Source organism: Spirosoma flavum (assembly GCF_042686045.1).
Taxonomy (GTDB): Bacteria; Bacteroidota; Bacteroidia; order Cytophagales; family Spirosomataceae; genus Spirosoma; species Spirosoma flavum.
The window spans coordinates 1037528-1268213 of the sequence record NZ_JBHUOM010000023.1; the positions used below are offsets into that span (position 1 = coordinate 1037528).

General features: G+C 44.4%; 184 protein-coding genes, 1 tRNA gene, 8 pseudogenes and 1 riboswitch (2 of these 194 cut by a window edge). Of the genes and pseudogenes, 125 read left to right on the forward strand and 68 right to left on the reverse strand.

Translation table 11 applies throughout. The features are described from left to right. On the reverse strand, positions 1-140 hold the beginning of the coding sequence (locus ACFS25_RS25090; RefSeq protein ID WP_381506527.1) for a DUF488 domain-containing protein. 745 nt of this gene lie to the left of the window's left edge; only the first 140 of its 885 coding nucleotides appear in the window; its start codon is at positions 138-140; the stop codon falls past the left edge of the window. Between the two features lie 898 nt (positions 141-1038). Here ACFS25_RS25090 and ACFS25_RS25095 point away from each other — a divergent pair. Both ACFS25_RS25095 and ACFS25_RS25100 read left to right on the forward strand, forming a co-directional pair. Next, positions 1039-3174 (forward strand): hypothetical protein, encoded by a 2136-nt coding sequence (locus tag ACFS25_RS25095; protein WP_381506529.1) that lies wholly within the window; start codon positions 1039-1041, stop codon positions 3172-3174. 451 nt (positions 3175-3625) lie between these two features. Next, entirely contained in the window at positions 3626-4465 is an 840-nt protein-coding gene (locus tag ACFS25_RS25100; protein WP_381506530.1) for a hypothetical protein, read from the forward strand. 358 nt (positions 4466-4823) lie between these two features. On the opposite strand, the gene ACFS25_RS25105 is transcribed toward ACFS25_RS25100, so the two are convergent. Continuing rightward, a complete protein-coding gene (locus tag ACFS25_RS25105) occupies positions 4824-6305 on the reverse strand; it encodes an IS1182 family transposase (protein ID WP_381506532.1) in 1482 nt (493 codons plus the stop codon). A 482-nt stretch (positions 6306-6787) separates the two neighbouring features. Between ACFS25_RS25105 and ACFS25_RS25110 the strand changes: the two genes are divergently transcribed. Further along, positions 6788-7795, forward strand: a complete 1008-nt coding sequence (locus ACFS25_RS25110; RefSeq protein ID WP_381506533.1) for an HNH endonuclease — start codon at positions 6788-6790, stop codon at positions 7793-7795. Positions 7796-8150: 355 nt separating this feature from the next. Here the strand turns inward: ACFS25_RS25110 and ACFS25_RS25115 are convergent, their stop codons facing one another. Genes ACFS25_RS25115 through ACFS25_RS25130 form a run of 4 tightly spaced genes read right to left on the reverse strand, consistent with a single transcriptional unit; the run spans position 8151 to position 10323 of the window. Further along, positions 8151-8384: a hypothetical protein gene (locus tag ACFS25_RS25115; RefSeq protein ID WP_381506535.1), complete on the reverse strand. Its 234-nt coding sequence runs from the start codon at positions 8382-8384 to the stop codon at positions 8151-8153. Then, positions 8384-8584 carry a DUF6965 family protein gene (locus ACFS25_RS25120; RefSeq protein WP_381506536.1) on the reverse strand — a complete coding sequence of 67 codons (201 nt, stop codon included), beginning with the start codon at positions 8582-8584 and terminating at the stop codon, positions 8384-8386. Before ACFS25_RS25120 ends, ACFS25_RS25115 begins: the two co-directional genes overlap by 1 nt. Before the next feature lies 1 nt (position 8585). Further along, complete coding sequence (locus ACFS25_RS25125; RefSeq protein ID WP_381506538.1) at positions 8586-9869, reverse strand: Y-family DNA polymerase; 1284 nt, start codon at positions 9867-9869, stop codon at positions 8586-8588. Next, positions 9853-10323: a LexA family protein gene (locus tag ACFS25_RS25130; RefSeq protein WP_381506540.1), complete on the reverse strand. Its 471-nt coding sequence runs from the start codon at positions 10321-10323 to the stop codon at positions 9853-9855. Before ACFS25_RS25130 ends, ACFS25_RS25125 begins: the two co-directional genes overlap by 17 nt. 252 nt (positions 10324-10575) lie before the next feature. Between ACFS25_RS25130 and ACFS25_RS25135 the strand changes: the two genes are divergently transcribed. Next, positions 10576-11211 carry a hypothetical protein gene (locus ACFS25_RS25135; protein ID WP_381506542.1) on the forward strand — a complete coding sequence of 212 codons (636 nt, stop codon included), beginning with the start codon at positions 10576-10578 and terminating at the stop codon, positions 11209-11211. A gap of 159 nt (positions 11212-11370) precedes the next feature. On the opposite strand, the gene ACFS25_RS25140 is transcribed toward ACFS25_RS25135, so the two are convergent. Further along, positions 11371-12021, reverse strand: a complete 651-nt coding sequence (locus ACFS25_RS25140; protein WP_381506544.1) for a hypothetical protein — start codon at positions 12019-12021, stop codon at positions 11371-11373. A gap of 1200 nt (positions 12022-13221) precedes the next feature. Here ACFS25_RS25140 and ACFS25_RS25145 point away from each other — a divergent pair. From ACFS25_RS25145 to ACFS25_RS25165, 5 genes are all read left to right on the forward strand, one after another. After that, positions 13222-13800 carry a recombinase family protein gene (locus ACFS25_RS25145; protein ID WP_381506545.1) on the forward strand — a complete coding sequence of 193 codons (579 nt, stop codon included), beginning with the start codon at positions 13222-13224 and terminating at the stop codon, positions 13798-13800. Positions 13801-14169: 369 nt separating this feature from the next. Beyond that, positions 14170-14868 (forward strand): hypothetical protein, encoded by a 699-nt coding sequence (locus ACFS25_RS25150; protein ID WP_381506547.1) that lies wholly within the window; start codon positions 14170-14172, stop codon positions 14866-14868. 645 nt (positions 14869-15513) lie between these two features. Continuing rightward, positions 15514-16185 carry an 8-oxoguanine DNA glycosylase OGG fold protein gene (locus tag ACFS25_RS25155; RefSeq protein WP_381506548.1) on the forward strand — a complete coding sequence of 224 codons (672 nt, stop codon included), beginning with the start codon at positions 15514-15516 and terminating at the stop codon, positions 16183-16185. Between the two features lie 523 nt (positions 16186-16708). After that, positions 16709-17776, forward strand: a complete 1068-nt coding sequence (locus tag ACFS25_RS25160) for a hypothetical protein (RefSeq protein WP_381506550.1) — start codon at positions 16709-16711, stop codon at positions 17774-17776. A 1806-nt stretch (positions 17777-19582) separates the two neighbouring features. Continuing rightward, positions 19583-19732 (forward strand): hypothetical protein, encoded by a 150-nt coding sequence (locus tag ACFS25_RS25165; RefSeq protein WP_381506551.1) that lies wholly within the window; start codon positions 19583-19585, stop codon positions 19730-19732. Positions 19733-19806: 74 nt separating this feature from the next. Here the strand turns inward: ACFS25_RS25165 and ACFS25_RS25170 are convergent, their stop codons facing one another. The 5 genes and pseudogenes from ACFS25_RS25170 to ACFS25_RS25190 form a co-directional block, all read right to left on the reverse strand. Next, a complete protein-coding gene (locus tag ACFS25_RS25170) occupies positions 19807-21477 on the reverse strand; it encodes a hypothetical protein (protein ID WP_381506553.1) in 1671 nt (556 codons plus the stop codon). 279 nt (positions 21478-21756) lie between these two features. Further along, positions 21757-21852, reverse strand: a pseudogene (locus ACFS25_RS25175) (hypothetical protein); the annotation flags it as partial. Between the two features lie 15 nt (positions 21853-21867). Continuing rightward, positions 21868-22332: a recombinase family protein gene (locus tag ACFS25_RS25180; RefSeq protein WP_381506555.1), complete on the reverse strand. Its 465-nt coding sequence runs from the start codon at positions 22330-22332 to the stop codon at positions 21868-21870. Between the two features lie 199 nt (positions 22333-22531). After that, the gene (locus ACFS25_RS25185; protein ID WP_381506557.1) at positions 22532-22849 is read right to left on the reverse strand and encodes a hypothetical protein; all 318 of its coding nucleotides are present in this window, start codon (positions 22847-22849) and stop codon (positions 22532-22534) included. Between the two features lie 202 nt (positions 22850-23051). Further along, entirely contained in the window at positions 23052-23405 is a 354-nt protein-coding gene (locus ACFS25_RS25190) for a hypothetical protein (RefSeq protein ID WP_381506558.1), read from the reverse strand. A 239-nt stretch (positions 23406-23644) separates the two neighbouring features. On the opposite strand from ACFS25_RS25190, the gene ACFS25_RS25195 reads away from it, so the two are divergent. From ACFS25_RS25195 to ACFS25_RS25240, 10 genes are all read left to right on the forward strand, one after another. Next, the gene (locus ACFS25_RS25195) at positions 23645-23815 is read left to right on the forward strand and encodes a hypothetical protein (RefSeq protein ID WP_381506560.1); all 171 of its coding nucleotides are present in this window, start codon (positions 23645-23647) and stop codon (positions 23813-23815) included. Positions 23816-23911: 96 nt separating this feature from the next. Then, the gene (locus tag ACFS25_RS25200) at positions 23912-24325 is read left to right on the forward strand and encodes a hypothetical protein (protein WP_381506563.1); all 414 of its coding nucleotides are present in this window, start codon (positions 23912-23914) and stop codon (positions 24323-24325) included. Between the two features lie 795 nt (positions 24326-25120). Then, entirely contained in the window at positions 25121-25879 is a 759-nt protein-coding gene (locus ACFS25_RS25205) for an FHA domain-containing protein (RefSeq protein WP_381506565.1), read from the forward strand. Between the two features lie 81 nt (positions 25880-25960). Further along, positions 25961-26944, forward strand: a complete 984-nt coding sequence (locus ACFS25_RS25210; protein ID WP_381506566.1) for a hypothetical protein — start codon at positions 25961-25963, stop codon at positions 26942-26944. Between the two features lie 59 nt (positions 26945-27003). Next, entirely contained in the window at positions 27004-27552 is a 549-nt protein-coding gene (locus ACFS25_RS25215; protein WP_381506569.1) for an FHA domain-containing protein, read from the forward strand. Between the two features lie 3 nt (positions 27553-27555). Next, positions 27556-28377, forward strand: a complete 822-nt coding sequence (locus ACFS25_RS25220) for a PP2C family protein-serine/threonine phosphatase (protein WP_381506571.1) — start codon at positions 27556-27558, stop codon at positions 28375-28377. Further along, positions 28367-29152: a caspase family protein gene (locus ACFS25_RS25225; protein ID WP_381506573.1), complete on the forward strand. Its 786-nt coding sequence runs from the start codon at positions 28367-28369 to the stop codon at positions 29150-29152. Before ACFS25_RS25220 ends, ACFS25_RS25225 begins: the two co-directional genes overlap by 11 nt. Before the next feature lie 32 nt (positions 29153-29184). Beyond that, a complete protein-coding gene (locus ACFS25_RS25230; RefSeq protein WP_381506574.1) occupies positions 29185-31404 on the forward strand; it encodes a serine/threonine-protein kinase in 2220 nt (739 codons plus the stop codon). A 10-nt stretch (positions 31405-31414) separates the two neighbouring features. Then, entirely contained in the window at positions 31415-32320 is a 906-nt protein-coding gene (locus tag ACFS25_RS25235; protein WP_381506576.1) for a tetratricopeptide repeat protein, read from the forward strand. Between the two features lie 29 nt (positions 32321-32349). Further along, on the forward strand, positions 32350-34023 hold the full coding sequence (locus ACFS25_RS25240; RefSeq protein WP_381506578.1) for a LamG-like jellyroll fold domain-containing protein: 1674 nt from the start codon (positions 32350-32352) through the stop codon (positions 34021-34023). Positions 34024-34078: 55 nt separating this feature from the next. On the opposite strand, the gene ACFS25_RS25245 is transcribed toward ACFS25_RS25240, so the two are convergent. Both ACFS25_RS25245 and ACFS25_RS25250 read right to left on the reverse strand, forming a co-directional pair. Continuing rightward, positions 34079-34876, reverse strand: coding sequence for a hypothetical protein (locus tag ACFS25_RS25245; protein WP_381506580.1), 798 nt, complete (start codon positions 34874-34876; stop codon positions 34079-34081). Further along, on the reverse strand, positions 34873-35460 hold the full coding sequence (locus ACFS25_RS25250; RefSeq protein ID WP_381506583.1) for an RNA polymerase sigma factor: 588 nt from the start codon (positions 35458-35460) through the stop codon (positions 34873-34875). Before ACFS25_RS25250 ends, ACFS25_RS25245 begins: the two co-directional genes overlap by 4 nt. Positions 35461-35742: 282 nt before the next feature. Here ACFS25_RS25250 and ACFS25_RS25255 point away from each other — a divergent pair, with 282 nt between their 5' ends. The 5 genes from ACFS25_RS25255 (at position 35743) to ACFS25_RS25275 (ending at position 42320) form a co-directional block, all read left to right on the forward strand. Next, positions 35743-36165, forward strand: coding sequence for a hypothetical protein (locus ACFS25_RS25255; protein ID WP_381506585.1), 423 nt, complete (start codon positions 35743-35745; stop codon positions 36163-36165). Between the two features lie 127 nt (positions 36166-36292). Beyond that, entirely contained in the window at positions 36293-37108 is an 816-nt protein-coding gene (locus tag ACFS25_RS25260) for a class I SAM-dependent methyltransferase (RefSeq protein ID WP_381506588.1), read from the forward strand. A 568-nt stretch (positions 37109-37676) separates the two neighbouring features. Next, entirely contained in the window at positions 37677-38744 is a 1068-nt protein-coding gene (locus ACFS25_RS25265) for a beta propeller repeat protein (RefSeq protein ID WP_381506590.1), read from the forward strand. A gap of 801 nt (positions 38745-39545) precedes the next feature. After that, positions 39546-41567, forward strand: coding sequence for an excinuclease ABC subunit UvrB (gene uvrB / locus ACFS25_RS25270; protein WP_381506592.1), 2022 nt, complete (start codon positions 39546-39548; stop codon positions 41565-41567). Between the two features lie 216 nt (positions 41568-41783). Next, on the forward strand, positions 41784-42320 hold the full coding sequence (locus ACFS25_RS25275; RefSeq protein WP_381506595.1) for a DUF2911 domain-containing protein: 537 nt from the start codon (positions 41784-41786) through the stop codon (positions 42318-42320). 88 nt (positions 42321-42408) lie between these two features. Here ACFS25_RS25275 and ACFS25_RS25280 read toward each other — a convergent pair whose 3' ends face one another. After that, the gene (locus ACFS25_RS25280) at positions 42409-43356 is read right to left on the reverse strand and encodes an alpha/beta hydrolase (protein WP_381506597.1); all 948 of its coding nucleotides are present in this window, start codon (positions 43354-43356) and stop codon (positions 42409-42411) included. A 248-nt stretch (positions 43357-43604) separates the two neighbouring features. Here ACFS25_RS25280 and ACFS25_RS25285 point away from each other — a divergent pair, with 248 nt between their 5' ends. Further along, positions 43605-44756: a sigma-54-dependent transcriptional regulator gene (locus ACFS25_RS25285; RefSeq protein ID WP_381506599.1), complete on the forward strand. Its 1152-nt coding sequence runs from the start codon at positions 43605-43607 to the stop codon at positions 44754-44756. 76 nt (positions 44757-44832) lie between these two features. Here the strand turns inward: ACFS25_RS25285 and ACFS25_RS25290 are convergent, their stop codons facing one another. Next, on the reverse strand, positions 44833-45981 hold the full coding sequence (locus ACFS25_RS25290) for an acyl transferase (protein ID WP_381506602.1): 1149 nt from the start codon (positions 45979-45981) through the stop codon (positions 44833-44835). Between the two features lie 38 nt (positions 45982-46019). Between ACFS25_RS25290 and ACFS25_RS25295 the strand changes: the two genes are divergently transcribed. Further along, positions 46020-46568 (forward strand): hypothetical protein, encoded by a 549-nt coding sequence (locus ACFS25_RS25295; RefSeq protein ID WP_381506604.1) that lies wholly within the window; start codon positions 46020-46022, stop codon positions 46566-46568. Between the two features lie 58 nt (positions 46569-46626). On the opposite strand, the gene ACFS25_RS25300 is transcribed toward ACFS25_RS25295, so the two are convergent. Beyond that, entirely contained in the window at positions 46627-47820 is a 1194-nt protein-coding gene (locus ACFS25_RS25300; RefSeq protein ID WP_381506606.1) for a sensor histidine kinase, read from the reverse strand. Between the two features lie 353 nt (positions 47821-48173). Between ACFS25_RS25300 and hemA the strand changes: the two genes are divergently transcribed. The 8 genes from hemA (at position 48174) to ACFS25_RS25340 (ending at position 54376) form a co-directional block, all read left to right on the forward strand. Next, on the forward strand, positions 48174-49472 hold the full coding sequence (gene hemA, locus ACFS25_RS25305; RefSeq protein WP_381506608.1) for a glutamyl-tRNA reductase: 1299 nt from the start codon (positions 48174-48176) through the stop codon (positions 49470-49472). A 103-nt stretch (positions 49473-49575) separates the two neighbouring features. Next, on the forward strand, positions 49576-50169 hold the full coding sequence (locus ACFS25_RS25310) for a DUF4230 domain-containing protein (protein ID WP_381506611.1): 594 nt from the start codon (positions 49576-49578) through the stop codon (positions 50167-50169). A 299-nt stretch (positions 50170-50468) separates the two neighbouring features. Next, complete coding sequence (locus tag ACFS25_RS25315; protein ID WP_381506613.1) at positions 50469-51029, forward strand: YqgE/AlgH family protein; 561 nt, start codon at positions 50469-50471, stop codon at positions 51027-51029. Positions 51030-51157: 128 nt separating this feature from the next. After that, entirely contained in the window at positions 51158-51763 is a 606-nt protein-coding gene (locus ACFS25_RS25320) for an outer membrane beta-barrel protein (protein WP_381506615.1), read from the forward strand. 97 nt (positions 51764-51860) lie between these two features. Next, positions 51861-52328, forward strand: a complete 468-nt coding sequence (locus tag ACFS25_RS25325; protein WP_381506618.1) for an NADH-quinone oxidoreductase subunit A — start codon at positions 51861-51863, stop codon at positions 52326-52328. Then, the gene (locus ACFS25_RS25330) at positions 52325-52876 is read left to right on the forward strand and encodes a hypothetical protein (protein ID WP_381506620.1); all 552 of its coding nucleotides are present in this window, start codon (positions 52325-52327) and stop codon (positions 52874-52876) included. Before ACFS25_RS25325 ends, ACFS25_RS25330 begins: the two co-directional genes overlap by 4 nt. A 1-nt stretch (position 52877) precedes the next feature. Further along, positions 52878-53435: an NADH-quinone oxidoreductase subunit B gene (locus ACFS25_RS25335; RefSeq protein ID WP_381506622.1), complete on the forward strand. Its 558-nt coding sequence runs from the start codon at positions 52878-52880 to the stop codon at positions 53433-53435. Beyond that, positions 53435-54376: a hypothetical protein gene (locus ACFS25_RS25340; RefSeq protein WP_381506624.1), complete on the forward strand. Its 942-nt coding sequence runs from the start codon at positions 53435-53437 to the stop codon at positions 54374-54376. Before ACFS25_RS25335 ends, ACFS25_RS25340 begins: the two co-directional genes overlap by 1 nt. 24 nt (positions 54377-54400) lie before the next feature. Here the strand turns inward: ACFS25_RS25340 and ACFS25_RS25345 are convergent, their stop codons facing one another. Then, positions 54401-55780 (reverse strand): hypothetical protein, encoded by a 1380-nt coding sequence (locus tag ACFS25_RS25345; RefSeq protein ID WP_381507089.1) that lies wholly within the window; start codon positions 55778-55780, stop codon positions 54401-54403. 535 nt (positions 55781-56315) lie between these two features. Between ACFS25_RS25345 and ACFS25_RS25350 the strand changes: the two genes are divergently transcribed. The 6 genes from ACFS25_RS25350 to ACFS25_RS25375 all read left to right on the forward strand — a co-directional run bounded on the left by ACFS25_RS25350 (position 56316) and on the right by ACFS25_RS25375 (position 63401). Then, complete coding sequence (locus tag ACFS25_RS25350; protein WP_381506627.1) at positions 56316-57584, forward strand: MFS transporter; 1269 nt, start codon at positions 56316-56318, stop codon at positions 57582-57584. A gap of 54 nt (positions 57585-57638) precedes the next feature. Beyond that, positions 57639-58886 (forward strand): MFS transporter, encoded by a 1248-nt coding sequence (locus tag ACFS25_RS25355; protein WP_381506629.1) that lies wholly within the window; start codon positions 57639-57641, stop codon positions 58884-58886. Positions 58887-59000: 114 nt separating this feature from the next. Continuing rightward, positions 59001-59417, forward strand: coding sequence for a flagellar hook assembly protein FlgD (locus ACFS25_RS25360; RefSeq protein ID WP_381506631.1), 417 nt, complete (start codon positions 59001-59003; stop codon positions 59415-59417). Positions 59418-59617: 200 nt separating this feature from the next. Then, a complete protein-coding gene (locus ACFS25_RS25365) occupies positions 59618-61315 on the forward strand; it encodes a sodium:solute symporter family transporter (RefSeq protein WP_381506634.1) in 1698 nt (565 codons plus the stop codon). A 107-nt stretch (positions 61316-61422) separates the two neighbouring features. After that, on the forward strand, positions 61423-62655 hold the full coding sequence (locus ACFS25_RS25370) for an MFS transporter (protein WP_381506635.1): 1233 nt from the start codon (positions 61423-61425) through the stop codon (positions 62653-62655). Between the two features lie 191 nt (positions 62656-62846). Then, complete coding sequence (locus ACFS25_RS25375; protein ID WP_381506637.1) at positions 62847-63401, forward strand: hypothetical protein; 555 nt, start codon at positions 62847-62849, stop codon at positions 63399-63401. Positions 63402-63506: 105 nt separating this feature from the next. Here the strand turns inward: ACFS25_RS25375 and ACFS25_RS25380 are convergent, their stop codons facing one another. Next, positions 63507-65036, reverse strand: a complete 1530-nt coding sequence (locus tag ACFS25_RS25380) for an amidase (RefSeq protein WP_381506639.1) — start codon at positions 65034-65036, stop codon at positions 63507-63509. 111 nt (positions 65037-65147) lie between these two features. On the opposite strand from ACFS25_RS25380, the gene ACFS25_RS25385 reads away from it, so the two are divergent. Further along, on the forward strand, positions 65148-66086 hold the full coding sequence (locus tag ACFS25_RS25385) for a DUF389 domain-containing protein (RefSeq protein ID WP_381506642.1): 939 nt from the start codon (positions 65148-65150) through the stop codon (positions 66084-66086). Between the two features lie 19 nt (positions 66087-66105). On the opposite strand, the gene ACFS25_RS25390 is transcribed toward ACFS25_RS25385, so the two are convergent. Together ACFS25_RS25390 and ACFS25_RS25395 are read right to left on the reverse strand one after the other, a co-directional pair. After that, positions 66106-67200 (reverse strand): glycoside hydrolase family 130 protein, encoded by a 1095-nt coding sequence (locus tag ACFS25_RS25390; RefSeq protein ID WP_381506644.1) that lies wholly within the window; start codon positions 67198-67200, stop codon positions 66106-66108. A 77-nt stretch (positions 67201-67277) separates the two neighbouring features. Further along, positions 67278-68891: a M61 family metallopeptidase gene (locus ACFS25_RS25395; RefSeq protein WP_381506646.1), complete on the reverse strand. Its 1614-nt coding sequence runs from the start codon at positions 68889-68891 to the stop codon at positions 67278-67280. A gap of 142 nt (positions 68892-69033) precedes the next feature. Here ACFS25_RS25395 and rpmH point away from each other — a divergent pair, with 142 nt between their 5' ends. The 3 genes from rpmH (at position 69034) to ACFS25_RS25410 (ending at position 71435) form a co-directional block, all read left to right on the forward strand. Further along, a complete protein-coding gene (gene rpmH / locus ACFS25_RS25400) occupies positions 69034-69201 on the forward strand; it encodes a 50S ribosomal protein L34 (protein WP_381506648.1) in 168 nt (55 codons plus the stop codon). Between the two features lie 103 nt (positions 69202-69304). Beyond that, positions 69305-69694 (forward strand): ribonuclease P protein component, encoded by a 390-nt coding sequence (locus ACFS25_RS25405; protein ID WP_381506650.1) that lies wholly within the window; start codon positions 69305-69307, stop codon positions 69692-69694. Between the two features lie 82 nt (positions 69695-69776). After that, positions 69777-71435, forward strand: coding sequence for a S41 family peptidase (locus ACFS25_RS25410; RefSeq protein WP_381506652.1), 1659 nt, complete (start codon positions 69777-69779; stop codon positions 71433-71435). Between the two features lie 259 nt (positions 71436-71694). Here ACFS25_RS25410 and ACFS25_RS25415 read toward each other — a convergent pair whose 3' ends face one another. From ACFS25_RS25415 to ACFS25_RS25425, 3 genes are read right to left on the reverse strand one after another with little or no spacing between them, the layout of a single operon-like run. Continuing rightward, complete coding sequence (locus tag ACFS25_RS25415; protein WP_381506654.1) at positions 71695-72279, reverse strand: LutC/YkgG family protein; 585 nt, start codon at positions 72277-72279, stop codon at positions 71695-71697. Next, positions 72276-73652 carry a lactate utilization protein B gene (locus tag ACFS25_RS25420; RefSeq protein WP_381506656.1) on the reverse strand — a complete coding sequence of 459 codons (1377 nt, stop codon included), beginning with the start codon at positions 73650-73652 and terminating at the stop codon, positions 72276-72278. The genes ACFS25_RS25415 and ACFS25_RS25420 overlap by 4 nt, the downstream gene beginning before the upstream one ends. An 11-nt stretch (positions 73653-73663) precedes the next feature. Further along, positions 73664-74401, reverse strand: a complete 738-nt coding sequence (locus ACFS25_RS25425; protein WP_381506658.1) for a (Fe-S)-binding protein — start codon at positions 74399-74401, stop codon at positions 73664-73666. 516 nt (positions 74402-74917) lie between these two features. Between ACFS25_RS25425 and ACFS25_RS25430 the strand changes: the two genes are divergently transcribed. The 16 genes from ACFS25_RS25430 to ACFS25_RS25505 all read left to right on the forward strand — a co-directional run bounded on the left by ACFS25_RS25430 (position 74918) and on the right by ACFS25_RS25505 (position 99140). Next, the gene (locus ACFS25_RS25430; protein WP_381506660.1) at positions 74918-75958 is read left to right on the forward strand and encodes a LacI family DNA-binding transcriptional regulator; all 1041 of its coding nucleotides are present in this window, start codon (positions 74918-74920) and stop codon (positions 75956-75958) included. A gap of 60 nt (positions 75959-76018) precedes the next feature. Then, positions 76019-77260, forward strand: coding sequence for a mandelate racemase/muconate lactonizing enzyme family protein (locus ACFS25_RS25435; RefSeq protein ID WP_381506662.1), 1242 nt, complete (start codon positions 76019-76021; stop codon positions 77258-77260). A 228-nt stretch (positions 77261-77488) separates the two neighbouring features. Next, positions 77489-80635: a SusC/RagA family TonB-linked outer membrane protein gene (locus ACFS25_RS25440; protein WP_381506664.1), complete on the forward strand. Its 3147-nt coding sequence runs from the start codon at positions 77489-77491 to the stop codon at positions 80633-80635. 76 nt (positions 80636-80711) lie between these two features. After that, positions 80712-82247 carry a SusD/RagB family nutrient-binding outer membrane lipoprotein gene (locus ACFS25_RS25445; protein WP_381506666.1) on the forward strand — a complete coding sequence of 512 codons (1536 nt, stop codon included), beginning with the start codon at positions 80712-80714 and terminating at the stop codon, positions 82245-82247. Between the two features lie 161 nt (positions 82248-82408). Beyond that, on the forward strand, positions 82409-83764 hold the full coding sequence (locus tag ACFS25_RS25450) for an enolase C-terminal domain-like protein (RefSeq protein WP_381506668.1): 1356 nt from the start codon (positions 82409-82411) through the stop codon (positions 83762-83764). 102 nt (positions 83765-83866) lie between these two features. After that, the gene (gene dgoD, locus ACFS25_RS25455; RefSeq protein WP_381506671.1) at positions 83867-85114 is read left to right on the forward strand and encodes a galactonate dehydratase; all 1248 of its coding nucleotides are present in this window, start codon (positions 83867-83869) and stop codon (positions 85112-85114) included. A gap of 57 nt (positions 85115-85171) precedes the next feature. Next, entirely contained in the window at positions 85172-88162 is a 2991-nt protein-coding gene (locus ACFS25_RS25460) for a SusC/RagA family TonB-linked outer membrane protein (RefSeq protein ID WP_381506674.1), read from the forward strand. Positions 88163-88183: 21 nt separating this feature from the next. Beyond that, positions 88184-89659, forward strand: coding sequence for a RagB/SusD family nutrient uptake outer membrane protein (locus tag ACFS25_RS25465; RefSeq protein ID WP_381506676.1), 1476 nt, complete (start codon positions 88184-88186; stop codon positions 89657-89659). A gap of 67 nt (positions 89660-89726) precedes the next feature. After that, complete coding sequence (locus tag ACFS25_RS25470) at positions 89727-90701, forward strand: hypothetical protein (RefSeq protein WP_381506677.1); 975 nt, start codon at positions 89727-89729, stop codon at positions 90699-90701. A gap of 132 nt (positions 90702-90833) precedes the next feature. Further along, on the forward strand, positions 90834-93104 hold the full coding sequence (locus ACFS25_RS25475; RefSeq protein ID WP_381506679.1) for an outer membrane protein assembly factor BamB family protein: 2271 nt from the start codon (positions 90834-90836) through the stop codon (positions 93102-93104). A 22-nt stretch (positions 93105-93126) separates the two neighbouring features. Further along, entirely contained in the window at positions 93127-94134 is a 1008-nt protein-coding gene (locus ACFS25_RS25480) for a 2-dehydro-3-deoxygalactonokinase (RefSeq protein ID WP_381506681.1), read from the forward strand. Positions 94135-94139: 5 nt separating this feature from the next. Next, positions 94140-94793 carry a bifunctional 4-hydroxy-2-oxoglutarate aldolase/2-dehydro-3-deoxy-phosphogluconate aldolase gene (locus ACFS25_RS25485; RefSeq protein ID WP_381507091.1) on the forward strand — a complete coding sequence of 218 codons (654 nt, stop codon included), beginning with the start codon at positions 94140-94142 and terminating at the stop codon, positions 94791-94793. A gap of 49 nt (positions 94794-94842) precedes the next feature. Then, a complete protein-coding gene (locus ACFS25_RS25490) occupies positions 94843-96138 on the forward strand; it encodes an MFS transporter (protein WP_381506683.1) in 1296 nt (431 codons plus the stop codon). Positions 96139-96150: 12 nt separating this feature from the next. Continuing rightward, positions 96151-97158, forward strand: coding sequence for a 3-hydroxyacyl-CoA dehydrogenase family protein (locus ACFS25_RS25495; protein WP_381506686.1), 1008 nt, complete (start codon positions 96151-96153; stop codon positions 97156-97158). A 15-nt stretch (positions 97159-97173) separates the two neighbouring features. Continuing rightward, positions 97174-98253: a dipeptidase gene (locus ACFS25_RS25500; protein WP_381506688.1), complete on the forward strand. Its 1080-nt coding sequence runs from the start codon at positions 97174-97176 to the stop codon at positions 98251-98253. Between the two features lie 158 nt (positions 98254-98411). Continuing rightward, complete coding sequence (locus tag ACFS25_RS25505) at positions 98412-99140, forward strand: carbohydrate-binding family 9-like protein (RefSeq protein WP_381506690.1); 729 nt, start codon at positions 98412-98414, stop codon at positions 99138-99140. 316 nt (positions 99141-99456) lie between these two features. On the opposite strand, the gene ACFS25_RS25510 is transcribed toward ACFS25_RS25505, so the two are convergent. Further along, on the reverse strand, positions 99457-100131 hold the full coding sequence (locus tag ACFS25_RS25510; protein ID WP_381506692.1) for a hypothetical protein: 675 nt from the start codon (positions 100129-100131) through the stop codon (positions 99457-99459). A 405-nt stretch (positions 100132-100536) separates the two neighbouring features. Here ACFS25_RS25510 and ACFS25_RS25515 point away from each other — a divergent pair, with 405 nt between their 5' ends. Next, complete coding sequence (locus tag ACFS25_RS25515) at positions 100537-101457, forward strand: SMP-30/gluconolactonase/LRE family protein (RefSeq protein WP_381506694.1); 921 nt, start codon at positions 100537-100539, stop codon at positions 101455-101457. A 130-nt stretch (positions 101458-101587) separates the two neighbouring features. Here ACFS25_RS25515 and ACFS25_RS25520 read toward each other — a convergent pair whose 3' ends face one another. The 8 genes from ACFS25_RS25520 to ACFS25_RS25555 form a co-directional block, all read right to left on the reverse strand. Then, the gene (locus ACFS25_RS25520) at positions 101588-104974 is read right to left on the reverse strand and encodes a VCBS repeat-containing protein (protein WP_381506696.1); all 3387 of its coding nucleotides are present in this window, start codon (positions 104972-104974) and stop codon (positions 101588-101590) included. Between the two features lie 80 nt (positions 104975-105054). After that, on the reverse strand, positions 105055-106608 hold the full coding sequence (locus ACFS25_RS25525) for a SusD/RagB family nutrient-binding outer membrane lipoprotein (protein WP_381506698.1): 1554 nt from the start codon (positions 106606-106608) through the stop codon (positions 105055-105057). 18 nt (positions 106609-106626) lie between these two features. Further along, positions 106627-109809, reverse strand: coding sequence for a SusC/RagA family TonB-linked outer membrane protein (locus tag ACFS25_RS25530; RefSeq protein ID WP_381506700.1), 3183 nt, complete (start codon positions 109807-109809; stop codon positions 106627-106629). A gap of 463 nt (positions 109810-110272) precedes the next feature. Next, positions 110273-110515 (reverse strand): hypothetical protein, encoded by a 243-nt coding sequence (locus ACFS25_RS25535; protein ID WP_381506702.1) that lies wholly within the window; start codon positions 110513-110515, stop codon positions 110273-110275. Positions 110516-110733: 218 nt separating this feature from the next. Then, on the reverse strand, positions 110734-113901 hold the full coding sequence (locus ACFS25_RS25540) for a right-handed parallel beta-helix repeat-containing protein (protein WP_381506705.1): 3168 nt from the start codon (positions 113899-113901) through the stop codon (positions 110734-110736). Positions 113902-113903: 2 nt separating this feature from the next. Then, positions 113904-114371 (reverse strand): response regulator, encoded by a 468-nt coding sequence (locus ACFS25_RS25545; RefSeq protein WP_381506707.1) that lies wholly within the window; start codon positions 114369-114371, stop codon positions 113904-113906. A gap of 81 nt (positions 114372-114452) precedes the next feature. After that, entirely contained in the window at positions 114453-115910 is a 1458-nt protein-coding gene (locus tag ACFS25_RS25550; protein ID WP_381506710.1) for a tetratricopeptide repeat protein, read from the reverse strand. A 25-nt stretch (positions 115911-115935) separates the two neighbouring features. Beyond that, entirely contained in the window at positions 115936-117138 is a 1203-nt protein-coding gene (locus ACFS25_RS25555) for a hypothetical protein (RefSeq protein WP_381506712.1), read from the reverse strand. A gap of 266 nt (positions 117139-117404) precedes the next feature. Between ACFS25_RS25555 and ACFS25_RS25560 the strand changes: the two genes are divergently transcribed. From ACFS25_RS25560 to ACFS25_RS25655, 20 genes are all read left to right on the forward strand, one after another. Further along, complete coding sequence (locus tag ACFS25_RS25560; RefSeq protein WP_381506714.1) at positions 117405-117752, forward strand: LytR/AlgR family response regulator transcription factor; 348 nt, start codon at positions 117405-117407, stop codon at positions 117750-117752. 797 nt (positions 117753-118549) lie between these two features. Then, positions 118550-119446 carry a glycosyltransferase gene (locus ACFS25_RS25565; protein ID WP_381506717.1) on the forward strand — a complete coding sequence of 299 codons (897 nt, stop codon included), beginning with the start codon at positions 118550-118552 and terminating at the stop codon, positions 119444-119446. Positions 119447-119526: 80 nt separating this feature from the next. After that, complete coding sequence (locus ACFS25_RS25570) at positions 119527-120984, forward strand: right-handed parallel beta-helix repeat-containing protein (protein WP_381506719.1); 1458 nt, start codon at positions 119527-119529, stop codon at positions 120982-120984. A 664-nt stretch (positions 120985-121648) separates the two neighbouring features. Further along, positions 121649-122311, forward strand: a complete 663-nt coding sequence (locus tag ACFS25_RS25575; protein ID WP_381506721.1) for a polysaccharide biosynthesis/export family protein — start codon at positions 121649-121651, stop codon at positions 122309-122311. 27 nt (positions 122312-122338) lie between these two features. Further along, a complete protein-coding gene (locus ACFS25_RS25580; protein WP_381506723.1) occupies positions 122339-124639 on the forward strand; it encodes a GumC family protein in 2301 nt (766 codons plus the stop codon). Between the two features lie 79 nt (positions 124640-124718). Further along, the gene (locus ACFS25_RS25585; protein ID WP_381506725.1) at positions 124719-125396 is read left to right on the forward strand and encodes a sugar transferase; all 678 of its coding nucleotides are present in this window, start codon (positions 124719-124721) and stop codon (positions 125394-125396) included. Between the two features lie 30 nt (positions 125397-125426). Continuing rightward, on the forward strand, positions 125427-126179 hold the full coding sequence (locus ACFS25_RS25590) for a WecB/TagA/CpsF family glycosyltransferase (RefSeq protein ID WP_381506727.1): 753 nt from the start codon (positions 125427-125429) through the stop codon (positions 126177-126179). 10 nt (positions 126180-126189) lie between these two features. Beyond that, positions 126190-127173 (forward strand): NAD-dependent epimerase/dehydratase family protein, encoded by a 984-nt coding sequence (locus ACFS25_RS25595; RefSeq protein ID WP_381506729.1) that lies wholly within the window; start codon positions 126190-126192, stop codon positions 127171-127173. Further along, on the forward strand, positions 127173-127517 hold the full coding sequence (locus ACFS25_RS25600) for a cupin domain-containing protein (protein ID WP_381506731.1): 345 nt from the start codon (positions 127173-127175) through the stop codon (positions 127515-127517). The genes ACFS25_RS25595 and ACFS25_RS25600 overlap by 1 nt, the downstream gene beginning before the upstream one ends. 32 nt (positions 127518-127549) lie before the next feature. Continuing rightward, a complete protein-coding gene (locus ACFS25_RS25605) occupies positions 127550-128992 on the forward strand; it encodes a flippase (RefSeq protein WP_381506733.1) in 1443 nt (480 codons plus the stop codon). Between the two features lie 335 nt (positions 128993-129327). Continuing rightward, positions 129328-130500: a glycosyltransferase family 4 protein gene (locus tag ACFS25_RS25610; RefSeq protein ID WP_381506735.1), complete on the forward strand. Its 1173-nt coding sequence runs from the start codon at positions 129328-129330 to the stop codon at positions 130498-130500. Further along, positions 130497-131738 carry an O-antigen ligase family protein gene (locus tag ACFS25_RS25615; protein ID WP_381506737.1) on the forward strand — a complete coding sequence of 414 codons (1242 nt, stop codon included), beginning with the start codon at positions 130497-130499 and terminating at the stop codon, positions 131736-131738. Before ACFS25_RS25610 ends, ACFS25_RS25615 begins: the two co-directional genes overlap by 4 nt. Positions 131739-131761: 23 nt before the next feature. Next, the gene (locus ACFS25_RS25620; RefSeq protein ID WP_381506740.1) at positions 131762-132646 is read left to right on the forward strand and encodes a glycosyltransferase family 2 protein; all 885 of its coding nucleotides are present in this window, start codon (positions 131762-131764) and stop codon (positions 132644-132646) included. A gap of 4 nt (positions 132647-132650) precedes the next feature. Beyond that, a complete protein-coding gene (locus ACFS25_RS25625) occupies positions 132651-133919 on the forward strand; it encodes a glycosyltransferase family 4 protein (RefSeq protein ID WP_381506741.1) in 1269 nt (422 codons plus the stop codon). 50 nt (positions 133920-133969) lie between these two features. Further along, on the forward strand, positions 133970-134857 hold the full coding sequence (locus ACFS25_RS25630) for an aldo/keto reductase (protein ID WP_381506743.1): 888 nt from the start codon (positions 133970-133972) through the stop codon (positions 134855-134857). Further along, positions 134854-136557: a GMC oxidoreductase gene (locus ACFS25_RS25635; protein ID WP_381506744.1), complete on the forward strand. Its 1704-nt coding sequence runs from the start codon at positions 134854-134856 to the stop codon at positions 136555-136557. Before ACFS25_RS25630 ends, ACFS25_RS25635 begins: the two co-directional genes overlap by 4 nt. A gap of 46 nt (positions 136558-136603) precedes the next feature. Next, positions 136604-137860, forward strand: coding sequence for a glycosyltransferase family 4 protein (locus ACFS25_RS25640; RefSeq protein WP_381506746.1), 1257 nt, complete (start codon positions 136604-136606; stop codon positions 137858-137860). An 85-nt stretch (positions 137861-137945) separates the two neighbouring features. Beyond that, positions 137946-139166, forward strand: coding sequence for a glycosyltransferase family 4 protein (locus ACFS25_RS25645; protein ID WP_381506747.1), 1221 nt, complete (start codon positions 137946-137948; stop codon positions 139164-139166). Between the two features lie 70 nt (positions 139167-139236). Further along, on the forward strand, positions 139237-140817 hold the full coding sequence (locus ACFS25_RS25650) for a hypothetical protein (RefSeq protein ID WP_381506749.1): 1581 nt from the start codon (positions 139237-139239) through the stop codon (positions 140815-140817). A 35-nt stretch (positions 140818-140852) separates the two neighbouring features. Then, the gene (locus ACFS25_RS25655) at positions 140853-142538 is read left to right on the forward strand and encodes an IPT/TIG domain-containing protein (protein WP_381506752.1); all 1686 of its coding nucleotides are present in this window, start codon (positions 140853-140855) and stop codon (positions 142536-142538) included. Positions 142539-142793: 255 nt separating this feature from the next. Here ACFS25_RS25655 and ACFS25_RS25660 read toward each other — a convergent pair whose 3' ends face one another. The 7 genes from ACFS25_RS25660 to ACFS25_RS25690 form a co-directional block, all read right to left on the reverse strand. Then, positions 142794-145619 carry a M14 family metallopeptidase gene (locus ACFS25_RS25660; protein WP_381506755.1) on the reverse strand — a complete coding sequence of 942 codons (2826 nt, stop codon included), beginning with the start codon at positions 145617-145619 and terminating at the stop codon, positions 142794-142796. 455 nt (positions 145620-146074) lie between these two features. Next, on the reverse strand, positions 146075-149860 hold the full coding sequence (gene metH, locus ACFS25_RS25665; RefSeq protein ID WP_381506757.1) for a methionine synthase: 3786 nt from the start codon (positions 149858-149860) through the stop codon (positions 146075-146077). A 100-nt stretch (positions 149861-149960) separates the two neighbouring features. Next, a riboswitch (SAM riboswitch) is annotated at positions 149961-150069 on the reverse strand. 75 nt (positions 150070-150144) lie between these two features. Then, positions 150145-150507: an SxtJ family membrane protein gene (locus tag ACFS25_RS25670; protein WP_381506760.1), complete on the reverse strand. Its 363-nt coding sequence runs from the start codon at positions 150505-150507 to the stop codon at positions 150145-150147. A 3-nt stretch (positions 150508-150510) separates the two neighbouring features. Next, the gene (locus ACFS25_RS25675) at positions 150511-150660 is read right to left on the reverse strand and encodes a DUF5989 family protein (RefSeq protein WP_381506762.1); all 150 of its coding nucleotides are present in this window, start codon (positions 150658-150660) and stop codon (positions 150511-150513) included. An 18-nt stretch (positions 150661-150678) separates the two neighbouring features. Next, a complete protein-coding gene (locus ACFS25_RS25680; protein WP_381506764.1) occupies positions 150679-151833 on the reverse strand; it encodes an SGNH/GDSL hydrolase family protein in 1155 nt (384 codons plus the stop codon). A gap of 16 nt (positions 151834-151849) precedes the next feature. Continuing rightward, entirely contained in the window at positions 151850-153712 is a 1863-nt protein-coding gene (locus tag ACFS25_RS25685; RefSeq protein ID WP_381506766.1) for a carbamoyltransferase family protein, read from the reverse strand. A 178-nt stretch (positions 153713-153890) separates the two neighbouring features. After that, a complete protein-coding gene (locus tag ACFS25_RS25690) occupies positions 153891-154973 on the reverse strand; it encodes a hypothetical protein (RefSeq protein WP_381506767.1) in 1083 nt (360 codons plus the stop codon). Positions 154974-155283: 310 nt separating this feature from the next. Between ACFS25_RS25690 and ACFS25_RS25695 the strand changes: the two genes are divergently transcribed. Then, on the forward strand, positions 155284-156174 hold the full coding sequence (locus ACFS25_RS25695; protein ID WP_381506768.1) for a Ppx/GppA phosphatase family protein: 891 nt from the start codon (positions 155284-155286) through the stop codon (positions 156172-156174). A 78-nt stretch (positions 156175-156252) separates the two neighbouring features. On the opposite strand, the gene ACFS25_RS25700 is transcribed toward ACFS25_RS25695, so the two are convergent. Further along, entirely contained in the window at positions 156253-157071 is an 819-nt protein-coding gene (locus ACFS25_RS25700) for a hypothetical protein (protein WP_381506770.1), read from the reverse strand. Between the two features lie 140 nt (positions 157072-157211). Here ACFS25_RS25700 and ACFS25_RS25705 point away from each other — a divergent pair, with 140 nt between their 5' ends. Further along, the gene (locus ACFS25_RS25705; protein ID WP_381506772.1) at positions 157212-158162 is read left to right on the forward strand and encodes a GNAT family N-acetyltransferase; all 951 of its coding nucleotides are present in this window, start codon (positions 157212-157214) and stop codon (positions 158160-158162) included. A 71-nt stretch (positions 158163-158233) separates the two neighbouring features. After that, positions 158234-159151 carry a hypothetical protein gene (locus ACFS25_RS25710; protein ID WP_381506774.1) on the forward strand — a complete coding sequence of 306 codons (918 nt, stop codon included), beginning with the start codon at positions 158234-158236 and terminating at the stop codon, positions 159149-159151. 478 nt (positions 159152-159629) lie between these two features. Here ACFS25_RS25710 and ACFS25_RS25715 read toward each other — a convergent pair whose 3' ends face one another. Beyond that, entirely contained in the window at positions 159630-162035 is a 2406-nt protein-coding gene (locus ACFS25_RS25715; protein WP_381506777.1) for a glycosyl hydrolase family 28-related protein, read from the reverse strand. A gap of 842 nt (positions 162036-162877) precedes the next feature. Here ACFS25_RS25715 and pseB point away from each other — a divergent pair. From pseB to pfkA, 12 genes are all read left to right on the forward strand, one after another. Further along, complete coding sequence (pseB, locus tag ACFS25_RS25720) at positions 162878-163918, forward strand: UDP-N-acetylglucosamine 4,6-dehydratase (inverting) (protein ID WP_381506779.1); 1041 nt, start codon at positions 162878-162880, stop codon at positions 163916-163918. A 75-nt stretch (positions 163919-163993) separates the two neighbouring features. After that, positions 163994-165169, forward strand: a complete 1176-nt coding sequence (pseC, locus tag ACFS25_RS25725) for a UDP-4-amino-4,6-dideoxy-N-acetyl-beta-L-altrosamine transaminase (protein ID WP_381506781.1) — start codon at positions 163994-163996, stop codon at positions 165167-165169. Then, a complete protein-coding gene (pseF, locus tag ACFS25_RS25730) occupies positions 165166-165864 on the forward strand; it encodes a pseudaminic acid cytidylyltransferase (protein ID WP_381506783.1) in 699 nt (232 codons plus the stop codon). The genes pseC and pseF overlap by 4 nt, the downstream gene beginning before the upstream one ends. Continuing rightward, positions 165857-166903: a UDP-2,4-diacetamido-2,4,6-trideoxy-beta-L-altropyranose hydrolase gene (pseG, locus tag ACFS25_RS25735; protein WP_381506786.1), complete on the forward strand. Its 1047-nt coding sequence runs from the start codon at positions 165857-165859 to the stop codon at positions 166901-166903. Before pseF ends, pseG begins: the two co-directional genes overlap by 8 nt. 39 nt (positions 166904-166942) lie before the next feature. Further along, positions 166943-167449 (forward strand): GNAT family N-acetyltransferase, encoded by a 507-nt coding sequence (locus ACFS25_RS25740; protein ID WP_381506789.1) that lies wholly within the window; start codon positions 166943-166945, stop codon positions 167447-167449. Beyond that, complete coding sequence (gene pseI / locus ACFS25_RS25745) at positions 167446-168507, forward strand: pseudaminic acid synthase (protein ID WP_381506791.1); 1062 nt, start codon at positions 167446-167448, stop codon at positions 168505-168507. Before ACFS25_RS25740 ends, pseI begins: the two co-directional genes overlap by 4 nt. Positions 168508-168586: 79 nt before the next feature. After that, entirely contained in the window at positions 168587-170083 is a 1497-nt protein-coding gene (locus tag ACFS25_RS25750; RefSeq protein WP_381506793.1) for a lipopolysaccharide biosynthesis protein, read from the forward strand. Positions 170084-170141: 58 nt separating this feature from the next. Next, on the forward strand, positions 170142-170948 hold the full coding sequence (locus ACFS25_RS25755) for an FkbM family methyltransferase (protein ID WP_381506796.1): 807 nt from the start codon (positions 170142-170144) through the stop codon (positions 170946-170948). 11 nt (positions 170949-170959) lie between these two features. Continuing rightward, a complete protein-coding gene (locus tag ACFS25_RS25760) occupies positions 170960-171955 on the forward strand; it encodes a hypothetical protein (RefSeq protein ID WP_381506799.1) in 996 nt (331 codons plus the stop codon). Next, complete coding sequence (locus ACFS25_RS25765) at positions 171952-173256, forward strand: glycosyltransferase family 4 protein (RefSeq protein ID WP_381506800.1); 1305 nt, start codon at positions 171952-171954, stop codon at positions 173254-173256. The genes ACFS25_RS25760 and ACFS25_RS25765 overlap by 4 nt, the downstream gene beginning before the upstream one ends. 50 nt (positions 173257-173306) lie before the next feature. Then, positions 173307-174053, forward strand: coding sequence for a glycosyltransferase family 2 protein (locus tag ACFS25_RS25770; protein WP_381506801.1), 747 nt, complete (start codon positions 173307-173309; stop codon positions 174051-174053). 237 nt (positions 174054-174290) lie between these two features. Continuing rightward, positions 174291-175265, forward strand: a complete 975-nt coding sequence (gene pfkA, locus ACFS25_RS25775; protein ID WP_381506803.1) for a 6-phosphofructokinase — start codon at positions 174291-174293, stop codon at positions 175263-175265. Between the two features lie 52 nt (positions 175266-175317). On the opposite strand, the gene ACFS25_RS25780 is transcribed toward pfkA, so the two are convergent. Then, entirely contained in the window at positions 175318-176127 is an 810-nt protein-coding gene (locus ACFS25_RS25780) for a YdcF family protein (RefSeq protein ID WP_381506805.1), read from the reverse strand. Between the two features lie 101 nt (positions 176128-176228). Here ACFS25_RS25780 and ACFS25_RS25785 point away from each other — a divergent pair, with 101 nt between their 5' ends. Further along, the gene (locus ACFS25_RS25785) at positions 176229-177725 is read left to right on the forward strand and encodes a thioredoxin-like domain-containing protein (protein WP_381506807.1); all 1497 of its coding nucleotides are present in this window, start codon (positions 176229-176231) and stop codon (positions 177723-177725) included. Positions 177726-177804: 79 nt separating this feature from the next. Here ACFS25_RS25785 and ACFS25_RS25790 read toward each other — a convergent pair whose 3' ends face one another. Beyond that, the gene (locus tag ACFS25_RS25790; RefSeq protein ID WP_381506809.1) at positions 177805-178716 is read right to left on the reverse strand and encodes a DUF58 domain-containing protein; all 912 of its coding nucleotides are present in this window, start codon (positions 178714-178716) and stop codon (positions 177805-177807) included. 127 nt (positions 178717-178843) lie between these two features. Beyond that, a complete protein-coding gene (locus ACFS25_RS25795; RefSeq protein WP_381506812.1) occupies positions 178844-179278 on the reverse strand; it encodes a septal ring lytic transglycosylase RlpA family protein in 435 nt (144 codons plus the stop codon). A gap of 273 nt (positions 179279-179551) precedes the next feature. Between ACFS25_RS25795 and ACFS25_RS25800 the strand changes: the two genes are divergently transcribed. Both ACFS25_RS25800 and ychF read left to right on the forward strand, forming a co-directional pair. Next, positions 179552-179878, forward strand: a complete 327-nt coding sequence (locus ACFS25_RS25800; protein ID WP_381506815.1) for a DUF3276 family protein — start codon at positions 179552-179554, stop codon at positions 179876-179878. 226 nt (positions 179879-180104) lie between these two features. Next, the gene (gene ychF / locus ACFS25_RS25805) at positions 180105-181205 is read left to right on the forward strand and encodes a redox-regulated ATPase YchF (RefSeq protein WP_381506817.1); all 1101 of its coding nucleotides are present in this window, start codon (positions 180105-180107) and stop codon (positions 181203-181205) included. A gap of 64 nt (positions 181206-181269) precedes the next feature. Here the strand turns inward: ychF and ACFS25_RS25810 are convergent, their stop codons facing one another. Then, the gene (locus ACFS25_RS25810) at positions 181270-182568 is read right to left on the reverse strand and encodes a type IX secretion system plug protein (protein ID WP_381506819.1); all 1299 of its coding nucleotides are present in this window, start codon (positions 182566-182568) and stop codon (positions 181270-181272) included. Between the two features lie 145 nt (positions 182569-182713). Between ACFS25_RS25810 and ACFS25_RS25815 the strand changes: the two genes are divergently transcribed. Continuing rightward, positions 182714-183658 carry a bestrophin family protein gene (locus tag ACFS25_RS25815; RefSeq protein WP_381506821.1) on the forward strand — a complete coding sequence of 315 codons (945 nt, stop codon included), beginning with the start codon at positions 182714-182716 and terminating at the stop codon, positions 183656-183658. Between the two features lie 25 nt (positions 183659-183683). On the opposite strand, the gene ACFS25_RS25820 is transcribed toward ACFS25_RS25815, so the two are convergent. Further along, positions 183684-184070, reverse strand: coding sequence for a winged helix-turn-helix transcriptional regulator (locus tag ACFS25_RS25820; RefSeq protein ID WP_381506824.1), 387 nt, complete (start codon positions 184068-184070; stop codon positions 183684-183686). Positions 184071-184192: 122 nt separating this feature from the next. Here ACFS25_RS25820 and ACFS25_RS25825 point away from each other — a divergent pair, with 122 nt between their 5' ends. Together ACFS25_RS25825 and ACFS25_RS25830 are read left to right on the forward strand one after the other, a co-directional pair. Then, positions 184193-184975, forward strand: coding sequence for an SDR family oxidoreductase (locus ACFS25_RS25825; protein ID WP_381506828.1), 783 nt, complete (start codon positions 184193-184195; stop codon positions 184973-184975). Between the two features lie 18 nt (positions 184976-184993). Further along, complete coding sequence (locus tag ACFS25_RS25830) at positions 184994-185329, forward strand: nuclear transport factor 2 family protein (protein WP_381506832.1); 336 nt, start codon at positions 184994-184996, stop codon at positions 185327-185329. Between the two features lie 174 nt (positions 185330-185503). Here ACFS25_RS25830 and ACFS25_RS25835 read toward each other — a convergent pair whose 3' ends face one another. Further along, positions 185504-187489 carry an ABC-F family ATP-binding cassette domain-containing protein gene (locus ACFS25_RS25835; protein ID WP_381506834.1) on the reverse strand — a complete coding sequence of 662 codons (1986 nt, stop codon included), beginning with the start codon at positions 187487-187489 and terminating at the stop codon, positions 185504-185506. 100 nt (positions 187490-187589) lie between these two features. On the opposite strand from ACFS25_RS25835, the gene ACFS25_RS25840 reads away from it, so the two are divergent. The 19 genes and pseudogenes from ACFS25_RS25840 to ACFS25_RS25925 form a co-directional block, all read left to right on the forward strand. Beyond that, positions 187590-187662 (forward strand) — tRNA-Thr (locus ACFS25_RS25840). Positions 187663-188497: 835 nt separating this feature from the next. Next, positions 188498-188815, forward strand: a complete 318-nt coding sequence (locus ACFS25_RS25845) for a LytTR family transcriptional regulator DNA-binding domain-containing protein (protein WP_381506836.1) — start codon at positions 188498-188500, stop codon at positions 188813-188815. Positions 188816-190258: 1443 nt separating this feature from the next. Continuing rightward, positions 190259-192571, forward strand: coding sequence for a GumC family protein (locus ACFS25_RS25850; RefSeq protein ID WP_381506838.1), 2313 nt, complete (start codon positions 190259-190261; stop codon positions 192569-192571). 79 nt (positions 192572-192650) lie between these two features. Further along, a complete protein-coding gene (locus tag ACFS25_RS25855) occupies positions 192651-193319 on the forward strand; it encodes a sugar transferase (RefSeq protein WP_381506840.1) in 669 nt (222 codons plus the stop codon). A gap of 615 nt (positions 193320-193934) precedes the next feature. Beyond that, positions 193935-194957, forward strand: a complete 1023-nt coding sequence (locus ACFS25_RS25860; protein ID WP_381506842.1) for an NAD-dependent epimerase/dehydratase family protein — start codon at positions 193935-193937, stop codon at positions 194955-194957. Between the two features lie 348 nt (positions 194958-195305). Beyond that, positions 195306-196070 carry a WecB/TagA/CpsF family glycosyltransferase gene (locus tag ACFS25_RS25865; RefSeq protein ID WP_381506845.1) on the forward strand — a complete coding sequence of 255 codons (765 nt, stop codon included), beginning with the start codon at positions 195306-195308 and terminating at the stop codon, positions 196068-196070. Positions 196071-196112: 42 nt separating this feature from the next. Further along, the gene (locus tag ACFS25_RS25870) at positions 196113-197030 is read left to right on the forward strand and encodes an O-fucosyltransferase family protein (RefSeq protein ID WP_381506848.1); all 918 of its coding nucleotides are present in this window, start codon (positions 196113-196115) and stop codon (positions 197028-197030) included. Positions 197031-197118: 88 nt separating this feature from the next. After that, positions 197119-198468 (forward strand): lipopolysaccharide biosynthesis protein, encoded by a 1350-nt coding sequence (locus ACFS25_RS25875; protein WP_381506850.1) that lies wholly within the window; start codon positions 197119-197121, stop codon positions 198466-198468. Then, positions 198468-199133, forward strand: a complete 666-nt coding sequence (locus tag ACFS25_RS25880) for a CatB-related O-acetyltransferase (protein ID WP_381506852.1) — start codon at positions 198468-198470, stop codon at positions 199131-199133. The genes ACFS25_RS25875 and ACFS25_RS25880 overlap by 1 nt, the downstream gene beginning before the upstream one ends. Before the next feature lie 102 nt (positions 199134-199235). Continuing rightward, on the forward strand, positions 199236-200585 hold the full coding sequence (locus tag ACFS25_RS25885; RefSeq protein ID WP_381506854.1) for an O-antigen ligase family protein: 1350 nt from the start codon (positions 199236-199238) through the stop codon (positions 200583-200585). Between the two features lie 17 nt (positions 200586-200602). Then, a complete protein-coding gene (locus ACFS25_RS25890; protein ID WP_381506856.1) occupies positions 200603-201427 on the forward strand; it encodes a glycosyltransferase family 2 protein in 825 nt (274 codons plus the stop codon). 69 nt (positions 201428-201496) lie between these two features. Beyond that, on the forward strand, positions 201497-202648 hold the full coding sequence (locus ACFS25_RS25895) for a glycosyltransferase family 4 protein (RefSeq protein ID WP_381506858.1): 1152 nt from the start codon (positions 201497-201499) through the stop codon (positions 202646-202648). Between the two features lie 108 nt (positions 202649-202756). Then, entirely contained in the window at positions 202757-203878 is a 1122-nt protein-coding gene (locus ACFS25_RS25900; RefSeq protein WP_381506859.1) for a glycosyltransferase, read from the forward strand. A 57-nt stretch (positions 203879-203935) separates the two neighbouring features. Further along, complete coding sequence (locus ACFS25_RS25905) at positions 203936-205078, forward strand: acyltransferase family protein (RefSeq protein WP_381506861.1); 1143 nt, start codon at positions 203936-203938, stop codon at positions 205076-205078. A gap of 59 nt (positions 205079-205137) precedes the next feature. Then, positions 205138-205272: an IS1/IS1595 family N-terminal zinc-binding domain-containing protein gene (locus tag ACFS25_RS31900; protein ID WP_456243002.1), complete on the forward strand. Its 135-nt coding sequence runs from the start codon at positions 205138-205140 to the stop codon at positions 205270-205272. 225 nt (positions 205273-205497) lie between these two features. Then, a pseudogene (locus ACFS25_RS25910) lies at positions 205498-205605 on the forward strand (hypothetical protein); the annotation flags it as partial. Between the two features lie 219 nt (positions 205606-205824). After that, the gene (locus ACFS25_RS25915; RefSeq protein ID WP_381506864.1) at positions 205825-206502 is read left to right on the forward strand and encodes an IS630 family transposase; all 678 of its coding nucleotides are present in this window, start codon (positions 205825-205827) and stop codon (positions 206500-206502) included. Between the two features lie 101 nt (positions 206503-206603). Then, positions 206604-206867 carry a transposase gene (locus ACFS25_RS25920; protein ID WP_381507094.1) on the forward strand — a complete coding sequence of 88 codons (264 nt, stop codon included), beginning with the start codon at positions 206604-206606 and terminating at the stop codon, positions 206865-206867. A gap of 453 nt (positions 206868-207320) precedes the next feature. After that, positions 207321-207641: pseudogene (locus ACFS25_RS25925) on the forward strand (transposase); the annotation flags it as partial. A gap of 59 nt (positions 207642-207700) precedes the next feature. Here the strand turns inward: ACFS25_RS25925 and ACFS25_RS25930 are convergent. The 3 genes and pseudogenes from ACFS25_RS25930 to ACFS25_RS25940 all read right to left on the reverse strand — a co-directional run. Next, positions 207701-209075: pseudogene (locus ACFS25_RS25930) on the reverse strand (IS3 family transposase). Positions 209076-209490: 415 nt separating this feature from the next. Next, positions 209491-210720: an SGNH/GDSL hydrolase family protein gene (locus ACFS25_RS25935; RefSeq protein WP_381506866.1), complete on the reverse strand. Its 1230-nt coding sequence runs from the start codon at positions 210718-210720 to the stop codon at positions 209491-209493. Positions 210721-211302: 582 nt separating this feature from the next. After that, positions 211303-211639, reverse strand: a pseudogene (locus tag ACFS25_RS25940) (transposase); the annotation flags it as partial. Positions 211640-211675: 36 nt separating this feature from the next. Between ACFS25_RS25940 and ACFS25_RS25945 the strand changes: the two are divergent. Beyond that, positions 211676-211756 (forward strand): annotated as a pseudogene (locus ACFS25_RS25945) (integrase core domain-containing protein); the annotation flags it as partial. Positions 211757-211921: 165 nt separating this feature from the next. Here the strand turns inward: ACFS25_RS25945 and ACFS25_RS25950 are convergent. From ACFS25_RS25950 to ACFS25_RS26010, 13 genes and pseudogenes are all read right to left on the reverse strand, one after another. Further along, complete coding sequence (locus tag ACFS25_RS25950; protein WP_381506870.1) at positions 211922-214543, reverse strand: carbohydrate-binding protein; 2622 nt, start codon at positions 214541-214543, stop codon at positions 211922-211924. A gap of 626 nt (positions 214544-215169) precedes the next feature. Next, a pseudogene (locus tag ACFS25_RS25955) lies at positions 215170-215418 on the reverse strand (glutamine--fructose-6-phosphate transaminase (isomerizing)); the annotation flags it as partial. Positions 215419-215442: 24 nt separating this feature from the next. Then, a pseudogene (locus ACFS25_RS25960) lies at positions 215443-215705 on the reverse strand (N-6 DNA methylase). Further along, positions 215699-216025: a hypothetical protein gene (locus ACFS25_RS25965; RefSeq protein ID WP_381506873.1), complete on the reverse strand. Its 327-nt coding sequence runs from the start codon at positions 216023-216025 to the stop codon at positions 215699-215701. Before ACFS25_RS25965 ends, ACFS25_RS25960 begins: the two are co-directional and overlap by 7 nt. Before the next feature lie 31 nt (positions 216026-216056). Then, the gene (locus ACFS25_RS25970; RefSeq protein ID WP_381506876.1) at positions 216057-216239 is read right to left on the reverse strand and encodes a type I restriction-modification system subunit M N-terminal domain-containing protein; all 183 of its coding nucleotides are present in this window, start codon (positions 216237-216239) and stop codon (positions 216057-216059) included. A gap of 370 nt (positions 216240-216609) precedes the next feature. Beyond that, positions 216610-217020: a type II toxin-antitoxin system VapC family toxin gene (locus ACFS25_RS25975; RefSeq protein WP_381506879.1), complete on the reverse strand. Its 411-nt coding sequence runs from the start codon at positions 217018-217020 to the stop codon at positions 216610-216612. Further along, positions 217020-217169, reverse strand: coding sequence for a hypothetical protein (locus ACFS25_RS25980; protein WP_381506883.1), 150 nt, complete (start codon positions 217167-217169; stop codon positions 217020-217022). The genes ACFS25_RS25975 and ACFS25_RS25980 overlap by 1 nt, the downstream gene beginning before the upstream one ends. Positions 217170-217858: 689 nt before the next feature. After that, on the reverse strand, positions 217859-219286 hold the full coding sequence (locus ACFS25_RS25985; protein WP_381506887.1) for a hypothetical protein: 1428 nt from the start codon (positions 219284-219286) through the stop codon (positions 217859-217861). A gap of 11 nt (positions 219287-219297) precedes the next feature. Further along, positions 219298-219576, reverse strand: coding sequence for a helix-turn-helix domain-containing protein (locus ACFS25_RS25990; RefSeq protein ID WP_381506890.1), 279 nt, complete (start codon positions 219574-219576; stop codon positions 219298-219300). 62 nt (positions 219577-219638) lie between these two features. After that, the gene (locus tag ACFS25_RS25995) at positions 219639-220442 is read right to left on the reverse strand and encodes a hypothetical protein (protein ID WP_381506893.1); all 804 of its coding nucleotides are present in this window, start codon (positions 220440-220442) and stop codon (positions 219639-219641) included. Between the two features lie 5 nt (positions 220443-220447). Further along, positions 220448-221851, reverse strand: a complete 1404-nt coding sequence (locus ACFS25_RS26000; RefSeq protein WP_381506896.1) for a tyrosine-type recombinase/integrase — start codon at positions 221849-221851, stop codon at positions 220448-220450. A 397-nt stretch (positions 221852-222248) separates the two neighbouring features. Beyond that, entirely contained in the window at positions 222249-222611 is a 363-nt protein-coding gene (locus tag ACFS25_RS26005) for a hypothetical protein (protein WP_381506899.1), read from the reverse strand. Between the two features lie 108 nt (positions 222612-222719). Further along, entirely contained in the window at positions 222720-224969 is a 2250-nt protein-coding gene (locus ACFS25_RS26010; protein ID WP_381506902.1) for a T9SS type A sorting domain-containing protein, read from the reverse strand. 67 nt (positions 224970-225036) lie between these two features. Between ACFS25_RS26010 and ACFS25_RS26015 the strand changes: the two genes are divergently transcribed. From ACFS25_RS26015 to ACFS25_RS26025, 3 genes are all read left to right on the forward strand, one after another. After that, the gene (locus ACFS25_RS26015; RefSeq protein ID WP_381506905.1) at positions 225037-226371 is read left to right on the forward strand and encodes a UDP-N-acetylmuramoyl-tripeptide--D-alanyl-D-alanine ligase; all 1335 of its coding nucleotides are present in this window, start codon (positions 225037-225039) and stop codon (positions 226369-226371) included. Between the two features lie 67 nt (positions 226372-226438). Continuing rightward, complete coding sequence (locus ACFS25_RS26020) at positions 226439-227062, forward strand: hypothetical protein (RefSeq protein ID WP_381506908.1); 624 nt, start codon at positions 226439-226441, stop codon at positions 227060-227062. Between the two features lie 63 nt (positions 227063-227125). Further along, positions 227126-227725 carry a GDSL-type esterase/lipase family protein gene (locus ACFS25_RS26025; RefSeq protein ID WP_381506911.1) on the forward strand — a complete coding sequence of 200 codons (600 nt, stop codon included), beginning with the start codon at positions 227126-227128 and terminating at the stop codon, positions 227723-227725. Positions 227726-227851: 126 nt separating this feature from the next. Here the strand turns inward: ACFS25_RS26025 and ACFS25_RS26030 are convergent, their stop codons facing one another. The 4 genes from ACFS25_RS26030 to ACFS25_RS26045 all read right to left on the reverse strand — a co-directional run. Next, positions 227852-229765, reverse strand: a complete 1914-nt coding sequence (locus ACFS25_RS26030) for a CocE/NonD family hydrolase (protein ID WP_381506914.1) — start codon at positions 229763-229765, stop codon at positions 227852-227854. Positions 229766-229879: 114 nt separating this feature from the next. Then, entirely contained in the window at positions 229880-230038 is a 159-nt protein-coding gene (locus ACFS25_RS26035) for a hypothetical protein (RefSeq protein ID WP_381506917.1), read from the reverse strand. Between the two features lie 4 nt (positions 230039-230042). Continuing rightward, the gene (locus ACFS25_RS26040) at positions 230043-230243 is read right to left on the reverse strand and encodes a helix-turn-helix transcriptional regulator (protein ID WP_381506919.1); all 201 of its coding nucleotides are present in this window, start codon (positions 230241-230243) and stop codon (positions 230043-230045) included. After that, positions 230240-230686, reverse strand: the 3' portion of a protein-coding gene (locus tag ACFS25_RS26045) for a hypothetical protein (protein WP_381506922.1). Its footprint extends 27 nt past the window's final position; only the last 447 of its 474 coding nucleotides appear in the window; its start codon lies beyond the right edge, outside the window — the gene reads right to left on this strand; it ends in the stop codon at positions 230240-230242. The genes ACFS25_RS26040 and ACFS25_RS26045 overlap by 4 nt, the downstream gene beginning before the upstream one ends.

Sequence of the window (230686 nt, forward strand, 5' to 3'; positions counted from 1 at the left end):
AAACGATGGGGAACAAAATCAAACGCAGGTTTAGATTGAAATTTTGTGAAGAGTAGTAACAACTTTTGTAAGTCGATCTTACCTACCGATCCCCCAAAGGAATCTAATAAGGCAAGCAATATTTTTCTACGATAGTACATTCAGTAGCGAAACAGTTCAATTAAACGACTACAAGGTAGCAAATTCTTAACTAATTTTCTGAACCGTTTTTCCGAACTAAAAAGAGTCAGTTTTGAAGGAATATTTGACTAAACGAAGTAGTTTGGAAAAACGGTCGTTTTAGTTTACAGAAAAATCTACTGCCCCATCCTGAAATGCATATACCCTTTTTAAGAGGCTTGCTACAACTTAATCAGGTCGCCCTTAAGTTACCGAATCGTGTATATCCATCACGGGCATGGACCGTGATGGATATACACGATTCGGTAACTTAAGGGACAAATTTATTATAAGACAAAAAGGCTTAATGTTACGATTTCAGCATATAAAGTCGGGACAGATAAAATCAGCACGTTAAAGGGCCCATTAGATGATATGTAAGAATATATAGCTGAAATAACGGACGCAATTGCGACAAGCGGTAGAACAGTTTTTTAATTCATGTCCCTGCGTATTACGCTTAAGTGCACATTTTAACGGGACAACTTCTTCCCGTCGGTTTAAACGATGTAAACTACTTTTGTCATCAAGAAAATAATCAGGATAGCCTTCGATATACCAAGCCCGTTGCACAAAAAATTTTATATACCGTTTAGTCATTTCGCCGATCCATTATTTGGAAGTTTTACGACTAAAGTATTTCTTTAGATATTAACCAACTGCTGGTACAAAACTAAACGAGAACATAATAAAATAGTCGTCTACAGGCTTGTCCTAAATTGCGCACATCGCAAGTAGCTCCCCATCCGGCTCGTAAAGAGATTGACTTGTTAGTCTACAAAAGGCACATTCGACTAACTGTATAAATTACGTTTGAGAGCACTTTTAATTGAATCGTATTCGTATATACAGGGCAATAGCCTTACAACCAAAATAGCAATGAAAAAATTTATACTTTTTACTCTCTCCCTCATTTTATTAGGCAACTGTTTTGTTTATAGCCAATATGTTGAGTATTGGACACCAGTTACTCTAAATTTATGTGAAGGGGACACATTTGCTCTCTTTAATAATCAACAGCCCTTTAACAAATTCAAATCTGTCTATGATGAGAACTGTGTACCTCATCAAATTACAAATGAACCCAACTGGGATGAATTTATCATATCTGGAGGGAATAAAATAGAACAAAAAGATACTTTGTATAAGAACGTCTGTGGTGATCCCTGTTCTTATGCCGTGATATTTTATATAAAATTTAAAGCAACACAGTCAACTACAATCACTATTTCTACGTCATTTCGTTGGGAAACCGATTATGGAAAACCGGAGTGCAACCCAAACAATTACCCTCCGATTGTTACCAGTACGAGAGTATTCACTTATAATATTCAAGTATATCCTTTACTACCTAAGCCTAGTATTTCTGTTCAGACTCTCCAAAGCGATCCTAATGCTCCAGAGATAATTCAATTAACCGCAACAGGATGTGCAACTGATGATTATACATACTGGTCAGCTGTAAATCCTGAAACGAATCCATTTTACAATCAAACTAACTCAATTACCACAGATAAAACATATGATTGTGGCGAATATAAAGTTAGTTGTTATAATAGATTTTGCCCAAATTATAAATTAAATTGGAGTGACCCATTTCCTACAAATAATTTTTCGCACAATCAGAATAACCCAGGATATAGCACAAATTTCGCTAAATACTTCCAAGACCAAGCTCAAAAAAGCAGAGGAAAGCCTGAGTATGCTTATCGAAGACAATTTGCTTGTATTCAGCAGAAATCGATGAATGAATTCAATAATACTGGTGAAAACGGTTGGGCTGGAGGGTTCATTAAACACTTATTTGATTCATTTGCTAAAGGTAAAATTTGTGAAGGAAGTCAAAATTATACTTGTAAGATATATGATAGTCAGGCCTATTGCCTACTCGAAACTGGTTTTGGAATTCACGCAGCTAAAGAATTGGCACCTGGTTTCTTCACTTACCAACCTAATTACTCCGCCTTCACTGAAGCAATAAGTCAATGGAATAGCCAGCATGACGGTTTCCTAGAAAATGCTGTTCTTCCTTGCTTCAGTGAGCTTTATCAAGATCCATATTATTATGATGCCAGTCTACTACCGAAAAGCGTACTAGAACAAATCACCGTAACCTCAGCCATTATTGCAAGGTGGATTGCACAAGGATTTGAAGGCGTAAAATACATTGGGAATCAGACTATAAAATCCTTACCCATTATTCGTAAGTCTATAACCTCAACATTTTCAGACGCTACACTGCAGCTTAGATACCAAGATTTACCATCTCCACCAGCTAAAGAGAGCTTATTTTCACAGCAGGCCTTTGATCAAAGTGAGATAAAAATTAGTGCTGGAAATACATATTTTGTTAATACAAAGTCGGCAATTCAATTAACCGTTTCATCCCCAACTCCATCAATTCCGGTTACTTATCAACTATCTGTAGACCCAAGTATAGCTACCATAGATGGAAACGGATTATTATCTATTCACTCTACTTCTGAACCCTTTAAAAATAGTCGTTTACCTTTATTAGTTTATGCATCAAGTAATGGGAAAACTGGAGTTGGGCAGTTTGCAATCGTTGACACTGATAATGACGGTGATATGATTGCTGATACATATGAAGAGAAAATCGGCTTAAATCCAAATCGAAAAAATGATCTTAAGTCTGATTTAGATGGTGATGACTTATTAGATGTTTTTGAAGCAAATTTAGGAACTGATCCTTTAAAAAAGGACACGGATGGTGATGGCTATACAGATTTGGAAGAATATTTGAAAGGTACTCTACCAGGATCTTCAAATTCTTACCCATATCCAGACCAAATAAGAAGTGTAACTTCCGGTAATTGGCACGCGACTAATACTTGGTCATGCAATTGCATTCCCGCTCCTTATCAGGAAGTAACAATCACAGATAACCATCTTATTTCTGTAACACTGGAAGATGCACAAGTCAAACGACTGATATATAATGGTGGCTCAATTAAATTGATAAATCCTAACAGTAAAATATATTTTAATCCGTAGGGCTATACTTTAAGCTAATCCTACTTAATCAATTATTGCTTTGTATGAGTCAGCTTCACGGAGACAGTCTGCACGTCTTGAAGAAAGCTTTACAGCCCAATAGACTGAATGTGTAAAGGTCGTAAGTTGGTTTTGTTCAGTGTAGTTTCGCTATCAACCATCAACACCCAGTGATGTTGGGTGTTCCGAGCAGCAATAAAAAAGTGTGAGTGCCACCGTTTGGGTGATAAACCGCACGTCTCGGGTAGGCAGGCTTTTGATTCTTCATTTCCAGCTTCGTGCGACAGGGCAAAAGCTCCAGTTTACGGGCTTTTACAGTTGGGTCATTTTTCTTGCAAAACGGGAATCGCCCCGGTGTAAGAATATGAAACATCTCGGCAATACAAGGTGCTGATTTATATTGAAAGTGCGGTAATCGGCGAGTTGTGCGTCATTTTAAACCAAACAGTTTATGAAACCTGAAGAGTTAAAACAACAAGCTTTAAAAAATGACATTGATTCACTATCAAATAAAGTAGTAGCAGTTAGTAATACTCTTGAGAGACTTACTGATAAAATTGACGCTAACTCAAAAGCTAATAAAGCTGGTTTTGCCGAAAAGCTCGAAGGTTGGATAAAGAATTTGACTCTATTTTTAAGTATCCCAGGAATTGTTGTTGTATTATTCATACAATTAAAGCAACCAGAGAATGTTACAGCCGATACACAAGCAAAGTTGGCTGACGCAAGACAAAAGAATGCGGAAGCTTTGAAGCTTGAAAATGAAATCCAGTTATCTTTTGATTCTATAAAAAGAAAAAGTTCAAAAGATGTAGCAGCATATAATGAACTTCTAGATGACAAATTACCCAAGCTTCAAAATATTATTTCTAGGTTTGAAACTGTGCGGATACAAAATCAAAGTCAGAATCTCATTTTTAAGTATATAATTTTGTGGATAATATTTGTAGGACTAGGTTGGTTTTTTGGATTATTTTCAACATTCTGGTCAAGTTTGATCGCGCTGGCATTTTTTATTTTAAATAAACGTGCTGAAAAAATAAAAATAGAAAAAAATAGGAAACGATTTAGGAACATTTCACAATATTCAATTATTATTTTATCGCCGTTACCTACTATTTTAAAGATTATTGTTGAGATTAGCATTTTCTTTGCCTTAATGATTCCAATTTTCAATGAAACAGCTATCTTGTTAGGCTCGGACAAATCTTTTCAGAGTGTTTCAAAAGAGTTTTCGAAATTTCATATCGAAGCTGCAATTGATTCTGTAAAGCAAATAATTGACAAATAAAAATGAATGTAGTGGGTGCGTTGTTAAGCTTTACCCTAAGCGCAAAAACGGTGGTTGTTGAGTAGGCATAAAAGCCTGAATGCCAACGTCACGGCGACAAGTTGCATTCCCCCGACAGACAGGCTTCGGCTTGTTGTGGTCGACACCAATCCCATTTCTATTATTTCTAGAAATAAGACGAAGTAACAGTGTTATTATGGTGTTCCCCAAAAACTAGCTTTTAAGCACTTTGTATGGTTCTCATTTTAATTAGTAGAAAATATCATTGCCTAACATTTACGGCAATAGGATTCTGTCAGTCTGTCACACAAAGTACCTAAAATCCATAATTGGCGAGCACAACAGGGGGTACTCAATCTTATTCCTCTGGTATTTTCCTAAAACGGTCGTGACTGTTGCACAACCCTAATATGGATGTAGAAGCCATTGAAGTTACCCATCCCATAAAGGCAAAAAAAGAGTCCTCTGAATGCAAAGCCAACACTTGAGTAACCACCTTAGGCAAGCGCTTAGCCAACAGCCACTTCTTGAGATTATAGGCCGTTGCCGCCATCACCATCCGCTTGTGAGCACCCGTTTTGCCTTTGCTAGGAGTCCGGTACATACCAAAGTAGTTCAGTAAACTCCCGAAAACGGGCTCAACCACCGCACTACGTCGCCGTTTCAACTGCTTTCCTTTCGCACTCGCCAGGCGAGCCACCATTCGCTCATATTCCCGGTAATACATCGTCACACTCAAGGATTTACGATCCCGTTTGCCACAACAACTTTCTTTAATGGGACAGTTTTGACACGCACTAAAGCTAGCTATATACTGATAATTGCCATACCCACCTGCCATCTCAATCCCGTGATTTCGTAAAACAGCCCCATGACTGCAGCGATATTGATCTTGCCAAGGCTCATAGGTGAACGGATCACGAACCCGATTATAGCGACCAAACAAAGGGATATAAGCCTCAATATGTCGGTTCTCTAAAGCGGCATAATTTTCCCCTGAGCTGAAACCGGCATCCGCCAGTACACAGCGCAAGGATAAGTCCAGACTCGACAACCGCCTGCTGGTTCGATCAACGATGGTCATTAGATGGCGGGAATCCTTCTCGTCTGCGAAGTCGGCCTGAATGTGGGTAATCACATGATGGGAACAATCAACAGCCATGCTGGCCAGATAATAAAGCCGAAAGGCCTTGTTAGGCTTAGTAGCCAAGCAGGCCTGCGGATCGTTGGGGCTGTAATAGACTCGATTATTGCGGGTAACTTTCTTAGGATTAACATACTGCTTGGTCTTATCAAAAGACACCTGATCCGGAGCATCAACCCGTGGATCCTCATTTTTCTCTAATTTCCACTTGGCCAGCGGCTTAGCTTCTAACTTGTCTAATGAAGCATTAGCCTCGACAAAAGCAGCATCAATGGCTTGAGTGTGGCCATCGACTAGTCCTAGTTCAATACACTGCGTTAATACATACTCAAAACACGATTCAAACACTTTTTCGGGTAGGCGCTGCCGAGTACGCGATAAAGTACTATGCCAGGGTAAGGCTTGGCCCAACTCATAGTCTAAGAAATACAAGATGTCTAATCGGAGTTGGCAACAGCGAATAATCGCTCGATCGGAAGTGAGGTTTTCCAGATGCCCCACCAGCATTAGTTTAACGAATGAAATGGGATCAATCGACTTTTGGCCGCATTTGCCATAATACGGTTTGACCGTTTCGTACAAAAACGTCAGATCAATGGCCTGTTTTAAGCGACGATATAGGTTCTGCTGGGGTACACATTGGTCAAGGAGCAGACTATGATCTTGTTGAAGAGCAGTGTGTTTTTTGCCTACCATACCTCAAGATAGGCATCTATCTCAATATAAGGCCATTAGGGTTGTGCAACAGTCACGACCGTTTTATTGAACACTTCTTTTGTAGGGTTTTAGTAGCACACTTACCTGTACGTCGAGAATTACCTGCACCGCACTATTAGGAATGCCCGCAAAACATTAGATAATGGTCAATTATTGACCCGGAATGAAATCGTTACAAGATCGTAACAAACGTTGGATTACGGTTTTTAGCCGCAATTATACACTATATATACATTCCTAAGGTGTATTACATTTAACACAGTAGTATAGCAACGTAGGCCTTTTAAACTAAATGAAATGGCCGTAACGATTACGAACACAAACGGATTTGCCAGAATTGTAGCTTACCTAACTGGACTTAATACAGTTCAGCAAGCACTCCCTCTTTGCCAGAAAACTGGAAAATTAACTTAAATAAAACTAAGAAGATATATTTTTACACCTGATCGATTTAATATCCTATGCTTCCTGTTGATTTACAATTTGAGTCTCGAGATACGGAAATCTTCGTTATTCCTGACACCAAAACTAAACTTAACACGATCCAAAATTACTTCTTCCCTCGTTTGCAGAAATTACTTGATTCAGCACTGATCGAAATTAAAACCGCTTACAAGCTCGATCCGTTCGACAGATATAGCTACATCTATAGCCCATCCCATCGAAAAGAGGCAAAGACCAACCGGGACACTGACATAGTACTAATCGGGCTGTGTGGCCGCAGAGATATTAACCGACAATTGGCTCTAAAAAGACCTGACGGAAAGCCCTACGCTTTTTATCCCGCTACCGCAGTCTTTGAAGTTACCAGTGGAGGCCAGATGTCAGCTTACGTGAATCCTTTTAATCACACGGATGATAAGTATTCCTGGAAGCTTAAACGGTATTTGAGAGATCACTTGGATAGCTTTTCGGCACTCTTGAACGCAGGTGGAATATCTTATATTAGCCAAACTAACCAGCAACTCCTTCAACCCTTAAAAGATTTGCTGAAGAACAATGACCATTTTTTTATACGCTCATCCGTTCACTACCTGCCTATAACTAACCCGTTGGCTATCGAGCAGCTAATTGTCGCTTACGTTTTTTTGTTTCCGTTACTTGATCTTTGTTCTTGTTTAGCCGAAGGGATTAAACCTAACTTTCCTCAGCAAGTACATCTTCTATCGGAATGGTTGACAAACCGGCAAGAGCTTACTTTTACACAACCTGACAAAGAAAATTTTATATTACCTGAACTGGATAGCTATCAATTCGTGCGGGCGGGTCTTTGGTACCAAGTGTTAGCCCGTGACCAATGGACTTGTTTAAGCTGTCGCCGTAGCACGAAAGAACATAGCATAATTTTACATGTTGACCATATCTTACCCCGATCAAAAGGAGGAAAAGATGAACTTTCTAACCTTCAAACCCTTTGTTTAAAATGCAACATTGGAAAAAGTAATCGGGACGATACAGATTTACGATAAGGGTTAGATTTTTAGCCTTTTTACATGCCTATCCTTACGGCCTTTTTTACCAATGGTTGTTGTAACCGTTAGGCAAATTCCTTTGTATGTCAAAAACACGTATTTTTCGTGAGCTTCTTCATTTTTAGTCAAGCCACGACACTAGAGAAGTGAATAAACTTGATGAAGAGGAGGAGAGGAATAAAGCAATGAGCGCCGGGGGGGGAACGGACACAGGATGATATTGAGTGGGAGGTAAGGTCTACGGATGTGGTGGGATTACCGGCGGCTAAAAAGAAGACGCAGAAAAACTGTTGTGTTATACTATGATGTGCCTATATGTCCAGGTTGAGGCTACCCAACTTCCACAGCTTTCTTAATTGTAATTGTTTGGATACGGCACAACTGTAGCATTGTAGTTGTAATCCGTAATCATTAGCATATATTTAAGATCGCTCAACCGTTCGATTGCCGGGCCAAATCCGTGAAAATGAAATGTGCCTCTTTCTGCCAGTAACCGACCGGTCACCCCCTTGTAGACGTAGCGGGATGGCCGGTTGAACAGCTCCGTGAAGCCGAGCTTGAGTAATATCTCGTGCGTGATTTCCATTAGACTCCCGATTCCAGTTTCTCTTTCACGCGCTTCAAAACGGCCAGTGAATTGGTATTACCTGCACGAGCATTGTCAAATGCCAGCGATACCGTGTTGGCCAGATTATAGGTGCTCTCCCAGGCAGAGAAAGCAAAGTAACCTTCCGGCAGCTTTTTCCCTTCAAACCACTTAACTAGTGCCTCTACTTCCTTTTGCATATTAATGTGCTTCTAGTATATCTTTCCATCTCGTCGTGTAACACTTTGATAGATATTCCTGTTTCATCGGCCAATCAGGATTGTACATCTGTGAGGCTAACCGTAACTTATCCTGACCGTAGCGGTAGTTAAGCTTATCCACTACAGTAGCCAGCGTCAATAACTTCTCGTTCGGCCCCTCAGCAAATATGCCCTTTTGCCGGTAATCTGAGGGCACTAAGCCAATTAGCATAATGCCTACTTTCTGGTAATTATAGCCGAATTTAAAGATTGCCTTTAATCCGCTTTCTGCATATTTCAATAGTTCTGGTGTACTATTCGTGGGATGGGGCAATACGACCGTAAGGTGGTTGTGATACTGTAGAGCTGGTAATCCATTAGCGGGTATCTTTCTGTACCGTTTGGTATGCAGGGAGACAACAACCGCACTACAAAGCGAGTCTTGCTTTCTGAGCTTTTCACAAACTCTGGTTAGATGCGTTGTTAAGGCATCAGTGATCGTATTCAGATCGGGAACCAGCCGACCAAAGCCTGGCTCTGTACAGATTGATTTCTTGGGTGGGGCACTAACTTCCAACAGCTTACAGGGGAACCCGCGTAGTTCATGCACTAAACGCAATCCGTTCACAGTCATAATCTGCCTAATCCAATCGTCGGGTACATCCCGAAGCTGGGCGGCTGTATCTATGTCGTTCTTCTTTAGCTTTGCTGCTGACTTACTGCCTACGCCCCACAGGTCACCAACTGGAAAGGTAGCCAGGGCTTTGTCAATCACTTCGGGCGTATCGAGTACGCATACGCCACCCAGTTCAGGCCGTTGTTTGGCTAGTTTATTGGCCAGTTTCGCCAGCGTCTTAGTTGGACCGACCCCCACGCACACAGGTATGCGTAACCGCTTGGCTACGGTTTCCTTAATGGACTTTCCTAGCCCTTCGTAGCTTGGATATATACTATCGTAGCCATCGACGTGCAGAAATGCCTCATCAATGGAATACACCTCTACATCTTCTACGAATCGGCAAAGCAGGCTCATAAATCTTGAGGAAATGTCACCGTACAACGTATAATTTGAGGAAAAAACGGCTATTTCGTGCTGCTCCCGAAGTTCCTTTAGTTCAAAGAATGGTTGGCCCATTTTTATGCCGAGCTTTTTTGCTTCGTCCGAACGGGCGACCACATTACCATCGCGGTTAGAGAGCACAATAACAGCTTTACCCTCTAACGATGGGTTGAAACTGCGTTCTACCGAGCAATAAAAACTATTAGCATCAACAAGGGCGTACATAGCGAGGAGGTTTTGACACGATGAAGGTGACAACACCAAGTACCCTGAACTGATCTCTACCTATGTGAACGTAGATAGGCAGGTACTTCTCATTGCTGGATTCGAGCATGATGATCTTACCCTGTCGGACGAACCGCTTCACGCAGCATTCCCCGTTTACCCAAGCTACAATCACTGAACCGGATTCAACCGCAACGGATGAGTCAACCACCAGAATAGAGCTGGGAAAAATGTAATCACCGATCATGCTTTCACCCACCGCCTTGACGAAGTAGGTGCAGTCGGTATCATTCACGCACAGATCCTGCAAATTCAGACGACGCTCAATGTGGCTTTCAGCCGGACTCGCGAACCCTGCTTGCACGACAAAAGAGTACAGGGGAAGTAACGGCCTGCTGGTTGCATCAACCCGCGTTATATTCTCCGGTGGTATGGGATCTATCTTGTCTATCATAACGTCTTGATAAAATCAAGCCGCTATATTATACTTTTGTTATATATAATACAAATATGGTATAGTGAAGGGGGCTATTGTTGACATTTACATGACAGATTTTTATTAAACCATTATTCTGTCAAGAATTAAGCAAAGCTCGAAGCCCTTCCCTATAGTTATTGAACGGTTGATTTATTTCATATGATAGCTATTTGTTTACATTTAGAAAATTATAATTTTGCAGGATAAACTATCCTTTTAACCACTATTATGTTTGAATTTCCACCGATTCCTATTGACCCTTCGAAGGGTATATTTGGCCCACTGTATGAAGGAAGCAACAAGTATCATCTCCTAGTGCAGAGGCAGCCCGACCTAACATCTGATCAAATAAAAATGCTTAGGTATTATGTAGATCTTGTTAAGAATCACCTTTCTGAGGAAGACTATACGGAAAGTCTTCTAAAGGCTCATGATGAATTTGTGTACAGTGCTGTTGAGGACTCGTCAATAACCGCAGTGCTTCAACTTGCTCAATGGATGATGTATTACATGTATGAGAAGCGGGATTATAAAGACGAAGTCTACGGAAGAGGTGAAGTTAAATTGGAGTTCGATGAGCCTGAACAGAAAGAAACAAAAGGAATTGTTATAGGCTTACAAGAAAATCACCTTTATACCTACGGGGGAGTTCGCAAACTAGTCAGGGAAAATTCGGACCTATTTCAGAAGTGGCTTGACGCAGCCATTGAGAGGGCAAACTATAATTTGATGTCTAAGCAAATTGGAGAAATGACAGGCTATGAGTTCAAAAAGTACTTAACCTATATTGGAGGGGCAATAACTGTGCCCCCTGCTAACGCAAACGCCCCTGCTGGTATAGTTGACCCCATTTCTCAGCCTTAACTATCATTTATTTATTCGCAACACTTTACCTTCCTTTTTTTACCACTTTAAAACAGCCGCTGCCTACTAGGTGGCGGCTGTTTTTATGCAAAAAAACGCTGACCTCAACGAAGTCAGCGTTTTCCCTTCTATGTATAACTTATGCATACTAACATTGCATTAAAGTCTTTCTCCCAAGTGTGAATGACTTGGGTATTTAAATATTGGCCTAATCCTGACCTTAGTTTCAATTGTTGTAAGTAAAGCTCCTCCTTGGTGATCAGGATTTTCACAAAACACCCTAGGCTCTCCTTTATCAGTATATAGCTTCATCTGCATTTTAACTCGATCAGGCAAAGCAATCGCTTGTAAGACAACACCCCCCTCTGAATCTTTTATCTCTATGGCATCCTGGGTATAATTCCGATCCCAATTAGCGGGATTAGACTTCCATTCATTACTAATTAACTCTGCCACTATTTTCCCCGTTTTGTCGCGAATAGTTATAGATACCTTTACCTGTCCATCTTCTTTTGATACTGAAAAATTGGCTCCAGGCGTGTTAAACACGTCATCTAAATGTGGCAGGTCTCTTATTTCAAACACGGTTCCGCTGTTGCCTATTTCAAGTGAAGGGAAAGTCTCAGTCTTACCTTTAGCTCTATGTATAGGTGCAATTTTGCCCATTAATGTAACCTTTGCAGCTTTTTTTGTCTCAACCAATCGACCAAAATAAATATTGCCTATTGCGCAAATTGCGGCCAAAGTTGCAAAAAAGTATTGCCCATAACTACAAACGTACTTTAACCCTTCGTGAGACATATTCTTCATAATTTATGGTGAGAAATTTTCCGACCAATGTATAAGCTTTTAACCTAAAAACTTGTTTGTCATTTTCAACATTGACTAGGTCAATCATAGCCCCATAGTGACAATTGATTGTTCATTAGGAACGCATACTGTCAGCTATTGGCCTTTCTGTATATCCAAGACCTAGTTTCTTCCATTGTGCCATTAGTGTATCGGGGTTATAGCCTATCGTACCAGAGTTGACCCGAACAGATCCAGTCGTAACGTTAAAATGCGTAGTACACACTCTGTGAACTCTTGGGTCACCTTGAATTACAATAATCAAGTCTACCCCCTCCTTTCGGATTACATCGATTGGAAGTGTTTCAGGGTCAGAAACAACATTTACCAAAAGGTGTAGCCTTTCCAGTTGCTGGTTTGTAAGGTTCTCGTATGTTTTCATTAGGTCCGGTGGGTTTATGATTCTCCGTTTTGAATCAAACGTAAATTACTATATGATTGGAGTTTTTGATTCCCGCATTCTGCACGCCCATTGATTTACATGAATGACTGACACGTTTTTGGCAACTTCTGACTCGTTATTTGGGATTTTGTCCCGTTTTCCGCAATTTTTGAGCAACTACTCAAGCGAATTAATGCCAAATACCTCAACCTCTGGCTGACCACCGACCACGCACAGAAAGGTTATACCTTTGTTTTTGCGAATCTCAGCAATTCCGTAGGCTCTAAATTGCCTCTGTGTGTTGCAACTATTATATAAGAAAAGCCCGATCTGGTGAGGCCGGGCTTATATCTATAATGGGAAGTAGAAACCTACTCAGCGTATTCGAACCCTGCTTTTACTAAGATTGAAGCATCCCGATTTGACAGCACCCAGGACCGGTTATACCTAACACAATAGTCCATTTCGATGGGCTGTTGCAGTTGTCAATATAGCCAGAGGCCAGTTCAATGCAGCTAAACCGGCGCGAAGGCTACGGTCGGACAGGATGGATTGAGCAGTCATACCGGAGCGTTTATCGGTTGTATTTCTAAACCCTACAATTAGAGCACATATCTAAGGGCATTCGATGAGTTTCATTGTCAAATAAAACGTTCGATACCCTTTACATAGCTAGATCTTATGCATTAAGTTGTTGATATGCAAAATTGTGTAAGTAATACTTGTAAATCATTGTGTGTAAAGTAGATTTGAGGTAAGTACATTTTCCTTTACACTAAATGAAAATTGGCTACGCTAGGGTATCTACAGCGGATCAGAATCTCGACCTTCAACTCAACGCGCTGAAAGGGAAAGGGTGTGAGATTATATTCCAGGAGAAAATTAGTGGAGGGGCAAAGGATCGGCTAGAACTTCAAAAATTGCTTACACAACTACGCTCAAGTGACGAAGTAGTTGTGTGGAAACTCGACCGGCTTGGCCGTGATTTGGCTCATCTTATTGAACTTGTTAACCTATTTTCTGAAAAGCAGGTATCATTCTCAAGTATGAATGATAAGATTGATACAAGTACTCCAGCCTGTAAACTAATCTTTCATATTTTTTGCAGTCTTGCCGAATTCGAACGAGCACAGATACGAGAACGAACGCTGGCTGGTTTAGCTGCGGCCAAATTAAAGGGTAAGGTTAGAGGTAAGCCTAAAGGTCTTTCTGAGGAGGCCCAAAAGCTTGCCCGTGTTGTAGAATCATTACATGAAGATGGGTACGCCATCAAAGAAATAGCTAACAAACTGAATATTTCTAGACCAACCGTATATAAGTACTTGAAGTACCGTGGTTTATCCAGTAAAAAATTTTGATAGCATGAGTTTTCACCTGCTTAATTCTGATCATCAACTGATGCTACTAATGATATGAATTTATATTACTACGGAATTAAAAGTGAATTTTAGTCAAGAGAATGTAGTTCCTCACCTTATCATCAGTTAGATTATTGAATGAATCTAGCAAGTATGTTGCGTGGGCGGGTTCCGGTCGACAGATGGAACGCCCCGCAAAGCAAGTTCAAGCTTCCATTCTTTGGTCTCGACTTACAAGCTGACCGTCCCATATGACCAAATAAGCGAGTAAAGTACCTTTTGGGCGAAAGAGTAAACGCATGAGTGATGCAATTTGGTAGGTTAGGCAGTCCGTAACTGCCAGTCTACCATTAACAACAAAAGTTAAAAATGGAAAAGCTAATAGATTTATTAATTGCAAAACCAGAGATTGTTGTATCTGTTTTAAGTGGGTTTCTACTTCCTATTATTTTGGTTTGGCTCAATAGTCATTACAGCTTACAAACGAAGATAAGAGAGAAGGAATTAGATAATAAAAATAGCGATGATGAGAAAATAAAAATTCAAGAGAAATCGGTATATGCATCATTATCGAAAATACTGTTTGATGTTCAACAGCTTCACGTGTCACTATCAGGCTCTTGTATAGATAAAAGCTGTATTGAAGATTCAGTTAGTAAGTTTGATCAATCTGTCATAAAGTATCACGAAGAAATATCGAACAATATGCTTTACATGCCTTCAAAAATAATTGATGATATTTATAGGTTTTATGGAAAATTAAGTGACCTAAAAATATCACTTAAAGGATTCAATGATACTCAAAACTATGAAATGGCTCATGTTTCAGTGTATGTACATTCGGGGCAATTAGCTGAAATTCTAATTGATATTCAAGATAGGTTATTGCAGAAACGCAGCAATCTTAAAATAGAGTTTGATCGAACACAGCAAGAAATGATGAAGTATTGCTGTGGAAGCAAGCCGCCCAAGCAGGTATTTGATAAGTATATGACCCTCTTACGACAAATAAAGCCAGAAACAACACCGCAAGAAATTGAAATGATTGAAAGCAGATGGAAAGCATAAGTTTTGTTTGTTTATATCTTGCTTGGCGTGGGTAGCTTTCTAGGCGACAGTTTGCACGTCCCGATAGGGCAGCGTAAGGTTTCCATTTTGGAGTTATGGCTTAAAATAGAAATGCCCCTAAAGATCGAATCTGATCTATGTGTAACGTTCGTTCAACAGGCCAAGCATCCAGGTTAAAGTAGTTTTATAAATTAGTGTCAAACTAAAAACTAATTGTATATGAAGCTTGAAGAAATTGAAAAATATATCTCAATTTTTCAATCACTAATTTCTACTTTATGTATTATTAACGCAGGTTTTTGGGCGTACAGACGTTAATTTGAAAATGGAGAAGTTTTCACTAGATAACGGAGGACGAATAATAACAACTAAAAAATAACAGGATTGTATGAAGAAGTGAAAGAATAGGAGTCGCGTGGGCAGGCTTCCACTAGGTCTTTTCCAGGACGACAAGCAGCACGTATAAGTTCAAAGCCTTTGCTATGCAAGTTTTAGGCTTCAATTTTTGAGCCTCTGCTTTCAAGCCAAACGCCGGATTTGGTAGACTAGACTGTTAGGTAGTTTCTGAATGATTAGCTAACCGTCTCAAAAGAACAGGTATGTTTAATGTGTAAAATGGAGAGGCTTCTTTTCAAATAGCAGAGTATGAATATAGCTACATTCCACACACTTATTGCCCATTTGCCAGTGCAACAGCAATGTTTCAAAACAAAACGTAGCAACTGGCGGAAAGCAGAATTTAAATTAGATTGGCTTGAGAGAATGAATGACAAGCTATTCGATAAAAAAGAGAGTATCAATATATGTAGACAAGATATATTTAATACCAAAGACATAAGAGAGAGAATAATTAAAACAATTTATTGGGGATACCCAAGAGGTATGCGCGGAAATCACTTTGTAAATATTCTTAATAATATCGAAACTATAGAAAAAGAAATCAAGAAATTTAGTAATCGAAAATATCAAAATTCGTACGAGTTTCAAGAAGTAGTTCAAGCTTTCAAAACAGTGCCTGGTCTTGGCTTGTCGACGTACAGTAAATTATTATATTTTTTCAAAATTCGACTCAACGGCAATCAATGTTTGATTTTAGACCAAAGAGTAATTGATGTCCTAGCGAGTAAGTTTTATGATAATTTTAAAGCTTTGAGTCGAATTAGTTATAGTAATGCCGAAAGTAAGTATTTTGAATACGTGGAAATGCTTGGAGATCTATCTAAACAGTTAAAAATCGAAGGTGAAAATATTGAGCAATTTCTTTTCATATTCGGAAATAGCCTTAAAAAAGAAGCCTTTCTTCTGGATGCCAAATAAAATATTTCACATAGGTGAGTCTCCGGTGACAGGCCGCTTGTTCCGCAGGGAATTTTTCAGCCCAACCACAACCGTATTTTAATGAACAAGACACCGAAAAGCTGTAGGTTTTGCTAGTTAATTATCAGTTCTTTAATGATTATTGATCCGTGAATTAGTCCTTAAAACGACTCAACTTCTATATTGTCATTTGATGTACCAGGGAGCTAAGCCATTTCGATTGACATTATAGACTTAATCACAAATCAATTATAGCAGATCTTAACTAGAAAGCATAAGGTAACATAATGAAGTGAGCTACCTCGTTTACCACCAATCCCCAGGGGTATTGGGTGAAAGTAAAAAGAAATGCTTTTTAGTTGGAATTCCGGTCGGCAACCTCAAGTATTGACAGGCGGGCTTCTTTGTTTGTAGAAAGGTGTTAGTTGAAAAGGTGAATATTCCACATGCGTAGGTCTGATTATAATTAAATTGATAGTACATACATCGGTGAAGTATTGAGCATTCTAAAGGTGACAATAAAATGACTAGAAGCAACAATTATACAATTGAAATTCTTTTTGACTCTGACAGTCATACAAAAACATTATTTATTGGGCCAGTTCCTTACTTCGGTTCAGCGTCATTTTTTGATAAATTTATAATTCAAAATGACAAAATTATAATTGAAGCTAAACGAAGTGCCATTATTCCTCTTGATAACATATTTTACAATCATTTTAGTAGCTTATACAACCAAATATTAAAATCGCTTGTATTTTATTATGCTTCGGTGAGAAAATTTTCAAAAATAACAAGTATAAAAATTTTAAGAATTAGACAACAGAAAGTATTAGAAGAAAAAGTTTTTAACAACAAAGAATTTAATCAAGTTTTAGATAGTTCATTCAAACTGGACTATATAATAGACCAAGATCGATTACAAGAGTTATTTAATGGAACTTCAAAAGGGCAGACAACATTAATATCCATATCATACATATTGATTTCAAACACCTTGCTAAATGAAAGCGATAAGTTTGAGAAACTTTGGAAATCTTTTAATAGACTTTATACGCATATTGCAGGTAATAATCAAGATTTTAGTTGTTTAAGATTTTTAAGGCAATTTGTAGTTGACCATCCAAATATCTTAACACTATCAGCTAAAAGAGTAACCTCCTTAACGACAGATAAATTAAGAAATGCTATCCGTTGGAGAGGAATGTTCTTAGATAATTATGATACAGAAGCGAAAACCCAAAGCCTAAAAGATTTTGTAATTCGCTATTCAGATAAAAGAATTATGAATATTTTACTTGAAACTAAATATGGATATAGAGAGACCTTTCTAAAAAACAAGGGTTTGTTTACACAAGTAGAAACTCACATACAAAATGCAATTGCTTTAGATTCTAACAATGACAATGAGGTTGTTTCTTTACTCACAGGTAAGTATATGTATTTTGTAAGAAACAAAACGTTTCATGGGGAAAAAGTAGACTCTTCCTTCCGGCTTTTGGTGAACAAAGAGGATAATGAATTGAGATTTTTAAACAGCGTTTTAGAACCTTATTTGATTGATTTAATTAACGCTAATGATATTTATTAATAAGAAGATGCATATTCTGCATAATTTTCAATATGTTAAAGATTAATTTTAAAGTTTAGTAGTATTTTTAAGCTTTAGTAATAGAATGAATCATCGTAATTTACCAATATATTCGCTTAAATGCGAAGCATTAAATGAATAAAAAAAGAAAAATTTAGGAGACACAGGCCTAGTTTTATGCTTCCATTTCTGAATTTTTTGTAACAATTTGTACGATTAGTTAGTCAGTTTTTTAGTTTCTAAGTCTAGTATTATTGACATGTGAATTAATTCGTAAAGAACAAAAGTGAGTAAAAATAAAGGTTCAATAAGGTATACCTTATTGAACCAGATCTATTGTCGACGTCATAAAACCAGAAAACCCAAAATACAGGGGCCAAAAAGTAGGTTCAGAAAAGATTGCCCCATTACCTTTGTGACATTAACTTTTTGGTTACACTCGCGTCTTTGGCTTGGATCAGAATCTGGACACGCAACCTGACTCACTACAGTGAGCAGGATGTGATGAAATCTTCCAAGATAAGATCACTAGTGTCAGTATACTCGGCCTGCACTGGATTCATTACTGGTTAAATTACGTCCGGGTGATACCGTCATGGTAGCCCCCTCCTTTTGGCTAGGATGAAGCCGGGATCACCTGATTAATTTGCTGGGTGAGTTTGCCCAGAAAGGCATTCACTTCAAAGCGCTGAATCTAAGTGTTAACAGCAGCTCCAGCTGGTAAACTTGTCTTGCAAATTATCTTGTCCTATTGTTGTTTCACCATTTGCTCAGTAAGACGGATGGCTGACGACGGTGGTGAGCCACTCTGCGGTTATCAGAGCAGTATTGCCGTTTCACATTTGCAGCGTCAATACTTGAGCCATAATTCAGGCAAAACCGTTTCGGCTCTTGGTCTTTATTCGTAATCGTTACTTCCATTTGATTTGGTTTTTTAAAGGTGCATGTAGAACACTTGTATGTTTAAAGTAATACCTATTAAGGGTGTCCGTATCGTGGATAGTTGCGGTTAAAATCGTAGATAACCATAAGCCAACGTTACTTACGATCTAGTAACGATTCTCCCAATAGTCGCCTATGGCCCATAATTTGAGCCGATGCAGTCATTTTATCTAGATCTGTGTTTAGTAGGAAATCATTAAAATCGTTGAAATTTTCATAGATACCGGAACAGTCATTTACGGGCAATTGTAAGCTCCACCGTACACGAATCCGTAGATGTCATCATTGTCGTTTCCGAAAGCCCTTGTTTTTTTGGCTTCGTCGAGTAATTCATTTAATTACCTTCTATAGAGTTTATGGTTCCTCATACCAGATACGCATTTATCACCAGTTAACGTCGGATACGCTCGGCAAGTTTTGGCTATATGATCATTATCGGATTTCCTCTCGCTGGTTGACTTCACCCAGATGCTGAAGCTGTTTGAGGAATAAATTTGCCATTGGCCTTAGCCTCAAATAGTTTCAAAGCTAGCTTAACAGGATAGGCGACAATTAATACCGTATTGTATTTTCAATAAAGTTTATTTGAGGATCGGATATATAGTTAATGCTTTTCCGGACGGGTCAGCAGTTAAAGTGTCTAGTAATATGGTGCTATCAATGAACCGCTTTCTATCTAGCAGCCGGAGTTTAATGCGTTGTTTAACTCCTACCGGGCTTGGATGACTAACTAACCCTAAACCCACGAATAGGCCAGGCAGCAAAGTAGGTGGCATCCCGTTCTCTTACACTGAGAACACGCTAAAATTCAGTGAATTATAAGAAAGATACGAATCCCTCTCTGATTGGTGCTTTAATTCACTTATGCTGAGTACCGACACGGTAAAAGTCCTGCTGGGTCGTAAGTCCGATAAGGGTCTAGAGGTGTACGGCAGGCCCGACGAGCGCCGGGTCGCCGGTGAACTGGCCCAGAGCCTGATACTGCAGCAGCGAAAGAAAGAAAAAGTTGCTTAAAATAAAATGCCTGGTCATAATTATGACCGGGCATTTTTGTAAATAAGTCTCGTATCATACTGATTGATGTGACACTACTTTACGTATTTCCTGAAAGCTCTAACCAATTGAAACAGAATAAAACCTTCGATTAGTTTACTGACAATATCCAGGATCTTTGCAGATCCCATTGCAGCTGGGTTAATTCTTAACTCTTCTTTAAAAAGAATATCAAAGTTATGCAAAGGATTAACAGCAAACTCTAAGTATTGACCGACTTCAGCACTATTTAAACCCCATGCATAGGTATTGCCAAACACCAGCTTAATAGCCATAAATAATGGAATTGTGACTAGAAGGCACAATAAGGCTCTGGTCCAACTTTGACCATGATTATTGGTTATTTTATTGAGAAAAAGTATAGACTTTTCATCCGCCGTCTTTTTTGCCTTCTTATCTTTCTGATAAGCATCCATTTCACACGCCTCGTAAGCTAGCTCTTGGATGCGATTTCCCTGTTTTCCAGAAACAAATTTCAGTTGACGAAAAGCCTCCCGAATACCTTTATAATCCCCTTTTGAGCTACCAACCAAATATTTTGGAAAAACAGTATTCATTAAAACTATATCGGATAAATTACTATCTACAACTTCCACGTGGGTAGTAGAAGATAAATCAATATTAGAAAACTCAGACTTGCCCATTGAAGAATCCTTCATTGAAAGAATATTAATCTGACGAATATCATGTAGCTTTAAGTCTCCCGTATTAGTTAGATCATCAAAAACAATTTTTCTAATCTCATTATCAGCAATAATTATTTTTCCGTTATTAACACCGCCCATTTCCAATTTTGCTATAGTGGCTCCCCTAATAAAATATTCGCCTTTATTAGACTGCTCAGATAATATTAAATTAAACTTTTCAATATGGTACACTTCTTTCTCTAAGGGAGTAGAACCCATTAGAGAAAAAAATTTAACATTGCCATTTACTGTAAATGAGTTATTTATAGTTGTATTTATAATTGATACTGACTCAAATTCTGTATCACCTATGTATAATGTTGATATATCACAATTAGCTATTGAAAGAGACTTTATCGATCCTTCTCGTCCACCAATATATAGTTCGTCTACTTTCATCCCATTAAGGACGACCGAATCTGTTTCAAGATCAGTAAATTTAATTTTTTTAATAGGGACCTCTTCTCCTTTATTATAACCTTTGTTCCCCAATAAACTAACGGTTTTGAATGAAGAACTAGTTATTGTAAAGCCCGTTTCTGTAGCTACTCCGTTTATTTGTTGCGACAAAAAGTCACATAAAAAGAGTTGAATTTCTTTTGTTGATACAACTTTATAAATGAAAAATTGACCCTCAAATTCACATTCTTGTAAGTCAATGCCACAGGTTAATACCGGCTTTGTCCCTTCTCCAGTAGATGAGTTTATTCCCCTGTACCATGCTACAGGTGCCAGAATTTTGTAAACAAAGGGTTCATTTGGATCGGGTCTATTAGCAGTTGTATACTGACCACTATAAGCTTTTTGTTCTCGCCAGCCCTGTTGTCTTAGATCACTATTGGGAATATATATTGTACAAAAAGGCTCTTGTCCTGCCGCTTCTAACGCCTTGTTCATCGAAGCCAGCCCCATTTTAGGGTTTGCTCTTTGTGGAAGAGTATAATTGTCATCTTTACCCTCAATAATGTCGATGAACTTGTCTGCATCTAACGGGATGTAATTATTTGGATTTTTGTTCATTGGGTGGATTTGATTTTAAATATTATAAAAAGATATAAGTCCGTTCAAAACTGGCCAGACTTTTATCTTTTTATAATGAAACAGGTTTTCGTATACCCATGAGCTACGGCTATCGTAGTAGTAAACCAGTTATGACCTGTTTTACTACTGCGGTAGCCAAAATCACTTTTTACTTCTGATAAAGTAAATTCCCGGCTGGCCGCTCCTTAACGGTTGGTCGGGAATTTTACTATTAAATTTCATTTTGAATTGCTTTGTTATTTACCAAAGCTGACCCTTCTAGTAGGTTAATGGTACACCCCGATGCTTCAGGTAGGTGTAAACTGTCTGCCTTGAAATAGTGAGCTTCTTCGCAATGAGCGTCACCGCATAGCCCTCGTTATGTAGACTCTAGACGACACGGGCCGTTTTCTTCGCTTCTTCGCTGAGTCCCTTTGGTTTGCCCCCAATCTTCCCTTTTAATTTAGCCGCAACTAAACCGGCCATCGTTCGTTCCCGCGTCTGTGCCCGTTCAAATTCAGCGAGTGAGCAAAAAATATGAAAGATGAGTTTGCCAGCCGGTGTGCTGGTATCAATTTTATCCTGCACACTACTAAAGGCCACGCCCTTTTCTTCGAACTGTGTCACCAACTCAACCAGGTGAGACAAGTTACGGCCCAGCCGATCCAGTTTCCAAACCACTACCTCATCGCCTGAGCGCAGTTGCTGGAGTAATTTTTGCAGTTCGGGCCGATCCGTACTGGCCCCGCTAATTTTTTCCTGAAAGACCAGCTCACAGCCTGCGCTCCGAAGGGCATTCAACTGGAGGTCTAAATGCTGATCAAGGGTTGATACCCGTGCGTAGCCGATTTTCATGGTTTAGGTTTTCGTAATCGAGTATGCAAATTATTGGCATGGCTGTAAAGTTGGTCTTCGGCCATGCATTTATTTCTCCTTCAATCTGCTTTCTGGCTGGCCCTACCATTTGGTACCAGGCTGCGTCAAACTCACGGATCTGCCGATCCCGTTCTTCTGGCCGGTCCCGCAGCGGCGTACCGTGCCGGTGCGGTTAGTTTCATCGAACGATATCTTTAGCTGGCCACGACTGTGATTGCTCCAGTAAGTAAGTAAGTTTTTCAGGAATGGCCCGTACCGTAGCCGCTTGTTCAAAAATCGACCAGTACCCCTTGGCAAAGTCCTCGGTCCAGGGTTTACTGAAGAGCACATAAAATTCGATGGTGTCCTCCTCTTCACCGGCAAACTTGGCGTACCGGTCACTGGTCGTTTCGAACAGTTTCAGCAGTTGCCGGTATTCTTGATATTGTGCCGGATCGTTCAGGTGAACAACGCTCACCCGGCGAGTGTCCAGGTTGGTTGGCTTCGAGTCTAGCATGTTTATCGCTGGTTTGTCAATACCTAACTGTCCAAAATAATACCCCCTATACAAATATAGTGGACACGCAATAGTAGACAAGTATTTTGGACAGGTATTCAGCGGTATCGTGCCTGGTACGATACCGCCTATCTGTGTCAATTAAACCGCTCGTTTTGGTGGACAATAAAAAAGCCCGGTAAAAGGGCCATACACCGTTTGTTTAGGTGCTAAGGGTAAAGGTGATTACTTTATTCTGGGCGTCGAAAGCCCGGTCCTGAATAATAAGGCCGGAATCCTCATCGAACAACCGATCACCTTTGACGGGCAGCGCGTTGAAGGTTTCCCAAACCAGGGCCAGACAGTTGAAACAAGTTTGCAGCCGGATCAAACCTGTTTCAATCACTTTCGGGTCTTTATACCATTCTTCCGCTTGGGACAACTTTTTAAGCTCATTGAGTTTTTTTTCGGATAACATAAAATGGATTTTCCAGCCCTTAATAACCCACTCGCGTTGAGAAATCCCGTCAAAAATTGTGACCATTTTTATTGGTCCTCCTACATCTGGCTTGTTCATAAAATCTATTGTTTAGTTAATCGAATGACATATCCACTAATTTACTAGGGATAGGGTATACTTCGAAAAAAACGGTCGTTTTGGTGGACAAAAAGAAAGCCCAACACTTGTCAGGCTTTTCACGCTCACATGTTAATATAGGCAGAGATATATTGTTTAATTACTAAACAAATGCGATATTTGTTAGGTCATCAAGACGGTGACCAACTATCGCACCGGCGACCCGGCATTATCACATTATGAAGAGTAAATTAATCGAAAGTCATATTGAGCTCCACGAGAATGCTTTAGACTGTGTCATTCTCCTGATTTCTGACAAAGGGGAAGCCACCGAAGAGCTTCAGCAAATCATCAGCCAAGCCTTAAACGCACTAGAAGACTGGTACGAAATAAATGAGATGCCTAGCTAAGAGCCGGGTTCGCAGCGGCCGGTGCGCCGGTGCGATACCGTGCCGGTTGAAAGGGCCCCACCTTCTACCCTGATTATATATAAATTAACTCCCTTTATGAACACGCAAGAATTGATTATTCAAATTAAGGCCATCGCTACCGAAGAGGATATGAACACGGTGGCGATTCTGATTCAGGCGCAGCCTGGTCAGATGGCCCCTGAAGTGCAATCGGCCTTACTAGAGAAACTCGCCGAGATGACCGCCAAAACAAAAGAGTTGGTGACTGAGGCCAAAAACGTATTGCTTTCGCACGGGGTTAGTTACCCACTAAGTGATTGGCTGACGGCAGCTAATTACGCCAGAAAGTTTAGCATCGAAAATGTAGCCACGGTGACCAATTGGATCAATCGGGGCATTATTCCCCAAGAGAATGTAAAAGAAATCCCCGAACTGGGCCTGCGCTTAATTAAAGCTGTCGAGTATAGCCCCCGTGCGTACACGCAGGTTAATGAGGGAAAAGACGCTTAGGTTCCCATAAGCATAATGTGATAATGTCAATACCCCGACGGTTCTACAGTCGGGGTATTTTGTTATAAATCTATACAAACCGATAAGGCGGCACTGGTCTGCCCCGCTGCCGCACCGGCGGCCCGGTTAATTACCTATACGAAGTACCGTTTAATCGAACCACAAAAAAGCCCGGTCATTCCTGACCGGGCCTGAGGACTTAGCATGAGCATGGATAGAGTACGCCAACGAAACCAGTTTGGTGTTCGAGTTTTATTCCATTGCTTTGAAAAAGAATTTCAATGCCAAGTTAAAATACAGTCAACTGGAATACGATTTTGATGAAGGCATTCTATTTTTTATGGCACCCGGCCAGGTTTTTAGAATCGAGGTTGAATAGGACAAACCTTTGAATCAGTCGGGATGGATGTTGCTGGTTCATCCCGACTTTTTATGGAATACGCCTTTGTCCAAAACTATCAATACGAATGTCTCGACTACTCGTTCAATGAAGTCCTATTTCTTTCAAAGAACAAATGACCATTGCCGGTATTATGCAGAGTATTTAGCATGAATATCATTCAAACATTGACAAGTTCAGCCAGTATCTGATCATTGCTCAACTTGATTTGTTGCGCAAGTATTCGGAACGGTTTTATCAATGTCAATTCATCACTCGAAAAATAACCAATCATAAAATCCTGAATCTTCTAGAAGAAATTCTTGCGGACTATTTCAACAGTGATTGGTTAGCAAAAAAAGGATTGCCCACCGTTATTTTTGTATATTGCTGGCAGGTTGTACCCACACCTTTCCATGCTTTCAGTATCTATGAATGAGCATCAGTTTGAACAACTGATTGCTGGCTTAAGCCAGTTGCCCGCCTATACGATTGGCCGGAATATTGATAATAAAATTGTTCTCTCGAATAGCAAAATCAGCGGGTACCACGCCCGGTTGATTCATTGTACGCCCGCCAGTTTCGTCTTAGAAGATCTTACCAGTAAAAACGGCTCGTTTGTCAATGACATTCGGGTTACGCGTAAAGTTGTTGATAAGCAAGATACGCTCCGGCTCGCTGATACGACTTTTACTATTGATCAGCTTCTTGCTTTATTGAGAGTTGAGCCTGAGACTCCTCCACAAGCTGGCCCGGAGTCTCTCCCCAAATCAGAACTGAACCCGCTGGATTTTACTCAGCCGTTTGCCGACTTACATCCGGTTTATGAACAGTACCCGAAACTTCGTCGCGACTGCCGCAGTCGCGAAAAAATGATTCGGACGGGAAGCGTCATTCTTTCTTCTCTTATCGGCATAAGTGCCGCATTGACAACGGGGGGTGGAGCCTTGCCCTTTATTCAACTCATGTCGGGAGCCGGGTTAAGTATGCTAATACCAACCCTGTGTTCGACCATTTTGTCAACGGACGAAAAATTGGAAATCATCGACAAAGAGTACCGTGAGCGATACCGGTGCCCTAATCCGACTTGCCGCGATCCATTTGGGACACGGGAGTGGGACCTGCTCGCCCAACAAAAAAACTGCCGACGTTGCCAGGCTATTTGGGTCAAATAAAAAAACTTTTTATTTCTCACTTACCTTTTGCGGGCAAGCACTATTAACTGACACCTTTCAAGACTTATCATTTTATCAACCATGTCACAATCTTTTGATCAAACCGATTTACACACCGACAACTACGCCATGACTCCATCAAGCTCTACACCCGCCAATTCGGATTCGAATACTAACAAAAAGAAAGTGCTGGCTATCTCAGCAGCCGCTATGTTATTAGGCGGGGCTGCCTGGGCTATAAAGCAAAAAACAGATGGAGTAATTAAAAAGGATGCTATTCCAGGTGATGATACAACAGTTACACCAAGTTTGCCCACTACGCAACTGCCCGATGACATTGATGCAGCAGGTAAAGTAAATGATACCATGTCGTTTGAACAGGCGTTTGAGGTTGCTCGTGACGAAGTTGGTGTAGGTGGAGTATTTGGGTGGCATGGTCACTGGTACAACACATTCGAGAAGGAAGAGTGGAGTAGCCTGTCAGTACAGCAGCGGCTGGATTTTACTGAGATGATAACGCAGGGACATCTGCCGGTTGAAATCTATACACCGAATGTAAATCCTGCACAGGGGGGAGCTATACCGCAAACAAAAGAGGCACTTGAACCAACTATTATTGAGGGCCACCTAAATGGTCAGCGGGTGATGGGCCTTGATTTTGACCATGATGGCATCATAGATACGTTGGTGATGGAGGGCGAAGATGGATATAATTATAGAGTTGTTGATGAAACAGGTGACGAAGGTCTGGATACCCTCTACATATACGATTCAATGGATGGAGAATTGATGCTAGCCTCCAAAATTAAACCGACTGTCATTTCTAACGAGCAGTTCAATCAGGGCTTGGAGGCCAGTATGTCAAAAGAAGTAGTGGATTCGATTCTCGAACCAGATGCCTCTGTACCGACATCACCCCTGCCTGCTCCAACTGAAGTTCATGGTTCGGATGGGTCAGATCAGGATGTCAATTCAGATCATGATGACAATACCTATCTGGCAAGCGCCGATGAGGCAGATGATACGTACGTTAATAATGGTGATGTTCGTGATATGGACGAGTAGGGAGCATGACTGGATTTAAAACAACCCTTATTGTCTGCAAGCAATGCGGTCGACGAATTATGGTTCGTACCGCCGATGCCGAACGAGGTTCGATTACCTGTTCACACGTTGGTTGCGGAGCCATTAACAATTTGCAAACGTCGTTTCACTTTGACGAAAACATCGTGCGTGGACTGCCGGGATTTGGTCAATTGACTTATTTGGATGATCCCGAAATAACATACCCGCTTCGGTTTGGTAGCAATGTTATTGGTATCGCTGACTCCTGCACCGTTCAGGTAACTCGTTTTGTCCATAACGGGCGGTGTTTCATAAGCCGTCGGCATTGTACGCTAAGCGTGACGTTCGATAAGTGGACCGGCCAATTGCGTTATCAACTTCAGGATGGAGCCGTTGATTCCATAACTCAAACGATACAGTACAGTCTGAACGGTACGTTGCTTGGCGGTGCTCTCTTAAAAAAAACGGAGATGATTGACGTTGGCGATGGTGAAATTATTACCCTTGGTGGCACAGACCGTTTTCGCCTAATGCATTATTCTATAGCACCCGCTATGCTTGAAACATACAAGGTCGAGCTAGATTTTAACCCCGACCGTACTCAATAGCTTATGCGAATTCAGCCTGCTTTGCCCTTTGGTTTTTCACACATTGGTCAACGAAGCATTAATCAGGATACCCTATATCCGCCTGTTACAACAGCAACTGACAGCACATCACTGTTTGTCGTTTGCGACGGTATGGGTGGTGCAGATAAAGGCGAAATAGCCAGCCAGTTGTTATGTGACGCCATATCTGGGTATGCCTCGGTGATGGACTACCCGGTTTTCGACGTTGTGCATCTGCAAGCCGCTCTCGACTTGGCTTATGCTGATTATAGTAACTACCTACAGCAACATCCCTTTGTTAGCCGGATGGGGTCAACCCTCGCCCTGTTACAACTACATCAACACGGCGTTACGGTAGCTCATATCGGCGATAGCCGGGTATATCAGCTACGAGCGGGTAAAATTATTTTTCAGACCCAGGATCACAGGCAGGTTAACGATATGGTTGAGGCTGGAATTATTACCGCTACGCAGGCATTAACGCATCCCTGGCGTAATCGGTTGAGCCGCGCAGTAATGGCCAGTTCAGCCGATACAGACGGGCAGACGGGCCGGACTTCGCCAGTTAGTATAATCCTAACCGATATTCAGGCGGGCGACTATTTTTTCATGTGTACCGATGGCGTATTGGAAACGATTGACAACACCACCTTAGAAATGGTAGTGGCCAGTGATATTCCCGATCAGGCGAAAGCGGAGTCTTTGCAGGCTTTATGTAATGGGCACACAAAAGACAATTACTCTGGCTACTTGATTGGGATTAGCTATGTTGCTCACACAGAATCAGTTCATTCAGCCAGCGCCGTTAAAACCTATGCTAACTAACTTGCTACTTAGTTTGAGTTTGCTGATCGGTGGCCAGAAACCAGCGTCGACTGGTCAGACATATGCCGTTGTTATAGGCATTTCTGATTATCAAGCATTGACGTATGCAACAGGCGATTTGCGGTTTGCCGACAGAGACGCCCAGCAGGTGGTTGCCTTCTTACGGAGCCAAGTGGGTGGTAATGTACCAGTATCGCACATTCGGCTCCTGACGAATCGGCAGGCTACACAGGCAACTATTCAGCAAGCCCTAAAACTCTTTCGGCAGGCTGGTGCCGACGACCGCGTTATTCTTTATTTTTCGGGTCATGGCATGCCCGATAGTTTTGTCCCGTATGATGCCCGTCCCGGCGATCAGGGCCGGCTGTTAACCTATGAGGCTATTAAAGCGGCTTTTCATGAGTCAAAAGCGATAACAAAATTATGCATAGCCGATGCCTGTTTATCTGGTGGAATGACACAACAGCAGGCAAATCGACGTAGCTCGGCACAGACTATTGCAAGTACTATACATGATGGCAGTAACGTGGCTATGTTGCTGGCCAGTCGATCTACGCAGAATGCCGTAGAAGATGGGCGATTAGCGGGTGGGGCCTTCACGTACTTTTTACTCAAAGGGTTGACTGGGCGGGGAGATCTTGACGGTAACGGAATTGTAACAATCCGGGAGTTGCATAAATACATAGGTCCACAGGTGAGAAAGCGAACTAGGGGACGACAGACACCGGTTTTTTATGGGCGGTTTTCGGATAATCTGCCTTTATCTTATCTTTGAAGTAACTGTCTTGTACAACCTGACCCAACGATATGAATCAAACGTTTACTTCTTTTCTTGACTTCAAAAAACGCTATCCAATTCGCCCCAATGATGAGGGTGCGTTGTTGGGTAGCGGTTCGTACGGTCGAGTTATAAAAGTTGAAGATCAGCTTGAAACTGAATGGGTTGCTATAAAAATCAGCGAGTTTAAGGGCAACGATTCAAAGTCTCTACAAGCCGAAGTTGAGTTGGCAAAACGAGTCCCCCGACAAGCAAACATTGCCCGATATGATGCTTGCCATCGGTTAGAAACAGACACTAGCGTCAGCGATTTTGCGATCATGAAATACTACCCGGATGGCAATCTGGCTGACCTGATCCGACGCATAACCTTGACACCCGTACAAATTTATGAGATTACGCAGGGCATTTTACTGGGTCTTCAACACTTACACCGCCACCGGATTGTTCACCGCGATTTTAAACCGGCTAACATTCTAATTTCGCGTGATAACGCCGGGCGATTCATTCCTAAAATCGCTGATTTTGGCTTGAGCAGGCTGGTAAGGGAGGATGAACTCGACAGTTCTGATTTCGACCTGAGCGACGGACGTGGCACACCATCCTACAAAGCCCCGGAACAAATTGAAGGCAGCCGGGTTAGTTTCAACCTTGACCTCTGGGCCTTTGGCGTCATTCTATACGAGATGATGACGGGCGAGAAACCTTTCCGGGCTGACTTACGAAATAGTAGTGAACAGTCGGCTCGGCGTGAGATTGAGAAGAAAATTATTACGGTAGAACTGCCAACCCGCATTAACCAAATTGCTGAACCGTACAGTGCTATGATTCGGCGGTGTTTGGTGCGTGACATTCATGAGCGTGTTCGTAAGGAAGATGAGTTACTGGATTTACTGGATCTTATTCCCCACCTATTGACCGAAGCTAAATCGTTCCTCAACAATCGGCAATATGAAGAGGCTATTGCCTCTTTTGAGCAGATACTTGCCAAACGTGAAAATCATGCTGAGGCCCAGAAAGGAATAGATCAATGTACGGCGGCTCTTCACCATCAGCTTCTGGCGAACTTGTTGACGGAGGCCGATGGTTTGTTATCGCAACAGCTTTTTGAGCAGGCAAAAAGCCGCTATGAGCAAGTCTTACAGCTCAACCCGATTCACGAAATGGCGATTCGTGGTTTGGCCTTGTGCATAGAACAACTCCGCCCGAAGCCACTGGTTGTTGAGCCAGAATTAACGGATGTATATCAGGAAGAACGCACTGATGTTTATGTTGCCCCGCCCGCACCAATTAGTGTAGAGAAAGCTATACCCAAACCGGCTTCGATACCTAAATCTACTCCCATCGCCCCAGTCAAAAGAGCAGCTAGCCCGTCCGTGCAACGTGAAACAGGGGTTAAACCGACTGTTTTGCAACCGGCTGCTCATTCATTTAGACGGGCTTTCCCCTGGCGAATTGTGGCTCCGGTGGTAGTGGGTCTGGGTGGAATTATGGTGTATATCAATTTGCGAGGTACAAAACCAACAGAAACAACGAGTAATCAGAAACAGGATAGCACCTTAACGGCGGGTGTGGGACCCAGTTCCAATGGAAAAACCATACCTCGGAAAGATCTGGAAACTGTTAAGCTAAAACTAGTGCCTGGCGAATCGAAAGCGGCACTGGATAAACGGATTGACATTGCGCTAAAAAAAGCAAGACAGGCTTATCGAGTGAAAGACTTTTATTTGGCTATTACGCTTACTAGAAGCGCATTACAACTTGATCCTACACGCCGTGATATAGCCGAATTACAAACTGAGGCCCTTAAGGAAATTCAAAAGAAAACGCCAGAGAATGGGAAGCTGGGAGACGCTGTCATGCCTAATTCAGACCCGCCAAAAGCAGTTGTGCCAGAGCCAGAGAAGCCAAAAGCGTCGGAACCAGCCCCGGTAGAGAAAACGGCAAATGTTAAGGAGGAAGCACAGGAGCAATACGATCAACTGATCGAAGACGGACTGAAGGCAATTGCGAAGGGGAATAATAAGACCAAAGCTATAGATTATTTTACAAGTGCACGATCACTAGCGAAAGAACATGATCTGATCACCGCTAAAGCCGATGCTGCTTATACTTCCTATATGGCAACAGCAAATAGAATCTTCGACCGGGATGAATTTGACGGGGCTAAAGGCTGGTATCAGGTAGCACAGTCTCTGAAAGATACCGATGAAGTTAAACGAAAAATCAAACAATCCACAAATCAATAACCCAACTTGTATGAGTAAACCACTACACCAATTCATCCTTTTCTTGCTGTTATCATTTGTCCTTTTACCCTCTGCGCGTGTGATGGGTCGGGGATTTTCAGTGGCCGTCGTTGTCGATGACGAGTATGATCGATACAAAAAAAGAGGTGACGAATTTTTTAAGGAGGGCAGATATGTTGAAGCCCGCCGACAGTATCAGAATTGTCTTGAAGTGCCTGGTTTTGAAAATGATGCCTACGCGAAAGAACAAATTGCAGAATGCACAACCGGACTGACGTTGCGCCAGCAGGCCGATGATGCGTTGAGAGGGAATAGGGGCCCGGAAGCTGTCAAACTATTTGGCCAACTGCTAAATATCAATCCCGACGATGCCATTACAAAGATGCAATTAGCGGATTATCATGAACGCATAGGCAATCAGCTTTTCAACCAGAAACGGTATCTGGAGGCAAGGACTAATTACACGGAAGCGCTCAAATTTGCCACTGCAACAAAGAGAGAATCTCTGGTAATTCAAATCCAGACCATTGACGACATTCTAAAACCCTCCAAACGTATTGGGCTGAAGGTATTTACAGGCTTGGTCGCCGTTGGAGCAGGCGCTTACGCCTATCTCTTACGGAATGATTATCAGTCTAAAATGAGTACGCTTAACCAAATTAGCCAAACTGCTGACCCAACTGGTGGCGGTGTCATTGCTAATTCCGACACCTATCGTCAGTATAACGAGGCTTACGACGCAGCCCAAGCCGCTCAGCAGAAAAATGGTTTGTTCAAAGCCTGCGTAGGCGTTGCGGCACTGGCCACAATTGCTGAAATATACTTGCTGGTACATAAGCCAAAACCGCGTACAACCGCGCTGCAATGGAAACCCTCGTCGCAGTCATGGGGTCTGGCAATTAGCTATACATTTTGATTTACTCCACACCATCTTGTTTATTAAAAATGAAGACATCACGTACTTACCTACTTGTTATTGTTCTACTATGTGGCTTCGGTAGTCTGCTTTTAAGTTGCGGCAGTTGGGAAGTTCCTACCAAAAAAACGCAGCGTGAGTGTGTTAAGCCATCAGGCACGCTCAATACCCAGATTCAGGGGCGTAAAGTCGATTTCTCGATCACAAACAGCACGGGTACAATTGACAAGGTCATATGGGACTTCGGTAATGGCAGTACCACGGTCACAACCGGAATGACGGTTAGCTATACCTATTCAACGACAGGTACGTACAACGCTAAAGCTACGTTATCCAACTCCTGTGTGAATGATGCAACGATAGGACTATCCGTTACAATAGCCGATGCTACAATACCAGCGGTAAGCTTACAACCGGCGTCTGGTATATCGTCTAACTCAGCTACGTTGGGTATGACCGTAACATCTACCGGCAATGCAACAATCACTCAATATGGTATCTGTTATTCCAGTACGAATACAACCCCAACAATAGAAAAGGGAGATCCAACAAGTTATAAGGATGGATCTGTAGGTTTAAATACGGCTGTTCCGTTCAGCCTGACAAATCTTCAACCTAACACGACTTATTATGTACGTAGCTATGCCGTAAACCAGGTGGGTACTGGTTACAGTACGCCTGTGCAGTCATTTCGGACAGGATCGAAGCCTGCTGTTAGCATTACAGGTGCGCCAAGTACCGGTATTACAACTACCAGTGTCAACTTTATCGTGACTAATTCTGGTAGCCCCGCTGCTATAGAGTATGGTATTTGCTATTCGTCCGGTAATACTACGCCAGTAGTTGATAACTCTAACTCGACCGTTTTTCCGGTAGCTACTCCGGCGGTGGGTGCAAACACGATAGTCAATTTGCTAAATCTGAATCCCAATACGAAGTATTATTACCGAGCCTACGCAAAATTGCCTTCGGGAGAGATTACTTATAGTCCTACTGTTGAATCATTTACTACGCAGGTCGATACGCTTGCTGTGGATTTAATTGCCTCCGTGTCCTTCACTAATCAGTCCTTACTTGATGTGAGCGGGTATAATAACCATGTTAAGTTGGTTGATAATCCAACCTTTACGGCTGACCGTAATGGCAACGCTAACTCAGCTATATTACTAGACGGCGTGAATGATTATTTCTACATGCCAGAGAACAGCAACAACAGTTTAGAGCCAGATGCGCTCTCAATCAGCATCTGGATAAAACCAGTTACATTAGACAGACGAATGCAGGTATATAACAAATCGCGCTTTAATGACGGTGCATATGAAATGTATAGTTCATTATTGAAATTAGAAAATGACATTGGTCCTAACATTACAATTTTGACTGACATCAAACAAAATAGTTTATGTCAATCGGGAAAAGGATGGCAGAGTTTTCCAATTACCAATAGAATTCAACTTAATACTTGGCATCATCTCGTATTTACATATAGTGGACGTTCGGCCCGGATGTACTTTGATGGTGCATTGCAGTATTCTTCTGATGATTTACCTGCTAGCTCAATAGATAAATGTTTTGGTGGAGATCTGAAGTTTGGTGCACAGTATAAAGACCTACCCTGGTATTTCTACGGGGCTATGGATGATATACGAATTTACAAACGGGTGTTATCGACCAGCGAGGTGCAGACGCTAAGTAAACAATAAATGTATGTGGTGGCAGGTTAAAGAACCTGCCACCACATAAACCAGCAAGCTTGATTTAGTTAATCTTTTGCAGCACTTGCTGCGCCAATGAATAGAAAGGGTGGGCTTTGTCGGTGCTGATACGTTTCAGCATCGGCAGGGCTTTTTCTTTTTGCCCATTTTTGACATAAGCCAAGGCCAGAAACCACTCAGCTTTTTGTCGGAGTTTGGCGGAGGGAGCGGTCTGGGCTTTGCTCAGTAGCGGAATTGCTTCGGTAGGTTGCTTGTTGGCCAGATAGCTTAGGCCTAGGAAATAATTTTTGTAATGAATCGTCTGTTTGTCGGCGGGTAGAGTCGTTAACTGGTCAATAACCTGATCATATTTCCCCGCTTTGTATTTGCTGAGGGCATCCAAAAATTGGGTTCGGGCAGCAGGCGAAAACTTGCCCGTTGGAAAGTCTTTTACTAACTCATCGGTTGGATCGGGCGTAAAGGTTTCGGCATAGGCTATATCGGCTTGCCGATCTATAGTTTGCTGGTACGTGTAGTAGCCGACGCCCAATACCACAACTATTGAAGCAGCCGCAGCCCAATACCGCCAACTGACCAATGGCCGAACAATGGTCTGGTTGTCAGATACCAATTCTGGTTTGGCGAGTGACACTGTTGCTTTGTATTGCGTTTTTGCGCGTTCTAAAGCCCGTTCGATACCCAACGCTCGCAAGCCCAGCCGGATGTCGCGCTGTCGATCAACCTCCTCCCGAAGTTCAGCATTAGCCAGCATATCGCTCTCAAATAAACCCCGATCTGCCGCCGATAACTCATTGGTCAAATAGGCTTCAATGATTTCGTACTGATCTTCTGATAGCTTCATAATCCTTGTTTGGTAGCGGTTTGCTGATAAAACGCTTTCAATTTCTCGGCACAGTCGTATCGTTTCGATTTAACCGATGATTCCTTCATACCTAGGCGCTCGGCAATTTCCCGCAAGGATAAATCGTCGATGTAAAACCATTCGATTAGCTTTCGACACTCGTCTTTAAGCTGGTTGAGCGACTGCCGTACAGCGTTAACAATATCCATTCGCACCAAATCCCTGACCACATCGGCCGTATCAACCGTGTCTATGGTGTCGGGCATAAGTCCGCGGGTACGCAATCGGGCAGATCTTAACTCGGTCATCCACACCAACTTACAATAGTCAAAAACAATTGTAGTAACGCGGGCACCGGCCTGAAACTGATATTTTCCTGTTTCTATGTTGAGCATAAAGTTGAGTAATCCCTTCTGAAACGCGTCTTCGGCGTCCATTTCTGAACCACTATTGGTCGATACCCAATATCGAAATGAAGGGAATGATTCAGCATATAGAAACTGGTACGCCCGCTCCTCGCGACGACTTAACGCATCATACAAGTCCTGGTCTGTTGGGTAGATTGGTAGTGGTCTGGTTGACATAGAGCAGTAGAATGAGCGAAGATAAAACCCGATCGTACATAATCTTACCCGTCTGTCAATTATTGATGAATAGGCGATACAATGAAAAGGTGAGTAAGCAAAAAATAAATACTTTTTTTTCGCTTACATGACTCACCTTTTCGCATCTGCCGCTATATATAATCGAAGCCGGATTTGTTCAGGTCAAACAGATTCGGCGGGTTTTACACCGAAGTACCAAAAACTCAGGTGACGGCAGCCGAAAAGTCAATAGAGTAGGCAACGTTTAACAGTCTAATCAAAATGAAAAAATTTACTTTACTGGTGCTGCTACTGCTTGCCAATACGTTTGCGATGGCTCAGTATAAAAAAGATGGTACGCCTGATATGCGCTACAACTCGAACAGGCAGACGTATGGCAGTAGCTTTTCTACACCGAGTTACAGCATACCCAATGCGGATACAAGGTATCAGAGCGGTTACGAGAGAAACGGGACTTATGTTGAACCAAGCTATCACACGGCGCCCAACAATACAAACATAGATAATTGGTCAACTAGTGGAAATACGAATCCGCTAACCGGAAGCCAGGGAACAAGAGCGAGAGATTATTCGAACGATGCCACTAATTATGGTCAGGGCCAAACTATCCGGACAGGTCCTCGGGGTGGGCAATACTACGAGAATAGTAATGGCAATCGGACTTACGTTCCCAAGCAACCCTAGTTCCAAAACAATGTAAATGAAGGCTTTACAAAGCCAAAGTGATTTCAGCTTTCCGCTACTATCTACACCTTAAACAGTTCAACGACTAGTTTTTACACACAACATGACACCAACCTCCCTTTCCGAAATGCCATCACAAGTCAGTCCTGATGACTACTACTTCTACCACACCATTGACTTACCCGGCCTGGGAGAAATGAAGGGTGAATGGGATTTGCGCCCCTTCGCCGACGATTATTTGGGTCATATTAATTTGACCGGCAAGCGCGTGCTGGAGATGGGAACGGCCAATGGTTTCCTGTCTTTCTATATGGAAAAAAAGGGCGCATCTGTAATCAGTTACGATTTGTCGCCCGAGCTTGATTGGGATATGGTTCCCTACGCTCACAAGGATGGAGTTGCCTGGGCTCCCGAACGAAAGAACCATATCAGAAAACTTAATAATGCTTACCGGTTAAGCCATTCGCTCCTTAACTCCCGCGCTGAGTTGATACATGGTACAGTTTACGCGATTCCTAAGGAAGTTGGTTTGGTGGATATTAGTACGTTCGGTAGTATTCTGCTCCATGTCCGGGATCCATTTCTGGCCTTAGAACAGGCATCGCGAATTACCAAAGAAACCATAGTTATTACGGAGATTCTGGATAACAATCGGCAGAAGGTTTTCAACCGCTTATTTGGATGGCTGGGCGATTCTGCGGTGCGTAAAATTCGGAGTAAACTACTCGGCCCATCCATTATATTTCGGCCTATTGCCGCTGTCGGGCATCCCGAAGAAACCTGGTGGCACTTTACGCCCGAAATCCTCGAACAGTTTTTATATGTGCTGGGCTTCGGCGACGTTCATATTAGCTACCATAACCAGTTTTTTGCCCAGCACAACAAGAGCCAACTCATGTACACGTTGGTCGCCACCCGAACAGTACCTATAAAGACGGATTAACCTGTATTCTGTTGATTTATAGGTTATAACTCTACGGTTTATGCTAATTGGTGCAATTCTATGTCTGCCTGCTAGCCTTGCGGAAAGGCGTGTTTGTGCCCTGAAACGACGTTTAAGCTACGTATAGTAACTCCGTGATCAAGGTTGAGCCTACTCTATCTCCCACGTTGGTAGTGCTGCCTAACCGTTCATCAGCCCTCACAGTTCCTCGTTTCCATTGAGCCGTATAGTACCGATCCGCTGGGCCGACCAGACGTAAAAGTCATGCACAAATAACTTCTTATTCACTCCATAATCCACCCCCTACATGGACGTTTCCTCAAAATATTTCTCAGTACTCAGTACCCCAAGTCCTTATATTATCAAGTATGTATGGAGGTTTTTGTTAGACATCCACCGGGTTGGTAAGTTAAGGGAGCTGATTTCTTTCGTATTGTGGGAAATTAATCACCGGATTCTCGTTTACCATTTTGGAAAACAGTATGTTAAGTTCACAGATAATCTTGGTTTCGCTATTAAAAACGAAGGCAATAGCTTGTCTGGAGACGTTATCACAAGCTCGTTTTTAATGGAACAAGGGCTATGTTTCCAACTGGTACCGGTCGATTGGAAATATTGCGTTCAAACGACCGACAGCGTGCTTTGGGGCTGTTGTTATACCAACTTAAAGGCACTGTATTACAGCGATGATCAAAGTCGGTCGGCTGTTCTCGTTCATGAGTTCGCGTATCCAATTACATCGTTATTTATTAGTCAGAAAAATGTATTGTTCGTTTGCTCCAACGGCGTTGTTTATAAAAGCGATGATCGGGCTATGTCATTCAAAGTCGTTTTGACACTATCGAGCGCCATTAGCTATTTTTTGTTCAACAATGGCATGACAGAACTACCTGACCATACGTTGATGATTGGCGAATATGGCTCTATCTGGCAAGGGAAAACGTGGCAGAATCTGGCGTTTCTGTATTATTCCTTTGATGGAGGAGATACTTGGAGTGTCGCCGATTTTCTGCTGCGACAGGGCGTGAATAAGCACATTCATCTGGTGAAGTATTGTACCCGCTTAAAAGCAATCTTATTAACCGACGGCGATAATAAAAAACAAGTTTGGGTCAACTCGGCCCTGGCTCACTTCAACAAACACGCAGGCAACCAAAAAGACGGATGGCATTTAATTAACAAGTACCATCATCAAACGGGAGGCTACACATCAATGGCCGAAACCAAAGAGGCCGTTTTGTTTGGTAGTGATTATTTGGGAGGGACAAACTTTATCGTCAAGACATCAGATGGGAAACAGTTTGAAAAGCTAGTATTGCCCGACCCATATCGTCGCAGTCCCGTTATGAATATGATTGCCCACCAGTCGACGTTTGGTACGGAAATATGGGCTGCTTCTTACAGTTGTCTCTCTGGTGATGCCAAAAGCTTGCTTATGTGTACCAACGACTCGGGCAAATCTTGGGCGCGGGTAATAGAGTTCGACGGCACAAGGCATGAGGTTCGTTTAGCCAGCTCGTCAAACAATCCATCAAGTACGCCTTATATCTCTATAACGGAGTTTGGCAATCAACAGGACCAACATCGCCATCGGGTATACAAATTAGACCGCGACTACGAAAAAGTTGCTCAGTGAACTTCCTGGTGATATACTAAACCGCGAAAATATCTCAAATTCGCCGAATTTGAGATATTTTCGCGGTTGGCAGGGATTAGTGAACTCAACTTGCTGCCCTTATCAACTCAATTTCACCTCATTTAAAGCTTTTTGGCTATCGTTAGTTACGTCTAGGGTACAGTAGCGTTAAAGATTAAGTGAATTTTGAGGTACACCTAAAAACAAAAAAACCTCAAATCGTTGAAATTTGAAGGATTTAAATTTGTTGGCGGTCCGGACGGGGCTTGAACCCGCGACCCCCTGCGTGACAGGCAAGTGTAGACGTATACATTGTAACGAGAAGCAGGATCGAGTTACAACTTTTTTCATACTTTTTCCCACAACATGCTATTCGAAATTCAGTCAAATTTAGGCTTATTGATACGCTTGTGATACACTAGTCCCCAATTAGTGTCTAACATCTTGAATATCAGAACCAGACCGCAGTCCCTACAAGTGCACGATTGAGCCAATAGAACCTCGGAAACAGCTTGTTTTCGGGGTTCTTGGCTTTTAGCTGTACCCAATGTGTACCCATGTTAGCTTTTATTCTTAACGTCAACTAACATCAAGACTGAATATAGTATCCCCAAGAACGGAAACTGGTACCTTTTCAAGAGAGGAGCGTCAGAAAAATAGTTAATCATTCTAGGCAATTTATAGTTACTAACGGTTAATTCAGTAAACTCGAAAAGGACAATACGAAATGGAGTTAAGTTAAAACTGCCCTTGTAATCCACCCTGAATTTTCGTAGATTAGCCAGATTATAAACAGCAACAATGAACTTCAAACTAACCTCTGAATTTCAACCAACCGGCGACCAACCAAAGGCTATCGAACAGTTGGTTAAGGGTGTGAACGAAGGCGAACCCTCACAGGTATTATTAGGCGTAACTGGTTCCGGCAAGACGTTTACAATTGCCAATCTCATCGCTCAAACGAATCGCCCAACCCTTGTATTGAGCCATAATAAAACACTGGCAGCACAGCTTTACGGTGAATTCAAACAGTTTTTTCCCGAAAACGCTGTTGAGTATTTTATTTCATACTACGACTATTACCAGCCCGAAGCATTCATTGCTACGACCAATACATACATTGAAAAAGACCTTGCTATCAATGAAGAGATCGACAAATTACGGTTGTCGGCAACTTCGGCCCTGATGAGTGGTCGACGCGATGTGATTGTGGTCGCATCGGTGTCGTGCATTTATGGCATGGGCAATCCTGAGGAATTCAAACGAAATGTGGTGCGTATTGGCGTTGGCGAGCAGATGAGTCGCAATCACTTTCTGCACCAGTTAGTCGGGATTTTATATAGCCGCACGGAGGGCGAATTTCAGCGTGGTAACTTCCGCGTTAAGGGTGATACAGTAGACCTTTACGTTGCCTACGCCGATTTTGCCTACCGCGTCATTTTTTTCGGTGATGAAATTGAAACCATCCAGCGCATCGATCCCAACACAGGAAAGAAAATGTCGGATGAGAACATGGTCACTATCTTCCCGGCAAATTTGTTCGTAACAGGCCGGGATACACTCAATGGGGCCATCTACCAAATTCAGGACGACATGGTCGCACAGGTGCGCTATTTCGAATCAGAATTGCGGGAAATGGAAGCTACACGTATTCGTGAACGTACCGAGTTCGACCTCGAAATGATGCGCGAACTGGGCTACTGCTCGGGTATTGAAAACTATTCCCGTTACTTCGACAAGCGGCTACCGGGCCAGCGACCGTTCTGCCTCCTCGACTATTTCCCCGATGATTACCTGATGGTGATTGACGAAAGCCACGCGACGCTTCCGCAAATTCGAGCCATGTGGGGAGGTGACCGCTCCCGCAAAACAGCTCTTGTAGACTATGGTTTCCGGCTGCCGTCGGCGATGGATAACCGCCCACTGACATTCCAGGAGTTTGAGGATTTATGCGGTCAATCGATCTATGTATCCGCTACCCCATCGGATTACGAACTTCGCAAAAGTGAAGGCGTTGTCGTGGAACAGCTTATTCGGCCAACGGGTTTGCTTGATCCTGAAATTGAGGTGCGGCCAAGTCTGAACCAGATTGATGATTTGCTGGAATCTATTGACGGCCGCATTAAAGCGGGTGAACGCGTACTGGTAACGACGCTGACCAAACGCATGGCTGAAGAATTAACCAAGTACCTCGACCGGGTGGGCATCAAAACACGATACATTCACTCTGAAGTAAAAACGCTTGATCGGGTCGAAATTTTGCGCGATTTACGGCTGGGCAATTTCGATGTACTTGTGGGTGTTAACCTGCTGCGTGAAGGGCTTGACCTACCCGAAGTTTCGTTGGTGGCGATTATGGATGCCGATAAAGAGGGGTTCCTGCGCGATATCAGGTCGTTAATTCAGACGATAGGCCGTGCAGCCCGGAACGTCAACGGCAAAGTAATTATGTATGCCGATAGAATTACCGGTTCAATGGCGAAAGCTATTGATGAAACCAACCGGCGTCGGGCTATTCAGATGGAGTACAATATCGATAACGGCATTACACCAACAACGGTACTAAAGTCCCGCGAAGCCATTATGGGCCAGACTACTGTAGCCGACTCGAAGGCAAAGCATTTTTATGTCGAACCAGACGAGATTCGCATTGCCGCCGACCCAGTAGTGCGTTATATGGGTAAGAATGATTTGGAGAAAGTCATTATCGAAACGCAATCTAAAATGGAACGCGCGGCCAAAGACCTCGACTTTATGGAAGCCGCACGTCTACGCGACGAGTTGTTTCAACTGCGGGATAAATTAAAGAAGGAAACGGTGTAAAGATCGTTTTTGAATAACAGTCGGGTAGAAATATCAAGCCCATCCTTAAGGTGATGCAGGAAACTATATCACCTTATTGCATTTTATCCCCAACTGTTTCTGCTTCATGCGGATAATCTATTCTAGACATTATGGTTCGGTGGGCAACTCAGGAGAGTTCGCAAGTTATAAAATATTTATACCTTGCAGCCTATCAGCTTAAACTACCGAATACCCATGAAACGCATTCTCATTATTCTCGGTATTATTGCCGCTGTGGCCCTCGTTGGCTTCTTTACCTTACGCAGTTGGACCAAATCCGGCAGTCCCGAAGCCATTGCCCAAATTGATCAGAACGGCCTGAAAGTAAAGGTTGATTATTGCCAGCCCTACAAGAAAGGACGTAAGATTTTTGGTGGTTTAGTGCCGTACGGCAAAGTCTGGCGCACAGGTGCCAACGAAGCTACGGTTATCAACTTCGACCAAAATATCGTCGTGGCTGGGCAACCCCTGGATAAAGGCGACTATTCGTTATGGACCATCCCTTCGGCAGACGGTTGGATCGCTATATTCAACAGTGAAACCGGCCAATGGGGAACTAGTTACGATCAAACAAAAGATATTCTGCGCGTGCCAGTTGCTTCACACAAGCATAGCCCAATAGCCGAGCAGTTTTACATTTCTTTCAGGCCCTCAGCCAACGGTACAGACATGGTACTGGCCTGGGATGAAACAGAAGTTATTGTTCCAATTCAAAAACGGGGCAATAATTAACAGCGGAAAACTTACCAAAAAGCCGCGCAGTGAATATTTTGCGCGGCTTTTTAGTAAAACCAGTTGGTAATTTGTTTTTCTTTCCGCTTTATCGGTGAAAGCTCAGCGCGATAAACTTCAGCGCATCAGGAAGTCCAGTACGCCAGTATGTCCAGGTATGCGCTCCATCGCGGGCCCGGTACTCATGCGGAATTTTACGGTCGAGCAAGGCTAAATGCAACATCGCATTGCCAACGGTTAAGGCATCGTCGTCGCCACAGTCAATATACCAACGCACCTTTGTCAGATCACTGTCGGGAGCCGATTTGGCTAACGTAATTGGGCTGTTTCGCTTCCAGGTAACAGTCAAACGTTCCTGGCCCTTTACAGGCCCACTGAATATAGGAGCGTAAACTGTATTGTAACGCTCATCGGGAATGCTCGCAAATGTCTCGTCGGTACGAACGGCTGCGCTCAAAGCGGCACAGGTACTGAACAGATCAGGGTGATGCATAGCCAGCATCAACGACCCAAACCCACCCATCGACAGACCTGATACGGCCCGAAATTCACGCTGTGTACGCGTACGGAATGAGGAGTCAATGTGCGGAATCAGCTCCTGCACAAACATATCTTCATACCGGACTTTATTCTGATAGTCGTTCACATACCAGGTAGCGTTCGCGTTGGGCATCACAATAATCATTGGTGGTAATTCGCCCGATTTAATTCCAGCATCGGCAATACGGTCAGCCTCGCCAAACTGAACCCAACTGGTTTCATTATCGCCAAGCCCATGCAGGAGATAAACAACTGGGTAGCGTCGGTTAGAAACATAGTAGTCAGGCGGCAGGTAAATAGAAAACTTAATGGTCTGGTTCATCAATGAACTATTCATCATCATACTTTCCAGCAAACGGGCTTGCGGAGCAGACACAACCGGCACAGGTCCATTGGTTTGCGAAGAGGTAAGCTGCGCACGTCGGCGCGATTGGGCGGGGGTTTTTATTGCACAAAGGGCCAGCAATGAACAAATCAGCAAACTGCGTAAAAACATTAGCTTAGTGGGATGAATGAATAGTGGTGAATTTATCATGAAACAACCTTCACATACGTAACCGGCTCTCGAATTGACTCTTTTATTTATAAGTACGGATAAACACAGGCTGAGCGTGTGTTTATCCTGCGTTTTATGAAAAAGAAAAGAGAATTTATCAAATTTCATTCGCGCTATAACGGATGCCGATGCAAAATCCCCTATTTTCGGGCCTATACTAATCCATTGTTTAAACTTATCCCAGTTGTATGGCCAAACTGATTATCGTGGACGACGAAAAACCTATTCGGGCGGCTCTACGCGATATTTTAGAGTATGAAGGCTACGATGTTGACGAAGCAAAAGACGGCGAAGAAGGACTGGACATGATCTTGCACACAAGCTACGATGTAGCACTATGCGATATTCGGATGCCCAAACTGAATGGACTTGAACTGCTCATGAAAGTCAATGAAGCCGAAAAAAGTACTCAGATTATCATGATCTCGGCCTATGGTAACGTCGAAAACGCTGTCGAAGCCACAAAACGTGGTGCCTTCGATTTCATTACCAAACCCCCCGATTTGAATCGTCTGCTGATTACTGTTCGTAACGCTATCGATCGGGCGAAACTAGTACAAGAGACCAAAACACTCAAAAAGCGTATCTATAAACTGAATGAAATCGTCGGAGAATCCGATTCAATCAAGAAAGTTAAAGATACGATTAATCGGGTAGCTGCCACCGAAGCACGTGTACTCGTGACAGGTGCTAACGGTTCAGGGAAAGAGATGGTTGCCAAACAGATTCATGAGAAAGGAAGCCGTGCCAACCAGCCGTTAATAGAGGTAAACTGCGCAGCGATTCCAAGCGAACTCATTGAAAGTGAATTGTTTGGCCACGAAAAAGGGGCATTTACCGGAGCCGCAGCCCGGCGTGTTGGCAAGTTTGAGCAAGCCGATGGCGGCACGCTGTTTCTCGACGAAATTGGCGATATGAGCCTGTCGGCACAGGCAAAAGTGTTGCGGGCCTTGCAGGAAAATAAAATTACGCGCGTTGGGGGCGACAAAGAAATCAAGGTTAACGTGCGGGTTATTGCGGCAACGAATAAAGATCTGCGTCAGGAGATTGTGAATGGAAACTTCCGGGAAGACTTATTCCACCGGCTGAGCGTGATTATGATTCACGTACCGCCATTAACTGAACGACGGTTCGATATTCCACTTTTAGCCGATAAATTCCTCCACGATATAGCCACCGAATATGGTGCACCGGTTAAAGACCTCACACCCGAAGCCATGCATTACCTACAGTCGCTACCCTGGACGGGTAATGTGCGCGAATTACGTAACGTTATCGAGCGATTGGTTATCATGTGTGGAGATGAAATCGTACTGGAGGATGTGAAAGCCTATGCCTAAATACATGGCCATCAGCCATTTGTACTTTCGCAAACAGCTGATGGTCTGTCTTATAGAAAAGAGAAAAGTCGATTTTTTATAAGACCATTAAATTACATCCCCGCACATCAGAATTATCGAAGCGGCCAATAACACGGAAGTTACCTTGCTCGGTCTCGTCCTCTGCGTCAATATATTGACCTAAATCCTGAGTTTCGATAAATGAACACGAATCCAGATTCGCCAAGTCTATAACGTTGATACCGCCAGTGCGACGTTCGCCGGTGCGACGCTCGCCAGGATGGGAAGAATCATCGGGATAAAGCAAAAACGGGTCATTTATGTCCCTCAGAATTACACGCAGAGTTGAACTTGGCCGAAACACACCCGCTCCCGCCGAATACGCTTGAGAAAGCAGTTCTGTCATACCGTATTCTGAGTGTATTGTCCTAACGCCTAACCGCTCCGTTAGAATTTCATGTACCTCTTCGCGCAGAAGTTCTTTCCGTCGGCCTTTCATACCGCCCGTTTCCATAACAATCAACTCGGCAAGTTGGCCCAAAAATGATAAGTCCGTTTCCGATTCAGCCCAATCCAGCAGGCCAAACGTAACGCCGATGAGCAGAATCTGTTTTTGGTCAGGTTGTTGAGCCAGTTGCCTCAAGCGTTCTGTCAATTCATGATAGTTATGAAGAAAAAAACCAGACTGATTTGATTTAGTTTGCGCCATAAATCGCTGAACCATATACACCAGCGACGAGTTATTTCGTTCAAGATACGATGGTAGCAGAGCCAGGATATGGAAATTGTGCAGTGGACCGTATGTCTGCTCGAAAATCCGGGTGCTGACAGCGTCGTAGAGTGCCGAATCGGGCACAAAATGGCTACTGGTTGAAGCTGGTCCGTCACTCTGATCGGTGGTGCCGCTGCTGGCAAAGGTTAATACCTCAGTGCTTTCTGGTTTCTGATTAGCATTAAAACCCGTTAGAACGACATGTTTTTTGAAAAAACCAATCGGCATAAACGGTATCTGATTTACATCAGTAATCCCTTGCGGTAGAATATTCAGGTGGTGCAGATAAGCTGCGTAGATAGGGTTGTGAACTGCCTGATAGCGGAAAACAGCCAAAGCCAGCGGCTCGAATGATTCACGGTTTGGCAGACCGGAACTAAGTGTCAGAATTTGTTGCCGGAGTGATTGCCGGAGTGCAGCAGTCTCGGCTGAGAGTGTTGATAAAAAAGACAAAGTAACAAAAACGTTTATTGCACAACGAGTACAACAATATGCGACGGCAACTAATTCAACCGTATATCTTCGTAATAGGAATAGCACTCACGTTATCGTCCTGCTTCAACGAACCAAATTACTCCAATACCCCTGCTATTGAGTACAAAGGGATATTCCGCTACACAATTGAAGCGAGCAAAGGAGTGGGTAAGGGCAAAAGGGATTCCGTCGTTATCACGATTGGCTTCAAAGATGGTGATGGCAACATCGGCAATAGCATACCGTTACCCAAGACGGATTCAACTATGTATGCATCAAATGGTGGATGGGGCAGCTACCGGATTCGTACCTTTCAATTAATAGATAACACCTATAAAGAATTGCCTCAGCAAGTTAATACGACTCTCTTTATTCCCGATCTTACAAAAGGTAAGCCCAAAGGAGCCATTGAGGGTTCTCTGGATTTTAACCAACTCTTTCAATACGGTACTAGTTATAAACTTTATCCAACTAAATTTCAGATCGAAATTCGAGACCGCAGTCTTAATGTCAGCAACATTATCGAAACTGACACTATATCGGTACCGTTTCCGTTGCCACGATAAATTAACTTGCTCGTGGTTATGGGTTTAAACGCTAAACATAGGCAGGCTAATTTATTTATCACTTTCCGTTCAACACGATACGGAAGGTCGTTCCCTTCCCGACTTCTGAACTCTTTACAAAAAGTCGCCCATTGTGGTACTCTTCTACAATGCGTTTGGCTAACGTCAGCCCTAAACCCCAGCCACGTTTTTTGGTACTGAAGCCTGGTGAGAACACTTTTTGCATAGTAGCTTTAGAAATTCCTTTCCCTGTATCGGTGATGTCGATGGCTACTTCCTGATGCGGCAGTGATACCATGTTTAGCCGCAGTTCGCCAACGCCTTTCATAGCATCTACGGCATTCTTGCAGATGTTTTCAATTACCCACTCGAATAGTAATTTATTGATTTTAACCATATGACCGGGCGGCAACTGGCTGGTAACACTCATTTTTACTTTTGTTGAAATACGCCTTGCCAGGTAATCGGTAAATTGCCGAACTACCTCATTTACGTCCTCCTCTTTCAACGTTGGAACAGAACCAATACTCGAAAAACGCGCCGTAATGGTTTCTAAGCGTTGAACATCTTTCTCAATTTCATCGGTGATAGACCCATCGAACTGCTCAGGGTCGGAACGCATATACTCAACCCACGCCATCAGCGACGACATAGGTGTACCCAGCTGGTGAGCCGTCTCTTTGGCCAACCCAACCCAGACACGGTTTTGCTCGGCCCGACGCGATGAACTAAACGCCAAATAAGCTAGTACGCTTAGAGCCGCCAGAATAGTGAGAAGTGCGTATGGGAAATAGGTTAACTGTCGAAGTAGCCTTGAGTTGTTGTAATAAACTAATCCACGCTCGCCTTTACCAATCTCAACGACTATTGGCATATGATTCTTCCGCATCTCATATGTTTTTTGCCGTAAAAACTGTCGCGTTTCTTCAGGTGTTTGATTAACCGGAATATCTATATTTCGCTGCATAGCTATCTGACCATCTGGGCTGATATAAATAGCCGGAATAGTCTTATTAGCTTCCAGAATTTCGCTTGTAACAAAGTTGAGATCACCCGCATCAACGTGGCTGGTATCCACTAAATACCCTATTGCTTTAGCATAGAGTTGTACATATTGCTGCTCCCTGATCTCAAGCTTACTAATCAGCCGGTCGGTATAAAGCAGTGAACCCGTTCCAACCAGAAGCAGATTTAGAGCAACAATAATTTTCAGAATATTATTCTGACTGTAAATATCAAACGACTTCAGCATATCCTTTCGCTACCTATCTGCTTTAGCGGTTAAAACCACTCTTACCCAAAAGCAGCCCTTCATCATATCACAAAAGTAAGGCCATTGAGCAACTAAATAGGCGGCCTGCCTACTACCCTATCAGCGTTTAAACGCGACCTTATTTAGTAAACGTTAAAAGCAGTTTAATTGTACAAACCCGAACCACCAACAGAGCCGTAGCGTTATAAATTTGAATAGGATTGAGCGAAGAATACACCTAATTATTTGGACGTATTCTAAATAGCAAATTCGATGGTATCCGGTATATCCATGTACCGCAATTATGCCGTAATTTTGTCAAGGCCTCTGGCCAATATGCGTGATTTACTACAATGTTAGATACCTTCAAATCAATTAGTTTATCGTACAAAACGGCACCCCTTCAGGTGCGGGAGCTAATTGCACTTAACGAAGACGAGGCTAAGCGACTTATGCTTCGGCTGCGGGATTTTTTCGGGTTGACGGACTTGCTTGTTATTTCAACCTGCAACCGTACGGAGGTCTATTATGCCTTTGAGAAAGACTTGAGCGCTGACATTGCCCGGCTGTTGCTCATTGAGAAAGGTTTGACCGATACCGATAACTATTTGCCTTATTTCCAGTTTTTCGGCGTTCACGATGAAGCGGTTCGGCACTTGTTTGAAGTATGTGTCGGCTTGCATTCTCAGGTTGTTGGCGACATGCAGATTCCGAATCAGGTGAAGCAATCGTACCAATGGTCAGCCGATTTAGATATGGCCGGTCCATTTTTACACCGGTTGATGCACACAATTTTCTTTACCAACAAACGGGTAGCGCAGGAAACTCCCTTTCGCGATGGAGCCGCTTCGGTTTCTTATGCGGCTGTGGAGTTGATTGATGAACTGATTGGTGAGAATCAGAATCCCAACATTCTGGTTATCGGCCTGGGAGAAATCGGGACTGACGTTTGTAAAAATCTAGAAGCCCGATCTGAAGCAAATCATAAACAAGCGAATATCACCCTTTGCAATCGCACGCAGGCTAAGGCCGAAGTCCTGGCCAGTCAATACGGCTTTCGGATGGCTGACTTTGCGAATCTGACCGACGAAATTCGGCGGGCCGATGTAATCATTTCATCGGTAATGCGTGATGATCCGCTTATTACACCCGAACTTCTCCGGGACGTTACTGTTCTGACGTTTAAATATTTCATTGACTTATCCGTTCCTCGCAGCGTCGATGCCGCTGTTGAGCAAATTCCGGGTGTGTTAGTGTATAATATTGACAACATCCGCAACCGTGCCGACGAAGCCTTGAATCAACGTTTAGCGGCTATTCCACAAGTCGAAGCAATAGTGACACAGGCCGTAGCCGAGTTTGGCGACTGGTCTAAAGAGATGGTCGTATCGCCGACGATCAATAAACTTAAAAATGCATTGGAGCAAATTCGTCGTGACGAAATTGCCCGTTATATGAAGCACTTGACCCCCGATGAGTCTGAGAAAGTGGACAAAATTACGCGGGGTATCATGCAGAAAATCATTAAACTACCCGTGTTGCAACTCAAAGCAGCCTGCAAACGGGGCGAAGCCGAAACGCTTATCGACGTTCTAAACGATTTATTTGATTTAGAAAAACAGTCAGTTGATGAACAGAAGCATTCCTATTAAGTAATACGTTTTCATAGTAGTAAAACTCCTGAATCGGTAGCGGTTTGGGAGTTTTTTTCGTTACTACTTACGAAGTCCGGCTACTAATACTAACTAGAGAAATATGTCCCGACTTATTAATACCCTGTTTCGCTTGTTTCTCGTTGCCGTGCTGGTAGCAGGTCTAATTGCTATTTGGGAACAAATCCGTGGGAATACTTTCATGAGTCGTTTCCGGCGCGGGGAGAACACCACGCAGAGCATCGTCCTGAAAGAAATCAAGGCGTTGGGTAAACTGGAATTAGTAAAATACACCTTTAAAGACATTGTCGAACATGAACAGGTCAACACGTTTTTGCCCAATGCAAACGCCGTTTTGATTGTAGAGGGAGAAGCTACCGGCTGCCTTGATTTAACCCAAATCACGGTTGACGATGTTACAACAGACGGCGATTCAGTTACGGTACAATTACCTCAGCCTGAACTTTGCGGCTGGAAAATCAACCATGAGCGCTCGCGGGTTTACGATACTCGATTTTCGTTTTTGAACGAATCGCAATTAGTGAGTGATGCTTATCGCAAAGCCGAACACCAAGTTAAACAATCGGCGCTAAACGGTGGCATTCTCGACCAAACCCGCCGGAATGCCAACCAGATGTTACGTCCCTTGTTAGAGCGCATTTCCGGTAAAAAGATCAGGTTACTCTTTCGGGACTAGGCGAAATAGTACCCTGATCAACAGCGTGATGCCTATGCAGAAATCGGCATGAAAAATAGTAGCTTCATAGAAAGTCGCTGGTTTCTTTTTTGCTTCACGTACCACCAAAACAATAAAAGGGTGAAGTTATGAGCAATTTCCCGGCGAATATCAGTTAGCTAATCCAGTCAATAAGTTTGCGGTAAAAAATCAGCGATAAAGCCGTTATTCTGCACCAAAGGGCATATTTAACAGTTTTTAACTAATATCCTTCTGAGAAATCGCGTTTTTACATGAATCGTTAACTGCTTTTATGCTTTATGAACACGTCTTCGCCAACCGTCAAGAATGGAGATTTATTGATTGCCGAACCTTTTATGGGCGACACTAACTTTGACCGTAGTGTGGTGCTTATCTGCGAACATAATGCTGTCGGCACGTTTGGACTGGTACTGAATCAGATGACAGATGTTCACCTCGGTGACGTTATTGAAGACATCCACACCGATTTGCCACTATTTGTGGGTGGTCCCGTTCAGCAAAACACGCTCCATTTTATTCACCGTCGGCCCGATTTGATTGATAGCTCGATTTGTATAGTTGATGGATTATATTGGAGTGGCGACTTCGAGCAAATCAAGCAAGCCGTCAATCTAGGCACGCTCACCGAGCGAGATGTCCGTTTTTTTATCGGCTATTCGGGGTGGGATGAGGGTCAATTAGACGGCGAGTTACGGCAAAAAGCGTGGATTATCAGCCGAACCCAGGCAGACTTTCTATTCGATACGCCAACAACCGAATTTTGGCGCGAAGTTCTCAAACGCAAGGGAGGTGAATACAAATCCATTGCCCATTATCCGGTTGACCCTCGCCTTAATTAAGGGTTCAGATCATACAGGCAAACAAGGCTAACGACAATTTCTTAACTTTTTTCGCCAATTTTACGGCAGTCCGACGTTTCGGATAAAAACTCGTTATCGAAAGGTTAGTTACCTTTTAACTGTCCCGTATGCACACGTATCGTCTTTTACTTTTCTTTTTTTTAGTAACTTCTCCCCTGCTTACATCGGCACAAAGTGACAAACCCGTCGGCGGCCACTTTGGCTTGAAACTAGGTGCTTCATTCACGCAGGTAACCATTACAGGAACAAGTGTCAACATTCCAAAGCGGGCGTTACAGCCAAATTTAGGCGTCATGTATCGATACCGCTACAATCGACTGGTGCTTCAGCCCGAAGCACTGCTGGCTATTAAAGGGGGTACATTTCAGGTAGAGCAAGTTGGCGGACGGTCAACAACGAGTCATTCGTATTATTACGCTTGTCTGCCCATTCTACTAGGCTATATACCGACTGAAGGTCTAACCCTGCAAGCCGGACCTGAATTTAGTTACGCCCTCAATTCAGGGTCAACAAACGGTCCTGGTGCCCAAAATGACCTGGGTGTAGTTGTAGGTATACACTACGATTTTCTGGATATGCTTAATAAATGCAGCTTGCACATTCGTTACGTACATGGTCTTACCAACGTCTCGCCCGAAGCAACAGCAGCCTATTATAACCGAAACGTTCAGATATCAATCGTGTATAATTTGTTTCCTAAAAAGAAGAAATAGGCTGAGCCGCTACACTTTTCGGCTTTCAGCTATTTTATTTTACTGCGAATGCACGAAGACCGTAAGTAGGCGGTTTTAAAACATACCGACTGAATTTATGCTCTCCCATTTCGGTATCATTTTACTATTTATTCTGGCTGCGTTCGCATTTATTGCCGTAGTACTTTTTGTGGCACGTTTGCTGCGTCCTCATAAGCCAAACGTCGAGAAAAACAGTACGTACGAATCGGGCGAGGAGCCAGTTGGCAATGCCAATGTGCAGTTTAACATTCGATTTTATGTAGTGGCCCTAGTCTTTGTACTGTTTGATGTTGAACTGGTCTTTCTGTTCCCATGGGCAACGGTATTCGGTCAGGCAAAACTCATCAACGCTACGGGTGGTTTGTGGGGATGGTTTGCGTTGACCGAAGCTTTTTTGTTCGTCGCTGTTCTTGCATTAGGACTTGCCTATGTCTGGGCAAAAGGCTACCTTGATTGGGTTAAACCACAGCCAAAAATTCCTACCATGGAAACGAAGGTCCCAACGAAATTGTATCAACAGGTAAACGAACGCTATAAACGTTGAACCAGTTTCTGCTGCGTTGTTTGTGTCTGACAATGCTCTTGATCCTGTCGATAGCTGGTACTTTGTTTGCTCAAAAACCCGCTATTGATGCCTATCGGATTAAGGTTGTTACTACACGGGGACATCGCTTTCGTGGTGTGTTAGATGACATAAACGATACCTATCTGTATATTATTCACGAACGAAACTCACCCAGACAGGTAGAAACTATTCCGCTTGATGCTATTCGAAAGGTGGTGATTCGTCGAAATAGTAAGACAACGGTGAACGTGACGGGAGCTATTGTTGGTGGTCTGATAGTCAGCTTTTTAGCTGAACAGTCATTACAAAAAAATCCAACAAGAAGTCCTGTCGCACATGGGGTAACCCTTACATTTGCCGCGGCTGGTGGGGCAGCTGGTGGGCTATTACTCGGTTCGGCCATCGGCAATGCAACCAGCCGGGTTGTTCGTCCGTATAACAACAGTAACCTGCTCCGGCAATTAGAACCCTATAGTATGCGCTACCAGCAGGATCTAATTAACCGTCTGCCTAAAAACTCACAGTAAGATGACCTCTCAGTCAACAACCGACAAAACCGGTGAAGCCAGCGTTATTCTGATGCATTCTGAAGAACTATTGAACTGGTCTCGTGAGAAATCGATGTGGCCTATGAGCTTCGGACTGGCTTGCTGTGCGATCGAAATGATGCAGGCTTTTGCCGCTAATTACGACCTCGAACGCTTCGGCATTTTCCCGCGTCCTTCTCCCCGACAGTCAGATATTATGATTGTGTCCGGTACGGTGACGTATAAAATGGCCGACCGAATCCGGCGACTTTATGAACAAATGCCTGAACCTCGTTATGTTATTTCAATGGGGTCATGCTCTAACTGTGGTGGTCCTTACTGGCAACATGGCTATCACGTAGTAAAAGGTGTAGATCGCATTATTCCGGTCGATGTGTATGTACCCGGCTGTCCACCACGCCCCGAAGCTCTGATTGATGGTTTCCTGAGGTTGCAGGAAAAAATCAGAACAGAACACCCATTGCTCGGAAATAGTGAGTCAGATCAACAAGCTGCCCAAGATATTCCTTTATCCGACAACCTCTCAACTGCTTCCTGATGAACGTCCTGTTTACCACCCTTCGCCAAACAATTGGCTCAGTACGGCTCTTGTGGTTGATTTACGGCATTACATTGGTACTGGGTTTATTAGTTGCGTTACCGTTCTACAATACACTCAAAATAGAAGACCAAAATTCGCTGGCCTTTCTGAATCTATTGGACGGTTTTGATTATACTGTCTTTTCCGATTTTATGCACCGCAGCGGACGGACCATTTCTCCGCTTATGAGCGTTGGGCGTTGGTTAGGTATTCTGTATGTGTTTCTGAGTATCTTTTTTGCCGGTGGAATCTTATTGCGCTTTTCGCAGCCAAATACCAAATTCAACGGCGAGATGTTCTGGCAGGGATGTACTCACTACCTAGCAAGGTTTCTGCGGCTTTTCGGCGTTACCCTGTTGTTTGTACTGGTTGGGGCGGGGCTTTGGCTGGTCGTTGGGTCACTGGTTGGCATTTCCCTCAGCGACACACTTACAGAACGTGGCTTGTTCTGGATTGGAGCTGGATTCTTCACCCTGTTTGCACTCACGGCTACCCTCCTACTGTGCATTGGCGACTATGCAAAAGTGTTGATGTTCCGGGAAGATGGGCATAACGCCTTTCGCGCTTTTGGGCAAGCCGGACGACTGGTAATGCGGAACTTAGGCCAAACGTATGGCTTGTATTGGCTGCTCATTTTACTGGGCACCGGCCTATTCGGACTTTACTTTTTACTGGACGAAGCGGTTCTGATGAGCGGCTGGCTAACGATTCTGATAATGTTTCTCATTCAGCAAACGCTGATTTTTGCCCGCGTGAGTTTAAAAGTCTGGTGGTTAGGAACAGCTTACAATAGCTATCAAACGCTTCCGAAGCCCACCCCTGCCTCGCGGTCAACATCACTAGTCGAGCCAGCTACCGAACCAGACGAAAACACCCCATTAACTGCCCTCGAATTATAGTTAATGAATAGGTACGTTTTGGGTTTATACTATGCCCCACTTCGTTAAAATTATTACTGATAATAGCGTGTAGGCTGCCAGAGCTAAATAGGTTCGGACGTTCAGAAATCCAGGAAACATCGATACTATTATGTAACCAATAAAGGGCCAGGGGTGGAAAAGATAACGCTCAAAGAATGGGTGATTTCCACCAACAAACGCCTGAGAAACGACAAAGAAAAACACAAAAACGACTGAAAATAACAGTCCCTTGTCCGAAAAGTCTTTTTTTCGGATATAATAAAATGTCCACTTTATAACAATCGCCAGACTAAACAAACTTAGACTGTAAATAGTGAACAGGCCCATATATAGTGCCATATCACCTTTTGATTTTATCCAAGCCAAACTGTGTTCAATAGGGCCACTGAATACATTACTGACTGATAAAGAATCGTGAAAAAGATTAATTTCACATACAGCCAAAATCAGTGCTAGACATAATGCGATACTCAATGTACGTACCAGTAACGCAGATGTCAAAGATATATTAAGCAGCACAACGGGGGCAATATATACGCCTGTTATTGCCAATGTAGAAAAGGGACGAAATGCATTGAAACTAATACCGGAACGCAAAATTGACCATTGATTGAAGGCGGGTGGAGTTAGGCCCCGCCAAAGAAAGATCAGACCAACCAAAGGCAGCAGACTTACGCCTATGGCTAAATACATCAGCACTTTAGCAGCTCCTATGCTTTTAAAGCCGTGTTGTACATACCGTCTCCAGTGGGATAGTAGCAAAACGATAACCAGAGCAGGCAGTAGAGGAATAAAATAAAAGCGCGCTATCGTCGTAAATCCCAGCAGTAAACAGCCCAGAAAAAAAGGTAACAGGTGCTGAAGTCGTGAGACAAAAAGTAGTAGAAGCCCTGCAAATAAACATAGCAGCGCCGGGCCTTCAGTCATGACTGTAGAGACGCTCAAAAAGAAATAAGGGAAAGCCAGCATAAATAAACTGACCGCCACAATTTTTCTCTGCGAAACAACGGAGATATTCTTAAGCTGGACAAATGTACAGCCTGCCAATATCGCTATTCCTGCGCAAGTAATGAGACGAAGACCGATGTAGTTGATACCAGGAAATAACCATATCCATAAGGCGAACCAAATATGACTGGCTACACCAGTTGGCGGTACATGGTTGCTTAGGGTAGTTGGGTTAACACCAAAGTTGGCAAAAGAACGGCTGGCTGCCAGATGAAAATCTTCGTCCATGACTCCGTACCGTACTAGTATAGCGAGTAAACTTGCAATTAGTAAATAAAAGGCCCAAATGGCTAAAAAGTACTGGCGGTAGAGCTTGTTATCTCTGGTTATAACCGAGATGTTGGAAAAGTGCGTTTGAGTCGTCGATAGTGTCATCAAGCTATAGAGAATTCAGGTTGGCGGACTTAAACAAGTCTCTATTAGACCGGCGCAGTGGAGAATTTATGTTCTTTACTGATTTTACGACAACGTTTAACCCAAAGGTTTCGCAGATATTGACTTGGCTAGTAAAATGGATAAATACCTCAGTTAGTGATCACAAGTAGCAAGGAATGACACCTGGGTAATTGTTCGGTAGATAGACAGAGTCTGCTAAATAAAAAATAACTAGACCTGTAAGCTAGACGAGAAGGGTCATACGGAGAAATCACCATTCAGCTTTCTATAACTTACTATGCTTGAACAACTTAGTCAAAATTTATTCAATAATAGCAGTTTTTCATAAATTATCTTAGTCAAAAATCAGTAAAGTCAGAAATATAACGTACGTGTTGATACGATTTGAAAAGCTATACCTTAATCGTACCAATCTAATAATGATTTGTATCGAATTTGTCTTTCTACACAATCTTCTTTGGTCATTTCGTATAATTGCAGAACCGTTTCGTTTTTAAACCACCGATTTTGCCGCATGGCTGTTCCTACTATTTCGTCTAAACCACAAACTCCTACGGCTGGATTGTTTGGCCTGCCCGTCATTGTAGCTGCTCTGGGTTACTTCGTTGATATTTATGACTTACTACTTTTTGGTATCGTTCGGGTGCCAAGCCTAAAAGATCTTGGCCTTACCCCCGACCAGATCTCGACTGTTGGAGCCAGCATTATAAACTGGCAGATGGGTGGATTGCTCCTGGGTGGTATCCTATGGGGTATTATGGGAGATAAACGTGGGCGGCTTTCTGTATTATTTGGCAGCATCATTACTTATTCAATCGCCAATATTGCTTGCGGCTTCATTAAGCATGTTACGTTTATGGACCCAACTACCTATTATGCCTTAATGCGCTTTGTGGCGGGCATTGGGCTGGCTGGTGAGTTAGGCGCAGGTATTACCCTCGTTAGCGAAGTTCTGCCAAAAGAAAAACGAGCCATTGGCACCTCGCTCGTAGCCGGAATCGGCCTTTCCGGAGCGGTAGTAGCCTATTTTACAGTCAAATTATTTGACTGGCAAACAGCCTTTCTTATAGGAGGAGGCTTGGGATTCGGCCTACTGCTGTTGCGGGTAGGCGTGGTCGAGTCGGGTATGTTTAAAAACGTAACTGATCAAAAGCACGTTAGCCGGGGCAATTTTCTGTCATTTTTCACTAACGCCAACCGACTAAGCCGCTACCTTAAATGCATTGGTATTGGCCTCCCTACGTGGTTTGTCATCGCCATTCTAGCCACGTTTAGTAATGAATTTGGTAAAGCACTGGGTATCGCCGAAGAAATCCAACCGGGCTTGGCCATCATGTGGTGTTACGTTGGGCTAGCCGTGGGCGACCTCAGCAGTGGCTTTATTAGTCAGGCTATGGAATCGCGCAAAAAAGCCGTCGCACTACTAATGTCCATTGCCCTCCTGTTTAGTTTGGTTTACCTGTACGTTGGCATTAACAGCGCAACGGCACTTTATAGCCTGTGTTTGGCAATGGGTTTCGGCATTGGTTACTGGGCCATGTTCGTCACTATTGGCGCCGAACAGTTTGGCACTAATATCCGGGCTACTGCGGCTACCACTGTCCCTAATATGGTGCGTGGTCTAGTCATCCCAATGACAATTTCGTATCAGGCACTTAAACCATCGTTAGATATTATCAATGCCGGAGCCGTGGTAGGACTTGTTTGCTTTATAATCGGCTTTTATTCAATCCTGACCATCCCCGAAACGCACGGCAAGGATTTAAATTATTTAGAGGAATAAGCGAAGACCTGTACTCTCCTATCTTTTTCCCTTCGCGCTCTCCTCTTTTTTTTCATGCAGACCATATCGCCCACTCCACCCCGCGTTTCATTCCGTCTGTTATTTGCCCTACCGGTAATTGTGTCGGCATTGGGTTTCTTTGTAGATGTCTACGACATGCTCATTTTCAGCATTGTGCGCGTACCGAGTCTGCAATCGCTGGGGTTGTCGGAGGTTGACGTGTCTAAGGCTGGTACGTTTATTCTGAACTGTCAGCAGGCCGGACTAGTGGTAGGTGGGTTTCTGTGGGGCGCATTAGGCGATAAACGCGGACGAATGTCGGTGCTCTTCGGTAGTATAGTTACCTATTCGCTAACCAATATTGCCTGCGGCTTCGTGCAGGATGTGAATACCTACGCCTTCCTTAGGTTTGTGGCCGGTGTTGGTTTATCAGGTGAAATAGGGGCTGCAATAGTACTCGTATCTGAAATTCTGCCGAAAGAAATTCGAAGTTATGGCTCATCTATCGTAGCCGGCATTGGTTACCTCGGCGCGGGCGTAGCCTATCTCACCGTTGAGTATTTCAATTGGCGAACGGCTTTCTGGGTGGGAGGAGGCATGGGCATTGCTCTACTCATACTGCGTGTAAGCGTCTTTGAATCAGGCGTTTTCAACCGAATGAAGACCGAGCATAAGGAGGTAAGCCGGGGCAATATTCTTTACTTTTTTACCAGTTGGCCGCAGGCCATTAAATACTTACGCTGTGTGGCCGTAGGCATTCCAACCTGGTTTATTGTTGGCATCTTAGCCACTTTTGCTAACGAGTTTGGCCAGGCATTGGGTATTGATGAAGTGGTGAAACCCGGCCGTTGCGTCATGATGATCTACGTCGGGCTGGCCGGGGGTGATTTGCTAAGTGGACCGTTGAGCCAATGGCTTCAATCGCGTCTAAAAGCCATTACAGGTTTGTTGATTTTCAGTGCTTTGCTGAGTGGCGTTTATTTATTCGGAGGTATTCACACGGCAGACGGCCTTTATGTAGTTTGTCTGCTGGCAGGTTTTTGCACAGGTTATATTGCTATGTTTCTGACGATGGTGGCCGAGTTATACGGCACTAATCTTCGCAATACAGCCACTACTTCGGTGCCGAGTGTAGTACGTGGCACCCTGATTCCGATGACATTACTGTTTCAGGCACTCAAACCTTCATTGGGTGCGCTGGTCGCGGCTGGGTTATTGGGCGTCGTTGTTTACGGACTATCTTTTTGGTCACTTAGCCGTATGGACGAAACGTTTGGAAAGGATTTGGACTTCGTAGAATGACAATTAACCGCTTATCATTTTTTTGAGCCGTTGCTCCAGAACTCCTGCGACTGGCGAGTTTACCGACATCATTGAGTTGACAATAAAGGTTTCCAACTTAATCTTTTCAACACAATGAAAACGTCATTCAAACTACTCGCCTGCGCTTTATTCGTATCTCTGACAGTAGCTGTATCATCACCTGGACTAGCCGGAGATGACAAAAAACAAGCGAAAGCCGCCTTTACGGTAGCCATGTTCCCCGCTGCTGATGCCTCTAAACTCTGGCTGTGTCTGGAGAAATATCAAGCGGAGAATAAAGTCAACCTTACGATGATTAATGAAAATGGGCAGATCCTTTTCGAGGAAACGCTATGTGGAAAAAACAGTAAGCAAAGCGCCGTCCGTCAACAGTTTGACATGAGTCAGCTCAGCGATGGAAAGTACACATTCCGTATATCGGCGGGTAGCCAAAAAGAAGAAATCAGCTTCAAACTCTCGACGCCAACCCTAGAAGCTACGCAGCCAACGCGGCTCATTGCCATCAAGTAAGCTTCTTTTTTATACAGGCATTCGAAGGCACGGAATTCACTCCGTGCCTTTTTTATAACAGGCTATTTCGTTACTATTCCTAACGCGACTAGTACTGGTTTTACAAATATGTAAATGATTTTATCCGAGATTAAGCCGATTTGAAGAATTAATTGCTTTTTTACAGGCTGATTTCCAAAACTCATTTCCTTAAGGCTCCAATGAACCAACTTAACCAAACAGACTACATTATTTTCTTCCTGTACCTCGTTGGCGTTTCCTGCTATGGATACTGGATTTACAAACGTAAACAGACGACTAAACTTGATACTAAAGACTTCTTTCTGGCCGAAGGATCGCTAACGTGGTGGGCTATCGGGGCCTCAATGATTGCTTCAAATATTTCAGCCGAACAGTTCATTGGCATGTCAGGTAACGGTTTCACCTTCGGGGTCGCGGTTGCTGTGTATGAATGGTTTGCGGCTATTGCCTTAATTATTGTGGCTATCTGGTTCATGCCCATTTACCTCAAAAACCACATTTATACAATGCCGCAGTTTTTGAAAACTCGGTATAACGAAACGGTGAGTCTTATCATGGCCATTTTCTGGCTGTTTCTGTATGTATTCGTTAATTTAACATCCATCCTCTTCCTAGGAGCCTTAGCAATCAGCACGTTAGTTGGGGGCGACTCGTTCCATTTTATCGTAGTTGGCCTCAGCGTGTTCGCCATTATTATCACGCTGGGTGGCATGAAAGTAATTGGCTATACAGACGTAGTACAGGTGGCGGTACTCATCATAGGTGGCTTGGTAACTTCTTATATTGCTCTTACTTTAGTGAGCCAGAAGTTCGGTCTTGGCAACGACGTTATTGCTGGTTTCTCGGCGATGATGGGCGATGCCGACGATCACTTCCACATGATTTTCGAGAAGCCCGGCCCTAACACTTCGCAGGTTGACATCAACAAATACCTGACCTTGCCGGGTATGGCGATGTATTTTGCCGGGATATGGATTGTAAACCTGAACTACTGGGGTTGCAATCAGTATATTACCCAACGTGCACTTGGCGCCGACCTGAAAACTGCCCGTACAGGTATTCTATTTGCCGCGTTGCTAAAAATATTCATGCCCCTCATTGTAATGCTGCCGGGTATTGCGGCCTATGTGCTGTATAAAAACGGTGGCCTTCAAAACGAGATGGCACCGGGCGGCAAACTTCTCGCGGACAATGCTTATTCAGCTATTTTATCTTTCCTGCCGAATGGTCTTAAAGGACTTTCGATGGCGGCTCTAACAGCAGCTATAGTAGCCTCTCTAGCTGGAAAAGCCAATTCAATTTCGACAATTTTTACGCTCGACATTTATCAGAAATACATAAAGAAAGACGCTACCCAAACGCAATTGGTGTGGATAGGACGGATCGCTATTTTTGCGGCCATGCTGTTGTCTATCGCCCTAACGTGGCAAGATGCATTGGGTATTGGCCGAGAAGGCGGTTTTACGTTTATCCAGAAATACACAGGGTATCTTAGTCCCGCTATTTTTGCTGTATTTATTTTGGGTTTCTTCTGGAAGCGTACCACGGGTGCGGCTGCTGTGGCGGGTATTTTGGGAGGTTTTGCACTGGCTGTCCTGTTCAACAATTATGCTCCAGATTTATTTGGTCACGAAACGCTGTTATATACGGCCTATCCTAACGGCAACGGTGGCTTCGAGATTCCATTCCTTATCTGCATGGGTTGGGCTTTCTTCTTCACCATACTGCTTATGGTTGCTATTAGTCTGGTAGGTCCGGCTATTAATCCCAAAGCCTTTGCAATCGATGCCAGCATGTTTCGTCTGGCACCATCCGCAACAGCTTTAGCCGTTATTATTATATTACTCATCACAGTCCTATACGTTCGATTGTGGTAATAAATCCGTAAGAAAAAACGCCGGAAGCAAGACAATAAGCTAATGAAAAAGCTCACGGTCTTGCTTCCGGCGTTTCTGATTGGCACCAATTAATTGCTTACCGTAAAATGACCTCTGCCACTACGCCAACCTCTCTCCGTCCGCTTTTCGCCTTACCCGTTATTGTAGCCGCTCTGGGCTATTTCGTGGATGTGTATGACCTCTTGTTATTTAACATCGTGCGGGTGCCAAGCCTGAAAGAACTAGGCTTATCCGAAGCTGACATTTCGGTTATTGGTGGCCGAATATTGAATTTCCAACAGGCGGGTTTGTTGCTTGGCGGGATTTTGTGGGGCATTCTGGGCGATAAACGCGGACGACTTTCGGTGCTTTTCGGTAGCATCATCACGTATTCGCTCGCTAACCTTGCCTGCGGCTTTGTACATGATCCACAACTTTACGCCATTCTTAGGTTTGTGGCGGGTCTGGGTTTAGCGGGTGAGTTGGGGGCGGGTATTACGCTTGTAAGCGAGATTTTACCGCCAAACCTACGCGGCTATGGTTCGTCGTTAGTGGCGAGTGTTGGTCTGCTTGGTGCCGTAGTAGCCTACTTTACCGTTTCCCTTTTTGACTGGCGTACGACTTATTTTATTGGTGGCGGCTTAGGTTTAGGGCTGCTGGTTCTGAGGGTAAGCGTACTGGAATCAGGTATGTTTAAGCGAGTGCAGGGTACGAATGTAACACGCGGTAATTTTTGGGCGTTATTTCAGGGTCGTGAACGATTGTTTCGATACCTCCGCTGCATGGGAATTTCGTTACCAACGTATTTGGTCATCGGCATTCTGGCAACCTTCGGCAATGAGTTTGGTAAGGCGTTGGGTATTGACGAAGCCATCCAGCCGGGCCGATGTGTGATGTTTACGTATGTGGGCACCGTTATTGGTGATCTGGTCAGTGGTATTCTAAGTCAGTGGCTGCGTTCTCGCCGGAAAGCCATCGGCCTGATGATGGGCCTGACGTTTGTTTTTGTCATAGTTTATTTGTCTGGTGGTATTACCTCAGCTAGTACGTTCTACGGCATCTGCCTCGCGATGGGCTTTGGCATTGGCTATATTGCTATGTTCCTGACGATTACAGCCGAGAGTTTTGGCACCAATCTCCGCGCTACGGCTACCACATCTGTTGCAAATAATGTCCGTGCCACCACTCTGCTCACGATTCCAGCCTTTCAGGCCATGAAACCTGTTATTGGTGTATTGGAAGCAGGAGCCGTAATCGCCTTTGTGTGCTTCGCTTTGGGTTTCTGGTCGCTGGCAACAATAGAAGAGACGTTTGGGAAAGAGTTAGATTATACAGAGTAGACTGAAGTTAAAATTGGCAGTCTATTCTTGCATATGTTACTATCTTGCTACTTGCATAACAACCTGAACGGTAGTTTTGGGGTCTTCTATGTTATCTCTAAAACTCAATGATGAAAAGACTATTATTTAGTTTTCTATTCTGCTTCGTTTATTATTTGAGTAACGCTCAAGTGCCTACCTATAAAAACTCAGTGCAGTTTCATCTAGAAGCTCTCTACGTGAAAGGAGATCAACGGCCACAATCACCAGTCCTCAAATATTCCCTCATCTACGCCAGAAATTTAGCCGACAGTAGATGGCTTGTCGAAGGGGGAGTTAGCTATACTAATCGTTATGTTCGTGAGCAGTTTACGCCTTTTCAATCTTTTTTTTCCGGCGATCGCTCCCAACTTGTTGCGGCTGATTTGACATTCATGTATAATTTACTGAGAAGTAATCGGCACGCTTTCCGAATTGGGGCAGGCCTTTCTTTGTGGTATACCAGAGACGGTGTTGTGGAAAATTTAATGGGCACAACTACGGTTGGCGGGCAACAGCTTGCAGACATCTCATTCACCAGAAACTATAGCCACACCTATAACTTAGCTTTGGCTTTAAGGAGTAGTTACGAGTACTCTTTAACTTCCCGCGTTGTTGTGGGGGTACGGGCTAGTACAGGCGGTAATATGCTTCCGAGCAACCTATTAACTTCTAATTTAGTAGGTACCCTTTCAACGGTGGGTTTGAGTGCTGGTTACCGTTTTTGAGAAGTGGAGTCGTTATATTTTTCCATGCAAGCGATTGTTAATCTGATCACTTGTCGGCTATGGTATATTTATAAATATATAACAGCTGACGGAGCCTAAATAATCCTACAAAACTGCCCGTTTGTTAAACCACGGCTGAGCCTGCTCTAATTGCCCCGCTAGCCGAAATAAAGTTGCTTCATCACCGATTTTGGCTGCGAACATGACCCCGATAGGTAAGCCATCAGCCGACCAGTGCAGCGGCACCGACATGGACGGCTGACCAGTCATGTTTGTGATCACCGTAAACGAGATGTATCCCAGCGAACGTTCGGCAAGATCACTTACCGTTTTGCTACCATTCATGTATTTCAACCCACCAAGCGAGTCCACTAATTTGAGCAGTCGTTGCTCCGATGACGTGTTCTGAAACGTTCCGATAGCAATGGGTGGGCGCGGTAAGGTTGGCGTCAGAAACAAATCGTAAGTTTCATGCAATTGCCCCATACTTCGGTTAAGCGTGTTCCAGCGACGTTTTTGATACGCTACATCTACTGCCGAGAACCCTTCGGCCAGTCGAGCCTGAGCCCAGGTATTCAGTTCTACATCCTCACGCCGAACAGGTCTGCCCAAGTAATTGCCTAACTCCCGAAGTGTAGCCGCCGTTTCGCTTAGTACACTTAGGAAAAACGCTTCGGTAACAAGTGATTTCTCGTAGGGCAGCGGCACTTCTTCTACAATATGACCTAAACTTTCTAACAGGCGAACCGCTTCCAGCACAGCCTTGATACATTCCGGATCAACGGGTTGGGCGGGCATCAGTGACTGAGTGGAGAAAGCGATTTTCAGCTTACCCGGTTCTCGACTAACTTCTTCACTAAACGGGCGTACAGGTGGGGCAATGCCATAAGGATCACCTGCGAATGGCTGATACAATGGACCGCCCGCAATGACATCGAGCAAGCCCGCACTATCACGGACACTACGCGTAACGGAATGGCCAACAACGGCTCCATTCCATAACTCGCCAAAACGCGGCCCAAGTGTAACCCGCCCCCGCGAGGGTTTCAAGCCAAATAGTCCACAACAGGACGCCGGGATACGAATGGACCCGCCACCGTCCGAAGCCGTTGCAGCCGGAACAATTCCAGCCGCCACCGCTACTGCCGACCCACCACTCGATCCACCCGGCGAATGAGTTAGTTTCCAGGGGTTACGGGCCGGACCATATAATTTTGATTCAGTGTAAGGCGTCAGGCCAAACTCGGGCGTATTGGTTTTACCGAAGAAGACTAAACCAGCCGATTTCAGGCGTTTGACAACTTCACTGTCGTTCTCGGAAACATAATTCTGATACCCGGCAGAACCGGACTTCATAGGTGTTCCCGCCCATTCAAATTCCAAATCTTTAAGCAAAAACGGTACTCCGCGAAACGGACCGGATTGAGGCAGTTTGTTCGCCATTTCTCTGCCTTTGTCGTACAGTGGCGTTACAATAGCATTTACTTGCGGATTAACGGCTTCGGCGCGGGCAATAGCCGTTTCGAGAAGTTCAGCAGGTGTAACATCGCCAGCACGAACAAGCTCGGATAGGGCCGTAGCATCGTGTTTGACATATTCGTCAAAAGACAGGGTTTTGGAGCGAGAGGTGTGCATAAAAAGGCTTCGCGGTTTGCCAAATATACCAATCTTTCAACCGTTGTGATTGGCCTGCTCATCAAACATTTACCGAGTGCCTTCGGTTAGATTTCCACAGTAATCAACCCTATGCATCATACGTTCCAGATTCAACTTCCTGCCGATAAAACAACCGCTGTGATGGCCGACCTGCTCAAAATTGATGAGGTTATCGGCTTGGCACTTTCCCCCGGCACGTCTCACAAACCCATCGGTAATGTTTTAGGAGATGCTTTATCTGTGCAACTGCTTAACAAAGGAGCCGACAAAGTGCTGGGGATATTGGCAAATCACTATGGCAATGCGCCTTATCTAGTTAGTACATCGCTAACGGAGAGTATGATTGAATCAAATCAAGCCGAAAAACTCGAAAATGACGCTGATGAGGCCATCTGGGAGGAAATCGAAACAAGCATGCGAAGCCAGGGACGCATCTCGCCCAATTTTTTGGTGCTGATGGCGCTGGGCGGCATTATGGCCACGATAGGTATTGTATCGGAGCCAACGCGACAGGTTATGCCATTTGTGGCGGCTGCTATAATCGCCCCCGGTTTTGAGCCGATCGCCGGTATAGCCCTATCGGTAGTGCTACGTCGCTGGCAAGTAATGGGACGGGCACTTATGTCATCACTGGTAGGCTACACCACCATAATTGCGTCTTCGTCACTGACTTTCTGGTTTTTGCAAACCATCGGCGAAACCGACATCAGTAAATTTGCGGGCAGTGCCGAAGTATATCATCTGGCAAACCCCACCGCTGTCGACACACTACTGTCAATTTGCGGCACGCTGGCCGGAGCCATCATCATGTCGTCGTTTCGTAAGAGTGTCATAGCGGGAGCGTTAATTGCCATGGTTATTATCAACGCTGCCGCTATGATTGGTATCGGATTAGTCTGCGGTCGCTATGATCTGGCAGGACAGGGTTTACAACGCTTCGGCTTCGACATCGCCCTAATTTTGTTAGCCTGCGGATTGGTATTCTGGGCCAAGCAGCGGTTCTTTCACCATCGCCGACCAGTGGCCTGATACGCTTATAACCCTTATTTTACTGCTTCGCGGTAGCTACACCGATTTTGGAATCAGCCGTGCCGTAATACAAAAACCAGCGCCCCTGAAAAGGGACCATGCCTTCCAGAAAACAAACCTGGTTAACCTGCCCCTGCATCTCATAAGGTTGGTCAGGCTTAATGAAATACGTCTCCGAACGGTCAAGTAATCTAGCTGGATTGTGCGCGTCAAACAGAAGTTGCCCCCCCGCATAGGCACCTTCGGGTAAGTTTACATCTCCATTCTTGGCGTCATTCATTCCGTTGTAAATCAGAAGGATACCTTTGGCCGTAAGCATAGCATATGGCCCAGGCTCAATCAGACGAACATCATGCGTACCTTTCCGGGACTCGGCTGCGACAATAGGTTGCCCGCTACTAGTCTCCAAAGGTGTCCAGTGCAATAGATCGTCCGATTCAGCCAGCCGAAGTTGAGGTTGGTCGCCCCAATACATCCAGTACTTACCATTTATTTTCTGCGCAACCAGGCGGCTTCCCACTCGCTTGCACACAATAGCCCCCGATTTGGACCAGCTATTTCGGTATTTCCCGTTGTCAGCCTGACCGAAAGCCAGCCCTTGTTTATGCCAGGTTATCATGTCATGTGAGGTAGCCACACAGAGCCGGGCCTTATCGCCATCGTAGGCAGAGTAGGTCATCACGTATACCCCGTTGGCGCTTTCGACAACGCGCGGGTCTTCGCATCCCCCCTCCCACTCGTAGGTTTTCATGGGGTCGTTATTAGGATAAAAAACTGGCTTCGGCATTCGTTTAAAGTGAATCCCATCCGTACTAATCGCCAACCCCAGCCGCGATGTTCCACCAACGCGACGGACGGTATCTTCTGCCCGATAAAGAAGATACACCTTGTTACTTCGCACTACCGCTGCCGGATTATATACGTCTTTCTCTTCCCACCGAACGGTTTGTTTCCGCACCGGGCATTCGAAAGTCGTGCTGGCTTTAGCATCTAAAATTGGATTATGGGCGTTCTCTTTCCGAAATGGGCCAAGCATCCACGGCTTTTCGAGTTTCGGCTGGGCCAGTAGAAAACTCGGTAGGAAAAGAAATAAGAGCGATAAGCGCTTTATCATATGTATTAGGTAAATCGGTAAAGGTTTTTTGAACGGGGACTGCGCGAGACTCTTGCCAGCGTGGCCTGACTTTGTGGTCATTTTGCCACTACGTTTTTACCGAGCTTCTCTTCCGGTACTGGGCCAATATGGTTTTCGTTTTGGGGTTCTGTGAGCTTACTGCCAAACCACTTAGCCCGTTGCTGACGACTGGATGGTTCATCGCTATGAGTCGCATCTATTTCCAGTAATCGAATACCACCAGGCTGATCGGGGCCGGATTCTTCGTGAGCAATTAGTAAGCCTACCCAAGCCAAATATTCGTTCAGCTTTGTTTCGAGTGGCTGGTTGCCAAAAATACACAAGTCATAATACCAAGCCAGTGATTCACCCGCAACAGATTCAGTTACAGCCCGGTAATCATCAAGCGTGTAGCCCACGAATAGCTTTCCAAAACGCTCCCACATAATTCGCATAACATCATCTAATGAACGGCTATGGTTGGTTAATCGGCGAATGTGCAGGTCCAGGATTAACGCTGCAATAGCCCCTTTGTAATAAACTGACACTTTACGATCGGGAACACCCTTGTCGTAGCCATCCAGCCATAAATCCCACGACGACTCAGTAAGTGACTGAAACGCGCGCCCGTTGTGCTCAAAATGTCGTTTAAACAATACCTGTAACTCTTTCAAATACGCTTCATCGGTAAAAACACCTGACTGCCGAAGCATCAAATCTCCATAATAAGTTGTTACGCCCTCAGCTACAAAACAGGTTGGAAAGTAGTTTTCCTGCGTGAAATCATACGGTAGCAACTCGGTTGGCCGAATGCGAATAATATTCCAGGCATGAAATAACTCGTGCGACGATACACCCAGTAAGTCCTGATATAACCCCTCCCCTTCGTCATTCGGCCCGAGTACAAGCATTGTTGAATTACGATGTTCAACCCCGTGATAATACGGTACGGGCAAAATCAGCGTCAAAAAATGGTATTCCTGTTCAGGAAATTCGCCGTACAAATCAAGTTGTTTCGCCGAAAACCGGCTGAAGTCCTGTATGATTCGCTCGGCATTGAACGTAAAATCGCCATCCGTTCGCCGACCCCCCTGAATCCAGACATGAAAGGCAACTCCACCAACTTCATACTGAATATGCTGTATAACTGGTGCAGCGATTAGTGGGCAGTCTACCAATTCGTAAAAGTCGGCGGCTAAAAGCGTTCGGGTACCAGTCTGTTTGAGGTCGGACTGCGATAGTCCGCAGGCCACCGTCCAACTATCGGGAATAGCCAACTCGAGTGTACACGGCTCCGAAATGCGTCCCTCAGCATACAGACAAAGATTCACCGGATTGACATATAGAAGCGTCTCACTCACGAAACTACTCCCCGCATTGAGTAGGTTAGGCGTTGCTAACAGGGCATAATAATTATAGCGGACGGTCAATTCGGCGACACCATTGGTCTGCACCCGCCAACGATCTTTCGTAATTTTGCGAAATGGTAATGCTCGACCCTCTTTATCAACCACATCGAATCGCTGAATATTTTTCGCAAACTGCTGCAACTCATACCGGCCCGGACGCCAGGCTGGTAACTGTAAATCAACCTCTAACGTCGTAATATCAGTTAATTGAGCCTCAACAGCAATGTAGTGGGAGGTCGTTTGCGGTCCGGCGGTCCGGTCAATAGACAGGCGATAGTACATATGCGTATCAGGTTGTATTTTTTACAAAAGTAACTACCAGTTAATCAAATCGTTTTTATGAATTGACGCTTGGTAAAATGCAGTCATTGCCCTATCTTTGCGGACTCATTTGGAAAAATAAAGGTTTTAGGTAATATATATCATGAAAAGAACGTACCAACCATCGAACCGGAAGCGGAAAAACAAACATGGCTTCCGTGAGCGGATGGCCTCTGCTAATGGCCGTCAGGTTCTAGCTCGCCGTCGCGCCAAAGGTCGCCACAAGTTGACTGTCTCGGATGAGAAGAAAGGCGAACGCTTTAAACTGTAGTAGCTTGTGATTGGTGCGGAACCGCCGTGCGCGAGAACGCCAGTTCGGTCAGTAGCTATAGTATATCGCTAAGCACTAATCACTACTTACAAACCGCTATTGCATGCCGCAAACCTTTACGAAATCCGAGCGACTTTGCAGCAAAAAAATTCTGAGTGAATTATTTAAAAAAGGTAGTGCGTCCGTGCTGACGTTCTACCTTTTTCCGTTTCGGGTGCTCTATATTCCCCAATCCGAAACCCCTCTAGACAGCGAGTCACCCCTGCCCGCTATTGTCATTACCGTTCCCAAGCGAATGTTTAAACGAGCCGTTGACCGGAACATTATTCGTCGGCGGGTGCGGGAAACGTACCGACTTAACAAGCTCATAATGGGCCTGGAAACTACACCCCCCGCCTACATTGCTTTTCTTTATACCGCCAAACAAATAATTTCGTTTGAAGAGATAGAAAAAGGTATGAAATTAGCATTGAAGAAAGTAATCAATCGCTAATTAGCCGTTTTCCGTTTATACTCCTGTCCATTCAGGACTGATAACTCAAGACTGCTGCGGCAACCCGTTAACGACTCATTCTATGCGCTTCTCCAAACGCTTTACTGTACTAGCCTCCTCGATCCTCGTGGCGGGCGGTATTAGTTTCTTTTCGTTCAAAACCGACGACCGCTTTTTCGAGATAGCGCGTAACCTCGATATTTATGCTACGCTGTTCAAAGAACTTAATCTATATTATGTAGATGAAATAAATCCGAACCGCATGGTCAAGACCAGCATTGATGCGATGCTGAAATCCCTTGACCCCTACACAAACTTCTTCGCAGAAGACGAGATCGAGGATTACATGACCATGACCACTGGTCGCTATAATGGTATCGGGGCACTCATTGGGCAGCGGCAGGGCAAGAGTATTGTGCTGATGGTCTATGAAGGTACGCCAGCCGAAAAGTCGGGGTTGCAAATTGGCGATGAAGTGGTTAAAGTAGATGGCGTAGACCTGAAAAGTCGTAAAGATGCTGACCCTGGCAAGCTATTAAAAGGCCAGAATAATACGGCTGTAAAATTAACGGTTCGTCGATACGGACAAAAGGATCCCGTAGAGCTTAGTGTTATTCGGGATGTGGTGAAGATGACCAACGTACCTTACTACGGCATGGTATCCGAAGATGTTGGGTACATTGATCTCAAAGACTTTACGGCAACAGCCGCCCGGGAAGTGCGTACCGCCTTTCAGGAACTAAAGGGCAAGGGTATGAAAAAACTCATTCTCGACGTTCGCGAGAATCCAGGCGGATTGCTCAACATGGCTATCGACATCTCCAACATCTTTATTCCGAAAGATTCGGAGGTTGTGACAACGAAAGGCAAAGTGACGGAGTGGAATAAGACTTACACGGCTCTAAACCCACCGTTAGACCTAGAAATGCCTATTGTCGTTCTGACAAATAGCCACAGTGCATCGGCAGCTGAAATCGTATCAGGCGTCATTCAGGACTACGACCGGGGTGTTTTGGTAGGCCAGCGCACATACGGAAAAGGGCTGGTGCAAACAACACGCGAACTGTCGTTCAATACCAAACTAAAGATCACGACGGCGAAATATTACATTCCAAGTGGTCGATGCATTCAAGCCATTGATTATAGTCACCGCAATCCCGACGGCAGCGTTGGCAAGATTCCTGACTCGCTCAAAACTGCATTTAAAACTAAGGCTGGTCGGGTAGTCTATGATGGGGGTGGCGTTTTACCGGATGTCGTCGTCGAAGCCCAAACACCGTCGCCTGTTGCTATTAGCCTGACCAATAAGGGACTTATTTTTGACTACGCTGTGAAATATCGCCACGACCACGCAAGCATCAAGCCTGCCCGCGAATTTCACCTGACTGATGCCGAGTATGGTGATTTTTCCAAGTGGCTTGGCGACAAAGAATATGATTATACAACGCAGGTTGAAAAAGACCTCGGAACGCTCGAAGCCTCGGCTAAGAAAGAGAAGTATTTCGACCAGATTCAGGATCAGTTAAAGTCGCTCAAAACTAAAATGTCGCATAGCAAAGACGCTGACTTGAACACGTTTAAGCCTGAACTGAAAACATTACTGGAGCAGGAAATAGCGGGACATTACTACCTGCAAAAGGGTCTTAAAGAAGCCTCATTTGCTACGGATCCCGAAATGAAAGCCGCTCTTGATCTGTTCAAAGACATGCCCCGATACGGCACAATGTTGAAAGGAAAGTAAAAAACTAAGCAGCTTTTTAAAATGCTCAAAGCGCTGACGCCTATCTATCAGATAGGCGTCAGCGCTTTGAGCATTCGTCATTTTAAGGTAGACTATAAATTTCCTTTTCCCAACCTGTCTTCACGAGCCTTGGGATCGAAGGCTTGTAAAATAAACTGCGTAACATCGCAATGGTGGTAGTTACTACTTATGGCTTTACGGTATTTGATAAACTCATAAAAGCATCTAACAGTCATAAAGGCTAGCGGTCCATTTTTCATCAAGGCAGTATATAAACCGTCAGTGACCGGGCACCATGTGCCCCAATCACCAGACTTTGCTCAATGTCGGCGGTTTTAGACGGACCACAAATAAACGTTCCGAAGCCTGTTTCATCAACCCGCAGTTGCTTATAGGCATCATGCATATTGGCAACAATAGTTGATTGCCGAATGATAATGACTAAATATTGCGTAATCATGGGCACTACCCGTTGAGGTAGTTGACGCTCATCAACCCAGATAGCCGCGTTTTCAGCCACTGCTAACGGCCCTTCGATAATAGCCAGATTTAGTCCGGACAGTTCATGCGGATCAACAACATTTAGCGTCACATCGGCGAGGTCGGCCAGGTCCGGGCAGGTCGTTGCTACGTTTGTCAAGTCAGGATACTGTTGCTGTAAATGCACTTTAATAGCCGCATAGTCTGGCACAACAACGGCTACTCCACCAACAAACGTCAGCACATCAATGAATTGCTGCGTCAGGTCAGGGAACAAAGATGTAAACGTGAACTGCTCTGGCAAGGGTAACAATGAAGGCTGGTTAGCCTGAATGTTGGCCAGCATCTGGTCGCGGGTGGTCATTCTTTTTTACGGTTAATGTACCAATCGTGGAAACTTTCGGCGGGTGGTTCGGGCATTTCACGTTGATTGTACCAGGGATTAAGGCGGTTTTCGACCGCGATAGGCGCAAATCGTAGCACACCCCGCCCTACTTTACCCGCCATTCGGTACAAACGGGGCGATTCCAGCACAGTAGCCATAGCCTTCATAGCAACGGTTTTGGAATTCGGACCATACCCTTCCTTCATGAGCACCTGCCGCCATTTATAAAGCTGGTCGTGAATATCAATCTTCACCGGACAGACATTAGAACACGACCCGCAAAGCGTAGAAGCAAATGGTAGATCAGCATTTTTTCTCATATCCAGGTTTGGAGCCAAAATAGAGCCAATTGGCCCAGCAACAGCACTGTGGTAACTAAATCCACCCGACCGCCGGTAAACAGGACACGTATTCATACAGGCTGCACATCGGATACACTTCAGCGAATTGCGAAAATCGGGTCGCCCCAGTTGACGGCTACGGCCATTGTCCACAATAACGATGTGCATCTCCTGCCCCGGACGAGGACGATGAAAATGACTGGAAAACGTTGTAATCGGCTGACCAGTAGCCGAACGGGCCAACAGCCTTAGATATACACCTAAATGTTCAGCACGAGGAATGAGTTTTTCAAAACCCATAGCCGCAATGTGAACATCGGCAAGATGCGCGCCCATATCGGCATTACCTTCATTGGTGCAGACAACAAATCCACCCGTTTCGGCGATGGCAAAGTTAACGCCTGTGAGAGCCACCTTACGCGTCAGAAATGTATCGCGCAGGTGCTGACGGGCAGCTTCGGTCAGGTATTGGGGGTCGGTTGCTCCTTTATCTGTACCGAGGTGCTGGTGAAAGGTTTCGCCTACTTCCGCCTTGGTTAAATGAATGGCAGGCATAACGATATGGGAGGGTGGCTCCCCCCGCATCTGCACAATCCGTTCGCCCAGATCGCTATCAATTACGTCAATACCATGCTCGATCAGAAACTTATTGAGGTGACATTCCTCGGTCAGCATCGACTTTGACTTGACCATTTGGGTAGCCCCTGCCTGTTGTATAAGCTTATGGATAATTGCATTGTGCTCGTCACCATCGGCTGCCCAGTGAACCGTAATACCATTTCGGATGGCATTTGCTTCAAACTGCACCAGCAAATCATGCATGTTCGACAGCACATGATTTTTTATCTGCGATGCGGCCTCGCGCAATTGTTCCCATTCGGGCACCAGTGCCACGGCCCGGTCACGTTTGGTGCGCACAAACCAAAGTGTTTCGTCGTGCCAATCGACTTTGGCTTCGTTTTTATTGAACTCAGTAGCTGCGTCAGCGTGGTCTAGAGTAAGACTGTTCATTGAGTTGTACGTTAAATCGTAGCCGTTAATATTTCTGCAATGTGTTTAACCTGTACGGTAGAATTAGCCCGTTTCAGGATGCCTTCCATGTGCATCAGGCATGATACGTCTACGCCGGTAATGTAGTTGACGCCGTGACGCAGATGATCAGCCACGCGATCTTTGCCCATTTTGGCCGAAACAGCTTCTTCAGTTACGCAGAAAGTGCCGCCAAATCCGCAGCACTCATCGCGCCGGTCGAGCTGCACTAATTCCAGACCATTTACTAAATTAAGCAATTGTACTGGCTTCGAAAAAGGCGGGGAAACGACCAACTCCGACATCTGTGCTAACCCTAGCCCGCGCTGACCGTGGCAACTTTGATGCAATCCGACTTTATACGGAAACGTAGCGTTTAAGGTGGATACATGTAGTATATCCGTCAGAAATTCAGTGAGTTCGTAAATGCGGGAACGGATAGTTGTTGCATCCTCTTCATTGGCCGCGTGCAGGTGGTGTTTGATATGCAACGTGCAGCTTCCCGACGGCGAAACGATATAGTCAAAGTCGGCAAAGTTGCGTACGAAATTCTCATTGCAGCCCCCCGCCAAATATTCGTAGCCGGAGTTAGCCATTGGTTGCCCACAACAGGTCTGCTGAAGTGGATACGACACCTCGCACCCTACTTTTTCCAACAATGTCAGCGTAGCAATGGCCACCTGCGGATAAAACTGATCAATGTAACAAGGGATAAACAGACCAACTTTCATGTTCTAATCAGACTAAAAATTACCCTTCTGAATCATTGAAAAAACAGGGCACCATTCATTGACAAAAGTAGGCAGTATCGGCCTAAAACCGTCCTGTACTCTCCTACTTAAAGTCAACACTATTACAACATTTATCACTCGACTTGTGGTTTCGTCCGATCCGGCTTTTACGTTATGACTCATTCAACGAATAACTATTTTTACGGATTTTCCTATTTTGGAACACATGGCTATCTTCCATATTTCGCACCATGTCCAGTCACGTTGACGCGTACGTGAGATTACATCACCGTTTGAAACAATGCGCATGAATAGTGCAGAAATGCTACTTGTTAGGTAATGTGAGCTTCATAACATACAAAATCCAACACCTGTTGTCTAAAAATAAAACAAGAAATATCAATAATATTAATAGTTATTGGTTGGTTTAAACGATTAAGCCTATATTTGTTTGACTTTATTACATAAAGTAGCTCTACTGATAGACCATCGTGAGCCAGATCATTTATAGATGGCATGAGTAAGACAAAGGTGTCTATAAAGGATATAGCACAAAAAGCAGGTGTCTCTACAGCTCTGGTGTCGTATGTTCTGAATGGCAAAGAAAAAGAGAGTCGGGTTGGACAGGAGATCGCGATAAAGATTAAGCAAATAGCCGCTGAGTTACATTACCAGCCAAGCCATTTGGCGAAGAGTTTACGGAGCGGAAAAACACACACTATTGGTTTGATTATCGCCGATATATCAAACCCGTTTTTTGCTAACATAGCCAGGGTAGTTGAAGATGAAGCGAAACGAAATGGCTATACGGTCATTATTGGTAGTTCAGACGAAAATGCAGACAAGTCGCGGGACTTGATCAATGTGTTAATTAACAGGCAGATCGATGGCTTCATTATTGTATCCTCAGAAAATTCCGAACAACAAATCCACGACCTAAAAGACAAGAATATTCCCTTTGTGTTGTTAGACCGGTACTTTCCGGAAATACCAACCGACTTTGTTTCTACAGATCATTACAAAGCCTCTTATGATGCTGGTACACACTTAGTGAAAAATGGGTATAAACGTGTTGGTATGATCGCGTACGACTCGCATCTTTTTCACATGCAGGAACGGATAAGAGGGTATCAGGATTCGCTAAGGGATAACAAAGTTGACTTTCAGGAAACTTGGTTGAAGAAGGTCAAAATCAATAACATTGAGAATGGAGTGAAAGCCGCAATTGATGAAATGCTTGCTTCTACTCAACCCGTCGATGCTGTACTTTTTGCTACGTATAGCCTAGCTGTCAGTGGGTTGAAGCATATTACTAAACTATCGCTGAAGGTGCCGGAGGATTTGGCAATCGTCAGTTTTGGACAGGCTGAAGTGTTCGAACTTTACTATTGTCCTATAACCTACCTGAAGCAGCCAATTGTGTTACTAGGCCAAACAGCGGTTGAACTGTTAGTCAAAAAATTGACCAACAACCTAAACGAACCGGCACAGATATTAATGAAAGCAGAATTGATTGTACGAGCATCTTCAAAAACAAAATATAGCCTTTCAACTTAATTTTAGCCTTTTGCTTAATCGTTTAAGCAGCTATCTTGATTGTTCCTTTTCCTTACCTATATGCAACGAAGAAATTTCCTAAAATCCGCTTTAGTCAGTTCTACAGCCGTCTGGGCCGGTTTGCCGACAAGCCTAGTTAAGGCCGCGCCCAAACTAAAAATTACCAAAATCAGATATTATAGCGCCCCCGGTTACAATAAACCTCTTTTCAACCAGGCTCGCGGCATTGTTGAAATCTATACCGACGGCGGAATTATCGGTATTGGCGAAGGTGGTTCTAAAGACATGATTGAACAGTGCGCCCAGATGATAATTGGCGAAGATCCTTTTCGCATCGAGCACATCTGGCAGAACGTGTACCGGGGTATGTTCTATCCCCCCGGTCGGGAAAAACTGCACGCGCTGGGAGCGTTGGAAATGGCCCTGTGGGATTTAAAGGGGAAAGCCTTAGGCGTACCCGTTTACGAGTTACTAGGCGGGGCTACCCGTGACTATGTTGAATGTTATGCCACCGGTTTTCGGGCATCAAAAGCCAAAACTGAAGAAGAACGGGCAAGAGATTGTATAGAAGCAGGCTTAAGAGCGTACCGAATTGGTCCGACCGGTGGCAATGGCGAGCAGCCTTTTGACTTTTACGACAATGCGAAAAAGACAATCGAACTCTGCAAACGAATGGATGCCGCCGTTGGTGGAGGTGGAAAATGGGCACTCGATTTACATACCCGATTTGATACCACCGAGGGCGTCAAAATATGTAAAGCCCTGGAAAACCTGGAGCCTTATTTCGTAGAGGATATCGTTCGGTCAGAAAATCCGGCCGTCTATAAAACGGTACGTCAGATGACCACTGTACCTATTGCGGTTGGCGAACAATTCGGTGACCGGTGGGACATTAATGAGTTTATCGAGCAGCGTCTGATTGACTATACGCGCGTTACCTTACCCAATACGGGTGGAATTGGCGAATTCAAAAAGATCGCTTCTTTGTGCGAGACGCATTACGTAGGCATGATTCCGCACTTTACAGGACCCCTATCCACGGCTGCCCTGGTGCATGTACTAGGTTCCAGCAGCCCAAACCGTTGCCTGATGGAATTAGGCGGTGGCGAACCGGAGCGGCCCGCTTACTTTAATGAGGACTTTATAAATTTTAAAAACGGCAAGTTATACCTGAATCCAGAGCCAGGATTAGGCGTCAAATTCGATCCCAAGAAAGCAACGTTTGTTACGGAGGTTACCGCTAAAACGCCATTCCCGCACCCGGTTTTGAGAAGCCCGGATGGTGCCATCCATAACTGGTAAATCTACCAAGCGGGACATCATTTACCGTCCGCGTTTAGCAAGAGTAAATAGAGTTACAACCTGAAGATTGATTATAAAAGCATAGTGAGGAATGCCTAAATCCCAGTATCACGATTGGGTTGGGCATCTTTTTCCGAAACCGTCAGAAATTATAACTATATCAATTTTAACCATTAATATAATTAGAGCACTTTACCTTATTGTCCTTTACCTTAATCCTTCAAACACATGAAAAAACCTCTAATATTTCTCTTCTATTTGCTGTTTAGTAGCGGCCTGACGGTTGCTCAAACAAACAGCGTTACTGGTAAAGTTACCGGCCCCGATAAGCAGGGGTTACCCGGCGTAAATGTACTGGTCGGCGGTACATCGGTAGGTACTGCAACCGATGCTAATGGTAATTACTCGATTAACGCACCTGCCACCGCTTCGCTCGTTTTCTCCTATATCAGCTACGTAAGTCGGACTGTTCCCGTCAACAATCGCTCTATTGTGGATGTAGAGTTGGCGGAAGACTCAAAAGCTATTGATGAAGTAATTGTTACGGCACTCGGCATCAAGCGGGAGTCGAAAACGCTGGGGTATGCGACGGCAACGGTCAATGCCGACCAGATATCGACCAACCGAACGCCCAATTTCATAAGCGGACTACAGGGCAAAATGGCGGGGGTTAATATTACCACAATGGGAACGGGACCCGCTGGAACGGCCAAGATTCGTATTCGTGGCCAGTCGTCGTTCAGCGGGCAGAACAACCCACTGATTGTTGTGAATGGCGTACCGATCGACAATTCCAACAGCTCCCTCGGGGGCGATTACAGCGCCCGTAGCAATACGGGCCTGCCCGTCAACAGTTCCGACGGGGGCGATGGGTTGAGCAGCATCAACCCCGACGATATTGAAACCATGACCGTACTAAAAGGAGGCACAGCAGCCGCTTTGTACGGATCACGCGCCAAAGACGGTGTGGTGATGATTACGACCAAAAGCCGGGGTGCAGGCAAAGGATTCGGCGTAACGTACAACACCAATCTCACGACCGATACCCCGCTGGATTACACTGATTTTCAGTACGAATACGGGCAAGGCGAAGGTGGTGTACGACCAACGACAGCTTTCCCATCTTCGGGCGTATGGAGTTTCGGCGAGAAGTTTCAGCCGGGCATGACGCAGGTTCTGTTCGATAACAAAACCTATCCTTACGAACCAGTCTACAATCGGGTGAAGCAGTTTTACCGCACCGGCACCAACTTTACCAACACTGTAACCGTAGCGAACAACGGCGCAAATGGCGGTTTCAGCATGTCATTCGGCAACACTGAGAATAAGGGGATTATGGAGAATAATACCTTCAATCGTAAAGTGATTAACCTGGGTTTCTCCCAGAATATCACCAGCAAACTAACCGTATCTGGAAACATCAACTACTCGAAGGAGAATAATGTCAACCCGCCCCAGGTAAACGCTCAGGACTTTGCGGTGTCGACGGTCGTGTTCACACTGGCCAATTCCATGCCTTTCCAAGCATTGCGGGACAATCAGACATTACCCAATGGCGATGAACTTTCGATAGCCCGCTTTCTGGTACGCAACAACCCGTATTATTCCATGAGCCATCACTTTGAGAATATCAAACGTGATCGGCTTTTTGGCAACGTTGCCCTTAAATACCAGTTCACTGACTGGCTGTATTTGCAGGGCCGTATTGCGCAGGACTTTTATATACGCAACCAGGATTACAATATCCCTAACGGTTACGCGCCTATTGCCAAAGCGCCCGTTGGCTACGTAAACGGCTCATACACACAGGATGTACGCCAGAATACCGAACGGAACATTGATTTCATTTTAGGGGCCAACAAAACGTTCGGAAATATCGGCGTGGACGTAACGCTGGGTGGCAATGCACGGTATGCGCGTATTGACTACAATAGCGTAACGGTGCAGGATTTTATACAGCCAGGTCTGTATACAGTAGCCAATGGCCGGATTAAAAACCCAATTTACGCGCTGTCGGAGAAGAAGATTAACTCCCTGTTTGGGGCCGCCACTATCTCCTACAAGGATTTCCTGTTCCTGACGGCAACGGCCCGCAACGACTGGTTCTCGACCCTTGCTCCGTCTAACCGCAGTATTCTGTACCCATCTGTCACCGGCAGTTTTGTATTCTCGCAGGCGTTCGAAGGGTTACCCGCCTGGCTGTCGTTCGGGAAGTTACGGGCGGCTTATGCGCAGGTCGGATCAGACAACGTAGACCCGTATTCCAACGCGCTCTTCTACCAGGTAGATAACAACTCGTTCCCCAATCCGTCGGGCCAACTCGTGCCGGTGGGAGGCATAAACGCGTCGCAGGTTCCGAACAAAAACCTGCGTCCGCTACGTATTCAGGAAGCCGAAGTTGGTCTGGAGTTGAAGCTGTTTAATAATAAGGTAGGCTTCGATTTTACCTATTACCACAAAACGACTGAAGACCAGATTCTGGCCGCTCAGATTTCCGATGCCTCTTCTTATACCAGCAAGCTGATTAATGTTGGCCGAAGTATGAATCAGGGTCTGGAGGTGTTACTGACATTTTCGCCCGTTGTTACGTCAAAATTCCGCTGGGATGTGAGTGCCAATGCGTCCTACAATACCTCCAAAGTGCTGCAATTAGGGTTGTCGCCAAACGATACTGTCATTACGGTAAGCGGAGGAAGCGGTCGGGTGTTAAATCAGGTGGTGGGTAAACCTATTGGACAGTTATACACCTTCACCTATCTGCGTGATGCGCAGGGACGGAAGGTATTCGATCAAAACAGTGGAATGCCGCTACGTAACAACACACTGGTGGATGTGGGGAATGCCCTGCCGAAATACTTTGGCGGTATCACCAACACGATCACGTATCAAGGCTTGTCGTTGTCCTTCCTGATCGATTTCAAACTGGGCCACAAAATGATTTCGGGCCGTAACATCAACTATATGCGTCACGGCCTGTCGAAACGGACGCTGCCGGGCCGGGATGTGGGCTACGTAATTGGTGATGGAGTTAATCCGAATGGAGAAATCAACAAGACCAGAGCGGCTGTGCAACCCTTCTACGAATCCATAAACCCACTGGGTATCAACGAAGATTTCGTAAACAATGCTGGATTCTGGAAACTACGGCAAATTTCACTGGGATACGATTTCACCAAATTATTACCCAAGAATCTGTTCATCAAAGGGTTAAGATTGAATGGGGTAGCTAACAACGTACTAATTATCAAGAAATGGACCGAAAATATGGACCCGGAAGAAGCGCTGGTTTCATCGGACAATTCTGTGGGGCTGGATTTCTGGCCGGGACTGCCACCAACTCGTAGCATTGGCTTTAACCTGAACGCTAGATTCTAACCCTTGTCCTATCGACCTCAGGAAGTGCACCGAAGATTCTTCCTATTGTCAGAATGACAAAAACCAAGAGACAATCATGAAACTAACCATAAAATACACCCTTTCGCTGGTCCTCTCGCTGAGCCTGCTTTCGAGCTGTGATAAGGACTTTGACGAGATCAACACGAACAAGGTAGACCCAACTTCGCTGGCGGCTCCTATGGTGCTGAACAAGGCTATTATTAACACAAACTACCTCGACGGGTTTGGCACGCTGGGTATGCTGACATACAATTTCGGAATTGTGCAGCAGATCATTACGCCCTACGGCAGTTCGCTTTCGGGTGCAAATTACGATCAGGTCAACAGTGGCAATACGCCCCTGGTGTGGCAGAATTTCTACCGAAATGTGCTCAAGCAACTGGTGTCTGTGCTGGACCAAACCAAGAGCGATCCGCTACAGGTAAATACCTATCATGCAGCCCGTATCTGGAAAGCCTACGTCTTCATGATTCTTACCGATACGTATGGAGATGTGCCTTATTCTGAAGCGGGACAAGGATATACAACGGAGATTATCACGCCCAAATACGACGCACAACAGGACATTTACAAGGACCTGCTGAAGGAACTAGACGAGGCTTCGGCGGGTCTGACTACCGCGCAACCGCCAATTGTTACGGACATCCTGTACGGTGGCGACGTAGCAAAATGGAAAAAGCTGGGGTATTCGTTCATGCTGCGGGCGGCCATGCGTTTAACCAAAGTTGATCCGGCAATGGCCGAAACGTATGTAAAAAAGGCCGTAACGGGTGGTGTGTTCCAATCAAACGCCGACAATTCGACACTCCGGCACACCGCTATTTATAACAACTACATTGCCAACCACTTACAGGCTCGCGAGAAAACAAACTTTTACCTCGCAGCTCCCTTTGTGGATTATCTGAAAGCGAACAACGACCCTCGTTTACCCATTTTTGCCGTACGCTACGTAGGAGCCAAAGGCGGTCAGGAACAGACAGCTCCACGGGCTTCGTCTGATCCGGCGGTCCAAATTGGTATGCCAGTGGGCTATAATGACGTGTCGATTAATACGGTACTGGCGCAAAATAAAGTGGTCAGTCTGTGGGACTTCACGCAGGTTAACCTCACGACAGTACTAAAGTTAGATGCCCCCGAATACCATGTTACCTACGCGCAGACCCAGTTTCTGCTGGCCGAAGCCGCCGTTCGCGGATGGGTAACCGGTACAGCCGCCGACTATTTTGCGAAAGGCATCCGGGCAAACCTGGAGCAAATGGCGTCATATGGTTCAGCCATTCCGGAAGCAAGTATTAAAGCTTACCTGGACGCTCATCCGCTGGATGCCAGTAAGGCGCTGGACCAGATTAATACCCAATACTGGGTAGCTTCCTTCCTGGATGGCACCGAGGCATTCGCGAATTTCCGGCGCAGTGGTTTTCCCGCGTTAAAGAAAAACCCATACCCCGGCTCCGAGGTAAAGGGCGACTTCATCCGTCGCATGCCATACCCTGATAGTGAGATTGTCGTCAATTCAGGAAAATTGAATGAAGCGATCACCCGGCAGGGCCCCAACACGCTGGATACGCGGGTTTGGTGGGATAAAAAGTAAGGCAAGTATGTGGTGATGTCGGGTTTAAGAACCCGACACTACGGCTGATAAGAAAAATTGCTGACGCAAAGTATCGGGTTTAAGAACCCGACATCACGACATATCTGCTCACATGTAAATCAACTACCAATTCAAATTTCTCAACCCATTCCTTTTCTCTCATGAATCAACCTGATCAAAGCCGCCGTGATACGTTAAAAATGCTGGGCTTCGGCTCGTCGGCCAGTCTCTTAGGCTTGTTTGGTGGCATGTCTACCGCCGAAGCCCGCGAGCAACAAGCTAAACCTCAGTACGCCGTCGGCGCACCAGCAGTCAAGATTAAAAGCGTGAAAGCCATTGCCACCGCACCTCAAGGGTCCAACCTGATTGTGGTGAAAGTGGAAACCACCGAACCCGGTTTGTACGGACTCGGCTGTGCGACCTTCACCCAACGCGCGGCAACCGTCATCGTGGCTATTAATACCTACCTCAACGAGTTCTGCGTCGGCAAAGACGTCGATAACATCGAAGACATGTGGCAGGCCGCTTATGTTAGTTCGTATTGGCGCAACGGACCTGTGCTGAACAATGCCTTGAGCGGACTAGATCAGGCCCTGTGGGATATCAAAGGCAAACGGGCCAAAATGCCAGTGTATCAACTGCTGGGTGGCAAAGTCCGTTTTGCCATTCCCTGCTACACCCACGCGGGCGGCAACACACCCGAAGAAGCCGCCGATAGCGTCAAGAAATTTATGGAGCAGGGCTTTCGGCACATCCGCATTCAGCAGGGCGGTTACGGGGCCGTGGGAGCTACTTCTGATAAACCTGACTTTAAAACGGCTGGGTTTGGGGGCGAAACGGACAATTACATGAACGTACAACTCTACCTGAAATCTGTTCCCAAGATGTTCGAGGTCGTTCGAAAACAGTGCGGAGATGAGATTGAATTGCTGCATGACATTCATGAACGGGTACAGCCCATCGAGGCCATCAACATGATTAAGCGGGTGGAAGACTATCGCCCTTTCTTTATTGAGGATCCCTTCTCGCCCGAAAACATGAAGTGGTTTGCGCAACTCCGGCAGGCTACGTCGGTGCCCATTGCGATGGGGGAATTGTTCAACAACGTCAATGAGTTCAAAGAGCCAATGGTCAACCAGTGGTTCGATTTTATTCGGATCCACGTCTCGCAGATTGGGGGTATCACCCCAGCGATGAAAGTGGCCCGGTTGGGCGAGTGGTTCAACATCCGCACCGCCTGGCATGGACCGGGAGATGTGTCGCCGGTGGGTCACGCGGCCCACGCGCACATCGATCTGGCGGTATGGAATTTCGGCATTCAGGAAGCGGTGCAGTTTTCGGATAAAATGAAAGAGGTATTCAGTGGTTGCCCAACGATGAACAAGGGCTACATGTCGGTCAATGAGGTGCCGGGCTTGGGTGTAGACATCAACGAGAAGGAAGCGGCCAAATACCCCATCAGCACCAAATCCAACTGGCAGGTGCGCAAGATGGACGGCACGATTATTCGGCCTTAGTATGGTTCGAAAGTCGGTGGTGTCGAGTACTCAAACCACACTACCCGACATTCCCCAAATTGCGTAACCGATTAAAGCTTTCACGATATTAACCAAACCCGAATGAAATCTCCAGCTAAGAAATCCGGCATATCCCGCCGTTCTGCCATACAGTCCGTTTTAGGCGTAGCAGGCATGGGAACGATGGTTTTACCGCAAACTTCGTACTCTGCCAGCCCCGGACATTTTGCCGATTACAGCAAAGTAAAAATTACCAAACTCGAAACCTTTCTGGTTAAACCCCGATGGATTTTCCTGAAAATACATACTGATGTTGGCGTTTTTGGTCTGGGAGAGCCACTTCTCGAAGGTCGGGCGCTAACCATTCAAACCGCCATCAAAGAAGTAGAGCCGTATCTGATTGGCAAAGACCCCCGGCATGTTGTTCACCACTGGCAGGCGATTTACCGACATGCTTTTTATCGGGGAGGGCCAATTTTAACTAGCGCCCTGAGCGGCATTGACCATGCGTTATGGGATATTAAAGGCAAGCTGTTGAACGTACCGGTTTATGAACTTCTGGGCGGCCCCACCCGCGACCGTGTTCGAGTTTACGGTCGGGCCAGCAATGCGGAGGACATTAAGAAACGGAAGGCCGAAGGATATACGGTTATCAAAACGGGCGTTGCTCATAAAAACCCGGCCAACATTGTCGAGAATCCAGCATTCATCAAATACGCCGTCGACAATTTCGCGTCGTTGCGAGAAGCTGGTGGTCCCGACATGGACATTGCCATCGACTTTCACGGAAACATTTCGCCCCAAACGGCCAAGGTACTCATCAAGCAGTTAGAGCCGTTTCAGCCAATGTTTATTGAGGAACCCTGTCAGGCGCAAAACGTGGATATCATGGCTGATATCGCTCGGGGCACTCACCTTCCCATCGCGGCTGGCGAACGTATTTTCACTAAGTGGGGCTTCCGTGAATTGCTGGAAAAGAAAGCTGTCAGCATCGTACAGCCCGACCTCTGCCATGCTGGTGGCATCACCGAAGGTCGACTCATTGCAGGCATGGCAGAAGCGTACTACGTTCCCGTTGCACCACACAATCCGATGGGGCCAATCTCACTCGCTGTGGGCATGCATTTGGCGGCCAGCATACCAAACTTTCTGGTACAGGAGCAAGTCTCATTGGGCGAAGGCTACATGAAAAATCCCTTCAAGCTGCAAAGTGATGGTACAGTCATGATTCCTAAAGGACCGGGGCTGGGCGTTGAACTAGACGAAGCCCTGATGAAAGATAAAATAGGGCATGACTGGAAAAACCCGGAAAGCTACAATGCCCTCGACGGTTCGGTAGTCGACTGGTAAACAAGTACTTAAAGATAATTAAATTTCCTTATTCCTAATAACAATCAATTTTCAACCATGAGAAAAACTGTAAAACTCTTTCTCTTACTCTTGCTGCTAAGCCAAAGTTATGCCTTTGCGCAAAGCAGCCGGATTACCGGTAAAGTTACCGGCCCCGACAATCAGGGGCTGCCCGGTGTAAACGTACAAGTAAGTGGCACTACATTGGGTACGGCTACCGACGCTTCAGGTAATTTCGCGCTGAACGCTGCAGGAACGGCCTCGCTGGTCTTTTCCAACATTGGCTACACCAGTCAAACTGTCGCCGTTAACGGGCGCTCTATTGTTGATGTCCAATTAGCGGAAGATTTAAAAACGCTGAATGAAGTTGTCGTCGTTGGGTATGGAACACAACGAAAAACCGACGTAACGGGCGCCCTGACGGCTATTTCGACAAAAGACTTTGCTCAACAGCCAATCACTCGCTTAGACCAGGTCTTGCAGGGCCGGGCAGCTGGTGTTCAGGTAACGCAGGCAACCGGCGCCCCCGGTGGTGATGCCCGGATCAGGATTCGGGGAGCCAATTCGGTGTTAGGTGACAATAATCCGCTATATGTTATTGACGGGTATATAGGTGCTGACTTCAATTTTCTGAATCCCAGCGATATTGAAACCCTTCAGGTGCTGAAAGATGCTGCTTCTACATCGATTTATGGTAGTCGGGGGGCTAATGGTGTTGTCATTATAACAACCAAAAGAGGGGCAAAAGGTATCAAAGTCACCTACGAAGGTCAGGGTAGCGTATCCAATGTTATCAAACGGTATGATGTTTTGCCCGCTGGTGAATTTGCCACCATTGTGAATGCCCGCGCTACAGCTACGGGATCTAATCAACCGTTTACAACCGATCAAATTGCGGGGTTCAATCAAAATGGGGGCACCGACTGGCAGAGCCTTGTGTACCGTACCGGCCACGGTCAGCAGCACCAGGTTACGGTTTCGGGAGGTAGTGACAAAACTACATTTTTGATTTCGGGTAACTACGTAAATCAATCAGGTATCGTCCAGAATAGTGATTTCAACCGTTATATTCTCCGAACCAACATAAATACCCAGGTGAATGATAAGCTTTCCCTGCGGTTGAATTTATCGGGTACGAAATCCAAAAATCACAATACTAACGGGGGTGGAGCCCTCATTCAGGCATTGGCGTGGGCACCGACTACACCCGCCTACGGCTCCGATGGTCAACCTACATTTACAGATCCAACGGGCTCCGTCTATCGTAATCCGTTAGATTATCTGTACGATCAATCCGTTGATGCAAACCGCACTACGTTTAATGTGAATGGAGGTCTAAACTATAAGCTCCCCATTAAAGGGCTTACCCTTGATCTTCAGTACGCTATTAACTACCTGAATGCCCAAAATGAAAACTTTACGGGCAAGCGACTATCCAATAATAATCCCACTGCGTCGCGGTATTCATCCGATCAGTTAACGCTGCAAAATACCAACAACCTGAGTTACAACGTGACGTTAGGTAATCACTCGATTAGCGCAGTTGCCGTATTGGAATCACAGCAGTTTACAGACAAAAACTTCACAGCAAACGCCACCGGCTTGACGTTCCCACAACTGGGTTACAATAACATCGGTGCCAACTCAGCTGCTTCTGTAGGGTCAGGTTATTCGAAATGGACGCTGCTCTCGATGCTGGGCCGGGTAAACTACGCCTATAAAGACAAGTATCTGGTAACGGCAGCGGTTCGCCGGGATGGGTCGTCCAAATTCAGTCAGGCGAATCGATACAGCGTTTTCCCATCGTTGGCGCTTGGCTGGCGTTTATCCGAAGAGAAATTTATTAAAGACATGAACATCTTTAGTAACCTGAAACTCAGAGGAAGCTGGGGAATGACCGGTAGTCAGGCCATTCAACCGTATGCTACCTTATCTCCTTATTCGACAGCCTTCGTTGCGTTCAACAATACGGCAGCGGTGGCGGGTGTTATTCAGGGAAATCAGGGAAATCCAAACCTGAAGTGGGAAACAACCAAACAGACCGATGTGGGGTTGGAAATGGAGTTTTTCAGAGGTCGACTGCGATTCGAAGTCGATTATTTCAAAAAAAATACCAGCGATCTACTGCTTAACGTAGCCTTGCCCAACTATGCCGGGGGTGGTACACAGACCAGAAACGTGGGTGAAGTTGAGAATAAAGGGTTCGAATTTACCCTGGGCGGTACACCCATCGATCAGAGTGGTTTCCGCTGGGAGACTAACCTGAACCTGTCAACGTTGCAGAACAAGGTAATTAGCCTGGGTGGTCTGGAACGGCTGGGAACGGGTACGGGCGTGGGAGCGGGCATGTCCACTACGTACGAATTCATGCTGATGCCCGGCCAACCACTTGGCTCGTATTGGGGCTTGAATTACCTGGGTACATTTAAGCCGAATGAAGCCGACCTTGCCGCTAAATTTGGTCGGGTTCCGGGCGATCCCCATTATGAAGACCTCAACGGCGACAATTCGATTACGACAGATGATTTTAAGATCATAGGCCATGCTTTCCCCAAATTAACGGGTGGCTGGAACAACACCTTCTCGTATAAAGGACTGACGCTAAATGTATTCTTCAACGGCGTATTCGGCGTCGATAAGCTCAATTACACCAGAGCGGCCGCTCTTTCCGGCGCGGGGGATGCGCGTCAATTCATTCTGTCGGAAATCCGGGACTACTACCGACCGGGCAACGAAACATCTGATGTGCCCGCCTTTACGAAAACCTACCAGCCGTTTACCCAATCCAGCCGATTTCTAGAAAATGGCAGTTTCGTTCGGCTGAAGAACGTGAGCCTTTCGTATAATCTACCGGCGTCCTTCATCCGTAATAAGGGAACCATACGGGTATTCGCCAGTGCAACGAACCTCCTGACGATCACGAAATACAAAGGTCCCGATCCAGAATCGAGCAGCGTTGGATCAGCTACAGATACGGCCATTGGTATTGACTACGGCTCTTATCCGAATTCAAAAACCTACACAATTGGCCTAAACCTGGGTTTTTAACCCGTTAAACTTTTTAACACGATGAAAACAATAGCCCTATTTTTGGTTGCTGCTATGCTAGTAGCCGGTTGCAAGAATTACCTTAATGAAGACACGAAGGGCCTACTATATGGCCCTAACGTACTGTCAACGCAAGATGGCCTAGAAGCCGCTCTGACGGGTGCCTACAAGGGGTTAGGTTCTCAATGGTCGTATGGGTTCATTCACCCCTCGGCCAATGCCGCTGTACTGGGAGCCGATGATGTAACGACGCATCCTGCCAGTAATAAAGCCGACTGGCGCGAATTCGATCAGTTCAACGTATCAACGGCTAACCAACGGTCGGGTGCGGTATATAATGGCTGTTATAAAGCGATTCAGGGAGCCAACAACGTTATCAATAATTACTCAAAAACCGTGGGTACTAAAGCCACCATTGACATTATTGTGGGCGAAGCGTATTTTATTCGGGGGTTTTCATACTACTGGTTAACCCGGTTTTATGGCAATATTCCGTTAGTCATGGCTGGTGAGTATTCGGATAGTTTGCTTACCGTCAAGAAATCGCCACCTGCCCAGATTTATTCGCTAATTGTCTCCGATTTGAAAAAAGCCGAAATCCTGTTGCCTACAACTAAACGCGATCCGGGTCGCCCGAATGCAGGTTCGGCGAAGGCGTTTCTGGCTGATGTGTACTTGACTATGGCAGGTTGGCCTCTGAAGCAAACGGACAAATATGATCTGGCAGCGGCTAAAGCCAAAGAAGTGATCGACAACAGCGCTGCGTATGGTTTTCAGTTACTTCCCACATTTGCCGCCGTCTTTGTCAATGACCCGGCGGTTGCCAGCACTGCAGAAGCGGTTTACCAGATCAGTGGATTTGCCGCCGGTAGCGGAACGGCTAATGCCACCTACGGAAACACCGCGATGCCTGGTGAGGAAGGCGGCTGGGATGACATGTTTGCTGAGCTTAATTTCTTCAAAAACTTCCCCGCTGGCCCTCGCAAAGACGCTACGTTCCGGACCGAATTTGGCTTGGGAGCTACCACAATTCCATGGCAACAAAGTCTGACGAAGCACCCATATTACAAGAAGTGGTATATCAAGGGAAACATTGTAACATCCAGTATCTCTCTGCCATCGGTCATGATGCGCTACGCCCACGTACTGACCATTTATGCTGAAGCCAAAGCGCGGGGCACCGGCGGACCAGACCAGGCAGCGTATGACGCGCTGAATCAGATACGTTTGCGGGGTTTACCAGCGGGAGCAAAGGCTCTATCCACGACGGACGGACTCACAGCCGCCCAATTCGCCGACACTGTAGTGCAGGAACGGGCATGGGAATTTGCCTGCGAACGTACACGCTGGTTCGATCTGATTCGACTCGAAAAAGTAGAAGAAGCTAATGCCGCCAAGAGTCCTGACGACCTTCAGCCGATAAAGCCAATAACTAAAGCGAACTATTGGTTTCCCCTGCCTTACTCAGATACGTCCCTGAATCCGAATTTGAATTGATAATCTGACAAATCAGCCCTATAAGGTTTTTGAAACCTTATAGGGCTTCAGTAAAACTCGTACAATTTTGAAAAAGGCAATTGGTGTAACACTCGTAGTTTTTAGTTTATGCGGCAGCACAATGCCTTTGGCAGAATGGCCACAGGCAGAGCTTTCCAATGGCATTATTCAGACAACCGTGTATCTGCCAGATGCCAGCCAGGGGCATTATCAGGGCACCCGGTTCGACTGGTCGGGAGCATTTAAAAGCCTTACCTATAAAGGTCACAGTTTCATTGACCAATGGTTTGAGAACTACGACCCCAAGCTGCACGATGCCATTAATGGACCCGCAGAAGAGTTTACGCCCCTGAGTTATGCAGACGCAAAACCCGGAGATACATTCGTTAAAATAGGTGTCGGCCTACTCCGTAAACCTGATGACAGAGCCTACGCATTTGCGAAGTATTTCGAGGTAGCTGATCACGGAAAATGGACAGTCAAACGCCATAAAGACCGGATTGATTTCACGCACGAACTGACCGATTCGACGGGGTACGGCTATCGCTACACAAAAACCATTCGGTTGAGCAAGGGCAAACCTGAACTCGTATTAGAACATAGCCTGAAAAATACAGGAAAGCGGCCCATTGAAACGAGCGTTTACGATCATAACTTCTTCATAATTGATAAACAGCCCACTGGTCCCGGTATCGAAATTCTATTCCCGTTTGCGGTGAAAGCCGAAGGGAAAGGATTTGGGAGTCTTATCCAGACGCAGGGCAACCGGCTGGTTTATTCACGCGAATTCGAGAAAAAAGAAAATGTGTATAGTGCTGGCCTGCAAGGATTTGACTCCCCGAAAACGGGTTATGACATCCGTATTGAAAACCAAAAAACAGGCGTGGGTGTCCATATTACCAGCGATCAACCACTAGAAAAACTGGTCTACTGGGCCTGCGCAACAACCTCCTGTCCAGAGCCATACATACACTTAAAAGCCGATCCTGGTCAGGAAATAAAATGGAAAATTGCGTATGAATTCTACGAAAAAACAAAGTAAGTAGATTATAGCGTCGGAGGGTAGCCGTGTGTGTCGGTCCGGGTGGTTTGAGTACCCGACACCACCCGCACAGTCTGCGCATAAAAACGGATAACTACATTCTTTTCATTCTTTAACGGACTCAACAAGTCAATGAATTTTTTTCTGAAATCTTTATTCGGGCTACTGATTCTGGGAAGTTACCTGTCCCTGACGGGCGAAAAGCAGTTGATAAATCAGCAGCCACCAGACAGTGATTGGCCAACATATGGCGGTAATAATGCGGGGAATCGGTATTCTCATCTGTCTCAGATTAATACACAGAATGTAAAAAATCTGCAACTAGCCTGGGCGTATGAAACGGGTGATAACAATAACCCAGCCCAACGGGGTATGGATATTCAATGTCAGCCCATTGTCATAAAAGGGATTCTTTACGGAACATCGCCGAGAATGAAGCTTTTCGCCGTTGATGCCGCTACAGGAAAACAAATCTGGCAATTCGACCCCTTCGCTGACCCCGAAAAGAAACCCCGATTTCATCCCGTTCGTGGAGTAATGTATTGGGAAGATGGCACCCGTAACGGCGAACCGGACAAACGAATATTATATACGGTTGGCTCTTTCCTATACGCTGTAAATGCATTGACGGGGAAGCTGATTGAGAGTTTTGGCAAGAATGGGGCCGTTGACTTACACGAAGGACTTGGCGACAAAGAAACGCTCGGTCACGATGTGGCAAACTTGTCTATAAGAGTCACGACACCGGGAGTTATTTACAAAGATTTACTAATTACGGGCTCTGCCGTTAACGAGGGTGGCGACGCTCCTCCGGGTTATATTCGGGCGTTCAATGTGCGTACTGGCCACCTCGAATGGGTATTCCGAACCATTCCACTACCCGGCGAATACGGCTACGAAACTTGGGCAAAAGATTCGTACAAAAAATTAGGCGGAGCCAACTGCTGGGCGGGAATGGTCGTAGACGAAAAGCGAGGAATGGTCTATGCCGGGACCGGCTCACCCTCCGTTGATTTCTATGGCGGTGCCCGGGAAGGCCAAAACCTCTTTGCCAATTGTGTCATCGCCATTAATGCAAAAACAGGCAAGCGGGTATGGCATTTTCAAACCATCCACCATGATTTGTGGGATCGTGATTTGCCCTGTCCACCCAATCTCATAACAGTTAAGCACAACGGCCTCGACGGTCGGCCCCGACTGGTCGACGCTGTAGCGCAGACTACCAAAGATGGCTATGTGTTTGTGTTTGACCGGGATACAGGCAAACCCTTGTTTCCGGTAAATGAAGTGCCCGTTCCAACATCGCCCGCGCTGCCCGGTGAACACCCCTGGCCTACGCAGCCGATTCCGACAAAACCCGCTCCTTTTGTCCGTCAGGAATTAACGGAAAACGAACTTACTAACCGCACCCCCGAAGCGCATGCGTACGTGCTCGACCGGTATCAAAACAGTCGGCACGGCAGTAAATACATGCCCCCCAGCCTGGAAGGGTCGTTATTTTTTGGCTTTGGTGGAGGAGCTGAGTGGGGTGGGAATGCCGCCGACCCTGATGGTATCCTGTACCAGAACGCCAACACGATGCTCTGGTGGCTGAAGATGCGGGACGTTCGGGCGCAAGCCGATGGCGTAGCACTATCAAAAGGTGGAGCCCTGTTTAATACTAACTGTGCGGCCTGCCATGCTGCTGGCGGGAAATCGGGTGGGGCGAGTCAGACAGCGCAGGCTTACCCCGATCTGACCGATGTGGGTAAACGACTCACGAAAGAGCAGATAAGTTCTATTTTGTTAACCGGGCGTGGTCGGATGCCCTCCTTTGGTCATCTTTCCGGCGAGGATCGGGAAGCGATCATTCGCTTTTTGCTGAAACTGGATGCAAAGCCTGGCCCAACAGTAGCGTCGAATGATAGCCATAGTTCGGTGGTTAACACGCCTACACCTGAGGGTGCTGATTTTCCGTACAGTCCGCCTTATTTAAACAATGGTAATACCCAGTTTCGGGATCAGGATAATTATCCGGCCATTAAACCACCCTGGGGCACGTTAAACGCTATCGACCTGAATACAGGCGAGTATTTATGGCAAGTGCCGCTGGGTGAATACCCGGAACTAACGAAGAAAGGCATGCCAACCAACGGGTCCACCCAGACCGGGACAGAGAATCATGGCGGGCCAATTGTAACAGCAGGCGGTTTGATTTTCATTGCGGCCGCCTATGACGAAAAGCTTCGTGCATTCGACAAAAAAACGGGCAAAATCGTGTGGGAATACAAATTACCCGCCGGGGGTTTTGCTACGCCCATAACGTACATGGTCAATGGAAAGCAATACATCGCAATTGCTGCCGGAGGTACCCGGTATGGTCTCAAATCAGGTGGTTCATATGTCGCGTTTGCGTTGCCGTAAGTAGTATATAAAAGGAGAATCAATGAAAAACTATCTATTGGGCTGCGATTGGGGAACGTCCTCTTTTCGGCTACGGCTGATAAACAGTCCTGACCTCCATCTTATTGGCGAAATCACGTCACAGGAAGGGGTTGCCAGCACATTTAATTCATGGAAAACGAATGGCGAAAATCAGGGAATTTCCAGAGAGCAGTTTTTTCGGCAGCAGTTAAAGAGGCAGGTCGATTTACTATCGGCTAAAGTAGCCATCAACCTGGATGACATTTCGATTGTCATATCCGGAATGGCTTCCTCATCCATCGGAATGGCCGAAGTTCCCTATGCTACTTTACCTTTTCCGGTTGATGGAAGTTTGGCCAGCATTAAGCGACTTTCCAGGCTGGACAATTTCCCGCACGACATTATATTACTATCTGGTGTACGAACGCAGCATGATGTTATGCGTGGAGAAGAAACGCAATTAATTGGTTTGCTGTCCTTATTGGATACGCTACATTTTTCCGTTGACAATTCTATTTTACTCTTTCCGGGTACTCATTCGAAACACATCTATATACAAAATCAACAGGTAATAGATTTTCAAACGTTCATGACCGGTGAAGTATTTAATCTCATGGCGCATTACAGTATTTTAAAGGATTCTGTAGAGTTAACAGAATTACATACGTTTTCAGGAAATGAATTAGATGCGTTCAAACTAGGCATTAATGAAACCGATTCTTCATCAATTTTAAATAGTTTATTTAGGGTTCGAACCAATCAACTATTCGACAAATTAACCAAAAAGCAAAATGCGCTTTACTTAAGTGGTTTATTGATAGGCGCAGAGTTAAAAACGCTCATTAATCAGAAGCAATGGCAATTGATTTTATGCAGTGGAAACAATTTATACGAGTTGTACAAACTAGCGATGGAAGAACTTCATTTAACCGAACGAACAACTAGTATTTCGGCTGATTTGATTGATAAAGCTACGATTGCCGGACAAGTAAAAATAGCCCAAAACCAACTACTACCCCTACCTAAATGAGCACTATAAGCCAGCCCACATTCTCCTGGGAATTATTTTCAAAAGCGCCGGTCGTGGGTATTATCAGAGGTCTACTACCTGATGAGGTTAGCCAGATTTTACCGATCTATCGAGAAGCGGGCCTGACTACCATTGAGATAACGATGAATACACCTGGCGCAGAGGTTATTATCCAGGACGCATTGGAACACAATAGCGGAGGATTAAACATCGGTGCCGGAACAGTTTGCACCCTTGATGATCTGGATAAGGCACTGACGGCAGGTGCGCAGTTTATTGTCACACCTATTATCAGCAAAAAAGTTATCAAAGCCTGCGTAAAACGTGGCGTACCTATTTTCCCTGGTGCATTTACGCCTTCCGAAATTTACAACGCCTGGACATTAGGCGCGTCAATGGTTAAAATTTACCCCGCCACTTCACTCGGTCCTGACTATATCAAGGATGTAAAAGCGCCCCTCAACCAATTAAAATTAATGCCAACGGGTGGCATTAGTCTGAATAACATGGAAACTTATTTCAAAGCCGGAGCGGATGGAGTAGGCATTGGTAGTCATCTGTTTGATAAACTACTTATTAAAGGAAAAAACTGGCCGGGATTAAAATTACACTTGCAAAAATTTGTCGAACGGCTGCCTATAACCTTGGGTAAAAATTGACAAATCCTTCTTTACCTACCTGCCTTTTTCACCTAAAACCTTACGCCCTGTGACTAGTTACAAAACCAATAATTATCGATGGATTATTGTCATTTTATTATTTACCGCAACAACAATTAATTACCTCGACAGACAAATAATAGGATTATTAAAACCCATTTTAGAAGTCGAATTTACCTGGTCTGAAACAGATTTTGCCCGTATTGTTATTGTCTTTACAGCCGCTTACGCGATTGGCTTGTTGGTGTTTGGCTGGTTTATTGATAAAGTAGGAACAAAAATTGGCTACTCGGTCACGATCATTTGGTGGAGCGTAGCTGGTATGCTTCATGCATTGGCCAGAAGTGCGTTTGGTTTTGGTGTAGCTCGCGTTGGTTTAGGATTGGGTGAAGCTGGAAACTACCCCGCAGCAGTAAAAACCGTAGCGGAATGGTTTCCGCAAAAAGAGCGAGCCCTGGCAACGGGCCTTTTTAACGCTGGTACCAGCATTGGCGTGGTAGCAGCCCTGCTCATTGTGCCCTGGATATTGAGTCATTATGGCTGGCAGGAAGTATTCTGGATTACCGGTTCTTTGGGGTTTATCTGGTTAGTATTCTGGCAGATTTTCTATGATGTTCCGGCCAAACAGAAACGCTTGTCGTCAGAAGAATTTACGTACATCTCTAGCGGTCAGGAAGTGGACACGGGGGAGAAAGTTACCATCAAATGGTTTAAACTGTTTACCCTGCCTCAAACATGGGCGCTTATTACAGGCAAAGGGCTCATTGATCCGATTTACTGGTTTTTCCTGTTCTGGCTCCCCTCCTATTTTTCCTCCACGTTTAAACTCGACTTAAAAAAACCAAGCCTGGAGTTAATGCTAATTTATACCGCAACAACAGTGGGTAGCATTGGCGGAGGTTATTTATCCTCCTGGTTAATAAAAAGAGGGTGGCCGACACTAAAGGCGCGAAAAACAGTCCTTATTGTGTTTGCCGGGTTAGAATTATCCATTATACTTGCTCAATTTGCTACGGATGTCTGGGTAGCTGTCGGGCTGATTAGTTTAGCCGTGGCCGTGCATCAGGCGTGGGCGACCAACGTTTTTACGCTGGCCTCCGATCTGTTTCCAAAACAAGCCGTTAGTTCGGCTGTTGGTATAGCAGGCATGGCCGGGGCAGTGGGCGGAATCTTCTTCCCTATGCTGGTTGGGAGTTTATTAGACACCTATAAAGCAGCCGGAAATCTGGCGGGTGGTTATAACGTGTTGTTCACCATCTGCGGATTTACGTATTTGGTCGCCTGGATTATTATTCATTTGCTTACCAGAAAGCCTAAAATAGTCGATATAAGTCAACTTACTTAACCCAATACAAACATGAACCAGCCCATAAATACTTCAGAAATATCAGTGGGCGTAGTAGGGCTGGGATTGATGGGCTGTAGCATTACAACCTGTCTGCTAATGTCGGGGCATCCGGTCGTGGCCGTTGCTCCCCTCCCAATCGATATGGAAACGGCTGAACCACGCATTCGGGAACATCTGGCCAAATCATTTCAGGAAGGGTTACTTACAAAAAGTCTCGAATCCTATCTCCAGCAACTCACAATTACCGAGGATTACGGCCTTTTGAAAGATTGCAAGCTGGTACTGGAGTGTACACTCGAAGATATAGCGATTAAGAAATCCGTCTACGACCGAATCGAAGCCGTTGTCGCCGATGATGCCGTTATTACCAGCAATACTTCGGCTATTCCAATCAGCTTACTCCAGCGTGAGATAAAATTACCCGCGCGGTTTCTGGGTCTACATTGGACGGAACCATCGCACACGACCCGCTTTCTGGAAATTATTTGTGGCGACCTGAGCGATAGTCAAACCGCCGACTGGCTTTATGACCTGTCACATCTGTGGGATAAAGAACCGACGCTGGTGCGTAAAGACATTCGGGGTTTTATTGCCAACCGCCTGATGTACGCTATGTATCGAGAGGCTTTTAATCTGGTTGAAAATGGCTACGCTACGGTTGAGGACGTTGACCGGGCTTGCCGAAATAATACCGGCTATTGGATGACGCTGGTTGGTGTTTTTCGGTGGATGGATTTGACAGGTGTGCCAGCCTATCATACCGTAATGAAGGAGTTATTACCAACCTTAAGCAACAAAACCGAGGTACCAAAACTCATTGACGATATTGTAAAAGCAGGCGGCAAAGGTGTTTTGAACGCGCAGGGATTTTATGACTACACCCCCGAAGAAGCCAAACTCTGGAAAGAAACCTACGAAGAATTTAGCTACGATATTCGTCGGCTGGCTCTCAAATATCCGGCTGATGTCGTGAAGAAAAAGTTGGCTCAGTCTACCGACGAAGATACCGCTATTTAACCCACCCAATCATCTATGTTTATAATTGATGCCCACCTGGACATGGCGTTGAACGCTTTGGAATGGAACCGCGATTACCGGCAATCAGCCCATCAAATCCGGCAGGAAGAAATGGGCATGACCGATAAAATCGACCGGGCAAAAGGAACCGTTTCCCTACCCGACCTCCGCCGGGGAAATATTGGCTTGGTCGTGGCTACCCAGATTGCCCGCTTCAACCAGAGTAACGGCAATCTGCCGGGGGCGGGGTGGAATTCGCCCGAGCAAGCGTGGGCCATGACGCAGGGACAACGGGCCTGGTATGAAGCAATGAGTGATGCGGGCGAGATGGTTCAGATTCGGGATCGGGCCGGGTTGGACAATCACTTGACACGCTGGCTTGACGAAACAACGCCAAATGAACAGAAGCCCGTCGGTTATATTCTTAGCTTGGAAGGTGCTGACTCACTGGTCAATCTGTCGTATCTCGAAAAAGCCTACGAGTATGGTTTACGGGCCCTTGGTCCAGCCCATTACAGTACAGGACGCTATGCACCCGGCACCGGTTTAAGTGGGCCATTAACGGCTCAAGGTCGCGAATTAGTTAAGGAAATGGATCGGCTGGGTATAATTTTAGACGCTACCCACCTGACTGATGAGGGATTTACCGAAGCGTTGGCATTGTACAAAGGTCCTGTCTGGGCCAGCCATCATAATTGCCGGGCGCTGGTGCCTCACCAACGCCAGCTTACCGACGATCAAATTAACCAGTTAACGGAACGCGGTGGTGTAATTGGCGGGTGTTTTGATGCCTGGATGATGAAACCCGGATTTACCCAACGTGTGAGTAATCCGGCCAGTTTCGGCATCAGCCTCGAAACCATCATTGACCACTACGACCATATCTGTCAACTAACCGGCAACAGCCTTCACATCGCCATCGGCAGCGACCTGGATGGCACTTACGGTATCGAGCAGTCTCCCAGCGACTTAGATACCATTGCCGATCTGCAAAACCTAACTGGCTTACTAACGAAACGCGGTTACTCGTCAGACGATATTGAGAACATATTTCATAAAAACTGGCTTCGCTTTCTGCGCAACGCGTGGGCGTGAATGGCTGTGCGTTCTTCTTCTAAAGCCTTCTCTTTTAGCCAATCCATAAAAGCAAAAGGCCGATCCGTTTTAAACCGCCTTTTTGCTCAGATAGCCTTATAATTTCTGTAGAATCGAGATTTTTCTTAAGTATTTCCTCCTCTTTTTCTCCACTGACTATGAAACGTATTGCCTTCGCTCTTGCCGTTTTACTGGGAATAAACGCAGTCAACGCCACGTATTCCTACGCTCAGAGAAGCGATTTAACACAGTTAATTGTCCGAAAAACCAACGATTTCCAGGTCAATGGAAACGGTGATAATATCGAATGGAGGAAGGCCGGTTGGGTTCCTATTACCGTTCAAAAAGCATCAGGGAAAACATTGTCAACGAAGGTCAAAGTTCTCTATTCCACTACCGGAATTTATTTTTTATTTCAGTGCGAAGATGACAAATTAACAGCGACGATTCAGGAAGATTTTGGGGCTTTGTATAATGAAGATGTTGTGGAAGTGTTTCTGTGGCCCGACCAATCTGTACCTATTTACTTTGAGTATGAATTGTCTCCGCTGAATTACGAATTACCCATTCTAGTGCCCAATCTAAACGGAAAATTCCAGGGTTGGAAACCCTGGAATTATGAAGGCGATACAAAAGTTCAGCACGCGACCAGCATACAGGGCGGAAACAAAGTGAGTAACGCAACTATTAAAAGCTGGATGGCTGAGTTTTTCATCCCGTACCGCTTACTGAATCCTATTGTTCAGACACCGCCCACAGCCGGAACAAAATGGAAAGGCAACCTCTATCGAATTGATTACGACCGGGATTACGCCACTTGGTCGTGGCAAAAAACGAGTGGCAGTTTTCACGAATTCAAGAAGTTCGGAACGTTAGTTTTTGACTAAAATCAGCTAATGAAATTTACTTCACAATGTTTACTGAAAGGACACTTATTAAATGTCTGTCGGCTATGCCATTGTTAAACGGTCTTTTCGGCAGCGTGGGCTATTAAACAGTTACGCCCGTAACATACCTGCATTTGGGTCAGCTTGATTTTTAGTATATCGTACTTGCCATGTGAACCGATTCAATTATTTTATACTTTATCGTCTTATTAAGTACATTCCTCTCACACATAGACCTGCTCGAAAAAAGTGAGCATCTGCTACTTTATCTGACGATCCAAACGGGCTAACGAGGTAATGACAACACAAGGACGGTTCAGAATTTAAGGGCAATAAGGGCGGGGGCGAAAGCCGCGAATGTCGTAAAGGCAGCAACCTGTTGATAGGGTCTGAGGTCTGCGCGCTGGGCAGCCCTACTCGCCAAAATGTTGGTTGCAATAAAGCCCGTCAGGTGAATGATGGATAAATATTTGTGCAGTTGGACCCCGCTTACCCGTTTTTGATCAGATGATAGTTTGGGCGGAGCCGTTAGAGAAAGCAGTGCTGTAGTGCCGTATGCGATGTTAGTGATCGTCATTGCTGTTTGTCTCGCCTTATATAGCTGGCTATAATTGCCCCCCGTTGCATTATTTAACTTAGCATCCAAAATACCCTGTACCACAAAACCAGCCAGTGTTGCAAAGCCTGTAACCTGGTGAGCTATCATCATAAATAGGCGCACTTTGCGTTCTTTCTCCCGCCCTTCAGGTGTAAGAGGGGCAATATTCAATACCCGGAGTAACCCGTTGGGACCCCAGAAAACCCGTTGTGTAAAGAGCATTTTATGGGGTAAAAGCGACTGAATATATAGCGACTCATCAATCGGGCTAGTTGGCATTAGATTAACAAACGCAGTATCTACGATGGTGGTAGCCGGTTGCAGAACCCACGTTGAATCCTGGGCTTGCACCTGTAAACCAAGACACAGGAGGAGAATGAGAAGTTTTGACATGAGGAGAGTGATACGTTTTGCCATAAGAGATTAGTTAATTGATTATCAAAGCTTTATATATTTTAAATTAAGGTACGTTATGCCTCCCCTAGTGGACAATCAGCTTTCGGTGGCGATTTTGCCATTTTGTCGGTAATTAGTCAGTTAGAAACAGGGCTAATAGATAGAATCAACAGTCTTTATACGCAATACGGAAGAATTTACATTCTGGTTGCGTCTACCTTCTGTTCATCTCTTTTCAAACTGCTAACTCAGCCATGAACGATATCTCTCTTGACGGGTTGGTAAGGCCCGAAAAAGTGAGGTATGATCCACCAGGCTTTTGCAGTAGTAAGATTTAGCGGGGATTTTAATTCGGATTATCAACTAATTTTACGCTCGATTGCTTAACGTCTACTACAAGTCATGTCAACCACATTTTCCCGTTTTATTGCCTTCTCGCTATTGAGCGCCGGATTTATATCCTTGTCGGCCACTCATCAGCCGGTTTCCGACGAGTTGTTCAAATCTAGCGTTTTCACGCCAGTCAATGGATTTACATCGGGAGTAGAAGGCCCGGCCGTTGACAAATCTGGCACCTTATACGCGGTAAACTTTGCCAAAGAAGGTACCATTGGGCAGATAACACCAAATGGGCAAGCCAGCGTGTTTGTAGAATTACCCGCAGGCAGCGTCGGGAATGGGATTCGCTTCAACAAACGGGGTGACATGTTCATTGCCGATTACCCGAAGCACAACATTCTAAAAATAGTTATGGGCACGAAGCAAGTGAGCGTTTTTGCGAATGAGCCCCGCATGAACCAGCCCAATGATATTGCCATCGACAGTCAGGACCGCCTGTACGCCAGCGACCCGAATTGGAAAGCAGGTACTGGCAACATCTGGCGCATTGATTCCGATGGCAAAATAACCCTGTTAGAAGCTAACATGGGAACCACCAACGGTATTGAGGTAAGCCCTAACAACAAAAAACTGTATGTGAATGAATCGGCGCAGCGTAAAGTATGGGCCTATGATTTGTCGTCGGGAGGTAAGGCCAGCAACAAACGATTACTCATTGAGTTTCCGGATTTCGGCATGGATGGTATGCGCTGCGACACAAAAGGAAATTTATACATCGTCCGGCATGGTAAGGGAACAGTGGCAAAAATATCGCCAGCAGGGAAACTCATTCAGGAAATTAAACTTACCGGCAAGAGACCGACCAACATTGCCTTTGGTGGGAAAGATGGGCGAACAGCCTACGTAACGTTACAGGACCAGGGGAACCTCGAAACCTTTCGCGTCGATACGCCGGGACGAGAATGGGCAATGCAGCAAAAATAAATAAGGCCAGGTTTTATAGAAACGACAATATTGTGATAAGTCAATACGCGTCAAGAGCCATTCAACTTTTGCGCGTACCCAACTTTTTACATACTAAAAATAATATTATTACCACCAAACGGCAACACGCTCACTTGCTCAAGGTAAATACCCGAACAGATTGCCCCGTAGCACCAACTACTAACTCTGTACGTCCAGTAACCTGCACAGTAACAAGGTCACGAACGTCGCCATCCCACAGCAATCCAGACTGGGTCATCGGTACATAGGCGAAATGGCCCTTACCTCGATTCAGAAATAATTGCCCTCGGTTTGCGTCTTCTTTACCTAATCGAACACGATTATACTCCCGATTTCCGCCGATAATCAAGTCTACCAAGCCGTCGTGATTAACATCAACAGCGGCCAGTGCATAGGCCGGTGCAAACTGCGCTTCAATGGGTAACGGCAGCATATCATACTGAGGAATTTTTCCTTCTCGGCTCAGAAACAGGCCGGTTTGCAGGCTGACTGCATCAAGCTTTTGGGCATGTGTTAATTCATCAGGTTCGAACAAATCCGTAATAGTGGCCTTCGAATAGCTGGTATAATCAGTGAATTTCTTTCGTAAACTCACGACCTGATCGAGCATTTCATCGCGGGCATTAAACGGATGCGGTTGTCCATTCATTTTAGCATTTCGATCATAACCTGCCAGAACTGGCAACAAAGAGCCAGCCACGTTTTTGATACCATAGAGCGTTAATGGCCGATTTGGTGTAGCCTGAAGCTGACTATTCAGCCCGGCATTTGCCGCGACAATATCAGGATTACCGTCGTTGTTAAAATCCTGGACCAGCAGGCGATTCCAACAGCCAGTTACGGGCGGCAAAAGTTTATCGATCAGCTTTAGATTTCCACGCTGGAACGTAAAAGCCTGTACGGGTCCAAAGTCAATAGCCACAATCAACTCGGGTTGGCCGTCGTGGGTAAGATCGGTAAATGCGGCATCCGTTACCATACCCAGTTGGGCCAGAGCAGGTTGCTGATTCGATCTATCTGAAAAATGGCCTTTCCCATCATTTAGTAATAGATGGCTGACAGGCGTTTCGGGATAGCGGCCTGGCACCACCCGCGCGCCGATGAATAAATCGCGGTCACCATCACCATCCACATCAGCCGAACGAACACAGGAGGCACTTACCCGCACATCGGGGAAAGTTGTCATTTTAGTCAGGTGGCCCTTACCGTCATTCAGGTACAAACGTACTTGTAGCCGGGCATCGCCAACAGGGAGTTCATAACCGACACTACTCACCACCAAATCCAAATCCTTGTCGCCATCAACATCAACCCACTCAGCACCGGCATCCTTGCAAGCCCGGTCGGCCAATAAATCCGGTTGGGACATGGGTAAAAAACCGTTGGTTCCTGCGATCAAAACCTGCCCCCCCTGACCACGCCCACCACCTACAAACACATCGTCTCGCCCATCGCCATTCGCATCACCAACGGCAAAATAAGGCCCCACTTGCGAAAGCATGTATGGCAGCAACGGCTGAATTTTAAAATCATTGATAACTTCCTGATGATGCGTTACGGCGAGTCCGGTAGTCGCTTGCCAATATGGTTTAGGTGTGCTAGAAGGCAGCATTTCACCCGTTGGGGCATACGAGATCGTGAGTTGACCGGTCGCCCTGGGACGAACAAGTTGCGCTTTGCCGTCAGCCCAGCGAACCCGCACAGAATCCACTGCTGTAGCTTTTCCCAGCCCAAACAGTAAGGGTCCATACATCGACGATTGAAAGCCACGCACGGGCATGAACTCCTGCACTTGCATCCGACCACTCGACCAAACTGTTACCCGTGCGCCAATCAATTTCGCGGGATTTGGGCTTTTCAATTGCAGGGTCAGGTGATTATTTTTTCCCTGTTTATCCGTATGATTTTCGTAAATCCCAGCTTCTGCATTCACATTATTGACTACCAAATCCAGGTCGCCGTCGTTGTCCAAATCGGCATAAATCACCCCGTTCGATTGCGTTGGTTCATCGAATCCCCAGGCAGTAGTTTCGTTCGTGAACGTCAGCTGACCCGCCGACTTGTCGGACAACGGATCGCCAGACCGATTGCGGAAGATATAGTCCGGTGCGTTGATGCTCGGCATTTTGGCAATAACGGCCATTGGGTCGGTTTGCTTACCGGTTTCACGCGCCTTTAGCTGCTCGTCCATCGTGAACTTGAGAAACTCCATATTCGTGTAATCACGAGCGTAACCGTTACTCACGAAGAGATCTTTCCAACCATCGTTATCGAAATCAGCAAATAGTCCTCCCCAACTCCAATCGGTATTAGAAATGCCCGCAAGCTGACCAATTTCGCTAAAAATGGGTGTGTTTACTTTACCCGATTTCAGCAAAGAAACACTGTCTCCAACGTTCAGTTGAAGCATATTACGCATGGTCTGGTGATGGAAACCTGCTCGTAGCAACTGAGCATACTTATCGTAATTATCATCGCCGGACGTCAATTTGATGCGTTCATTTCCTTCGGGGAGCATATCGAGGGTGAGCAAGTCTATCCGGCCATCATTGTTCACATCGGCGGCATCGGAACCCATTGAGTAGAGCGATGTGTGGCCCATTGCACTACGCACCACTTCCTTGAAGTGGCCATTCTGCTGATTTATATAGAGGTAATCGTTTTCGTTATAGTCATTTGATACGTAAAAGTCGAGCCAGCCATCATTATTGAAGTCGCTCACGGCCACGCCAAGACCAAAACTTAGCACATTGGAAACCATGCCAACGGAGTCTGATACATCAACGAATTTACCGTTTGGCTGGGATGCGGCATCCCTACTAATACGGTCATTGCGGTAAAGCTTGCTGGAATAATTGGGGTTGGTTTGCTGTTTATAATTGCTAATCATACGGCTGAATCCAGCGAACTCCTGCACCGAATGGTTAAGTAGAAAGCAGTCCAGATCACCATCGCGGTCATAGTCAAAAAAAGCGGCCTGCGTTGAATAAGCCGGATCATCGAGACCATATTCGGCGGCTTTCTCCGAAAATGTTAAATTCTTGTTGTTGATAAAGAGCAAGTTGCGACGTAGCCGGGAGTCTGTTGCCGCCGAACGACAAACGTACAGATCGAGCCAGCCATCGGCATTAATGTCAACGACCGAGACACCGGTATTCCAGCCATCGGCTGCGCCAACACCCGCTTTGTCGGTGATGTCATCAAACATTAATTTGCCGGAGCCGGGCTTGGTTCGATTCAGGTATAGTTTGTTTGCGTTGAGATTGCCGGTGAAGTATAAATCAGTCAGGCCGTCATTATTAAAATCGCCAGCGGCCACCCCCCCACCATTGTAGAAATAACCGTATTTCAAGACATTGAAATCGGGTGATTCGTCAAGGGAATTTTTAAATGTAATGTTGGTTTGCGACGACGGCAATTTCTCAAATAACGTATCCGTATTGCCACAGGCAGATAATAGTAAAACAAGTACACTAAGGCAAAAAAGCGGCTTCATGAAGACACGGTTGGTATGAAAAAACGAAAGCGGACGAATCATCGCCCGCTTTCGCGACCTCTTAAGTAAAGATACTAGACTTAGTTTTTATCCCACCATAATGGTGTAGTCACCTTATCGGGTCCGCCTATCAACGCTTCGGCTTTCTTGGCTTCGACAGCATTCGTTTGTTGCTCAACAAGCAGAATCGGGATACGACGAAGAACACCACCTGCTGGAATATCAGGATTATCCGAATTCACAACTGGGTATAGTTTTGGAAAACGCGTCCGACGATACTCAGCCCAGCCTTCAAAGCCATCCGGGAAAATAGCCAGCCATTTCTGCGTACCAATCTGCTCCCGCTGTATGGCTTCGGTACTGCCCCAGGCTACAGGAATATTACTCAATGGTGCCGATTTCAGGAAATCGTTAGGCGCAATAGGCGTTTTGGTACTAGCCTGATACGCACTGATGGCAGCCGCATCTGTTATACCCCATTGGGCCATAGACATTGCAATGCCTTTATTATAAAAATCCTTTGCCGTACCACCCATAGCCCAGCCATTCACGGCACCTTCGGCGCGGAGGAAATAAGACTCGGCGGTGGCCATTACGTTCTGGGGTGTTGCCAATCCAGTTGATGTCCAGCGCTGCCCTACGTGCGAGTTATAATCGGCGGTATTAACCGTTTCAGTTAACTGAGTCGTGGCCAGACCATTCCGCAAGCCTTCATACGTATTGGTTTTCACCGCAGGTAAAAAATAGGTTGGCATACGTGGGTCATCATAGCCTTTCAGCACTGATTCCATAGCGGCACTCATCCGAAACTCGTTCCAATCCGACATAATCGAAAGACCGTTACCGTCATTTCCCTTTGTGCTGCGCAGCACTAATGCATCATCATCGGGACTGGTTGCAAATACACCACCGGCCACGGCTGCTTCAGCTTCCGTTTTGGCTCTGGCGGGATCTACTTTCGAGATGCGAAGGGCTAACCGAAGCCGAAGCGTATTGGCAAACTTCATCCATTTGGTTGCATCACCACCATATATCAGGTCGAATGCACCAAATGGCTTCTCTGTCGATTTAGTTTTCAACACAGCGGTAGCTGCTGCTAACCTCTTGAAGAAATCATCGTAGATTTTATCCTGAGCGTCATAGGCTACGGATGTTGCGGGTTCGCCTGCTTTGAAATATGGGATAGGGCCAACATAATCAGTCCAGCGATGGAATGAGTACACCCACCAAATACTAGCCAGCGCGTACTCTGCTGAATTGGGATCCGCACTCGCCATAATCGCTTTCAACTGTGGTACAACCTCTGTGTATAATTGAGTCCAGGGGCCTTGCAGCCAGTCCATTCTGATAACAAAGCGGTCAGATGGGAAATATGTCGCTACACAAGCAAAGTACTGCGCGTACTGATCTGAGAACAGGTTTTCTCCAACCTGGTAGTTATACTGACTGAGTATACCTGCCGACTCCGCTTTCGAAAACAGATAAGGAATTTCGCCCGCCCCAATAATGGTCACTTTTGTTTTATTGGTGTTGATTTCATCGAAATTTTTAGTACAACCAACGGCCCAGAACAAAGGAGCCGACAAACAGACCGCTACGAACGTCTGTCGAAATAAAGTTTTATATGAAGTCATATTGACGATGGTTTCAAATTAAAAAGAAAGTTTCAGGTTCAGACCGATACTCCGGTTCGACGGCAGGGTACCGTATTCAACACCCTGGAAGTTACCGTTGCTTATATTAACGTCGGGATCAAACCACATCTTGCGTTTGCCAATACCAGGAATATCCAAAATAGAGCTACCGCGGTAAATCCAGAATAAGTTACGAGCTACGAACGATAAGCGGGCCGATTTGATAAAGAAATTTGATGGTACAGGAATCCCGTAACCAACTGACAATTCACGGAGACGGACGTTGGTTGCATCGTAGGCAAAAAATTCGCCCCACCCATAACGCTTGCCAGATACCGTCTGCCAGAATTGTTCAGCCGTAATAGCCGTCGTATTGGCTTTACCCGCACCAATTAGCGTTACGCCATCTGCACCGGCAACGCCAGCCGTAATACCCGGAAGTACCCAGCCACCTTCCCGCTTCTGAGCCGTTACTTCTGGAATACCGCTGAACGCCAGGTTCATTTCGGTTCCCGACACGGCGATTCCTCCTATCCGGGCATCAACCAGGAAGCGAAGTGAAAATCCTTTATAGGTAAATGTGTTTGTAAAGCCCAGAAGCATTTTTGGGTTAAAATTGCCGATAAGCTCCTGCTCTTTCGTGGCAACAGGCAGTCCCGTAGACGTAACAGATGCTTCTGAAACCGTTGTGCTGTTTGACTGAGATCCAACTAAGTATTGACCTGTCGTTGGATCTTTCTGCCAGCGGTACGATACAATGTCGCCGTATGAACCGCCTTCGGCCACAATGGGTGATGCCGACCGACCATACCCACCCGACAGAAACGCTGTTTTAATATCGGGCGAAAGGCTAACGATTTTGTTCCGGTTCAGGCCCATATTAAGCGTCAGATCCCAAGTGAAACGATCTGTTTTGATAGCCGTTCCATTGACCACTACTTCCAGACCCATATTGCGAATGTCGCCTGCGTTGATGTACTGATTGCTGAATCCCGAAGCGGGAGCCAGTCCTAATTTCAGCAACTGGTTGATTGAGTTCGTTTTGTAGGCCGTAATTGTTGCACCAAGTCGATTGCTAAAGAAACGAGCATCGATACCAAATTCCAGACTTTTAGTAATCTCAGGCTTCAAATTTCCGATAGCCTGTGTGCCGTCCCGACTGATAAACCCGGAACCGGCTCCCTGACTGTATGAGTAGTTCGTTTGCAACAGATACGGGTCGGCGCCGTTACCTACTTGCGCGTATGATCCATTAATCTTCAGGAACGATAGCGGACCCGACAGTTTCAGGAGATCCGACAAAACTACCGAAGCGCCTACCGATGGGTACTGGAATGAATACGGTTTCGGTAAAGTAGAAGCCCAGTCATTACGCAAGCTGGCATTTATAAAAATAGCGTCCCGCCAGGCCAGCGATGCCTGTCCAAACAACGACTGTGTCTGCACACGGGAATAATCATCAGCCACGCTCAGGTTAGTACCAAAATTCAGGTTAAACCGGTTTGACACGTTCAAGCCATCCGCTAACGCATTGGTCGATTGATAACGGGTGTCCTGGATAATTCCCCCAGCCTGATAATCGAGCACAAAGTCTGACCCAAGCTTGTTTTTCCCTTCAATTAACACATCATACCAGCTTTGGGTATTGACAATATTATTCCGGGAGAATTTACCTCCTGCCTGATTAGCCCACAAAATTGTTCCCTGACCGTAGCTTTCTTCGTTTTTGTCGAAGTATTTATCAAGGTTAGCCCGGCCCTGAATGCTTAGGAAGGGAGTTAGTTGATATTTGGCCAGAACGAACCCGATAACCCGATCGCGATACTGGTTGATGGCCGTCTGATTGGTCATCCAGTATGGATTCTGATAGATAGACGACAGCGTTGATGGCCAGGCCGTTGGCGTTGGCAGACCGAACGAATTAGGAGCTGCGTAGTCTTTAGCCGTACTTAGGCTAACGTTGCGTGGAATCTGGTAGAGGTCAATTACCGGCGCGTTTTCTTCACCCGTCCGGGGTTTGTTTACTACTGACTGGTTGATGTACGTTACTTTCGCATCGGTCGACAATTTCGAACTGATCTGGTTCGACAACCGTAAGTTAATGGTGTGGCGGGTTAGATCATTGCCCGGTACCGTTCCCTGTAGCGAGTTGTTGGTGTAAGACAAATACGTCTGCGACCGCTCCGACCCGCCCGTAATACCGATAGAGTTGTTAAAGCTTACGGCTGTTCGGAAGAAATCACGGATGTTGTTCGGTTGAGCCGAATACGTATCCGGTTGACCAAGATAGTTTGTATAGGCCTGTCCCGTCATGGCCGCGCCCCAGCTAGCGCCAACAGCAGGGTCCAACTTTCCACCAACGCCCTGACCGTACTGATTTTGCACAAATGGCAACGCAAATGGCTTATCGACAGAAACACCGGCGTTCACATCAACTGAAATGCGACCCGCTTTCCCACGTTTCGTCGTAATCAAAATTACACCGTTGGCCGCCTGACTGCCATAGAGGGCGGCAGCCGATGCTCCGCGCAATACCGTTACGTTTTCAATATCGTCGGGGTTGATGTTCGATGCACCATCCGAATTGGCTACGCTACCAAAGTCGCTGGTGGCCTGCCCAAACGTGCTGTTGTTAATCGGAACACCATCGACAACCATCAGCGCATTGTTGGTGCCCTGAATAGAACGGTTTCCCCGCAACACAATCCGCGAACCTGTACCTGGTCCACCTGAACCCTGAGTAATATAGGCTCCGGCAATTTTGCCCTGCAGTGTATTTAGTACGTTACCATCACGAACTTCATTAATCTGGGCGGGTTTAATTGTCTGGGTGGCATAACTCAATGCCTTGGCTTCCCGCTTAATGCCCAACGCTGTTACAACAACTTCGCCCAGCAACCGGTCATCAGCCACTAATGCTACGGTAACCTGTGTTTGCCCCGCGGATAGCGACACATCTTTCGCCACGTGACCAACCGAAGAAATTGTCAGTACTGTATTCTCACTCGGTACTGATAGTCGAAATTCGCCTGCGGCATCAGTCGTAGTACCCCGCGTGGTACCTTTAATGACTACGTTCCCCCCAGATATCGTTTGACCCTGATCGTCGCGCAGGGTACCCGTTATTTGTCGGCTCTGCGCCCAGAGGGATCCGGTTGCAGTAATTACCAACAAAATACAACAAAGTACGTGTTTAAGCATAATATTTAGTTTAGGTTTGATTAAATCAGGGAATTGAAGAAAGAAAATCCCTATTTATCAGCAAAATGCAGAATAAAACATCAATATCCACCAGTTAAGCAAAAAATTTATAAACTATATAGGTATTTGACCTTTATTTAAGAAAGTGTTTATATGATACAATCAAGCCATATTTTGATTATTCTGTTATTTAATTCAGTAAGTATAAATACGTTCAAGCAAATTATGTGACTTTGAGTAATTCGAGGATAGTCTACTTTATACCAAGTCTAGTTGCTTACTTACTTAGTCCTCATGATAGGACCGTAGCGATAGAGCTATCGTCCTATAGTTATTGACTGTATTCTCTTTCTATATTTAAAGTAGCGGGAAAAAGTGGCTACACGGTCTTCTTCTTGCCTGCATCGCCCACTACCGAGTTGCGTGTATCAGTAGTATATGAAGAGTCATACGTAGCCTGACCTTAGGGCAAAAAGGGAGTAATGGGATCAAACTTATTTACTCGGGTCAGTGAACCGAAGAGGGCCTTCTTGGTAGTCTGATCACTGGTGTTGAAGATACGAAAATTGGCCCAGCCCACATAGGCTGTGTTAGTATCTACTTCGAGATAGCCAGTTACTGAAATTGCATCCAATTGAGGTAGATACACCACCGTTAGGGTAATACTAGGTTGGCCTTTGGGATAGAACGTCCAGGTAAGTTTCATACCAATCAGAAAAAGTTCGGTAAGGTACACAACTCTGAACTGCTAACGTAAACGCTCCCTACAACGTATAGATCGCCTATCGGCTAGAGAAACGATTGAAGGCGGGTAACTAAGACCTGCTCTTGTTATTTATACAGGAAAATCGCGAAGACGAGTTCGGGGCACAATTCTCGATAAAACTATACGTAGCACAGACCCATCTTCACAATCGTCGTTTATCATTTACCCAACTTCACCAGCTTCACAGTCCGTTGTTCACCGGTTTTATACTGAATATACAATAAGTAGTGCGCTTCTGGTAAGGGTTGACCAAATCGGATCGTTTGGCCTTGACGAACAGTGTCAAGACTCAACCGCTTTCGACCCAATAAATCAACTATCTGGAGAGATACGACATCATCTTCGGCCACAAACGTAAATTCATCAGACGATGGATTAGGGTAAATCATCTTCTTGTCAATTACCGGCACTAGTGGTTCGGTTGCGGTAACGATTTCAGGAGTCAACGTTTCGCCGGGAGCCAGTTCCCTGACGAGCAAGGTAACAGACGCCTGGTCATCTTCGCCATCGTCTGTGCCCGAATCGGGTGTGCTGTTAGGATCAGCATAGGTAGTTGCCGTTACCTGAGCTGCCATCACATAGCTGCCGGAAGTCTTCGCTTTGACCCGAAAGACGATTAGTGTATCGGTGAGCAGTTGCTGCACGGTACCGGTCAACACACTGTCTTTATAGGACAAGCCGGTTGCGTTCATCAACTCCAGATTGGCCGGTAGCCGGCAACTCCACTGCACCTGACTAGGCAGCGTAGTTCGGTTGGCAGACGCATTACGGATAGTTAGCGAGATGGGTATTCCCTCACCTACCCGTAGCGAATTACGATCAACTTGTAAAGAAAGGCGCACATCAACCGGAGGCAAAGAATCTTGTAATAATACGACTGATGTAAAAGGCTTCAGAATGACCTGACGGGCATAATAATGATTTTCAACATCCCGATAGGGCTCGTTCAATGTAAGAATACTATCTCTGGTTGTGGGGTTGTAGGCTAACCGGATAAACTCATCAGGATTGACGGGCTGGATGGTTGCTTCCAGCAAACGAATATTGTCAAGCAAAACGGGTTGCCCATTTTCACCTAATTGAAACGTCAATAACGGATCGGCTTCATCGGCTGAAGCCGTGAGCGCAAATTCATAAGGCTTACGGGTCGGCCCGGCCATAAACTCAAACCGGCGAGTTAAATCCTGATATGGAGCCTGCCGCTGCCGGAGGAATACGACGACCTTTTTATCAACTGGTGCAGCCGCATCAAACCTGACAAGGTAACTTTTCGATTTGGTAACTGCCTTTATACGTTTATAAGCCAGTACGTATGAATCTGCATGACCCGACGAGCTCGAAAAATTTATCGTTAAACTACCGTCGGTGGGTTGACTGCCGTTACTCCAATTGGCCTGACCATTATTATAAAGACTCCACGTTTCCCATCCACCCGAATTACCCGTGAAAGAAGTACCCATTATGTTGTTACTACTCAAGCTTTTCACAACATATTCCTTATAAGTTATAGGGCTTGAATGGGATGTAAGGTCCTGGCCAAACTGGGCTTTCCACTGTGCCAAGTTCAAATCGCCGACGACAGTCTTGTTATAAACCGATCTGACCGTAGATAAATCGTTGAATGGGCGGGCGTAATAATTACGTTCCATAAGCCCAAAACTTGCCAAATCATTTGCACTGGATATGTAACCCACAACGGGTTGAGTTGCTGTTTTAGCGATCAGTATATTCTGTATAAAAGTATTATTTCGGGGCAGGCACTGTTTGTCATAATTATACAAAATAAGCTGGCCTACACTGTTGTTGAAGCAGGTATTACGTACTAAGTTGACATTATTGACGGCGTGGAGATAGATACCTAACCCCTGACAATCAGTTACGGTATTGTCAACTAAGTCAACTCCCTCTACGCAATCATCCAAAAAAATTCCATGCGCACCACTGAACGTATTTTCTGACAAGCCGCCGGGAGTTCCAATACCTTTACGAATTATATTCGACTGAATACGGATACTGTCTATGGGTAGTTGCGCTCCGTTCCACAAATAAATACCGCCCCCATCACTTTTTGTCATGCAGAAGTTGGCAATCAGATTTTGCCGCACGGTGGTATTGTTCTGAACAGAAATTCCAATGTAGCCAACACTGTCAACTACATTGCTTTCGATCAGTGTATTTTGGGTAGCAAAGGATTGAAAAGCCGTAAACTGACCATCGCCACTTTTGCCCCGACCCGGCAGCAGACCAACACGACGTATAGCACTGCGTCGAAACGTTACATTCCGGTAAGCACCAATGTAAAACCCATTATTGTTAATGTTGGTGATGGTACTATTGTCAACCATGATATTACTACCATCTCCCTGAATTACCACTCCATCCTGACCAGAGTCTGTAAAATCATCGTTGTTTAAAACAAGATCTACTACGTTTAGGGCATACAGATTTGTTATCCGGGCCTGAGCAATGCGAAGATTCAGAATACTAATAAAAGATACGTTGGCAATGTCGATAATCTTATCGGTTGCCGTCGCCGTCATAATCTGCTCATTTGGATTGCCCCGGTCATCATATACCTGAAGAACTTTAGTAGCCGGGTTGTAGTACCATTCTCCGGGCTGGTCGAGCGTGGCCGGATGGTTCTGAATAAAATAGCCCCAACTATCAGTCAGGTTGTAGGTTGACGAATTATTGAGCGTAAGTGTATTGCCATTCTGCCGGGTAATGGTGGCCCTATCTATAATCCAGTAGGTAGGACGAACCACGACTTCTCCGCCCGTCCAGTCTCTGGTTAAGGTCTGTTGGCTGGTCAGTTGATTCGTACCAACATGTGATTGTACAGTTAAGCTCCCTCTATTGGGAGCGTCAGGATTCGGATAACGCCCCAGGGGCTGAGTTAACCCATTGCGATATAACCCGGTTACCTGGTTGCCGCAGGTCGGGCAGGATGCCTGCCAGTTATTGGCACTAGTCTGGGTCCAGTTGCGAACCGGCACTGATCCAGCCAGCAGGGGTTTACTCCCACTGCCGTAGGCATCAAAACGAATAGGTTTCTCTCCGGTACCCGACTGCCTGATCTGCAATGTTCCCCGGAAGGTATCGCCCCGCCGAAATAAAACTACATCACCGGGTTGTAGCACTAGGCTGTTAACCCGGCTCAGGCTTTGAACAGAAGACGTAATAGAACGGCCATCACTTGCGTCATTTCCCGTACTAGCTACATAGTAAGTTGTTTGGGCCAGACTGATTGATGCTGGCAGAAAAAACGTGAGTAGTAATCCGAAACAAAGTAATTTTGCTCTGTTAATGTATAATCTTGCGCACACGGCTATTGAGGACGTAAGGGTAATTTGACGATCCCCCACCAGTAGCGTTGGAAGGCATAAAAGCAATTCAGCCATTCCCGGTAGCTGTCAGGCTTAACAATATAAGAAGCAACGCTAAAGGAATAAACCTTGGCAATGTCTTCATCATCCTGGGATGAGCTTAGTATTATGATCGGTGGTTTTCGATAAAACTCATGGTTCTTGACGAATTCCAGGACAGATAAACCGTCTTCCCGACGCGGCAAATACAAATCTGACAAAATCAATCTGGGTAGCTTATCCGGATCGGCTGCGTGAGTCTCTAAATACTTTATTGTTTGATCTGCGTTGTTCAACCATATAGGTTCCACTTCTGGAAAACACTGAGATAAAGCAGAACGAATGATGAGCCACTGGTCAGCATTATCCTCAACAATCAAGATTGGCACTTGACGTACTTTCCGACGCCGGTAGGTAGGGATTTTAGCCATTTACTTTTGCGTATTTATATGGTGAGATAGTAGATCTACTATGAGTGTAATTAAATAAAGTTAACCGGCCAGTTATATACACTATCGGGTATACATAGCCCCTTTAGCAATAGTTGACTCGTATTCATTGTTAATTGTTTCAAGAAATTTGCCCGTTACCCAGCTAACTCCCGAATTGCGAACAAATACAAACCGTTTGGGACTTGAGGGTGAACTATAGGAATTCATGACCGCAGAGAGCCATAGTGCTCCAGCAACAAGTTGTTTCTCATCGACTTGAGCCTGTAGCGTGCTCACATCTTTTTCGGCCCGATTACGCACACTTGGGTTTGTAATGGAGCGTAAATTGGGTTGGATCAACGTCTTATAATCGCTTAAAACAGCTTGCTTAAACCGTTCGGCGTCATCCGCCGAAATCGGAACAGCGGTAAGTCCGGCTTTATCGGGATATAAATACGTAACTAACGCCAGAGCAATGTCACCCCCTATGCCAACAGTCCGGCGTTGTTGAAATCCCAAATCCTTGCTATTGACATTAGATTTAAAAACTGAGTCAGCTATAGTCTTGATTACCCGCTGCGCTTCCCGTTTATAAGCATCCATATTCATAGACCGTTTACCTTCAATACGGCTGACCAAGGTGTTAACACCAATCGGCAGACTGATTTCATGAAAGGCTTTGTTGGCATTGGTGTAGTTTTGGCGGCTGGCATCTTTATCAAAGTACCCACCCTCCGTACGGGTACTACCCAGATTCAGCGCAGAAGTTGTTGCCCATACTTTGCGGGGCAGCGTCCCAATGGTGAACAGTTCGGCTTCACGGGCCGGGGTAAGCGTGGTATCTATTCGCAGTGTAGTGTTGGGCAAAACCTGCGACAACTGCTGATAAAGAATCTGTCGGCGTTGGGTTCTCCGGGCTAAATTTTCTTCAACATCACTGCTGAACACGATGAAAATACGCTCATTGGGGATATTATAGCGTCGTATGGAATCCAGCCCAATTCGTAACGCATCCTGACCGACTTTGAATGAGTTGGACGCATCTGCGTATAGCAGTGGGCTGCTAGGAATCTCAACGATGGTCTTGATCTCTTTTTCGTAGAAATCGCTTTCATACTTGGTTTTAAAGATGGCTACCTGAACGCCAGTTGTACTAACCTGAATGCCGGCATACATATTTTTACCCGAGATTTTCCTAATCACTTCATTGACGCCCCATCCACTGGCCACATACTTAAGGTTAGTGTATTGAGTCCGGGCACGCTCCAAGTAACGCAGAGCAGTAGTAGTGTCTTTTATGTCATTATAAGACAAGCCCAAAAGTTCATTTGTAACGGCTTCCCAGTATAAATTCTTCGATTGAACCGCAGGCATGGCGCGTAGCAAAAGACTGATTGACTCCTGCGATTTATCAACCTCGCGAAGTGTATTAGCTAATTTGATATAATGGACAGCTTGTAAAGGACTACGGGCGTTTTGAGCCATAGCCGGTGCAAACCATAAACTAGCGACTGCGAATAAAATAGATATACGTTTCATGAGGTTAAGCATTTGATCCTTATAATTATTTTTTCGGGTGTTGGTTTAACTCCCTTTCTAATTCACTTTCCTCTATTTTCGGAGTAGCTGTTGCCCGCCGACGAGACCGTTTATCAACTACGTTATTGATAGTCTGGTCAATAGAGGGTTTGCGGCTACTAGCGGGACGAATTGCGTTTCGAGACTCAGCTACATTTCGTTGTTCATTTCCCGCATTAAGTACCGGCGGTTCGGTAGAGCGATCATCTGGTTTATTACTACTAACAGGAGTTTGCGGAATTGGAGATTCCACTGTCTTGGTCACCATTTTCTGTGGTATTTCGCTTTTGACTACCTTTTTCTCACTAGGGTCATCGTTGATACGAATTATTTCGGGAACGGTTATTTTTTTTGTTGGTTGGCTTGTTATCGTACCCTGGCACAAGGCGGGAAAGAGCTGGCAACGATTAGTATAACCGGTGTAAGCCAGGCCACTAACAACAACTATTGCAAACGCCCACAATATCCATTTCGTTAACCCTGGCTGGCTGGGAGCATGTAATACCATTGGGAGTAAACCTGCACTACGCCCTGTCAACGCAATCGTACTATCCTCATAAGCACTATGAATCAGTAGCTGGCCCTTATGTAAACCACTCTTATCGGAAACGTAGCGTACATGCACATACGAACCGGTGGGTGATGGAGTAAGCGTTAGAGTAGAGGCAAAATACGGGCGGCTATCACTGGCTAACTGAAAGTAGTCGGGTGCATCTGTTGAGAGTGTTACGGGCGAATCGGAATGCTGCTGCTTAACCGTCATTACCAGAAAGCTGGGCTTGCCAGAGGATGTTGTCGCGAATGTCAGTACCGGTTCGCTAACCGTCAGCGTAGGCATTTGCGACAGCTCCCGGGAAGTCGAGGCTGAGTCAATGGTCAAGACAATTGACTCAGCAAGTGCATTTCGAATAACGACAGTTCCGTCAATTGGTGACCCTTTATCAAGTAATAATGTAACCGTACCACTAGCTACCCAGCTACCATCAGCTTGTCTGCTAGGCTCGATAATTTGTTCTCGCTCGGGCTGAGCAGTCTCCGAAGTAGTCAACAAATATCCCTCCGACGCAGTTACGACCAGCACGCCCGAAGCAGCCTCTGGGTTAAGTACTGATTCGATGGAAAAGCTGTACTGCTTATTCCGAAAATCAGTAGTGTAAATAGTCGTGTGGACAGGCTGACAAATGAGCATTGAACTACAAATAGTTAAACAAAAAAGGTATTGGTCATAGGAGAATAAACTAAATCCTTAATAAATAGACTATTCCCATATAATAAGTGGGTTCTTGATAAATTGCACACCTACGTACGCATCATCCAACAAAACCGATTTAGACTAAGTAAGAAAAAATAACGTATATACATTCCATAGATGAAGCTTCAACCAACCGTTTCCCACTGAAACCAAAAGTTGCCGGGCTCCGTATGTACATTTAACACTTAATCTGTAAGCCCGATATGACTAGTATTCACTTGACCGGACATTCGCATCCCGTACTCATTGACTCAATCGTCTGGCTAGAAGGAGAAGCGAACTATACACGAGTACATTACCGTGACGGCACTCTTACAGTCGTTACTCAGCCTCTCCAATGGTTTGAACAACATCTCAATTTTATTAGAGTACATCGCTCAGCAATCATCAATCCGATTTATGTCCAGGAGTTTATTCAGAAACGAGGCCGGTCGGGCTGGGTCAGGTTGTTTGACAATACGGTAATACCGGTATCTCGTAATCGCCTTGAGTTTACGGCAGCTCAACTGATGTTATCTACTGCTCATGAGTTACCACACGAAGATGCTTAAGAAGGCCAGACTACCTATTCCACAATGAAGTAAATCCAATCCATAGGCTTAAGACAATTAATAGTTATTTTTTCCGGCTACATATCAAATTTTAAAAAATACAGTTGCTTCTATGACATAAATTATTGCTTCGTATCAGACTACTAAACTATATATTTAATTTGTACTCAACCCAAAAAATATAGGCTTGTTACAAGAAAGGACCAGTTAATTTCTAACCGGGCATAACAGAAAAAAATTATATTACAGATAAATAAAATCTATTCTTTTTGTTACTTATTATCACAAAAATTAACATAAATTATTTATTATATAAATCTGGTAAATATAAATCATCTATTAATTGAATATTAAGTAAGACAATCAGCTTTATATTTTTTGTACTACGAAACTCCCCCTCTAGATTTATAGTACATATCTGCGCAGATAGTGAGGAAAAACATATAATAGTGTTGCCCGTTAACCCTTCTGCTTTTAAGGATATGGATAAACTAACAGGCATTAATCATAAGGGTGTGGCTTCTGCTTTGGCACCAATTTTTGTATCCTTCAGATTGTAAGATATCCTCAAATCAGACAATCACCCCTTAACTTATTCAGCTATCACGTAAGGCTCTTAATGGTATACCAGCCTACTTCATTTAGCTAGTTACTATATGCAGGCAGTCTGTTTCCTTCTGACAAAGCAAGACTAGAAAGACGTCAACAGTAGGCTTAGCTCTGCTATAAATACGCAATCATTGATGGTCTTGTCTCTCCGACAATGACTTATTCTGTTACTCAAATGTTTTTATGTTATGAATGCACCCGTGCTTTTATTTGGTTATAAGCGTCCTGTAGAACTCAAGGCAACTCTCCGTGCTCTTCAGGCCAATCACTTAGCTTCACAAAGCGACTTATACATCTTTGTCGATGCGCCAAAGCGACCGGAAGATGCGGATAAAGTTGCGCAGGTTCACAAACTGTTGGATGAGGCTTCGGGTTTTCGCACAATCCATAGAGAGTATGCGAAAACTAATATTGGCTGCGCTGATTCAATTATTCAGGGTATATCCCGTGTCCTTGCCGATCACCCTTCGGCTATCATTGTTGAAGATGACCTGATAACGAGTCCAAATTTTCTCGACTTCATGAATCAGTGTCTGGAAAAGTATGTTGATAATCAACGCGTATATTCAATTGCTGGCTATACGTTTCCGTTTCAGCGACCATCCAATTATATGGCAGATGCCTATTGCATTCCACGGCATAGCCCCTGGGGCTGGGCTACATGGGCTGATCGTTGGCAATCTGTTGACTGGGAAATGACCGACTACGCGGATTTTGAAAAGGATAAATGGCAGCAAAAAGAATTTATGCGGGGCGGTTCTGATCTCTTGAATATGTTACGCGACCAGATGGAAGGACGGGCCGACGCGTGGGATATCCGCTTCTGCTATAATCGCTTTAAAGCCGATGGAGTAACGGTTTACCCAACGACGTCTAAAGTAGAAAATATTGGTTTCGGCAAAGAAGCAACCCATACAAACATTTATAATCGGTATAAAACGAAGTTGGATGACGGCGTTCAACGAGTTTTTGACCTTCCTCATGTTAGTCGCCCTACTTCTTATTACCACCAGCAAACATTGCAGCGGTATAGCGTTCCAACTCGGATTTATAACCGATTGAAGACGTTAACGGGAATGCGTTAATGGTATTTATGCCTTCGTTTAATTTGTCAGGCAACAGTTTTTTAAACTGGCTGTTAAGTCACGTCTTATCTTTCAACATTATGAAGCATAAAGTCATGCTCCAGTTAAGTGCCTTTGTCATTGCACTTACCGTATTGGGCCATTGTAAACCAGCAGACCCCGTACCTGATAGTGTTGTGCAACGGGAAGACACACTGTCAATTACCAGTTTACGAGCAATTAATTCCAGTTCAATTCCGAGTAGTGTTCGAATTACGGACCCTGGCAGTGAAGGCGTCTTTATAGTGGACCAATCTGATCTGAGCAGTGCTGATAATACCGGAATTGTACTCGTCACCCTTAAAGGACATCGGTACAAACGGGATTTTTCGGGACCAGCAAGTCTAGCCTGGTTCGGCGTAAAAACGTCGGATGCTGACATTGGACCTGCCTTGCAAGCAGCTGTAACAGCCACCGATAATTTGTTTCTTCCTGACGGGACTTACACCCAGTTAACCCCCGTTCATTTAAAAAGTAACCTGACGCTACAAGCCAACGCGGGTAAAGTGCTCATTACTTTGCCTCAATCATACGTATCGCTTGTTAACCCAGACAATCCGGCCATTCCATTGGATCACATCCTGGTTGATGGACTGGCCTGGAATGTAACATCTAGACAAACTGGTACATACGGCCCAATTTATATTGATGGTCCTTCGGTAACGGACATTACTGTGCAGAACTGCACGAGTACCGACGTTGCTGCGAAAGACAGTACGAACTGGTTTACATTGAAAGTTCAGGCCGGAAAAACTGCTGCTAACATCACGGTTCGGAACAATACCGTTCAGGCTAAACGCATGGCCTGTGAGATTTTTAACCACGATAATTTTAATATCTATGCTGGTAAAGACATCACTGTTAGTGGCAACAACTTTCACGACTGCCACTTTGGAATCTCCTTATCAGGACCGTTAGACCAACTTACAGTAGATAACAACTACATAAAAAACTGTAGCCTGTTCGGTATTGAAATAGCGGGTGCTGCTCGTAATACTAAAATTACGAATAACAAGTTCGAAGGCGTATTTGATAAGTTTCTCGAAGGCTCTAACGATGGAAACGGGAATGGCTCTATCGTTGGCGGTATGGTTATTACCGGAAATTCAACCGTAGGGTTGTGTCAGGGGGGAATACAACTCTATAATGGTGGTACGGTTGACTTCAGCAAAAATAACTTCCGGATGACGGGGGTACTGGAGTTATTTCCATCAACGGCAGGAGGAATGTTTACAGAAAACACCATTGAAAGTTCGTCGAACAAAGCCATAATTTGTGACGAATCCCCAGATCATACGTTTATCAAAAACACTATTTCTAACAAGACGAACAACGGAAATCAAGCAACTTTTATAGCTTATGGCGCTAAAGCCATAAATATTAAACTTACGAATAACAAAATAATTCAGGGTAAAGGTGGTAAGCCGTACGATTCTTTAGGGGGCGGTAGTATTATAGCATCCATGAATTATGACGAGGAAGGAAATCCAATACCTTGATGAATATATTCAGACAGCTTAGAGACAAATAAGCTGGTTGGATCAAGCTTGTATATGTATAATGAAATCGCTAATTGGTAAAATACCAACTAGCGATTTTTTTGCGTATATGGGTAATGGTTTCTTTCAAACGATCAGTTGAAGCGACAGCTATTTTTATACTTGCCGCTAAATCACTTAAGGGTAAAAACGGCAATTAATTTCTAATAAGGTATTCCTGTGAAACTTCACATTTTACATAAAATTATTTTTATAAATGTGTTACTGAAAAATAACTTGAATTAACAAATGGTTTAGTAAGATTCAAATCTCACTGAATAAGTACAGTTATGAGTTTAATAAAACTAGCCTGCCATCACCTCCGTTATCGCTTGTCATTAAAACTGATCTTCTAAATTTATAGTAGATATAGGGGAATGATGAGTAGATTTTCTCTGACACTTATCAGCCTCTCACATACGCTTTTTCCTATAATCAGAAGATCATCTTAGTAATCAAAGGTTAAGTTAATAGAATGAATCGAGTGACACAAAAAGAAGTAAAACAACAGGTCCGCATTTTAAGCAGCTTCGCAGTATTTATTATTTGGCTTTCATTACTGCAAGCATGTACGTCAGCAAAAAAACTGGTTTATTTTCAGGGAATAACTAGCCGTGAAGATACCGTGATAGTACCGGAACCGTTTATTCCGACTATTAAAAAAGGGGATGTGCTTTCGGTTCAGGTAAGCAGCCTAAATGCAGAAGCATCAGCTTATTTCAATCCAACATCCGCAGCTGACGCTAGTCCAATCATAACGCCCAATAATCCATTAACCCGGACTTCAGGCTATTTAGTGGACGCCGATGGTACAATCAAATTGCCCCTTGTTGGTCAATTAGCTGTAGTGGGTCTGACAAACGCAAAAACGGCAGACTTGATAAGTACTAAACTTAAAACGTATCTGAAAGAACCGACCGTCACTGTACGCAACTTGAATTTCAGAATTTCGGTCCTGGGGGAAGTAACTCGTCCGTCTTTGTTTACGATTCCTAATGAACAAATAACCCTGCCGGAGGCCCTGGGTCTTGCTGGTGATTTAACAATTTACGGTCGACGCGACAACGTATTGATTATTCGGGAAGAAGGAAACCGACGCGTTTTTGCCCGACTCAATCTGACCCGCCGTGACGCCTTTCAATCACCCTATTATTCGCTTCACTCAAATGATGTTGTTTATGTGGAGCCGGGTAAAGTTCGGGTAACCAGTGTAGACAGAACATACATACTTGCCCCTATCGTAACTGGAATTTTATCGCTGATTGCCATTATCGCAACTCGTCGTTAAGCAAAATACAACATCTACTCAATCGACATGGCTGACAATTCTTCACATTCGTATGTCCCTTATCAGGTGGTTGACTCTAATGATTCAGCCTTGCGGACTCACATATTACCTTACCTTCGATACTGGCCCTGGTTTGTGTTATCGCTGGGATTGGCCTTTGCCGGGGCTTACGTTTACTTGCTCTATAAGCAGCCTGTCTACCGAATTCAGGCCAGTTTATTGCTTCAAGACGAAAAAAGAGGAAATAGTCAGACAAATCCATTAAAAGAACTGGAAGTCTACTCGCCCAAAAAAGTGGTTGAAAATGAATTGGAGGTTCTGAAGTCGTCTACATTGATGGCTCGGGTTGTAAATACCCTTCATCTAGACACCCGTTACTTTCGGAACACCTCATTTGGAAAGCGTGAAATTTACACAGAATCGCCCGTTTGGGTACTGGTAGAATCGGCTAACCCGGTGCTGTACCAAAAGCCCCTGGCTTTATCTTTTCCAACGGCTCAATCGGTTCGTATCGACAGTGGAAAAACCTATCCGCTCAATCAGCGTATCGAAACACCTTACGGTCAGTTACGTATTCTTACCCGTCAGTCAGTAAATTCTAAAACCCAGCCTGTCCTGGTTCAGGCTATGCCAGAGGGAGCTGCTGTGAGTATGTATGTCGATAACCTGAAAGTAGAGCCGACAAGCAAAACATCAACGGTTATCCGGCTGAGTCTTGAAGATGCCGTTCCGCAGAAAGGAGAAGCGATCTTGAACACGTTAATCAACACGTATAATCAAGCGGCTATCACCGACAAAAACAAGGTGGTTGCCAGTACGCTCCAATTTGTTGAAAACCGACTACGAATGGTGTCGGGTGAGTTAGCCTCGGTTGAGAAAAACGTAGAGGACTATAAATCCAGCTTGGGAATTACAGATCTAAGTGCTCAGGCGACTTCGTTTCTGCAAACAACCCAGCAGAACGATACGCAGCTTAATCAGGTAAATATCCAACTGGCGACCCTGAACGATTTGCAGGACTTCATTACTACACAGTCCGACAAGCGGGGCAGCACACCAGCAACCGTTGGCCTGAATGACCCGATCCTGTTGGGTGAAATCAACAAACTATCAGAATTGGAACTGAAACGTGATGGTCTGATGCAAACAACTTCGGAAGACAACCCGATGCTGCAGACGATTGATAATCAGATCAAAGCGACTAAGAATAATATCAGCCAGAATATCAAGACGATGAAGTCTATGCTTACCAGTTCGAAAGAGCAGTATGTGAGCAAAAATGAAAATCTGGAGAGTAGCATTCGCACCATTCCGCAAAAGGAAAGGGCTTTGATGAATATCACACGGCAGCAAACCATCAAAAACAACCTCTATACTTATTTGCTCCAGAAGCGTGAGGAAATGGCGGTTACATTCGCAACGTCCGTTGCTGACAGCCGTGTAATTGATGCCGCAAAAAGTAGTGGCTTTCCCGTTAAGCCGGTCGGCATTGTGATCTACGCACTTTTCGGATTGGTTGGTTTACTTGTACCGACAGCCGCCATTGCGGGCAAAAGTTCATTGAACAACCGGGTAACGCGACGAGTCGATGTTGAAAATATGACGCAGGTGCCTATCCTGGGCGAAGTAATGAATAAGCGTCACCGCGACATTCTGATCGTAGCTCCGCACCAGCGTTCGGTAATTGCTGAACAAATCAGGTCAATTCGGACAAACCTTCAGTTTGGTATAGGTGATGCCGAAGAGAAGCAAGTTATGTTGTTCACCTCTAGTATGAGTGGTGAAGGCAAATCGTTTGTATCTCTGAATCTGGGCGCTAGTCTGGCATTGACGGGCCAGCCGACGGTTATTCTGGAGATGGATTTACGGATGCCCCGCCTGCATCAATTATTTGATATTGATAACACAGTTGGTCTTAGTTCGTACCTAAATGGAGAAGCTACACTGGCTGATATTCTCAAACCCGTGCCAGGGCATCCAAATTACTTCATTATTCCAAGCGGTCCCTTACCGCCCGATCCCTCTGAGTTGTTAGGTGGAGCGAATGTGAAGCAGTTGATCGACTTATTACGAAATCAATTCCGCTACATCCTGCTCGACGCGCCACCAATTGGCATTGTCACTGACGCTCAGGTAGTTGCTCCATATGCTGATACGACTCTCTTTGTAATTCGGCATGGCGTAACCCCTAAGCACAGTCTCAAACTTCTCGATACTCTTTATCGTGAACAGCGTTTTCAAAATCTGCGCATTATTCTAAATGCGGTTGGTGGTAGTGAAGCTTACCACTACAACGACCAGATCAAAAATAGCTATTCGTATCGATAGACCGCTAAAATAGCGGCCATTTGCTCCGGCTCAAAAGACTGGATTAACTTAAATTTTGTGCGTGCAACTACGAACTCACATGCAGGCATCCACTGATAGAAAAACTTTTCACTTGTATCTGGACTACAGTGTCCGGCCAAGACCCGATCCAATGAGCGTGCTATTATCTGGCATTAAGAAGCGTGTATTCGACATTCTGATAGCCAGTTTAGTAACCCTATCTATACTCATTTGGCTCATACCTATACTTGCTCTATTGATCAAGTTGTCGTCGCCGGGGCCAGCCTTGTTCATCCAATTGCGAACAGGACGTAATGGACGCGTATTTCCATGCCTAAAACTTCGGACGATGACCTACGATGCTAATGCGACGTTTCATCAGGCGACCCGCAATGATATGCGTGTAACACGGATCGGACGGTTCCTGAGAAAAACGAATCTCGATGAGATGCCACAGTTCCTGAATGTACTGGCTGGGCATATGAGTGTGGTTGGCCCACGGCCTCACCCACTTCCGCTCGATGCTATGCACTGGGATACTCTGCCGGGTTATCGCGAGCGCTATATGGTCCGTCCCGGCATTACCGGCCTTGCTCAGTCGCGGGGTGCCCGAGGGGAAACTGAAGAATTGTTCAAGATGAAAATTCGAGTACGGTATGATCACCTCTACATCCGTCGTCAATCGGCTGTTTTAGATGCGAAAATCTGCTGGTGGACAGTAAAAGCGGCCATCAAAGGAAATAAGAATGCCTGGTAAATTCTATCTAAACCAAATAAGTTAAGTGTCATGACTAAAGTGTTACAAGTCAACCTTTATGATGCCGGTCTTGATGCGGCAGTAAACGGGCTTCTCTGGCGTTGTGAATCAACCTGGAACCGGGAGAATAAATGTATCAGTGCAACCGGTGCTCATGGCCTTGTCACAGCATTTAAAGAGCCGGAATTTAAAAACGTCCTGGATTCATTTTACTGGAATTTACCAGACGGAATGCCTGGTGTCTGGATCGGGAAATTAAAGGGTGCCAAGCGTATGACTCGCTGCTACGGGCCCGATTTTTTCAGGTATGTGTTCGAAGAGAGCGCGAGTACGTCCGTCAAACATTTCCTCTGCGGAGGTAAGGAAGGCGTAGCCAATGAACTGAAAGATGCTGTTGGCCGGAAATTCGACAACTACCAGGTGGTCGGCACATTTTGCCCACCCTTCCGGGAAATGTCTGACGATGAGTTCAAGGAGTTAGCCGAAACAATTAATCGTTCCGAAGCCAACATCGTCTGGATTGGTCTCAGCACACCCAAACAGGAACGCTTTGCCCGACGCCTTGCGCAGTGGACTAATGTCCATTTTATTGTCACAGTCGGAGCTGCTTTCGATTTCCACACAGATCGCGTTGCGCAGGCTCCCGGCTGGATGCAAAAAATGTCTCTAGAATGGTTTTTCCGACTAATGGCGGAGCCTAAGCGCTTGTACAAGAGATATTTAGAGATTGTTCCTTTATTTATTTTTCTCAATCTGAAAGAGTTTTTATCACCTGTCAAATAATCACACAACTATGAAAAAAGCGCTCGTCTGCGGTGCCGGTGGCTTTATTGGTGGCCACCTTGTTAACCAACTCAAATCGGAAGGATATTGGGTTCGTGGAGTCGATATTAAAGAAAACGAATACGATAATAATAATGCTGATGAGTTTATTATCGGCGATCTGAGAGATCCAGACGTAGCCAACGAGGTGGTTACAAGTGACCTCAATGAAATTTATCAGCTTGCTGCTGACATGGGGGGCGCAGGATTTGTATTTACGGGTACGAATGATGCAGGTATCATGCATAATTCGGTACTCTGTAACCTTAACGTTCTGGAAGCAGCTAAGAACAAAGGCGTCCGTCGAATTTTCTATTCGTCATCGGCTTGCATGTATCCTGAGTACAACCAGATGGACCCAAATAACCCAAAATGCTCGGAAGAGTCGGCTTACCCGGCAGCACCCGATAGCGAATACGGTTGGGAGAAGCTCTTTTCGGAACGGTTGTTCTTGGCTTATCAAAAAAATCACGGTATCGAAGCTCGCATTGCCCGCTTCCACAACATTTTCGGTCCACAGGGAACCTGGGATGGTGGTCGCGAAAAAGCGCCTGCTGCCGTTTGCCGTAAAGTAGCCATGGCCAAAGATGGCGACGCTATCGAAATCTGGGGAGATGGCCTGCAAACCCGTTCGTTCCTAATTGTAGACGAATGTGTTGAGGGTATTCGGCGGTTGATGACTTCTGATTTTTCGGGACCAGTAAATCTGGGTTCAGAAGAAATGATTTCGCTCAATGATTTCGCTAAAATGGTTATTGACATCTCAGGCAAAAATCTGACTATCAAGAATATTCCTGGACCACTAGGTGTACGCGGACGTAACTCTGATAACCATTTAATTCAGCAGAAGCTGGGATGGGCACCCTCAACACCGCTACGCAAGAGCGTTGAGAAAACCTACGAATGGATTACGGAGCAAATTCAAAAAACAGTACTGGAACCTGTAGAAGCCTAATGGAACGAATTACTGCCTCTATTACGCACCTTGAGCGAGAGCTTACAGCTCATGCTCAAGGTGCCAAGCAGGTGTTTCTTCGGAACAGCGATACGCCCACACGTGTAACACAGGTTGCTTACGGCACATTTTCCACAGCGGATTACTGCGAATTGCATGCACACCCGACGATGGAAGAGTGTTTCTTTTTTCTGAAAGGCACTGGCGTTTATGTCGTCAACGATCAGAAAATTGGTTTAGAATCTGGTGTTTTTGTACGTATCCCGGCTGGGGTTCTCCACCGCCTGGAAGCTACCGGAACGGAGCCTTTGGAGTATGTCTATTTTGGCGTTGCTACGGATTGAAACCCGATCATCGCATATTTAATGAGTGAACTATGTTTAGTAAAGAGGTAGCCGCCGTGAACACAACCGATACCAGTTTAGTCGATCATTCGGAGAGTTCTCTCTCCGTTGACACGATGAATATGGCACCTCCGGTTGCACGAAAGCGAGGGATTTTATCGAACTCGATTCTGAAGCGCTTCGCCGTAAATGTGGCGTCGCTCTTTAGTCTGCATGTGGCTAATATGCTGCTGCCTCTACTTACGGTGCCTTATGTTGTGCGCATCATTGGGCCGGAGCGGTTGGGCTTGCTTAACTTCTCGCAAGCGTTTGTGGCGTATTTCACCCTGTTGATCAATTACGGTTTCGATATGGCATCTGTACGTGCCATTGCCGCCGATCGAACCAATAAGGAACTGGCAAATCGAGTATTCAGTGAAGTTGTTGTGGGCAAATCTCTTCTCTGGGTTGTCTCAACAATAATTTTTGGCCTGATCACCTACTTTGCCCCTGAATTCCGTGAGCATTACTGGCTACACATCTGCACGTACATCGGTTCTATTGGTATCGTGTTCTTTCCCGTATGGCTGTATCAAGCCATGGAAAAATTAGGTCGGGTAGCCCTTTTCAACATGATTATCAAAGTGCTGGTTACACTAACGGTTTTTGTATTTATACGGAAGCCCGAAGATTACATTTACCAGAATCTATCGCTTAGCCTATCGCAAGTAGTTATTAGTATCATAGCTTTTTCCTGGGCAGTAAATAGGTTTCAAATCACCTTCTCCTGGCCAGCTAAAGCACAGCTGCTAAAACGGTTTCGCGACGATAGTACGCTATTTTTTACGTCGGTTGTGGCCACTATTTATGCCGGATCGAATATCTTTTTGCTGGGTATTTTCAGCACCGCTTATAACGTAGGTATTTTTTCGGCTGGTACGCGAATCGTGGGCATTGCCCAAGCCTTCGTCTCACTGGCATTGAATCAGGCCTTCTTCCCAATTGTTGCTAACGCTTTTGGACAAAGTCAAGAAAAGGGATTGAATGTAGTAAGGACGATCTTTTTCCCGGTAACGCTCCTGATGATCCTTATATCGGCGGGACTGTGGCTTATCGCCCCAATTTTCATCTCGTTGTTTTATGGTGCCCGATTTGAAGACGCTGTTATTGTACTGCGTATTGTGTCGTTGCTGCCCATTACGCTGGGGCTCAATAGTTTGTTAGGTGTGCATACTATGCTTAGCCTGCGGATGGACAAAGCTTTCTTTCGCGTTTCGGCCATTGGCTCAGTCGTTAGCTTAACGCTTAATGCTTTACTGATTCAGCGATTCGGCCACATTGGTGTCGCTTCTTCGTGGGTTACAACAGAAGTGTTCGTTGTTGTTTCTTTTTATGTCTATCTACGCTATAAAGGTGTACATATAATTAAGCTAGCCTATTTAAGGGATGCTGTAACATTTAGCAAGAACCAATTGGCTACCCTGTTTAAGCAATAATTGTGGCCTCTGTAGCTTCTGTTATTGTGACATATAACCAACTCAATGATCTAAAGGAGTGACTGTTAAGTCTGCAAGAGTAGACCCGCTGGCTTCTGATCTGGTCTATGTAATCAATAATGGAAGTATAGATGGCACAGATGAATGGTTGAGAGAACGCTCGAACTTAATCGTACTCACGCAGACGAATCTGGACGGAACAAAAAAACAGGTTCTATAACGTTCTGTTCTACAGTGAAACCTTGCTAGACAGTCTGTTGAGTAATTTTCGCAAATGGCCTGAGACAGTTTTGACCCTTCGGCTTTTCCGATTAATGAATAAATAATTGCTTGTTATGAATGTGTTGATTGCCACTTATCTAGTTCCTACTTCGCCTTCGGGTGTGGTTACGTACTGCCGAACGCTGGCCACCGATCTGGAGGCTGCCGGTATGAACGTCCGCACTGTCGATGCTTCCCATACGCCCGTTGTCTGGCGTAAAATTTTGGGAGTGCTGAAGCGCGTAATGCGGTCGCTAGGCGGTGCATTTCATGTAATTTATGATGAGTTTGCGTACTTCACAGATCTGTATTTGTCTGTACGCAAACTACGCGGGTCCAATTTCGATCTCATTCATGCTCAGGATGTAAGATCGGGGGTAGCTGCCTATCTGGCACTTGGTAAACGCGTACCCGTTATACTGACTTGCCATTTCAACGATGATCCGGTCCGGGAATTAGTTGACCAGTTCGCACTAAAATCAGGTTTTACCAAGCGGCTCACAGCCTGGTATACCTATCTGTTCTCGTATGTCCACAATTATATATTCGTGTCGAACTATGCTTATATCAAGTCGAAACATTTATTACCAACCGTTATAAACAAACGAATTCTTCGTAACACGGTTCAGCTGGATGTTCCCATACGTCGTAACCCATCGGGCGAACAGGCTGGCGAGCGGCTCATCATTAGTAACGTAGGCTACATCGACGAACGAAAGAATCAGCAACTCCTGCTTCAGATTGGCCACGAACTTCGCAACCGGGGCATTAAAGCCTTCACGCTTTGGTTAATTGGTGACGGTCCGAAGTTGGCTGAATATACACAACTGGCCAAGCAACTTGACCTGACTAACCATGTTACATTTTACGGTCGGCAGTCAGCTCCGTGGGAGCTGGTTGCGAAGAGCGATTTGTACATACACACTGCCCTCAACGACAACTGTCCGTATTCAATCGTAGAAGCATTCGCCGTTGGAACGCCGGTTCTGGCTTTGCCGGTGGGTGGCATTCCAGAAATGCTACCGGAGGGCTTTGGACCTCTTCACGGAAAGAACATAGGCGAGCTAACCAGCGAAGTTGCCCGCTATTTTGACCCTGAGCAACGACAGCAACTGGCCAGGGCTCAGGCTGACAACGCAGCGCTGGCTTTCAACCACCAGTCGAACATTGAAAAACTGCTTTCATTTTACGGGCAAACGGTTGGAGAACCCTCTCCTGCCGTTGCTCATTTGGCCCACGTATCATGAAAATCTGGATATATAGAATTGTCTTATTTGTCTTGCTGTTCGGCATGAGTGCCCTGATTTACGGGGGTAATGCGCTGAATCCGCTATTCGATAAAGCGGTTAGCGGTACTACACTAATTGGCATTTTTGCATTAGTCTTTTTCTACTTCCGGTTCCCGCCCCTATACAAAGTGGTGGCCTGGCTGTTGGGTTTGGGTCTTATTGGCCTGATCCTCGAATCCAAGTATGAATATGGGCAGTTTGTTTATTCGTACTTCGTTATTAAGCGTTTTGCTTACTGCGGCCTGGCATTGATGAGCTACGCTGTAGCGACCCAAGCTGGACCGTTGAAAATCAAGTACGCCGTGTATCTGATTTTTGCCTTCTACGTAATCAATCAGTTGTTTCTAGGGCAGATTTTCACGTATAATCTCACCTCCGAAAGCCGGACTGTTACGTCAAATGAAGCGTTGTATCTGGTCATTCCATTCCTGTATTATCTATTGATGTACATGAAAGATCGTCGAATTGTCGATCTGCTTTTGGTACTGTTTACGTTTGTGCTGATTGTGTTTCTGTTGCACCGGTCTGTGATTTCAGCCGCTATCGTAGCCCTCGTTGTGGTAGCTGGTCTGTCATTAATTGGAAAACTATCAACTGGTGGGGTGCCATTGGGCCGTACAGGGGCCACATTTGCGGTATTACTCATCGTGCTGGCTCCTCTGATGGCCATGCTGCCGGGCAATAAAGTCGATGCATTTCTGGAAAACATTGGGGGTATTCTTGACCCGAAAGAAGACAACACAGGCAGCTGGCGCCTTGAACAGTCGGAATACTACATAAGCAAGATTCCAGAACACCCAATACTGGGGTGGCGCTACGAGGGTTACGACCGGGGCGAGATCATGGAGAATGAAGACTTTCCCGAAAAAGGAACCATTATTCACTCGCAGTATATCGACATGCTGTACAATTACGGATCTGCCGGATTGGCCGTTAACCTGCTGATTTTGCTGGGTACTCTACTGGTTATGTATCGTAAAAACAAGACGTTTTCCATCGAACAGACTGTATTGTTTGGCTTTATTGTGAGTGGTCTGATTTACGCGGTTTCTTATCAATTACCCGTCTTTTATTGGGGTTTTGTGGGCGTTGGTATGTTCTATGCCCTAAAGTCGCCGACTGAAGATACGCCAGAAACCAACCCTACAGAAGAGCACGTTACTGAATACGATTCACCTCAAACAATCCATTTGTAGAGTTGCCATTAAACCACACAACCATGATTAGTATTGTTATTCCAGTTCATGACCGCAAAGAATACACTCGTCAGTGTCTGACGTGTTTATTCGCACAGACCTACCGTAATTTCCAAATTGTGATCGTCGATGATGGGTCAACTGACGGAACCGCCGAAATGATCAGTCAGCAATTCCCATCCGTCGTAGTGTTGAAAGGTGATGGAAATTTGTGGTGGACAGAAGCGACGAACTGGGGTATTCGTTACGCGCAAAAAGGGGTGGATAAACGAGACGAAAATTTCGTACTGACTCTCAACGATGATACCCGTGTTGCTCCAGATTACCTGCAAACAATGCTGGACGCTTATCGCAAACACAAACCTTGCCTGATTGGATCGGTTAGCGTAGACAGCGATAATCCGGAGAAGCTGGAATATGCGGGGGCTATCTTCGAACTGTACACAGCTGGTGGACACCATCTTTCAGAGGACTACAACAGCAGCTATCGCGAACTGGCAGCACGCACATCATACCTGGAATCGCATTCTTTACCAGGAAGGGGAACCCTGATTCCGATGGAAGTTTTTGACCGGATAGGGTTGTTCGATTCGAAGAAATACATCCACTATATGTCCGATATTGAGTTTTCGGTTCGGGCGCGTAAAGCTGGGTATCGGCTGATTGTCAACGTTCCCAGTGTAGTATATGAGTATGTTGAAGCAACAGGTATTCAGGTTGAGCGTAAAATAAGTCTGAAGGATTTTATCAATGGGTTTACGTCCATAAAGTCACCAACCAACTTGAAGGTTCGCTACCATTTTGCCATTGATCATTCCAAAACCAAAGTTCTTTATTTCTGCTTCGACATTGCTCGAATTTGCACGGGTTTTCTACTTCGCAAGGTTAGACTGCTGAAACCGCTATAATGCCATGAAAAAAGTGCTTCTATCTGCCTACGCCTGCCTGCCCAATCACGGTTCCGAAGAGGGAACAGGCTGGACGTATGCCACCACCCTAAGCATGAATGAGTTAGAAGTACATTGCCTGACCAAAAAGGATGGCAAAGCCTCCATCAATCAAATTTTGGCAAATGGCTTCTTTCCAAATCTAGTAGTTCATTACGTGACTTTGCCCGATTGGGTAGATAAATTTTGCAATTCCAACCTCATCGGAATGTATTTCCATTACCTCTATTGGCAATGGAGTGCAATGAAACTAGCCTGTAAGCTGGACCAGATGCATGGCTTCGATTTCGTGCACCACGTCACGTACGGCAGCATTCAGTTGGGTAGTTTCATGTATAAACTCCGTAAGCCGTTCATTTTTGGTCCTGTAGGCGGAGGACAACGTGCGCCCAAAAACATGAAACGTTATTTCGGCGCGTACTGGTCGCGGGAGTGGATGCGCGATTGGATTGGTATACTTCTACAATATGTCAACCCTGGTTTTTACAAAGCGGTGAAAGTAGCTAATCGACTTGTTGTAACGAATTTAGATACGTATGCATTAGCTCGAAAATTACGTCCGAATTTGCCAATTGACCGGATATGGGATGCCGGGCTAAGTCCGTCGTTCCTCCCTGAAAAACCAATTGAGCGCTATCCCGATGGTGCCCTGAAACTGCTGTGGACGGGTCGTCTATTACCAAGAAAAGCCCTTGAATTAACCATTCAGGCGTTGGGAGAAGTTGACCCAAGTATTCCTGTTACACTGACGATAGTGGGCGGGAAAGGAGAAATGGCCGAGCAGGTACCGCAGTACATTAAGCGGTATGGCGTTCAAGACCGGGTAAACTGGGTCGGTCATGTATCCTATCAGGAAGTAAAAAACTACTACGAAAAGTCAGACGTGTTCTTTTTCACGAGCCTGCGCGATTCATGTCCGCACCAACTGTTGGAAGCGATGGCTTATTCATTGCCTGTTGTTACGCTGGATTTGCATGGACAAGCCGAATTGGTGGATGAAAAGACCGGTCTCCGCGTGAAAGTAACAAACGAGGAGCAAGTGGTTTCGGATCTGGCACGAGCCATCGAGTGGATGTACACACATCCTACCGAACGGATGGAAATGGGGCAGGCAGGCTATGCATTTGCGCAATCGCAGGTATGGGAGACCAAAATCAGAGTCTTTATCGACGAGATTTATCCAGCTATATTGTCGGAGACAGCTACCTATTCGACAGCCCTCAAACGAGGGTAACAAACAGACCATTGATTATTTACTCAAAAGTCATTATAACGCTTCTCAACATGATTACCCTAGATCAACTATCGCCGTTGGGCATTGGAACTAGTCGGGCTGCATCGCTGGGAAGTCGGCTAGCACCTGACTTTTTTGCCGGTTTTCTCAAATTAGCCACAGAACGAGGAATTAACCTGATCGATACAGCCGACTTTTATGGCTCAGGCGACTCGGAACGGCTGATTGCTAGAAGCATCAAAGCAACAGGGCTGCCTTATTTTGTCATGACAAAAGCGGGGCTCCCCTGCGTACATACACCCGGCTGGCTATCGCCCCTTAACCAAATCGGCAAAAAGATAAAGCAGCGGGCAGGAGCAAAAAACAACTATACAGCGTCCTATCTGATTGACAGTGTTCAGAAAAGCAACAAACGACTAAAGGTTGATGCGGCTGATGCCCTGCTATTACACGAACCAGTCTGGGACGACATTGCCGATGCAGACTCCTGGGACGGACTGGCCAAAATCAGACAGCAGGGACTGGCCCGTTATACCGGCGTCTCGACCAATGATTACAGAGTGGTAGAAGAAGGCATTCGTAGCGGCCAGGTTCAGCTAGTTCAAACATCCACATCCTGGCAGGAAACCAGCACCTACCCTATTCTTGAGTTATGCCGAAAGCATAATATTCCGGTGGTAGGCAATCAGGTACTAAGACCGTACAAATCCCTCCAGGACAAATTTACCCAGCAGGCAGATACCATTCGGCAGATGGACGGTCTGGCAGGCATTTCACTACCACAACTCCTGATTGCATCTGTTCTGGCGGAGAAAAAAGTAGATACCGTACTATTTGGCACTAGCGACATAGCGCATTTGCAGCATAACATAGCGTCACTGCGCTACGTGTCTAGCCTAGAACCTTATTTGTCGAGAATTAACCAACTCCTGTCATGATCGTCACAAAAAATACGTTTCAGCCGGGGCAAGTACTCGACGCCGACATCTGCATTATTGGTAGTGGCCCAGCGGCTATTTCGATGGCACTGAGCCTTGACTCGTCACCGCTTAGCGTGATTTTATTAACGGGCGGAGGATGGATAGAAACCGCTACTAATCAGGATTTATACCGGGGCAGCATATCACCGACCGGCACACACGAACCCCTGGAAGAAAACCGGCGTCGTCAGTTTGGCGGCACCTCGGCGGCCTGGGGTGGACGCTGTATGCCCTTCGAACCCGTTGATTTCAAAACTCGTTCGTGGGTGCCGGATAGCGGATGGCCAATCACTTACGAAGACCTGTTACCCTATTACCACAAAGCAGCTGATCTTTGCGAGATTGGCCGCTTTGAATTCGATGCGCAAAAAGCTTTCCCGGATCATAAACGTGAAATATTGGATGGCCTGGATTCTGATGAGTTAATTTCCTATCCGCTGGAACGATGGAGCCCTCCCGTTCATTTCGGTAAAACCTACCAGGCTGCATTAGCAAATAGTACCAATATACGGGTCTTGATGGATGCTCACGTCCTCTCGATTCAAACGCAGGAGGACACGGATACCATTAGTCATGTAACCGCGTCAATGGGTGGAGTTCCCCTATCCGTTACAGCCCGTAATTTCGTACTGGCCGCTGGTGGTATCGAAAATGCTCGTTTATTACTGACCTCCACAAACGAGCAATTTCCTACCGGTCTCGGCAACCAGAACGATAATGTAGGCCGGTATTACATGGTTCACTTTAGCGGAGTCTATGCCGAAGTGAACGTCCGTGACAAGACGAAATTAATGGCCGACTTTGAGCGGGATGCCGGTGGTGTATACTGCCGACGGCGCTGGTGGTTTCCAGAACCCGTTCAGGAAGCCCGTAAGTTACTGAATAGCATCTTTTTCCTGTATCACGCCAATACCACAAACGGGCACCGGGATGTACTGTTCTCTTCCCGATTCGTTGCCAAATCAGTGCTTTCCATAGTGAGTCAACGGTCAGTGGATGGAGCTATAAGCCACACAAAAAAGCTCCTGCCCTCTCTGAAAGAACACGCCGTTAACATTGCTAAAAACGGTTTTTTGGAGATTCCGGACATAGTTAGACTGAGCTTAAAAAGAATGGCGAAACGCCGACTGCCGTACTTGCTCCCGTCAAAACGCAATGATTACTGGGGCTTGTATTTTCAGGCTGAACAGTCACCAAACCGGGAAAGCCGGATTTGCCTGTCCGAATCGGAGAAAGATGCCTTCGGTATTCCAAGAGTGGAGGTCAAACTGGCTTTTCTGGAAGCGGATATCCAGTCTGTTATTGACACACATACTCTCTTCGTCAACAAATTTATCAGCAAAAATCTGGGAGAAATACACTATAGCGAAGAGGGATTACGCCATTACCTGCATGAACGAATAGGAAACTACAATTCAGCTTCACATAATATTGGCACAACTCGTATGTCAAACGATCCGCAAACTGGCGTAGTGGATAAACGGTCTAAAGTATATGGCTTAACCAACTTATATGTTGCTGGTTCTTCCGTATTTCCAACGGGTGGGCACGCCAATCCCACGCTTACAATTGTTGCTCACGCCCTACTGCTTGCCGACTATTTAAAAAGCAAGCGCACAGAAAAACAAGCGACTTTAATGAGTAGAAGCAGCTCTTGACTCATTGCACCTAGCGTCTGAAAGGGCGCATAGCCTTACTCACGATATGAAAAAAATATTAATCTCTGCTTATGCCTGCATTCCGGATCTTGGATCTGAAGAGGGCAATGGGTGGTTTTATTCATCCTTAATCAGCCAACAGGGGTATCAGGTTTGGTGCCTGACAAGAGACATTGGCAAGACCCAAATCGAGAAGAAATTACAGCAATCTTCCTATCCTAATTTAACATTTAGCTATGTTGTAGTGCCCCGTTGGGTAGACAATGCTTACCATTACGGACTCCTGGGCATGTATTTTCACTATCTGTACTGGCAGTGGTCAGCTTTACGGATGGCGTTAAAATTAACCAAGGAGCACCGTTTCAGTTTGGTACACCATGTGAGTTATACCAGCCTTCAACTAGGTAGTTTTCTTTATAAACTGAAGCTTCCTTTTATATATGGGCCGGTGGGCGGTGGGCAGGAAGCTCCTGAAACAATGCGTCATTATTTTAAAGGGTATTGGATTAAGGAGAAAATGAGGTCGTGGGTAAGTAATCTCATGCTTCGATTTAACCCCGGCTGTTACCAGTCAGTGCGCCATGCAGACTACGTTCTGGCCTGGAATGAAGATACCCGTCAGATGATCAAATCGTTGGGTCGCGAAAAGGCAGTAGAGAAAGAATTTGGGGGAGTTGGCAAGGGGTTTATTCCGTCGAAGCCTATTTATCGTCCCACTCATGATACGCTGCAGGTAGTTTGGGTTGGCCGTTTAATGCCGCGCAAGGCGCTTGAGCTTTCTATGCATGGGTTCAGTAAAGTAAATCCACAAATACCTGTTCACTTAACAATTGTAGGTGATGGTGAAATGGGCCAATACGTACCCGAATATGTTGCCAAATATAATCTTGACGATCGGGCCACCTGGGTGGGTAAAGTCAACTACGAGCAAGTGAAAGACTATTATAAGAAAGCGGATATCTTTCTGTTTACTAGCCTCCGAGATACGGGACCTGCTCAGTTGATGGAAGCCATGGCCTATTCACTTCCGGTGGTAACACTGCATTTACACGGGCAGGCTGAATTAGTGAATGACTCGACCGGAATACGCGTACCTGTTACCGATCCGGAAACGGTAGCTTCTGGCCTGGCAAAAGCCATCGAATGGATGTACTATAATGAAGACAAACGGACTGATATGGGACTGAATGCGTTCCACTTTGCCCAACAGCAAAACTGGGAATTAAAAGTCAACCATATAATTGATACGTATTATCATTCATTGACTGAGCAAAATGTTAGCTCAGATGTTGCGGTTAGTTAGGTTGCTCGGAGCGTTGACAGAGACAGACACGTAATACAAGGATATCAATCAAACTAATTGATTCATCCACACAACAAATACAACAATGTATATCAGCATATTAGGCTCAATTGCAACGGATGATCTATTGCCGGAAACCGCGCGGCAACGGCTTGGTTCCTACCCGAAAGGTCAGGCAGGAGCGCCCCTGATCAGTAATCTCATTAAGGAATACCTTTCGCGTGGGTACAAAGTTCTGGCTATTACAACCGATGATAAACTGAATGATGACGAACCGCCCTTCGTTTACGAAGACCAACTGCTTACATACGTTGTCGCCCCAAGACGGAAACACATATTCCGTCCTAATGGTAAGCGTCTGGGACGAACGGCCGACTTTCTGCGCTTCGAGCGGGAACAAATAGTAGCCATATTAGAGCACTACAAACCCGATGTTGTGCATGCACATTGGACATATGAATATGCACTGGCTGCGCTGTCTTACACACCAGACGCAATTATAACTGTACATGACAACGCACAAATAATATTTAGATACGTTCGGACTCTGAATCGTTTTTTCCACTTGTTGATGGCCCGGTATGTCTTTAGCCGGGGGCGTTGGTTTACGGCGGTATCCCCTTACATGGCAGAAACGGTACAAAAGTGGGTAGCCGCACCAGTGACTGTTGTGCCGAACCCAGTACCTATGCCGACAAAACAGTATGAATCGGCTAACCCAAACGCCCCCATCATTAGTATGGTGGTAAATGGTTGGGATGATCGCAAGAACAGCAAAAATGCATTATTAGCTTTCAAAGGTATTCAACGACTACATCCAAAGGCGATGCTATGGGCGTTCGGAACTGCTTTCGAACCCGGTGCAGAAGCAGAGGACTTTTGTCAGAAACACCACATTACAAACGTCGTGTTTTTTGGCTCGACACCCTATACCGAAGTACTGGACAAATTGGCTCAAAGCACCGTTCTGCTACATGCATCTCTCGAAGAGTCATTTGGGATGGTACTGGCCGAAGCCATGAGCTTTGGGGTTCCAGTTGTGGCAGGTAAAGACAGTGGTGCAGTTCCCTGGGTAGTTGAAGATGGTGGCCTGTTGGTTAATGTGAAGAAGGTTGATGAAATTACTCTTGCTGTAGACAAACTACTGTCTAATCCAACGCTTTACAAGCGATTATCTACGAATGCTGTTCGGGTTATTAAAACTCGATTCCCGATTCAACGCGTTGCAGATCAGTATGTTGAGCTGTATCGACAGAGTTCCAAAAACGAGGTAAGTTATCAGGCTGATTTATTAGGCCGTTCCTGATCAAACGATTTGACATTAAAACTCGCTCCCATCCCAATCTATTAAAAGAAGTAGGCTAATAGCCACACTAATGGGTCAAAAAAAAGAAACACTGATCTTAAGTATTGTGCTAGCGGTAACGCTGTCTCTAAGCCTCATTGTGTCCTTATTTTTTAAGGAACAATGGCTGTGGATGGATGAAGTGCTTAGCTATATACTCATTTCGGACCCGTCGATCGCTCACCTCAACGATGCTGTTGTGAGTGGCATGGATGCAAACCCGCCCCTTTTTGCTAACATATACTGGTTCATTGGGCATGCTATTAGTCTGGATCCGCAGTTTCTTCGATCTGTTTCGGTTGTCATTTTCGCTATAACTATTGCGTTGTTTTATGATTACACGACAACACTGATTGGTAAGCCCGTAACAAATTTCGTGCTTATCACGGCCATTGTCAGCCTAACATACCTAAATCTTACCCTTTCGACACAGGTTCGTGCTTATGCTCTTTTCCTGCTGGTGGGGTTCAGTTATTTCGTGAGTCTACACCGGCTTATCAGTTCACCCGATCGTCTTGGTTTGCTGACTACGTTTAGTCTAACAGGCGTACTGCTTGTGTTCGCCCACAATTTCGGATTGTTTTATTTAGCCGCTTCAGGTGCTTTTTTTGTCGGTCTATTTCTATGGTCCAGGCAACGGGATTACCTACTCGTGCTGGCCGCGCATGGGTTAATTGTGCTGGTCTGGCTGCTAATCTGGTATCCAAACTTTGTAATTCAGACTAATGCAGGCAAACCCCATTCTTGGATTCCATTACCAACATTTCAGTCTTTCTTCAACACCGTTGGAGAACTGGTTCCAACTGTATCGGCATCATTAGAGCATCAGTCTCTATTTCAGTTCTTACCAATTCTCCGCTTTTTGTTTGTCACCGGACTGTGGCTATACCTTATTTTGCCACGGCTAAAGCAAGGTTTCCAGACAATCAAAGATGATAAAGCATTTACATTATACTTGTTATCGGGATGTATCTACCTGACTACAATTGCAATTTCACTTGTCGTTACGCTTGTTCATACATCGGTTTTCATCAGCCGCTACCTGTGGCCGGGGCACTTGTTGTTGATCTATCAGTTAGTATATGCTTACTATAATTTCTTCGGCAGTAGGTCTATCCGCGCTAGAACCCCCACAGTCATTTCCAGACTGTTGCTGCCCGTATATACACTGTTGCTGGCAGGTTTTCTATTTTATCAGAACCGAAAGATTGTCGTTTTCCCAAGTGGTATATTGAGTTATCTGCCCCAGTTAAACAAACAGTATCCTGTCTTCGTCGAAACGGCTGATTATTTCTTACCCATCTGGTTCCACGACAAAACGACGAAAATACGCTATCTGCTGGATTGGCAAACAGCCGCTACAGAAGGCAATATTTTAAGTGCGACCGTAGAACACAAAATACTAAAATCAGTTCGGGAAAAATATGATGTACCGAACATACTTAGTACACAACAATTTAACCGGGTTACGGTCCCCCACTTTTATGTAATTGACGAGAGCAGTAACTACCAGATCGAGCATTTTATTCAGAATGGCCAAGTACACGTCATTCGTCAACTACCTATTGGTATCAAAGGCCATCGTATTTTGGAGTGTACGCTGAAGTCTTAACTATAAAATAATTACATCCAACTAATGAATAACGTATGAAAACTATCAAAAATCTATTCACAGCACTGCTCTTAGTGCTGTTCCTGTCGGCGATCATTATCGCTTGCAAAAAAGCCACGGATGACCCACAGCCAACCCCAACACCTGTGACCAGCATCACGAGTATTGATCCGTCTACGGCCCCGGTTGGCAGCACAATCGCCATTACCGGAACCAACTTTAATACGAACCCAGCCAGCAACACGATTACGATTGGGGGTGTTACAGCAACGATCGTGTCGGCTACAGCGACGCGCCTTGTGGTGGTGGTACCTACGGGCGCGGCCAACGGTCCAGTCTCGGTAACGGCTGGGGGGCAAACAGCACAAAGCGCAGCGTCCTTTACGGTCGCTATCCCATCTGTCAAGCCAGTGAAGGAAGTGCGGGGAACGACCTTCGCTAACCAAAACTGGAAAAAAGACACGGTTTACTTAATTCGGGGTATGGTTTATATACCTGCCGATTATACACTAACTATTGATCCAGGAACGGTCATTAAAGGAGCGGGCCCAGAGCTTGACCCTACCGGTCAGAATATATCGGGGACACTCGTCATTGAACGTCGCGGAAAAATAATAGCGAAGGGTACTGCTGCCCAACCCATTGTCTTTACATCAGCTAAAGCCGTTGGGCAACGCGCGGCTGGTGATTGGGGAGGTCTCGTTTTGATTGGTAAAGCAGCGATAAACCGCCCCGCTTCTACATCATTCGCCGGAGGTGTTCGCGGTGTAGTTGAAACATACTCCGAATTCGATGATAACTCAGGCACTCTGCAATATGTCCGAATTGAATTTGGCGGCACATCGCAACCAAATGCCCCCACGAATAAACTAAATGGACTGACTTTATATGGCGTTGGCTACAACACAACGATTGATCATGTCCAGGTTTCGTATAGCAGCAATGATGCTTTCGGATGGTTTGGTGGTACGGTAAACGCAAAAAATCTGGTTGCTTACCGGGGTTTCGATGACGACTGGAGTTCAGACTGGGGCTATGTGGGTAAGGTTCAGTTCGGAGTGGCCCTCCGCGATCCCGCAGTAGGAAATCCAGCTGGATCGAATGGAATCGAGTCACAGAATTTTGATCCGGGCGAAAACGCTGATGGACCTTTAGCCAAACAAAATGGCTTACCCCAAACGGCACCGATCTTTGCCAATATAAGTAACTTCGCCTTTAGCAGTACGCCAACTGTCGGTCTCTATCAGGCGGGTATTTTTCTAAGTCGGAACACCGCTATCAGCCTGTATAACTCGCTGTTTTATGGATATCCCGAAGGACTGCATCTGGACGGGACAGCAACGGGTACCCTGGCAAATATAACGAGTGGGGCGCTGGATTTGAAGGGTATTGTGCTGGCTAACACACTAACGCCAGTAGTGGGTACAGGAGTCATTACCAACGATCTGGCGACTGCCTACTTCGCTGGAGCTGGACGCACCAATCTGATTGTTCAGACATCGGACCTGGCATCACTGTTATTCAATGGAGCAAACTTCACCCTTACTGCCCCAAATTTTCTACCACAAGCGGGTTCACCCTTGTTAACTGGTGCTGCAACGGGCGGCAAAGTAGCGGATTCCTTCTTCACTTCGGTTTCTTACCGGGGGGCATTTGGTACCGATAACTGGATTTCAAGCTGGACAAATTTCAATCCTCAGAGTACAGATTATGATCGTTAACTAGTTAAGTGGGGCTTTTATCCATGTCCTGTACCTATTAAAAAGCCGTGTTTGGTAAATCCAAACGCGGCTTTTTTGTGATAAACGTTCACTTATCTTACCTTGAAACATAAGGTTATAGCCCGCAAATCAGGTCTATCATTACCGAAAAAAAGTAGCCTGAATAGCTACGTACAAGAGAGATGAATGGCTCTGTACATGGCTATCCAGGCTACAATACTGGAAAGCAATTGATCAAATTAATTTAGCCACATTCTATTCACCAGCTACATGAGCAACACCTGTCTGGCTATTTGTGCCACTGGAATAAAGTTGGTTAAACAGGAGTTTAAACGTTCCCTGTGATTGAGCCCGGAAAGTAATTTCAGGACCAAATGCATAGAATTTACCGGAACCAACCGGTGCTACAAAAGCGGCAACGCCATCTTGCAGATATGACTGCCCCCATGCCCAGCCACTGCGCAGTGGCTTGTTCGTATCGAACCAGGCTAATGGTTTAACCGTACCTTTTGCAATGGCATCGGGTGCTAAGTTAAATACTGGACTGGCGTCAAAATAAACATCGCTTTGGTTCGACATACCCCAGGTTGCGGTTTGGGTAGAATCCAGACTAACGCGCAACACACTGCCGGGAATGTAGTATTTTTCATTCGGCAGCGGTTTTTCCTGACCACTGGCAGTCATCTCCATAAGTGCGTTTTTGACCGGTAATCCTAAATGGTAGGCCAAATTGGTGCTACTACCAATAGTTACTACCGTCCCACCAGCTTCCAGGAACGTTTTTAGCTGCGGAACTGACTTACTGGCGGTAATCTTACCCAATCTCGGACGATATTCGGCAGGTGTGGTTTCTTCTTTCGGAGCACGTTCGAACGCGCTAAAGATATCCTCTTCCTTGCCACCAACGGGCGGAATTGCGCGGGTAACGAAAACAATAACGTCATAATTTTTGCGCAAATTACCGGCATCAATATCCTGTGGGTAAATAACCTTCATCGGGAAATGATACTGTTCCATCAACCAGCGAATCCAACCCGACGGCATTGAACCACCATACGAATCCCAAAGAGCAATACGCATTGGGGCCACTTTAACCATAGAAGTAGTTGGACGTTTTGACAGACCAGTAATCTCCAAATCGAGGTCTTTAGCCGATTTATCTAACAGAGATTTTGCTTTAGCCGATGCTGGAACGAAAAACGCGCCTGACTCAACGGTCGATTTACCGCCAATTCCGTTAGGAAGACGAAACACGTCAATGCCCGATGCGAGCAGATCGTTAACCGCAATAAATGAGTTGTTTGCTTTAGCACTCAGCAAATAACCCGCACTTGGAGCGCCTGTAATGTGACCCTCCGGTGATTGGAGTTCTCCATACGGAAGCTTTTTGAATGGACCATCGAAGCCGTCTAAGATACGATCAAATTTAACATTCATCAGGTAGGCAAGTGTCCAGCCAGCAGCATCGTAAGGGCGAACCGGCGGGCCACCCGGATATTGAAAATCATTAGGGTGATCTTGTGGCTCGAACATATCTAACAGGTGTGGCCGGAAGGCTTGATCTGTCTTAATTACATAAGAACCCGCTTGGTACTTTTTGCCAGCCACGCTGAAATCGGCAGTTGCCTCCTGAACCTGAATACCGGTTCTGACTAACGCGTTGATGAACTTAACGGCTGTAGCGAAATCAGGCTGATTGATGGGAATAACGAACCCCCGCGGATCGCGCAGAACCGGCGCTTTCATAATAGTATCATAGTACTTTATCGGCATACCACCTCCACGGGGAATCATGCCATATTGCGCTAAAGCTGCATTAGCAGGCGAAACAACTTTTTTGGGGTCGTTTTTATAGGCTTCATCGATAGCATCAATTCGCTTGGGTGAAAGCGCCCAGTAATCTTTGCTGCCGCGTTCGATGGAATTCTTGCCCATACGGTAAATGTTGAACAATAATTCATCTCCATAACGAGCCGCATAATTCAGCACCGAATAGTTCAGCGATACTGAGTAGTCGATTGACTGCTTAAAATGCCACTTCTGCGGAGTTACCGGAAATGGGGTATTTCCGTTTGGAATCAAGCGTTTAGGAACCAGCGGTATATCTTCCGGCGTTGGTCCGCCAATGATTTCCGTCAGCAGCCCAATCATGTTGTGAAAGTGCGTAGTAGTGCGTAAACCACCGTTGTACCACGTTGAGAAAACAGAACCACCAAGCCGGGTAAAGCCCGGTTTATTTTCGGCATTCAGGCGGTTGATCATCGCGGCACCGAGGGCATCAATGCCCGTTACCATCAATGGATCGAAGACGTAGTTGAACGGATCACGATAGGGTGGTCCTGCCAACACCGACCCCGCCGGGCCACTCTGGTGGTGATTATACATGATTTGCGGAATCCAATCGACAAACAACTGACGACCAATATTCTGGGTCTCCTTCATGTTTAGCATGAAGAAATCGCGGTTGTTATCGTGGCCGACGTATTTCTGATAAAGCCTTGGCAAGTTATCCAACACCCTCTTTTCGGGAGTGGGTTCGCGCATATACCAGTTGGTCACAATTTCCTGCCCATCGGGATTAGCGTGGGTAAGCAGAATGATGTCGTGATCCAGAATACGCATCGTTTCAGGATCTTTTCGACTCACTAGTTGCCAAATTGTTTCGATAAGTTGATGCGTTCCAACGGTCTCCGTAGCGTGCAAACCGCCGTCAATCCAGACAATAGCTTTCCCTTCATCGGCCAGCGCGTGTGCTTGCACGTCGGTGAGGTTTTCAGCTCGGGCGAGTTTCTGAGAAATTTCCTTGTAGCGGTCTAACTTCTTGAGGTTCTCCGGCGAGGAGACGATCAGCATATATTGATGGCGACCTTCTTCTGTCAGGCCAATATCAACCAGTTTCACGCGATCAGACGCAGCCGCTACTTTCTTGAAATAAGCCTCGGTTTGCGTATACGTTGCCAGATGATAATCATCCCCGATGTTGAAACCAAAGTGCTCTTTAGGCGACGGGATAGTTTGTGCCCAGGCTGTGGTCAGACTGAGCAACAGAGTGAAAAAGAGTGTACAGGGAAAATAACGCATTGTTGAGGAATTGAGTTGGTTTTTATATAGAGTTAGCTTTCGGTAATGCGATTATTTGTGTGGAAGCGGACACGCACATGATCGTTATATCAATTAAAGAGTAATTATAATTTATTATATTTTAGTAATCAGTAATATGACAGAATAAAAGTCTAAAAAATGCATTTATTTAAACATAATATTCTTTCCTTTATAAACTGCCTATATCGAAGTTGATCCGTTAGGGGTTTGCCGGATGGCTATTATAGATTACCTTTCTGAGTGTCCACCTATTGACTCGCTTTCATGTCAACAGATGGACGAAGTTACAATTTTGGACATGAATTATTCAACCTCTTGATTCACCTAAGGACACAGTGTCAGGGCATAAAAGAAGAACTTATTCAACAGAAATGCCCGGCCAGAGGGTCGGGCATTTCTATCAGGCGATGTCGTGACTAACTGCACTACAAATCTCAAATATCATAACTCAGCACTGGCGATAACCACTTTTCAATTTCCTCAACCGGCATATCTTTCCGCTGGGCGTAGTCCAGAATCTGGTCTTTGTTAATTTTCCCAAGAGAAAAATACTTCGATTCAGGGTGCGAGAAATAAAACCCGCTTACTGCCGATGCCGGATACATGGCGTAACTTTCCGTTAGTTCAATATCTATTTTATTGGCATCCAGCAGATCAAACAAAGTCCCTTTTTCAGTGTGATCGGGACAGGCCGGATAACCCGGTGCAGGCCGGATACCTTGATAGCTTTCCTTAATTAACTGTTCACTGGTCAGGGTTTCATTCATTGCATACGGCCAGAATTCCGTCCGAACACGCTCATGCATCCGTTCGGCGAATGCTTCGGCCAGGCGGTCGGCGAGGGCTTTGACCATAATACTGTTATAGTCGTCGTGATCGAGTTCATATTTTTCAATCAGGGCTTCGATACCAATGCCCGTTGTTACGGCAAATCCACCGATGTAATCTTCACGACCGCTTTCGAGTGGGGCAATAAAATCAGACAGGCAAAAGTTAGGCAAACCGGGGGCCTTCTGGTTCTGCTGACGCAGAAAATGCAACACCGTTTTGGTATCATATATTAACTCGCCAGCCTGACTCACCGCCGTCTGCGACTGAGCTTTACTAATTCTATACTCAATATGCCGATGTGAACCATGCCGTTCGCAAGCCACCTCGTGCGTAACTTCCTCAAAATCGTGTAGCAACACGTCGTCATCAGCCGAATTAGCCGGATAAAACCCAACAACGGCCTTCGCTTTCAGAAGCTTCTTATCAACAATTTCCTGTAAAAGCTCAGTGGCATCGTCGAATAGTTGCTTAGCTTCTTTACCGACAATCGCATCCTCAAAAATAGCGGGGTATTTACCGTGCAACTGCCACGTTTGGAAGAACGGGGTCCAGTCAATATACTTCACCAATTCGGCAAGGGAGTAGTCTTCGAAATAACGATTTCCCAGAAAAGTGGGCTTCGTCGGCTCAAAGGTATTCCAGTCAATTTTGGTGCGGTTGTCACGAGCCTTGGCAATGGTCAGGCTCGACTTTTCTTTTTGTCGCTTGGCATGGTCATCACGAAGTTTGACGTATTCGGCTTTGATATCCGTGAAAATTTTCTCCCGTGTCGAATCCGTTTCACTGATAAGACGTCCGGCAACGGGAACACTTCGACTGGCATCCAAGACATGAATAACTGGCCCGGCATAGTGCGGATCAATCTTTACGGCGGTGTGTATGCGTGATGTTGTTGCGCCACCAATGAGTAACGGAAGTGTAAAACCCTGCCGCTGCATTTCCTTCGCCACCCCAACCATTTCGTCGAGCGAGGGGGTAATCAGTCCACTTAACCCGATAATATCTACGTTATGTTCGCGGGCAGCATCTAAGATTTTCTGCGTCGGCACCATAACGCCGAGGTCAATAATTTCGTAATTATTACACCCCAGCACAACACCCACAATGTTTTTCCCGATATCGTGAACGTCACCTTTAACGGTTGCCAACAGAATTTTCCCGGCTGATGATGACCCAGTACCCGATTTTTCGGCTTCGATAAACGGCGTCAAATAAGCCACCGCCTTTTTCATTACCCGCGCTGATTTTACGACCTGCGGCAAGAACATTTTACCCGCGCCAAACAAGTCACCAACAACGCTCATGCCATCCATGAGCGGCCCTTCGATAACGTGCAGTGGTCGCTCCACCTGATGTCTGACCTCTTCGACATCCTGATCAATATAGTCTGTGATGCCTTTAATTAACGCGTGTTTAAGCCGTTCGCGAACGGGTTCGAGCCGCCAGCTTTCGTCTTTTACAATCTCTTTACCTTTGGCTTTTACCGTTTCAGCAAAATCGACTAATCGTTCGGTAGCGTCATCCCGGCGGTTTAACAAAACATCCTCGCAGCGTTCGAGCAGGTCTTTCGGGATACTGTCATAGATTTCTAATTGTCCGGCATTGACAATGCCCATGTCCATACCGGCGCGGATGGCGTGGTAAAGAAACGCCGAGTGCATAGCTTCACGTACAAGGTCGTTGCCCCGAAAACTAAAGGAAATATTGGATACGCCCCCGCTTACTTTTGCCAGTGGGAGGTTTTGCTTGATCCAGCGCGTGGCATTGATAAAATCGACCGCATAGTTATTATGCTCCTCAATACCCGTGGCAACAGTCAGAATGTTCGGATCGAAAATAATGTCCTGCGGGGCAAAATGTACCTTATCAACCAGAATCCGGTAAGCCCGTTCGCAGATCTGGATACGACGTTCGTAAGAGTCAGCTTGTCCCTTTTCGTCAAACGCCATCACGACCGCAGCCGCCCCGTATCGTCTGACAAGTTGTGCCCGCTCAATAAATGCTTCTTCGCCTTCTTTGAGTGAAATTGAGTTAACAATGGCTTTCCCCTGTACGCATTTCAAGCCCGCTTCGATAACTTCCCATTTCGACGAATCGACCATGATAGGTACGCGGGCAATATCGGGTTCGGCAGCAATCAGGTTCAGGAAGGTTGTCATGGCCTCCACAGAATCCAGCATGCCTTCGTCCATGTTTATGTCAATCACCTGCGCTCCCCCTTCAACCTGGCCACGGGCAATGCTTAGCGCTTCGTCGAAGTTACCCGCTTTGATAAGGCGCGCAAATTTCTTTGAACCCGTTACATTGGTACGTTCACCTACGTTTAGAAAATTGGTGAGTTCTGTAATTTTCAGCGGTTCCAGTCCACTCAGTTTCTGATAGGGCTCAGGTTCCGGTAATTGCCGGGGTGGATATTTGGCCGCAGCCTCAGCAATAGCACGGATGTGGTCGGGTGTGGAGCCGCAACAGCCCCCAACAATATTGACAAAGCTATTTTTAATGAAATCCTCGATTTGCAACGCCATCATTTCCGGCGTTTCGTCGTACTCGCCAAACTCGTTGGGCAAGCCCGCGTTTGGATATGCCGACGTAAAAAATGGGGATTCCTTGGCAAGCGTTTGAATATAAGGCCGCATCAGTTCGGCACCAAGTGCACAGTTCAACCCTACACTCAGCAGAGGTAAGTGCGAAACGGAGTACAAAAAAGCTTCGGTCGTCTGGCCTGAAAGTGTCCGACCACTAGCATCCGTAATGGTGCCAGAGATCATGATGGGCCGAACAGTCTGCTGTGGATTTAAATTGAAATACTTGTCGATGGCGAACATGGCCGCCTTCGCGTTGAGCGTATCAAAGATCGTCTCAACCAAAAGCAAATCTGCGCCACCTTCCACCAAACCGCTTACCTGCTCATAATAGGCATTTACCAGATCATCGAATGTGACAGCGCGGTAAGCGGGATTGTTCACATCGGGAGAGAGCGAAGCCGTGCGGTTGGTTGGGCCCATCGCACCAGCGACAAAGCGCGGTTTGTCGGGATTCTGACGAGTAACTTCAACGGCAACTTCTTTAGCCAGCCGAGCCGACTCGTAGTTAAGTTCATAAGCCAACTCTTCCATGTAATAATCGGCCATAGCAATGGTCGTACTACTGAAGGTGTTGGTCTCGATAATATCGGCCCCTGCTTCGAGATACTGGCGGTGAATTTCTTGGATAATCGCCGGTTTGGTCAGGGATAACAAGTCGTTATTACCCTTTACATCATGCGGAAAGTCTTTAAATCGCTCACCCCGATAATCGGCATCAGTCAGGTTATACCGTTGAATCATCGTACCCATCGCCCCATCGAGGACGAGGATGCGTTCGTGGAGAAGTTCGTATATCGTTTTCAAAGGCAGTATGGCAATGCGTGATAGTCAGAGAGCCAACAATCGGCGCACTAAAAAAAGTCCAAAAAGTCAAAAACGCTTATTGACAAAAAGACAGATAGCTAACTTATCTATCCCGGTTTGTGGTCGGGAGGAATTTGGCACCGTTTCCCTAGGCTGGTTGGTTGCCAAGACATCATCGGGTCCGTTCCCTCCGTCTTTCTGGATAAGCTAGTACAAAATTAAACAAAAAATCGGGCGTCCCAATAAAGGGTACGCCCGAAAATCAATCTATTCCTGTACCGTACTTACCACATTTGTTCCAAATCCTCTTTCGTATACAGATGATTACGCTCGGTGTAAAACGACTCCTCGCTAGTTCGTTTGATTGACAAGGGGTTCTTGGCTGTCATCCGATACAACAGGGCGATGGGAAATAAAAACACGAAGAACAATACCGACAAGATGATTTTGCCATTGATATTCCCCAAGATCTCGGCCACTTTGAACCAGGCCTTCACAATGAGGTCGCCTGCCACCGGAATAGCCAAGCTCAACAGACCCACAGCCGCTGCAGCATAGAGACACCAGGGCGACTTAAATACAAAATACAGTACCACCAGCCCGGTCACTATAACCAACTGGGCTTTTACTTTTTCGGTAACATCCATGTGTTAAAACAATGTATAGATAAACGGTGCCACGGCTGAACCACCGCCAATAACAATCAGAACACCAATGAGCAGTAACAGAATAATCATTGGAGCCAGCCACCATTTTTTGCGCTGCTTCAGAAATTGGAAGATGTCGTGTAAAAATTCCATGAGTTAATTCGAGTTTGCTTACTTGTTAACAGATGAGAGTTGATTAGCGCCCTGATTCGACTGCACAAGCCGAAAAAGAGCCTCGCCTACCCGTTGATTCACAATTGGACTAGCGTGACCGTCATTGCGACCTACAACCCGATCAGCCGGGGCAATATCGACCATAAGTTTGCCTGCGTCCAGAATTGGCACATTGTTGGTCTTGAAAAAATCTACTACTGGTTTAACATATTCAGCCGTTTTCTTTATGTTGTGTGAGAATGGAAACATAACCACATAAAACCGTGAATTATGTTCTTTAGCATAGGTGATAAACTGGTTGAGGTCGCTAAGGTGATCGTTGATAATAGCCGGTGTACCATAAGCGGTTCGGGCATACGTATCAAACGGCGCAAAGTTACCATGAGGAAACTGCCAGTAAAGATAATTCAATAGATAAGACTTAATAAACAGGGATTGCAGCGCTCGGGGTACATCGGAGTAGGGTTTAAATCCTGCCGGTATCAACCCATGATCGTGAGCCACCTTTTCAATATCATTCGGGAAATATTGCAAAATCAGCACGTCCGGCGTTTTACCGAACTTCACCAAACGGGCATATTCATCGCGGGTGTCCGAACCGGATATGCCCAGGTTGTAGGTCACATACTGTTTGCTGCCCAATTTTTCGCTCAGAACGTTGCCATATCGCTCATCCGCCGATTTCAGTCCATGACCAGCCGTAAATGAATCGCCTACAATCAAGACCTTCTTTTTGCCCAGCGTATCCGTCTTCGGCGTATCACGATAGTCGCCCGTCATAGGAGGCCAGTATCGTTCAAACCAAACGTGCGAGGCCAGGGTGAGCCCTCCCTCCTGACTTTGTGCGACAAACATAAACCCCATCTCCACGAAAATCAGCAGCACAATAAGCGGCACTAATAAGGTTGCTATGTTGCCAAACAGCCTAGGTGGATTCGGATTCTTAACAATACCATAATAGTACAGTCTCAATAGCTCGATGACCAGCAGCAGAAATAGACAGCATTTGGCCAGCCGGACGTATATGTTGTCAAATAATCCTTTGTGCGGAAAGTCGAAACTAACCCCAAAATGATCACCGTAGAAGACAATGAACGTTAAAAATCCCAGTAAGAGCAGGCGAACAGCACTGGAAACGAGTTTTGATTGCATTAAAACAGATCGGTCGTTAATCTAAAACAAATTCTTCTTTCCAGTTGTCTTTCTCCTGCCATTCAGGTTGTTTCCGCTTGTCGAACAGGTAGTTACCAACGGATAGATAATCCATTTCGGTACGCATAAAGCAACGATAGGCATCCTCGGGCGTACAAACGATGGGTTCACCACGCACGTTGAAACTGGTATTAACAATTACGCCATAGCCCGTCAGTTGCTTAAACGAATCAATTAGCTCATAATAACGAGGATTGGTGTCCTTGTGAACGGTTTGGATACGGGCTGAATAATCGATGTGCGTAATCGATGGCAAGTCGGACCGCTGATAATAGAGTTTCTCGCGTAGCGGAAAACTGGCATAGTCAGCGGGTACGGGCGTCCGGCGTTTTTCAGCCACCGGATGAACTAGCAGCATGTAAGGCGAAATACCGTCGTAGTCGAAATACTCGGCACAGTCTTCGGCCAAAACAGAGGGTGCAAAAGGTCGGAACGATTCCCGGTATTTAATTTTCAGGTTTAGCTTTTTCTGCATCTCGGCATTGCGCGGGTCGCCCAAAATGCTGCGTCCGCCTAACGCCCGTGGGCCAAATTCCATCTGTCCCTGAACCCAGCCAAGTACATTACCTTCAGCCAATATTTTGGCGGCATCGCGGCTTAGTTCGGTAAAATCGGTGTAATGCGTGGCTACTGCTTTGTATTTTTTAGCCATCAGTTCAACATCCAGATCAGAGAAGGTCGGCCCTAAATAAGAGCCTCGCATGGCATCACGCTCGGTCGTTACCACCCGCTCCTTCCCAAAATATATATGGTAAGCTGCCAGAGCTCCACCTAACGCTCCGCCCGCATCACCCGCAGCTGGTTGAATAAATATGTCTTTGAAAAGGCCGGATGCCTGGAGTTTTCCGTTCGATACGCAATTGAGGGCTACCCCACCAGCCAGTACCAGCGCATCGGCATTGGTCAGGCGTTTGGCTTCACGGGCCATATTCAGCACAACCTCTTCGGTCACATACTGAATGGCCAGCCCCAGGTTGCAATGTTCAGGAAGTAACTCGTCTTCTGGCTGGCGTTTAGGAAAACCGAACAATTCAGCCCATTTGTCCTCGTTCACCATTTTCAGACCAGTGGCGTAGTCGAAATAGTCCTGATTCAGCCAAACAGATCCATCGGGCCGCAGATCGGCCAGTTTATCTTTGATGGCGGCCATATACCGGGCCACATCCGGCGAAGTTGGGTCACCATAGGGGGCTAATCCCATTAATTTATACTCGCCGGAGTTAACCCGAAATCCCAGAAAATACGTAAACGCCGAATATAATAGCCCCAGTGAATGCGGAAACCGCATTTCTTTGAGGATGGTAATATTTTTACCTTCACCTACACCAATGGAAGCCGTAGCCCACTCGCCCACACCATCGATAGTCAGAATAGCCGCCCGCTCGTAGGGGGACGGATAGAATGCGCTGGCTCCGTGCGAGAGATGGTGTTCAGGAAAAAGTAGTTTTACCTTGCTGGCTGGGTCGTAGCCTAACTTCTCCAGCTCCTGCCGAATGAGTCGTTTCAGAAACAACTTTTCCTTAAGCCAAACCGGAATCGACATCAAAAATGACCGCAATCCCTGAGGGGCAAAAGCATAATAGGTTTCCAGCAATCGCTCAAATTTGAGCAGAGGTTTGTCGTAGAATACAATGGCATCCAGCTTGTTCAGGTCTGCTCCACTGTACTGAAGGCAGTACTTGATTGCCTCAGCCGGGAACCCCGGATCGTGCTTTTTACGAGTAAACCGCTCTTCCTGAGCAGCGGCAACAATACGTCCGTCTTCAATTAATGCTGCTGCTGAATCGTGGTAAAAAGCAGAGATACCTAATATGGTCATGAACTATAGTACTGGTCAAACAGGGCCAAAAGTAATGGTTTTTTTTGTCAAACGTTGCATGGCGTCCAGTCCCACTTAGTTTCCGGTTAAACGACGAGATTTCAGTCAATGCGCGTCTTACACTTGTTATTTATCAACTGAATAGCTACCCCTATGACGGTTAAGGCAGGGTTGACATTTACTGATCAGCGGCATTCCGATCTGATTCAAGCCCTAAATCGGTAGCTAACGTCTGGGCCACCTGCCGGTAGGCTTCGTCATCCGGGTGCATATTATCATAGGCCGTTTTCCAGGAAAGCAAGGCTGAATAGTCCATTACCTTCAAATGGGCCTGTTTAAATAGTTGTCGTAGTTCAGGAGCCATCGGATAGGCCGGAAACACAATTACATAGAAGTCGTCATTTCCAAACTGTTTTTGATACAGTTCCTCCGATTTCTTAACGATACGAACAAACTGTTCATACTGCTCAGTATTGTATCTTCTAGGAAGGTTAATATTAAAAAATTTAACTATGTTGCTTTTGTACATTCCACGAATCAGCTCTAGATAAACAGGGTGTTTCTGTGCGTATGCACCCTCCACAGCTAGTGTATTGGGGTTAACATAAGGCCAATATCCATTGGAATTATAGATCCATTTGGTGCTGGGAGCTACGCGTGCCAAATGATCTTCGATATACGTGTAAAAAGCAATTCCTTTTTTTTCGACTACCTCTTTTCGAATATCAACAGCCTGTTGAAGCGCCAGCATATGAGCCGGAGAATACCCTGATACACCATAATTATAGGGTCGGTAGCCAGTCTGTTTGCCAAAAAAATAGGGCATAGTACTCGTATCTGATACCGATTCTCCATACGTAAACGAGCAGCCTAAAAACAGCGCATACTTCCCAGCAGCCTGACGATTATCGAAGGGGGTAAAACGCCGGGATAAGCTGTCTATAGTATACGTAACAGAAGCCGTTTTCCCTAAAAATGGCCGTTTCCCCTGGTCACCTTTATCCTGCCTTATTGGGTATGTTACTGTATACGGGCCTGGTGCTGGCCTAAGTATACCTAGACTATCATATTTTATCAATGTGAGCTTATTCTGCGCCGAATTTGACTTACTTTCTGGTACAGTACTATTTGTAGCCTCATACGCAGCCCTTTCTTTCCAATGTAACAGAAGACTACATACACCTTCCAGCACTAACCAGCTAAAAATAAAGCTTAGCAATGATACTATACTTCCTTTAATCCACACTTTGCTGTATAACATAATATACTCACTAATGAGAACTCCTACTATTCCTGAAAGGCGAATATCACTCGTTTCAAACGACTAGTACGACAGATTGTTTTACTCTATAAACTACCCCATATGTTAACTTCTACTTATGCCGATTAGCTTCATTTTTAGCCCGGCTAAGTATGGTAACGGACCTGAGGTGACGTTTCCGCGTTGGGTAAGCCTGTAATCATTTAGTATAGAGTCCAGTTCGATGTTATCCGTTGAAAATAAACGGTAGAACGTCTCTCAGTACCCGCAAAAAAATTACCTTTGGCTATTAATAAAGCTCTGATAAATCTTGAAACTGGCAGCCATTGATATCGGTTCAAACGCGGCCCGTCTACAAATCTCGACGGTGTTGCACAATGATAATCTCGTTAGCTTTAAGCGAGTTGAGTACGTACGTTTTCCGCTCCGGCTAGGTCATGATGTATTTAATTTTGGGTTCCTGACGCCCGAAAGCGAAGCTAGAACGACCAAACTTATGCAGGCATATAAACTGCTGATGGAGCTGCATGAGGTAGAAGATTACATGGCCTGCGCTACTTCAGCTATGCGGGAGTCGTCTAATGGTCATGAAGTTGCCAAACGAATTGAAGCCTTAACTGGCATTAAAATCCATATTATCGATGGGCCTAAAGAAGCAGAGCTTATCAATGATGTGGTCGTTCATGCCTTAGATGAGCGGCAATATCTTCACATCGATGTTGGTGGTGGCAGCACCGAACTAAATTTGTATGTGAACCGCCAGAAAGTCAACTCAAAATCCTTTAAGGTCGGTTCAGTACGCTTGTTGGAGGGTAAGGAACACAAGGGAGCGTGGCGAAAAATTGAGGATTGGGTTGAGGAAAATGTCGATGCCTTTCAGGAGGTTACTGCCGTTGGCACAGGCGGCAACATTAGCAAATTATTTAATCTGGCATCCAAAGTCTCTGAAACAGAAACCACCCGAGCCGAAATTGAGCGTATTCGGGATTTCATTGCGGGCTTCAGCCAGGAAGATCGTATCAATAAACTTCGCCTGAACGCCGACCGGGCCGATGTAATCGTGCCAGCCGCCGACATCTATTTATCAGTTATGAAGTGGGCGGGAGCCACTAACATCATTGTACCGGATTTAGGTCTGAAAGATGGTATTATTCAGTTAGTCTACGCCCAATTGGGTAAACGCAAACAACCAGTCCAGTAAATTAACTTCAACAAAAAGCCCCTGCCAGAAATTTCTGGCAGGGGCTTTTTGTTGGAATTCTCACACTATTTTATGATCTCAGATTTGGCGTCCACTCTTTGTTTTAGCAATAGTCATCGGCATGCAACTTATAGGCAGACAGTTACACGGAGCGTTTGTCATTAATATAGACCGATCAGTGTAACAGCCAGATGAATTATAGATCCGAACAGTATAGAGTTTCGGAATACCAGTTCGACTACCATTAGTAACAATCACACCGTCGGCTGGTATGGCCTTGCCCTGGCCGGTGAACGTGCCCTTGATGGCCATCTCATAGGTATCTGTTGGAGAGTATCCGGTGAGTGATACTTGCCCATCATTTTGCGACTGGGTTCCATAACAAGTAGCCTCCTTCACGACCACAGAAGCGGTCGGATTGGCTTTAATGTAAACGATAATTTGTGCAAAAGGAAGGCAAGTAGGATTCGTTGGCGCCTGTTTCAGTCGGGCATATACGTAATATAGACGATCTTTTGTACCCCAGTTAGCCGGAAAAAGTACGTTTCGCAGGGTAGCTTTACCGTTTACCAGAACCGGTTCACCAACGTAGGCAACGCCATTTTCTTTATACGGATTCGTCTGAAGCGCATCGAATCGAACAAATTCAATTGTGCCTGTCGTATTAACCTGCAAGCTGTCAATAACCCTTTCGGTACAAACCGTTACGGACAGCATACGGGTATTAGTAATAGTGGGGCAACTACCTGTTTGCGCCCATAATACGGGTGTAATCAACAAACAGAGCAGGCTAAGACACGCAATCTGGGACCAATACCGACGCGATTTCTGTCCGTGATCTAGCATCACCGAAAACACCTTTTTCGTATACTTGACTGAAAAATAAGTATTCTGCATGAGCGACTTAAGATCATTTATCGGTGATTAAACATATGTTTCGACTCTAGCATAAACAGTTCGTCACACGAAGATAGTCGTCTCATTTGTTACTTTATCCTTATTACTATCGTCCCTACAGCCATGACATATTTTATCACATGGCCGAGCACACCATTTTGCTTCAGTATAGCCCCCAATCAGCCTATATTCCCAAATTCTGCCAGTCTGGTTTTTTATTTAACGACCATCAACATCTCCAGCAACAAGACAGCGGAAACTTTTATTTGCTATCAGCCCTGAATCAAACAACCCAACAAGCCGAGGCCCGATGCGCTTTCTACATCTGTTCTGATGAAGCTATCAGCCCGGTTGCCGCCCCATTTGGCTCCATCGAATTTGCCGAAAGCCTTCCAGATGCGGTACTGGATAGATTTCTCGTTTCTCTTTTAGAAGCCGTTCGCGGTGTGGGAGCCCGTAAACTACGGCTTGTAAATTACCCACATTGTTATGCACCACAACAGGCTGAGAAACTGACAGCTATACTCGCCAAACACGATTTTTACCGACTGGAAGCTAACCAAAATTCTTTCTTGCCAATTGGTAATAAGCGGTTTGAAGCTCATCTTATTTCAGCAGAGCGTCGTCGACTGCGCAAGTGTCGAGAGGCCAATTTCCAGTTCGTCCACTGGCAAACGCCAAACTTAACCGAGGCAATTAATTTCATTCAGCAAACCCGCCAACAGCAAGGTTACCAGATGACCATCAGCACCGAGCGTTTGATTGATTTATGGCAGAAATTCCCAAACCAATTCTCAGTTTTTGTTGTAAAAGATGGCACACAGTTAGCCGCATTATCTATAACGGTTCGTGTTCGAGACGACATCCTGTACAATTTCATACCCGCATCTCATCCTAGCTATCACGCCTTCAGCCCAATGGTCATGTTGATTGACGGGCTGTTCACGTATTGCCAGCAACAGGAAATACGCCTGCTTGATTTGGGAGTATCACTTGACGCCAATAGGCAACCGAAGCCGAGTCTAATGCGTTTCAAACGTAACCTTGGTGCACTGGAGTCGCCAAAATTAACCTTCGAGAAGGTAGTATAGGGTAGAAATAACCGTCTGCCATTTTTTTCGTTGTTTTGTAGAAAAAAGGCGCGTTCCTATGTGCCGCTTACATGGTCGAAGCCAGTTTCAATTCCATTAGTCAATTTCTGAGCGACCTATTTGCATCGTTGGTGTCGCTGCTTAAAGTATCAATTCGTGGTCGGTATGCAACTCGCTTGCCCAATCCACAATTGCCTGTTTGCTCCGTGTTGGGCAATGGTCCGTCGTTAAATGAATCCTTAGCTGAACAATTCGATTTTATCCGGCAAACCGAAATTGTCTGTGTTAATAATTTTGCTCACGCTGAAATCTTCACACGATTACGCCCGCAGGACTACGTTATTTCTGATCCCAATTATTTCGTTTTTACCGAACAGACCATTGACCGCGATGATATTCGGCAAACGTTATCAATATTTCTGGAGCAGGTTAACTGGCAAATGACCTTGTACGTACCACATTTTGCCAAAGGTTCTTATCTGCTGGGTAAAATTGAACGGGGCAATACCCAGATTAAGGTTGTTTATTTTAACTACACCGTTGTGCGTGGGTTCAAGTGGTTGACTTATTGGCTCTATACCAAGGGCCTAGGCATGCCGCAGGCGCAAACAGTTATTATTGCCGCCTTGACACTGATGATCAACCGGAAGTTTGAGACAATTTATCTCTTCGGAGCCGACACTTCCTGGCATGAACAAATTCGGTTGAACGATCAAAATCAACTGTTAATCAAACAGATACACTTTTACGATAAGGTTAAGGATATCACGCACCAGCCTGTGTATTCGGATGCGCAACGGCAGCGCACCTTTTCGATGGCATCGCAGTTTTTATCTTTACACAAAGTCTTTCGGGGCTACGAGGTTCTACGTGACTACGCCGACCATAGGGGTGTTCGAATTGTTAATGCCAGCGCAAAAAGCTACATCGACGCGTTCGAACGGAAACCTGCCGGGCAGTCGGTAAAGGGTCCACCTGTACAATCGTAAGTAGCTGGTGCCGTTTTGTTTTTGCCTGACCCATCAACGCGTAACTGCTTGTTGGCAATCTGAATAGATGAGCCTTGCTTTCCTTCTAGTATTTAGGTTAATCTTGTTCAAGCCCTGATGTTCGCGCGTTAGGGCTTCTTTATACTCATTGTGACCATTTCGATCTTAGGCGTTCTAAACTAGTGGTTTGATTAAATTATTGAGTAAGGGAGGGCATAAAGGGCTTCGGATTCCGGGGCTCCTTTTTTGTTTTAGAGGTTATAAGATCAGGTTCGGCATTTCATCATGACGTAGTTGCCGTACTAATCCGGATGCCATTTCACACCACACGCGTTAAAATAGACAAATTAACAGGGCACAGACAAACGTTTCAGTCCTCAATTTTCCCTCATGTCAACCCCGTACCGTAACTCCCTTTCTCCATAATGACAAGTACCTGCCGGGTCTGAAAGATTTGCTTCAGCGTTGATTCCATACCTTAATTCAACGTCGAGGTTCGAACACTAGTCCCAATCGAGCGAAGGTTATCATTCTGTTTGTTAGTGGTGTTAAAGAAATTATTCGCCTTCAGGCTCATTTGATCAGTTCCCGAATTAGTGCTAAATCCATTGTCGAGATTCAGGCCCGTGTTGCCGTAAAAACTTGTACCCAGTGCCGCCGATGCACCTGTCACGTATCCCGCAGAGGGTGGGAAGTGATAATTTAAAAAACCATTAGGGTAGAAATCGTCAATTTGAACGGTGAGATTCGGAATGCCTGCTATCACCATGTTTCCAATAATTTGGGTATTAATGGCCAGTGGACCTAATGCGGCACCCGCCATATTCTGTCCTGTGTGTACGCCAATGAATGTTCCATTCCTTGGATCAGTCAGGCTATTGCAATAGTTCCCAGCAACCCGGAAATCATAGATCGGGCTGAACTGAATGAACCCGGTGCGCTGAAACTGTGAGGGATTAAGGTCTATTGCGCCTGAATTGATGAGCGTGTTATTTTCAATATTGACGTTTTTCCCTGCGACAAAATAGAAGGTGAACCCCCTCTGCATATTATGGAGTCGATTGGCTGTAATACTGACATCCTTTATCGTCCAGTTGAAGATTGCATATTTCGATGTCACATCCGGCGTAACTGACCAAGCCTGTGAGAGCGTAAGAGTTGTCGCTGTTCTGGAAGCAATATCTCTCGTCTGGCCCATCCCCTTACCGCTGATGATCGCTACCGTGGGCGACATGGCAAACGTACTCCCCCACTTTTTTGTAATGTCGGTCAGTGTCGTCGGTGTGGCCGAAGACACGCTGCCCTGATCCTGATCAACCGCGTCGGGGTCTTCTGCAATCAGCGTTTCCAAGTCGTTTTTCCAGAAAGGAGCAAAGGCCGGGACCGCTCCGTTTTGCATCAAAAAGCTGTTATCGTGGATAAGGGCTTTCTGCACAAAATCGACGGTCATAATATGATACGTCTGATTATTTATGCGTCCCAAACCAACGTCTTTAATAAGCGTGTTGGCTTCCCAAATCACTTTTCGCGTCTTATCGATACCGGGTCCAGCACAGAACGTAAACTTATTGTTTTTGGCGATTACATACGTAGATCCATCCATCGACAGGGGGCCGTGAATCAGTGAGTTTAGGGTTTGATTAAACTCGCATCCGACAACTGCGACTTTATTGCAGTGCCAAAAGGCGGCAAAGTCAGCTTTCAGCATATCAAATTTGACGTTCTTCCAAAACATTTCACTACCCCGAAATACGCCTGTGTACCAGCCCGATCCTGTAACGTCCTTATTACTAATCGACAGGTTGGCGACCCCGCTTGTCGTCGCATTAGCATCACGTCGAAACAGGTCTATCCCTTTGGTGCCTGAGTGACCAAACGTGATCGTCGTTAGACCCGGCCCATCACCTACTAAAACGACCTTGCTTCGCAGGTATATACCCACCCTATTCCCGTCACCGGGAGCGATAATAATTTTATAAGTACTTCCTCCCGGCAAGTACACTACGCCACCATTTGGCGAGGCTGCGGCCAGATTAATTGCGGACTGAATGGCTGGCTGGTCGTTAACCACTCCGTCACCCGCGGCCTTAAGCCTTAATCGAGGGTCGGTCTTAACATTGTAAATGTTAGTAAAAAATGGGGCGTATGCCCGACCCCAGGCAGAACCGATGGTCCACACATCGCGTCCAGAAGCTACTGCCTTCAATTGATCATCAACCAATGTCTCGCCTACCGTTCCGCCCATCCCATTCGACACGTACACGTTATACGAAACGCCTAGAATGAGACCCTTTGGGGCAATGAAATTCAGCCGTTTATCGAATGATTTAGCGGGTACAAACGTGGCATACAAACTTTTCCCGCCAGACTGTGAGATAAATCGGATTGTGGGTTTGAATCCTGGGATTAAAAGATTTGTGCCTACCAGTTCCATTGGTGCCCCTGCATACACATCGGGCGAAGAAAAATAGTAACCTTCAGCCCGGTTGATATATACCGTTTGACTTTTTCTGCCACCCGACGCTACGGATATGGCATAAATACCAATTGGAAAAGTCTCGGGTATGGCGGTATTAATGCTGTTCAACTGTTGATTACCGATTGCCAAAGGCGCGTAGACACCATCATTCAGCGCCACATTTACAACTGAGTTAGCGGGGAATGCCCCTTCGAGAAACAAAGGCTGGCCTGGGAGCGCCGTTTTTGCATGGTGAAAAATGTGCAGATCTGTCGAGATAGGCAACCCCGTTGAACGGCCACTTGGCAGTGGATTCACATTAATGCTAAGCAGACTTGACCGGTTGCTATCAATCCGTGACTTTTTTGCATTCTGACCAACTAGTAACGCAGGTAGCAAAAGCAGTAAGGCGATTATGGTTTTCATTCGATAGTAAAGTAGGGGTGTTTATCGAACTAAAAAAGGAGCCGGAGAAATTACAGCTGAATTTTTAATTTCCAGTGGTCGGGTGCTAATAGCCTGAAGGAGGTCTGTAGACTATCCAGGTTTCCAAAGACCTGAATCTCTGGCTGTACTGACCGCATCCGACAAATCGGAGTACCTGTCAGTACTCTATAGGTTAGTCCGCATCAACTTGTTCAAGGCTGCAACATAGGGCTTTATTCGACCTGACAGCAATAGCCTCAGACGAATAGGTTTCGATTATACCATATACCATAGCTACATATCCTTGTATCCACGGCTTAGCTGTTCTACCTTTGGGGCGGTGGGCTCGATTGGTACTCGTGTCCGCGCTTCCCCTACGTAGCGGTTCTCCGACCTAACGCGTAGGGGGTTTTTATGACTGCTAGGCTAGATTCGCAACGCAATACAAATAGTCCCATTGTGGTGGCGAGTTATTTAGAACAACGGATATGGTCTGTTCTTCTTCAATCGTCCTTGCACTGTTTCAGAATCATACTATTCATGCTTCTACTGTTGACCAGTTTTCGGAAACCACCATCAATTTCCTTTATCTCATTTTGCCAGCCAGCCGAGCTACATTGATCATTAAATCGTTGCATTACAGAGCGGTTTAAGCATATACTGACAGATTGAACCGACTACCTACCAACGGTGTATATAATTGGACCACCGAATGTCAGCATAGAAATCAGGCAAGAATAGCTCTACCTTTGCACCTGGTAAGACACCCAAAAAGATGACTCTTTCCCTAAAAGTTTCAGAAAACAGTATAGTAGGGAAAAGGCAACTATCGATAACTAACTATGAGTCAATACGATAAATCATCCGCTCTTGATTTAACCAACAAATCGATTTTGATTACAGGTGGCACCGGCTCCTTCGGTAAGAAGTTCGTCGAGATGGTATACCAGCGTCACCCCAATATTAAACGTTTAGTCATCTACTCGCGCGACGAACTGAAACAGTTCGAGATGGCGCAATATTATCCTCAATCAACATACAAATCCATCCGGTTTTTTATCGGCGATGTGCGGGACGGCGAACGGCTTAAGCGAGCGTGTGAGGGCGTTGACATCATTGTTCACGCGGCTGCGCTGAAACAAGTGCCAGCGGCAGAATATAACCCGATGGAGTGTATAAAAACCAACGTTTTTGGTGCCGAAAATGTCATTAATGCCGCCTTAGATAACGGTGTACAGCGTGTAGTAGCCCTTTCGACAGACAAAGCAGCAGCGCCTATCAACCTATATGGTGCCACAAAACTCTGCTCCGATAAGCTGTTCGTAGCAGCCAATAATATGAAAGGCAGCCGTGATTTACAATTTTCGGTCGTTCGCTATGGCAACGTCATTGGGTCGCGGGGTTCGGTTGTGCCGTTCTTCCTGGAAAAACGAAAAGACGGTGTGCTACCCATCACCCACGCCGATATGACGCGCTTCAATATCTCACTCGAAGAAGGCGTTGAAATGGTTTTTCATGCGCTCGAACATGCCTGGGGTGGCGAGATTTTTGTCCCAAAAATTCCGTCCTATCGCATTACCGATGTGGCTACGGCTATTGGACCCAACTGTGAGCAGAAATTAGTTGGTATCCGTCCGGGTGAGAAACTGCATGAGGAAATGATTACCGAAACTGACTCGCTCAATACGGTCGAAACCGATAAATACTACGTCATTACACCCTCGACACCAACCTGGAGTGTAGAGGACTATATGAAAGCGTTTAATGGTCACCAAGTAGAAATGGGCTTCAAATACAACTCGGGCACCAATACCGACTGGCTTACTGTAGACCAACTACGCGAGCAAATTCGGGAACACGTTGACGCTAATTTCCACGTATAAAACAGGCAAAAACCTGCGATTAATAGTCACAAAAATGCGGTCTTCACTAGCAATGATTGACCGTCTGCCTTATCCATGAATCAACCCATTCCATACGGTCGCCAGCATATTACGGACGAAGATATCGCAGCCGTAGCCGAGGTTCTGCGTGGTCCGTTTCTAACGCAGGGTCCACACATCGGTGCGTTTGAAAACGCTTTCGCCAACTACATCGGCTGTAAATATGCTGTGGCCGTAGCCAATGGTACAGCCGCACTGCATTTGTGTTGTATGGCCCTCGGTGTAACGACCGGTACGCGGGTCATCACAACACCAATTACATTCTCGGCGTCGGCCAACTGCGTTCGCTACTGCGGGGGTGAAATCTTCTTTGCCGACATTGATCCTGCAACCGCTTTGCTCGATATTAATGCTGTACGAACGTTGCTCGAACAGCATCCCAAAGGTTATTTTTCGGGCATTGTTCCCGTCGATTTTGCGGGGTATCCTGTAGATATGGCTTCCTTCCGCGAACTAGCCGACGAATACGGTTTATGGCTTCTGGAAGATAGTTGCCACTCGCCGGGAGGAGCGTTTCTTGATAAAAAAGGATTAACACACCGTTGTGGCGATGGGTCGCTGGCGGAGTTGGCTATCTTTAGTTTTCATCCCGTTAAGCACATCGCGGCTGGTGAAGGCGGCATGATTACCACCAACGACGAAGCCCTTTACAAACACTTGCTTCGGCTTCGAACACACGGCATCACAAACAAATCTACCGACTTTACGGAGCCTTATCCCGGTGAGCCCGAACGTGGCGGCTGGTATATGGAGTTGCAGGAACTTGGTTATAATTATCGCCTGACCGACATGCAAGCCGCACTGGGAATGAGTCAGTTAAACCGTATTGACGCTATGTTCGAGCGTCGGCAGGAAATTGCCGGACAGTACGACATAGCCTTTGCTGGAACTGCAATAACAACTATAGTTCCGCACGCCAACGTAACCCACGCGTATCACCTCTATGTGATTCAGATAGACGACCGCAAAGGTTTGTATGATTTTCTGCGAACTCGAAACATCATGGCTCAGGTGCATTACATCCCGGTGCATCTAATGCCTTACTATCGGCAATTTGGTTGGAAACCGGGTGATTTTCCAAACGCCGAACGGTATTACGCCCGTTGCTTAAGCTTACCAATGTTTCCGACGCTGACGGATGAAGAGCAAGCCTATGTGATTAAATCGGTAAAGGAATTTGTGGACGCATGAGCAACATAGCCATCATCACAGCGCGGGGTGGCAGTAAGCGTATTCCCCGAAAAAATATCCGTCTCTTTCTGGGCAAACCAATCATTGCTTACGTCATTGACGCGGCTTTGCAGTCTGGTTTGTTCAGCGAAGTAATGGTCTCTACCGACGACGACGAAATTGCGGCCATTGCCCGGCAATACGGCGCATCGGTACCGTTTCTTCGCCAGCCTAAAACGGCGGATGATTTTGCAACGACTGCCGATGTACTGGGCGAAGTAATAAGCCAATACGCACAACAGGGACAGGTTTTCACCCATGCTTGTTGCCTCTACCCTACTGCTCCTTTCGTTACGTCTGACCTATTGAAACAAGCCTTTTCAACGCTTACCGAAAAGCAGTTCGATACGGTGTACCCAGTCCAGCAATTTAGCTTTCCAATTCAGCGGGCTGTGTTGTTGCATGACTCAAAAGTGCAATGGTTTCAGCCCGAACACGCCTTAACTCGGTCACAGGATTTGGAACCGGCTTATCATGATGCGGGACAGTTTTACTTTGTCAATGTAAACGCTTTCCAGGCTACTCAACGCCTGATTACGCCTAATTCGGGAGGCATCGTGATTTCGGAAATGGAAGCCCATGACATTGATAACGAAACCGATTGGCCTGTAGCGGAATTTAAGTACCAATTAATGCATAACCTTGTCCATGAGTGACCTAAAATCTATCCTATTCCGTGCGGACGGAAATGCCCAGATTGGTTTGGGACACATTATGCGATGCCTGGCCGTAGCAGACATGCTGAAAGAGAAATTCTCTATGCGATTTGCCGTTGTTGAGCCGATGCCTGAAGTTCGTTCGTTGATTGAGAAAGCTGGAGTATCCATTATTTCACTCTCGGAATCAGGGCAGCAAAATACATTTTTGGATCAGATTGATGCCGATGAAATCGTTGTACTGGATGGCTATTCATTCGATGAAGCGTTTCAACAATCGGTCCGGTCTCAAGCGAGAAAATTGGTATTCATTGATGATTTACTTACCGGACATCAGGTGGCCGATGTGATTATTAACCACGCGGGTGGAGTGTCTGAAACCGATTATGAGGCCTCGTCAGGTACTCAATTTTGCCTAGGACCGCACTATGCATTGCTTAGGCCGGAGTTTTTGAATCCGACTGGCTTCGGGCCAACACCTGTTGCTGGACCTATATTTGTTAGTATGGGTGGTGCCGATCCACAAAACACCTCATTAAGTGTGTTGGAAGCCATTCGGCACGTTGATACTACGCTGCCGGTTCATATAGTTTTAGGTCCATTTCACCCCAACCGGGCCGCCATCGAAGCTTTCCAAAACCAGCTTCCAAACTTAACGATTTTACAGAATCTGTCTGCCGCGCAGATGGTCGATGAATTGACGATTTGTTGTCTGGCTATCACAGCTTGTAGCACGATTGCTTACGAAGTTTGCGCCGTAAATCGCCCACTGATTACCGTTGTTACTGCCGACAATCAGGCGCGACTAGCCCAGTTTCTGTCTAAAGAAAAGCTGGCTCTGTCCGTCAATTTCCCGACGTTACTCACTCGCCTAACACCCGTGATTAGTTTGGAAAACATGTTGATGTTAGCCATTCAAGGCTTTCAGTTTTCACCTGAAATCGTAGCCGAATCACTAGTAAATCAACGTCGCTTCTTCGATGGTCGTTCGCCTGAGCGATTTCGTGCGCTATTTCACACATTAAGTTACGAAAATTAAGTGCGTAATTCGATACGATAAGACGTTATTGCCGCGACCATGCTTACCTATCGAATTGCCCAACCCGCCGATGCTCGTCTCTATTTCGACTGGGCCAATGATCCCGATACCCGTCGGCAGTCATTTAATTCGGCACCAATTTCGATAGAGACGCACACGGCTTGGTTCACCCGTAAACTGGCTGACCCGAATGCGCTGTTGCTTGTCTTTTCTGACGAACTAGAACAGCCCGTTGGGCAGGTACGCTTTGAGCGAACGCCCGACGCTGATATGCCCGACGAAATTATTATCGGTGTGTCGGTAGATGCTCAGCAACGGGGCAATCGTTTCGCCAGCCAACTCATAGAACAGGGATGTGCCGCGTGCCGAAAACTGTGGGGTGAAGTAACAATTCACGCGTACATCAAGCCTGAAAATCAGACTTCGGTACGCTCCTTTGAGCGCGCTGGTTTCAGATTGTCGGGCGAAAGCGGTAAATTTGGCGTTTCCGGTCGGGCCACATCAGGCCATGAGACGCCGGGTTTGCTTTATGTCAACAGTCAATGAATAGTAACCAACCGATTCAGGTTGCCCAATATACCATAAGCCCAACGCACCGGCCATTTGTTATCGCCGAGATGTCAGGTAACCATAACCAGTCACTCGACCGGGCACTGGAAATCGTGGATGCCGTAGCCGATGCCGGTGCGCACGCGCTGAAACTTCAGACGTATACGCCCGACACAATTACGTTCAATGGTGCGTCGGAGGAGTTTTACATCCGTGATGCAAAGTCGCTTTGGGCCGACAAAAATCTGTACAAACTGTATCAGGACGCTTACACGCCTTGGGAGTGGCATAAACCGATTTTCGACCATGCTAAAAAGCGTGGTATGATTGCGTTCAGTTCGCCTTTTGATACAACAGCCGTTGATTTTTTAGAATCGCTTGATGTGCCGCTGTATAAGATTGCTTCCTTCGAAAATACCGACCACATTCTGCTTAAAAAAGTAGCTAAAACGGGGAAGCCAGTCATTATGAGTACGGGCGTGGCCTCGGTTGCCGACCTCGACGAGTCGATCAAAGTTCTCCGGGCGAATGGTTGCAAAGACCTCGTATTGCTCAAGTGCACGAGTACCTACCCCGCTACGCCCGAAACCACGAACCTACACACGATTCCGCACATGCGCCAATTGTTTGACGTGCCGGTTGGTTTATCAGACCATACAATGGGCATTGGTGCAGCCGTAGCTGCTGTGGCGTTAGGAGCCGTTGTGCTCGAAAAACACGTCACGCTGCGTCGGGCCGACGGAGGAGTGGATTCGGCTTTCTCGTTAGAGCCAGATGAATTAAAAAATCTCGTTATCGAAACCGAACGGGCGCATTTGGCAATGGGTCAGGTTAGCTATACGCTCACGCCTAAGGAAGAAAAAAGTTTGCAATTCAAACGGTCGTTGTACGTAGTGCGCGACACAAAGGCTGGTGAGTTGTTCACACCCGATAACGTCCGCAGTATCCGTCCAGCCAATGGGCTGCATACCCGTTACTATGATGACATCATTGGCAAAACCGCCACGAATGACATCTCCGCCGGAACGGCTTTAAGCTGGGATTTGGTAAACTGATTACGACTGAGCGACTGATTGCTTAACGATTGTTGTTCATTCGCCCATTTCCTTCATTTTCTCATTCACAATTCATTACGTGGGAATAATCAAACGGCAGACAATTCAGAATTCGATTTACGCCTATGCGGGCGTGGCCGTTGGTTTTTTGACACAGGGAGTTTTATTTCCGAATCTATTCCACGAGACACAGGTCGGCCTGCTGACTCTGCTCATTTCGCTGGCGCAAGTGCTGGCACAAGCATCGAACCTGGGGCTGAATGGCGCAGGCGGACGGTATTTTCCTTATTTCCGTGACGTCGACCGACAACACAATGGTTATCTTCTCATCACCAGTTTGACTACACTCGTTGGGTTTAGTTTATGTGTATTGGCGTTGTGGCTGGCACGCCCGTGGGTTGTTGAGTTTTATCAGAAAGAGTCGTCTCTATTCGTCGAATACTACTATGTCCTTATTCCGCTGACGCTCTTTACCGTCTATTTTACCGTTTTTGACAACTACGCCCGTTTACTTTACGACCCCGTAACGGGCACACTGCTGCAACAATTTGTTCAGCGCGTATTGATTCTGCTGGCGGGCGGGCTGTATTGGCTCGGTTGGGTTACGTTTCCTCAGTTTATAGGTGTTTGGCTGCTGGCGTTCTTCGTACCACTAATACTCATGGTCATCAGTGTTGCTCGAGATGAAGCCTTATTTTTCAGTCGCCAGTTTGTATCGATCGATGCTAATCTTCGCCGTAACCTGATGCGCTACGCCGGGCTAACACTCACTTCAGCTCTCTCAACACAGATTATCTGGACAATTGATAAGGTAATGATTAACAGTAAACAGGGTCTGGGTGATACGGGTATTTATGGAACAGCATCCTATTTTGCCGCCGTAATTGCCATTCCGGCAACAGCCTTGTATAAAGTTTCGGGTACGCTTATTGCCGAGTCGTGGAAAGCGAATGACCTGAAAAACATTGCCAGTATCTACCGAAAAAGTTGCCTAAATCAACTCATTGCAGGCTGTTTGGTCTTCGTGGGTGTTGCGGCCAACCTGCCCAATGTCTTTCGATTCTTACCAGCCAGTTATGAAGCGGGTTATTACGTGATTCTGTGGCTGGGTCTGGGCAAATTGATTGATATGGGAACGGGAGTAAACGGTACTATTTTGAATACATCACGCTATTATACCTACGACTCATTATTTTTTGTCGTCCTCATTTTCATTACCATTGCCGCCAACCAGTATTTGATACCCCGTTTTGGCATCAACGGGGCCGCTATGGGTGCTGCGCTGGCAACGCTACTCTATAACCTCGTCCGGACATTATTTGTCGGGTTTGCGTTTCGGATGCAGCCGTTTACGTGGCGTAATCTTCTTGTCATTATGCTGGGTGCTAGTGTGTGGTGGGTGTCGGTTCAAATCCCCTACCCCGCCATAACTGATCCAAAATGGCGCTTCATTATGGACATAGTCTGGCGGTCGGCGTTAATTACGGGATTGTTCGGTGGGACAGTCGTTGCCCTTAACTTATCGCCGGATATTAATCAGACGGTAGCGCAGTTGAGAAAGCGTTTTTTAAACTAGTTTGCCGTTGCCGGTAGCGTCCGGTCGTCTGCAGCTGTAAATCATAAATTTTTTACCCATGTGGGTTTTTCGTTTTTTATTCACCGAAACCGCCCGACTCCTTCGTTCGGCTGAAGGGCGTCGATTGTTGATGCTGGCCTTGCGCTACGGTGGAAAGCCGCGCAATCAGCCTGTTGATATCACATTTGGCCCGTATCAGTTTCGCGTGCCTGACGCGCTCTCGTTTGTGTGGCAGTATCGGGAAATTTTCGTGGACGAGTTTTACCGTTTCTTCACCACGAACCAGCACCCGGTCATTTTCGACTGTGGCACCAACGTTGGCACCAGCGTCGTTTATTTCCGGCAGGTCTACCCAAATGCGCGCATTCTGGCTTTTGAAGCCGACCAGCACATCAGCGAAACGTTACAGGAAAATTTACGGCGAAACCAGATTTCAGGTGTAGAGGTCATTACGAAAGCCGTTTGGACGAACGACGAAGGTATTTTATTTGGTAGTGACCAAGCCGATTCAGCGTCTATTTTCTCGCAAACCGACCGAAAATTTGTACCCTCTGTCCGGTTGCGCGACATTCTGCTGCGCGAAACCCGAATCGATATGCTCAAAATGGATATCGAAGGGGCCGAAACTGCCGTACTGACTGACTGCCGCGATGCACTGGCTCACGTCCAGAATCTGTTCGTCGAATTTCATGCCTACCTCGGCCATCCACAAACATTATCCGACGTTGTTCGCGTGCTGGAAGAAAGTGGTTTTCGGTACTATATCAACACCAGCCAGTATCGCCACGCGCCCTTGGTTAACCACCACTACCGGGGTAACGATAGTATGGACCTGCAATTAAATATCTTTGCGTATCGAAGTTAAGTTTGTAGTTCATGATTGACAAAATACTTTCCCGACCCGAGTTCCAGATTGAGCCGCCGGTGCTGGTGGACATTGGTGCGTCGGGGCAATTACATGGTCGCTGGAAGGCATTTGCCAAATACGCCGTTTGCATTGCTTTTGATGCGGACGACCGCGATTTTGGCTATGTTGAAAGCGAGGCCGGGCATTTCCGAAAACTCTACACCTTCAACCATATTGTTACCGGGTCGCGCTCGGCAGGTACGGAAACAGCCGAAACAGAAATAGCAGAACCCGACCAGACCGATTTTTACCTGACCACATCGCCCCATTGCTCCAGCTTATTGCGGCCCCGGCCCGACTTAATTCAGGAATACGCCTTCGCGCCTAAGTTTGAGCCAACCAAAGTTGTTCAACTTAAAACGCGCAGTCTTCGCTCGACGCTCGATAGTTTAAAAATCAAGCAGGTCGACTGGTTCAAAACCGACTCACAAGGCACCGATCTACGCCTATTCAGTAACCTCGGCGACGACCGCGCCCGATGTGTACTAACCGCCGAATTCGAGCCGGGTATTGCATCGATATACGATGGAGAAGACAAACTTTATCAGGTCTTGCAGTTTATGGAAGAAACAGGCAGCCACTGGCTCGCCGAACTTATTCCAAAGGGTTCACCCCGAATTACGCCTGCTTTGTTGGACAGTTTCACGACTCAGCCGCTGGTGAAGAAATTTGTTTTATTCTCACTCAAAAACAGTGCTGTTTGGGGTGAGATGACCTACGTAAATCGCTTTGCCGACGAAGCCACGCTTACGCAACGAAACCTGTTGTTAGGCTGGGTATTTGCTACCACGCTTAAGCAGCATGGTTTTGCACTGATTTTGACGCAGAAAGCCAAAAGTCGCTTCACAGACCCGATTTTTACCGAAATGGAAGCCTATTCACGTCGACGGATTTGGGGGCGCGTCTTTGGCTTGGGGTTTTGGCCCGAAGTTGTCAAAAAATTTGATAAACTTTTAGGGCGGTGAGAGTTACGCACCTGAGCACCTATCATTTGTTTGGCGGGGCGGCAGTGGCGGCTAACCGGCTTCATCGAGCCCTGCAGAAGCAGGTTTGGGCGGATGATTTTCTAGAAAGTACGATGCTGGTAGGCGTACCAAACCGTTTGGAAGCTCATAAACCAGAGTTGGGCGTATCGTATCTGGCCAATAATTTTTTAGCCGAGCAAACCGCATTTGGGCGATTCGTGGCCGAACGATTATATTTTTTACCTTTTGAACGTGATACTTCGGTACGGTTTCAGTTTTCGCCAGCCAAGTTTGGGGCAAATTTGACCTTTCATCCAGCTATTCAACAGGCCGATGTGTTGCATCTGCACTGGATCAATTTTGGTTTTTTATCAATTGACGGGTTGCAAGCTCTATTTGAGTTAGACAAACCAATCGTCTGGACGTTGCACGATCAATGGGCGTTTACAGGCGGTTGCCATTACTCGCGCGGCTGCGATCATTTCTTATCTCACTGTCGCCAGTGTCCATACATAAAAAAGCCCGGTGAGCAGGATCTTTCGTATCGAGTTTTCGAACATAAAAAACGGATTTTCTCGAAGGCAAAGGTCCATTTTACTCCACCAAGCCATTGGTTAACCCAAGAAGGGAAGCGGAGTGCCTTACTACGTGATTTCCCCTTTTCTGTCATTCCCTACGCCATCAATCAAGACGTTTTTCGACCTGTTGATCGCCCGGAAGCTAACGAACTTCTCAATCTTCCAAACACAGATTATCCTCGATTGCTGTTTGGCAGTGCCAACGTGACCGACGCGCGTAAAGGTTTTAATTACTTCGCCGAAGCGCTGATACTCTTGCATCAACAACACCCTGAACTGAACCCCGAAATTCTTATTTTTGGAAAAGGACGCTCCTACTTGTTTGACGAGTTACCTTACACTGTCCGGCATCTTGGCCTGTTGATCACCGAAGAAGATATCATAGCCGCTTACAACTCAGCCGATGCAATGGTGGTGCCGTCGCTGGAAGATAACCTGCCCAACACGGTTATCGAAGCATTGGCGTGCGGCACACCCGTTGTGGGTTTTCGTACGGGTGGTATCCCCGAAATGATTGACCATCAGCAAAATGGCTATCTGGCAGATGTCGGTTCAGCACAGGAACTTGCCGACGGTATAGCGTTCATTATGACTCATCCGAACCCAGAAGAGCTACGACAACGTGCCCGGCAATCGGCTGAAACCAATTTTTCGGAAGAAGTCGTAGCTAAACAATACATTGAGTTGTACCAAAAATTAATGAGCGAACGAGTGAACGAGTGAACGAGCGCAATACTGTTGCTGATCTATTCGCTTTTTAACTCCCTTTCCCAATGCCTACTGTCTCTATCATTACGATCACATACAATGCCGAGCGATTTCTGGAACGCACGATTCAAAGCATCGTGGCCCAAAAAGAAACTGATTTTGAGTATATTGTAATTGACGGAGCTTCTATAGATGGGACGAGGGAAATTATTGACCGCTACAAAGACCACATTACTACCTTGATTTCTAAACCTGACCGGGGTTTGTACGATGCCATGAATAAGGGGCTACACCAGGCAAAGGGGAACTATGTGTGGTTCATGAATGCGGGCGATGAACTCTATGACGCGCAAACATTGCCAAATTTGCTAACGAGGATCAAAGCAACCAGTGCTGATGTCTACTACAGCGATGCGTTGTTTGTCCGTGATAATGGCGTTCCGGTTGGTTTACGGAGTCAGGTAACACCCCATATCTTGCCACATAACCTGACATGGCATGATATGTCCCTCGGTATGAAAGTATGCCATCAGGCTTTTGTAGCCAAACGAGACATTGCGCCAAACTATTTAGTTGATAACTTAAGCGCAGATTTAGACTGGGAAATTCGTTGCCTGAAAGGAGCCCAAAAAATTGAGCTTTTGCCTTTTATCTTATGTAAGTATCTCATCGGGGGATTGTCAGTACAACAACACCGCCGGTCACTCACCGATCGGTTCAAGGTTCTCGTGGCGCATTTCGGTTTGCTGACAACACTAATTAATCATGGTCGAATTTTATGGCGGGCGAGTCGATTCAAAAGCAATATATAATTCGCAGTGGAATCCAGATAAAAAAATAATCTTTGGCAGGTAACAAAACTCCAGATGTATTGAAATCCAAAACGTTTAAAACGCTCATTTGGGCCTTTTACTGAAATTTGTGTGAAAACAATGGGATAATTCCCAGACAATTGACTTTAGATTGGGAAATGCGGATAAATTTGCGGGGTTTAAAACAGTACCCTCGTAACCTTTTTGTGAAATTTCCTCAAAAAATTGATTTGACCTATGAAACGAGTAGCTGTTTTTACCTCGGGTGGCGACGCGCCGGGTATGAACGCCTGTATCCGGGCAGTTGTCCGGGGGGCGGTCTATCACGGCATTGAAGTGTTCGGTATCCGCCGGGGGTACAGCGGAATGATAAATGGCGATATTTTTCAGATGTCTTCGCACTCGGTGAGCAACATCGTCCAGCGGGGAGGCACCATCCTAAAATCGGCCCGCAGTAAAGAATTTATGACCCCCGAAGGTCGTGCTAAAGCCTACGAACAACTTAAGAAGTTCGAAATTGAAGGCTTAGTAGCCATAGGAGGGAATGGTACGTTTACGGGTGCCACGCTTTTTTTCGACGAATACGGTATTCCAACCGTTGGTGCACCCGGCACAATTGACAATGACCTCTACGGAACTGACCATACCATTGGTTTCGATACAGCCGTGAACACCGCGCTGGAAGCCATTGACAAAATTCGCGACACCGCCGACTCCCACGACCGCATTTTCTTTATTGAAGTAATGGGTCGGGATTCGGGCTACATTGCCATTCAATCTGGCATTGCTGGCGGAGCTGAGATGGTTATGGTGCCCGAAGTACTCACGCCTATTTCGGAAGTTGTTGAAACCCTGAAATCGGGTTGGAGCCGTCAGAAATCATCCTCTATTGTTGTGATTGCCGAAGGAGAAGAAGCCGGAAATGCGGCTGAGATTGCCGAAAAAATTCGCCAGCAGATTAACTCCGAGATCGATATGCGGGTTACGACGCTGGGCCACATTCAGCGTGGAGGTGTCCCAACTGCTTACGACCGAATTCTGGCCAGTCGTCTGGGGCTTGGGGCCCTGGAAGGCTTAATGAATGGTGAACAAAACGTCATGGCGGGTATAATTAACAACGAGCTAGTTTATACGCCTTTCCGCGATACAATTCGCCTGCCTAAACCGATCAGCGAAGATTTGCTTAGAATGGTAAAGATTCTGTCTGTATGATATATTCAGTCAGACCTGTACAATTTTAAAAACGGTACAGGTCTGATTGAATTTAAAGATACCCGACTGCTTTGTACGTTGCGTATCCGACTACTTCTCGTATGAGGTAATACGAGTTGAAGAAAGCTTCTTCGTGTGGAAGTAACCACTCACCGGGGGCAAATGATCGTCGCCCGCTTAAAAAACTACCAGGAAAAGGCGTTACAACTACGCCCGCTTTTTGGAAGCAAGCGATTGCCCGACGCATGTGCCAGGCTGAAGTGACCAGTATGCATTGGTTTGTGTGGAAGCGTTGTCGTAAAAGAGGAGCTGAGAAAACAGCATTTTCGTGCGTATTGCGCGACTTACTCTCAAATACGATATCAGCTGGACGAACGCCAGCCACGATCAAAAAACGGGCAGTCATCTGCCCTTCATCATCAACGCTTTCGGGCTGGAATGGTAGGTTACCTATGCCACCACTAATCAGGATTTTCTGCACAGCCCCGATTTTATAAAGGTACAGGGCTTGCCCGGCACGGTCGGCTTCTCGGCCCAGTAAAAATCGAGGGTTAGTGGCTTGGGTTAGCGACGCCGGTATTTCCTTCATCGCGTTACTCATACCACCGGTCAACAAAATAGCAACTCGTTCTACTGAATTGGTCGATACAAATGGCTTGGGCTGAATTGGGTATTCCCACCATAAAGCCAGCTCATTCATTAGAAATGGATTACCAAACAACCAGAAAACGCCTAAAGCAATCCCAATCAACCGGCGACGATAGTGAGTTCTTTTTACAAAGAAAGCTAGTAGTAAGGCCGTTACGAGCCACCCGGCGGGTGTAAATAAGTAAGTAATCGTCTTAGAAAAGAAGTAAAACATAGACTATATAAGACATGGCAAGCGTTTTGTAGGTAATAGACGTACCAGCAAAATACCGTAAATTTGACCCTATTCTGTTGCGAAGATACATACCACCCTGTATGAAAAAACTCCTCTTAGCCGCCCTACTTGGCTTGTTTCTATTACCTACTGCCTGGGCACAATCTACCACTCCAGTAGTTGACAACGGTTTTAAAATTACCGGCCGCATCAAAGGGCTGAAAGATACGACCTGCGTGTTGGCTCACTACTTTGGGTCTACCCAATACGTTCCAAAAGATACAGCCCGCGTAGACGGAGCGGGGAATCTAGTTTTTGAAGGCAAAAAACGTTTGCCCGAAGGTCTGTTTATTATCGTCATGCCTAAGAAGGGCTATCTTCAGTTTCTCATTACCGATGATCAGCAATTTTCGTTTGAGACTGATACCGCCAATGTCGTCAAAAACATGAAGGTGAGTGAATCAAGAGAAAACGAATTATTTTATGCTTATCAGCAACAGCTTGGTCAATTTTCGGACGATGCCCAAGTGCTAAACTCGCAGAAAAAGACCCGTAACAATGCGTCTTCCGTTGCGATGTTGAGTAACCAAATGAATGATTTGCAGAAAAAGGCTACTGACTATCGCAATAAATTTCTGGTAGATAATTCTACCACTTTCGCGGCCAAATTATTTAAAGCGACTGCTGAACCCGAAGTGCCCGTTGCTCCTAAAGCGGCAAATGGCCGTCCTGATTCCATTTGGGTATTTAACTATTTTAAGCAACACTTTTGGGATAATTTCGACTTTTCCGACGAGCGTTTTGTTCGCACGCCTATTTTGCAACAGAAAGTAGAGCGATATATAAAAGAGTTAACCGTTCAAGTGCCCGACTCGCTCATTAAGGATGCTGATTACGTGGTTGGAAAAGCCATAGCAGGCAAAAACAAGGAAATTAAGTACTATACAATTTATTACATCACGAGTCAGTATGAACAACCCAAAGTCATGGGAACCGACGGGCTATTTGTCCACATGTTCGAGAAATACTACGCGACGGGTGTAATGACGGTTTCAGATTCGTCGACGCTGAAAAGTATTGGCGAACGGGTAGCGACCATGAAACCCAATCTGGTTGGTAAAGTAATGGCCGCACCTGTTATCAGCGATACCCTCCGCCGACCGATTTCCTTCCAAAATATCAAAGCGGACTACACTGTCATGTTTTTTTATTCGCCAACGTGTGGACATTGCCGCGATAGTGCGCCTAAGCTGAAGAAATTTGTGGACGATTATAAAGGCAAAGGTGTGGAGGTCGTGGCGATTGCCATTGATCAAAGTCCCGAAGAGTGGAAGAAATTTATTCGGCAATTTAAACTTGGCAATGCCATTAATGGGTACGATTATAGTTCTCTCACGGACTATCGTCATCGATATGACGTATGGACTACACCAACGGTTTATATGCTCGATAAGAACAAAAAAATTATTGCCCGTAAACTGCCTGTCGAGCAGATCGAAGATTTCATGCTGTTTAACAAACGGCAGCAGGCGGCTGCTCAAATCGCAAAAAAACCAATTAGTGCACCTGCCAACGCAAAGGCAAGTTTAAAAAAGTAGAATTTGGGCCAAATCGGAGATTGACATTGGCCCGTCAACCTATTTATTCAGGCCAAGCTCTCGCTTGGCCTGATTTCCTTTACCTCATCTTGGTTCGTTTTACCAAATAGGCGGTCAAAATCTGCTCGAAACCCTGCGCAATATCAGCTTCAATGAAGTCAATTTTGTATTGCCCACAGCGCATTTTCAACTCCTGAAAATATGTTTTTACAGCCTGCTGATACGTGTCACGTACCTGTCCTGGCTGAAGTTTCACTTTTTCACCCGTTTCAAGATCAATAAACTCATAAGGTCGCTCATCAAAAGCGAAATCCTCTTCGGTTTTCTTGTCTGTTACGTGAAACAGGAGCACTTCATGCAGGTTATGACGAAGGTGTTGTAAGGCAGAAAACAGCGCGTCGGCCTTTTCGCTATTGTCGAACATATCACTGAAAATAACGACCAGCGACCGCTTGTTAATTTTTTCTGCCACCTGATGAATTACTTCAGCCGCCGAAGTCTTGCGTAACGGCTTGGGTTGTTGCATCAACTGATCTAACTGAGTGAACAGCTTATGAACGTGTGAAGGCGTTGACTTTATTGGTGTTTGCAGGTCAATCTGATCAGCAAAGGTGGTTAGGCTCACGGCATCTTTCTGTCGTTGAAGCATATACGCTAAACACGCAGCAGCCATTACACTAAACGTCATCTTACCGTAATCGGCTTCTGGATAGTACATGGACGACGACGTGTCGATCAGCAAATGACAGCGTAGATTCGTTTCCTCTTCATATCGTTTGACAAATAGCTTTTCTGTCTTACCAAACACTTTCCAGTCGATGTGCCGCGTGGTTTCGCCCGTGTTGTAAAGCCGGTGTTCGGCAAACTCTACAGAAAAACCATGAAAAGGTGATTTGTGCAGCCCTGTGATGAATCCTTCGACCAATTGGCGGGCCAAAAATTCGACGTTACCAAACGAACGCACCTGACCTAGATTAAGGGATTGTTTCATTCTATAAACTTTGATAAAGTTTTAGACATTACCAATAGGTAGAACACAAAAAACGAACCGTTCGACATTTCCGGCAGGAATTGCACAGAGAAATATCGAACGGTTAGGGTGATACGGCAAAGCCGATTTATAAAACTGGTTCCAGCATCGACTGAAAAGCAATCGGTGTTGAGAAAGCAGAAGGAGCCAGCGCAACCGCTTGGCCTTTGCCAACAACCCGAAGCGATACATTGGCGATTCCTTTAGAAACCATACCAAGGGCATGTGCAGCCGCGTGGGTAAGATCAATAACACGGCCTTTAGAAAAAGGCCCCCGATCATTGATTCGTACAATTACTGAACGCTGGTTATCTAAGTTTGTAACTTCTACCAACGTGTTTAACGGTAGGTGACGGTGGGCACCTTCAAGAGATTCTGCGCTGACGCGCTCACCGTAGGCGGTCTTCCGACCATTGAACTTCTTGGAATAAAAAGACGCTTTGCCTTTCTGTATGAGGCTCGGTAGAGCCTCCGCCGGGTTTATGCTGCTAAAAAACAACATAATGGACATGATTAAACTCATACAGCTTTTGGTTACGTGAAAAAAAATAGGCGGGGGCATGTTGATTAACCTTTCACATACCGTCCGTCCCCAAAAAGTGCAATTCCTGTAAAACAAAGATAAGTCAGATAGGCTTTACTACCAAGCAATTAGCTAAAAATCTGTAGAATGGCCTCCACAAAGTCATCAATTTTTGGGGTAAAATCACCCCAAAATATATTTAACATCATTGTTTTTGTTCTATTCTGATTGCACGTACTTTAGCAGTTGTGAACTGATTAAATCTAACTGATTGTGGACGAAAGAGACCAGGAAAGAATTTACTCGAAGCGAGTTCGGGCGGGCAAACGAACGTATTTTCTCGATGTTAAGGCAACTCGTACCAACGACTATTATCTAACCATTACCGAAAGTCGTCGTCAACCGCAGGGCGAAGGGGTTGTGTATGAAAAACATAAGATATTCCTCTACAAAGAAGACTTTGATAAGTTTGTCGAAGCGTTGAAGGAAACCGTCGACCACGTAAAAACAGAACTCATGCCCGAAGTAGACTTTTCAAAATTCGTCCAACGCGAACGGGATGAACAGGATGATTTCGCCAGCGAACTAAAGTGGGACTAAAAAAACAGACAAATGGCTTAAGATTTACTTCTTTATTCTCTTCTCCACACGGCAGGTTATCTGCTCAACATTGAGTTAGCCCTCGGCCCATCATGCCGAAGGTTTTTTTTGTTGTATTTTTGCAAAAAAAATCAATGAGCGAATTGTGGATGAACGAATGACTTGGCCAACAGAGTAGTACCAACTGGTCGTAAGTATTCACTCATTCACTCATTCATACTTATTTATGGGACTTCAATGTGGAATCGTGGGTTTACCGAACGTAGGTAAGTCAACGCTGTTTAATGCAATTTCGAGCGGGAAGGCCGAAGCCGCCAATTACCCATTCTGTACGATAGAACCCAACGTTGGGGTTGTAACGGTGCCAGACGAACGTTTAAATATGCTTGAAGGTCTGGTAAAACCACAGCGGGTGGTACCAACGATTATTGAGTTTGTCGACATTGCCGGGCTTGTGAAAGGAGCCAGTCAAGGCGCTGGTTTGGGAAATAAATTTCTAGCCAACATCCGGGAAGTGGACGCAATTGTGCACGTTATTCGGTGCTTTGAAGATGACAATATTGTGCACGTTGAAGGCAAAGTCAATCCAGTATCAGACAAAGAAATCATTGATATTGAATTGCAACTGAAAGATTTAGAGTCAGTTGACAAAAAAATTCAGCGGGTCGAAAAAGGCGCTCGCGCAGGAGACGCCAAAGCAAAGTCTGAACTGGAAATTTTAAAGCTATACAAAACAGCGCTCGAAGCGGGCAAAAGCGCCCGTACTGTACAGGTTACACCAGAAGAAAGTGAAGCCGCCATCGGTGATATTGCCTTGCTGACCGTGAAGCCCGTTATTTATGTGGCTAACGTCGATGAAGGCTCATTACCCAACGGAAACGCCTATTCGGATATTCTTCGGGCAGCCGTGAAAGAAGAAGGAGCCGAAGTTATTATTATCAGCGCAGCTATCGAATCGCAGATTGCCGAAATGGAAGACCCCGAAGAACGCGAGTTATTTCTGGGCGAATATGGCCTGACCGAATCGGGCTTGAGCAAACTCATCAAAGAATCGTATAGATTGTTGGGCTTGATTACGTATTTCACGGCGGGCGTGAAAGAAGTTCGCGCCTGGACGATTCACCGGGGTTGGAAAGCACCCCAAGCCGCCGGGGTTATTCACTCCGATTTCGAGCGAAAATTCATTCGGGCGCAGGTTATGAAACTGCCCGACTTTTCGCAGTTCAAGACCGAAGCGGGCGTTCGTGAAGCGGGCAAATTGGCCGTAGAAGGTAAAGAATACATCGTGCAGGATGGCGACATTATGGAGTTTCTGCACAGTGCATAAATGTATGGCGGGTGGAAACCCGCCTGTGTTAATACTGAAAGGCGGGTTTCCACCCGCCATACATTTACTTCCGCTTGTTGACTCCCACCCGCTTATAGGCCACTAATTGGTCGGCGCGGGAGGCTGGCGGACGATGATAAACAAATATTTCGTAGTCGTTTTCAGTGGATGAGAAATTACCTTCAACGTAATTCTCATCCACTTTTGGTTGTGGCCCAGTCGTTCCAACAGTATAGTCGTAATTATAAACGCCCTGTTTAAGCAGAATAGTAGACCGGTAAGCGCCCAATAGCGCATCGAACGCCATACGGTTGCGATTATTTAATTGCCAGAAATTAAACGCGCCATTAACATACACATCCAGACCCGACACTTCGGGTATTTTGAGCGTGAAAATAGTTTCGATATAATCCGCGTTAGTACCGCCAATGCCCGTTTCGCGATGGTCGATCACGAATTGCCCGTTAAAATCGTCGCTTTGAATATAAACACCCTGATTGCGTGATTGATCGACCTGCACATAAGCAATATTCCGGTCGGCAGGACGCTCAATGCGCTCAATATAATTGGCCCGCGAAAGTATAGTGCGTGTGTCGAAAAACCGGAACTCGTTGCCTCCCGGCATGGTGTTACTCAAATCAACCAATCGGTATTCTAGTACCTGATCAAATGCCTGCACATTAGTCGGGCGAAGTCCCCGAATTTCGCGGTCGTCTCGATAATTCTGACGAATAATTACTTTAAAATCGTCCTGGGGTGAGATTACCTGATAGCCTTTATAGCTAATACTCAGATCAATTTGCTGGTCGCTAAACTGGCGGGCCGGGCCTGATGAAAAGTGTACATCCGCTGCTACTGTTACACGGTTTTGGTACGTGCTAAATCGGCGCGTAAAAATGATATTATTTCGGTTACGTTCATCGTAAACTACCAGCAAATAATTGCCCGGCAATTTCATGCGCGGGAGCGTAAACCGATAGTGAAAATAGGGAATTTTCGTATTGATTGAGGTCTGATACTCCGTAATTGGATTGTCGTTGTATTCGTAGGTAAACTCAATATCGTTCAGTACGGAGCGCTGCCAATCAGCATTACAGTGAACCATACGAGCCCGAAAGGAGCGATAAGTAGCTGTCAGATCATCGAATTCAAGTTGTAGTGTAACTTGTTCATCAAGCGAAATAACGGGTGGATTTAGGGTTAAAGCCGGATCGGAGAGATTGGTACTAACCTGCGGAAACAGCAATACGGTTTCAACTTTAGAGTCATAAATATGGTCGATGGTCTGAAGCTGCTGGGCAAGCAACTGATCTGTAATCAGACAGAGAAAAAAGACACTAAGCACTCTAAAGAGAATGGTCATTTACTATAATTTTTATCCTAACGTATGATAAATGAACGCTGTCTTGCTAACCTGATTATATAAAGTTGCCAACAGTGGCCAAATTTAAAGTTGATAACGTCACCGAAATCCCGTATGATTATAGTCTGCTCAACCAAATGCACCTATGGTTAATTACAATCCGAAAGACTGGTTCCGGTTCATTATTACCTTCAACCGAGCCGACACCGTACGAAAGCTACTACCCCTTTTGGTCGGTATAGGTGTTTATTCGTTCGTTGTCGTCCACATTATTGAGCTGATGGGTTTGAGTGATAATGTTCATCTAAAGAACTTATCGCTCATGCATACACTACTGAGCTTCGTCATTTCGATGTTGTTGGTCTTTCGCACAAATACGGCCTACGACCGCTGGTGGGAAGGTCGGAAATTATGGGGATCCCTCGTCAATAATAGCCGAAACATGGCACTCAAGCTAGATCAGTTACTGGAACCTACTCAAACCGAAGCCCGCCAGTTCTTCCGGGCTATGATTCCCAATTTTGCCTATTCCTTAAAAAACCACTTACGACAACAACCCATAGAAAACGAATTTACGGAAAGTGCCTCATTTAGCATCCATGACTTGCGGCTGAGCGAACACGTGCCACAGCAAGTAGCGCTGGAAATTTTTGGTAAGGTAAACGAACTGCAACGCCAGGGCATTTTGCTCCCCGAACACCTCTTACTACTTAACTCAGAAATTCAATCGTTAATGGATGTTTGTGGGGCCTGCGAGCGTATCAAGAATACGCCAATTCCGTTTTCTTATAGTTCATTTATCAAAAAATTCATCTTCACCTACTGTATTACATTGCCGTTGGGCTATGTGTCAAATCTCCACTATTTGGTTGTGCCGCTGGTCGTATTCGTTTTTTACGTACTGGCCAGCCTTGAGATTATTGCCGAAGAAATCGAAAATCCGTTTGGCACCGACGACAACGACCTCCCGCTAGACACGATTTGCAACGGTATTCATAAAACGATAACGCAGTCATTCGATCATACCGAAAGGGTAGCACAAGAGGAACAGCTTAACAAAAAACAAAAGGGTTTTTCGTATGAAAAATAGGTAGTAGACCAACCTGATTCTAGCGTTATACCATTTGGTCAGACATCATTTGCGTAGTAGTGTATTGTTTCTCGATGACATTACGCAAACGTTCCTGATGTTCATCACCCCATTGCCCCAACATCGTGATAACGGGCAGCAAGGATTTACCAAATTCAGTTAAGCTATATTCCACTTTTAGTGGAATTTGCGGATAAATAGTTTTGGTTACCAGTTCGTGTTCTTCCAATTGTTTCAACTGCATAGTCAACACTCTACGGCTGGCATCAGGAATTTTCCGTTGTAATTCGCTGGGCCTCACGCAACCTTCGGCGATAAAATAAAGCATCCTGATTTTCCACTTGCCGTATAAAACCTCACCAATTAAGTCGAGGCCACAATCCAGTGTTATAGGAATCTTCCGTTCATACATATACAAAGTCAATTTACTCTTCTACAATGCGCGACAGGGATAAATTTATCCCTATATGAATCGATTTTCCGTACTTGTACAGGCTGCTAATCTTATTGAATTTTGCTTTCAAATAAGCAAATATGACTATCAATAGTGAGTTATCAGGCAAGACAGTACTGGTTACGGGTGGAACTAAAGGCATGGGCAAGGCAATAGCCGAACGCTTAGCAGCAGCGGGTGCTACTGTAATTATTACGGCAAGAAACAAACCTGAAGTACAAGATAACAACTTTCACTTTATCGCAGCCGATTTGAGAAAGCCAGTGGGAACTCAAAAAGTAATAAACGAAATAACAGACCTTTTTGGTGGTGTTGATATATTGGTTAACAATGCAGGAGGTTCGGAAACGCCGGGTGGCGGATTTCAGGTATTAACCGACGAACACTGGGAGGAAACAATCAACACGAATCTGCTGGCACCTGTCAGGCTTGATCGGGGTTTACTGCCCTACATGCTTAACAAAGCTGCCGGGGTGATTATCCATATTGCCTCCATCCAGAGTAAACTTCCCCTCTACGATTCCACTTTACCTTATGCCGCAGCCAAAGCGGGGCTGGTCAATTACAGTAAAAGTCTGTCCAACGAAGTGTCGCCGAAAGGCGTGCGGGTATTGACGGTATCACCGGGTTTTGTTCAGACAACTTCTGCGGAACGAATGGTTAAACGCTTAGCGGAAAGTTCAGGAATTAGTATTGAAACAGCCTTACAGGGACTAATGGATTCCTTGGGCGGAATACCGATGGGTCGGCCAGCAATGCCCGAAGAAGTCGCTGAGTTCGTGGCATTTCTGGTTTCTCCCCGTGCCGCCTATTTATCAGGAACAGAACATGTAATTGACGGTGGAACAATACCAACAGTCTGACCTTAACAGAAGATAAACATGTCTACAATAGCAGCACTACCACAACTCATAACGGCTTTAATGACCGCTCAGAATAATTATGACAGCAATGGATTTGCTGCCCTATTTGCAGCCAATGCCATTGTGCATGATGCAGGTGAAACGTACAATGGCCCCGCTGAAATAAAACAATGGAATGAAGCAACCAACGAAAAGTATCGGGTAACCCTGGAACCAGCTGAATTTTTGACCCACGAAAACGGTGGTATTTTAACCGTTATGGTATCAGGGAATTTTGCCGGAAGCCCGGCGCCACTTAAATACAATTTCGCATTTGACGATGAGAAAATCAACACTCTGAGCATTACTTCATGAAGGCAAGCACTCTCTCAAACAACCCAATTTACCCGGCTTACCTAAATAGTTTAGCGGATTTATAGCAATCAGCATTTCCCAAAAATGAAGCACTGTCGGTGAAGCAAAATGTGTCTGAAACTGCTAAAAATCAGTTTCAGACACATTTTGCTTCACCATTATTTTGCGTTCAAACTAGGCTAATTTCTTTTCCCATTCTTCGGCTTCGAGCATGGCTATTTCCCACTCATCCTGTAGCTGATTGATTTGGGCCATTACGTGCCGATACTCGTCATTTTTGGCTTGCATCAGTTTATCATCACCGTAAGTAGCAGGATTGGCAAGTTCAGTTTCGAGCCACTTCTTGCGTTCTTCTAATTGGGCAATTTTGGTTTCCGATTCTTGGGCCTGACGGGTCAAGTTCTTCAGCGTCTTATGCCATTCTTTCCGGTCCTCTTCCGATGCGCGACCATTCGTGGCTGACTTTCCGTTTATCCCCTGACCATTCGTGCCGGGTGTCGGACTGGGTGCAGGCTGCATTTTTGAGTTATCAACGGGTTGTTTCGCCGTAACTATCCCCTGTGCTTTACGCTCTTCCTGCCACCACTCATATTCGTCGTAAGTGCCTGGGTATTCTTTAATCTGTTCGTCTTCGATATACCAGATTTTGTTGGCAATCTGCGAGACGAAATACCGATCGTGAGAAACAACCACATACGTACCTTCGTACTGTTGTAGCGCCTGAATCAAAATATTTACCGACTGCATGTCCAAGTGGTTGGTCGGTTCGTCAAGCAGCAGGAAGTTAGCTTGCGAGAGTAATACCTTCGCTAATGCCACCCGCGACTTTTCGCCACCTGAGAGGACTTTTATTTTCTTGAATACATCGTCACCCGAAAACAGAAAGCACCCCAATACGCCACGCAGTTCACCATCCGATTTACTTGGATTCGCCTGTTTGAGTTCGTCGAGCATTGAATCCTCCACCCGAAGCGACTCAAGCTGGTGCTGGGCGTAGAAACTAAACGAGACATTATAGCCCAAAAGCCGTTCCCCATCCATGGGCTCAGAGCCTGAAATAATGCGCAGCAGCGTTGACTTTCCGCGTCCGTTGGCTCCAATCAGTGCCACCTTATCGCCCCGTTCGAGCCGGGCCGTGGAATTAGTCAGGATTCGCTTTTCACCGTAAGCCTTCGAGATATTATCTAAGTGAAGGATGTGCCGACCGGGTTGCTGAGAAAAGTTAAACTTAAAGTTGACCCGTGCATTGCTGTCGATCACATCATCTACAAGCTCCATGCGTTCGAGTTGTTTTACCCGGCTTTGAGCCTGTTTAGCTTTCGACGCTTTCGCCTTAAATCGTTCGATAAACTTCTCCGTTTGTCGAATTTTCGCTTGTTGGTTTTCAAAAGCGCCCTTCTGAATTTCATTACGTTGCGTCTTCTCTTCCATATAGTACGAGTAGTCGCCAGCGTAATAATTCAATTTAGCGCCCGACACCTCAACGATAGTATCGACCACATTATCAATGAATTCTCGATCGTGAGAAACCACGATAACGGACCCTTCGTAGTTCTGAACGTATTTTTCAACCCATTGAATGGATGGAAGATCCAAGTGGTTAGTTGGTTCATCGAGCATTAACAGCGACGGCTTTTGCAATAGCAACTTAGCGAGCATAACCCGCATCCGCCAGCCACCTGAAAACAATTTTAAGGGCTTATTTAGATCGTCGGTAGAGAAGCCAAGTCCTTCCAGGATTTCTTCCGCTTTGGATTGAATTGTATACCCATCGAGCGCATCGAACTCTTCCTGTACTTTACCGAGTTTATCAACCAGTTCATCGCGGTAGTTGGTTTCCATTTCATGGAGCAACTCCTCAATTTTGATTTGCAATTCATTCTGCCGGGCAAATGCCTGCATCGCCACCGACAGAATGGAATCTTCGGTCTGATACGACAGCAAATCCTGATTCAGGAAACCGAGCGATACATCACCCGCTTTGGAGATAATACCACTATCAGGTTGATACTCGCCATTGATAATACGGAGCAGTGTAGATTTGCCCGTACCATTGAGGCCAATGAGGCCAATTTTCTGGTTAGGCTTGATGTGTAGCGAGGCATTTTCGTAGAGCGCCCGGCTACCGAGATAGTACGATAGGTTTGTAATGGAAATCATGGATGCAAATTTACCAAAAATAGAACGGATACTTGCGTTGTTAAATTCCACTCTGTTATATTTGCACCGCGTTAGCATTTTGGCAAAAACGCAGCAAAAAGCCTCCTTAGCTCAGTTGGTAGAGCACTTCATTCGTAATGAAGGGGTCGTAGGTTCAAGTCCTATAGGAGGCTCTTAATAATCAAGCACTTAGCATAACTGTTGAGTGCTTTTTTATTATCTGTGCAATGTGATGTGCAATGAATTTGCGTGAACTTAAACAAGTAGCAAAGAAAAGAGTGATTGTTGAATGAGAAGGTCAGATAAAAAATGGTATTGGGGTTGCAAGTTTGAACCCCACCACACCGACACTCATAATCAGTGTCTTAGCTAAATGTTAGGTGAAATTTTCACTTCTATTATATACAAGTAGTGTAGTTTCTCAAATGTAATTTGAGCACAGTTGGTAGTATTCCCCAGCATTAAGCACTGATTTTATTCGATACAGGCACTTATTTTCAATGTGACTGGTCAATAGAGTGCCTGACTCCTAATTAGTGAGTCGTAGGTTCGAGTCCTACCTGGCCCTCCTGATAAAAAGCCGCTTAACATTTTTGTTTAGCGGCTTTTTATGTTTGCATACAGGCTTGCTAGACCAAGGTCTTGTTTTGCATAATGATTACCCACCCCACTCTGTCACTGGGCTTTATTGACGTTCACGACGGCTAATACAGTATTGCTCGCTGCGGCTTTTCTTACTTTATTATATACTCGAGAATAAGTCTGGAAAGTGGTGGAAACGCTTTTTGGGCCCTATAGCACACACCATACAAAAAAATTCACAAACTCATTCACGGGTTAATAAGGTAAACATTACATATTTTTTTGTCTCATAGGTAATAAAGAGTACTTATAATTTCTTATTATTCAAACGATTAACAGTAAAGCAAAACGTAAAAAGTTTGCTATTCAGACATCTAAAAGTCTAATTACATCGTAGGTTTTTAGATTACTATCCGAACTCAAGCTATGAGACATTCAACGTTAGGCAATCAAGCGGGACGAATTACTCACCTCATCGGCGATGAAAACTATACCCGCATCTATTTCACCGATGCTCCTGATCTATTAATTAGCCGGACATTATCATATTGTACGGCACAACTTCCACATTTCCTTCGCTTGCACAGAATGTGCGCAGCTAACCCTGATTATATCAATGAAATTCGCTTAATACCTCAAAAACGAGGGGAAGCTTCGATTGCGGGCTCGTGGTTACCCGTCAGCAATCGTCGTTTGCCGAATGCAATTCGGCGGTTAAAGGCGATAAAAAGTAGGTCCTATTAAAAGCCTATTGACAGAAGGCAAGGAGAGCGTTATAAATAGTCTTAGCGACCGTATCAAACAAGGTGGTATGTACGTACTAATCTGATGAGATGTATAAGCACATACCGCCTTAACTGTAATTAGATTAATAATTGTCTCCTTAGATGTTATAAATGAAAAGTAAAAGCGGAAATATAAATGATAACATAATTATATATTTAACTTAAAGTAGCGTATAAGTCCCCTGAAATTAATTTCAAAATCTAAAGTCTCTTTTCTCTATTACGAGTATACATATATACATCGTACCCATTCTCAACGGTACAAGGTATTCTAATCCTTCATTGGTGTAAGAATAAGTATTAAGCTACCTACTAGCTACTTAAGTATACAATTCACCTGTTATCTCAAAGTTACACAATAATTTATTATACGTAGGTGAGAAATGACTCGTCTAAAATACTTTACATAAAAACACGAAAAATTAATGAAATAAGTTACGTAAAGCAAATTTATTATACAACAATATATTTAATTGGAAAATAAGCTTATACACTATTTAAAAGAAGAATTATCATATACAGTCAAAATATATAAGTGAATTTGTAAAACTATAGGCTATCATATAATTTTAAATAATGTTAAAGAATAGGTATGATGTATGCTAGAATTCAATAATTATTAGGCTTTTATTTCTTTAGCATTTAGATACGTTATCTCTGAATTCAGGACATGCTTTGTTTATGATAATCAATTAAAATTAATACTATAAAATTTAGGTATTGAAGAGAATTTCGATAATCGATGGATACGAGCAAAATAGTTTGTGTCACCAAAATTCTTTTAAGAAAAATGGCCACTGTTCAGTAGATTGTTTTTGTAACTGAATCGATTTAGGAGTAACTACTTAAACTACAACGATTCTCAAATTACATCGGTTGATTACTAGTTTGTGAACTGAATCAAATAAGATAACACAGTTTTCAATTGTTTTACTATAAAGTAGAAACATAGTCAAAAGTCGACTCCTTGGCAGTCAATCTAACGAAGACTTTTAGCCTTCCTCATTAGATTATAGTCAGCAATTAACTTAAAAATTAGTAAAACAGTATCACAATAACTGCATAATCTGTTTGAGTAATATACACAAATATTGTGCAGTAAATACCTATACTTGGTGTTGATTTATCAGGTTATATTTCTGATGAAGAACTGATTTTTATCAGTCAAATGAGGGACACAAATACTCGATAGCACTAGCTTAAACGTGTGCTTAAAGTATAGAAACTGGTGATGTGTGATCAGTACATATAAGTAGCGTAAATTCTAGGGCAACGGTTTTCTTTAATCCTTATACAACGATTATCATGGCGGAGCAACCCAGCAAATAACCCCGACAACACTTATTACCATTATTCTATCCTTTATCACCATCAGTGTCGGTCGTTATTGACGCCAACGAACATGAATAGTAACCCATTTGCTGTACCATATCAGGCTTACGAAGTAGAATCATCAACTAATCTGCGTACTCTGCTCATGCGGTATGTACGCAAATGGCCTTGGTTTGTGCTTTCTCTAATACTAGCATTAACAGCTGCATACGTATATCTACTCTACCAACCGCCAGTCTATAATGTGCAGGCTAGCGTCTTAGTTAAAGACGAGAGAAAAGGCATTTCGGAGCAAAGTCTGATGAAGGAAATGAGCATCTTCACAGAAAGTAAGGTAGTAGAGAATGAAGTGGAGATTCTCAAGTCATACTCCTTAATGGATCGGGTCGTGAAAGATTTAGGTCTTGATGTTCAATACTATCAACAAACCCATACCTACAAAAAACAGATTTATGATGAATCGCCAATCCGATTAGTTGTTGAAAAACCGACTTCACAACTATATAAGGAAGTAATAGAACTTTCTTTTGTTGATGCAAAAACGGTGAAGTTAAATAACCATATCTATCCAGTAAACCAACGTATAAATACTCACCTTGGCCTGTTACGAATAGTTGCCCGAAAGCCACTTAGCAGCAAACTTGACCCTCTCTATGTGTCAGTGATTCCGCATAATAGAGCCATAGAAATGTATTTGGCAAATCTGAAAGTTGAGCCAACAGGAAAGCTGTCTACAATGCTGGTGCTCAGTATGCAGGAATCGGTTCCAGACAGAGGTGAGGCTGTTTTAAATAAACTTATCAGCGAGTATAATAAAGAATCTATTGTCGATAAAAATAACGAAGCTACTAGTACACTTAATTTTATTGAAGATCGACTAGCACTAATTTCAGGTGAATTATCTACCGTTGAGAAAGAGGTCGAATCCTATAAGTCAACGCATGGCATTACGGACTTGAGCGTACAAGCCGAAAAATTTCTAACGACAGTAAAAGATAATGACACGCAACTGAATGAAGTGAATATTCAACTGAGTGCGTTGGGAGATATTGAGCGATATGTGCAGAATCATTCTGGACGAAAGGGTATAGCCCCTGCCATATTGGGGTTCAGCGACCCAATTTTAACGGGCTTATTAACCAAAGTAGCCGAACTTGAATTAAAGCGCGAAGATTTATTAAGGACTACATCGCCAGGAAGCCCGTTGATCGAATCGCTTGATAGCCAATTGAAAAACATAATTGGCAGCATCAGTGAAAATATTGCGACTATACGCCAGCAGCTGATTAGTAATCGTACTCAGCTCGTCGCCAACAACCAGCGTATGGAGGGCATGATTCGTACCGTACCGGGTAAAGAACGTGCTTTACTAAACATCACCCGGCAACAGAGTATCAAAAACAATTTGTACACCTATTTGCTGCAAAAAAGGGAAGAAACAGCCCTTTCGGCAGCTTCCATGGTTTCAGGAAGCCGAACCGTCGATGGCGCGTATACAGCTAGTCAGCCTGTGAAGCCAGTTAGAATGATGATTTTTGCCCTGTTTGCTGTAGTAGGCTTGCTAATACCAATAGGTTTTATTACGGCTAAGGACACCCTAAATAATCATGTTCTGCGCCGGGCTGATGTAGAAGAAGCCACTCAGATTCCTATTCTCGGCGAAGTAGTAAAGGAACGTCAATTGGGGACAGAAAGCTTTGTATTCAAGTCACGCATGCATTCGGTAATTGGCGAACAAATACGGGCGTTGCGCACAAATCTCTTATTCCTAAATGGTAACCCACCCACTAATCAGGTACTATTATTCACATCCAGCATTAGTGGTGAAGGCAAGTCATTCATTTCCCTAAACCTTGGTGCCAGTTTAGCGCTCGTCGATCGCAAAACGGTTATTCTGGATATGGATATGCGTAAGCCCAAGCTACATAAGAGTTTGCACATTGAAAACCGGCTAGGGTTGAGCAATTACCTAACTGGCGAGGTAGGCATTGACGAATTACTCCATCCAGTTATTGGCCATGAGAACTATTACATTATTACAGCCGGTCCACTGCCCTTAAATCCGTCTGAGTTATTGAGTTCTGTTCACCTAGCCAACTTGTTTAAGGAGTTAAAAAAGCGCTTCGATTACATACTCGTTGATTCACCACCTATCGGGTTAGTTACTGATTCACAAGTGATTGCCCCTTTTGCCGATGTAACGATTTATATAGTTCGTCATGATCACACACCCAAGAACTATATAAAGATGGTGGATACCTTGTATAAAGAACAACGCTTCCAAAAACTAAGCATTATTCTAAATGGTGTAGGCAAAGGTGAATCGCTTAATTACAGCTACAACTATGGCGACTATATGGAATTGACAAAAAAATTCGATTAGGTCAGTACTATATACCAACGCACATAACTACATCGAAAATCATAAGATCTAGTTGTCTACTCAACTTTTTTCGTCTTTTATGCTAAGTCTCGATACGCACTATAAAACCTTATACGTATATACTAATTTACAGGCTAATCACACCGATCTCACGTATCGGCAAGTGGGGAAGCGCGTCTTTGATATCTGTATAGCCTCGCTAGTCTGCATGACTATTTTGTCCTGGCTAATTCCTGTAATGGGACTAATCATCTGGATAGAATCCCCTGGACCAATCCTATACATTCAAAAACGTACGGGTTACCGAGGAAACTGGTTTAATTGCTTGAAGTTTCGAACCATGACATACAACCCGCAGGCAACGTTTAAACAGGCGGTAAAAAATGACAATCGGATAACTAGAATCGGTGGTTTTCTGCGACGGACCAATTTCGATGAGATGCCCCAATTTATAAATGTTCTTATTGGTGATATGAGTGTTGTGGGTCCCCGACCGCATGCCTTACAACATAGTGCTCAATTCTGGAATACAATGCCCAACTACCGGAAGCGATATAGGGTAAAGCCAGGTATTACTGGGCTGGCACAAGTACAGGGCTGCCGGGGCGAAACAGATCAGCTTATCAAAATGCAACATCGTATTAGATATGATCGATTTTATAATCGAAAGCGATCCTTTGCCCTAGATCTATGGATTTGTTGGCTAACGGCAAAATCTATGATGCAAGGAAATGTAAATGCATGGTAATTAATATAAGACATAAGAAGAATGCCCTAGTATGTATTATACACGAAGTCTAGGAACGAAAGAATAGTAGCCAAAAAGTTATGTGATCGAAAAATCGATCTGTATTGTCCATTGATTAAATTGATACGGGAGTAGTCCGATCAGATTAAACTAGTTGAAGAGTCGCTCTTTCGATCTTATTATTTTGTTAATCTAAAAGAGAAAGAACAAACCAGCGTATTCGGAATTTAAGGAATCGCCAGATATATATTCTGGCAAAATAAACCAGTAGTCGTTCGAGATTTGGTAATCGAGGCTATCAAATATATGTTAAATTAAGTAGACCATGGTCTTATCCAAATAAAAGCATATTCAGCTGATGAAATAGTAAAAATCAAGTCAGGGTGTTTTACTGGAAACGCAGGGCAAGTCATCCATCAATAAGGCAAGAACTTACAACTATTTGTAAAATCATTACAAATAGTTGTAAAGGTTGATATATCGAAATTAAGAATTTCAATATAATATAACAATCAGAAATGTTCTGTTTAATATTAATTCAAAGTGTTTAGCAGAGCTGAAAGGGCGAAGCCAAAACATTAGAGTTTCACAATAAATATTATAAAAAAATATAAAATGAAAAAAATAATTGTACTAGGTGGTGGAGGATTTATAGGTGGACATCTTGCAAGAAAATTAAAACAAGATGGTTGTTTTGTTCGAATATGTGATATAAAAAATCATGAATACTTTGAACATGAGGACATATGCCATGAATTCATCCTGGGTGATTTGACTGACCCAAAAACTGTGGAATTAGTTATTGGAAAAGGCTATGAGGAAATATATCAATTGGCTGCAGATATGGGAGGAGCTGGATATATTTTTACAGGACAAAATGATGCAAACGTAATGCATAATTCTGCTTTAATAAATTTAAATGTAGCCAAAGAAGCAGTTGCCAAAGGTATTAAAAAACTATTCTACTCCTCGTCTGCGTGTATGTACCCAGAAAATAATCAAATAGATTCTAATAATCCGAATTGTGAAGAAAGCTCTGCCTATCCAGCAAACCCAGATTCAGAATATGGCTGGGAAAAGCTTTTTAGCGAAAGAGTATACTTAGCTTTTAATAGAAATTTTGGTTTAAATGTAAGAATAGCCCGGTTCCATAATATTTATGGCCCATCGGGTACATGGAAAGGCGGTAAGGAAAAAGCTCCAGCAGCAATGTTAAGAAAAGCGGCAGAAACTCCAGATGGGGGCGAATTCGAAGTGTGGGGCGACGGTCAGCAAACTCGCTCCTTCTTGTACGTTGATGAATGCGTTGAAGCTGTACTTAGTTTGATGAAATCTGATTTTACTGGACCAGTAAATATAGGGTCAGAAGAGATGGTTACAATAAATCAGTTAGCACAAATGGCAATTGATATATCAGGTAAGAACATTATTATTAAGAATATATATGGAAAAGAGTTTCTCACTAAATATGGATTCAAATGTCCCTTAGGAGTAAGAGGGAGAAACTCAGACAATAGACTATTCAAAAGCAAACTAGGATGGGAGGTTTCTAAACCTTTAGTTTATGGTATGTCAAAAACATTTGAATGGATTGAACAGATGGTATCTGACAAAAGCTATGAAGTTGTTGGATTATGAAAATATCGGTTTTAGTGAGCGGAATCGAGCCATAAGTTGGACTGTAAACAAAAAATTTAGATGTTTTTATTTAACTCATAATTATCTAAACTAATTACTTATTATTAAGCGGCAATCGGAGCTACTGGGTATAAAGCAAGCTAAACAAGTTTAAGCTTCAGCCAATATTAATTAAAATAGTCTACCCCACCTCTTCAAGGTATAAAGCCTAAGCAATCTTATATTGTGTACCTTAAGTAACTTTTAATTAGTGTACAAATAATACTGAATTTCATATTCAATAAGTTTAAAGGTTATCATTCATTAATAAAAAGGCAATTTTAAAAATCTGTAACCTCAAAAAAGAGAATGTCACAAATTGACTTCCTAGGGTATTCATTAGCTGTAAACCCTTTTCCAATTATTCTAGATAAAGAAAAAAAAATAATCATAAACACTATAAATCAAAATGCATTTTGCGTCGCTGAGCGCGATCTATTATTTAAAAGTGCCCTGCAGGCTTCGGATATCCTACTTCCAGATGGAATGAGCATTGTAAAAGCTTGTAAGTATATAACAGGAAAGCGATTGAAAAAAATTGCTGGGGCTGATATGCACAATTATCTCCTGAAAATGTTAAATGAAACAAAAGGAAAATGTTTTTATTTGGGTGCTTCTCAAGAAACACTGAATAAAATAGCAATACGAATGCAAAACGAATATCCCTTAATAGAAACTGGGTATTATTCTCCTCCCTATAAAAAAAGTTTTGATGAAAAAGATATTCAAACGATGGTAAAAAACATTAACAATTTCAGCCCTGATATTGTATTTGTAGGATTAACAGCCCCGAAACAAGAAAAGTTAGTACATTTAATTAAAGAAAATATTGAAACTAGATTGATTTGTTCTATTGGTGCAGTATTCGATTTTTATGCTGGGACTATAACTCGCCCAAGTGAATTCTGGATAAATTTAAATCTAGAATGGTTCATAAGGTTTGCCAAAGAGCCAAGAAGAATGTGGAAAAGATATTTATATTATGGAGCTATTTTCACATATGATATTATAGTAGCAAAAATCAAAACTATAAATTACTTAAAAAAAGAAATAGACAAAAATTCAAATATATAATACATGAATTAGATATAGCGACATCCACAATCCATAAAAGAAATGGCAAAAAAAAGAAAATTAATTGTAATACCTCAGGCGGGATTAGGTAATAGAATGCGAGTATTGTCTTCATGTATCCGGCTTGCAATAAAAGACAATCGAAAATTATATATTGCTTGGCCAATTAATGAGGCCCTAGGTTGTGATATGACTGATATATTTGAAAGTATTGGAATTGATTATTCTGTACCTCCTAGATGGATTCAGTACTTGTTAACTAAAATATACAGACCCGGGGCTATTAATAAATATTATACTTTGTTTAAATTAATTTCAAAAATTTTTTCTGATAAATCCATTTTTGATGATGATATAATTGACTATAAAACAAATAAATTAAAAAAGATAGCATTTAATAGCAACGATGCTACAATCTTGGTGGCGAGTTGTTTAGCCTTTGGTAATTACAATGAACAATCATCATATGATGAATATTTAAAAGATGAAGAAAGTCGTTTATTTTTTAAATTTTTTAAGTTTAATGATCATATAGAAAGGAAAGTAAATAAGGAGTATCACCGAATAGGAGAACCATTTATTGGAATACATATTAGACGAACAGATCATGTTGATCTTATAAAGCAAAATCCAATTGAAAACTATTTGAAACAAATAGACAAAGCTATATCAGAAAATAAAGTTCAAAAGTTTTTTCTAGCAACTGATGATATAAATATTAAAAATACTTTTATAAACAAGTATGGCAACCGAATATATACTTTTAACAGCAAATTAAATCGAAACAATGTTGAAGGAATCCATGGCGCAGTAATAGAATTAATTTTATTATCTTTGTCAAGTAAAATTATTTGCTCAATAATAAGTTCATATAGCAATGCGGCTGTTCTTATTGGAGCTCCTAAAGAAGTTCTGTACATTGAAGCATCTCTTTTTAAAGATATGCAGGATAAAACTTAATATCTTTTTAATATGGTATTAAACAATTGTTCATTTTTTTAAATGGTGAAAAGATTATAGATATAAATGAGTTAAACAGACACAATAGATGCAGGCAATAATATATAAATATTTAGAAAAAGGTCATACAAGGACTATTCAAATAAAAAAAAATATATTCATTACATTTCTATTAAAAGGAGGAAGTGTCTTAATTACTTTTTTGCTTGTGCCATTAACAATAAATTATATAAACCCAGTCCAATATGGATTATGGCTAACTATAAGTTCTATGATTTATTGGATAAGTGTCTTCGATATTGGAATTGGAAATGGCTTAAAAAATGAGATTGCTTATTCTATAGCGATAAAAGATGAGGGCCATATAAAAAAATACATCAGCACTAGTTATGCAGTATTAACAATTATATCATTGGGAATATTTACAATATTTTTTAGCATAAGTTATTATTTAGATTGGAATAAAATATTTAATATATCATATAAAGAGAATATAAATATATATCCAATTCTACTAATATTTGTGGGATATTTATGTCTTCAGTTTGTACTTCAGTTAATTGACGCTATAATTAGTGCAGTTCAAAAGGTTTTTATATCGTCTGTAATTTTATTTACCAGTCAATTAGTAGGATTAATAAGTATATATATCTTAACTTTATTCGTTCCAGGTAGCCTATATTTGCTTGTTGTTGTGATGGCAGGCAGTTCGTTAGTTGTTATAATTCTAGCAAGTTTGTATCTATACAAAACAAATTTAAAAGCATATTCTCCAAGTTATAAATATGTTGATTTTACATGTTTAAGCAAAATATTAAATATTGGAGGATCTTTTTTTATTATACAAGTCTTTTCAATCATTCTAGTTCACACAAATAATTTTTTAGTTTTGAAAATACTTGGCCCTGAAGCTGTAACAATGTATTATATACCATTTCGGTTATTTTCCTTTATTTCAATGTTATTTACTATAATAATAATGCCATATTGGAGTGCTTTTACAAATGCATATGCAACAAAAGATTTATTTTGGATAAAAGAAAATATAAAAAAATTAAGATTAGTTTGGTTAATCTTATCAATGGGTGGTATAATTGTTTTTATATTTTCTGATTTACTGTATAAACTGTGGATTTCATCTGAATTAAAAATTCCAATATATCTTTCATTAGCAATGCTCTTATATGTAATGGTATATTCATGGCAAACTTTACACGTGTATTTTTTGAATGGCGTTGGCAAAATTAGATTACAACTTTATACAATAATAATTGGTGCAACATTCAATATACCATTATCAGTATGTTTAGGCAAGAAGTACGGTATAACAGGTATAGTAAGTGCAAATACGATAATATTTTTACTGATGAGTATAATATTTACTTTTCAGTATACTAAAATAATTAATGAAAAATCAACGAAAATTTGGGACAAATAATGCGTATAATTAAAAAGTTCTTTAACATATTTTTTGATATTCAGTTATTCTTTTACCAGCGAATAATGTTATTTTTATTTAATTCAATAAAAGAATGCCGCATTTCAAGTAGAGCTGTAATAAGTAAAAGTTCTTCCTTTTATAATGTTGGTATTGGTATAAACACTTATTTAGCAAGTAATGCTCGTATTAACAATACTGAAATAGGAAAATTTTGTTCTGTTGGTCCCAACTTGTTATGTGGATTTGGCATACATCCAATTAATGGTATTTCTACTTCTCCATCGTTTTACTCTTTACAAAGCCGTAATGGCTTGTCTCTTTCTTCAGAAAATAAAATAGAAGAATATAAAACCACTACTATTGGAAACGATGTTTTTATAGGAGCAAATGTAACTATCCTTGATGGAGTAACTATTGGTGACGGAGCTGTAATTGGCGCTGGAGCAGTTGTCAGTAAAAATATCCCCCCCTATGCTATAGCTATTGGGTGCCCAATTAAAGTTGTAAAATATAGATACCCTGAAGAAATAATAAATCAATTAATTGAGATTAAATGGTGGGATAAAGATGATACTGTGTGGAAAAGCGTTGAAAAAAATTTCTATAACATCGAAGACTTCATTAAAGCACAAAGTAAAAATTATAATAAGTGTTTAAAATAAATTTATTTTTTTTATCCCAAAGTTATGAAAACTATAAATAAAAATATTACCAAGGTTAAAGTAATAAGGGATTGATTAAGAATTATCTTATTTGAAATTGATATGGAACTAGTAAAAAAATTCAATTCACGAAAATATAGAATATCTAGACCCACTAATTTATACAAAGAAATAAATTTTAATAAATATTTATTTTTAGTTTTTATATATCTATTCGGAGTTGTATCAGCCTCAATTGCTAGTATAATGAATATAGATGTTCAAAATTTTTATCGTATCCCAGTAATTAATATCCGTTGGATTGATGTTGCTATATTAAGTATCGTCTTTAATCATTTATACAGTTTAGCTCAAAGAAAAAGAACTCTAAAAAATACAAATTTAATTATCTTTTTATGCATTTCATATCTTGTATATGAATCAATTCAACTAATTCGTACTCTTGGAGTTATAGACATAATGACTCAATTATCATTGTTCTATTGTAGTTTAAGCATTTTTATCATAGTTGATTTATCAGTTTATATTATACCTCTTTACAAAATTGTTTTTTTTATAAAAAAAATCTCTATTTGGGGAGCTTATGGAGTAATTATATTAAATTATTATTTATTGTATTCATTCTTTAGAGGCAATATAGTAATTGAAGATTTGGATGTGAGAGTTGCAATTAAAGTTATTGGAAGCAAAGAAACTGTGTATTCATTTGTTTTAGTCCCACTGGTATATGCATACGGATTATATTTTATTCAAGAAAAAGGTTTATTATGGAAAAAAATTCTTTTTATCTTTGCACTACTGAGCATATATGGCGCTTTAATAATTACTTTTTGGAGAGGAACTGTTATTATGATTGTTATAATAACTTTCTATTTTTTATTCGCCGGCTCAAATTTAAAACAAATGATAATCAGATTTACAAGTTTTATTGTAATAATCACTTTAGGTTATTTTATTTTTGGTGGCACGTTGGCTGAAAAAGGATATGATCCATTACAAAAAATAACTGAGACAATACAATTTGCGACTGATGTAAAGAATCCGGATTGGGATAAAGGTAGGGCAATTGCTCAAGATTATGCAATTAAAGAATGGAAAAATAACTTATGGTTTGGCGCTGGGTATGATGAACTAGGACGTGGTAAATCTATGCCTATCAATTCAATAAATCCGCATAATGGCATTATAACATCACTTTTTCATAGAGGAGTTTTTGGTACTATAATTTACATGTTGATTCTTATATTCTTATTTTCCTATGCTGTAAAGGGGTGGATTCTTTTAAGAAATTACAAATCACAAGAAAGTGAAATTGTAAAAATTTTTATTTTAGTGTCTTTATTCTGGATAATCACATTTATGACTCAAGAAGCATTATGGGAGAAATATTCGCTAAGTATTGAATATTTGTATCTGGGATTGATTACAAATATTTATAAACAAATTGTGTAATTTAAATTATTAATTTTATGAGTTCTTTAAGAATATCCATAATCACTCCTTCTTATAATCAAGGTAATTTCATTGAAGAAACTATTTTATCTGTTTTGAATCAAAATTATAGTAATCTAGAATATATTATTATTGATGGAGGTTCGACAGATAATACAATTGAAATAATCAAGAAGTATGAAAATAAAATAGCCTATTGGATAAGTGAAAAAGATAATGGACAAACTCATGCAATTAACAAGGGTTTTGAAATAGCAACCGGTGATATTATTGCTTGGATAAACAGCGATGATGTTTATTGTGACGGTGTATTAAATTCTGTTTCTCTTTTTTTTGAAAACAATCCCGGATCTAAGTGGCTTGCAGGTAATTTATTGTTTATGAATAAAGAAGGCTCTGTCTATTTGAGGAAATATCCTAATTCATCTCCTTGGCTTGAGAAAAATGCCATGATGTCTATTTATCAACCAAATATATTTTTAAAAAAATCAATTTTAACTACAATCGGATTTCCTCGGGAAGATTTTCATATGACTATGGACTTTGAATGGTTTTGCCGTATAGCCGAAAAATTTTCAATCGACATTATTGATTTAGATTTCGCGAAATTTCGGTTACATTCTGATAGTAAGACTTCTTCAGCTCCAAATTCTAAAAATCAAATTAGATATCATGTAGAGGCATTATATATTATTCATAAGTACCATCCCCAATTTTCGTGGTTTGTTGAAATATTTCCTAAAATTTCTCTTTTTTTATGGTTTCGTATAATAAAATTTGCCCGATTAATTGAGAGAGTACGTAAACACGAATTACAAAAACTTAATGATGTTATATCTTGATTGAATATTTTATTAAAATGTTTAATCATTTCTCGAGCTTATATTTCATTATCATTTAGTTATTTCAACATGAAAATTCTTTGGGTTAATCCTTCATTTCTTGATTATAGAATACCAGTATATGAAAAAATCAATAAATTAACCAATGGAAATTTCTTCTTAATTTACGCAAGAAGTAGAGTACCTGAACGTGTTTATAAAAAAATCACAGATGCAATTGGAGATCATGCAATTGGTCTTTCAAATGAACTAACAATAGATATCCCTGGTACAGGACGATTTTCGGATACTGATGTTAAAATTCCATACCAACCAGGACTATCAAAATGCATATCAAAAGTAAATGCTGACATTATTATTGCTGAGGGTTTTTTTCAATGGACTCCTATTGCTTTATTGAAAGCAAAGTTAAAAAGAAAAAAAATACTAATTGCTTATGAACGCACATCTCATGCCGAACGATTCAGTCCCAAATGGAGAATTCTTTATAGAAAATTAATCTCTAAGTTTATTGATGGGTATTCTGTAAATGGTAAGCTTACAAAAGATTATTTAATTGAGCTTGGCGTAAAAGAGAAATTTATTTTCACTGGAGGCATGTCGGCTGATAGTGAAAAATTAGCCGACATGGTTAATTTATTTAGTATAGATGAAAAAATAAAATTAAAAAATGAATTATTAATAAATAATGGAATTACATATTTATATGTTGGGAAAATAGATGAAAGAAAAGGTATAATTTACTTATTAAACGCTTGGATTAAACATATCGAAAAATATCCTAATGACATCTTACTACTTGTAGGAGACGGTTTATTTTATAATAAGTATGTTTCAGAGTATTCTAATTTTTCCTCCATAAAACTACTTGGAAATATTGATTATGATTTTATCTATCGTTATTATGCTATTGCTGATGTTTTTATAATTCCAACGCTTGAAGATAATTGGAGTTTAGTCGTGCCAGAGGCAATGGCTTGTGGTCTCCCAATAGCTTGTTCAATTTATAATGGATGTTATCCTGAACTAATACATGAAGGTATAAACGGTAAGTTGTTTGACCCATTTGATAATAATACAATCTTAGAGACATTGTCATACTTTCACGGTAAAGATTTAAAACGAATGGGTAATGAATCTATTAATATAGAAAAGAAATATAATGCAGATTCTGTAGCTTTAAATATATATAATTCATGTTTACTTCTTGTAGGTTTATAAAATATATAGTCACTATTTCAATGAGTTATTCTTATTAATTTCTATTATGAACCTCAGGAAATATTATATTAAATATTCGTTTGCATACAAGGGTACTTTTTTATAACTATGATTAATAAACCAATAATTCTTTTTTTGCTACATTTACCCCCACCAATTCATGGGTCTTCAATTGTAGGATTGAATATTAGAAATAGTTCAATTATTAATGATTCCTTCCAATGCCACTATATTAATTTATTAGCTTCAAATAAGATTTCTGAAGCTGGTAAAATTAACTTTAGAAAACTTATTGGATTTTTTAATACCTTTTTAAAGGTCTTATTTTTTCTTACTAGCCATAAACCACAGCTTTGTTATTTAGCTCTCACGTCAAGCGGTCCTGCTTTTATTAGAGATATAATTATAATTTCTATTCTAAAGCTTTTCAATGTTAGAAGAATTTATCATTTACACAATAAAGGAGTTAAGCTTTATCAAAATATAATAATTAGCCGATTTTTTTACAACTTTGTTTTTAAGGATGCGGAGGTTATTGTTTTATCAAAATTTCTTTATGATGATATTAAATGCTTTGTTTCTAAATCTAAAATTCATATTTGTCCTAATGGTGTTTTTGATCATTGCAAAAATATTGCCAGATTAGAAATAAACAACTCACGTAAGTTTAAAATTACTACTCCTAAAATACTTTTTTTATCTAACTTAATTGAAACAAAAGGTGTATTTGTTTTATTAGAAGCTTTAGCGATTTTAAATCAAAAGGGAATTAATTTCAAATGTTCTTTTGTTGGAGGTGAAAGTGACATATCAGCATCTAAATTTTATCAATTTAGAAATAAATTAGGATTAAAAGATTGTGTATCTTATTTGGGCCAAAAAATAGGCATTGAAAAGCATAAAATATTTTTAGAAAGTGACATATTTGTCCTTCCTACATATTACCACAAAGAATGTTTTCCTTTAGTTTTACTCGAAGCAATGAGTTACTCTTTGCCTCTAATATCAACCCCGGAAGGTGGAAATAGGGATATAATTGATGATGGTGTTAATGGTTTTTTAGTTGCACATAATCAAGTTGACCTATTGGCTAGTAAATTAGAAACATTAATAAAGGATGTTTTTTTGCGAGATAAAATGATCGTGGCTAGCAGAAAAAAATATGAACAAGAATTTACACTTGATATTTTTGAAATCAGATTAACACGTATTTTTCATAAAGTTCTTTAGCTAATGGGTAACTTAATCCATTATTTGTAAATTTATATATTTTGAAAATCTAATTAGATGAACAATAATTCTAGAATTAAAACATTAGATTCATTAAGAGGTTTGGCAGCCTTAACCGTAGTTATTGCTCATGTTGCTGGAACACTCGTGAAAGGGCATACATTTGATGAATATACACCACTTTATTTATTTAGGGCAGCTCATGAATCTGTAATATTTTTTTTTCTATTAAGTGGTTATGTTCTTACATATCAAGTTTATAAACAAAATTATTTTAATTATAAAGAATTTATTTTTCAAAGATTTTTTAGAATTTATATCCCTTATTTGATTATTATTATTATCACCTTTATTTTGTTTTTTTTCTTTCATGGCAAAAGCTTTAATTCCGTAGATAAAAATATTGTTTGGGGACGTCCATTGACTTTTAATATGCTAAAAGATCATTTTTTATTAATTGGAAATTTTAATACGAATGAATTTAATCCAGTGATTTGGTCTCTTGTACACGAATTCCGAGTAGCAATAATTTTCCCCATATTACTTTTTATTATTTCTTTTAGATGGAAAAATGTAATTCTAATTTCTTTATCGATTTCTTTTATTGCTAATCTTGTTATTACCTTCAATCTATTTTCTTCAGAGGGATATAACAATAGTTATATATATACTTTACATTATTTTTCAATATTTATTATTGGTGCATTATTAGCAAAACATTCTTCTCATTTAATTGATTTATACTTGAGCTTAACAAGAAAGAGGCAATTAGTTATTTTCATTTTTTTACTGATGGTATTTAACTATTCTAGAATGTTATTTTTAATACCTCATAAATTAAAACTTGAGAAAATTTCTTTATTTAATGAAATTATTGCAGATTGGTTTACTGCTTTTTCGGCCTCTTATTTTATTATAATGGCAATTCAAATCAAAGACAATAAGCATTGGCTATTAAGTACATTTCCTTTAAAATTAGGAAAAATTTCTTACAGCCTCTATTTGATTCATGTTCCTATAATGCTTTCTTTTTTTTACAGCTTATTAAATTTTAACAAAATAGCTGTTATTTTATTAAGCGTTATTATTTCGATTGTATTAGCCTTTATTTCAAGTAATTACATTGAAAAACCTTCAGCTTTATTCGGAAAACGTTTGGTTTTTTCCAAAATGAAAACGTTTTTTAAACTAGAAAAATAACTTTAGTTATTGAACTAGTTGGTAGTGGCTTAACTACCTTGAACCGGGTATCTTTGTGAATGGTCATAGAAGCGGTCTCTTGCAAGCATCGTGGGCAAACCCAACATGTAAAACGATATGGTACTACCCGCGCTAGCACCCAACTTTATCGCTCTTACGACTGCGGACGGACATTTGTGCAAACATATCCTTAAGGCCCGTGATCCATTGGTTAAAGAGCATATCACTAAAATGGGCCACCTTTTCGATACCGCTCGTGTTTTAGGGGGTACCCGCAATACGGTAAGTGCTAAGTTTAAAAAAGTAGCGAATTGGTTCATATTTACCCCTTATACGTCGATAGTGGCTTGAAAATGAGTCTTAAAGTCGACGAGCCGTGGTCGTATGTACGCACAAAAAAATAACACCGCTGGCTATGGTGGGTGCAGGATACGGTGACAGGCGAGATCATTGCCTTCGTTTTAGGGCGCCGTACTCACCAAACGTTTCACCATCTGCTGAGTCTGTTAGAGCGAGCCAATATTTAAGTGATTAGATGAATAGCGGACTCTTAGAGGGCTTACATTGATTTTTTGGACCAGCGTCTGCGTTTATCCTTACAGAGTCATGAGCGTAAGCATTTCACTCTTCGAACACGCCTAAAACGGCTAACTCGCTGAACAATCTGCTCTTCTAAATCGCTTGTGATCCATGACACGACAATTGGCCTATTTATTATTGATACGTGAGTAAGTCCATTGACGTCTGTGCTTTGGCTTTTATGGCTACCTACAAACAGGCAGATTACGAAGCGCTGCGTCGAACTCAAACTAGCAGGCTGGAAACAGGCCGATATTGCGCGGGCGTTCGAGCTGACACCCGCCTGGGTTAGTCAGACGCTCAAAACCTTTCGCCAACAGGGAGAGGCCGGCTTGATAACCGGCAAACGGACCGGGGCACCACCCCGGCTGACGATGGAGCAACTCGATGAGCTGACGATGGAACTGGCTAAAGGCGCTGAGCACCACGGCTTTTCAGGCCAAGTCTGGACCCGGCTACGCATTAACCAAGTTATCGACAAACTCTTTGGCGTCAGCTACGATCCGTCTCAAATCGGGCGACTACTCAAGAAGGTGGGCTGGAGTCGCCAAAAACCCGCCCGGCTAGCTCGGCAACAGGACCCCCGGGCTGTTGTCAACTGGCAAGAAGAACGGCTGCCCGCCCTCAAAAAAGCCCAGATTGAAAGGCGGACGATTCTTTATCTGGACGAAGCTGATTGTTATTTATTGCCTTTGGTGGCTCATAGCTGGGCTCCTCGTGGTCAAACGCCCTTGCTACTGGAGCAAGCCGGTCGAGCTCACTTGAACGGTCCGCCGTTGCGGCTTGATCGCCGCTATCGCTCCCAATGGTCGCTTGTATCTGGCGGGTCAAGATCAGCCTTTTGACAGCGAAGCGATTAGCTGGTTCTTAGGCAAGCTTTGTTGGCATTATCGACGTCAAAATTTACTGGTTATTTGGCAGGGCCGCCTGTGCGGATGGAGCGGCCATCCATCGTTCGCAAACTGTTAGAGATTGGCTTCACCGTCGACCCGGTCGAGTTCATCTGGAGCGTTTACCGGCTTATAGTCCAATGCTCAATCCCGTGGAATTGGTATGGAGTCAACTCAAGCGAGCCCTGAAAAATCAGGTCTTTACAAGCTTAGAATCACTCCAAGCGGCTGTACTGAAAGAAGTTAATTACTTACAGGCGGATCGGAAACGCATCCGTTGCTTTTTTCGCAAAAAGGAAGTTGCTTTCTTCACGGACTAATTCACGGATCTATAATCAGTTTTTCTCCGATGATAAATGCAGTTAAGCCACTACCTTTATTCATGTGAATTAGTATTAATATCTGCTACTTTTAATTGGGAAGCTTCTTATTCTATTTATTGCACATTATATTTCTTAGTTTTCTTTTTAGAGCCGTTCAATTGATAAGAACTAAATCACATATCGATAATTATTATGCTCTTCATGCTCTAATTCTTATTTTATTCTTTTGCACTTTAATAGGTGTCATTTTTGATCTCCCCCCACTAAACTGGCTCTTACGCACTTTGTGTGGTTCTTATTTTAATTAGTAGAAAAGGGCATTGCCACTCACTTATTACGATAGTGTTCTGCCGGTCAACCACAAAAAGTGCGTAAGAGCCACTAAACTGGACCATTCTAAAGTATAGAGTTCGGACAATTTTTCGGTACTTTAACAACCAAATAATCGTCATGAAAAAGACCAAATTTACGGAGGCCCAAGTCGTTTTTGCCCTCCGCCAAGCTGACACTGGGACCGTCGTGGCTGAAGTCTGTCGCAAAATGGGTATTCGTGAAGCGACCTTTTACAACTGGAACCGGGGCGCCGGAGCGTAAAAAGTATGGTGGCTTGGGCGTTCTCGAACTGCGTCGGCTTCGTCAGCTTGAAGAAGAGAATCAGCAGTTAAAGCACTTAGTTGCCGATCTAAGCCTAGACAAGCTGATGCTTCAGGACGTCATCAAAAAAAAACTCTAAGGCCAGCTCAACGCCGTGGGCTGGCCCAAAGCTTGATGACGGATGTACCTCGCCAAGTAAAAGTGGACAGATGCGGCTGAAAAGAGAAGAGACGGTTTTAGCCACTTTGGACGCGCTGAAAAATATGACTTTTCCGGCGTTTAAGCATTGACAACCGCTTTATTTTTTGCCTTTCGACCAAGATCTGATCCTGACGGACCCAGTAGGATCCGCTGGTCGTACCGTTTTCTAGTGATTCATGGTATCGTTGATGGTTATAATAATGCACCCATTCTGTCAGACGACTAATCAGTTCATCGGGACTGTAGTAGTGCTCCAATAAGAGAACGTTTTTCATCGACCGATGATACCGTTCGATTTTGCCCTGGGTCATGGGAAGAAACGGGACACAGCGAACATGCTCCATGCTTTCCCCTTTCAAATACTCTTTCAAATACCGAGACACATAGGCCGACCCATTATCGGATAGGATACGAGGTCGCTGACCTGTCTTCAAATTACTGGCTTGAAAAGCTGCTTGCACCGTTCGCTCCACATCCACTGCCTGCATACCTGGACATAGCTCCCAAGCTAGAATGTAGCGGGAATAATCATCGAGCACTGTCGAGAGATAATACCAGCCCCAGTGCTTAATCTTGAAATACGTGAAGTCAGTCTGCCACAGTTGATTCGGCGCGGTGGTAGGATTATAAAAGTGATCAGCCACTTCCATTAGTCGATAAGCAGGTGTCGTGATTAATCCTCGGCTTTTCAGGACACGGTAGACTGTAGACTCGGAGACAAACCAGCGCTCATTATCAACGGTATGACAGACTAATTCGCGACTGGAAAGATCCGGTCGTTCTAAGGCTAGTTCAACAATCCGACTTTTTTCAGTGGGCGGCAATTGGTTCCAGCCACTGGTGCGTTGATAGAGTTGATCCGCCAACCCATCATAGCCATCACTCAGATAGCGCTTATACCATTGATAAAAGGTTGATCGGCTGATATTTAACTCCCGCAAGGTTGCTTTCACACTGACAGTCGATTGCTCGACTAATGTAATGATTTCCATCTTTTCGGACTAAGTCATGTGATGAAAGGGGTTGGTCGTCGGCCTTAAGGCTTTTCTTTAATACCCGATTCTCCAGGCTCAGCTCAGCTACCAATTGCTTGAGGACTTCATTTTCTGACTTGATGGAGTGCACTTCGGGCGTGGTGGCTTCCCGGGTTGTGTCATCTGCCAATCATTTTTTACCTGCTTCGAGAAACTCCTTACTCCAGCGGTAATAGATGTTGGTATTGAGGCCTTCTCGTCGACAGATTTCAGCCACCGACTGCTCGCCTTGCAAACCTTCTAGGACGATACGGATTTTTTCTTCAGCGGTGTATTGTCGTCGGGTTTGCCGCTGAATGTCTTTAATAATGGAGAGCGCCGGTTTTCGCTCAGAGGTAGATGAAGCTGATTGAGCCGTTTTGGAACGGCTAGGCAGAGATTTTTGGTTGAATTGGACATAACCAAGGTGATTTGAGTAAAACAATTTACTAAATTTTCTCTTCTCATTCTCACCCCATTTGTCCACTTTTACTTGACGACGTACAATTAGATATACTGATGAAATGGCACCGATAATAAAAACACCTTTAATGCCTTCTTTAGCTATCGAATCATGGATTGCGCTTGCTATGAGTAAGCAATTAATAAAGGCAAACGTTGGCTCTACTACGCCGTACCAAAATTGTTGATTAGAGTGGTTGCAACGGGCTAATTTTGTGTCATGAAACTATCTATTGCTGACTTACGGACCGACCGTCATTGGCGATCAGTCCCAAGATTCCATAGCCCCACCTAGGTATATGCTTTGACTTGAAATCCGTCGGTAAAGAGAATTTTATATACCATTAAGGCTAGTTTATTTTCCGTATACCTGCGCGCCAAATTTTAAATGTCCCAGAAACAGGAGATGAAGTACTTCCTACATTCTTAAGAATTATTTTGATGAATAAATTAAAGTTAACCGCTCCGGCGGCTAAATTTGATACTGCGGTTCTTAAGGTATACCTGCCAACCGGTAAAGGACAATTTGCAGTTAAGTCAAAGGTGGATAGCGCCTGACTGTTCATGTAATAAGTCGAGTAGTCTGAATTATAAGCTGAGCATATTACATCAATGCCTGCTATTCCGGTCATGTCTGACAGAATCTCTATATCAGCAACACCTTCTAGTAAATCACCTGCTACAGATGCGGGTACAGTATTTGAGTTAAGCAATTCAACCCATGCGGATGTACCTGTATAATTCCCTGAAACCGTAATAATTTGTTTATCCTCTGTAGACTTACTGCCCACTACCGTGGACCCACCAGCATTGGAACTATTTAATCCCCATCCATTCGCAACTGTTCCGGTCGCTGTATTTTTAGTTCCTGACAATCCTGCCATGAGGGGAACATTTATATAAGGTCCATCCGGAAACAGTGTATTCGCTATGTTCTGGTTAGCAATCAACTCAGCCAGTTTGGGAGATATCAAGGAACCTAGTGTGTAGGCCCCAATCACGTTTGGATGCAAGCCATCGGCAAAATAAGTACTGTTATTCATCGATTCAGCATCGACAGGGGTTATATCTGTTCTTGCCTTTATCCAAGCATTTACCGTTTGTCGTATTATTTCCTGCGGAGCCGTTAACGCATTTGGACTAAATCGCTGTAGTATAGTCGGTTGAATTATTATACAGTTAATCGCTTTCAGTCCATCATATATTATCTGAAGATTTGCCTGTATTGCACTGGCCGTTAACCCACTACTTATGTCATTGGTTCCTATTTCGAGTATAGCCGTGGTTGGCTTTAGCGCAAGAACAGCACTCATCCTGGCAATCACATAGCTGGTTGTATCACCTGGTACACCTTTATTTCCCCGGTAGGGCACAAAGAACCTACTACCCGAAAGTAAGTTGGCGTAACTACTAAACCCGGCGTTGCTGTTATTTTCAGCCGTACCACCAGAAATGGGGTAGGTAATAAATCCGTTTGCAGTAATACTATCGCCAATATAGACAAGACGCGAATCAACCGGTAACTCTAAGGCGCTTTGCGGGATACTTGGCAGGAGAACAGACAGGGCGGTGAACTTCATTGTTTAATTGTTTTATACAGGTTTACGTTCATCCTGATTACGTTTAGATCAGCTAAGATCCAATTTATTACTGGTATTGCGGTAGAATGTCGTGTAGGCTTTCTGGCTCAAAGTTATTAGAGTTGTTGCAACGCTGACTACCAGTCAGTTAGTCAGATAAAAATTCCGAATCCCTGCGCAAACTATGAAGGACAATTCGTATAAGTTAACCTTATGGGTGCGTAAACGGTCACTCAAATAACGATACCGCCAGCGAGTTTGGTTTCTCGACTAGATTCGTTATCATTATTGAATAGTTGGTTCACACAGCCGCTGCCTACTGGGTGGTGGCTGTTTTCATGAAAAAAACGCTGACCTTAACGAAGTCAGCGTTTTTATTTCTACGTATAACTTATGAACTTATGTGGAAACGAATTCTGCACAAGCAGGCCAAAGATATGTGAAAGGTGGATTACTCCTATACAAAAGTGCATGGGGGTTTATTAAATTTTTGAAATGGAATTAGACGCGTAATACACTGCGCCCTTGAAACTGGACCACTTTACTGAATAACGAAGTTGTCAATTAATTTGATTTTATTTTCTACTTGTTTTTGAGCGCTTTTATTCCCTTTAACACTTGTTCTGGCGTTCTATAATTCAGTGACTGATGAAAACGACGACAGTTATAAAAGTCAAAGTAGGCTTGTAAGCCTGCTTCCAATTGCCAGCCATCCTGATACGCTTTCACGGGGTCGCCCATGCGGATAAATATCCTCATATTTTACGGTTCGCCAAAGCCGTTTTACGAATATGTTGTCTAAAGCCCGGCATTTGCCATCCATCGAAATACGAATATTCTGACTAAGCAAAACATCTGTAAAGTCATCCGAGGTAAACTGACTTCCTTGATCCGTGTTAAAAATCTCTGGTTGAGGATAGCTACTTTGGAAGATGCTCGAGAAAAAATCTAGCATTGGCGACAAGAATACAACTCGTTTCGGCCACACAATTCACTCGGCGGGCTGACGCCTGATGAGGTCGGAAAGGGCAGCTAAAGAAGAACAGATGAACGTTCGATCCTCAATCTTTGAGCGGTCCAGTATTTGGGGCTACCTCACACCGAACGGGGTAAGGACAATTTTAATATTTAAGTGTAGCTAATCACCTATGTTAAAATTCAATAATAAAATTTTTTTTAAAAATGTGCTATTTTTAGATTGTTATTCTTTTATAAACCTTGACAAGGTTCGGTTTGAGCCGTTCTGATATAAAAGTATATAATTGCCAGTCTCAAGTAGGCGAATGTCAATTGTTGTATTAGTGCTACCTAATATAAGATTTTGACTTTTCATTTCTCTACCGTCAGTTTTAATGATTTTTGTAAATCCTGATTCAACCGCAGTAGAGTGTTTAATTTGAATTATATGTTTTGCTGGGTTTGGATAAAGTAGTAATTTAAAAACGTTTTCGTCATCTGCCTCAGCTTTATCCGAAGACATTCGCCCCCTGGGTGCATTTGTGACTTCAAACCAGTTAAAGTTCCAGCCACTTCGTTCTGCATAAATTCGGAGCGTTTGTTTTCCTGCGCTCAAACTAATGGTAGTACTAATAGTTTTCCAAATTTGAAAACCGCCACTATTTGTAAGGTTGATCACTTTTATGACAGATCCCTGAGCATTTTGTAACTGGATCTGACCATCACCCCCTGAAACACGGAAATTGAAGGTATAAATTCCCGCTAAAGCTACATTGACATTATAATCAAGCCAACTAGTGTTAGTGACACAGCCTATATTGAATCCCCCCCCAATGTCAGTTGTGGGCTCACTACACGTGCCTTTTTTTGCACTGAAGCTTTCAGCTTCTATTTTACCCGGTATGGGTCTATAAGTTATTGCATCTATTAGATTTTGTGCAACTAATACCGAGCCACCGTATGCAGGAAGTCGAATAGTTTGACCATAACTCGTATTAGACACATTTGAGCAAGGCTTATCAAGTGATACTACTGATTCACCATTTGTATAATTATAGTCGAAACGTATATTATTCGCCTGATTAGTAAATACCATAGATTTCGAAGAATTTACATCAAGTAAATAATCTGATTTCCACTTTGCAAGTGAAATATTGTTTTGTCCCCCACCCGCATACTCTCTATAAATACCTATTGTATTCGTATCATCAATTGGTCTAGCGTAGATATTATTACTAAAACTTCCTAACAAGGAAGGGTTATCATTGCTGAACATATGCAAATATAAAGTAAACTGTGAGGCATTTTTAGCAATGAAAGTATTTTTGTCAACTTTTAACTCTCTCACTAATATACCTGGGTAACTGTGTATAAGGAGAGCTTGTGAAAAGTTATAAACGAGATTATTAGTTATCGAATGATTCTTAACACCATTAATAAAAATTCCACCCCAATTTCCATTTGCAACTACGTTGTTATCTATCTGTGTGTCGTAACCGCCCCCATCAAGATATATCCCAGCAGCTTTACCATATGCCTCCCAGTAATTTGATTCTGCACCTTGAAAAGTACCAATAGCATTTAATACAATATTGTTTCTTATTTTCCTGTTAGAACCAGTAGAATTATAAGTGTAAATACCACCCCCATCATCCTTAATTGTACAAAAAGTATCAACAAAATTATGTTCAACAAGAATGTTATCTCCCCCTGAAAAGTTGATACCGTTATATCCTGTATTAATTACCGAGCAATTTTTTATTACCGTTCCTACGCCATAAATAGATATCCCTTCTTGCGCAGCATCACCTGATCTACCTGCACCAGCTATTATTCCTGAATTATTAATAGAAACACCATCAACTGTAGTATTATTTCCTTCCTGCACAAAATAAATTGAGTTATTAAGTGCGTCGGTTATACTGCCTCCCTTCACTTTTACATTAGAAGTATAACTTCCCCAGATCGCATCTCCACCTTGTTGCTTCCAAATACAATTAGTGTAAGTAACATTACTTGTTCCAATATTCCATGCACCAAATAGATTACCACCTTCAAAAGTTAAATTGTTGAAAGTTATTCCTGTCCAATAGTTAAGATGAACATTTTTGTCAAGTGTACTTGCTTTTACAGTTCTACCTACAGGTGTGCCCAGGCCGAAATGCATATATAATCTCTTGGTAGTTTTATCATAATACCATTCTCCTTCCTGATCGAGCGTACTTAGATGGTCTTGTATAAAATAGCCATTTCCATCTACAGGACTATAACCGTTGTTATTACCATTATCGTTATTGATTGAATAATTAATTGTGTTAGAAGAACGGGCGGTAATTGGATGCCTATCGAGAATCCACCTTTCCTTTCTTATAACAACTTCGCCACCGGTTGGATTAAAGGGCAAAGTACCTACTGACGTACCCGTAACCGATGCATTACCTGAATGAGAAGTATAAGTTAAATATCCTGAATTTGGATACCTACCTTTTGCTTTTACAACACCATTAAGAGTAACAATATTTAAAGCAGTTACATCAAGAGATGCATAATAAATGTTACCACTTGCTAATGTCCAAGATGTTAATTGAGTAAAACCAGTTATTACTGGGTTAGCTCCTGTGCCATAACCACCATAAGTTAGCCCACCTCGTTCTATTTGTAGTGTTATATGAAATTCATCTCCTCTTTTAAATAGTATATTATCGCCATTTTTTAATGATGATATTTGCATGGATGCAAATTTTGCTACTGACCATGCATTTGCATCACTCAGCCCATCTCCATTTCCTCCAGAGGTCTTAACATAATATGTAGCAGCATTTACTTGAAAAAAGGAAAACATTAAAAACATCATTATCTCCTTCATATGTTTTTGATTCGGTAACTTATTAGTGGATTTGCTTCGTTAAGCTATACTTAATACCATATATCTTAATAGTACGTTTAACTGATTTGAAAAAGCAATCAAAAACGCAGTTCTTCACTTGAAACAGGTCGTGTTACTATCCAAGGAGTTGATTTAGATATGTTAATTCTCTACTAAAAACCGAGTATCCGTTGTGTTGCAGGCTTTCTCACCCTTTCAGCCGACAGAATTTCCGCCATTTATGGTTGGCGTATGGCTACTGTCTACCTGAACGCTTGAAAAGCACAATTCTGACTAATTTCTGAACTAATACTATATATTCATAATGATTAGTTTATTAATATAACAATAATACAACTAATATTTGACACATGTTACTAATAAAACTAAACTTTTAACAAGATTTTCTAAGAGACTACTCCAAAACTCACCAACAACTAACTTAATAATCCTTATCAGGAGACATCGATAAGGCTTTATTAAGCAGCATTCTAGCCAAAGAATAGGACAATACATATACTCGCAGAACAAGTCTTTGAAAAATATATCATATATAGGACGTAAAAGCTAGTTTACGGGGAGGTGATTATAATTATACATTCTTAGTTTACTTAATCGGTAGCGATTCAGGCCCTACTCCATTGCACCGATTTGGCTAAACTACGGGGCTGGTCAACGTGGCGGCCACGCATTACAGCAATATCATAGGCCAAAAGTTGCAGTGGCACTACCGATATTAGCGGCATGAGAATATCATGGACTTTCGAAATTTAAATTGTGAAATCTACTGCCAGGCAAGTATGTATCTCCCTCAGTCGTGATGGCAATAACGCAGCCTCTGCGGTCCTTTCTTCCTGGGTATTCGAAACATTTTTTCGTAGAAACACCCGGTCGAAGAGTTACAGTTTGGTATCGGAGTTTTCGTGTTGGGGGTCCGCCAGCGTATCGCCCTTGCGAAGGTCGGCGCTGTCAAAATTATGCAACAGCATATTTAGCTTAGCAATGGCCCAGGTGCCCAGGTCATCAAACTGTCCCACCTTGCCGCCTGCTTGTTTGGCCACATACCGCGTCGATTCAATGAGAATCCCGCCCGAGCCGCAGGTAGGGCATAAATTTCGTTACTGGGTTGCGGCTTAATCGAGCCTACAATTAGCTTCACCACCCCACGTGGGGTATACAAGTCACCCCATTTTTTACCCGCATATCGGCAAACTGCTTGATGAGGTATTCGTAGGCATCGTCAAGGACGTCAGGCGTATAGCGGTCGGCGTTCCACAACGAGTACTGGTTAAAGTGCCGGAGCAGCCGTTGCAGGGTATCGTGGGAAAGTTTGTCCTTATCCCCGAATTTGGTGGCCGTCATCACCCCTTCCAGATTCAGTTCTTGGTTGACCTCTTCAATGGCGGCAAAGGCTTTATTGAGGACCATACCAATGTTTTCGGTAGCCTTCTTCACCTCAGGCCAGCAGGCCTGCAGGGGCATCTGGAAAATAGTAAGCGTCCTCGGCTTCTTCCTAGCTGTAGCCTTCGCGGGCCATCAGGGCTTCTACTTCCTCCTCGAACACATCGTTGGCACTTTTGAGGAACAATAAGCCAAAGATATAATTTTTAAAGTCGGAACTATCAATACTCCCCCGCAGGATATTGGCTGAATCCCACAGCCAGGATTCGAGGGTTTGCAGATCTAATTTAGGCATAGTGTATTAAGAAGGCACGTTTGTCGGGATTATAATGGTCGACACTCAAGCCTACGTTTGTCATTTCAAGGGGTGAATATAGCCCCAAGGCGGCTTAGGTCGGTTAGGCTACCCCATCAAACACCTAGATTTATTGGCTCGAAAAAGCAAGTGGATGATCCTCAGAATGTAGTCTTCGAGCTGCTCGATAATCGATTCTTCGATGCAAGTTAATGGGTAGCGGAGTAAGGGTTAAGCCGATGATTCGGTCAAGGCCAAATGTGCGCTCGCCGTCGCGGCCTAAGTCATAGCCATCAAAGTGCCAGCGGTGCGACAGTCAAAAAGGAATCCGGGTTCAACCTGGCTTTGTTCAGCAGTCGAATCTTATCCATTAGATTTTATTTATCAAAAGAATAAGTCCCTGCTCCTGGTAATAAGGAAAGTTACGATCGGCGCTGATCATCGTCAGTTTCTCGGCAATGGCTTGACAGATAAGCAGATGGTCAAATGGATCTTTGTGTGTAGCAGGTGTTTGCAGAGTATATAGTTGCTTAAGATGTTTTGGCTTGACTGTCAGTAGGCGAATGCTATATTCGTCCTGCAATTCGAACAGCAACCTATCAATATCAGCCGGTAGGGTTAATTTGCCCGATTTGGCTTTGAGTATCATTTCACGAATGCTTTCGGTGCTAAAAAAGAATTCGTTCGCTTCATCCATTAATACAGTTTTGACAGCGGGATTAAGTTTCGGATTATCGGTCAAGACCCAGATGAGAATATGGGTATCTAGCAAACACTTCATTAATTAGTAGTGGTCTTTTTCAAATCTTCGGTCCAGCAATCGTCCTTCTCGACAATAATGCTTTTATATTTCCCAAAGGCGGCCTTCAAATTTGATTTGACTTTAGGTTTATTCACCCCCGTTTTCTGGGCTTTTGTTTCCGTTTTCATGGCCATGTGCTTTTCTATCGCTAAGATAACGTAAAATGGGCTTGTATCGTTACCTCATCCTATTGAACACCATAAAGCTAGGGGCCACGGATTTTGATACCTCACCGGTTTCTGTAATAAAGGAAACTATTGTCAATTTCTGAAATGGTTTATAAACCTGAATCCTTCAGCGGATGAAATTCTCTCTTTTGAAAGAATCCTTTTTAGAACCAAAAGTCAAACAAGCCGGGGGGTAGTTTAAAAGCAAGTCAGAGCCGGAGGTAGTTTAACCGGTAGCCCCCGCCATCGCTCGGGTTGCCATTTTTGACCTCGTTATAGAAATCCAATTAACTACTTTCTATTTAGCAGATACAGGATCGTTACCGGGTTACAAGCCTCTTTCATTCGCCCGGGCAAGCGGCTTGCAGAGGCCAAGATAACCTATTTTCCAGTAAGAAATATACCCTTTGTAGGTCCTGGCGGTAGTCTCGAAGGCTATTTTTTGCCCTGCTAACCAGAAAAATATTCACTATCGACTAAGCGACTACTAATCAACAAATTACCCAATGGCATACACTGTTTCAGGGGGTCTTTACAATCATGTATGATCGTAAAGAATCTTCATTCGAGAAAATCCGCAGTCTATAATTCGAAAAAGAGGTTGTTTTCGTCAATGGTTCTCTGGAGCGCAAAAAAGTTAGATGGATGTACTAGTTCGGGAAAAGTGAGATAGGCATGGGCCTCCCAGTCTCCGCTGATCTTTCATACATCAACCCCTCAGCAACTTGTCCCGTATTAGCCAACACAAGCTGTGTGTTCGTTGATAGAAGGGGGGTTAGTTCAGCTAAGGACCAGTGCAATCCGCCCGGTGCGTTAATAGCCTTTTTCAACCGGACCAGTTCATTTGCGAATGGTTTACGTTCACTCCTGGGATTAGGTCTGTAGACGCTCTGCTGACTATTGATCCATTTGCGTTCAAACGATGAATCCACAATTCCTTCAGACGGGTTGAATAAGTCTATCGTTGGGTTCTTCGCCCCTGTTAGCTTGGCAATCCGGAAAGCATGGCTGTTTATATACCTTGTCGAGTATTTACCCAAGTATAAACGGTAGATTTCCGACAAAGGGGGCAATTTTAGGTGGTTAGGTAGTCTGATTGCACCCGGTAGATTTCCGACATATTGCCATCGATTCAGGCAAATATCAAGCAAGGTCTGGTAAAGCTGGGTTTGCATCAATTCGATGTTGTTGTTGAGTTGTTGTTGTAGTCGTCGTTCTACTTCATCCGGTGCTTCATTGACCCAGTACCGTCGAACAAGTTCGTTATAGGCTTCCCTTTCCCGGCTGCGTTGTTTTTCAGTCCGTTTAAATTCGGTGTCGTCCTTGTAATCCTGTCGTCGCACCTGCCAGTATTCATAAACCCTTCCATTTTGGTACAGTTCACGGTCAATGGGTGTCAGGTCATTAAGGTTTAGTTTAGGAATTTTCCAGATGATTTTATTAAATGCCAATAGCAGTTTTGCCGCCATGGAAGCCGCGTAACGGGGTTGAACAAGGTCGACGAAGGTAGCGGGGCGATTATTCCCTAAATACTGCATTTTATTCACCTTTACCTCAACCCGTAGGGCTCCTTCTCTAGGCGCGTATAGTTTTAATGTATGCTGTCCAGCTTCAACCTCAGCATAGGGTAACCGCAGTCCATCGCGGTCTATCATGCTCAAGTTTGGCGGGTGGTTCAGATACGACACGATACGGGAACAAACCTGCCTAGGGTCGTCTAGCGGAATCGTGGCCGATAATTCAAGGCCGTTGAGTAGGGTTTTGAACGGATCAATTCGTAAGGTGGTAATCAGGTCGTCTAAGGCGTAAAGAAGCTCATACGGGTCTTTAACGTCGCTGTTGTGAAGTCCATCGTTCGCCACTTTAATGAGTGAGCCACGAAGTTGAATCCAGTAACGGCCTAGCTCATTTCCACGAGGTTTCCCTACCAAGTACATGCCTTTATAATTGGCCGGAGATAGTGGTTGGTCATACCGTATGTCGGAGTATGTCGACGAAAAGGGTATACTGATATTGAGACGCTTGATAAGGGCCTGGTCATCGACAGCGGCTCGGTCGGTTCTGATTCCGTCGATCATCCTGCTGTCGTTTAAACCGCTTTGCTCAAATAGTCCAATAATTCAGATTTGAAGAAATAGAGTCGCCCATGCCGTTTGCGGTGGGGGATTTTGGCGATGTTCTGGTAAATGGTCTGCCGGGAGACATTCAAGAACTCAGCCGCCTGTTTGATGGTAAGGGGGGCTTCGTCATCAGGGGCTGTGGCGGGGTTGTTTTCTGTCTTGCGCAGAAGTTGAAGCATTTCTAAAGCCAATGCTTCTAAATTAGTTAACCGCTCGTTGATCGGTTCAAAAGGATTATGGTAACTCATTGCCTATCGTCGTTTTCGTTTGACGGGGGCAAAGGTTGATTAGCCACGAAGGTCGGGACCGGTCAGGACCGGTCTAAAATTTTCGCACTGATAGTCTTTATCTCACTTTCTGCTTGTTGTTTTTGTGATTCGCTGAGGAAAGGAATAGTGGCTATAATGTCTTCTATTAGCGGCTGTATTTGTCCACCCTCAACGCCTATTCTGTCACTGGTACGACTATGCTTATTATAGTGTTTGTACAGTTTCTCTCCGCTTTTGTAACCGTATTGTTGCGCTATCTGATCGCGTTGTTCCCAGCTTATTGTTTTGTTTTGGTAGATATAAAGTAAAGCGATTTGACGCAGCCCTAAATTTACGGGGACGCTTATATACATGTCATATCGTTCCTTTAAGGCTTCGTATTTAGGTGCCAGAAACTGCTGAGCTGTACCCAGCCCGATAGGAAGCCCGATCAACTCCATCAAGGTTAAGTGTCCGATAGTGTCTAGCCATTCACGGTACATTTTTTCCACGGATAGCTGCTCATTCTTTTCAGAATGATATTTATTCCAAACGGCTAATTCGTCGGTCAGATGCCGCTCCATAGTGTTCAGATTCCCGTTTATAGACTCGTTATGACGATTGAAGAAATCCGTTGCCCAAAGTGCCCATGTCAGTTTTTTTTCATGTGCTGATTCCGTGCGGAGGCCGACAGCCTTCATAACTAGCGCAGATATGGGGATTACAGGTAAAGCTGATAGATCAGGACATGGCAAAACCTCCTGCCAATTGTTGGCTTTGGAAAACGTCGTCCAATTACTATCTAATACTTGTTGAGTTGTCTCGCTAAATAATCTTTGTAGAGGACTTGAGTGATCGTATGACATTGGCTTTATAAGGCGTTTAAAAATACTTTAGCTTCCTCATCATCAAATGAGCCTAAATAGCTTTCAGTTGTTTTCAGGTTTGTATGTCCGAGCTGCTTACTAATAAAGGCTAAAGAGGCTTTAGATTTGAGCAGAACTGTAGCAAATGAGTGTCGAGCAGCATAGGTGTTAATATCTCCGTCAATACCCAAATTTTGGGCTATCCGGTTCATCCATTTGTTAGTTATCTTTACAACCTGATGAATTACCCGCCTGCGTCTGTCAGCATCCATACCGGCTATTAGACAAGGAAAAACATAACTAGTGGGCGTCCGATCGGTCGTACCCCATCGTTCGATTATAGCCAACGTTTCGGGCCGTAGATAAGCCGTGATACTGGTTTGCTTTTGCTTAGTACTACGAGCGGTCTTTTGCCGGACAAAGGAAAGTTTACCGCCTTTAGTATCCACATCACCCCATGTCAAATGGCAGATGTCGGTTAGGTTAGCCCCGTTGCAGTAGTAGGAGAACAGCCATAAGTCTAAACTGCGTTGCTCCATTGAGCCGGGTAGGCATACAACGGCCTTAATCCGGTCAATGTCCGTCTTAGAGAGTGCCTTTTTATTATTTGTTCCAGCGGGTATCACGTAGCGCCCTTTGCCAAATGGATAAGCAGTTGCCGGCAATAATCCGGCTCGTATGGCATTGTTAACAACGACCCGGACACGGCCCAAGTAAAAACCAACTGTAGTAAGGCTAGCAGGAGTTGACGGTTGGGTGGGAATTTGTGAGACACGGCCACAATGAAGCATCCAGTGTTCGTAGGTAATCAGAAAATCGGGCGTGAGGTGTTCAAACTCCAGCCTAGCAACAGGTCTGGGCTGGCTAGATCGGCGGGGTGTGGGAATGCTTAGAAACTCTTTCTGTTCCTCATCAGTGAAGGAATCCACGAACCGCCGTAACGATTTGGCCGCATACACAAATTGGTCGGCGTGTCCCATCCGGTCGGCTTTCCGCATGGTAGTAGCCATATCATTTAGGGCTTGTATCAGGTCTGTTTCTATTGTTTCCATTTTCTGCACCTTACCATAATTGGCAAGTTCATCGGCAAAGGCATCGAAACTGAAACTATCTCCTAATCGACCAATGATTGTTTGCGCCCGTAACAAATATCCATCCTGTTCCTTGCCGGATTCGTCCGTGTAACGCCCATAGAATCGTCGCCACAATTTACGTCGTTCCTCATCCTTCACCGTTCCGGGCAAACTGCCTTTAGTGCGCTCCAGGAACTTCCATTCATCAGTGCTTATTTTTTCCCCTGTTGAGAACAGTTTTTGCTTATGGTCGGCATAAACCGACAAGCGTACGAAACTCAGTTTACCCGTACTTCTGCGGGTGTCATGGAACAACGTAACCGTTGCAGTATGCATCTTATCTCACTGGTTTAAACGCATTGCACATATTGCCTTTGTGCAATGCGTTGTGCAATGTAAATATATAAAGGTGACGCATAACAACAATAAATAGACATGGGAATATATTAAAAATGAAACTGTAATATATTGATTAACAAATAATTACTTAAGAATCAATAAATAGACGAGATACAAAAAAAAGGGTGGGGTCATCATTCGTAATGAAGGGGTCGTAGGTTCAAGTCCTATAGGAGGCTCTTAAAATAAAAAATCCCACTCAAGCGAGTGGGATTTTTTATTTTAGTCATATTAATAATGCAACGCACTCAGTTGTAAGAGATAAAAATAATACAGCTGCATTAAAATCTTGACGAAAATTAATTGACAGATGTATAGACCGTTAAAACTCTATTTAGTACCGCTCGTTACCCTCATCTTCTTCTTCGGCGAGTTCGGTAATTTGTTCATCTAACTCATCGTCCGACAAATTCTCATCGGCATCATCAATAAACTCGTCGGGCTCTTCGCCGTTTGATACTTCGTCTGTAGCATGACGGGCAGTGGTTGTATCTGTGTATAGAAGCGTATCAGATGCTTCCTCATCACCCGGATTCATGATGTCAGGTTCATTATCAACGCCCAAACCTGCATAAACGACGGCATCTTGTTCAGTATCATTTTCGAGCAGATTAGTATGTTGTGGCGACACGCCTTCCAGCGGACCGCCCGAATTCTCATCTACACGCTGTTGATCAGAGTTGTTCGTATTTTCCATAATGGTTTAGTTTAGCTTGTTTGAAGACCGATAAAGTTTCAAAAATTTTGTTGGTCTTTAAGCTGACAGTAAAATTAACTAACACCCAATGACTAAAAGAGTTTTTGGTTATTTCCAAACCACCACTTTCTGCATCTGCGCAGGTCGATTGTCAATCAGGAGCCGTATTATATAAGTGCCATCGGGCAGATCGACCAAATCGAGGGTTGTTTCTATGTTAGCCTTGACCATTTGAATGGGTAGCATGGCTTGCCCTGACAGTGAAACCAGTTCAATACGGCCATCGTAACGCGGACGAATGGTTAGATACCGCTCCGTTGGATTCGGAAAGACCCAGGGGCTTGTTGGCTCTTCTTCGGTTACGCCCGTTACAACTACTTTTTGCGAAGTGTTTTTCAGATACCGCAATCCCCCTGCCAAACTACCCAACATCAAATCGGGCAGTTGATCGCCGTCGAGGTCAGCGACCGCAGCAATTAGTCCTTTGCCGGGCAACCCCAGTGCGGGCAGTGAGTCAATCAATGTAAGCGATTGGTCAGGACGATCAGGAAACTGGTATACCCGAACGGTACCATTATCGGCTGCGGCAATAAGTTCGTTTTTCTGATCGCCGTTTAAGTCAGCGACTACCAGCGAACGAGCACGGGCGTAAACAAAATCGTCAGTTGTAAATCCCCCAAAGGTTTGGTTTTGCAATTGGAATACCGGATTAGTAGCTGTCCCGGCATTACGATAGTAGAGAATCGTGCCGAAATTATACCGACCAATCAAAAGATCAGGTTTGCCATCCCGATCAACATCCGTTACCGTTAATAAATCGAGAGACCCCATCAAGTCCGGTGTGGTCCAGCGTGTTGCACTGGCAAGGTCATATCGCACAGCGGCCCCTTTGGCAGCAGAATTAAACACGACACGAATCTCGACATTGGCAGCACCGATACCCGTCAGAACCAAATCTATACTCCCATTGCCATCAACATCAACAAACGAGGGCACTACATTAGTCTGACCCAACGATTTTCCAATACCAAGGTAGTCATTCGTGACAAGCACAAAAGCTGGATTCTGGGTTGTACCCTTATTCTCGAATTGCCAAACCCCAGCGCGATAATTGGACCCCAGTCCTATTCCACCATAACCCACTAACAAATCCATATCGCCATCTCCGTCCAGGTCAGCCAGTGCGGGAGCCGCCCGCTCGCCCAGGTCGAGCATATCGCTTTGCAGGAAATCTTTCTGGATAAGCTTAAGATTCGGCTTCTGGGTCGTACCCATGTTTTTATAAAACCAGCCCGATGCCTGAAAATCGAATGCATGGGCATCGTTATAACTCACATTGGGCGATGCCAGCAAATCTTTCTGCCCGTCGCCATCGACATCTTCCCAGTAGGTAGCTGGAAACGCCGGAAACAGGATAGGGTTGGTAGCCGGGAACAAACTATCATAGCTCGTAAAATTGGCCTTTTCACTATTAGGCCCACCATTGCGCAGCCGAGCAATGTTTTCGCAGCTCACAAAACCAAATAGCAAATCTTTATTGCCATCGCCATCCGTATCCACTACGGTCAATGTATTGCCGGTATGGAGCGGCCTTGCCCCACTTTGTTTGACGCCAATCCGTCCCGTTCCCGACCCATCATCACAATCAATACCGAAGGTAAAATCGTTACAAAATTCTTTATGAAAATGGCCCCAGCATTGGTTGCCGGTCCGCATGAAATCCAGCCCGCCTTTTACGCCGGTTCGCTCAACGCCCATGTTTTGCTGATACGCAATTATGTTACCGTCGGCGTCGAAGGTAATAATGTCGATATCCCCATCATCATCATAATCTGTAATGGCTGGCAAGTCGACAGTTGTGACATAGAGCGTTTGCAACCCACTAAATCCAACCGTTTTAAGGGGGTCGACAGCTACTTTAAACGAGACCAGTCCGTTTTGCGATTCATTATGGAATACAGTTACCCCTTTTGCGCTGTTTGTAAATATGTCTTTCCGTCCATCGAAATCATAATCGACCAGCAACATCCAACTATACATCACAGCCGGAAAAGCGGTTTCATATTCGGGCGCGTACTGCCAGGCGATGCCGCTACCCGTCGGGTTATCAATAGCGACGAATGTGCTGACTTTATTGGTTGACCGATCAAACACGGCCAGATCATCGCGAGCGTCATTATTTAGGCGGATCGTTGAATATTGCGTGGTGTTCAAACCACCCACCCAAGGATTGAGCAACGTCCGACTATCCACGCTAACAGTTGGGCTTTGTTCGTATCTAAATGCGATTTTCCCTGCCGACTGTGCATTCGTGAAAAGTGGAATTACTAAAAAATAAAGCGTAAACAGCTTTTTCATCTAATTTTGAGCCTTTGTGAATCTCAACACGGCGATTTACTGAAAAGAACGAACGGAGGCTCTATTTATGTCTATCGGGATGCTGTCAACCGAACAACTCTATCATAAATTTCTGGAATGCACGGGGGTATCGACCGATACCCGCCGAATTACGCCCGACTGTCTATTCGTAGCCCTAAAAGGTGACTCGTTCGATGGCAACCGGTTTGCCGAACAAGCCATTGCATCGGGTGCCCGTTACGCCATTGTAGATGATGCCCTCGTTGCCGAACGCGACCGCAGCAACGGGCAGAACCATTACCTGCTCGTACCAGACTGCTTAACGGCCCTTCAGAATCTGGCCCGCCATCATCGGCAAACGTTCAACTTTCCCATCATTGGCTTAACTGGCTCTAATGGAAAAACGACAACTAAAGAGCTGATGGCGGCTGTGTTGTCCAAGAATTACCAGCTTTACGCGACTGTCGGCAATCTGAATAATCACATTGGTGTACCGCTTACGCTCCTGTCGCTGAACGAACAGCACGAAATGGCTATCGTTGAAATGGGTGCCAATCACCAGGAAGAAATTGCGCTACTTTGCTCCATCGCCCAGCCCACGCACGGCCTGATAACCAATGTCGGTAAGGCGCATCTCGAAGGTTTTGGAGGTATGGAAGGCGTCAGAAAAGGCAAGGGCGAATTATATGATTATCTAGCGCAACACGCGAAAACGGTTTTTATCAATTCGCGCGACAAAACCCTGACGGTCATGTACCGCGAACGTCTGAAAACGATTCGCTCCGAAAGCACTTTTGCTGAAGCTATTTTCTATCCGGGCGAGGAAACAGACTTAATTCAGGAGTCGCCAGTAGTCGTTTTTCGGGATTCAGCCGGTCATGAAGTAACGACGCATTTGCCCGGTCGTTACAACTTCGAGAATATGTTAGCGGCATTGGCTGTTGGAGACTACTTCGGCGTTTCGCCCGAAGATGCCAACCGCGCTGTATCCGACTATAATCCAACCAACAACCGCTCGCAACATATTACGAAGGGCACAAATACGGTGTTGCTGGATGCTTACAATGCAAACCCTAGCTCAATGGCAGCAGCTATTCAGCAATTTGCCGCAACTCCTGCCAAGCGAAAAGTAGTTATCCTGGGCGATATGTACGAGCTCGGCTCCGAGAGTGAAGCCGAACACGCGGCACTAGGAGAGTTGATTGCCAAAAGCAAATTCGATCTGGTTATTCTGGCCGGAAAAGATATGCACTATGCGTTGGGTGCGCTACCCAACGCCTACTATTTCCCTGACAAATTCTCACTTCATAACTGGCTGATGGACAACCCAATGACCGATACGCACATACTGGTAAAAGGCTCGCGGGGCATGAGTTTAGAATCGGTAATACCTTTTATATAATAGCAATCCTTGTGGAAAATTTAGCAGAGTGACTCTTATTGACAAGAACCTTAAACTTGTCAATATAATGGCTCGGCTTATACGTGGACTTTTGTTCGGCTTGTTGGTATGTATCAGTTCATGCCATTCAGTTGATTCATCGATTGCCCTTACAAATGAAGATTATAAGGTGTATTCTGCTTACATTAATAGCTTTTCATTTTACAAAAATGCCTCTTCGGCAGACACGATCATTATAACAGACTCAACCACCAGTATTTCGAACGATATCCGCCCTAACACTCGCTGGTCTGGGGTTACAGCCATGTTAGGGGAACGTTGCCACTACTTAAAAGATACCGCGAGTTGTCGTAAAGTACAGGATCCTGTTTGGGCATCGCTATTTGAAAACGTTAAGCTGTCGAGTCATACAAAACAGGAATCTCTGTTACCGGTAAAATTTACGGTTCATTACCCTATTCAATTACTTTCTCAGTTTCGAAAAAAACCATTCGAACAAAAATGGGATGATTCGTTGCCTTACTACCTGTTTGGTCTATCAAGAATTGCGTATAACGCCGACACAACAAAAGCACTATTTTTCGGCAGCTTTATTTGTGGTGGTACGTGCGGACGGGGAGAATTGGTTTTGATGGAAAAAATGAACCAAACGTGGTTACTTATTGATACATTTAGATTCTGGATTTACTAACAAATGAACATATACTCCCAACTAATTCGGTCATTTCTTTTCATCCTGTTACCATTGTGTACGATGTCTCAGGATCGCCCATTTGAGGCCGAGATTCGTGCGTTTGAGAAAGCTGACAGTGTATCGCCCCCACCCCAACATGCCATCGTGTTTACGGGGAGTTCGTCTATTAGGGCGTGGGATAATTTACAGAATTATTTTCCGACGAAAACTGTCCTTCAACGCGGCTTCGGCGGTTCAGAATTGAGTCAGGTGCTGTTGTATGCCGATCGGATTATTGTCCCGTATCACCCTAAGCAAGTTGTGCTCTACGCGGGCGAAAACGACATTGCCAGCGGGAAATTAAGCGGTCAGCAAACCTTCGCGCGTCTCGTCGCTTTATTCCAGCATGTTCGCCAGAAATTACCCGGTGTTCTATTCACCTTTATTTCGATTAAATCCAGCCCGTCACGTCGGCAATTTTTCCCCGAAAATGACATTGCCAATCGGCTCATCAAACAGTATTTAGCCAAGCACAAAAACACCCAATTTGTGGATATTCGGCCAGTTATGCTTGGAAAGAATGGTCAACCCATACCTGCCTTGTTCAAACCCGACAGCCTGCATATGCTCCCGGCAGGCTATGAGCGTTGGACCAGGGTAATACAGCCGTATTTGAAATAGAGCTTGCCTAGCGAAATCAGTTCTTTTACTAAACACTTATAGCGCGGTTAGCTATGATTGGTTCATGAGAAAGCCTACTTATAGTCAACAGCTTGACTATAAGTAGGCTTTCTCGTTCTTCGACAATTATTTCAGTACCTGTACATCAATTACAGAGTTACCATACACCCGATGCGTTGCCTTTTGAAAATCAGCTGCGTCGGCTTTATAGATGTTATCCACATATTTCTGTGGATTACGGTCGATAAGGGGAAACCACGTACTCTGTACCTGAATCATTACCCGGTGACCCTTTTTGAAGGTATGTAAAACGTCCTGCAAGCGAAAATTTACGTCTGTCACTTCACCCGCCTTAAACGGTTCTGGTTTCTCAAACGAATTTCGGAACCGACCGCGCATGGCTTCCGAACGAACCATCTGCTGGTAGTTGCCCAGGGTGATGTTTTTGTTTGGCATGTAGGCATGATTCGGCTCGTCAGGCGGATACACGTCAACCAGTTTAACGACCCAATCGGCGTCAGTGCCGGTGGTACTGACTTTGAGTTTGGCCGTAATTTCGCCACCCAATGTCATATCTTCGGTAAGTACATCGGTCTGGAAGGTGAGTACATCTGGCCGACGCCCGGCAAATCGCTGATCTTCAGACATATAATTAAACGGTGTAAATCCCTGCGTCGTCGTGATATCTTCTGTGTAGGGAACGGGCTTCATCGGATCGCTGACAAATTCCGAAAAACCACTCCCACTCTGCTGTGCTAATTGGCCGTTACTGGCTAAATAGAACTGCATGGTTTGGGCGTTGGCGGCTGGCCATTTATCAAACGTTTTCCACTCGTTCCGGCCCGTATTGAACAGGTAAGCTTCGGGCAAACCACTCTTCCCGTCACCCGCGCCTTTCAGGAAATGGTTGAAGAATTTAGCTTCAATATTCCGCTGATAGAAAGTGGCGATGCTATCACCGAAATATACATTGCTGTGTAACGTATGCCCGGTTTCGCGCGACCATCGGCCATGTCCAAATGGACCTACCACCAAAGTGTTGTAAGCTCCAGGACTGTTCTTTTCAATAGTTTTATAGATGTTGAACGGACCATACAGATCTTCGGCATCGAACCAGCCGCCAACGGTCATAACAGCAGGACGAATATTTTTCAGATGCGGCAAAAGACTTCGTTTCTGCCAAAACTCATCATAATTTGGGTGGTTGACGGTCTCCTGCCAGTAGAAATTGTCCTTATAATATTTATCGGCGTTTTTGAGCGGCCCAAGGTCATACTGAAACTGGAAACCATCTTTTGTGCCGGTTTTTATAAACTCATCATTATACCAGGCCTCGGTTGTAGGCTTTGGATGCTGAATACCGAACACAGGGAACGTAAACAGATACGCCTGAATGAATGCGCCATTGTGGTGAAAATCGTCGAAGAAAAAGTCGGATATCGGTGCCTGTGGCGATGCTGCTTTGAGAGCCGGGTGCGCGTTAGGCAACGAAGCCGCCGTGTAGAAACCAGGATAACTAATGCCCCATTGCCCAGCTCGGCCATTGTTGTTCGGCACATTTTTGAGCAGCCATTCTATGGTATCGTAGGTGTCCGAACTCTCATCAACAGCCGTAGTGTTAACAGGATTAGTAGCCTTCTTTTTACCTTTCGCCACCACAGCCGTTTGCTGATCCGTAACGGTTGGTGTCATGTTTGTCCAGGTTCCTTCCGATGCCCATCGGCCCCGTACATCCTGATAGACGAAAATAAACTTGTCGCGCATGAGCGTCCCCGACGGCCCTATTGACGTTGGATAGGCATCCGGGCCGTAAGGAGCAACGCTGTAACACGTCCGCTGCATCATAAACGGATACTTGTTCGTCGCCGACGCATCTTTGGGTACATACACCGCAGTGTGTAGTTTGGTGCCGTCACGCATCGGGATTTTGTATTCAACTTTCTGGTAATTATCGTGGACAAAGTTGCCAGTCGATGTCACTTGTGCCCGCGCCGGAAGGGTCAGCGCCAGCGCGACTAGTGAGTAAAGCCAATGTTTCATAGTAGTTAACGGGTATTGATGGAGTTAATAGCGTAAAGATAGTGATACGAACAATATTGCCTACCAACAAAAAACGCCCGATTCAGTCGGGCGTTTAGAAGATACATATAGTTTTTAGGAGGAGTTATTCACCTGCGCCAACCTACCGCGACGGCGGCCCGGCTCATCGGCATTAACAAAATCCCAAACACTTAAAATTTCAGGTAAAAGCGTATAAGCAGTTGTTGTCTTACCGGCACTGTTTGGCCCGGCCATGATATACAGGTTCGGCATGGTATCAATCAGTCTCTTCGAGTGTAAAGATATGCTCTACCGGTTTGCTGAATACCTGCGCCAGTTTTAGGGACAGAATAGTTGAGGGAACATAGCGGCCTGTTTCAATTGAATTAATCGTCTGCCGACTCACCCCAATTCTATCGGCTAGCTCTGCCTGCGACAGATTATGTTCTGCCCGCTCTACTTTTAGTCGGTTTTTCATAGAGCCAATAGCTGATGACTGTTTCGGTAGAGGAGCCAGCGAAACCGGATGATAAAGACTAGTAAGACCGTAAACATGTTGTAGATCATGACATTAAAAAACGCGGTGTCATATACCGTCAAAATGGCGATTACCAGGATAATGTAGTTGGCATATACGCTCCACTGCAAGGCTTCGAGCCGGAGCTGGCTGATCATTTCATCTTCTGTTTTTTCTTTCGAGAAAGCAATAAGCAGCAAGCCAGCAATGACACCTATAGCAGCTATTTCGTCGGTCAGATTCTGAATATCGACTAAGTGAGTTATTGAATTGCCAAGCTCTACTGTTCTGGACTCATTTAGAATGTCAACGACCAGCCAACGAATGGTAAAGTCAGCATACATAGAAGCCAGACCCAGAAGGACTGATGGAACGAAAATAATCCAGCCAATGAAGCGGTAACG

Bases quoted from the DNA above. Each gene is read 5' to 3' on its own strand.
- ACFS25_RS25245 (WP_381506580.1), bottom strand. From the start codon at position 34,876: ATGAAGCTATCAGAAGATCAGTACGAAATCATTGAAGCCTATTTGACC.
- ACFS25_RS25265 (WP_381506590.1), top strand. From the start codon at position 37,677: ATGGAACAAGGGCTATGTTTCCAACTGGTACCGGTCGATTGGAAATAT.
- ACFS25_RS25815 (WP_381506821.1), top strand. From the start codon at position 182,714: ATGGTTAATTACAATCCGAAAGACTGGTTCCGGTTCATTATTACCTTC.
- ACFS25_RS25545 (WP_381506707.1), bottom strand. From the start codon at position 114,371: ATGGCTAAAATCCCTACCTACCGGCGTCGGAAAGTACGTCAAGTGCCA.
- ACFS25_RS26030 (WP_381506914.1), bottom strand. From the start codon at position 229,765: ATGAAACATTGGCTTTACTCACTAGTCGCGCTGGCGCTGACCCTTCCG.
- ACFS25_RS26040 (WP_381506919.1), bottom strand. From the start codon at position 230,243: ATGAAAAACCGACTAAAAGTAGAGCGGGCAGAACATAATCTGTCGCAG.
- ACFS25_RS25345 (WP_381507089.1), bottom strand. From the start codon at position 55,780: ATGACACTATCGACGACTCAAACGCACTTTTCCAACATCTCGGTTATA.
- ACFS25_RS25415 (WP_381506654.1), bottom strand. From the start codon at position 72,279: ATGACCACCCGCGACCAGATGCTGGCCAACATTCAGGCTAACCAGCCT.
- ACFS25_RS25785 (WP_381506807.1), top strand. From the start codon at position 176,229: ATGAAAAAACTCCTCTTAGCCGCCCTACTTGGCTTGTTTCTATTACCT.
- ACFS25_RS25810 (WP_381506819.1), bottom strand. From the start codon at position 182,568: ATGACCATTCTCTTTAGAGTGCTTAGTGTCTTTTTTCTCTGTCTGATT.
- ACFS25_RS25555 (WP_381506712.1), bottom strand. From the start codon at position 117,138: ATGCTCATTTGTCAGCCTGTCCACACGACTATTTACACTACTGATTTT.
- ACFS25_RS25870 (WP_381506848.1), top strand. From the start codon at position 196,113: ATGGCAAAAAAAAGAAAATTAATTGTAATACCTCAGGCGGGATTAGGT.
- ACFS25_RS25120 (WP_381506536.1), bottom strand. From the start codon at position 8,584: ATGCAAAAGGAAGTAGAGGCACTAGTTAAGTGGTTTGAAGGGAAAAAG.
- ACFS25_RS25360 (WP_381506631.1), top strand. From the start codon at position 59,001: ATGAAAACGTCATTCAAACTACTCGCCTGCGCTTTATTCGTATCTCTG.
- ACFS25_RS25325 (WP_381506618.1), top strand. From the start codon at position 51,861: ATGCTCTCCCATTTCGGTATCATTTTACTATTTATTCTGGCTGCGTTC.
- ACFS25_RS26025 (WP_381506911.1), top strand. From the start codon at position 227,126: ATGTCTCAGGATCGCCCATTTGAGGCCGAGATTCGTGCGTTTGAGAAA.
- ACFS25_RS25740 (WP_381506789.1), top strand. From the start codon at position 166,943: ATGCTTACCTATCGAATTGCCCAACCCGCCGATGCTCGTCTCTATTTC.
- ACFS25_RS25935 (WP_381506866.1), bottom strand. From the start codon at position 210,720: ATGAAGTTCACCGCCCTGTCTGTTCTCCTGCCAAGTATCCCGCAAAGC.
- ACFS25_RS25440 (WP_381506664.1), top strand. From the start codon at position 77,489: ATGAAAAAACCTCTAATATTTCTCTTCTATTTGCTGTTTAGTAGCGGC.
- ACFS25_RS25310 (WP_381506611.1), top strand. From the start codon at position 49,576: ATGTCCCGACTTATTAATACCCTGTTTCGCTTGTTTCTCGTTGCCGTG.
- ACFS25_RS25300 (WP_381506606.1), bottom strand. From the start codon at position 47,820: ATGCTGAAGTCGTTTGATATTTACAGTCAGAATAATATTCTGAAAATT.
- ACFS25_RS25530 (WP_381506700.1), bottom strand. From the start codon at position 109,809: ATGCTTAAACACGTACTTTGTTGTATTTTGTTGGTAATTACTGCAACC.
- ACFS25_RS25610 (WP_381506735.1), top strand. From the start codon at position 129,328: ATGAATGTGTTGATTGCCACTTATCTAGTTCCTACTTCGCCTTCGGGT.
- ACFS25_RS25295 (WP_381506604.1), top strand. From the start codon at position 46,020: ATGCGACGGCAACTAATTCAACCGTATATCTTCGTAATAGGAATAGCA.
- ACFS25_RS25790 (WP_381506809.1), bottom strand. From the start codon at position 178,716: ATGAAACAATCCCTTAATCTAGGTCAGGTGCGTTCGTTTGGTAACGTC.
- ACFS25_RS25170 (WP_381506553.1), bottom strand. From the start codon at position 21,477: ATGAACAAAAATCCAAATAATTACATCCCGTTAGATGCAGACAAGTTC.
- ACFS25_RS25215 (WP_381506569.1), top strand. From the start codon at position 27,004: ATGGTTCGTACCGCCGATGCCGAACGAGGTTCGATTACCTGTTCACAC.
- ACFS25_RS25210 (WP_381506566.1), top strand. From the start codon at position 25,961: ATGTCACAATCTTTTGATCAAACCGATTTACACACCGACAACTACGCC.
- ACFS25_RS25260 (WP_381506588.1), top strand. From the start codon at position 36,293: ATGCCATCACAAGTCAGTCCTGATGACTACTACTTCTACCACACCATT.
- ACFS25_RS25710 (WP_381506774.1), top strand. From the start codon at position 158,234: ATGGTCGAAGCCAGTTTCAATTCCATTAGTCAATTTCTGAGCGACCTA.
- ACFS25_RS25465 (WP_381506676.1), top strand. From the start codon at position 88,184: ATGAAAACAATAGCCCTATTTTTGGTTGCTGCTATGCTAGTAGCCGGT.
- ACFS25_RS25390 (WP_381506644.1), bottom strand. From the start codon at position 67,200: ATGATAAAGCGCTTATCGCTCTTATTTCTTTTCCTACCGAGTTTTCTA.
- ACFS25_RS25560 (WP_381506714.1), top strand. From the start codon at position 117,405: ATGACTAGTATTCACTTGACCGGACATTCGCATCCCGTACTCATTGAC.
- ACFS25_RS25340 (WP_381506624.1), top strand. From the start codon at position 53,435: ATGAACGTCCTGTTTACCACCCTTCGCCAAACAATTGGCTCAGTACGG.
- ACFS25_RS25570 (WP_381506719.1), top strand. From the start codon at position 119,527: ATGAAGCATAAAGTCATGCTCCAGTTAAGTGCCTTTGTCATTGCACTT.
- ACFS25_RS25140 (WP_381506544.1), bottom strand. From the start codon at position 12,021: ATGAAGAATATGTCTCACGAAGGGTTAAAGTACGTTTGTAGTTATGGG.
- ACFS25_RS25990 (WP_381506890.1), bottom strand. From the start codon at position 219,576: ATGAGTTACCATAATCCTTTTGAACCGATCAACGAGCGGTTAACTAAT.
- ACFS25_RS25250 (WP_381506583.1), bottom strand. From the start codon at position 35,460: ATGTCAACCAGACCACTACCAATCTACCCAACAGACCAGGACTTGTAT.
- ACFS25_RS25550 (WP_381506710.1), bottom strand. From the start codon at position 115,910: ATGAAACGTATATCTATTTTATTCGCAGTCGCTAGTTTATGGTTTGCA.
- ACFS25_RS31900 (WP_456243002.1), top strand. From the start codon at position 205,138: ATGGTCATAGAAGCGGTCTCTTGCAAGCATCGTGGGCAAACCCAACAT.
- ACFS25_RS25410 (WP_381506652.1), top strand. From the start codon at position 69,777: ATGCGCTTCTCCAAACGCTTTACTGTACTAGCCTCCTCGATCCTCGTG.
- ACFS25_RS25505 (WP_381506690.1), top strand. From the start codon at position 98,412: ATGAAACGTATTGCCTTCGCTCTTGCCGTTTTACTGGGAATAAACGCA.
- ACFS25_RS25495 (WP_381506686.1), top strand. From the start codon at position 96,151: ATGAACCAGCCCATAAATACTTCAGAAATATCAGTGGGCGTAGTAGGG.
- ACFS25_RS25830 (WP_381506832.1), top strand. From the start codon at position 184,994: ATGTCTACAATAGCAGCACTACCACAACTCATAACGGCTTTAATGACC.
- uvrB (WP_381506592.1), top strand. From the start codon at position 39,546: ATGAACTTCAAACTAACCTCTGAATTTCAACCAACCGGCGACCAACCA.
- ACFS25_RS25095 (WP_381506529.1), top strand. From the start codon at position 1,039: ATGAAAAAATTTATACTTTTTACTCTCTCCCTCATTTTATTAGGCAAC.
- ACFS25_RS25435 (WP_381506662.1), top strand. From the start codon at position 76,019: ATGCAACGAAGAAATTTCCTAAAATCCGCTTTAGTCAGTTCTACAGCC.
- ACFS25_RS26020 (WP_381506908.1), top strand. From the start codon at position 226,439: ATGGCTCGGCTTATACGTGGACTTTTGTTCGGCTTGTTGGTATGTATC.
- ACFS25_RS25780 (WP_381506805.1), bottom strand. From the start codon at position 176,127: ATGTTTTACTTCTTTTCTAAGACGATTACTTACTTATTTACACCCGCC.
- pseC (WP_381506781.1), top strand. From the start codon at position 163,994: ATGAATCAACCCATTCCATACGGTCGCCAGCATATTACGGACGAAGAT.
- ACFS25_RS25160 (WP_381506550.1), top strand. From the start codon at position 16,709: ATGACTAGAAGCAACAATTATACAATTGAAATTCTTTTTGACTCTGAC.
- ACFS25_RS25860 (WP_381506842.1), top strand. From the start codon at position 193,935: ATGAAAAAAATAATTGTACTAGGTGGTGGAGGATTTATAGGTGGACAT.
- ACFS25_RS25420 (WP_381506656.1), bottom strand. From the start codon at position 73,652: ATGAACAGTCTTACTCTAGACCACGCTGACGCAGCTACTGAGTTCAAT.
- pfkA (WP_381506803.1), top strand. From the start codon at position 174,291: ATGAAACGAGTAGCTGTTTTTACCTCGGGTGGCGACGCGCCGGGTATG.
- ACFS25_RS25980 (WP_381506883.1), bottom strand. From the start codon at position 217,169: ATGAAAACGGAAACAAAAGCCCAGAAAACGGGGGTGAATAAACCTAAA.
- ACFS25_RS26015 (WP_381506905.1), top strand. From the start codon at position 225,037: ATGTCTATCGGGATGCTGTCAACCGAACAACTCTATCATAAATTTCTG.
- ACFS25_RS25595 (WP_381506729.1), top strand. From the start codon at position 126,190: ATGAAAAAAGCGCTCGTCTGCGGTGCCGGTGGCTTTATTGGTGGCCAC.
- ACFS25_RS25820 (WP_381506824.1), bottom strand. From the start codon at position 184,070: ATGTATGAACGGAAGATTCCTATAACACTGGATTGTGGCCTCGACTTA.
- ACFS25_RS25475 (WP_381506679.1), top strand. From the start codon at position 90,834: ATGAATTTTTTTCTGAAATCTTTATTCGGGCTACTGATTCTGGGAAGT.
- ACFS25_RS25350 (WP_381506627.1), top strand. From the start codon at position 56,316: ATGGCTGTTCCTACTATTTCGTCTAAACCACAAACTCCTACGGCTGGA.
- ACFS25_RS25230 (WP_381506574.1), top strand. From the start codon at position 29,185: ATGAATCAAACGTTTACTTCTTTTCTTGACTTCAAAAAACGCTATCCA.
- dgoD (WP_381506671.1), top strand. From the start codon at position 83,867: ATGAAATCTCCAGCTAAGAAATCCGGCATATCCCGCCGTTCTGCCATA.
- ACFS25_RS25680 (WP_381506764.1), bottom strand. From the start codon at position 151,833: ATGCAATCAAAACTCGTTTCCAGTGCTGTTCGCCTGCTCTTACTGGGA.
- ACFS25_RS25900 (WP_381506859.1), top strand. From the start codon at position 202,757: ATGATTAATAAACCAATAATTCTTTTTTTGCTACATTTACCCCCACCA.
- ACFS25_RS25600 (WP_381506731.1), top strand. From the start codon at position 127,173: ATGGAACGAATTACTGCCTCTATTACGCACCTTGAGCGAGAGCTTACA.
- ACFS25_RS25135 (WP_381506542.1), top strand. From the start codon at position 10,576: ATGTTTGAATTTCCACCGATTCCTATTGACCCTTCGAAGGGTATATTT.
- ACFS25_RS25690 (WP_381506767.1), bottom strand. From the start codon at position 154,973: ATGTTATACAGCAAAGTGTGGATTAAAGGAAGTATAGTATCATTGCTA.
- ACFS25_RS25875 (WP_381506850.1), top strand. From the start codon at position 197,119: ATGCAGGCAATAATATATAAATATTTAGAAAAAGGTCATACAAGGACT.
- ACFS25_RS25385 (WP_381506642.1), top strand. From the start codon at position 65,148: ATGCATCATACGTTCCAGATTCAACTTCCTGCCGATAAAACAACCGCT.
- ACFS25_RS25760 (WP_381506799.1), top strand. From the start codon at position 170,960: ATGATTGACAAAATACTTTCCCGACCCGAGTTCCAGATTGAGCCGCCG.
- ACFS25_RS25795 (WP_381506812.1), bottom strand. From the start codon at position 179,278: ATGAGTTTAATCATGTCCATTATGTTGTTTTTTAGCAGCATAAACCCG.
- ACFS25_RS25525 (WP_381506698.1), bottom strand. From the start codon at position 106,608: ATGACTTCATATAAAACTTTATTTCGACAGACGTTCGTAGCGGTCTGT.
- pseI (WP_381506791.1), top strand. From the start codon at position 167,446: ATGAATAGTAACCAACCGATTCAGGTTGCCCAATATACCATAAGCCCA.
- ACFS25_RS26035 (WP_381506917.1), bottom strand. From the start codon at position 230,038: ATGCCGAACCTGTATATCATGGCCGGGCCAAACAGTGCCGGTAAGACA.
- ACFS25_RS25460 (WP_381506674.1), top strand. From the start codon at position 85,172: ATGAGAAAAACTGTAAAACTCTTTCTCTTACTCTTGCTGCTAAGCCAA.
- ACFS25_RS25825 (WP_381506828.1), top strand. From the start codon at position 184,193: ATGACTATCAATAGTGAGTTATCAGGCAAGACAGTACTGGTTACGGGT.
- ACFS25_RS25650 (WP_381506749.1), top strand. From the start codon at position 139,237: ATGGGTCAAAAAAAAGAAACACTGATCTTAAGTATTGTGCTAGCGGTA.
- ACFS25_RS25995 (WP_381506893.1), bottom strand. From the start codon at position 220,442: ATGTCATACGATCACTCAAGTCCTCTACAAAGATTATTTAGCGAGACA.
- ACFS25_RS25625 (WP_381506741.1), top strand. From the start codon at position 132,651: ATGAAAAAAGTGCTTCTATCTGCCTACGCCTGCCTGCCCAATCACGGT.
- ACFS25_RS25850 (WP_381506838.1), top strand. From the start codon at position 190,259: ATGAATAGTAACCCATTTGCTGTACCATATCAGGCTTACGAAGTAGAA.
- ACFS25_RS25580 (WP_381506723.1), top strand. From the start codon at position 122,339: ATGGCTGACAATTCTTCACATTCGTATGTCCCTTATCAGGTGGTTGAC.
- ACFS25_RS25950 (WP_381506870.1), bottom strand. From the start codon at position 214,543: ATGAAGGAGATAATGATGTTTTTAATGTTTTCCTTTTTTCAAGTAAAT.
- ACFS25_RS25510 (WP_381506692.1), bottom strand. From the start codon at position 100,131: ATGTCAAAACTTCTCATTCTCCTCCTGTGTCTTGGTTTACAGGTGCAA.
- ACFS25_RS25615 (WP_381506737.1), top strand. From the start codon at position 130,497: ATGAAAATCTGGATATATAGAATTGTCTTATTTGTCTTGCTGTTCGGC.
- ACFS25_RS25395 (WP_381506646.1), bottom strand. From the start codon at position 68,891: ATGTACTATCGCCTGTCTATTGACCGGACCGCCGGACCGCAAACGACC.
- ACFS25_RS25190 (WP_381506558.1), bottom strand. From the start codon at position 23,405: ATGAACAAGCCAGATGTAGGAGGACCAATAAAAATGGTCACAATTTTT.
- ACFS25_RS26005 (WP_381506899.1), bottom strand. From the start codon at position 222,611: ATGGAAAATACGAACAACTCTGATCAACAGCGTGTAGATGAGAATTCG.
- ACFS25_RS25970 (WP_381506876.1), bottom strand. From the start codon at position 216,239: ATGCCTAAATTAGATCTGCAAACCCTCGAATCCTGGCTGTGGGATTCA.
- ACFS25_RS25700 (WP_381506770.1), bottom strand. From the start codon at position 157,071: ATGCAGAATACTTATTTTTCAGTCAAGTATACGAAAAAGGTGTTTTCG.
- ACFS25_RS25965 (WP_381506873.1), bottom strand. From the start codon at position 216,025: ATGCCCCTGCAGGCCTGCTGGCCTGAGGTGAAGAAGGCTACCGAAAAC.
- ACFS25_RS25890 (WP_381506856.1), top strand. From the start codon at position 200,603: ATGAGTTCTTTAAGAATATCCATAATCACTCCTTCTTATAATCAAGGT.
- ACFS25_RS25975 (WP_381506879.1), bottom strand. From the start codon at position 217,020: ATGAAGTGTTTGCTAGATACCCATATTCTCATCTGGGTCTTGACCGAT.
- ACFS25_RS25535 (WP_381506702.1), bottom strand. From the start codon at position 110,515: ATGAAACTTACCTGGACGTTCTATCCCAAAGGCCAACCTAGTATTACC.
- ACFS25_RS25365 (WP_381506634.1), top strand. From the start codon at position 59,618: ATGAACCAACTTAACCAAACAGACTACATTATTTTCTTCCTGTACCTC.
- ACFS25_RS25670 (WP_381506760.1), bottom strand. From the start codon at position 150,507: ATGGATGTTACCGAAAAAGTAAAAGCCCAGTTGGTTATAGTGACCGGG.
- hemA (WP_381506608.1), top strand. From the start codon at position 48,174: ATGTTAGATACCTTCAAATCAATTAGTTTATCGTACAAAACGGCACCC.
- ACFS25_RS25205 (WP_381506565.1), top strand. From the start codon at position 25,121: ATGCTTTCAGTATCTATGAATGAGCATCAGTTTGAACAACTGATTGCT.
- ychF (WP_381506817.1), top strand. From the start codon at position 180,105: ATGGGACTTCAATGTGGAATCGTGGGTTTACCGAACGTAGGTAAGTCA.
- ACFS25_RS25185 (WP_381506557.1), bottom strand. From the start codon at position 22,849: ATGCTAGACTCGAAGCCAACCAACCTGGACACTCGCCGGGTGAGCGTT.
- ACFS25_RS25315 (WP_381506613.1), top strand. From the start codon at position 50,469: ATGAACACGTCTTCGCCAACCGTCAAGAATGGAGATTTATTGATTGCC.
- ACFS25_RS25240 (WP_381506578.1), top strand. From the start codon at position 32,350: ATGAAGACATCACGTACTTACCTACTTGTTATTGTTCTACTATGTGGC.
- ACFS25_RS25660 (WP_381506755.1), bottom strand. From the start codon at position 145,619: ATGCGTTATTTTCCCTGTACACTCTTTTTCACTCTGTTGCTCAGTCTG.
- ACFS25_RS25705 (WP_381506772.1), top strand. From the start codon at position 157,212: ATGGCCGAGCACACCATTTTGCTTCAGTATAGCCCCCAATCAGCCTAT.
- ACFS25_RS25480 (WP_381506681.1), top strand. From the start codon at position 93,127: ATGAAAAACTATCTATTGGGCTGCGATTGGGGAACGTCCTCTTTTCGG.
- ACFS25_RS25280 (WP_381506597.1), bottom strand. From the start codon at position 43,356: ATGTTTTTACGCAGTTTGCTGATTTGTTCATTGCTGGCCCTTTGTGCA.
- ACFS25_RS25115 (WP_381506535.1), bottom strand. From the start codon at position 8,384: ATGGAAATCACGCACGAGATATTACTCAAGCTCGGCTTCACGGAGCTG.
- ACFS25_RS25125 (WP_381506538.1), bottom strand. From the start codon at position 9,869: ATGTACGCCCTTGTTGATGCTAATAGTTTTTATTGCTCGGTAGAACGC.
- ACFS25_RS25255 (WP_381506585.1), top strand. From the start codon at position 35,743: ATGAAAAAATTTACTTTACTGGTGCTGCTACTGCTTGCCAATACGTTT.
- ACFS25_RS25655 (WP_381506752.1), top strand. From the start codon at position 140,853: ATGAAAACTATCAAAAATCTATTCACAGCACTGCTCTTAGTGCTGTTC.
- ACFS25_RS25845 (WP_381506836.1), top strand. From the start codon at position 188,498: ATGAGACATTCAACGTTAGGCAATCAAGCGGGACGAATTACTCACCTC.
- pseB (WP_381506779.1), top strand. From the start codon at position 162,878: ATGAGTCAATACGATAAATCATCCGCTCTTGATTTAACCAACAAATCG.
- ACFS25_RS25640 (WP_381506746.1), top strand. From the start codon at position 136,604: ATGAAAAAAATATTAATCTCTGCTTATGCCTGCATTCCGGATCTTGGA.
- ACFS25_RS25880 (WP_381506852.1), top strand. From the start codon at position 198,468: ATGCGTATAATTAAAAAGTTCTTTAACATATTTTTTGATATTCAGTTA.
- pseF (WP_381506783.1), top strand. From the start codon at position 165,166: ATGAGCAACATAGCCATCATCACAGCGCGGGGTGGCAGTAAGCGTATT.
- ACFS25_RS25645 (WP_381506747.1), top strand. From the start codon at position 137,946: ATGTATATCAGCATATTAGGCTCAATTGCAACGGATGATCTATTGCCG.
- ACFS25_RS25985 (WP_381506887.1), bottom strand. From the start codon at position 219,286: ATGATCGACGGAATCAGAACCGACCGAGCCGCTGTCGATGACCAGGCC.
- ACFS25_RS25500 (WP_381506688.1), top strand. From the start codon at position 97,174: ATGTTTATAATTGATGCCCACCTGGACATGGCGTTGAACGCTTTGGAA.
- ACFS25_RS25620 (WP_381506740.1), top strand. From the start codon at position 131,762: ATGATTAGTATTGTTATTCCAGTTCATGACCGCAAAGAATACACTCGT.
- ACFS25_RS25235 (WP_381506576.1), top strand. From the start codon at position 31,415: ATGAGTAAACCACTACACCAATTCATCCTTTTCTTGCTGTTATCATTT.
- ACFS25_RS25885 (WP_381506854.1), top strand. From the start codon at position 199,236: ATGGAACTAGTAAAAAAATTCAATTCACGAAAATATAGAATATCTAGA.
- ACFS25_RS26010 (WP_381506902.1), bottom strand. From the start codon at position 224,969: ATGAAAAAGCTGTTTACGCTTTATTTTTTAGTAATTCCACTTTTCACG.
- ACFS25_RS25755 (WP_381506796.1), top strand. From the start codon at position 170,142: ATGTGGGTTTTTCGTTTTTTATTCACCGAAACCGCCCGACTCCTTCGT.
- ACFS25_RS25905 (WP_381506861.1), top strand. From the start codon at position 203,936: ATGAACAATAATTCTAGAATTAAAACATTAGATTCATTAAGAGGTTTG.
- ACFS25_RS25225 (WP_381506573.1), top strand. From the start codon at position 28,367: ATGCTAACTAACTTGCTACTTAGTTTGAGTTTGCTGATCGGTGGCCAG.
- ACFS25_RS25425 (WP_381506658.1), bottom strand. From the start codon at position 74,401: ATGAAAGTTGGTCTGTTTATCCCTTGTTACATTGATCAGTTTTATCCG.
- ACFS25_RS25675 (WP_381506762.1), bottom strand. From the start codon at position 150,660: ATGGAATTTTTACACGACATCTTCCAATTTCTGAAGCAGCGCAAAAAA.
- pseG (WP_381506786.1), top strand. From the start codon at position 165,857: ATGAGTGACCTAAAATCTATCCTATTCCGTGCGGACGGAAATGCCCAG.
- ACFS25_RS25100 (WP_381506530.1), top strand. From the start codon at position 3,626: ATGAAACCTGAAGAGTTAAAACAACAAGCTTTAAAAAATGACATTGAT.
- ACFS25_RS25685 (WP_381506766.1), bottom strand. From the start codon at position 153,712: ATGACCATATTAGGTATCTCTGCTTTTTACCACGATTCAGCAGCAGCA.
- ACFS25_RS25275 (WP_381506595.1), top strand. From the start codon at position 41,784: ATGAAACGCATTCTCATTATTCTCGGTATTATTGCCGCTGTGGCCCTC.
- ACFS25_RS25220 (WP_381506571.1), top strand. From the start codon at position 27,556: ATGCGAATTCAGCCTGCTTTGCCCTTTGGTTTTTCACACATTGGTCAA.
- ACFS25_RS25320 (WP_381506615.1), top strand. From the start codon at position 51,158: ATGCACACGTATCGTCTTTTACTTTTCTTTTTTTTAGTAACTTCTCCC.
- ACFS25_RS25430 (WP_381506660.1), top strand. From the start codon at position 74,918: ATGAGTAAGACAAAGGTGTCTATAAAGGATATAGCACAAAAAGCAGGT.
- ACFS25_RS25405 (WP_381506650.1), top strand. From the start codon at position 69,305: ATGCCGCAAACCTTTACGAAATCCGAGCGACTTTGCAGCAAAAAAATT.
- ACFS25_RS25865 (WP_381506845.1), top strand. From the start codon at position 195,306: ATGTCACAAATTGACTTCCTAGGGTATTCATTAGCTGTAAACCCTTTT.
- ACFS25_RS25585 (WP_381506725.1), top strand. From the start codon at position 124,719: ATGCAGGCATCCACTGATAGAAAAACTTTTCACTTGTATCTGGACTAC.
- ACFS25_RS25105 (WP_381506532.1), bottom strand. From the start codon at position 6,305: ATGGTAGGCAAAAAACACACTGCTCTTCAACAAGATCATAGTCTGCTC.
- ACFS25_RS25520 (WP_381506696.1), bottom strand. From the start codon at position 104,974: ATGAAGCCGCTTTTTTGCCTTAGTGTACTTGTTTTACTATTATCTGCC.
- ACFS25_RS25195 (WP_381506560.1), top strand. From the start codon at position 23,645: ATGAAGAGTAAATTAATCGAAAGTCATATTGAGCTCCACGAGAATGCT.
- ACFS25_RS25630 (WP_381506743.1), top strand. From the start codon at position 133,970: ATGATTACCCTAGATCAACTATCGCCGTTGGGCATTGGAACTAGTCGG.
- ACFS25_RS25285 (WP_381506599.1), top strand. From the start codon at position 43,605: ATGGCCAAACTGATTATCGTGGACGACGAAAAACCTATTCGGGCGGCT.
- ACFS25_RS25165 (WP_381506551.1), top strand. From the start codon at position 19,583: ATGCTGAGTACCGACACGGTAAAAGTCCTGCTGGGTCGTAAGTCCGAT.
- ACFS25_RS25200 (WP_381506563.1), top strand. From the start codon at position 23,912: ATGAACACGCAAGAATTGATTATTCAAATTAAGGCCATCGCTACCGAA.
- ACFS25_RS25130 (WP_381506540.1), bottom strand. From the start codon at position 10,323: ATGATAGACAAGATAGATCCCATACCACCGGAGAATATAACGCGGGTT.
- ACFS25_RS25605 (WP_381506733.1), top strand. From the start codon at position 127,550: ATGTTTAGTAAAGAGGTAGCCGCCGTGAACACAACCGATACCAGTTTA.
- ACFS25_RS25450 (WP_381506668.1), top strand. From the start codon at position 82,409: ATGAATCAACCTGATCAAAGCCGCCGTGATACGTTAAAAATGCTGGGC.
- ACFS25_RS25835 (WP_381506834.1), bottom strand. From the start codon at position 187,489: ATGATTTCCATTACAAACCTATCGTACTATCTCGGTAGCCGGGCGCTC.
- ACFS25_RS25515 (WP_381506694.1), top strand. From the start codon at position 100,537: ATGTCAACCACATTTTCCCGTTTTATTGCCTTCTCGCTATTGAGCGCC.
- ACFS25_RS25590 (WP_381506727.1), top strand. From the start codon at position 125,427: ATGACTAAAGTGTTACAAGTCAACCTTTATGATGCCGGTCTTGATGCG.
- ACFS25_RS25380 (WP_381506639.1), bottom strand. From the start codon at position 65,036: ATGCACACCTCTCGCTCCAAAACCCTGTCTTTTGACGAATATGTCAAA.
- ACFS25_RS25715 (WP_381506777.1), bottom strand. From the start codon at position 162,035: ATGAAAACCATAATCGCCTTACTGCTTTTGCTACCTGCGTTACTAGTT.
- ACFS25_RS25565 (WP_381506717.1), top strand. From the start codon at position 118,550: ATGAATGCACCCGTGCTTTTATTTGGTTATAAGCGTCCTGTAGAACTC.
- ACFS25_RS25180 (WP_381506555.1), bottom strand. From the start codon at position 22,332: ATGAAAATCGGCTACGCACGGGTATCAACCCTTGATCAGCATTTAGAC.
- ACFS25_RS25150 (WP_381506547.1), top strand. From the start codon at position 14,170: ATGGAAAAGCTAATAGATTTATTAATTGCAAAACCAGAGATTGTTGTA.
- ACFS25_RS26000 (WP_381506896.1), bottom strand. From the start codon at position 221,851: ATGCATACTGCAACGGTTACGTTGTTCCATGACACCCGCAGAAGTACG.
- ACFS25_RS25155 (WP_381506548.1), top strand. From the start codon at position 15,514: ATGAATATAGCTACATTCCACACACTTATTGCCCATTTGCCAGTGCAA.
- ACFS25_RS25770 (WP_381506801.1), top strand. From the start codon at position 173,307: ATGCCTACTGTCTCTATCATTACGATCACATACAATGCCGAGCGATTT.
- rpmH (WP_381506648.1), top strand. From the start codon at position 69,034: ATGAAAAGAACGTACCAACCATCGAACCGGAAGCGGAAAAACAAACAT.
- ACFS25_RS25855 (WP_381506840.1), top strand. From the start codon at position 192,651: ATGCTAAGTCTCGATACGCACTATAAAACCTTATACGTATATACTAAT.
- ACFS25_RS25355 (WP_381506629.1), top strand. From the start codon at position 57,639: ATGCAGACCATATCGCCCACTCCACCCCGCGTTTCATTCCGTCTGTTA.
- ACFS25_RS25370 (WP_381506635.1), top strand. From the start codon at position 61,423: ATGACCTCTGCCACTACGCCAACCTCTCTCCGTCCGCTTTTCGCCTTA.
- ACFS25_RS25145 (WP_381506545.1), top strand. From the start codon at position 13,222: ATGAAAATTGGCTACGCTAGGGTATCTACAGCGGATCAGAATCTCGAC.
- ACFS25_RS25110 (WP_381506533.1), top strand. From the start codon at position 6,788: ATGCTTCCTGTTGATTTACAATTTGAGTCTCGAGATACGGAAATCTTC.
- ACFS25_RS25635 (WP_381506744.1), top strand. From the start codon at position 134,854: ATGATCGTCACAAAAAATACGTTTCAGCCGGGGCAAGTACTCGACGCC.
- ACFS25_RS25335 (WP_381506622.1), top strand. From the start codon at position 52,878: ATGACCTCTCAGTCAACAACCGACAAAACCGGTGAAGCCAGCGTTATT.
- ACFS25_RS25895 (WP_381506858.1), top strand. From the start codon at position 201,497: ATGAAAATTCTTTGGGTTAATCCTTCATTTCTTGATTATAGAATACCA.
- ACFS25_RS25445 (WP_381506666.1), top strand. From the start codon at position 80,712: ATGAAACTAACCATAAAATACACCCTTTCGCTGGTCCTCTCGCTGAGC.